Source organism: Lysobacter ciconiae (assembly GCF_015209725.1).
GTDB lineage: Bacteria > Pseudomonadota > Gammaproteobacteria > Xanthomonadales > Xanthomonadaceae > Novilysobacter > Novilysobacter ciconiae.
The window spans coordinates 665,001-889,464 of sequence record NZ_CP063656.1; the positions used below are offsets into that span (position 1 = coordinate 665,001).

Sequence of the window (224,464 nt, forward strand, 5' to 3'; positions counted from 1 at the left end):
TTTTGTATAATGGGTCAGCGACTTACAGTTCGTGGCAAGCTTAACCGTATAGGGGAGGCGAAGGGAAACCGAGTCTGAATAGGGCGCATAGTCGCGGGCTGTAGACCCGAAACCGGGTGATCTAGTCATGCCCAGGGTGAAGGTACCGTAACAGGTACTGGAGGCCCGAACCCACTCCCGTTGCAAAGGTAGGGGATGAGGTGTGATTAGGAGTGAAAAGCTAATCGAACCCGGAGATAGCTGGTTCTCCTCGAAAGCTATTTAGGTAGCGCCTCGGACGAATACTGCTGGGGGTAGAGCACTGTTATGGCTAGGGGGTCATTGCGACTTACCAACCCATGGCAAACTCCGAATACCAGCACGTACTATCCGGGAGACACACGGCGGGTGCTAACGTCCGTCGTGAAAAGGGAAACAACCCAGACCCACAGCTAAGGTCCCCAATCAGTGCTGAGTGGAAAACGATGTGGAAAGGCACAGACAGCCAGGAGGTTGGCTTAGAAGCAGCCATCCTTTAAAGAAAGCGTAATAGCTCACTGGTCGAGTCGGTCTGCGCGGAAGATTTAACGGGGCTAAGCATTGAACCGAAGCTTGGGGTGCATACTTTGTATGCGCGGTAGAGGAGCGTTCCGTAAGCCGTTGAAGGTGGATTGAGAAGTCTGCTGGAGGTATCGGAAGTGCGAATGCTGACATGAGTAACGATAATGCGGGTGAAAAACCCGCACGCCGAAAGCCCAAGGTTTCCTTGCGCAATGTTAATCAACGCAGGGTGAGTCGGCCCCTAAGGCGAGGCAGAAATGCGTAGTCGATGGGAAGCAGGTTAATATTCCTGCACCTCGCGTAAGTGCGATGGAGGGACGGAGAAGGTTAGGTATACCGGGCGTTGGTTGTCCCGGGGAAAGCAGGTAGGCGGATCCCTTAGGCAAATCCGGGGGGTCATTAACGCCGAGCAGCGAGACCAGTCCATTAGGACGAAGTTACCGATACCACGCTTCCAGGAAAAGCTCCTAAGCTTCAGCTTACGCAGACCGTACCGTAAACCGACACAGGTGGGCAGGATGAGAATTCTCAGGCGCTTGAGAGAACTCGGGTGAAGGAACTAGGCAACATGGCACCGTAACTTCGGGAGAAGGTGCACCCCTGATGGTGGCTCATGCGAGCTATAGCTGTCGGGGGTCGCAGTAACCAGGCCGCTGCGACTGTTTATCAAAAACACAGCACTCTGCAAACACGAAAGTGGACGTATAGGGTGTGACGCCTGCCCGGTGCTGGAAGGTTAATTGATGGGGTCAGCCGCAAGGCGAAGCTCTTGATCGAAGCCCCAGTAAACGGCGGCCGTAACTATAACGGTCCTAAGGTAGCGAAATTCCTTGTCGGGTAAGTTCCGACCTGCACGAATGGCGTAACGATGGCGGCGCTGTCTCCACCCGAGACTCAGTGAAATTGAAATCGCTGTGAAGATGCAGCGTTCCCGTGGCAAGACGGAAAGACCCCGTGAACCTTTACTATAGCTTTACACTGAACGTTGAGTTCGTCTGTGTAGGATAGGTGGGAGGCTGTGAAACCAGGACGCTAGTCTTGGTGGAGCCAACCTTGAAATACCACCCTGACGTGCTTGACGTTCTAACCTAGGTCCGTTATCCGGATCGGGGACCGTGTATGGTGGGTAGTTTGACTGGGGCGGTCTCCTCCCAAAGTGTAACGGAGGAGCTCGAAGGTACGCTCAGCGCGGTCGGACATCGCGCACTGTGTGCAAAGGCATAAGCGTGCTTGACTGCAAGATCGACGGATCAAGCAGGTAGGAAACTAGGACTTAGTGATCCGGTGGTTCTGTATGGAAGGGCCATCGCTCAACGGATAAAAGGTACTCCGGGGATAACAGGCTGATACCGCCCAAGAGTTCATATCGACGGCGGTGTTTGGCACCTCGATGTCGGCTCATCACATCCTGGGGCTGTAGTCGGTCCCAAGGGTATGGCTGTTCGCCATTTAAAGTGGTACGCGAGCTGGGTTCAGAACGTCGTGAGACAGTTCGGTCCCTATCTGCCATGGGCGTTGGAGATTTGAGAGGGGCTGCTCCTAGTACGAGAGGACCGGAGTGGACGAACCTCTGGTGTTCCGGTTGTCACGCCAGTGGCATTGCCGGGTAGCTATGTTCGGAAGCGATAACCGCTGAAAGCATCTAAGCGGGAAGCGCGCCTCAAGATGAGATCTCCCGGGAGCTTGACTCCCCTGAAGGAACCATCAAGACCAGGTGGTTGATAGGCAGGGTGTGTAAGTACAGCAATGTATTGAGCTAACCTGTACTAATGATCCGTGTGGCTTGACCATATAACCTCAAGTGGCCTTGGACTCGACGATACGTCGACGACATTCCAGACCAAAACACTCACTCGCTACGTCCCACCCTATGCAAGCTGGCGCACCCGTGCGCTGCTTCACCCCCTTGCCCAGTGACAATAGCTGTGTGGCACCACCCGATCCCATCCCGAACTCGGAAGTGAAACGCACACGCGCCGATGGTAGTGTGGCTTAAGCCATGCAAGAGTAGGTCATCGCTGGGCATTTACACCAAACGCCGGATCCCGCAAGGGTCCGGCGTTTTTCTTTGGGCGCGAAACTCAGGCGGTGCGCCAAACCTGGGCGGAACTCAGGCGGAACTCGTGCGGAACGCGCGCGCGCGGTTACGCCACCGCCAGGGCAGCTTGTGCCAGCAGGGTGATCACGCACGCCAGGCCGATGAACCAGACGAATGCTATGCGGCTCAAGCGGCGCATTACGTACAGGCAAAAGAAAGGCGCCGTAGCAGGGTTGCTGGGCGCCATCTCTATCGCTTGCTGAAACTCAGAGGATTTGGGGCGGCTCGCCACCGACAATCACGATGTCTGCAGGGCGCCGCGCGAAGAGTCCTACCGCGACCACGCCGGGTATCTGGTTGAGGGCGCTCTCAAGCGCGACCGGGTCGGTGATCGACATTCCGTGGATGTCGAGAATCAGGTTGCCGTTGTCGGTAACCACGCCGCGCTCGTTGGCGTCCTGGCGCCACACAGGCTGGGCCCGTGTCATGGCGAGTATTTCCCTGGCGACCAGACTGCGCGCCATCGGGATAACCTCGACCGGGAGCGGAAACCTGCCGAGCACATCGACCTGCTTGCTGGGGTCGACGATGCAGACAAACCTCGCGCTGGCTTCGGCGATGATCTTCTCGCGGGTGAGGGCGCCGCCGCCGCCCTTGATGAGTCTTTTGTGCGGGTCGCACTCATCAGCTCCGTCGACGTACAGCGCGAGCGGGCCCGTCGCGTTGAGGTCGTGGATCTCGATCCCTGCGGATCGCAGCAGCTCGGAGCTCTGTTCGGAGCTCGATACCGCCCCCTTGATGCGGTCCCTCATGCGGCCGAGTGCTTCGATGAAGTGGGCGACGGTCGAGCCGGTGCCGACCCCGATGATGGAGCCCGCTTCGACGTACTCGATGGCCTTTTCTGCGGCGAGCCGTTTGGCTGAAGTCATTGCTGCTTACTCGAGGGAGAGGAGGAATTCGTACTGGTCGGACGCGACAGGGAAGACGGAGAGGCGGTTGCCCCTGCGGATCAGCGCAAATTCCTCTCCCAGCTCTTCGGCGTGTGCCTTGATCTCCTCCAGCGGGATGACCCGGCGGAGTTTGCGTTCGAAGCGGATGTCGACCAGTTGCCAGCGAGGCTCTTCCCGCGTCGCCTTGGGGTCGTAATAGTGCGAGTCCGGGTCGAACTGGCTTTCATCGGGGTATGCGGTGCTGGCAACGCTTGCGATGCCCGCAATACCCGGAACCTTGGTGTTGGAGTGGTAGAACAGGACACCATCGCCGACCTTCATCCCGTCACGCATGAAGTTCCGTGCCTGGTAGTTGCGCACGCCGTCCCATGGTTCGGTGCCGACGCGTTCAAGGTCATCAATGGAGAAGGCGTCCGGCTCGGACTTCATGAGCCAGTAACGACGTCGTTTGCTCATCGGTGACTCCGGTGTGGGTCCGTCTCGTCAGGATCGCCACGGTGGTTGAAGGTTCGCGTTGCCGTTTCCGTGCACACCGCGTCAAGCGGCACGTCCCAGGCGGCGGTGGCGATGGCGTCCTGTTGCTGCAATTGGAACGCCGCCCCGACCAACCACGGTGCGGGACCTTCGTTCTTGCGGAACGCGAAGCTGCGATCGTACCAGCCTGCTCCCATGCCGAGCCGGGCCCCATGCAGGTCGAACGCAACCAACGGAACGACGACAAGCGCCATTGCCTGCGGACGCAGGAGGCCGCCTCGCGAAACATCGGGCTCGGGAATGCCGTAGCGGTTGGTTACCAGAGGGTCGCCCGGGCGCCAGGGCGCGAAGCCGAGGTGTTCCCCGTCAAGCACCGGAAGGCAGTAGATGCACTGGCCGGGTAGCTGGAGTTGCCATGCGTGCAGAGCGATTTCGCCGTCCATCGCCCAGTAGCCGGCGACGTACCCGGACTGCGGCGCGAAAGGGAGCGCGAGCAGGTTGGCGGCCAGCGCGTCGGCGGCGGCGACGCGTAGCGCGGGCGCCAGATTGCGGCGCTGCTGCCGAAGCCGGTCGCGCAGTTGGCGACGACGGGCCGCGAATTCATCGGTCATCCTGCAGAAATCCGTTTGATGCGGGCACCGGACCCATGCGCGATCGAGCTGCTGGAACGGTCTTCACCAGCACCGTCGGCAGGCCTTCTTGCCAATTGTAAACTTGCCAATTGGAAGCAGGCCAATGGACACAGGACGGGTCCGTTGCCGAAAAAGAGATCCTCCGCCGATGACGATGCGCGCGAAACGACCTTGAACCCGGGGTTCAAGTGGGAACGCTTGTGGGCCTTCGGGCTTTCCGCTACCAGGGCGGACTTGCACTCCGGACTTCCGTTGCATCCCCGCGGTCGCAATTAAGGGCCAAGGCGAATGTTTGCGCACGCTGTCGTCCACAGCAGAGGACGAGGAGCAAGTATAGCGCGGCAGAGCGGCAACGGCCCACCGCGAAGCGGGCGTTGTTCAGGCGGCAGGGTCGTTGAAGAGCCCGTCCAGCTTGCGGTTGAGCTCGCCGACGCTGCGCGATAGCGTTTTCTCGCGCTGGTCGCTCTCCATCCGCAGCTGCTCCAGGTCGTGCGCAAGGTTCAGCGCCGCCAGCACCGCGACCCGATCAAGGGCGGCCATGCGGTTGCCGCCACGGATCTCACGCATCTTGCCGTCCAGCATGCGCGCGGCCGCGAGCAGGCTGTCGCGCTCTTCTGGCAGGCAGCCCACCGTGTATTCGCGGTCGAGCAGCCGGATGTTGACCGGTTGGGCGCTGCTCATGTGTGTTGCTCCAGCGACTTGAGGCGGACGATCATGCCTTCCACGCGCGACCTCGCCTGTTCGTTTTTGGCGAGCAGGGCGGCGCGTTCGGCGGAGAGTGTTTCCTGTTGCTGGCGCAGGCTGCGGTTCTCGTCCTGGAGACGGCGCATGCGTTCGGCCAGCAGATCCATTCGATCGAGCAGGGCTTGCATCTCGTTGAGCAATTCGGCGCGATCCATCAACGCACGATAGGCAGCGCTCGACAGGCGGTCAAGGAGCGAGAGCGGCCGACGCTCAGGAAGCAGTCGTCTCTGCCCAGGAGCGCGCCTGCACGAACTGTGCAATCGACTCGGCCGGCATCGGCTCGGCAAGCCAGTAGCCCTGGATCTCGTCGCAGCGGTGGTCGCGCAGCCATTGCGCCTGGGACGCGGTCTCCACGCCTTCCGCCACCACGGTCAGGCCCAGCGAGTGCCCCATGGCAATGATGGTGGTGGTAATCGCGGCGTCGTCGGTGTCCCGGGGGAGGTCGTCAATGAACTCCTTGTCGATTTTCAGCATCGTGATGGGCAGTCGTTTGAGGTAGGACAGTGACGAATAGCCGGTGCCGAAATCATCGATGGCGAGGTTGACGCCCAGGCGCCGGAACTGCTGCAGGGAGACCGAGGATTCCGCCGGGTTGTCCATCAGCACGCTTTCGGTGAGCTCCAGCTCAAGGCGGTTGGCCGGGATGCCCGTTTGCGCCAGCACGCGCTCCACCACCTGCGGGAAATCGCCACGCAGCAGTTGCAGCGAAGAGACGTTCACCGCGATGGGGATGTCCATCAGTCCGGCCGAACGCCAGGTGGCGAGGGCGCGGCAGGCCTCCCGAAGCGCCCATTGGCCAATCTCCAGGATCATTCCGTTCTCTTCGGTCAGCGGAATGAACTGGGTGGGGTGGATCTGCCCGTGTTCGGGACTGTGCCAGCGCAGCAATGCCTCGACCCCGGCGATGTGGCCGCCGTTCAGCGAGAGCCGCGGCTGATACACCATCGACAATTCATTGCGATCCAGCACGGTGCGCAACGCGGCCGACAGCGTGGCGCGGCGCTGCACGTCGAGGTCCATGGCTGCGTCGTAGCGCATCGAGGTCCGCCGTCCGACCGCCTTGGCCCGGTACATCGCCGTGTCGGCATGGCGGATCAGCTCGCTGGCGATGCGGGCGTCGTCGGGGTAGACGCTGACCCCGATGGACGGCGAGATGATGGCTTCCTGCCGGTCGCCGTAGGTCACCGGCGCCTCGAATGCGGCGATCAGGCGCTGCGTGGCGTCGCTGATCTGTGCGTCAGTCTCGACATTTTCCAGGACCAGCATGAATTCGTCGCCGCTCAGTCGGGCTGCCGTCTGGTGCGGTCCGGCGAAGGCGTGCAGGCGGGTGGCGACCGCGCGCAGGATCAGGTCACCGACGCCGTGCCCGAGCGAGTCATTGATGTCCTTGAACCGGTCCAGGTCGATGAACAACACGCCGATCCTGCTTTGCGCGGCGCGGGCGCGGACGATCGCAGCGGCGATGCGCTCCAGTAGCAATGTCCGGTTGGGCAAGCCGGTCAGCGGGTCGTAGTTGGCCAGGTAGCGGAGCTCCTGCTCGGCGCGCTTCTTCTCGGTGATGTCGCTCAGCACCGCGATGTAGTGGCTGCGCCGTCCGTCGCGTTCGCCCACCGAGCTGATCCGCAGCAGGCACAGGAACTCGTCGCCGTTGCGGCGCCGCATCCACAACTCGCCCGACCAGCGGCCGTCGCGCAGCAGGTCGTGGCGAAGCCGCCGGTGATACTCGATGTCCTGGCGACTGCTGTCGAGAACACTGGTGGAGCGGTCGAGCACGTCGTCCGGCTCGTGCCCGGTGATGCGGGTAAAGGCGGGGTTGACGGAAATGAATTGAAAGTCGCGATCGAAAACGGCTACCGCCTCGTCCATGTTGCGAAGCACTTCGGTCGCAACCCGCCGTTCGTGTTCCGCGCTGCGCTTCTCGGTGACCGTGCGCACGGTGCCGGCAACACGCAAAGGCCGTCCGTCCGGCCCCCATTCCACGACGCGGCCGCGAGCGCGGACCCAGCACCAGCTGCTTTCCTCGGCGCGCCGGGTGCGGTACTCGCTGGCAAACACCGGCGTGGTGCCGCGCAGATGCTGGCGCAGCGCTTCCTGCACCTGCGCCAGGTCATCGCCGTGGATCGTGAGTTCGTCCAGCCGGTAGCGCTCCACCTTCAGCTCGGGCTCGTCCTGGGGATTGGTGGTTACGCGCGTGTGGTGCAGCTCCTCGGCACTGAGGTCGTAGTCCCAGAACTCCTCGCCCGACGCCCACAGCGCCAGCATCAGCCGCTCGTCGCGCTCGCGGATTCGGTTTGCCCAGAGTCGGGTTTCGCGTCCGCGCAGCCGGACGTAGCCCACCAGTGCGACCCCGGTGATCAGTACCAGCAGGGCGATGACGCTCAGACCCAGCGGACTGCGCCACAGGCCTGCAGCGAGGCCGGGGGCGGGCGTCGGAATCACGGTCGTCTGGCTGCTGCGGGCGACCGATTGGGTACGGGTGGACGACGCTGCCGGCTGCGCATGCAGATCGTTGCGCGCCGTGCTTGCCATCCCCGGGGCGTCGCTGCTGAAGGGCAGGGAGGGGTCGGGGCCACCGGGCGCGCCCGCACGGGTGCACGGAGCGGTCATGATCAGGAGAACGCCCAGCAGCAGGCCCATTTGCAAGCGAAGGCCGGTGCGCAGGTCAGCGCTTGGGCGCGCACCGGCGACCGCACGCGAGCGGCTGGAAAGTGTGGCGCTGGCGGGCACTTGCGGCAGCACTTCAGCATCGCTCCGGGATCAATCGAGCCCAGTGTAGGCATGCGCGTAGGGACGGAACAAGCTCGTCGCCGTGCGCCTTGATAAACTGGGGCGCCTCATCCTGGTGCCTGTTCATGTCGAGCGAACCGATCTCCGGATTGCCAACCATTTCCGCCGTGGACGCGCAGATGGGGCGTCTGTCGCTGCCCACCGGCGCATCCGAATTGCACGGCTCGCTGTGTGGCTGGCTCGCCGGTGGCGGCAGCGCGCAGGCCGACTGGCTGGCCAGGGTAATGGCCGACGATGACATCGCCATGCCCGAGACGGGCAGTGCGCTGGACGAGCTGCGCACCGCATCCGCGGCCCAGCTGGCGGACCGCAGTTTCGATTTCGAACTGCTGCTGCCCGATGCGGATGCGTCCCTGGCCGAGCGCAGCGGCGCCGTGTTTGACTGGTGTCGCGGATTCCTGGGCGGCTTCGGTCTGGCGGCGGGCGCGCAACCGCCGCTGTCGGCGGAAAGTCTTGAAGCCCTGGCTGATCTGGCCAAGCTGGCCGGTGCACAGGCCCAGGACGACGGCGATGAAGAGGACGAAGCGGCGCTGGTCGAGATCGAGGAGTTCGTGCGCGTGGCGGTCCTGCTGCTGCACGGCGATTGCGTGCTCGGCGCGCAGCACCGGCAAAGGTTGAACTGAGTTGGGCGCAGCCCTCTCCATGCCGCCGGCAGCCTATGCGCGACGCCGCCGTCAGCTGATGGGAGTCGCCGGCGACGACTCGATCCTGATCCTGCCGGCAGCGCTGGAGCGGATCCGCAACCGCGACACCCACTATCCCTACCGGCAGGACTCCGACCTGCTTTACCTCACCGGTTTTCCCGAGCCCGAGGCAGTGCTGGTGCTGGTGCCAGGACGCGCCCACGGCGAGTGCATCCTGTTCTGCCGCGAGCGCGACCCGGACCGCGAGGCCTGGGACGGTCCGCGATTCGGTCCTGAGGGTGCGGTGGATGCGTTCGGCCTGGATGACGCGTACCCGATCACCGACCTGGACGACATCCTGCCCAGCCTGCTGGAAGGGCGCTCGCGGGTGTATTACCACTTCGGCCGCGATGCGGAGTTCGACCTCAAGCTGATCGGCTGGGTGAACCGCGTGCGCGCGATGATGAAGATGGGCAACAAGCCGCCGCACGAGTTCCTCGAGCTGGGCCACGTGCTGGATGAGTTGCGCCTGTTCAAGGATCGCGACGAGCTGCGGATGATGCAGCGCTCCGCCGATATCACCGTCGCCGCGCATCAGGCGGCGATGCGCGCGATCCGCTCCGGCATGTTCGAGTACGAATTGCAGGCCGAGCTGGAGCGGGTGTTCCGCGCCAACGACGCCGTGCCGGCCTACAGCAGCATCGTCGGCGCGGGCGCCAACGCGTGCGTGCTGCATTACGTGGCGAACAACGGGCCGGTCAACGACGGCGACCTGGTGCTGATCGACGCGGGCGCGGAATACCGCGGCTACGCCGCCGACATCACCCGCACATTCCCCGTCAGTGGCCGCTTCAGCAAGGAGCAACGCCTGTTGCATGACCTGGTTGGCGCTGCCCATGCCGCTGCGCTCGCCGGGGCGCTGCCGGGCATGCCCTACGAAGCCGGCCACCTGGCCGCGACCGAGGTGTTGACCGAGGGGCTGCTGAGCCTGGGTCTGCTGAAGGGGACGCTGGAGCAGAACCTGGCCGAAGGCAGCTGCCGGCGCTTCTTCCCGCACAAGACCGGCCACTGGATCGGCCTGGACGTGCACGACGTGGGCGACTACCGCATCGAGGGCGAATCGCGCCTGCTCGAGCCCGGCATGGTGTTCACCATCGAGCCGGGGCTTTACGTGCGTGCTGACGACACCAGCGTCGCGCCGCGCTGGCGGGGAATCGGCATCCGCACCGAAGACGATGTCGCCGTGACCCGGACCGGGCACAAGGTCCTGACGTGCAAGCTGGCGCGCAGCGCGGACGAGATTGAGGCCTTCATGGCGGAGGGTTGAACTCCGCCCGAGGGCCTCGCCGCTCCGCGCCGCTTATCCGCCCTGCGCGGTGAACTCATTCCGGGTCAGGTTGATCGGGGCGCCATCGGTGCAGACCACGTCGTCCTCGATCCGCACGCCGCCAAACGGGCGGAACTCGTCGATCCGGTCCCAGTTGAGCGATCCGGCCTGCTCGCCGTTGCGGATCTCGTCGAGCAGCATGTCGATGATGTAAACGCCCGGTTCGATGGTCATTACCATGCCCGGCTCCAGCGTCCGCGTGCTGCGCAGGAACGGTTGCCCGTCCGGACGCGGGATCACGCCGCCGGCGTCGGATTCGGCGAAGCCGGCGACGTCATGCACCTGCAGGCCGATGCCGTGGCCGATGCCGTGGGGGAAGAAGGCGTTGCTGACGCCGGTCTCCAGCGCCGCCTCGGGCGACATGTCGATCAGCCCGAAGTCCTTGAGTACGCCGGCGAGCTTGAGGTGCGCGCCCAGGTGCAGTTCGCGGTAGTCGAAACCGGCGCGGACTTCATCGCACATCTGCCGCTGGGCGACGTCGACCGCGTCGATCAGTGCCTGGAACTCGCTGTCGCGATCGGCCGCGTAGGTGCGCGTGATGTCACTGGCGTAGCCGCCGAAGCTGCCGCCGGCGTCGATCAGGAAGCTGCGGATCTCCTCCGGCGGCGTGGTCGCCAGTTCCGTGTAATGGAGTACCGCGGCGTGCTCGTTGAGGGCGACGATGTTGTGGTACGGCAGCTCGTTGGCGTCCTGGCAAGCGGCAATGCAGTACGCCATGTGGATGTCGAACTCGCTGGCACCGCTGCGGAAGGCCGCCTCGGCCGCCCGGTGGGCGCGCACGCCGATCCGCGTCGCCTCGCGCATCGTGCCGATCTCGTAGTCGGTCTTGAAGGCGCGGTGGTACTCCAGATAGTTGACGACCGCCGCCGGGTTGTCGGGCAGGTAGTCGCCCAGCGCGCTGGCGGCCTCGCCGAGGATCGCGCAGCGCGCAGCGTTGGCGGGCAGGTGCTGCAGCGCCTCTTCGGGTTTGCGGATGATCACGATGTCGAACTGCTCGACCCAGTAGCCCGACGGTGTCTGCGGGACCACGTGCCAGTAGTCGAAGGGCTGCAGATACACCAGCTTGGGTTTGTTGCCGGGGGTGAACACCAGCCAGCTGCCCGGGCTGCGGGTCAGCGGGGCCCACGCCTTGAACTGGGGATTCACCGCGTAGGGATAGTCGCGGTCGTCGAACACCTGGTAGTGCACCGTGCCGCTGGGTACCACGAGGTGGTCGAAGCCGCCGCGCTCCAGGGCGATCGTGCTGCGGCGCACGAGTTCTGCCACGTGCTGCGGATAGGCCTGCGCAAGCTCGGAAATTGCCATGTCGATCCTCTTTGGGGGAGTCCGACAAGTCTGACTGATTCGCCGCCTTGGCACAGCGGCGGTCAGTCGCCGAACGGGATGATGCCGCGCCGCCGCACCCGGCAGACGCAGTGGAGACGGCCGGTCAGGGCGAACTGGCCAGCCAGTCGCGCAGGCGCTGGCGACCGGGCTCGGGCAGGTTGATGAAGCGGAAGCCCGCCCAGGATTTGCCGGCGGCACCTGCGTCCTCCTGCCAGAGCAGATGGACACCGACCTCGACCTGGCCGCCGCCGGTGGGAGCCGCGCCGCCTGACGGTTGGCTGCCTGCAAGCGTGAAGCGCACCTGGTAAAGGGCGTCCTCCACCAGCGGCGTGCTGGCCAGCAGCAGCATCCCGGTTTCCGAGACGTTGCCTAGCTGTCCAATGACGCGCTCGCTCATGCTGTCGATGACCTCGACGATGCCCGAGACCGGGCGACGCCGACGACGGCGGGCGTCGCTGCCCGTCGCGGCACCGGCGCCCGGACCGCGCTCGGCCGGCCGTGGCGGTGAAGCGCTCATTTCGTCACCCCGTTGTTGGATGAGCTGCGGCCGAAGCTGCGCAGCCTCGCCAGCGCCGACTGCCATGCACGATCAACCAGGCTGGAGTGATCGTCGGCGGGAACGATCCTCGCCTCGCCGCTGGAGATCAGCCGGGCGATCTGGTCCAGTGTCTCCCGGCCCCGCTGGTCCTCGATACGCTGCCCCCTGTGGTTGAGCAGCAGCACCCGCCCGGTGGTGGGACTGAACCATGCCAGTCGCTGGCGCACGCTGTCGCCGTTGCGGTTGATCGTGAATTCGATGGTCGTGCCGAACGCCACGCTGCGCAGATGGCCGAAGCATTCTTCCTCGCGCGCGCTGCGTGGCTCGAGCGCGGGCAGCGGAGGAATCTCGTTGGCGCCCAGGCGTGCGCGCGCCTTCAGCTTCAACGCCAGCTCGGTGCGCGAAGCCGGGTCGTCTGCATCGTCGTCGGCGGCCAGCAGGCGTCCGGCGATCGCGCCCGCCTCATCGCCCTGATAGCCGACCAGGCCGAGCGCCTCGGTGACCCGCGGTTGCAGCGCTTCGGGTGCCGGCTCGCCACGGTTGGCGGCGATGATGCGGGAGGTCGCCTCCACATGGTCGCGCCATTCCGGCGAGTCCTCGCCATGGCGCAACAGGACCAGGCTGAGGACATCGGTCCACGCCTGCTCCAGCAGGGTGGCCAGGAACCGCGGAACCGCGGCGTCGCCGATCGCGTCCTTGATCGCCGACGCCGCCTGCTGTTTCGCGCGCTCCAGCTTGTCGCGACCGCGGGCCGCTTCGATCTGCCGGCGCTGGGCCGCCTCGGCCTTGCGCTCCAGCGCTTCCAGCTGGGCGGCGAGCGTTTCCTGCGCGGCGGCGAACACTTCCGCCTCACCGTCGTAGTGGTCGACGACATGGCTGACCGTCTCATGCAGCAGGTCATCCAGGCGCGCGTCGGAGGCCGACTCGCTGTCCTCCAGCCACTGCGAGCCCGCCTCGGCGATGGACTCCAGCAATTGCCGCGCCGGGTGCTGCTTACGCACGAAGAAGCCGCGGTCCTGCAGGGCAACGCGGAGCAGCGGAACCTGCAGCCGCTCCAGCTGCGCGGCGGCCCGGCTGCCCTGGCGCAGCTGACGACCGACCTCGCTGTAGAGCAGACCGAACAGCTCGAAGGTTTCCTCATCGTGCGCGGCAAGGTGGGCAACGCGTCCGCGCGCCTGCCGATGGTGTTCAAGCAGCTCATGCCGTACCTGCGCCGGATTGCAGGGGGCCGTCGCCCCTTCGGCGGACTGCAACTCGCCCAGCGAGGCATCCAGCTCGTCCGTGGCGAGGATGTCCGTCGTGGCGGCGCTGCCGAGCGCGACGCCCGGCCGTGCTGCCGCCAGCAACTCCTGGAGCTCGGCAAGGGCCTGCATTTCACTGGCGGTGTCGACGGTGCCAAAGGTCGGCTGATGCCGGTGGGACCGATCCTCATCGAATCGACCGCTTACCTGCTGGAACGCGCCTGGCGACGGATTGCCGGTACCGGTCGTGCGGTCGGGATCGTTGTCTGCATTCGCTGTCGTCGGTCTCGCGCCTTCCTCGAGCGTGGTTTCCGGCGCGCTTTCCGGCGTCGGCGGTCCGGCACGCCGGGCTCCGTTGTCACGGCGGACGCGGGTGGGCACAAACTCCAGGCCGGGCAGCACGTTGGCCTTGTCCAGCAGCGTGTTCATCGCTTCCACCAGCGACGGATAGCCGGTCATCATCTGGCGGTCGAACAGTTTGTACAGGTGCAGCCGCGTTTCCACTTCGCCCGAGATGGATGCCGCCACCCGCGCCACCATCGTGCCCACGGCGCGCGGCCCCACTGGCAGGTCCGTCGCGGCGAACGCCGGACGCCCGCCGAGCACTGCCATGCGATGGCAAAGCAGCAGCATCGGCAGGCGCGCGCGTGCCTCATGACGCCGCGATATCGCGGTGAGTGCGTTGATCTCCGCGATTTCCGTGTGCTTGACCAGGCGCAGGCTGTCGGCCGTGGCCGCGCCCTCCGGCTCCGAATGAGCGCCGGAAGGCGCCTGCAGGTTGGCCACCGCGGCGGAGACATCGGCGGAGAAGTCGGCGAGCAGTCTGTCGCGGTTTGCGCGCAGTGCCTCCACCGCGCTCAGCCATTCGGACTGGGCCGCCGCGCCGCGCGCCTGGGATGCCTGCAGGTGGAGGTCGCGTTCGATCGTCTCCAACAGTCGCGCAAGCTCGCGCGTCAGCTCCTCGGCGACAAGGGACTGCAACTGGCTCAGTAGCACTCGAACACGCAGTGGGAACGCAGTTGAGGCCGCCGCCGGGCGCGGAGGCCTCAGCGTTGGATCAAGGGACGACATGTGCAGGTGGCGCTCCGGGACGCAATTTCGCAGAGCGTATCAGCAGCGGGCAGGTGGAGAAACTGTGACCCAGTGCGCGCGGGACGCGTGCCGGCGGTCGCGTCCGGTCAAGATGCCCCGTCAACCGGTCAGGAACAGCTCGACGACGTCGTTGGTGAAGCGCCGCCCCAGGGCCGTCGGACGGACGGCGTCGCCATCGACGAGCAGCCACTGCTTCTGCACCGCCTCTTGCAGCTGCGCCTGGATCGCGCTGCGCGGGACGCCGGTGCTGGCTTCGAATCCGGTCAGGCTGAAGCCGTCGACCAGGCGCAGGGCATTGAGCATGAACTCGAACGGCCGGCGCTCCGTCGCGATGAGCTCGTCGCCACCAATGCCGCGCTCGCTGTCGGCGGCCTCCAGATAGGCGGCAGGGTGCTTGAGCTTCCAGCGACGCAGGATCGACTGGTCGTGGCCGGAGGTGATCTTGCCGTGCGCGCCGGCACCGATCCCCAGGTAGTCGCCGTATTTCCAGTAGTTCAGGTTGTGCACGCACTCGCGTCCCGGCCGTGCGTAGGCGCTGACCTCGTACTGGCGGTAGCCGGCGTCGGCGAGCATCGCCTGGCAGTGCTCCTGGATGTCCCAGCTGCCGTCCTCATCGGGCAGGCCGGACGGTGGGCGCGCGGCGAACACCGTATTGGGCTCCAGGGTCAGCTGGTAGTGGCTCATGTGCGTGGGCTGCAGTGCGAACGCCTGCTCAAGGTCGCTTTCCGCCATCGCCAGGTTCTGGCCGGGCAGGGCGTACATCAGGTCCAGGTTGATGTTGTCGAATCCTGCGTCCTGCGCCAGTTTTATTGCCGCGGTGGCTTCAGAGCTGTCATGGATCCGTCCCAGACGTTGCAGGCAGCCGTCGTCAAAACTCTGCACGCCGAAGCTCAGGCGGTTGATGCCGGCGTCGCAATAAGCCTTGAAGCTGCCGTGCTCGACGGTACCGGGATTGGTTTCCAGGGTGATCTCGCAACCGGGCGCGAAACGCAGCCGCGAGCTGGCGCCCTGCAGGAAACGGTCAATCAGCTCGCCGGGCATCAGGCTCGGTGTGCCGCCACCAAAGAACACCGTTTGCACGGTGCGGCCCCACACCAGCGGCAGGTCGAGATCCAGGTCGGCCAGCAGGGCGTCGACATAGGCCGCGAAGGGAAGCTCGCCGCGGCCCTGGTGGGAATTGAAATCGCAATACGGACACTTGCGTACGCACCACGGAATGTGGACGTACAGCGACAACGGCGGCGGGGACAGCGTGGACGGCGACAGGCTCATGCGCCCATTGTCCCACCGACCGGGCCGGCGCCGGGAAAACCGCTAGATCGCAGCCAGTTGCCGTTGCAGCTCGCGCAGGGCGCGGCCGCGGTGACTGCACGCGTTCTTCACTGATGGTTCCAGCTCGGCCGCGGAGACGCCGTGCGTATCGTCCATGAACACCGGGTCGTAGCCGAACCCGCCGCTGCCGCGGGGACGGTCCAGGATGCGCCCGGGCCAGTCGCCCTGCGCGATCACCGGGGCCGGATCCGTGTCGTGGCGCAACAGGACCAGCGTGCAATGGAAGTGCGCGCCGCGCTGACCCACGGGCAGGCCTTCCAGCGCCTGCAGCAACTTGTCGATGTTACGGGCTGCATTGCCGGGCTCGCCGGCATAGCGCGCCGAGTACAGTCCCGGCGCGCCGCCGAGGGCGTCCACGCACAGCCCGGAGTCATCCGCGAGTGCCGGCAAGCCGGTGACCCGCGCCGCATGGCGCGCCTTCAACAACGCGTTTTCGACGAAGCTCAGGCCGGTCTCCTCGATATCTTCGACGCCCAGATCGCCCTGGGCCACGAACTCGATCCCGGCCTCGGCAAACAGGCGATTGAACTCGGCCAGCTTGCCGGCGTTGCCGCTGGCCAAGACGACTCGCGACAGCGCGGTCATGCCCGGCATCGGCGCTGACCGCAGTCCCGCTCGCTCACCGTCCGAGCGCTTCACGCTGCATCCCGACCAATTCAGTTACCCCGCGCGCCGCCAGCGAGGTCATCGCGGCCAATTCCTCGGCGCGGAAGGCATGGCCCTCCGCCGTGCCCTGCACCTCGATGAAGCCGCCGCCGTCGTTCATCACCACGTTCATGTCGGTATCGCAATCGCTGTCCTCGGCGTAGTCCAGGTCAAGCACCGGCACGCCGCGATAGATGCCGACCGAGACCGCTGCGACCGCGCCGAATATCGCGCTGCGTCCGGATTTTGGCTTGATGTCGCCACGCTTGGTCATCCAGTGCACCGCATCCACCAGCGCGACGTAGGCGCCGGTGATGGCCGCCGTGCGGGTGCCGCCGTCGGCCTGCAGGACATCGCAGTCCAGGGTGATGGTGCGCTCGCCGAGCATCTTGCGGTCCACGCAGGCGCGCAGCGAACGGCCGATCAGCCGCTGGATTTCCAGCGTACGTCCGCCCTGCTTGCCGCGGGCCGCCTCGCGGTCGTTGCGGGTGTTGGTCGCGCGCGGCAGCATGCCGTACTCGGCGGTAACCCAGCCCTCGCCCTTGCCGCGCAGGAAGCCGGGCACGCGGTTCTCCACGCTGGCGGTGCACAGCACCCGGGTATCGCCGAAGCTGATCAGCACCGATCCTTCGGCGTGGCGGGTGAACGCGCGTTCGATGCGGACCTCGCGCAGCTGGTCCGGAGCGCGGCCGCTGGGCCGTGAGAATTCGTTCGTACCGCTTGCTGACATGCTGTGCTTGCCGTTGGAAGTTAGGGGGTTTGGGGGCGGCGAGTTTACCATTCACCCCGGAGTGCCCCCTTCGGCATCCACTTCCACATCACCACAAGGCACCGCCAATGATCCGCAGCATGACCGCCTTCGCCAACGGCGAACGCGTCACTCCCTGGGGCACGCTGGGTTGCGAACTGCGCTCGGTCAACCACCGCTTCCTCGAGATCGGCATGCGCCTGCACGATGACCTGCGCTCGCTGGAGCCGGTCCTGCGCGAGCGCATTGCCGCCCGGATCAGCCGCGGCAAGCTCGACATCAGCCTGCGCCTGCGCTCACCCGAGGGCGAGGGCGGCCTGCACACCGACCCGGCCCGGCTGCGCGAGCTGTCCGAGTTGGCACTCCAGCTGTCGTCGCCATTCCCCGGCCTGCGGGTGGATTTCACCCAGCTGCTGCAGTTTCCCGGCGTGCTGCAGGCGCCGGCGGTGGATGGCGCCGCGTTGCAGGCCGAGGCCCTGGCGCTGGTGGATGACGTGGTCGACGAGTTCATCGCCGCGCGCGAGCGCGAAGGCAGCAAGCTGGCGGCCGGCATCGCCGAGCGGGTGGATGCGATCGAGGCCATCGCGGTGCAGGTGCGCGCGTTGATGCCGGAGATCCGCCAGGGCCAGCGCACCAAGCTGGAGAATCGCCTGGCCGAGCTGGCCCAGCCGGTCGACCCGGGCCGGCTGGAACAGGAACTGGTGATGTGGTTGCAGAAGCTCGACGTGGACGAGGAACTCGACCGGCTCGATTCGCACGTCATAGAAGCACGACGGGTGCTCGGCTTGAGCCAGGCCGTCGGCCGGCGCCTGGACTTCCTGCTGCAGGAGTTCAACCGCGAGGCGAACACGCTGGGCTCCAAGTCCGTCGACGCGCGCAGTTCCACCGCCGCGGTCGAACTGAAGGTCCTGATCGATCAGGTCCGCGAACAGATCCAGAACATTGAATAACCGCCATCCCTTGAGGGCCAGCAGCCGATGAGCATGCGCGGAACCCTGTTTATCGTTGCCGCGCCGTCGGGCGCGGGCAAGTCCAGCATCGTCAACGCGGTGCTGGCGCGTGATACGAACATCCGCCTGTCGATCTCGTTCACCTCGCGCCCCGAGCGGCCGCGCGAGGTCAACGGCGAGCACTACCATTTCGTCGACGAGGCGACGTTCGAGCGCATGGTCGAGGCCGGCGACCTGTTCGAGCACGCGCGTGTCCACGGCGACTGGAAGGGCACCGCCCGCCAGTCGGTGGAGCCGCAACTGGCCAGCGGCAAGGACGTGCTGCTGGAGATCGACTGGCAGGGCGCTCGCCAGGTGCGCAACAAGCTGCGCGGCGCGGTCAGTGTTTTCATCCTGCCGCCGTCACGCGCCGCGCTGGAGGAGCGCATGCGCAACCGCGGCCAGGACAGCGAGGAGGTGATCGCGCGCAGGCTTGCCGCGGCGCGCGAGGAGATGTCGCATTACGCGGAATTCGATTACGTCATCGTCAACGAGCACTTCGACACCGCGGTCGATGAGATGTGCGCGATCTTCACCGCCAGCCGGCTGCGCCGCGAGGCCCAGGTCGCCCGCCACGGGAAATTGATCACCGCGCTGCTGGCCAATGACCCGTAGGCCCGCCAACTGACCGGGGCCGGCTAACTGATTGATTCCCAAGCGACAACTTGCTTGTGGCACGGCGAATCGTTACAATCCCGTCCCCTTTGCATCTGCATGACGGCCCGCCGGCCGCCAGGAGCCCCATGGCCCGCATTACCGTAGAAGACTGCCTGGAAGTGGTCGATAACCGCTTCGAACTCGTCATGATGGCCGCCAAGCGCGCGCGCCAGCTGGCCAACGGCGTCGAGCCCAAGCTCGACAACAGCGAGGGCAATGACAAGCCGACCGTGCTCGCCCTGCGCGAGATCGCCGCCCGCGTGATCGACTCCGACTTTATCGACGCGGTCGACAAGTCCGAGCGCGAGCGCAAGGAGCGCGAGGCGCTGGAGTGGGCTGCGGCCGAAGTGGTCACCGACGAGGACCTGGCCAAGGGCGACGACTGAGGCCAGCGTCGGGCCGGCCTGCTTGCCGACCCTCCAGCAACGGCTCCGCCCTGGCGGGGCCGTTTGTGTTTCTGCTCCTTCAGTCGCGCTGCGCACCGGCGTGGCCGCGCCGCTGGGCACTGCTCGCGCGGCCGTGCCGGTGCGGGCAAGCCCGCGTTGCGCTTCACTCCGTCCGACGCGTAAATTGCCTGAATGACTTCTTTCGAGCCTGTCTGCAGCACCGCCGACCTGCAGGTCGTGGATCCTGCGACCCTTCCCGCGTACATGCTGGAGCTGGAGCGGGCGGCCGCGTACCTCGACGATGCACAGCGTGCGCAGCTGCGCCAGGCCTGGGTCGTCGGTGCCGCCGCGCATTCCGGGCAGATGCGCAGCTCCGGCGAGCCCTACATCACCCATCCCGTGGCGGTGGCGCGGATCCTCGCCGAGCAGGGCCTGGACGTGGAAACGCTGCTGGCGGCGATCCTGCACGACACCATCGAGGACACCGCGCTGGGCTGGGACGACATCGCCTCGCAGTTCGGTCCCACGGTGGCCGAGCTGGTGGATGGCGTGACCAAGCTGGACAAGCTGCAGTTCCGCGACCGCCAAGAGGCCAATGCGGAGAGCTTCCGCAAGATGCTGCTGGCGATGTCGCGCGACCTGCGCGTCATCCTGATCAAGCTGGCCGACCGCCTGCACAACATGCGCACCCTGGGCGCGAAGGATCCGCAGTCGCGCCAGCGCATCGCCCGCGAGACGCTGGAGATCTACGCGCCGATCGCCCAGCGCCTGGGCATGAACCAGATCAAGAGCGAACTGCAGGACCTGGGGTTCCGGGCCCTGCATCCGTACCGCCACGCGGTGCTGGAAAAACGCATCCGCGCCGCGCCGATGGTCCGCCGCGAAGCACTGGTGCAGATCGAGGCCAACCTGGCCCAGCGCCTGACCCGGGAGCAGATACCGCACCGCCTGATCAGCCGGGTGAAATCACCGTGGAGCATCTACACCAAGATGCGCGCCGAAGCGAAGAGCTTCGCCCAGGTGATGGATGTGTTCGGCTACCGGATCGTGCTGCGCACGGTGGCCGACTGCTATCACGCGCTGGGCGTGGTCCATTCGGTGTACAAGCCGCTGGATGCGCGGTTCCGCGACTTCATCGCCATCCCCAAGGCCAACGGTTATCAATCCCTGCACACGGTGCTGTTCGGGCCGTATGGCGCGCCGATCGAGGTCCAGTTGCGCACCGAGGAGATGGACCTGGTCGCCGAGAAGGGCGTGGCCGCGCACTGGACCTACAAGGAAGGCGGGCAGGCCCCCAACAGTGCCCAGAACCGCGCCTACAACTGGATCAGCGGGCTGGTGGAGTCCCAGCACGCGACCGGCTCGTCGCTGGAATTCCTGGAAAACGTCAAGATCGACCTGTTTCCCGACGAGGTCTACCTGTTCTCGCCCAAGGGCGACATCCTGTCGTTGCCGCGCAACGCCATCGCCTTGGATTTCGCCTACGCGGTCCACACCGACGTGGGCAACACCGCCGTCGCGGCGCGGGTGGACGGCAAGCTGGTGCCGCTGCGCACGCGGCTGTCCAACGGCGAGCGGGTGGAGATCATCACCGCCAAGTCGTCCACGCCCAAGCCGCAGTGGCTGGAGTACGTCGTTTCCAGCAAGGCGCGCACCGCGATCCGCCACCAGCTCAAGCAGATGGGGCACGAGGATGCGGTCCAGCTGGGGCATCGGATGCTGGATCGGGCACTGGAGGCGCTGGGCAGTTCGCTGGAGCGGGTGTCGGCTGCGCGCCTGGACGCCTATCTGCACGAGGGCCGCCACCCGCGCCTGGAAGCCCTGCTGGCCGATATCGCGCTGGGCAACAAGATGCCCAGCCAGGTCGCCTACGCACTGGCCCGATCACCGGGGGAGGACGCCGCGCCGGCGCCGGCGCACACCGCGCTGACCCAGGAGAAAATCCTCATCACCGGCAGCGAGCGCGGCGTGATCAGCTTCGCCAATTGCTGCATGCCGCTGCCCGGCGACGACATCATGGGCTACCACACCGCCGGCAAGGGCATCGTGGTGCACCGCAAGGAATGCCCCAACGTCGCCGAGTACCGCAAGTCGCCGGACCGCTGGGTCTCGATCGGCTGGGACCACACGGTCAGCGGCGATTTCAGCGCGGCGCTGCGCATCGAGGTCGACAACCGCCCCGGCGCGCTGGCGCAGGTCGCGGCCGCCATCGCCGACGCCAAATCCAACATCGACCGGGTGGAATACCTGGAGCGCGACATCAACGTTGCGGTGTTGCGGTTCTCGATCGAGGTGAAGGACCGGCGCCACCTGGCCAACGTGATCCGCAAGGTGCGCCGGCTCAGCGTGGTGCTCGGCGTGCAGCGCATCTGAGCCGGCGCTTCTACAATGCCGGCTGTCCCCCGTGATTCTGGAGCCTGCATGTCCCGCACCCCGATCCATACCGACCACGCACCCGCGGCGATTGGTCCCTATTCCCAGGCCGTGCGCATGGGCCAGACCGTGTTCCTGTCCGGCCAGATCCCGCTGGACCCGGCGACCGGCGAACTCGTCGACGGCGACGTCGCCGCGCAAGCGCGCCAGTCGTTCGACAACCTCAAGGCCGTCTGCGGAGCGGCCGGCGGATCGCTGTCGCAGGTCGCCCGGCTCGGCCTCTACCTCACCGACCTGGGCGAATTTGCCGCGGTCAATGCGGTGATGGCCGAGTACTTCCAGGCCCCGTACCCGGCGCGCTCGACCATCGAGGTCTCCGGCCTTCCCAAGGGCGCGGCATTCGAGGTCGACGCGATCCTCGTCCTTGGCTAGAACCGCCCGTCGACCTCCGGCACTGGCGGGGGCGGGCGAGACCCCGCTGACCGCGTTGGCCGGCTGCGGACCGCGGATGGCCGAGAAGCTCGCCGCCCGCGATCTGCATACGCTGCAGGACCTGTGGTTCCAGTTGCCGCGGCAATACGAGGACCGCACCCGCCTGACCCCGATCCGCGACCTGCGACCGGGCGTGGCGGCGCAGGTCGAGGGCCGGGTGGTGGCCGTCGAGCGTGGCTTCCGCGGCCGCCCGGTGCTGCGCGTTGCGATCACCGATGGTTCCGGATCCGGACTGGTGTTGCGGTTTTTCCACTTCCGCGCCGCGCAGGTGGCGCAGTTCGCGGTCGGCGCGCCGCTGCGCTGCTACGGGACGCCGCGCCCGGGCCAGCAGGGCCTGGAGATCGTGCATCCCAGCTACCAGGTCCTTGAAGTCTCGGGCGGGGACGCGCTGGGCGATGCGCTCGATCCCGTGTATCCGACCGTCGAAGGCATCGGTCCGGTCACCCTGCGCCGCTTGATCGGCCTGGCCTTGGACCGGCTGCCCGACAGCGCGACGCTGGAGCTGCTCGCCGACGCCGCCGATCTGCCGCCGCTGCGCGAAGCGCTGTTGACCGTGCATCGCCCCCCGCGCGAAGCCGATGTCAGCGCCTTGCTGGCCGGCACCCATCCGGCCCAGCGCCGGCTGGCGCTGGAAGAACTGCTGGCCCACCACCTCAGCCTGCGCCGGCAGCGGATCGCCCAGCAGGCCCATCGCGCGCCGACCCTGGCGGACCAGAGACTCGCTGGCAAGTTGCTGGGACAACTGCCGTACCGGTTGACCGGTGCCCAGCAGCGCGTCTTTGCCGAGATATGCGCCGATCTGGCCCGGCCCTCGCCGATGCTGCGCCTGGTGCAGGGCGATGTGGGCTCGGGCAAGACCGTCGTCGCCGCGCTGGCCGCCCTGGTGGCGGTCGCCAGCGGTCGCCAGGTGGCCCTGATGGCGCCCACCGAGCTGCTCGCCGAGCAGCACCTTGTCAACCTGCGCGAGTGGCTCGAGCCGCTGGACGTTCCGTTGGCGTGGCTGGCCGGCAAGGTCACCGGCAAGGCGCGGCAACAGGCTTTGGCGGACGTCGCTTCGGGTGCCGCCCGGGTGGTGGTCGGTACCCACGCCGTGATGCAGGAGAGCGTCGTCTTCCATGATCTGGCACTGGCGATCATCGACGAGCAGCACCGCTTCGGCGTTCATCAGCGACTGGCGCTGCGCGACAAGGGCGGGGCGGCCGGCGGCGATGCAGGCACCGTGCCGCACCAGCTGGTCATGACCGCCACGCCGATCCCGCGCACCCTGGCGATGTCGGCCTATGCAGACCTGGACGTGTCGTCGATCGATGAACTCCCGCCCGGCCGGACGCCGGTGCAGACGGCGGTGCTGGCCAGCGAGCGGCGGCCCGAACTGGTGGAGCGCATCCGCGCCGCCTGCGCGCAGGGTCGGCAGGCCTACTGGGTGTGCACCCTGATCGACGAGCCCGACGACGACGCCAAGCCCGGCGCGGTGATGAAGATCGAGGCGCAGGCCGCGCAGACCACGTTCGAGACGCTGGCGGCCGGACTCCCGGAACTGCGGGTCGGCCTGGTCCACGGGCGCATGAAGGCCGCCGAGAAGCAGGCGACGATGGCCGCCTTCAAGGCCGGGCGCATCGACCTGCTGGTGGCAACGACCGTGATCGAGGTCGGCGTGGACGTTCCCAATGCCTCGCTGATGATCATCGAGAACGCCGAGCGCCTCGGCCTGGCCCAGTTGCACCAGTTGCGCGGTCGGGTGGGGCGCGGCAGCGAGGCCTCCAGCTGCGTGCTGATGTACCGCTCGCCGCTGTCGATGCTGGCCCGGCAGCGCCTGGAAACCATGCGCGCGACCAACGACGGTTTCCTGATCGCGGAGAAGGACCTTGAGCTGCGCGGCCCCGGCGAGCTGCTGGGCACCCGCCAGACCGGCCTTGCCGAATTCCGCCTCGCCGACCTCGCGCGCGACGCCGACCTGCTGCCGCAGGTGCATGAGCTGGCCGAGCGGTTGCTGCGCGATTCGCCCGAGCTCGCCGAACGCATCGTGGCGCGCTGGATCGGTACCGCCGTGCGCTATGCCGGCGCATGATCCCCGGTGCCGCGACGCGGATTCAGCGTTATGGTGATCGGCCCGCGACGCTGCCAGTCGGCGCCGCCCAGTCCTGAGCACGCCTGTCCCGGAGATCCACGCATGCGGTCCAAGCTGATGTCTGCCCTGCTGCTGTGCCTGCCGCTGTCCGCGCTCGCGGCCGCGCCAGTACCACCGGCCACCCAGCCCGAGCTGGAACAGATCGGCACCGCACCCTCCGCGCAGCGCATCGAGGCCGACATCCGCACCCTGGTGGGGTTCGGCACCCGCCACACCCTGTCTGATACGACGTCCGACACGCGGGGCATCGGTGCGGCGCGGCGCTGGATCAAGGCCGAGTTCGAGCGCATCTCGGCCCAGTGCGGCGGTTGCCTGGAGGTGCGCTACGTCAGCGAAGTGGTCTCCGGCGAGAAACGCGTCCCCGATCCGGTCGAGATCGTCAACGTCATCGCGATCCAACGGGGCAGCAGCGACCCGGGCCGCTACGTCATCATGAGCGGCGATATTGATTCGCGCGTATCGGACGTGATGGACGCGACCTCCGACGCTCCGGGCGCCAACGACAACGCATCGGGTGTCGCCGGCATCCTGGAGGCGGCGCGGGTGCTGTCGAAGCATCGGTTTGCCGGCTCGATCGTCTACGCCGCGCTCGCCGGCGAGGAGCAGGGCCTGTTCGGCGGCAAGATCCTTGCCCGGCACGCGATCGACAACGGCTGGCGGATCGAGGCGGTCCTCAACAACGACATGATCGGCAACATCGCCGGAATCAACGGCATAATCGACAACACGACCGCGCGGGTGTTCGCCGAGGGCACGCGTTTCAATGAGACCCCGGAGCAGGCCACCGCGCGCCGCTTCACCGGCGGCGAGGTGGACTCGCCCTCGCGCAACCTGGCCCGCTACATCGACCGGATGGCCGACCTCTACGTGCCCAACCTGGACGTGATGATGGTCTACCGGCTGGACCGCTTCGGCCGCGGCGGTCACCATCGCCCGTTCAACGACATCGGCGCACCGGCCGTGCGGGTGATGGAAACCAACGAGCACTACCATCGCCAGCACCAGGATCTGCGCACCGAGGACGGGGTGGTCTACGGCGATACCATCGACGGCGTCGACTTCGCCTACGCCGCCAAGCTGACGGCGCTCAATGCGGTGACGCTGGCCGGGCTGGCCGGCGCGCCACCACCGCCGGCGGATATCGAGATCGAGGGCGCGGTAACTGCGGATACCACCCTGCGCTGGTCGCCCGTCCCGGCTGCACAGGCGCCCGACCTGGCCGGCTACAAAGTGTACTGGCGGCTCACCACCGAGCCCCAGTGGAGCCACAGCCGCTACGTCGGCAACGTCTCCCAGTACACCCTCAGCAACGTCGTCATCGACAACTACTTCTTCGGCGTTGCCGCCGTGTCCACCGACGGCGCCGAGAGCCCGGTGGTGTTTCCCGGCGCCGCCGGCAGTTTTGGCGGCTACCAAGCGGCAGCGCGCGAACCCATCAAGGAAAACCAAGCCACACCATGACTGACCAACGCATCCCCCTGCTCATCGACACCGATCCCGGCGTGGATGACGCCCTCGCCCTGCTGATGGCCTTCAACGATCCGCGGCACGAGGTCATCGGCCTGACGATCGCTGCCGGCAACGTCGGCCTGGCGCACACCGTCGCCAACGCGCTGAAGATCTGCGACGTGGTGGGCGTCGATGTCCCGGTGTTTGCCGGTTGCGCATCGCCCCTGCTGCACGCAGCAGTGGACGCGGCGTATGTGCACGGCCAGGACGGCCTGGGCGATGTCGGCCACGCGCCCTCACAGCGCCAGGCCGAATCCGAACATGCGGCGTTGGCAATCCTGCGCCTGTCGCACCAGTACGCGGGCCAACTGCTGCTGGTCGCGCTCGGCCCGCTGACGAACCTGGCGGTGGCGCTCAAGCTCGACCCGAGCCTGCCGTCGCGGATCGGCCGGCTGGTGGTGATGGGCGGGGCGGTCACCGGCCACGGCAACATGACCGCACACGCCGAGTTCAACATCGGCTTCGATCCGGAGGCAGCGCATATCGTGCTCTCCGCGTTCCCGCACTTCGAACTGGTCGACTGGGAGGCGACGATTTCCCACGGGCTCCCGCACGGCGAGGTGCTGCAGTGGCTCGCCACCGACAGCCCGCGCGCGAAATTCTTCGACGCGATCTCGCGCAAGACCCGGGAGTGGTCCGCCGATCGGCGCGGCGATGACTGGTACGCCGCCGACGCGCTCGCGATGGCCCACGCACTGAAGCCCGAAGGCGCGCTCGATGTCGCCCGGCGTGTGCTGGTGGTGGAGACGGAAGGGCGCCACACCCGCGGGGCGACGGTGGTGGACTGGCGCGTTGAGCAGTCCGACGCAGGCGGCAACGCGTCGATCCTGTTGCGCTACGACCGACCCCGCTTCCAGCGGCGCGTGCAGGCTGCCCTGGCCGCGACCTGAGCCGCGCGACTTGCACCGTCCATGCAAAGCCCGCTATTATTGTCAGCTTCCTTCCGCATAGATTGGTGAGTGCCAATGAAAGCCGGCATCCATCCCGAATACCGCGAAGTCGTGTTCCAGGACGTGACCAGCGATTTCCAGTTCCTGACCCGCTCGACCCTTGGCAGCAAGGAGTCGGTGAAGTGGGAAGACGGCAACGAGTACCCGCTGATCAAGATCGACATCTCGTCGGCCTCGCACCCGTTCTATACGGGCAAGCACAAGATCATGGATACCGGTGGCCGCGTGGACAGGTTCCGCAAGCGCTACGCCAAGTAAGCATCGGCGGCGCAACGCGCTGTATATACGGGTTATGACAACGGCTGCCGAGAGGCGGCCGTTGTTGCTTTCAGCGACGCCTGCGCAACGCATTGGGCCACCCGTGGCGACCGCTGCCGCGTCCATGCGGTAGGGCATTGTGCGATAATTGGGTGTTCGCCATTGGTTGCGATCCTTTGTCCCCCTCCCGTTTCGCGCCGTGCGCGAACGTGCAGACAGCAGGAGCATTTTGTGTCCGATTCGTCGTCCAGCCTGAACGCCTCAGCCGATCAGGCCACTCTCTCCGTTGGCGGCAAGACCGTCGAGCTGCCGGTCCAGCACCCGACCCTGGGCGCTCCGTGCATCGATATCGCCAAGGTGCCGCGCGCCACCGGTTGCTTCACCTACGACCCCGGCTTCACCGCCACCGCCAGCTGCAAGTCGGCCATCACCTACATCGATGGCGACGAAGGCGTGCTGCTGTATCGCGGCTACCCGATCGAGCAGCTCGCCGAGAAGTCCAATTTCCTCGAAGTGGCCTACCTGCTGATCAACGGCGAGCTGCCCGACAAGGCCGGGTTCGCCGCTTTCGAGCACGACGTCACCCACCACACGATGATCCATGAGGCCTTTACCGGCTTCCTGGGCGGCTTCCGCCATGACGCCCATCCGATGGCGATGCTGGTCGGCATGCTCGGCTCGATGGCGAGCTTCTACCACAATGAACTCGACCTGGAGGATCCGGCGCAGCGCCGCCTGGCCGCCATCCGCCTGATCGCCAAGGTGCCGACGATCGCGGCCGCCTGCTACCGCCATTCGGTCGGCTGGCCGCTGAACCATCCGCGCAACAACCTTGAGTACACGACCCGCTTCCTGCACATGCTCTACGAGGTGCCGAGCGAGCCGCTGGAGCTCAACCCGATCGCGGCCAAGGCGATGGACCTGCTGTTCATCCTGCACGCCGACCACGAGCAGAACGCGTCCACCTCGACCGTGCGCCTGGTCGGTTCCACCGGCGCGAACCCCTACGCGTGCGTCGCCGCTGGCGTTGCCGCGCTGTGGGGCCCCGCGCACGGCGGTGCCAACGAGGCGGTGCTGAAGATGCTCACCGAGATCGGCCGCCCCGAGAACGTGCAGTCGGCGGTGGACCGCGCCAAGGACCGTGATTCGGGCTTCCGCCTGATGGGTTTTGGCCACCGCGTCTACAAGAACTACGATCCGCGCGCCGCCCTGGTGCGCAAGATGACCCACGAGGTGCTCGGCGAGCTCGGCATCAACGACCCGCTGCTGGACGTGGCGATGAAGCTGGAAGAGGCGGCGCTGCAGGACGATTACTTCGTCGAGCGCAAGCTGTACCCCAACGTCGACTTCTACTCCGGCATCATCTACAAGGCGCTGGGTATCCCGGTGGAGATGTTCACCGTGATGTTCGCCATCGCACGCACCGCCGGCTGGGTCGCGCACTGGCTGGAGCAGCAGGACGATCCGGAGAACAAGATCGGTCGTCCGCGGCAGATCTACACCGGTCCGGCCAACCGTGACTACGTCGGCGTGGACAAGCGCTGACCGGTTTACCGGCCGCCCGCTGACTTCACGCTGTCAATGAAAACCCCGCCCCGAGCGGGGTTTTTCATGCGTGCGGTGAGCTGCCCGCAGCTGTGTCCGGCGCCACGTCGGGATCCTGCAGCAGGCGCCGCAACTGGGCCGCGCTGGCGCGGCGCATCGGCTGGTCGTCACCGCGCGCCCATGGCGCCTGACGGACCTGCAGCGATGCCAGGCCGACCAGCTCGAAGGCGACATCGCCGGCGAAGAACCGCCAGACCGGAAAGGTGTCCTCGCGGTGCGCGTCCAGCCGTAACCGGACCCGATCGGCGTCGGCAGGGATGTCGTGCTGCTGCAGGTGGTGGGCGACCGCGTCGGCGTCATCGTCGTGCAGGTGCAGGGTGACCACGCTCTGCGCATCGGCGGTGCCCTCCAGCACCGGTCCGGTCAGTCTTGGCTGGAAGGGGGCGAGGAACTCCATGGCTTCCAGCGCCGCCTCGCGGTAGCGCCGCGACAACGCCGCAGTGTCCGGCCGGAACAGGCGCTGGTAGTCCTGCAGCGCCTGCGCGATGTCCTCATTTGCCGGCAGCAGGGTCCTGTCCATCACGCCCAGTCGCTCGGAGGCCTTGCGCCGGGCCTGCGGGTAGTTGCCGGCCTCGCCGGTGCTGATCAGCCGTGCCGCTTCGCGGGCGACGCCGTCGCGAATGCGCGAGTGCGATTCGCGGCGGCCGGAGCGGGCGGTTTTCAGGGGGCGCTTTGACACGGTCTGCCTCCCGTTGCGACGCGCGGTGCGTCAGAAGATGTCGAAGGTTTCCTCAGCGGGCTCGTTTGACTCGTCATAGTACGCGGTGTCGGTTTGCATGCGCTCCAGGTCCTCGACCTTCACCCACTCGGTCAGGCCGCCGCTTCCGCCGGGGATCAGCGTGCCGTTGGCCGCGACCTGCACCTGCACCATGCCATCGGGCGGAGTGTTGGGACTGACGGGACGATCCTCCAGCGCCGCGCGCATGAAGTCGATCCAGATCGGCAGTGCCGCCGCGCCGCCGTACTCGCCACGTCCAAGCGGCTTGAAGTTGTCGCGGCCGACCCAGACGGTCGTCGCAAGCTCGCCGCCAAATCCCGAGAACCACGCGTCGCGATGCTCGTTGGTGGACCCGGTCTTGCCGCCCACGTCCTCGCGACCCAGTACCTTGGCGCGCACGCCGGTTCCGCGCTGGACGACGTCGCGCATCATCGAGACCATCTGGTAGGCGACGCGGCCATCAATGGCCCGTGGGGCGACGATCATGTCCTCGCGCGGAGGCGCTGCTGGTTCTTTTTCCGCCTCAGGTGCGCTCTCGACCGGGGCCGCGGTGGCAGGCCCCAGATTGAATCCGCCCACGACCGCCGAGACCGGCGCCGCCGATGCCGCATCCGTGCCGCGACAGCTGCGGCAGGCGGTGGCCGGGTTCTCCTGGAACACCACCGCGCCGTCGCGATCGCGGACCTCTTCGATGAACCACGGCTCGACCAGGAAGCCGCCGTTGGCAAACGCCGCATAACCGCGCGCGACCGACAGCGGGGTCAATGAAGCGGTGCCCAGCGACATCGACAGGTTGGGTGGCAGGCTCGCCTCCTCGAAGCCGAAGTGACTGATGTACTTGCGCGCGTAGTTGACGCCGATGGTGTCCAGCAGGCGCACCGAGACCAGGTTGCGCGAGCGCACCAGGGCCTCGCGCAAGCGCATGGGTCCGGAGAAGCGGCCGTCGTCGTTCTGCGGGCGCCACTCGCGTCCGCGCCGGTCCTTGAACACCACCGGCGCGTCCAGCACCACCGATGCGGGGTTGAAGCCCTGCTCCAGTGCGGCGGCGTAGAGGAACGGCTTGAAGCTGGAGCCCGGCTGGCGCCGCGCCTGGGTGGCGCGGTTGAACTTGCTGCCGGCAAAGCTGAAGCCGCCCGACAGTGCGCGCAATGCGCCGGTGTCGGCTTCCAGCGACACCAGCGCCGCTTCCGCGCGCGGAAGCTGGGTCAACTCGTATTTCGGCAGTTCCGGTTCCGCCGCATCCGCGTCGGCGTCCTTCGCCGGCGTTGCGACCCGGTGTACCCGGACCAGGTCGCCGCGCTTGAGCAGCTGCGCGGGCGTGCGCCCGCCCCAGCCCTGGCCCTTCTCCAGCGTGACTTCGCGTCCGCTGGGCAGGACCACGCTCGCGCCGTTGCCGGCCGTGGACAGGACGATCGCGGGAAGCATGTCCGACTGCACCGGGACCGTGCGCAGCCGCGCATGCACCGTCGCCACGTCTTCGTCCTCGGCCAGATCGAAGTGCTGCTCCACGCCGTGCCAGCCGTGGCGCTTGTCGTAGATCACCAGCCCGTCGCGGACCGCCTGGTTGGCCGCGGCCTGCATCTGCGGGTCGATGGTGGTGATGACGTGGTAGCCGCGGGTCAGCGCTTCGGCGCCGTAGCGGGCGATCATCTCCTGCCGCACCATCTCGGCCACGTACGGCGAGTACATCTGCAGCGGCGGCTCGTGCGGGCTGGCATGCATGGCCACGGCGCGCGCCGACGCGGCATCGGCAGCGCTGATGAAGCCCAGTTCGGCCATGCGCTGCAGGGTGTAGTCGCGCCGGATCTTCGCGCGGTCCGGATTGCTGAGGGGATTGCCGCTGGACGGGAACTTGGGAATGCCGGCCAGCGAGGCAATCTCGTCCAGGTCCAGTTCGTCGAGCTTCTTGCCGTAATAGAACTCCGCCGCCGCCGCCACGCCGTACGCGCGGTTGCCGAAGAAACTCTTGTTGAGGTACAGCTCGAGGATCTCGTCCTTGGACAGCTCGTTTTCCATGCGCCAGGCGAGCATCATCTCGGCGATCTTGCGCGTGTAGCTGTACTCCGAGCTCAGGAAGAACTGGCGCGCGACCTGCTGGGTGATCGTCGAGCCGCCGGGGACGCGCTTGTCATCGGTGGTGGCCAGCAGCCACACGGCGCGCGCGACGCCCCGGTAGTCAACGCCGTTGTGTTCGTAGAAGCGGCTGTCCTCGATCGCGATGAACGCCTGCTTCAGGTGCTCGGGCACATCGGCGATATCGACCGGGTAGCGCCGGGTCTCGCCGAACACCGCCATCAGGCGGCCATCGCGCGCGTACACGTACATCGGCTCCTGCAGCTCGACGTTGTGCAGCGATTCCACGTCGGGCAGCTTGGGCGAGATCAGGTAGTAGACGGTCGCCAGTGCGAGCACGCCCAGGACCGCAAGGCCCATTGCCGCCAGCACGGCCCAGCGCAGGAAACGTCGGAAGCGAAGAAGCATCGAGTGAGTCCGGATGACGGTTTCGGCAATCGGCAAGTATAGAGGAGCATCCTGCGGCTGCTGCGCCTCAAGACAATGCGGCGCAGGTCTGGAATACTGCGGACCGGGGCAAGCCCATTTGCGACAGAAACGGGCACTGGTGGGCAGTTGGGGATGGAAGTGCTTGCGGGCTTGTGAAAAGTCCGTTATCTAAGGGTCGGCCACAAGCGGTGCGTACAGCATCTGATGGCAAGGGGAGATAACTTTGGGCGTCATCAAGAAGAGCCAGTCGGCACTCGTCGGCGTGGATATCAGTTCGACTGCGGTCAAGCTTCTGCAGCTGTCGCGGGCAGGCAACCGGTATCGCGTGGAGCACTACGCGGTGGAACCGTTGCCGCCCAACGCGGTGGTGGAGATGAACATCGTGGAACCCGAGGCGGTTGGCGAGGCGATCAAGCGCGCCATGGCGCGCTCGGGCACCCGCGCCAAACACGCCGCAGCAGCCGTCTCCGGATCGGCGGTGATCACCAAGGTGATCCCGATGCCGGCCGAGCTGGACGGCGATGATCTGGAAGCCCAGGTCGAGCTGGAAGCGGTCAACTACGTGCCGTACCCGATCGAGGAAGTGAACCTCGACTTCGAAGTGCTCGGGCCGATGCCCGGCAGCCCGGAGTCGGTGCAGGTGCTGCTGGCCGCCTCGCGCTCGGAGAACGTCGAGGTCCGTGCCTCCGTGCTCGAGCTTGGGGGGCTCATCCCCCAGGTCATGGACGTGGAAGCGTTCGCGATCGAGAACGCGTTCGCCCTGATTGTCGATCAGCTGCCCATCCCGCGCGACGGGCTGGTGGCGCTGATCGACGCCGGCGCGACGATGACCACGCTCAACGTCATCCGCCAGGGCCGCAGCATCTACAGCCGCGAGCAGGTCTTCGGCGGCAAACAGCTGACCGACGAGATCATGCGCCGTTATGGCCTGAGCTATGAGGAAGCCGGTCTGGCGAAGCGCCAGGGCGGACTGCCGGAGACCTACGAGACGGAGACCCTGGATCCGTTCAAGGAGGCCCTGGTGCAGCAGGTCAGCCGCCTGTTGCAGTTCTTCTATGCCGGCAGCGAGCACAACCGCGTCGACCAGATCGTGTTGGCCGGCGGTTGCGCGGCCATCGCCGGCATCGCGCCACTGGTCGAGGAGCAACTGGGCGTGCCGACGATGGTCGCCAACCCGCTCGCCCACATGACGCTGGGGCCGCGGGTGCAGGCGCACGCGCTGGCGCAGGACGCTCCGGCGTTGATGATCGCGTGCGGCCTGGCATTGAGGAGTTTCGACTGATGGCACGGATCAACCTTCTTCCGTGGCGCGCCGAGCGCCGCAAGCAGCGCCAGAAGGACACCATGATGCTGCTGGCGCTGTCGGCGCTGGGCGCCGTCGTGCTCTCGTTCCTGATCATCTGGTATCACAACGCCCAGATCGAGGGCCAGACCGAGCGCAACGATTACCTCAAGGCGCAGATCGCCGAGGTCGACAAGAAGATCGAGGAGATCGACGAGCTGGACCGCAAGAAGTCCCAGCTGCTGGCGCGCAAGGAAGTGATCGAGGAGCTGCAGGCCAACCGTTCGCAGATGGTCCATCTGTTCGATTCGCTGGTGCGCACCATCCCTGACGGGGTCGTGCTGACCTCGATCAAACAGGACAACGAGACGCTCACCCTGGAAGGGCGCTCGCAGTCCAATGCACGCGTCAGTACCTACATGCGCAACCTGGAGGGTTCGGGCTGGATGACCCGACCCGAGCTGTCGATCATCGAGGCCAAGGGCTTCGAACAGGGTCTGCCGTACGAGTTCAAGTTGCAGGTCAAGCTGGCCAACCCCAGCGCGCCCAGTGACGAGGACGGCGATGGTGTTGCCGACGCGCCGATCGCCCAGGCCGAGCCCCCCGTCGACGGCGTCGCGGTCCCGGCGGCCGCGACGATCACCCCGCTGAGCGACGCCGCTCGCGGCGAAGACGCTGCCGACCTTGCCGCACCCGCGGACGAGGCCAGCGATGACGCCGCCGAACCGGTCGATGCCCCTGAGAGTGGAGCCGCGTCGTGAGCAAGAAAATCAATATCAAGGAACTGGACTTCAACAACATCGGCGGCTGGCCGCAACAGGCCAAGGTCGGCCTGTGCGTGATCCTGGTCCTGCTGATCGTGGGCCTCAGCTGGTGGCTGTTCGTGCGTGACAAGCGCGACACCCTGGAGAGCCTGGAGCGGACCGAAACCGAGTTGCGCAGCACCTTCGAAACCAAGCAGGGCAGGGCGTCCAACCTGGAGCCGCTGAAGCTGCAGCTGGCCGAGATGGAGCAGCAGCTGCAGCAGATGCTGCGCCAGTTGCCAAGCAAGACCGAGATGCCCGACCTGATCGTGGACATCTCGCAGACCGCACTGGCGACCGGTATTACCAACGAGCTGTTCCAGCCCGGTCCCGAGCAGCCCAAGGAGTTCTACGCCGAGAAGCCCATCTCCCTGCGCATGGTCGGCTCGTATCACCAGTTCGGTGGCTTCGTCAGCGGCGTGGCCTCGCTGCCACGGGTGGTGATCATGACGATGCACGACATCTCGCTGAAGCCGCGCGGCGCAGCGAAAGAGACCGGCATCACCGCCAACTCGCCGCTGGAACTGGCCGGAACGGTGAAGACCTACCGCTACCTGGACGAGGAAGAAATGGCGGAGCAAAGCGCTGCCGCGGATGCTGAAAAGAAGGGGGCAAAATGATGGGCAACTCGACCATCCGCCGCCGTGCGGGAGCGCCACGCCTGTTGCTGGTGGCCGTGGCCCTGGTGGCCGTGGCCGGCTGCACCCGCGGCGTGACCAGCACCTACGGCGACGCGCCGAACCTGGAAGGCTGGGTCGCCGACGTCAAGACGCGACCGGCGCCACCGCTGGATCCCTTGCCGATCATGCAGCAGTTCGAAACCTTCGAATATGCCGCGCACGGCCTGCGGGATCCTTTCAGCAATGCATTCACTGACCGCGACAACGGCGGCGGCCCGCGGCCGGACTCGGACCGGCGCAAGGTGCCGCTGGAGCAGTTCCCGCTGGATTCGCTGGACATGGTCGGAACGCTGGGCCGCGGCGGTGGAACCGTGGCCCTGGTGATGGCGCCCGACAAGGTGACCTACAAAGTGACCCGGGGTGAGTACATGGGTCAGAGCGACGGCCGGGTAACCGGCGTGTTCGAGGACCGCATCGAGTTGGTGGAACTGGTGTCGGACGGTGCGGGGGGCTGGCTGGAACGTCCGGCGTCGCTCACCTTGGAAGATCAATAAGGATTGGGGAATTAGCACGATGACCGTTTACAAAGCCATACGATCGCCACGTGCGCAGCGCCCCATGGTGCTCCGCAATACAGGTTTGGGCCTGCTGCTGGGGGCGATGGCCGCCGTCAGCGGCGTCCATGCCGCCGGACCGGTGGGCGCCGAACCGGGTCAGGTGACCGGTGCGCACGTCGCCCCGGCCTCCAGCCCGGATCCCGCCAAACAGGTGCCGGGAACCGTGTCGGTGTCCAATATCGACTTCAAGCGGGGCGACGGGGGCGCGGGTCGCCTGATCCTGAGCTTCACCGGTGAAGGTGCTGCGCCGGACATGCGCAGCCAGGGCAACTCGGTGGTCATTAACGTGGCCAACGCCTCGCTGCCGGCGAACCTGCAGCGACCGCTGAACGTGTCCGACTTCGCCACTCCGGTGGACAACATCGAAGCGCGCAGCAGCGGCGGTGGCACCACCCTGGTACTCAACACCGGCGGTCCGTTCGAGTCGATGGCCTACCAGACCGGCAAGGACTACGTGGTCGAGATCGTGCCGCGCGCCGAGGTGGCCACGGCGGCCAAGTCGAGCCGTGCGCCGGCGATGGGCGCAACCACGGGCATGGCGACGACGGAGACCAAGGTCTACGGTGGCCGTCCGGTCACGTTCAACTTCCAGGACGTCCCCGTGCGCACCGTGCTGCAGCTGGTCGCCGAGGAATCCAACCTCAACATCGTTGCCGCAGACACCGTGCAGGGCAACGTCACCCTGCGCCTGATCAACGTGCCGTGGGACCAGGCGCTGGACATCGTGTTGCAGGCCAAGGGTCTGGACAAGCGCCGCAGCGGCAACGTGGTCTGGGTCGCTCCGCAGGCCGAGCTGGCCCAGCATGAGCAGGCCCGTGAAGACGCGCGGATCGCCATGTCCAACCGCGTCGAGCTGGTCACCGAGTACATCCAGATCAACTACCACAACGCCGGCCAGATCTACACGGCGCTGACCGAGGCCAAGGGCGTGGGCGGTTCGGGCGGTGGCGGTGGCGGCAGCGGTGGTGGTTCGGGCAGCAACACCGACACCGGTTTCCTGTCCCCGCGTGGCCGTCTGGTGGCGGACGATCGCACCAATACCCTGATGGTCAGCGACACGCCGAAGAAGGTCGCCGAGATGAAGGAACTTATCGCCGTGATCGACCGTCCGGTCGACCAGGTGGTGATCGAGGCGCGCGTCGTGGTGGCCACGGAGAGCTTCTCGCGTGAGTTGGGAGCACGGTTTGGGGTCAGTGGCACCAAGGACAATGTCGGCTTCAGCGGCAATCTGGAGGCGAACAAGGAAAACCTCAATTCGGTCAATGATTCCAGCGCCGCAACCACAATCACTCGCGGGTTGATGAGCAACCTGGCCGTCGCCAACCCCGCCGGCGCGGTTGCGCTGTCGATCCTCAATGCCGGGTACCTGCTCGACATCGAGTTGTCGGCGATGCAGACCCAGGGCCGTGGTGAGGTGATCTCCAACCCGCGCATCGTCACCAGCAACCAGCGTGAAGCGGTCATCAAGCAGGGCCAGGAAGTGGGTTACGTGACCATCCAGCCGGCGACGGCGGGTGGTGTGGCGACCCCGAGCGTCCAGTTCAAGGAAGTCGTGCTGGAAATGAAGGTCACCCCGACCATCACCAACGACGGCCGCGTGTTCCTCAACCTCAACGTCAAGAAGGACGAGATCGAGGGCTTCGTCAAGACCGGTATCGGCGACGTGCCCCAGATCAGCACCCGCGAAGTCAACACCGCGGTGCTGGTGGAAGACGGCCAGACCGTCGTGGTCGGCGGCGTGTACGAGTTCCGCGACCGCGAAGACGCGAGCAAGGTGCCCTTCCTGGGCGACATCCCCTTCCTTGGCAACCTGTTCAAGAAGAAGGGTCGCCAGAAGGAGAAGGCGGAGCTGCTGATCTTCGTCACCCCCAAGGTGCTGGAAGTGTCGCAGCGCAACCACCGCAACTGATCCGGCGGTGGAACGGAAAACGGAGCCTTCGGGCTCCGTTTTTTTTGGTGGACGCTGAACGTCGACGGCAACGCGTTGAACCCGTCACGCCCACTTGGGTCAAACTTGCGCGAGGCCCGCAACCGGGGCCGCAACCGGGATTGTTGATGGACCATGTGACCGACCATTTCGCTCCTGCCGCCGAGCCCGCCGAACATGCCGCGCCAGGCCGGCTGCAGGCCGCGTTTGACGACCTGCGCGGCGCGCTGTCGGAACAGATCATCGGCCAGTCGCGGCTGGTGGAACGGCTGCTGATTGCACTGCTCGCCGATGGCCACCTGCTGGTGGAAGGCGCGCCCGGCCTGGCCAAGACCACTGCGATCCGGGCGCTGGCATCGCGGCTGGACGCGCAGTTCGCCCGTGTGCAGTTCACGCCGGACCTGCTGCCCTCCGACCTCACCGGCACCGAGATCTGGCGGCCGCAGGACGGTCGCTTCGAGTTCATGCCCGGCCCCGTATTCCACCCGATCCTGCTGGCCGACGAGATCAACCGCGCGCCGGCCAAGGTCCAGTCGGCGCTGCTGGAGGCGATGGGCGAGCGCCAGGTGACGGTGGGGCGGGCGACCTATCCGCTGCCGGACCTGTTCCTGGTGATGGCGACCCAGAACCCGATCGAGCAGGAGGGAACCTTCCCCCTGCCCGAGGCGCAGCTGGACCGTTTCCTGATGCACGTGCGGATCGGCTATCCCGACGTGGACGCCGAAACGCGCATTCTGGAGCTGGCACGCAACCAGGCGCGGCGGGCGCTGACCCACACCGAGCCGGCATTGAAAAAGCTGCCATTGGAAGACGTTTTCGCGGCGCGCGCCGAGGTGCTCGAACTGCACGTCGCGCCCATGGTGGAGCGTTATCTGGTGGAACTGGTGCTGGCCTCGCGCGACGCCAGCAGCTACGACGCCGCGCTCGCGCGGCGGATCGAGTGGGGCGCGAGCCCCCGCGGATCCATCGCCCTGGAGCGCTGCGCGCGTGCGCGCGCCTGGCTGTTGGGGCGGGATTTTGTCACCCCCGACGACGTGCGCGATGTGGCGCCGGACGTGCTGCGCCATCGCGTGTTGCCCAGTTACGAAGCGACCGCCGAGGGCTGGGACGGAGACCGCCTGGTCGCCGAACTCATTGCGAAGGTGCCGTTGCCGTGAGCGATGGGGTCATCCCCGCGATCGAGGAACTTGTGGCACTGCGCGCCGCAGTGACCGGGCGCCGGACGCCGCGCCGGGGCAGCCACGGCGGCGGCCAGGCGATTTCCCCGATGCGGGGCCGTGGCATGGAGTACGCCGAGTCGCGTGAATACGCCGCGGGCGACGACGCCCGCCACATCGACTGGCGGGTCACCGCCCGCACCGGGCGTGCCCACACCAAGCTCTACCAGGCCGAGCGCGAGCGCTTGAGCCTGATCGTCGCCGACACTGCGGCCAACCTGTATTTCGGTACCCGGGTGCGCTTCAAGTCGGTGCAGGCCGCGCGCGCCGGCGCCATCGCGGCATGGGCGGCAATACGGGACGGCGACCGGGTCGCCGCGCTGCGCGGTTCCACGATCGAGCCGCCGGTTTCCCCTGCCGGCGGCGCCCGTGGCGCGCTGCGGGTGATCGAGGCGCTGGCGCGTTGGTATGCCGCACCGCCCGATGACGACAAGGGCCTGGCGGTCGCCCTGGACCATGCCCAGCGGGTGCTCCGTCCGGGTTCGCGGGTGCTGGTGCTGGCCGATCCCGCCAGTGTCGCGGCCATGCCCGCGTCGCGCTGGACCGCGCTGGCGCGCCACCAGGAGGTCGTCCTGCTGCTGTTGACCGATACGCTTGAAGCAGATCCCCCGCCTGCGGTCCTGCCGTTCGAGACAGGCGGCCATCGGGTCGAGGTCGATCTGGCCGGCGATGCGGCGCGGCAGCGCTGGGACGCCGAGTTCTCCGCCCCGGTGCAGACAGCGCTGAAGACGCTGCCGACCCGCGGCGTGCGGGTCCACGTCCTGTCCAGCGATGCCACCAGCGAATCCTGGCTCGCCTTGCAGGACCGACGCCCCGCGCTGGTGGCGTGATGCAGGATCCGACACTGCTGCTGCGCGATATCCATCAGCCGCCGGCGCCGCCGTTCTGGCCACCGGCGCCGGGATGGTGGCTGTTGGCCGGTGCTCTCCTGCTCGTGCTGGGCATCGTCATCGCGCTCCGCTGGAGACGCACGCGGCGCCGGAGGCAGATCGCTGCGATCTTCGACAATGCCCTGGATGAGGCGGCAACCCCGACCGCCGAAGTGGCGGCGATCTCCCAGCTTCTGCGCCGTGCCGCGCGCCGCATCGATCCGGAAGCGGACCGCCTGCAGGGCGATGCATGGCTGGCATTTCTCAATCGCCCGACCGGCAGTGCGCGGCGCAAACGCCGGGCCAACGAGGCGGAAGGCCGGTTCGCCGGTGAGCCCGGTCGCCTGCTGCTGGAGGGTGCGTTTCGGCGGAAGGTCGACCCGGCCGATGTCGCAGCGCTGCGCTCGCTGGCGCGCGCGCGGTTCCAGCAGTGGATGTTGGGCCGATGAGCGGCCTGCTGGCGAATACCGTGGGCGTTTGGCTTGATGGTTTCGCGTGGCCGTGGTTGCTGCTGGCCCTGCCGCTGCCCTGGCTGGCGCGCCGGGTGCTGCCGGCCCGGCGGAGTTCGGCGCCGGCCCTGGCGGTGCCCTTCGGTGATCGCCTGGCAGGTCTGGCTGCGACCGTGGCTGGCAGCGGCCGCAACGCTGGCGCGTGGCTGGCATGGGCCGCATGGGTGTTGCTGTGCCTGGCGGCGGCGCGACCGCAACAGGTCGGCGAGGCGGTCATGCCGCCGCAATCGGGGCGCGAGATGATGGTCGCGCTGGATCTCTCCGGCAGCATGAGCGAGCCCGACATGATGCTCGGCGGGCGCCGGGTGGACCGGCTGACGGCGGCGAAGGCGGTGCTGTCGGACTTCCTCGACCACCGCGAAGGCGATCGGGTGGGCTTGCTGGTGTTTGGCCAGCGCGCGTATGTGCTGGCGCCACCGACGCTGGATCTGGCGACGGTACGCCAACAGCTCGGCGACAGCGTGGTCGGACTGGCCGGTCGGGAAACCGCGATCGGCGACGGCATCGGCCTGGCGGTAAAGCGTCTGGTCAGCGGCGCAGACGATCGCGAGTCCGGCGAGCACGTGCTGATCCTGCTCACCGACGGCGTCAACAACGCGGGGATGCTGGAACCGCTGAAGGCCGCGGAGCTCGGGAGCGACGCTGGCGTGCGTGTCTACACCGTCGCCTTTGGGGGTGACGGCGCGATGTCGGTGTTCGGGTTCCAGCTGCCGGTTCCCGCCGGGGAGGACGAGGTCGACGAGGCAACGCTCACGCAGATCGCGGAAAGCACCGGCGGGCGGTTTTTCCGGGCCCGCGACACCGCGCAGCTGGCAGGCATCTACGCCGAAATCGATCGGCTCGAGCCGATCCGGCAACCCGGCGAGGCGGTGAGGCCGCGGATCGAACGCTACCATTGGCCCCTGGGCGCGGCGCTCGGCTTGGGCCTGCTCGGCTTCGTCGCGCCGCGCCGGAGGTCGTGGTGATCGCGGCGCTCGGCTTGGGCCTGCTCGGCTTCGCCGCGCCGCGCCGGAGGCCATGGTGATGTCCGCGCTCGCGCAACTGCAGTGGCTGCGGCCCGACTGGCTGTGGGCGCTGGCGCTGCTGCCGGTGCTGGCGTGGTGGTGGCAGCGCCGCCGCACCCGCGCCAGCATCTGGACGCAGGCGGTGGACGCCCATCTGTTGCCGCATCTGCTCAAGCCCGGCCCGGCCTCGCGTCGCTGGCTCGCGCCGGTGATTGCCGCGTTGGCGTTCAGCCTCGCCGTTGTGGCCCTGGCCGGTCCCAGCCTGCGCGAGGTCCAGCAACCGCTGTGGACGCAGGACGCGCCGCTGGTGGTCGCGGTCGACCTGTCCAGCGCGAGCCTGGCTGCGGACACGCCGCCCTCGCGGATTGCACGGGTGCGGGTGAAGCTGGCCAGTTTGCTGGCCGGTCGCCAAGGCGGGCAGGTTGGCCTGGTCGCCTGGGCGGGCGAGGCGTTCACGGTGGCGCCGCTGACCGCCGACACCGCCAACGTCGCCCTGTTCCTGGATGCGCTGGACCCCGATGTCATGCCGGTTGATGGCCAGCGGCCGGACCGGGCGATCGCCCGCTCGGCGCAGTTGCTGGCCCAGGCCGGCTACCAGGACGGTACGATCCTGCTGTTGAGCGATCACGCGACTCCGGCGGCACGGGCGGAAGCCGCCAAGGCAAAGGCGCGTGGCTACACGGTATCGGCCCTGGGGCTGGGGACGGCGGAGGGAGCGCCGTATCGCACCGCCGGCGGCGCGATCGATGTCGCGCGCCGCGATGATGCGTCCTTGCAGGACCTCGCGGCGGCGGGCGGCGGCCGCTACGCCGCGCTAGCGGAAAGCAACGACGATCTCGCGACGCTCGGCGTACTGGATTCCCGCCATGGCACCGGCGCTGCAGACGGTGCGGAGTCGGGCACTTCGGTCACCACCCGCCAGGACGACGGCTACTGGTTGCTGTTGCCCCTGATGCTGCTGGCGCTGCTCGCGTTCCGTCGCGGCGCGCCCGTCCTGCTGCTGGTGGTGTGCCTCTGGCTGCCGGGTCGCGACGCATTTGCGGCGGACCTGTGGCAACGGCCGGACCAGCGCGCGCATCGCACCATGCAGGACGCGGAAGCGGCCTACCGGCGCGGCAAGTTCGAAGCGGCGGCGAAGATCTACGCCGATGTCGACGGCGCGGACGCGCACTACAACCGCGGCAACGCCCTTGCCCGCCAGGGCAGGTACGCCGACGCCATCGCCGCGTATGACGAGGCGCTGAAGGCGGCGCCGACCATGGAGGACGCGATCGCCAACCGGCGGGCGGTGGAAGCGGCGATGAAGCGCAAGCCGCCGCCGGGCCCGAAGTCGTCTTCGGGAGAGTCCGGGGAGCCCAAGGGCGACGACGATGCGGGCTCCGGCAACAGCGACCCTTCGTCCGATGCCGACAGTCAGAAGAAAGACCCGGCGACGGACCAGGACAATGACAAGGATGCCGGCGACGGTCGCGGCGGGGATACGCCGGCGGCGCAGGACGAGCAGGACAAGTCTTCCCGTCCAGGCAGCGACGCCCAGAACGGGACGGACAACGAGCCCGAAGCCGCCGACGCCGAGGCCCAGGCGGCCGCCGATGCGGCGCAGCGCGAGCGCATGCGTGAAGCGCTCGAAAGCGCGGCGGATAACGCCGAAACCGACGGCGGCGCCGCTGCCGATGCGACGCCCGAAAGTGCCGATGAGCGCGAACGGCGCGTTGCCAACGAGGCCTGGCTGCGGCGGATACCCGATGATCCCGGCGGCCTGCTGCGGCGCAAGTTCCGGATCGAATACGAGCGCCGCCAGCGCGAAGGGAACACCGATTGATGAAGCCCATGGCCCGAGGAATCCTGCAGACGCTCGCCTGCCTGTTGTTGCTGGTCAGCCTGGACGCGAGCGCCAGGACCCGGGCGTGGCTGGACCGCGACCACATCGCGATGGGCGAGACAACGACGCTCAATATCGAGACCGACACCGGCACCGCGCCGGACTACGCGCCGCTGCAGGCGGATTTCGCGATCGGTGGCCACACCAGTCGTCGCCAGGTGGAACTGGGCGGTGGCAAGGTCACCAGCCGCACCCTGTATGCCGTTGCGCTGCAGCCGCGGCGCGAGGGCCTGTTGACGATTCCCGGGATCGCGGTGGGTGGCGAGAAGACCAATCCGCTGCCGCTGACGGTGGCGCCCGCAAGTGCGGCCACCCCGTCGCAGGCGGGCGCCGACGTCTTCCTGGAAAGCGAGCCAGACGACGCCTCGCCCTACGTACAGCAGGCGGTTGGCTGGACGGTGCGGCTGTATTCGGCGGTGCCGCTGGTGTCGGGCCAGCTCGACCAGCCCGCACCGCAGGGCGTCTCGCTGACCCAGGTCGGCGAGGACCTGCGCTTTGACCGCCAGATCGGCGGCCGCGATTACAGCGTGGTCGAGCGCCACTACCTGCTGGTTCCTGACCGCAGCGGCCCGGTGGAGGTGCCCGGCGCGATCTTCCGCGGCCGCGGCGTGAGCGGGTTCTTCGATGACCTGATGGGGCGCGGCGACAGCCTGCAGGCGAAGGCGCCCGCCATGACCCTGAGCGTGAAACCGATTCCGGCCCAGGCGCCGCAACCCTGGCTGCCGCTGCAGGGTCTGGAATTGCGCTATCTGGCGACGCCGCAGAGTGCCGAGGCCGGTGCGGCGGCCACGCTCACCGTGGAGGCGGTGGTTGACGGCGCAAGCGCGTCGCAGTTGCCGGAACTGCGACTGCCGGAGGTTGCCGGCGCGCAGGTGTTCCCCGAGCCGGTGCAGACCGAAGAGCGCTGGGTCGATGGTCGACCCCAGGTCACCCTGCGCCGGCAGTTCGCGCTGGTGCCCGCGCAGCCAGGGGCGCTGCGTATTCCCGGTCCACAGATGGCCTGGTGGGATGCCGTGGCCGGACAGGCGCGTACCGCCGAGCTGCCGGCGCTCGCCCTTGAAGTGGCCGCAGCGTCCAGCAGCGGGTCCGCTACGGCGATCTCAAACGCACCAAGTGTTGCAACCGCCGACCGCACTGGCCCTGACATTGGAGCCGGTGCGGCGCAGGGCGGCCCCGTGAATCACCAGCCGTGGCTCATCGCCACCGTGGGCTTCGGCCTGGCCTGGCTGCTGACGCTGTTGTGGGGGCTGCACCGCGTGCCGGCGACCACGTCCGGCGCTGCCGCCGGCGCGGTTGCCGCTCCGGTTGTGCGGGGCGAAAAGTTGGCACCCGCGGACCTGGCCGGCTTCGCCAGGTCGCTGGATCACGGCGACTTCGACGAGGTCGCCACGCGGCTGTGCGCGCTGGCGCGACCGCCTGCGGCCGACATCGACGAGGCGCGTGCCCGGCTTGCCGATCCGGCCCAACGCGAGGCAGTGGGGGCCATGCAGCGCGCACGCTGGGGAGACGGCGACGGGGTCGATGCGCGACAGCAGCTGCGATCGGCCTTCGCGCGCGGTCCGCAATGGCGCGACAGCCAGGGCGGCGCGACGACCCCCACGGAGTTGCTGCCGCCGCTGTATCCACCGCGCTGAGGCAGGCCTCGGCGAGCGCGGGTTTGTTACGCTCGGCCGCTGCCACCGGGGAGTGCACTGATGACCGATTCCACGCCTGACACCGCGCCGCGGACCCGCATGCCGCTGCACTGGAAGATGGCGATCGGCTTCGCGTCCGGCCTGCTGCTGGGGCTGCTGGTGTACTCGGCCCAGGTGCCGGGCGCTGACGTATTCATGCGCTACGTCACCGACCCCGTCGGCCAGCTGTTCCTGCGATTGCTGTTCATGCTGGTGATCCCGTTGATCTTCTCCGCACTGGTGCTGGGCGTGGTGGAGATCGGCGATCCCGAGTCGCTGGGCCGGATCGGCCTGAAGACGCTGCTCTACATCCTGGTGGTCACCGCGATCGCCGTCGCCATCGGCATGCTGATGGTCAACGTGTTCCAGCCGGGCGCGGGCATGTCACGCGAGGTCGGCGAGGCGCTGATGGCGCGCGAATCCGAGGCCAGCGCGGCGATCATGACCCACCGCGAGTCGCTGTCGGGCATCGACATCCTGCTCAACATCGTGCCCCGCAACCCGGTGCAGGCGGCCGCCGACGGCGAGCTGATCTCGGTGATGTTCTTCGCGCTGATGTTCGGTATCGCCGCGACGGTGATGCGCACGCCGGGCGTCAACGCGTTTGTCGGCACCGTGCAGGGCACCTACGAGATCAGCCTGAAACTGATCGACTGGGTGATCCGGACCGCGCCCTACGCGGTTTTCGCGCTGATGTTCAGCCTGGCGGCGAAGGTCGGGCTTACCGCGCTCAAGCCGCTGGCGATGTACGTGCTGGTGGCGGCCGGCGCGATGGCGCTGCACATGGTGGTCGTGTTCCCGCTGCTGCTGCGCTTCGTGGGCGGCATGTCGCCGCTGTTCTTCTTCCGTCGCGCCCAACTGGCGATGTTGACCGCGTTCTCGACCTCGTCCTCCAGCGCGACCCTGCCGACCACCCTGCGCGTGGCCGAGGAGGAGCTGGCAACGCCGCGGCGGATCGGCCGGTTCGTCTGCACGCTGGGCGCGACCGCCAACATGAACGGCACGGCCCTGTTCGAAGGCGTGACGGTGCTGTTCCTGGCGCAGTTTTTCCTGATCGACCTCAGCCTGGGCCAGCAGGTCCTGATCGTGCTGATGTGCGTGCTCGGTGGGGTCGGCGCCGCCGGCGTGCCGGGCGGTTCGCTTCCGGTCATCGCGATGATCCTGGTGATGTTCGGGATTCCCCCTGAAGGGCTGGGGCTGATCCTGGGAGTCGACCGCTTCCTCGACATGTGCCGGACCTGCGTCAACGTCACCGGCGATCTGGTCGGCACCGTGGTGATTTCACACAGCGAGGCGGGCAGGGCCCACGTCGAACTGCCCGAGTGAGGGCGCGTTTGGCCGCGCGCGCGGAACCGGCGACAATGGGCGACTGCCCTGCAGCGAGTCTGCAAGGGCCGCCCCCCATTCCTGGATCCGCCATGCCCACGCCCAGCCGCCGCGACCTTGCCAACGCCATCCGTTTCCTCGCCATCGACGCCGTCCAGGCGGCCAACTCCGGCCATCCGGGCATGCCGATGGGCATGGCCGACATCGCCGAGGTGCTCTGGAACGACTACCTGAGCCACAACCCGGCCAACCCGGGCTGGTTCAACCGCGACCGCTTCGTGCTGTCCAACGGCCACGGCTCGATGCTGCAGTACGCGCTGCTGCACCTGTCGGGCTATGACCTCTCGATCGAGGACCTGAAGCAGTTCCGCCAGCTCGAATCGCGCACGCCGGGCCATCCGGAAAACTTCATGACCCCGGGCGTGGAAACGACCACCGGTCCGCTGGGCCAGGGCCTGGCCAACGCGGTCGGCATGGCGCTGGCCGAGAAGCTGCTCGCGCAGCGCTTCAACCGGCCCGAGCACGCCATCGTCGACCACCGCACCTGGGTCTTCATGGGCGATGGCTGCCTGATGGAGGGCATCTCGCACGAGGCCGCATCGCTCGCCGGCACCTGGGGGCTGAACAAGCTGGTCGCGTTCTGGGACGACAACCACATCAGCATCGACGGCGACACCGCCGGCTGGTTCACCGACGACACGCCGGCGCGCTTCGAGGCGTACGGCTGGAACGTGGTGCGCGGCGTCGACGGCCACGATGCGGACGCGATCAAGCGCGCGATCGATGAGGCGCTGTTGAGCAGCGACAAGCCCACCCTGCTGTGCTGCCGGACCACGATTGGTTATGGCTCGCCGAAGAAGGCCGGCAGCGAGTCCAGCCACGGCTCGCCGCTGGGCGCGGATGAAATCGTCGCCACCCGCAAGGCGCTGGGCTGGGGGCACGGCGCGTTCGAGATTCCGGACGAGATCTACGAGGGTTGGCGCGTGGGCGGAGTCGGCAGGTTCCGCGAGGATCAGTGGAACGAGGCCTTCGACCACTACGCGACCCGTTTCCCCCTCGAGGCCGCGGAGCTGGTCCGCCGCTCGCACGGCGAACTGCCCGACGATTTCGCCGAGGCCGCCGATGCGTTCATCGCCAAGCTGCAGGCCGACGGCCCGGTGATCGCTTCGCGCAAGGCATCGCAGAACGCGATCGAGGCGTTCGCGCCGCACCTGCCCGAGCTGGTCGGTGGTTCAGCGGATCTGGCCGGTTCCAACCTGACCCTGTGGAGCGGCAGCAAGTCGGTCACCGGCGATGACCGCGACGCCAACTACATCTATTACGGTGTGCGCGAGTTCGCGATGACCGCGATCAGCAACGGCCTTAGCGTGCACGGCGGCTTCATTCCGTACGACGCGACCTTCCTGGTGTTCAGCGACTATGCGCGCAACGCGGTGCGCATGAGCGCGCTGATGGGCGCGCGCGCCATCCACGTCTACACCCATGACTCCATTGGTCTGGGCGAGGACGGCCCGACCCACCAGCCGATCGAGCACCTGGCCAGCCTGCGTTACATCCCCAACAACGATGTCTGGCGCCCCTGCGATGCGGTGGAATCCGCGGTCGCCTGGAAGGCGGCGATCGAGCGGGTTGACGGTCCCAGCTGCCTGGTGTTCTCGCGTCAGAACCTGGACCACCAGCCGCGCGACAACGCCCAGCTGGGCGACATTGCCCGCGGCGGTTACGTGCTGCGCGACGGCGGCGCCGACCCGGAGCTGATCCTGATCGCGACCGGTTCGGAAGTCGGCCTGGCGATGAAGGCGGCCGAGGAACTGGGCGACGCGGTGCGCGTGGTGTCCATGCCCTCCACCGACGTCTTCGACCGCCAGGACGAGGAGTACCGCGAATCGGTGCTGCCGCGCGGCTGCCGCAAGCGCGTGGCGATCGAGGCCGGGGTAACGGACTTCTGGGCCAAGTATGTCGGCCTGGATGGCGCGGTGATCGGCATCGACACCTTCGGCGCGAGTGCACCGGCGGACAAGCTGTTCCCGCACTTCGGATTCACCGTCGACCACGTCGTTCGGGCGGCGCGCGCGCTGGGCTGAGCGCTTCCCGCGACCGGGCGCGTCCGGGACCCGGAGGCGCCCGGTGCAATGCCCGGTCGGGCATTGCCGCATTGGCTGCGTGGCGGGTTCAAAATTCCGCTTGACGTCATCGTTTACATTCGTAATCTGGAGAAAAGATTACGGGCGTAAACAATGCAGATCAGCGAAGCCGAATCGGTCGTCATGGAAGTCCTCTGGCAGCAGCAGCCGCTGGCGGCCGAGGACGTGGTCGCCGCCCTGAGCCCCAGCCAGGACTGGCAGGAGGCGACCATCAAGACCCTGCTCAACCGCCTGCTCAACAAGGGCGCGATCAGCGCGAGCAAGGAGGGCCGGCGGTACCTCTACTCGCCGGTGCTGCAGCGCGCCGACTGGGTGAACACGGAAAGCTCGGGATTGCTTGACCGCCTGTTCGATGGCCGCATCGCGCCGCTGGTGGCTCACTTCAGCGCCCACCGCAAGCTCACTGCCGAGGACGTCTCGCAGCTTCGTGAACTGCTGGCGGAGATCGACGATGAGCGCCGCTGAGTTCGCGATGCTGCTGGGCCGCGCCGCGCTCGCCTCCAGCGTCGCGATCGCTCTGGTGTGGCTCCTGCGCCGCCCGCTGCGGCGGGGATTCGGCGCCGCCAGTGCCTATGCCGCCTGGCTCGCGGTGCCCGCGTCTTTGGTCGCAGTCCTCGCGCCCCTGGCGGGATTCTCGCTGCAACCGCACTGGATCGGCGCTCTGGCCGCGCTTCCGACTGCCGCAACGGCAGCCCCCGCATCGCCATCTCCCGTCGACCCGGCAGAACTCCTGCTTGCGATCTGGATCGCCGGCGTGGCCGCGATGGCGGTGCACTTTGCCCTCCAGCAACGGCGCTTTCACCGTGCGCTGGGCCACGTGCACGAGCGCGCCGACGGTACCCGGCAGGCGAGCGTGGCCGAGGGCCTGCCGGCGGCGATGGGCCTGTGGCGGCCAAGGATCGTGGTGCCGCTGGACTTCGACCAACGCTACAACGACGAGCAACGCGAGTTGATGCGTGCCCACGAGTCCACCCACATCCGTCGCGGCGATCTGCAGGTCAACGCGTTTGCCGCCGGCCTGCGCTGCCTGTTCTGGTTCAACCCGCTGGTGCACGTTGCGGCGGTGCATTTCCGCCACGACCAGCAGCTGGCCTGCGATCAGCGCGTGATGGCCCGATACCCGCAATCGCGCCGCGCCTATGGCGAGGCGATGTTGAAGACCCAGCTGGCCGGTCAGCCCCTGCCGCTGGGATGCCACTGGGGCTACAGCCATCCACTCAAGGAGAGAATCGAGATGCTCAAGCAACCCGTTGTTGGACTGCCCCGCTGGATCGCCGGCACCGTCGCGGTCACCGCGCTCACCCTGGCCATGGGCGTCGGCGCCTGGGCCGCGCAGCCGGGGGGTTCGCAGACCATTGGCGATATCCGTCCTGGCGGGAGGATGCCGCCACCACGCTATCCGGCGGGCGCGGCGGAGCAGGGGATCGGCGGCAAGGTGGTGCTGCTCCTCCAGCTCGACGCGCGGGGAAAAGTTTCCGCGGTCGAGGTGGAAAGCTCGCAGCCGGCCGGCGTGTTTGATCAGGCAGCGATCGACGCCGCGCGCAACTGGACCCTCAACCCGCCGATGCAGGACGGCAAGCCGGTCGCGGGCAAGGTCCGGGTGCCGGTCTCGTTCGAGCCGGATCCGCCGGCACCGCCGGCACCCCCGGCGGCGCCAAAAGCTCCGCCTGCGCCCGCGGCTGGCCCGGGCGCAGGGCCAGCGCCTCCTGCACCCGCTGCGCCTCCCGCACCACCTTCGCCTCCTGCCCCGCCTGCAGACCCCATCGGCTGACCGGCGCTAGGCACGTGCACCAGCCTTCGCGGGAGCGTTGAGTGCCGACTACAACCCGTCGGCAGGCGGTTCCAGCTGCAATGGGGTGCACAGATGACGGCGACCGCCGGCACCTGCCGGGGGCAGGCGGCCGCCGCGGATATTTACCTGCAGCGAGGGATACAGCAGCTTGGGCGCGGCGAGGCCGGCGTCCCGTTCGGCGCGGACCCTGCGGAACGCCTCCAGCGAGGTGTCCGCTGAAAGCAGGCGGTTGTCGCGGCGCGATTCCTCCACGGTGACGCTGGCACGCCGCTCGCGTCCTTCCGGCGGGTAGTCGTGGCACAGCCACATGACGGTGTCTCCCGGCAGCGCGTGCAGGCGGGTGATGGACGCGTACAGCTGATCGATGCTGCCGCCGGGAAAATCGCAGCGCGCGGTGCCCAAGTCGGGTGCAAACAGCGTATCGCCGACGAACACGTTGTCGCCGATGCGATAGCTCAGGCTGTCGGCGGTGTGTCCGGGCGTCGCCATCACCTCGATCGACAGCGCGCCGGCGCTGAACACCTCGCCGTCGGCGAGCAACCGATCGAACGCGCCCGTCAGCGCCGGGTCGGCGCGGTCCATCGCGAACACGGACGAGAAGTGATCCTGCACCGAGGCGATGCCGCTGCCGATGGCGACGGGAACGTCCAGCCGGGCGCGCAGGAACGCGGCCGAACTCAGGTGGTCCGCGTGGGCATGGGTCTCCAGGATGAAATGCACGCGCAGATCGTTGGCGGCAATGAACTCGAGCACGTCGCGCGCTGAATCGGTCCGGATCCGGCCCGAGCGCTGCTCGTAGTCGAGCACCGGATCAATCACCACCGCATCGCGGCCCTCATGGACGACGTAGGTCCAGGTGCCGGTCGACTCGTGGAAAAGCGGTTCCACCTGTGGCTTGGAAGTCATCGGCTCTCTCCGTTTGGGGCGGCGTCCACGGCGCAGAAGATCCCGTGCAGGGTGTCGATGATCTGCCGTGCGGGGCCGTCGCTGAGCGAGTAATAGATGGTTTGCGCGTCACGACGGGTGCGCACCAGCCCGTCCGCGCGCAGAAGCGCGAGGTGTTGCGACAACGCCGACTGGCTGAGGTCGAGCTGGTTGTTGAGCTCGCTGACCGATTGCTCGCCGGCAACCAGCATGCACAGCAGCATCAGGCGGTTCTCGTTGCCGAGGGCCTTCAACAGCCGCACCGCGTCGCCTGCGTGGCTGCGCATGGCGTCCGGATCGATCGCGGCCATGGACTCGGTAGCCTCGGGCATTCGTGCCGCGCGCATCGACTGCTGACTCAACGCGTCGTCACCGGAAGGCCGGCGTCGGTCCATCCGGTGATGCCCCCGCTGATCGAGCGCACGTCGGTGAAACCCATGCGCTGCAGGCTCACTGCCGACAACGCGGCGCGGCCGCCGGTCCGGCAATACACCACGATCGGGCAGGACTTGGAGGACAGCGCCGGGTCGCTGGCATTGGCGACGGCGGGGTGGGCGTCGACCTGAAATTCGAGCACCCCGCGCGGAATATTGATGGCATCGGCGATGTGGCCGGTCTGGTATTCGGCCGGTTCACGGACGTCGATCAGCACCGCGCTGCCCCGAAGGGCGGCCAGATCGCCTGGTGCGACTTCACGGATCTGCTTGCGGGCTTCTTCCACAAGCTGGTTGGCGGTCAGGTGCATGGCAGTTTTCCACGGGGCGGGAGCGCCACCATATCACTTGACGCTAATATAAGTAAAGGCTAATGTGTTGCGGCGCCGTGCTCACGCCGGTAGTGATTTCATTGCTCTACAGCACCTGCTGCCGTGGCAGCGGCGAAAGGAGGACCACGCATGATTTCTTCAACCACCGACAATGCACCCGGGCCGGTGCTGGTCGTTTGCCCCCATTGCCATTCACCCAACCGGGTGCCGAACGCTCGACTGGCCGAGGCGCCGTCGTGTGGTCGCTGCCAGAAGCCGCTGTTTGACGGCAAGCCGGTGAGTCTGGGAGTGGATCATTTCACCGCCCACATCAGTCGCGGCGGCCTCCCCGTGCTGGTCGATTTCTGGGCGCCGTGGTGCGGCCCCTGCAAGGTGATGGCGCCGCAGTTCGAGCTCGCCGCCGCCGAGCTGGAGCCGCACGTGCGCCTGGCCAAGGTCGACACCCAGAGCGAGCCCACCCTGGCCCAGCGGTACGCCATCCGCAGCATCCCCACCCTGGCCTTGTTCAAGGGCGGCCGTGAGCTGGCGCGGCAGGCCGGGGCAATGTCGGCGGCTGACATCGTGCGTTGGACGCGGCAGCACCTGCCGGCGTGAAGCCTGTCGCGCAGACGGGACAGATGGCGGCGATGGGGCCATCATCGACCGATGTTCAGCGAGGACGAATTGAAATGAAGCAGCCGTTTTGCAATGCCGTGGCGTTCCGTTCCGTCACCATCGCCGTGCTGACGGCGCTATCGCTGACCGCCTGCGGCTACGGCGATCGTGTCGACGCGGCGGACGCTGCGGGACCGGTCCAGGCGTCCGCGAATGCGGGCGACACCACTGCGGATCCGAACGACGCGGTTTCCACGGACGCGACACCCGAGGTGCGGTCACTGGAGGCGGCGATTTCCGGCCTGCACCAGCCGCGGCCCGGCCTCTACACCGCAGGCCAACCGGAGGACACGGCGTGGCGGGCAGCCGCCGAGGACGGCGTCACCACGGTGATCAACCTGCGGCCGGCGGCCGAGATGGGCGAACGCGACGAGGCGACCGAGGTCGCCGCCGCCGGCATGGCCTATCACCGGCTTCCGGTCGCCGGCGCCAGCGACATCAGCATGGCCAACGCCATCGAACTGCGGCGCCTGATAAACGAGGCGCCCGGTCCAGTGCTGGTCCACTGTGCGTCAGGCAACCGGGTCGGGGCATTGCTGGCGCTGGGTGAGCTGGAGAGCGGTGTCGACGCGGAGCAGGCCGTAGCCTTTGGCCGCAGCGCAGGACTGGCCAGCCTGGAGCCGCGCGTGCGCGAAGTGATCGAAACTACCCGCGCGGAAACCTGCGAGGCCGACGCCACCTGCTGACTCGTCTGGCCTAGTCCGCCTGCGGAGCCTCGCCCGGCCGCCCCACCGGTGGCGCCGGATCAAAGATCGCGTTGAGCACGACGGCCAGGCGCGCGCCACCCAGGCGCAGTTGCGTCTCGGCCACGGGTAGCCAGGACCGCACGTAGTCGTCACTGATCTTGCGGTCCTTCGGATAGAACCCCGGTTTGACGACGATCGCGCAGGACTGCTCGGCCCAGGTCGCGGCGCGCAGGGCGAGCGGACCGGTCGCCGGTAGCGCGGTCGGCGAAGCCACGGGCATCGCGCGCAGCCGCTCGAGATACTGGACGTCATTGAGCCGGTTCGTGCCCAGCAGGCCGCTGTCCCACAGCTGGTGCAGGTTGCTGCCCTTGCCGTCGAGATTGACCTGGTAGGTGTTGCCGCCCTTGTCTTCGGCGTGGCCGGCGTGCAGTGGCTGGTGGATGTCGCCGACGAAGTGCACCAGGAACTTCAGTGCCTGCGTCCGGGTGGCCGACGGCAGGCTCTCGTCCGCCAGCAGCGCGGCCTGGGCCGGGATCGCTGCGACCACGCAATTGCCCTCGGGGCAGTCGCGCGGCGCCACATAGACACACTGGTCGCCGCCGATGTTGACGTAATGCCAGGCCGAGCTGCGCCGTCCCAGGTCCGGGTCGGACGCGCGCAGGCGGTCGGCCCAGTTGGCGATGCCGGGCAGGGTGGGTTCGGGCTCGCCGAGCAGCAGCGGCGTGATCCGCGCCTGCGCCTGCGGGGTGAGTTGTTCCCAGGCCAGCTCGGCGACCAGGCGATGGCCTTGCGGGCCCCACGCGGCGGCCACCGCGGGAAGAAGAAGGGCGAGCGCGAGGATGCCGTATCGGATAGTGCGGAAAGCGATGCATGGATTCATGGCGACAGGATAGCTGCAGCGCAGCAGAAAGGCCTCGCCGCGCGACGACGGCCCGCATGCGCAGGAATTCTCCGACTCGCCTGCGCAGTTGCCGCGCGCGCCGCTGCCGGCCGGGTCCGGCGCGGATGGGCTAAAATGGGGGGCTTTATTCCCTCATGTGCCCGTCAGGAGCCCTGCAATGGCGATCAAGGTTGGTATCAACGGTTTTGGCCGTATCGGACGCAACGTCCTGCGTTCGGCGATTGAGAATTTCGGCGACGACATCGAAGTGGTCGCGATCAACGACCTGCTGGAGCCGGATTACCTGGCCTACATGCTGCAGTACGACTCTGTGCATGGCCGCTTCAAGGGCGACGTCAAGGTCGACGGCGACAACATCATCGTCAACGGCAAGCAGATCCGCCTGACCCAGGAGCGCGATCCGGCCAACCTGAAGTGGGGCGAGGTCGACGTGGACGTGGTGATCGAGTCCACCGGCCTGTTCCTGACCAAGGAAAGCGCGCAGAAGCACATCGACGCGGGCGCAAAGAAGGTCATCCTGTCGGCGCCGTCCAAGGACGACACCCCGATGTTCGTCTTCGGCGTCAACGACAAGACCTACAAGGGCGAGGCGATCGTTTCCAACGCCTCGTGCACCACCAACTGCCTGGCGCCGGTGGCCAAGGTGCTCAACGACAAGTGGGGCATCAAGCGCGGCCTGATGACCACCGTGCACGCGGCGACCGCGAGCCAGAAGGTCGTCGACGGCCCGTCCAACAAGGACTGGCGCGGCGGCCGCGGCATCCTGGAGAACATCATCCCGTCCTCCACGGGTGCGGCCAAGGCGGTCGGCGTGGTGATTCCCGAGCTCAACAAGAAGCTGACCGGCATGAGCTTCCGCGTGCCGACCTCCGACGTGTCCGTGGTCGACCTCACCGTCGAGCTGGAGAAGGGCGCGAGCTACGAGGAGATCTGCGCGGAGATGAAGTCGCAGTCCGAAGGCGCGCTCAAGGGCATCCTGGGCTACACCACCGACATGGTCGTGGCGACCGATTTCCGGGGCGATACCCGCACCTCGATCTTCGATGCCGGCGCCGGCATCGCGCTGGACGACACCTTCGTCAAGCTGGTGGCCTGGTACGACAACGAATGGGGCTACTCCAACAAGTGCCTGGAGATGGTCAAGGTGGTGGCGAAGTAATCCGCGCCATAGCCGTCTGCGTCGAAAAAGCCGGGCATCGCGCCCGGCTTTTTTATGCCTGCGGAACGCTGCGCGCAGACACCTGTACTGAAAGTCCGGCGCGATGGGGCGGGATGCAGCGCCTTTTGTCGACTACCACTCGCGCTTCAGCAGCGGGAGCTTGTCGGGGACGCCATCCCATTTCTCGGCATCCTCCAGCGGCTCTTTCTTGCGGTCGATCACCGGCCACAGCGGTGCCAGCTCGGCGTTGATGGCCAGGAAGTGCTCCTGCCCGAGCGGCACGTCGTCCTCGGGATAGATCGCGCCGACCGGGCATTCGTCGACGCACAGGGTGCAGTCGATGCACTCCTCCGGATCGATCACCAGGAAGTTGGGTCCCTCGTGGAAGCAGTCGACCGGGCACACCTCGACACAGTCGGTGTGCTTGCAGTTGATGCAGTTTTCAGTGACGACGTGGGTCATGCGGATTCCAATCGTATTGCTTGCGGCAGCGCCATTGTCTCGCGGATCCAACTTCGCTGCCCCTGACCTGGATCAAGGCGCCGGAGTGCGGCGGTGCGGACAATGGCCGCCATCACCCCACCATATGGAGTCAGTACCGATGATCCGCAAGCTTTCCGCTGTTGCCCTGTTCGCCGTGGCCGGCGCGTTCGCCCTGCCGGCGACGGCCGCCGACTGCGCTGCCACGGTCGACAGCACCGATGCGATGCAGTTCACCACCAAGAGCCTGACGGTGCCCGCGTCGTGCAAGGAGTTCAAGGTCACCCTGAAGCACGTGGGCAAGCTGCCCAAGGCCGCAATGGGCCACAACTTCGTGCTCAGCAAGCCCGCCGACGTCAATGCGATCAACGCCGACGGCATGAAGGCCGGCGCCGACGCCGACTACGTCAAGGCCGGCGATACCCGCGTGATCGCGGCCAGCAAGCTGATCGGCGGCGGCGAATCGACCACCGTCACGATCCCGGTAGCCAAGCTGAAGGCGGGAGAGGATTACACCTACTTCTGCTCCTTCCCGGGCCACGCCGCGCTGATGAAGGGCACCTTGACTCTGGCCAAGTAAGCCACCATCTGTAACAAGGGCGGCCCTGGCGGTCGCCCTTTTTCGTTTCAGGGTCCAGATACCGCTCATGTCACGCGAAACCACCCAACTTACCGAGCAGCAGCTGGCCGACCTGGTCGATCGGTTCTACGACAGGATCCAGGTGCATCCCACGCTGGGGCCGGTCTTCAACGCCGCCGTCGACGATTGGCCGGCACACAAGGAACTGCTGACCTCGTTCTGGTCCTCCGTCGCGCTGGGCACGCGCAGCTACCGTGGCAATCCGATGGCGCAGCACCGCGGCCACGCCATCCACGCCGGCCATTTCGACGAGTGGCTGGCGCTGTGGCGCGAAACCGCGGATGAAGTCCTCGACGCCGAACACGCCGCGCTGGTCCACGAGTACGCCAAACGCATCGGCCGCAGCCTGAAGTACGGTCTGGGCCTGCAGGAAGGCGTGCGATCGCTGGAGCTGCCGATCGTCGGCGCTTGAGCGGTTCCGGCGATGGCTGGCATCGCCGGGTCGCGAGCAGCGCTGCGCGCTGTGATCACGCGTCCCGGCAGCTGGATGCATCAGCCCCGCTCGTGGGCGGCAGCAGTGCCGGCACGGGCGTCGGTTGGCCGGCGGCGTTCAGGGCGACCATCGTGAAGCGTCCCCGGGTTGCCAGCAGCGCCTCGCCCGAGTGCAGGTCCTCGCTGTGCATTTCCACCTCGACCTGCAGTGACGTGCGGCCGGTTGCCACGATCCGCGCGACCAGTTGCACCAGCGCGCCCTGGTTGACCGCGGTATGAAAGTCGACCTGCTCCGAGCGTGCGGTCACCACGGTGCAGCGGGCGTAGCGGGAGGCGGCGATGAACGCGGCCTTGTCCATCCACGCCAACGCCTGCCCGCCAAACAGGGTGCCGAGGTGATTGGTGTGGTCGGGGAAGACGATCTCGGTCATCCGCGCTTCGGTCGCGGGCATCGTCCCGTCAGTCATCGCGTTCAAAATGCGGCGTCAAAGGCGACTTCGCCTTCCACGCCGACCTGGTAGGCCGACACGCGACGCTCGAAGAAGTTGGTCACTTCCTGCACGTCCTGCAGGTCCATGAAACCGAACGGATTGCTCGCGCCGAAATGGCGCGGCATGCCCAGCTGGCCCAGGCGCTGGTCGGCGCAGTATTCCAGGTACTGGCGCATGTCCTTCAGCGACAGCCCGGCCACGCCGCCCGACAGGGTGTCGCAGGCGAACTGCATCTCGCACTCCACCGCCTCGGTGAGCATCTGAACCACCTCGTCCTGCAGGGCCTCATCGAACAGGTCGGGCTCCTCCTTGCGGACGGTGCGGATGACCTCGAAGGCGAACGCCATATGGCAGCTCTCGTCGCGGAACACCCAGTTGGTGCCCGAGGCCAGGCCGTGCAGCAGTCCGCGCGAGCGCAGGTAGTAGACGTAGGCGAAGGCGCCGAAGAAGAACAGGCCCTCGATGCAGGCGGCGAAGCAGATCAGGTTGAGCAGGAACTGGCGCCGCTGCGCACGCGTCTCGATGCGCTTGAGGTCCTGGATGGAGTCGATCCACTTGAAGCAGAACTCGGCCTTGGCGCGGATCGAGGGAATGTTTTCCACCGCGGCGAACGCCTGCGTGCGGGCCTTGTCGTCGGGCAGGTAGGTGTCCAGCAGGGTGAGGTAGAACTGCACGTGCAGCGCCTCCTCATACAGCTGGCGTGAAAGGTACATGCGCGCTTCGGGCGCGTTGATGTGCTGGTAGAGGTTGAGCACCAGGTTGTTGGCGACGATCGAATCGCCGGTCGCGAAGAACGCGACCAGGCGCTCGACCAGGTGGCGCTCGGCCGGTCCGAGCTTGCCGCGCAGGTCGTTGACGTCCAGCGAGAAGTCGATTTCCTCCACCGTCCAGGTGTTGCGGATCGCATCGCGGTACATCGCGTAGAACTGCGGGTAGCGCATTGGGCGCAGGGTGAGGTCGAAGCCGGGGTGGAGCAGGTGTTGGGTGGTCATGCGTATTCCTTGCAGATGCGGGGGTTGCGGCGGGGCCTACTGGCAGGACTCGCAGCTCTCGGGGTTTTCCAGTGAGCAGGCGATCGCGTCGGCGTCGGGCGTCGGGGCGGCGGCGGGCGCCGGGGCGCTGACGGTGGACTTGGCGATCCGGGTCGCAGGCCGCGAGCGCAGGTAGTAGGTCGTCTTCAGACCCTGCTTCCACGCGTACATGTACATCGACGCCAGCTGGCCGATGTTCGGGCTCTCGATAAACAGGTTCAGCGACTGGCTCTGGTCGATGAAGGCGCCGCGGTCGGCGGCCATGTCGATCAGCGAGCGCATCGGCAGCTCCCAGGCGGTGCGGTAGACCTGGCGCAGTGTGTCCGGGATCGCTGTGATGCCCTGGATCGAGCCGTCGGCCATCTTCACCGCGTCGCGCAGCTCTGCCGTCCACAGGCCCAGCGTCTTGAGCTCCTCGACAAGGTATTTGTTGATCACCAGGAAGTCGCCCGACAGCGTTTCGCGCTTGAACAGGTTGGACACCTGCGGCTCGATGCATTCGTAGCAGCCAGCGATCGAGGCGATCGTCGCCGTCGGCGCGATGGCGATCAGCAATGAGTTGCGCAGGCCGTGCTCGCGGATGCGCGCGCGCAGCTCGTCCCAGCGCGCGGGATCGGACGGCGCGACGTTCCAGGCGTCGAACTGCAGCTCGCCGAGCGACGCGCGGGTGTCGGCGAAGGACGGGTGCGGGGCCTGCTCCACGGCCAGTTCGCAGGAGGCGGACAGGGCGTGGAAATAGATCTCCTCGGCGATGCGCTGCGAGAGCGCGCGGGCCGGCTCGGAATCAAACGGCAGGCGCAGCTTGAAGAACACGTCCTGCAGGCCCATCGCCCCCAGACCGACCGGGCGCCACTTCAGGTTCGCGTGGCGGGCGGTGTCGATGGGGTAGAAGTTCAGGTCGATCACGCGGTCGAGCTGGCGCACGGCCAGTCGCACGGTTTCGGCGAGCTTGTCGAAGTCGAACCGGGCCAGGTCGCCGACGCTGCCGTCCTCGACGTGGTGGGCCAGGTTGATCGAGCCCAGGTTGCAGACCGCCGTCTCGTCCTGCGAAGTGACCTCCAGGATCTCGGTGCACAGGTTGGACAGATGCACCACGTTGCCCTCGCGCAGGGTCTGGTTGCACGCGCGGTTGGACTTGTCCTTGAAGTTCATCCAGCCGTTGCCGGTCTGGGCCAGCGTGCGGATCATGCGGGTGTACAGGTCGCGTGCCTTGACCTGTCGCGTCGCCAGCCCGGCCGCTTCGGCGACGCGATAGGCCTGATCGAAGGCCTCGCCGAACAGGTCGGTCAGCTGGGTGCCGTGGCGCGCCAGCACGGCCGGATCGAACAGCGACCACATTGCGTCGGCCTCGACCCGGCGCATGAACTCGTCCGGGATCCAGTTGGCCAGGTTGAGGTTGTGGGTGCGCCGGGCATCCTCGCCGGTGTTGTCGCGCAGCTCCAGGAACTCCTCCACGTCGGCGTGCCACGGCTCCAGATACACGCAGGCCGCGCCCTTGCGCTTGCCGCCCTGGTTGACCGCCGCCACCGAGGCGTCCAGCGTTTTCAGCCACGGCACGATGCCGTTGCTGAGGCCGTTGGTGGATCGGATCAGCGAGCCACGCGAGCGCACCCGGCTGTACGACAGGCCGATCCCGCCGCTGAACTTGCTCAGCTTGGCCACGTCCATGTAGCGGCGGTAGATCGCCTCCAGCGAATCCTCCGGCGAGTCCAGCAGGAAGCAGCTGGAGAGCTGCTCGTGGGTGGTGCCGGCGTTGAACAGAGTCGGCGAGCTGGGGATGTAATCCAGCTGGGCCATGCGCCGGTACAGCGCCAGCGCGTCGGCCACGTCCTCGCTCAGGGCGCATGCGATGCGCAGGAAGAACTGCTGCGGCGTCTCGATCACCGTGCGCGCCGTGGGGTGACGCAGAAGGTAGCGGTCATAGACGGTGCGCATGCCGAAATAGTCGAACCGCGCGTTGAGGCCGTTGTCGATCGCGTCGTTGAGCTTGCGCGCGTTGGCCTGCACGAAGTCCATCAGGCGCTGGTTGATCAGGCCCAGGTCGAAGCCGCGCTGGACCGACTGCGAGAACGCGTTGATGTCGATCGCCGCGACCTCCTTCTCGATCACGCCGGCGAGCAGGCGCGCGGCGAGGCGGCCGTACTCGGGCTCCTCGGCGGTGAGCAGAGCGGCGGTGCGGATCGACAGTTCGTCCAGCTCCGACGTGGTCGCGCCGTCGTACAGCCCGGAGATGGTGCGGGTGGCCACGCGCATCGGGTCGACCGCGTAGAGATCCTGGCTGCAGCGCGCAACCGCGCGCACGATCTTGTTCAGGTCCACCGGCTCGCGACCGCCGTTGCGCTTGGTCACGTGCATGCTCATCGCGGTGGCGGGCGGGGTGAGCGAGAAGCCCGGTGAGGCGTCCGGCTGGGCGGCGGTGGGCTCCACGTCGGCGTTGAAATCGGCGGGTGCGGTGGCGAGGTCTGGCTGGGTCATCGAACAGCTCCGGTGCAGGGCGCACGGTCGTCGCCCCTCCCTCGAAGGTCGACGCGCGGAAGCAGTCCACGACACCGGCACCGCGGACAGGCGGCGTCGGACGGCGCGGCCATGCCCCCGCGGGCATCGGGTTTTCGTGAGGAGATCGCGGTGTCGTGCGGCGTCGATCCGACGCGCGCCCACCCGCCGCGTGGACGTGTGGCGACACCGGCCGTCTTCCCCCGAAGACTCGCAGGCCGGTCACCGCGCGGTGTGCTTCGCGCGGCTGTCGGCAGGTCTTCGGGCTCTGGACGCGGATGGCCGTGACCGGCTTTCCACCTACTGGTCGCCGCTTCCCAGGGCAGGGCGCCCCAGTGCAATGACGACGTTCGTTTCCAATTACCGCTGCGGGGCAGCGCCGGATTCCCACCGGCTTCCCGTTTTAAGCCAACCGCGAGGCCGGCACCGACGGACACAACATAGTGGGGGCGGCCGGATCCGTCAACACGACATGTGGGGTTTGCACGCGGATCATTCGATCTGCGCACGCTTCCAATCCCCGCCCCGGCCCGCGACAATGCCGTCCTTCGCCAGCCGGCCATCGCGCCAGGAGTCTTCCGTGTCCATCCTCCGTATGTCCGACCTCGACCTTGCCGGCAAGCGCGTGCTGATCCGCGAGGACCTCAACGTGCCGATCGATGACAACGGTGCGATCACCTCCGACCAGCGCATCACCGCGGCGCTACCCACCCTGCGCCTGGCGCTGGAGAAGGGCGCGGCGGTAATGGTGATGTCCCACCGCGGGCGTCCGACCGAGGGCCAGTGGAGCGAGGCCGATTCGCTGGCGCCGGCGGCGGCGCGGCTGTCGCAGTTGCTGGGCATCGAGGTGCCGCTGGTCAAGGACTGGCTGGACGGCGTCGAGGTCGCACCCGGCCAGCTGGTGCTGCTGGAAAACTGCCGCATGAACGTCGGCGAAAAGGCCGACGACGAGGCGCTCGCCAAGCGCTATGCCGCGCTGTGCGATGTGTTCGTGATGGACGCGTTCGGTACCGCCCATCGCGCGCAGGCATCCACCCATGGCGTGATCCGCCAGGCCAAGGTCGCCGCCGGTGGCCCATTGCTGATGGCCGAGCTGGACGCGCTGGGCAAGGCCCTGCACGAACCCGCGCGGCCGTTGCTGGCCATCGTCGCCGGATCCAAGGTCAGCACCAAGCTGGAACTGCTTTCCTCGCTGGTTGGCAAGGTCGACCAGCTGATCGTCGGCGGCGGCATCGCCAACACCTTCATCGCCGCGATGGGCCACGGGGTGGGCAAGTCGCTGGTGGAGCTGGACCTGCTGGACACCGCCCGCCAGATCATCGACGACGCCAAGGCGCGCGGCGCGGACATTCCGCTGCCCAGCGACGTCGTGGTTGCACCGGACTTTGCGGCCGACGCCCCGGCCACGGTGAAGCCGGTGGACGCGGTCGGCGCCGACGACATGATCCTCGACATCGGGCCGGACACCGCCGCGCGCTACGCGGCGATGATCGCCAAAGCCGGCACCGTGGTCTGGAACGGCCCGGTGGGCGTGTTCGAGTTCGAGGCCTTCAGCCGGGGCACGCAGACGCTGGCCGAGGCGATTGCCGGCAGTGCCGCGTTCTCCATCGCCGGGGGCGGCGACACCCTGGCCGCGGTTGACAAGTACGGCATCGCCGACCGGGTGGATTACATCTCCACCGGTGGCGGCGCGTTCCTGGAGTTCCTGGAAGGCAAGGCGTTGCCGGCCGTCAGCGCCCTGCAGGCGCGCCGCTGACGCGACCACCGCCGCGCCGCTGGAGCGCTTTCCAATCGTGCTAGCGTTCCCGGCTTGACCACGCAGGGAATCGACTCCATGGCCGCGCTGCTGCGACGTACCAAGATCCTCGCCACCCTCGGCCCCGCCACCGACGTGCCCGGCGTGCTGGACTCGCTCATCGCCGCGGGCGTGGACGTGGTCCGGCTGAACTTCTCCCACGGCGATCCCGATTCCCACCACGCCCGCGCCGACGCGGTGCGGGCCGCCGGGCAGCGCCTGGGGCGGGAAGTCGGCATCCTGGTCGACCTGCCCGGCCCGAAAATCCGCATCGGCCATTTCGCCCAGGGCAAGGTCCAGCTGATTGCCGGCGAGCGGTTCGACCTGGTCGCCCGCGAGGACGCCGCGCCGGGAACCGACCAGGAAGTGGGCGTCAGCTACCTTGGCCTGCCGGGCGATGTCGCCCCCGGCGACGTGCTGCTGCTGGACGACGGCATGATGCAGTTGCGGGTGACTTCGGTCGACGGCCAGCGCATCGCCACCCAGGTGCTCAACGACGGCGAGCTCTCGGACCGTAAAGGGCTGAACAAGCAGGGCGGCGGACTGTCACTGGGCGCGCTCACCGAGCACGACGCGGAGCTGATCAAGATCGCCGCGCAGATGGACGCGGACTTCATCGCGGTCTCGTTCTGCCGCACCGCCGAGGACATGCACCAGGCCCGTCGGCTTGCCCGCGCCGCCGGCAGCGATGCCTACCTGGTGGCCAAGATCGAGCGCGCCGAAGCAATCGAGAACCTGGGCGACATCATCGATGCCAGCGACGTGGTGATGGTGGCCCGCGGCGACCTGGGCGTGGAGATCGGCGATGCCGAACTGCCCGGTTTGCAGAAGAAGATCATCCGCGAGTCGCTGGCCCGGCACCGGGTGGTGATCACCGCCACCCAGATGCTGCAGTCGATGGTGGAAAGTCCCATCCCGACGCGGGCCGAGGTGCTGGATGTCGCCAACGCCGTCATCGATGGCACCGATGCGGTGATGCTGTCGGCGGAGTCCGCGGCGGGCCGCTATCCAGTGCGCGCGGTCGAAGCGCTGGCGCGGATCTGCCTGGGCGCGGAGCGCCAGTTCGACCACGACACCGACTTCGAGGCCGCGCCGCGCAACCTGCAGCGCGCCGACCAGGCCATCGCGATGGCGGCGATGTTCGTCTCCGAGCACATCGGGGTGCGCGCCATTGTCGCGATCACCGAATCCGGGGGCACCGCGGGGTTCCTGTCCCGGTTCCGCTCGCCGGTACCGATCTTCGGCCTCTCGCGGCACCCGGGCACCCGCCGCAAGATGGCCCTGATGCGCGGCGTGATCCCGATGGAATTCGACAGCCGCGGCATGGACACCCGCGACGCCGTCCGCAACGGCGTGCACCGGCTGTTCGACGCGGACCAGCTGGCCGTCGGCGAGCGGGTCATCTTCACCAGCGGCGACCACATGGAACATGAGGGCGCGACCAACACCTTGCGTCTGGTGCTGGTGGGCGATGCCGGCAGTTCCGAGGGCCTGGGTGACCTGTAGGAGGCACCTAAGCCACTGTTTCGCAATGGCCTTTGCAGGCGGGCGTGGCCTATACTAACGGGCTAACCCCGTCACTTCTGCAGGAATTCCATGAGCATCGAACAGCTTGCCGACATCGCCCAGGCAATGGTCGCCCCGGGCAAGGGCATCATCGCGATTGACGAGTCCACCGGCACCATCCAGAAGCGTTTCGACGGCGTCGGTGTCGAGTGCACCGAGGAAAACCGCCGCGCCTACCGCGAGATGCTGCTGACCACGCCGAACCTGGGCCAGCACATCTCCGGCGCGATCCTGTTCGACGAGACCCTGCGCCAGTCCACCAGGGACGGCGTGCCGTTCGCCAAGGTGATGATGGACAACGGCATCATCCCCGGCATCAAGGTCGACAAGGGCACCCACGCCCTGGCCGGCTTCCCGGGCGAGGTGGTGACCGAGGGGCTGGACGGCCTGCGCGCCCGCCTGGAGGAGTACTACAAGCTGGGGGCCCGCTTCGCCAAGTGGCGCGCGGTGATCAACATCAGCGACGACATCCCGTCGGGCACCTGCATCGAGGCCAACTCCCACGCGCTGGCGCGCTATGCCGCGCTGTGCCAGGAGCAGGGCCTGGTGCCGATGGTGGAGCCGGAAGTGATCATGGACGGCAACCACGACATCGACACCTGCTACGACGTCACCGAGGTCACCCTGCGCTCGCTGTTCGGCTCGCTGTACGAGCACAACGTGATGCTGGAAGGCACCATCCTGAAGGCCTCGATGGTCCTGCCGGGTTCGACCTGCAGCGATACCGCGTCGGTCGAGGAAGTGGCCGCCGAGACCCTGCGCTGCCTGAAGTCCACCGTGCCGGCGACGCTGCCGGGCATCGTGTTCCTGTCCGGCGGCCAGTCCGACGAGGACGCCACCGCGCACCTCAACGCGATGAACCTCGCCGGCCCGAACCCGTGGCCGCTGTCGTTCTCCTACGGCCGCGCCATGCAGTCCGCGGCGCTGGCGATCTGGGCCAAGGACATCAGTGGCAACATCGGCAAGGCGCAGGAGATGGTGTTCGAGCGCGCCCGCGCCAACGGTCTGGCCGCGCTGGGCGAGTGGAAAGCCTGATCTGACGGTCCAGCACGCGGTGGCCGAGGGTCGCCAACGCTGAGTCGACAACGCCGGCATCTGCCGGCGTTGTTGTTTCCATCGCCACGGAGAGCGATCAGCAGGAGGGCGGGCTCACGGCAGGCCGGCCGCCAGCCACTCGTCATCGGAGCCTTCGTTGATGTCCTCCATCAGGAAGGTGCTCAGGTAGCGCTCGCCGGTGTCGGGCAGCATCGCCAGGATCACCGCGCCTTCCTCGGCCCTGCGCCCGACGTCCAGCGCCGCGGCGACGGTGGCGCCGGCGGAAATGCCGACGAACACGCCTTCTTCCTGCGCCAACCGGCGCGCCGTGTCGCGGCCCACGACGTCGTCCACCGGCAGGATCTCGTCGGCGATGTGCTGGTTCAGTACCTCGGGCAGGAAGTCGGGCGTCCAGCCCTGGATCTTGTGCGGCTGCCACGGATCACCGGCCATCATCGAGGCGCCGGCCGGCTCGCAGGCGACGATGCGGACCTCCGGGCGGGCGCACTTGAGCACCTCGCCGACACCGGTCAGGGTGCCGCCGGTGCCCCAGCCGCTGACAAACGCGTCCAGCCGTCGACCGGCGAAGTCCTGCAGGATCTCGGCGGCGGTCGTCTGGCGGTGCCAGGCGGGATTGGCGGGGTTGGCGAACTGGCTGGCGAGGAACCAGCCGCGCTCCTTGGCCAGTTCTGCGGCCTTGCGCACCATGCCGGTGCCGCGCTCGGCGGCCGGGGTCAGGATGACCTTGGCGCCGTAGGCCCGCATCAGCTTGCGCCGTTCCACCGAGAAGGTTTCCGTCATCACGGCGACGAACTTGTAGCCACGCGCCGCGCAGACCATCGCCAGGGCGACGCCGGTATTGCCCGAGGTGGCCTCGACCACCGTATCGCCGGGTTTGATCAGACCGCGCGTCTCCGCGTCGCGGATGATCGCCAGCGCCAGGCGGTCCTTCACGGAACCGCCCGGATTGAAGGACTCGATCTTGGCGTAGAGTTCGATGCCCGCAGGCGCGAGCCGGTGCAGGCGTACGATCGGCGTACGGCCGATGGTGTCGAGGATGCTGTCGTGGATCATCGGCGTTACCTTCCGCGGAGCATTGCTCCGGTTCCCTGTGACTGACGCCCCAGTGTGCGCCAGGCCACGCGAAAGTCCCCGTGAACGGATGAAACGCTGCATTGCAGGGCTTTGCCTGTTCGGCTGCTTGGCCGGGCGGTGGTCAACCAATGGCCCACGCGCGCGTTGACCGGGCTCACTAGACTTGTCGGTCTGCCTGCGCGTGGCCGCCGCAGCCTCCCCCTTACCCCACTTTTGATCCAACAACGAGACAGCATGCGAATTCCCATCGGACCCCACGTGATCTGCGCGCTCCTGCTTGCCCTGGCGCTGGCGTCCTGCGGGAAGGAGGCGGCGCGCCCGAGCGGCGTCTCGGCGGTGCCGGTGACCACCCAGCAGGTGCGCATGCAGCAGTGGAACGATACCGTGCAGGCGCTGGGGACGGTGAAGGCGCGCGAGTCAGTGACGATCACCGCCAAGGTCACCGAAACCGTCCGCGATGTCCATTTCGACAGTGGCGACCTGGTCCAGGCTGGCGCACCGCTGGTCACCCTGAGCGGCAACCAGCAGCAATCCGCGCTCGCCGAGGCGCAGGCCAGTGCCGCCGAGGCGGACCAGCTGTACCGCCGCATGGCCAAGCTGGGCGAGCAGCAACTGGTGGCCCGCGCGACCCTGGAGACCCAGCGTGCCGTCCGCGACGCCGCGATGGCACGGGTCGACCAGATCCGCGCCCAGCTGTCGGACCGCCAGATACGTGCGCCGTTCGCCGGCGTGCTTGGGCTGCGCCAGGTCAGTCCCGGTGCGCTGGTCACCCCCGGTACCGCGATCGCCACCCTGGACGACACCCAGCGGGTCTACGTCGACTTCCCGGTGCCCGAGCCGGCATTGGCACACTTGGAGGCCGGGCAGGTCCTGCACGCGACCAGCGCGTCGTGGCCGGGCGAGACCTTCGACGGCGTGGTCCAGCTCGTGGACTCGCGGGTGGACCCGTCCACCCGTGCGGTGACAGTGCGCGGCGAGTTCCCCAATGACAGCCGCATGCTGCGTCCGGGCATGCTGATGCAGGTGACGCTGGTGCGCCCGCAACGCCAGGCGCTGCTGGTTCCGGAGATCGCGGTCGTCCAGCTGGGCAACACGTCCTTTGTGTATCGCGTCCGCGCCGACAGCACCGTCGAACGCGCCGACGTGCTGGTCGGCAACCGCCGCCAGGGCATGGCCGAGGTGGTCAGCGGCCTGGAGCCCGGCGACGAGGTGGTGGTCGACGGCACCGGCAAACTGCGCGTTGGCGCCAAGGTCGAGGTGACGGCAACCGGCGAGGTCCCGGTGCCGGCGCAGGATGCCCCCGTCGTCGAGGAAGCTCCCGGAGCGGCCGAAATCGAAGGCTCCACCATCGGGCCCATCGGTGGTGACCGCGCCGGCTCCGCCACGGCGGTGGAAGGCAAATGAGCATCTCCGATCTGGCCATTCGCCGGCCGGTGTTTGCCACGGTGATGAGCCTGCTGTTGATGGTGATCGGGGTGATGACGTTCTCGCGCCTCACCCTTCGCGAGCTGCCGGCGATCGATCCGCCGATCGTCTCGGTCAACGTGAACTATCCCGGCGCCTCGGCGGCGGTGGTGGAGACGCGGATCACCCAGGCGCTGGAAGACGCCCTGTCGGGCATCGAGGGCGTGGAGACGATCCAGTCGCGCAGCGTCAACGGGCGCTCCTCGGTCACCCTGGAGTTCACCTTGGAGCGCGACATCGAGGCGGCCGCCAACGACGTGCGCGACGCGATCAGCAGCGTCGCCAGCCGACTGCCCGACGAGGCCGACGCGCCCCAGGTGCGCAAGGCCGACAGCGATTCGGACACGCTGATCTGGCTCAACATGAGCTCCACCACGATGGACGCGCTGCAGCTGTCGGACTACGCGGAGCGCTACATCGTCGACCGGCTGTCGAGTTTGGACGGCGTCTCCCAGGTCCAGATCGGCGGGCGCCAGCGCTATGCGATGCGGATCTGGCTGGACAGCTCGGCGATGGCCGCGCGCGGCATCACCGCCACCGACATCGAAGCGGCGCTGCGGGCCGAGAACGTCGAGCTGCCGGCGGGCCGGATCGAGTCGGAAACCCGCGACTTCACCCTGCGCGTGGCGCGCCAGTACGAGAAGCCTTCCGACTTTGCCGAGATTCCGATCCGCGAGGGCAGCGACGGCTACGTGGTGCGCATCGGCGATGTCGCCCAAGTCGAGCTGGCCTCGGCCGAGCGCCGCGCCTATTACAAGAGCAACGGCCAGCCCAACGTCGGCCTGGGCGTGGTCAAGACCTCGACCGCCAACGCGCTGGACGTGACCCGCGCGGCGCGCGCGGAAGCCATCGAGATCCAGAAAACCCTGCCCGAAGGCACCGACATCTTCGTCGCCTACGACTCCACGGTGTTCATCGACGAGTCGATCCGGCGCGTCTACCACACGCTGCTGGAGGCGATGGCGCTGGTCCTGCTGGTGATCTGGCTGTTCCTGGGCAGTTTCCGCGCCGCGCTGATCCCGGCGGTCACGGTGCCCGTGTGCCTGATCGCGGCCTTCATCCCGCTGTACCTGTTCGGGTACTCGATCAACCTGCTGACCCTGCTGGCGCTGGTGCTCTCGATCGGGCTGGTGGTGGACGATGCGATCGTTGTGCTGGAGAACATCCAGCGCCGCGCCGACCTCGGTGAGCCGCCGCTGGTCGCGGCGGTGCGCGGGACCAAGCAGGTGGCCTTCGCGGTGATCGCAACCACGACCGTGCTGGTCGCGGTGTTCCTGCCGGTGGGCTTCATGGAAGGCAATACCGGCCGGCTGTTCCGCGAGTTGTCGGTGGCCCTGGCCGGCGCGGTGGCGCTGTCGGCGTTCGTCGCCCTGACGCTGACCCCGATGATGTCCTCCAAGCTGGTGCGTGCGCGCAGCGACGAGCGTTCCAACCCGATCCACCGCTGGAGCAACCGCCAGCTGACCCGCCTCAGCGGGGCCTACCAGGGCTGGCTGGGCCGCCACGTTGGCAAGCGCTGGCTGGTCGGAGGCCTGATGCTCGGTGCGCTGGCGCTGAGCTATGGCCTGATCAAGCTGGTGCCGTCGGAGCTGGCGCCGGCCGAGGACCGCGGCTCGTTCTTCGTCTCGATCATGGGCCCGGAGGGCGCGGGCTTTGACTACACCGTCGGCCAGCTGGAGCAGGTCGAGGCGGTGGTCGCTGCGCACACCGGTGAGGACAAGGCGATCCGCCGCTACAACAGCCGCGCGCCCGGTGGCTGGGGTGCGACCGAGGAGATGCACACCGCCAACGTGATCGTGTTCCTGCAGGACTGGGACCAGCGCGACATGAGCACGGCCGAGGTGGCCGATTCGCTGCGCGCCGACCTGGGCAAGCTGACCGGCGTGCAGGCACAGCCGCGCGTGGGCGGCGGCCTGGTCGGCAGCCGCGGCCAGCCGATCCAGCTCGTCCTGGGCGGCCCGGAGTACGCCGAGATCGCGCAGTGGCGCGACGTGATGATGGAGAAGATGGAGGCCAACCCCGGCCTGTTCTCGGTGGATTCGGACTACAAGGAAACCCGCCCGCAGATGCGCGTGGAGATCGACCGCAAGCGCGCGTCCGACCTGGGCGTCAGCGTGTCGGCCATCGGCCATGCGCTGGAGACGATGATGGGGAGTCGCCGCGTGACCACCTTCGTCCAGGACGGCGAGGAGTACGACGTGCTGGTCCAGGCCGGACGCGATGGTCGCGCTTCGCCTGCCGACCTGTCGGCGATCGAGGTGCGCGGCAAGGACGGCGCGCTGGTGCCGCTGTCCAACTTGGTGACCCTGTCCGAACTGGCCGAGGCGGGCAGCCTGAACCGCTTCGACCGCATGCGGGCGATCACCATCACCGCCGGTCTGGCGCCGGGCTACACGATGGGCGAGGCGCTGGAGTTCCTCAACCAGACGGTGGCGACCACGCTGCCGGACTATGCGCAGGTTGCCTGGAAGGGCGAATCGCGGGAGTACCAGAAGGCCGGCGGCGCGGTGCTGCTGACCTTCGCGCTGGCGCTGCTGGTGGTGTTCCTGGTGCTGGCCGCGCAGTTCGAGAGCTTCATCCATCCCTTCGTGATCATGCTGACGGTGCCCCTGGCGGTGCTGGGCGCGCTGGTCGGCCTGGCAGTAACGGGCGGCACGCTCAATCTGTTCAGCCAGATCGGCATCGTCATGCTGGTCGGACTGGCGGCGAAGAACGGCATCCTGATCGTCGAGTTCGCCAACCAGCTACGCGACTCGGGGCGGACCATCACCGAGGCGATCATCGAGTCGGCCGGCGTGCGCCTGCGGCCCATCCTGATGACCTCCATCGCCACGGCCGTCGGCGCGTTGCCGCTGGTGCTGGCCGGCGGGCCCGGCTCGGCCAGCCGGGCGACCATCGGCGTGGTGATCATGTTTGGCGTGTCGCTGTCCACGCTGCTGTCGCTGTTCGTGGTGCCGGCGTTCTACGTCGTGCTGGCGCCGTTCACGCGCTCGCCGCATGCGGTGTCCAACGAGCTGGATGCGCTGGCGGCGAAGACGCCCGAAGTCGGCGGCCACGCCTGACGCGCAGCAACCCCGGTCGATGGGACCGGGGTTTATCGCGACGGCGGAATACGGTTAAGGTTCCACTCTTGTCGCCGACCACAGGCGGCTGACCAAGGCCCGGGGGATACCGCACGTGGAAGACCTGATCAACCAGCTCAACGACATCCTGTGGAGCAAGGCGCTGATCGCCCTGTGCCTGGGCGCGGGCCTCTACTTCTCCATCCGCACGCGCTTCATGCAGGTGCGCGGGTTGCCGGAAATGATCCGGCTGATGCTCAACAACAAGAGCTCCGAGGCGGGCGTGTCCTCGTTCCAGGCGCTGGCGATGTCGCTGTCGGGCCGGGTCGGTATCGGCAACATCGCCGGCGTGGCCACGGCCATCGCCTTCGGCGGACCGGGCGCGGTGTTCTGGATGTGGGTGATGGCGTTCCTGGGCGCGTCCACCGCGTACGTGGAATCCACCCTGGCGCAGATCTACAAGGAGAAGGATCCCAAGGGAAAGTACCGCGGCGGTCCGGCGTACTTCATCGAGAAGGGCACCGGGCAGAAGTGGTACGCGTGGATGTTCGCCGCGGTGACCATCGTCGCCACCGGCTTCCTGCTGCCCGGCGTGCAGGCCAACGGGATCGCCTCCAGCATGACCACGGCGTGGGACGTGACCCCGGAAGTGACCGCCGCCTTCCTGGTGGTCGGCCTGGGCTTCATCATTTTTGGCGGCGTGAAGCGCATCGCGCGCTTTGCCGAGATCGTCGTGCCGTTCATGGCGCTGGCCTACATGCTGGTCGCGCTGGTGATCATGCTGCTGAACTTCGAGCAGGTACCGGCGATGTTCTCGTTGATCATCAAGGGCGCGTTCGGCATGGAGGCCGGCTTCGGCGCCATGCTCGGGCTGGCGATCGAGTGGGGCGTGAAGCGCGGCATCTACTCCAACGAGGCCGGGCAGGGCACCAGCCCACATGCCGCCGCTGCGGCCGAGGTCGAGCATCCGGCGCAGCAGGGCTACGTGCAGGCGTTCTCGGTGTACGTCGACACGCTGCTGGTGTGCTCGGCGACGGCGTTCATGATCCTGTCGACCGGCATGTACAACGTGGTCGGCAAGGGCGGCACGATGCTCAAAGAGGCGCTGCCCGGCATCGAGCCCGGACCGGCGTTCGCGCAGAACGCAGTGGAGTCGATCCTGCCCGGCTACGGTTCGGCCTTCGTGGCGCTGGCACTGCTGTTTTTCGCCTTCACCACGATCATCGCCTACTACTACATGGCCGAGACCAACATCGCCTACATAAACCGGAAGATCCATCGCCCGTGGCTGATCTTCACCCTGCGCATCGCGATCCTGGTGGCGGTCACCTTCGGCTGCGTGCGCACCGCCGGCATGAGCTGGACCCTGGGCGACATCGGCGTGGGCCTGATGGCCTGGCTGAACATCCTGGCGATCCTGTGGCTGCAGAAGCCGGCGCTCGCGTCACTGCGTGACTACGAGGCGCAGCACAAGGCCGGCGTCAGCGCGTACACCTTCGATCCGGTGGCGCTGGGGATCCGCCACGCCGAGTTCTGGGAGCGCCGCGCCAACGGCCTGGAAGACCTCAACGCGGAGGACCCGCAGCTCGCCGGCGCGGTCAAGACCGGGATCATCCGATGACGGTTGATCCGTGGGGCGGACGGGGGCGTGGCGGCGGATCGGGCAAGCCGCGCGGCGATGCGCCCGCGCCTGGCCATCGCGGGCCGAAAGCGTCGAATCGGTACGGACGGTCGGCGCGTGAGGAGGCTCCAACGGCCACCGCGCCGGAAGGCCCCGGCGCCGATGCGCCTGCCGGTGGCTGGCATGCTGCCAATCGCCCGGTGCGGGAGTTGCGCCTGCATGGCTTGAACGCGGTCCGCGCGGTCTTCGAGCGCCGTCCTGAGGCGATCCGCAAGGTCTACCTGACCCAGGCGAGGATTCCGACGCTGCAGCCGCTGTTGAAGTGGTGTGCGGCGAACCGCATCGGCTATCGCGTGGTGGAAGACGAGGACCTCAAGAAGCTCGCCGCCAGCTCGCACCACGAAGGCGTCGTCGCCGATGTGCTGCGTGCCGAGCCGGTGGCGCTCGCCGACTGGCTGGACGCGCTGCCCGGCGGTCCGGGGTGCGCGGTGTGGCTGGACGGCGTCGGCAATCCGCACAACTTCGGCGCTATCCTGCGCTCGGCGGCGCATTTCGGCATCGGTGCGGTGCTGCTGCCGGAGCATTCACCGCTGGCGTTGTCCGGGGCTGCTGCCCGCGTCGCCGAGGGCGGCGCCGAGGCGGTGACGCTGGTGAGACTGCCGGATCCTGCGACTGCCGCGTCAACGCTGCGCTCGGCGGGCTTTGGCTTGGCTGCCACTCTGGTCTCAGGCGGCAGCGACCTGTTTGCGACATCCCTGCCGGAGCGACTGGTGTACGTGCTCGGCGCCGAAGGCGAGGGCATGGACCGCCGCTTGGCCGATGCGTGCGACCTGCGGCTGTCGATCCCCGGCAGCGGCGCGGTGGAGAGCCTCAACGTTGCCGCGGCTACCGCAGTGCTGCTGGCGGCTTGGCGGCAGCAGCACTAGTTCAGAACAGCTCGACGCTGCCGGCGTCCATTGACTGCTGCATCACCGGCTTGTGCGGCGGGCGCTCCCATTCCCCGCGCATCTGGCTGACCCGCTGCATCAGCTGCTTTAGCGCCGCCTGCACGTCGCTGTCGCTGTGGCGACGGTGCAACAGTTCCTGCAACTGGGTGGCTTCCTGGTTGATGTTGTTGAGGCGGTCCAGATGGAGGGTGGCCGCCCCCAGCGCCTGGGTGACGATGTCTTCGAACTGCAGCGAACGCACCGCCTCGGCGACCGAGCTGTCGATGGCCTGGCCGCATTCGGCGATCTCGCGCATGCCATTGCCCAGGCCGCGGTTCATGCCGTCCACGCGCTCCAGCATGCCGGCGGCTTCGGCGCGTGCGCCGCGCGAGCGGTCCAGGTCGCGCGATGCCATCTGGCTGACCGTGTCGCGGACCTTGGCGATCGCGTCCTTGGAGCTGTGGGCCAGCTTGCGGATCTGCTCGTTGAAGGTGGTGGAGCGCTCCGACAGGTTGCGGACCTCGTCGGCGACCACGGCGAACCCGCGCCCGGCCTCGCCCGCCCGGGCCGCCTCGATCGCGGCATTCAGCGCGAGCAGGTTGGTCTGGTCGGCAATCGACTTGACGTCTTCCAGCAGGGCGAAGATGCCGTCCAGGTGCTCGGCCATGGCGTCGATATGGGTGACGGTATTGCCGCTCTGGCCGCTGACCTCTTCCAGGGCTTCCACCAGCTGCTCCATCTTCTGGCTGGCCTGCAGGGCGAACTGGTGCACGTCCATGCCGCCGTCATCGCCGGTGCGGTCGATGATGCGGGTGACGATCTCGCTCTGCTGGCGGGACTTGCGATTGACCGCCTCGAAGCTGCCACCGAGCTTGCCGACCGAATCACGGATCAGCTCGCGGGTGCGGTCGATCTCGGTCCGTGAGCCGTTGACCTCGGCGCTGATGAAGTTGCGCAGGTCCTGCAACAGGCGTGTCTGCTCGTGCAGCACCCGTGCCGGGGTTCCCTGGTTCTGCACCCAGGCGAACACGAGCCAGGCGGCGGCGGTGGCCACGGTGATGCCCAGCTTGGCGGCAAGCGGCCAGTCGAACAGCTGCGCACACAGCAGAAGCACGGTCAGTACCAGCGGCGGGGCCAGTCGAATGACTACACGGGAATCCATTGCTGCTCTCTTCTTGGGGGCGGTCAATGACAGATAACGGCGGCGAGGTGAAGAGCTTTAGCGCCGGCAGTGCCAGCGCCCCGGGAAACGGCGCTCAACGCAGGTTTCCGCGACCCAGTAGACGGGTGGCCACTTCGTTCAATGGCGCCACCTGCACGGCGGCGCCAAGGGCGACGGCCGCTCCGGGCATGCCCCACACGATGCTGGTGTGCTGATCCTGCGCGAGGGTGTAGGCGCCCGCGTTTCTGAGCGCGAGCAAGCCCCGTGCACCGTCGCTGCCCATGCCCGTCAGCAACGCCGCAGCTGCGCCGGAACCGACATGGTTGGCGACCGACTCGAACAGCACGTCGACGCTGGGGCGATGACCGTTGACCTGGGCGTCGTCACTGACGCTGCAGTGCCAGGACGCGCCGCGCCGGGTAACCCGCAGGTGCACGCCGCCGGGCGCGACGTAGGCGTGTCCCGGCCGCAAGGGCTGGCTCGTCTCGGCGTGAACAACGGTCACCGCGCTGTGCTGATGGAGGCGTGCGGCAAAGGCCGCGCTGAATGCGGCAGGGATGTGCTGGGCGATCACGATCGGGGGAGCGTCGGCGGGCAGGACGGACAGGACATCCAGGATCGCGTTGGTTCCGCCCGTGGATGCGCCGATCGCGATCAGCTGCAGGTTGGGGTGGCGATGCGCTGCTGCAGGCAGCGGGGCCGGTCGAGCGCTCACGAGGTTGCCGATGCGGGTTCTGGCGGCGTGACGTACTTTCTCGCGCAACGCGTCCCCGTAGGCTGCCAGCCCGCCGCCCAGATCGGTTTGCGGCTTGCCGATGCAGTCCACGGCGCCGGCGGCGAGTGCATCCAGGGTGACCTCGGCGCCCTTCGCGGTCAGCGTCGAGACCATCACCACCGGCATCGGGCGAAGCCGCATGAGGTTCTGCAGGAAGCTCAGCCCGTCCATGCGTGGCATCTCCACGTCCAGGGTGAGGACGTCGGGGGAGAGCCGCTTGATCTTGGTGCGGGCGATGAAGGGGTCCGCGGCGGTGCCGACCACCTCGATCAGCGGATCGGCCGAAAGCAGGTCCGACATCAGCCGGCGCATGAAGGCCGAATCGTCGATCACCAACACCCGCACGCGCTGCCCGTCGGAGGGAGGCAATGGCGGAGCGGACGCGAGAACCATCAGAACAACTCCACGCTGCCAGCCACGGGCGCGCGGTTGAGGTCGCCGTAGTAGGCGCGCTCGGCGCGGACGATGTCGTCGTCGCGGGTCGAGGGCAAGCGCCGGACCAGGGTGCGGCCGGTCTGCACGAAGAAGCACACCTTTCGCGGCTGCGTGTCGCCCAGGTCCTGCGCGACGACCGGTATGCGTTCGGCCACCAGGTATTGCAGGACGAATCGCGCGTTGCGGGTACCGATGGGATCGTTCTGGAAGCCACTGAGCACGTTGCCGCCGCCGAATACCTTGGCCAGGAGCCTGCCGCGGCTGGCGCCGCGCTTGAGCAGGTCGTTGATGACCAGCTCCATCGCGTGCGCCCCGTAGCGGGCGCTCATGTCGCCGTCGGCAATGTCGTTGCGGGTGTTGCCCGATGCGCCCGGCAGCATGAAGTGGTTCATGCCCCCCACGCCCACCACCGGGTCGTAGATGCACGCTGCCACGCAGGATCCCAGCAGCGTCACCAGGGCCAGCGGTTCGCTGCTGACCCGGAACTCGGCAGGCATCAGGCGTACCGCGTGGGTCTGCAGGGCCTTGTCGTAATAGCTGCCCGGCTCGGTGATCGCGCCGCGCAAGGGCGAGCTTTCCCGTTCGAACGGTTTCATGGTGTCGCCGTCGGATGCGTCGCGCGATAGGTGGTGCGCCCGCACGAAGTCACCAGGTCCTGCGCATGGGTGAAGCTCTCGGAATGGCCGGCGAACATCAGGGCGCCCGGCCCCAGCAGCGGCGCGATGCGGGAAAGGACGTGGTACTGGGTGGGCTTGTCGAAGTAGATCATCACGTTGCGGCAGAACACCGCGCAGAAACCTCCGCGCAAGCCATAGTCGTCATCGAGCAGGTTGAGCGGGCGGAAGCTGACCAGCGCCTGCAGCTCCGGCCGGACGCGGCACAAGCCGGCGTTGGGGCCGCTGCCGGACTGGAAATAGGCCTGGCGGCGCTGCGGCGACACCCCGTCAATGCGATCGATCGAATACCTGCCCAGCGCGGCGGTCTCGAGCACGCGGGTGTCGATGTCGGTTGCCAGGATCCGCACCGGCGGGGCGAGGGTTCCGAACGCCTCGCAGGCGGCGATGGCGATCGAATACGGCTCCTCGCCGGTGGATGCGGCGCAGCACCAGATGGTCAGTGGCGCCCGCAGATCCCTGCGCGCCGCGTGCGCGGCGAGCAGATGCTCCGAAAGCATGTCGAAGTGGTGGGACTCGCGGAAGAAGGACGTCAGGTTGGTCGTCAGCGCGTTGGTGAACTGCTCCCACTCCGCGCCGTCGTCGGCTTCCAGGGCGTCCAGGTACTCGTCGAAGCGTTGCATCCCGCACGCACGGACGCGCCGCGCCAGACGGCTGTACACCATGTCGCGCTTGTGCGGACTGAGGGCGATGCCCGCGCGTGCGTGGATCAGGCGGGCGACGCGGCGGAAGTCGCGCTCGTCGAACACGAACTCGCGGTTTGCCGGCGGGGTCCGGCGGTCGATGGCTGTCGCGTCAGCCATGTCGTGCCATCCGTATGGATTCCTGGCCGAGGCGGAATGCCGCGGCGGTCCTGACCAGTTCTCCGGACTGATGCTCCAGACTGCGGGCGGATGCGGTAGCTGCATCCACCAGCGACGCGTTCTGCTGCGTGCCGGCATCGACCTGGGTGAACATCTGGTTGATCAGGTCGATGCCGCTGGACTGCTCCTGGGACGCAAGGCTGATGTCCGCGACCAGCCCGGCCACCTGCTCCACGCTGCTGACGATGTCCTGCATGGTCCGCCCGGCCTGTTCGACCAGCTGGCTTCCGCTGTCCACCTTCGCCACGGAGTCGTCGATCAGCGACTTGATCTCGCGCGCGGCCGTGGCGGAGCGCTGCGCAAGCGAGCGCACTTCGGAGGCCACCACCGCAAACCCGCGGCCCTGCTCACCTGCACGCGCGGATTCGACCGCGGCGTTCAGCGCCAGGATGTTGGTCTGGAACGCGATGCCGTCGATGACGCCGATGATGTCGACGATCCGCCTCGATGACGCGCTGATGCCACTCATGGTGGCAACCACCTGGCCAACGACCTGGCCGCCCTGGCCGGCGACCTGGGCGGCGTTGATGGTCAGCTGGTTGGCCTGGCGGGCGTTCTCGGCGTTCTGGTGCACGGTGGAGGTGAGCTCCTCCATCGAGGATGCCGTCTCCTGTAATGAGGCGGCCTGGTGTTCCGTGCGCTCGGCCAGCTCCTGGTTGCCGGCCGTGATTTCCGAGGCAGCCGCATCGATGGCGTCGGCGCCGCTCTGGATCGCGCCGACGGTCGCGGCGATCTGGTCCACGGTCCGGTTGGTGCTGTGCTTGATCTCCCCGAAAATGCCGCGCATGTCCGTGTCGATGCGACGGCTCAGGTCACCCTCGGCCACGGCGTGCAGCACCGATTGCATCTCATCGAGACTGGCACTGGTCGAGCTCAGCAACTGGCCGATGCTTTCCGCCAGCAGCAGGAGAAAGCCCTGCTTGTCCTGGGTAGTGATGCGCCCGCTGAAGTCACCGGCCGCTGCCGCCTGCAGCACCTGCGCGACCTCGCTTTGCATCTCCAGCTCCACCGTGCGGTCCTGCCATTCGCTGACCAGACCGATCTGTGCGCCGCCGGCATCACGCACGGGAGTAACGGTCACATCGATGGTGCGCGTGCCCAGTTGCATCCGCCGCACGAAGCCGTTCCCCAGCCGCGACAGATCATGCTCGGGTTTCGCCGGGTCCTGAAGCAGGGCGCCGATGTCGCTCCCCAGCAACCGCGAAAGTTCGAACCCCGGCAGCCTGTGGCGGATGTCCTGTGCCGAGGCGCCAATCAAGTCGGTCATGCCGCTGTTGGCGTAGACGACGATCAGGTCCTGGTTGGCGACCAGGATATTGGTATGGGCGAAATCCAGCGCATTGCGGATCCGCGCACCGGCCCGCTGCTCGCGCTGCTGCTGCTGCACCTCGAAGCCCAGCCGGATCTGCATGGACTTGATCCCCTGCAGCACCTGGCCGATTTCATCGTTGCGGGCGATGGCGATGAGCCGGGTGTAATTGCCCTCGGCGATGCTCCGGAGTTGCGCGTTCGCTTCTTCCAGCCGGTCGACCACGTCGCGCGACAGCCACCACCCGCTGTAGATGCCGAAGCCGCCCGCCAGTGCCGCGACGGAGAGGATCAGCCGCGGCGGGGTTCCGGCTGCGGCCATCGTCGCCAGTCCCATGCCCAAGCCGAGTATCCCGACAGCCGCCAGCATCAGGCGTTGGCGCAGGGACAGGCGCCAGAGCGGATTGAGCGCGCGCATCCAGTCGCGCTTGCCGACGACGCCGGCGTGGACGCGCAGTCCTTGCGCACGTCCCTGGCGCAGCGCCGCGTAGGCGGGCTCCACGGCGCTGATCGCGGCCCGGCTCGCCTTGCGCCGGACCGACATGTAGCCGCTCAGCCGGCCGTGCTCGTGGATCGGGGTGACGTTGGCCTGCACCCAGTAGTGCGCACCGCACTTGCTTCGGTTCTTGATCACGCCCACCCATGGGCGACCGGCCTTGAGGGTCTTCCACAGGTCCGCAAACGCCTCGCGCGGCATGTCCGGATGCCGGACGATGTTGTGGGGCTGGCCCACGAGCTCGGCTTCGCTGAATCCACTGACGCGGACCAGCTCGCGATTCACCTTGAGGATCGTGCCGTCGGGGTCGGTGTAGGAAACCAGCGTGGCGTCGTCGTCAAGCACGATCTCAACACCGGTAACGGGCAGGTTGTTTCGCATGGGCACTCCGCGGCGTGGGATCCGCGTTCGCCGCCGGCAGGGCGGTTGGGGAAAGTCGGCGCGTGGATGGCCGGGGTCCTCCTTCTTATCGGCTCCGCGGTGGAGGTCTTGAGCAACCTGGCCGGTGGTGGACGGCAAACCGCCGTCAGAACGCTTCGGCCGCGGCCTGGATCGCTTTGCTGCATACAGGCAGTCAGAAACGGCGCCGAAAGGGCGCCGTTGGCGGGGCTGAAGAAGCAGGAGGCTAAAACTCCTCCCAGTGCTGGTCGTTGCCCGCGGCGGCCTTCGGCGGCACCCGCATGCCACGCGCGGATCCCAGTTCGGGCTGTGCCGATGCCGATCTGCCCGAAGTCCTGATGGCGCCGGTCAACTCGTGGATGGGCCCGATGGACGCGGCGGGCAGGCGCTGATGGTACGGGTCGACGTCGAGGCGGAACGCCGCAACCGTCTGCACCAGTTGCCCCGACTGCTGCTCCAGCGAGCGGGCGGCGGCGGTGGCTTCTTCCACCAGGGCCGCGTTTTGCTGGGTGCCCTCGTCCATGTGGGTGATCACCTGGTTGACCTGCTCGATCCCCGTGCTCTGCTCCTGCGAGGCAGCCGAGATGTCGGCAATGATCGCGGTCACGCGCTGCACGCTGCGGACGATCTCATTCATGGTCTTGCCAGCCTGGTCGACCAGGACGCTGCCGTCCTCGACCTTGCTGACGGAGTCGTCGATGAGCGTCTTGATTTCCTTTGCCGCGGCGGCGGAGCGCTGCGCCAGCGAACGCACCTCCGATGCGACCACGGCAAAACCGCGGCCCTGCTCGCCGGCGCGTGCGGCTTCGACCGCGGCATTCAGCGCCAGGATGTTGGTCTGGAACGCGATGCCGTCGATCACGCTGATGATCTCGACGATCTTGCGCGAGGACTCGTTGATGCCGGTCATGGTGGTGACGACGCGGCCGACCACTTCGCCGCCGACGCCGGCCACTTCGGCCGCACCGAGTGCGAGCTGGTTCGCCTGGCGCGCATTCTCGGCGTTCTGGCGCACGGTGGAGGTCAGCTCCTCCATCGAGGACGCCGTCTCCTCCAGCGATGCGGCCTGCTGCTCCGTACGGCGTGAGAGGTCATCGTTGCCCGCGGCGATCTGGCTGGCGGCGGAGCTGATGGCATCGCTGCCCTGGCGGATCTGGCCGACGATTTCCGAGAGTTTCTCGACGGTGAGATTGGCATCGGACGCGAGCCGGCCAAAGTGCCCCGGCAGCGACTCATCGGCGCGCTGATGGAGGTCCCCTTCCGCCACGGCCAGGAGCAGCGCGCCGATTCCGTTCAGGCCCTGATCGGCCGTTGCCATCAATGAGTTGAGGCCTTCGATGGCATCGCGGTAGACGAACTCGAAGCGCTCCGCGTCGCCGCGCCGGCTGAAGTCGCCCGCGACGGCGGCATCGACCAACATCTTGATTTCGGCGGTGACCGCCTGCGTACTGGCCTTGACCGCGTCCACGGCTGCGGTGACCTGTGCTTTCTGGCCCGGCAGCCGCTCCATATCCTCCGACAGATCGCCGCGAGCGTAATCGCCGACGATGGCGACCGCGCGCATCTTCACCGCGATATGCGCGTTGACCAGCTCGTTGATGTCGCCAGCCATGCGCCCGTAGGCACCGGGAAACTGGTCAGCCGCCATGCGATGGTCGATCGCGCCCAAATCGTGCTGCCTGGCCATTTCGCTCTGGGCGTCCGCGAATCCTCGCAGCGTAACCACCATGCCGCGCATCGCCCGCGCAAGCTGGCCGATTTCGCTCTGGTCGGCGTGGGCAATGGTGTGCTCCAGGTCGCCTTGCGAGACGGCATTGGCCACACCCAGCACATCGTTCAAAGGCCTCACGATCGAGCGCGTGGTGAAGAACGCGAACACGCCCGCGATCAGCACTGCCACCAGCAGCAACACAGTGATTGCGGTGAGGTTGAGCTTGTAGGCGGCCTGCTGGGCGGCGACCGCCTTATCCAGATCCTGGATGTTGTAGTCGAGCAGGACGCCAACCGCATCCGCGGTGGCCTGGCGCAGATCCCCGGCGCGCTCGGCTGGCGAGAAATCACCGACGGCCAGCGCCTCGACCAACTGGCGGCTGTTGTCGAAATAGCGCTCTGCCTTGCCCAGCACGTCGTCAAAGAGCTGCTGCTCCTGCGCGCCGATGATGGTGGGCTCCAACCGATGCGCCAGCTCGGAGAAGTCCCTGGCACCGTCCTCCAGCTCGGCGCTGTACTCGGCGGCCTTGCTTGCGTCCTGATAGCTGGCAACCAGCCCGCGCTCGCTGACCCGGTATTCGGCCAGCATCGTCGCCAGCTTGCCCATGTCGCGGATGGCCGGTACCGACTGTCCGGTGATTTCCTGCACGGTCTTTTGGACGCTGCCCATTCGCTGGGCCGCAAATGCGCCCAGGACAATCAGCAGGACGGTCAAGGCGGCAAAACCGATGGTGAGGCGCCTGCCGATTTTGAGGTTTTGGAACATGGCAACTCCGAAGACTGAAGGTTGGGGCAGGGGCGCTTGCAGACGGGGGCCGGTAGTGAACAACGCTTGCAGCGGAAGGTGGCGAATCGTGCGATGCGATCGGCTCTTGTCACGGCGACTCCACAGCTCCACGGGAGTCAGCGGAAGCGTCGACAGCGAAGCGGGCTCGAACGCCCTCGATCGGTCAAGTCCTGTAACGGATGCGTGTCAACGAACTTGAGCGATCTGGCGCAATCGCGGTAGGGATTCATTCACGGACGTCGGGGTCGTCGAAAGCAAAACGGCGCCCATCAAGGCGCCGTTGGTGTTGTTGCATCTCGCCGCGCCGGGTCAGGCCCGGCGCGTGCGCATCGGTCTCAGAACTCTTCCCAGTGCTGGTCATTTCCAGCAACGGCCGCTGGCGTGGCCCTCATTGGACGCGGCCGGCTTTGCACAGCGGGCGCTGATCCCCTCACGGATAGCGATTGAGCGGTGTTGGCAGCCGCCGCTTTGGGTGCGCTGACGGGCTGCAGAACGCCGCGTGGTGCCCGGTGGCTGGTCGGGTCGGCCTGCGCTTCGAGCCGGAACGCGGCCACCGTCTGCACCAGCTGGTCGGACTGCTGCTCCAGGGACCGCGCCGCGGCGGTTGCTTCTTCCACCAGCGCGGCGTTCCGCTGCGTCCCCTCGTCCATGTGGTTGATGACCTGGTTGACCTGCTCGATCCCGGTGCTCTGCTCCTGCGAGGCTGCGGAGATGTCGGCGATGATCGCGGTGACCCGCTGCACGCTGTTGACGATTTCGTCCATGGTCTTGCCGGCCTGGCCGACGAGGGCGCTGCCGTTCTCGACCTTGCTGACGGAGTCGTCGATGAGGGTCTTGATCTCCTTCGCCGCCGCCGCCGAGCGCTGTGCCAGCGAGCGCACCTCGGAGGCGACCACCGCGAAACCGCGGCCCTGTTCGCCGGCGCGCGCGGCCTCGACCGCCGCGTTCAGCGCCAGGATGTTGGTCTGGAACGCGATGCCGTCGATCACGCTGATGATCTCGACGATCTTGCGCGACGATTCATTGATGCCGGTCATCGTGGTGACCACGCGGCCGACCACTTCGCCACCGACACCGGCCACCTCGGCCGCGCCGATCGCCAGCTGGTTGGCCTGGCGGGCGTTCTCGGCGTTCTGGCGCACGGTGGAGGTGAGCTCCTCCATGGACGAGGCGGTCTCCTCCAGCGATGCGGCCTGCTGCTCGGTGCGATGCGACAGGTCGTTGTTGCCGGCGGCAATTTCGCTGGCCGCCGCGCTGATCGTATCGCTGCCTTCCCGGATCTGGCCAACGATCCGGGCCAGGTGTTGCACGGTGTCGTTGGCGTCATTCGCCAGCCGGCCGAACTGTCCGGGCAGGTTGGTGTCTGCGTGCTGGGTCAGGTCGCCCTGGGCCATCGAGGCAAGCAACTCGCCGACCTCGCTCAGACCGCGGTCCGCGCTGCCCATCAGTTCGTTGAGGCCCACGATCATGTCGCGGTAGACGAACTGGAACCGCTCAGCGTCGCCGCGCTGGCTGAAGTCACCGGCAACCGCGGCATCCACCAGCATCTTGATCTCGGCGGTGACCGCCTGGGTATTGGCCTTCACCGCATCCACCGCGGCGGTCACCTCGGCCTTGGTGCCCGGGAAGCGCTCGATGTCGCCGGACAGGTCGCCGCGTGCATACGCCGCGACCATGTCGATGGTCTTGCGGGTGATGTCGATGTGCGAGGCGACCAGGGTGTTGATCTCCTCGGCCATCTGGCCGAACGCGCCGGGGAATGCGTCGGCGTCCAGTCGCTCCTCGATGTTGCCGGCCTGGTGGGCTTCGTATACCTCGCGCTGTGCGCCGGCGAACGTGCGCAGGCTGCCGACCGCGCGCTCCAGGCTGCGGCCGATGTCGCGAAGCTCGTCCTGGCTGTCCACGCTGACACGCTCGGGGAACTCGCCCGCAGCGATTGATTCCGTCGCCTGCTGGATCCGGACCAGGGAGTTGCGGGTGCTGCGGCTGAAGCCGAGGAACAGGTAGGCGGCCACCAGCAGCATCAGCAGGACCAGCGCGCCGGTGAGCACGGCCGAGCGCGTCATGCTGGCGATCTGCGCGGCAGCGGCGGCATCCAGGGCGTTGATCGACCCGAGCATTGCGGCGGCCATGGCCAAGTGGGTGGCGTGCTCGCGCGCGGCCATCGTGGCCACCGGCAGCTCCGGGGTGTCGGCGTCGAGGATGTGGGTCGCGATGGCGGTGTTCTGCTTGCCCATGGCCTCCAGCGCGCTCTGGACCGGCTTGCCGGCAATCTCGGCCAATACCGGCATGCGCTGCGTGGCGTTGTTGAATTCCAGCTCGATCCGGCTGCGCAGGAAGTCCTGCATCGTCCGCGAAACCGCCAGGCCGGTGCGGTCATCGACCCAGATCGCGCCTTCGCCAAGCACGCGGAGGCCCACTTCGCCCTGTTGCGACGTGTACTCGGCCAGTGTCGGCAGCCATTCGCTGGCGGCACGGCCCATGTAGAGCACCGTCGGCTCCTGGGAGTGCGCCAGGCCCGTGCGCTCTGCGACCAGGCCCATCAGGTCGCGTACCTGCTGGATCGTCGACTGGGTGACGTCGCCTCCGGCCTCGCCTGCGCTGACCCGGCGCCAGCCCTCCTGCGCCTGCTTGAACGCGTTGGCGACGTCGGCATCGTTGATCTCCTGCCCGGACCAACGTGCGGCGGCATCGAGCTGGCTGGCGGCGGTGCCTGCCGCCGCAGCGAGTTCCTGCGACGGCACCTCGTCCTTGGCTGAAATCCGCGTGCTCATCTGCCGATGGCTCTGCATCGCCAGCATCGAGCGTTGCAGATGCGCGAGGCCTTCCCCCGTTGCGCGCTGCTGTTTCACTGCACCGATCTCGACGGTCGTGCGAACCACCAGGATCCCGGCCAGCAGGCCGCAGGTGAGCATGAACGCGGCACCGATGACCAGCGCCTTCTGGTGGAAGCGCAGGCGCGCCATAAGCCGCATGGACGGGGCCAATGCACGTTCCAGCAGGGTAGGGGTATGACGAGTGGACATCGGAGGCCTCGGGTAGTGGATCTTGCGGGTCGACCCCCGGGACAACGGCTGCCTGAACAGAAACTTTAGGAAGGGGATGGAACCGGGCGTGCCGCTAAAGAAACACCGGTCGCGGCCGATGTGGGGAAGTGCAGGCAGGAGCATTCGTTCCCGCCTCCGGTGTCTGCAAGACGCCGAGCCAATTCCACGCGGCTTTTCCCACCTCCAGGAGTTCCCCATGTCCCGTTATCACACCCTTGCCATTGCTGCGCTCGCATTGGCCTTCGCGTTCCCGGCGCAGTCCCAGGCGCTCAGCCCGATCAAGCGCGTTGAGCCGACCTACCCGGCGGATGCGGCCCGCAGCCGGACGGAAGGTTTCGTCGAGGTGGAATTCACCGTGGGCGCCGGCGGCAACGTGGAAAGCGTCTCGGTCGTCAATGCGCGTCCTGCACGCACGTTCGAGACTGCCGCGGTGAGCGCGGTCAAGCAGTGGACCTTCGCGCCGGGCGGCGGCCGCGGCAAGGTGCGTCTGGACTTCAATCTCTGAGGTCTGGCGAGCGCCGGGCTTTGCCTGGACACCGACGCCCCCAATAAAAAACGCGCCACCCGGCGCGTTTTTTATTGGTTTTGGAATCGGCAGCAACGCTGTCCCGATCGCGCCCTATTGCAGAGCAGTGGCAGCGGCCACCAGGCCCATCTCCGTGCTCGTCATCAGGCGCTCGATGTCGAGCAGGATCAGCATCCGCTCGTCCAGCGTGCCGATGCCGGTCAGGAACTGGCGGTCAATCGTCGCGCCCAGCTCGGGCACCACGCGGATCTGCTCGCTGGCCAGCCGGATGACGTCGGAAACGCTGTCCACGACGATTCCAACGATGCGGTCGGAGACATTCAGGACGATCATCACCGTCACCGCGGTGTAGTCGGCATTGGCCAGATTGAACTTGAGGCGCATGTCGATTACCGGAACGATCGTCCCGCGCAGGTTGATCACCCCCTTGATGTAGTCGGGTGCATCAGGAAGCCGCGTCACCGCGTCGTAGCCGCGGATCTCCTGCACCTTGAGGATGTCGACGCCGTATTCTTCCTCGCCCAGCGCAAAGGTGAGGAACTCTTTGCTGTCGGTATCGACATCCGTGCCCTGTTGCGAGGGCATGGCGCGGGGGGCGAGGAGCGTGGGGCTGGTCATCGTGTTGTGTCCTTGCGGCGATCGGTGGTGGCGGTGGATTGGGGCGGGCTCAGGCGGCGGCGGACAACGGCGTGGCCGTGGCGATACCGCCGGCGTCGATGATCAGCGCGACGCGCCCGTCACCCAGGATGGTCGCGCCGGAGATGCCGGGGATGCGGCGGTAGTTGGTTTCCAGGTTCTTCACGACCACCTGCTGTTGGCCGAGCAGTTCGTCCACTTCCAGCGCCAGGCGGCGGCCGCCGCTTTCGACCACGACCGCAATCGGCGCGGTGGCGGTGACGGTGTCGGCGGGCAGACGGTACTGCTGGCGCAGGTTGATCAGCGGCAGGTAGTCGTCGCGTACATGCAGGACCCGGGTGTCGCCGGCAATGGTGCGGATTTCGTGCGCCTGCGGCTGCAGCGACTCGATGACCATGTTGAGCGGGAGGATGAAGACCTCGTCGCCGACCGCGACCGACATGCCGTCCAGGATCGCGAGTGTCAGCGGCAGGCGGATCGATACCGTGGTGCCAAGCTTGCGCTCGCTGCGGATCTCGACCTGTCCGCCCAGCGCCAGGATGTTGCTCTTGACCACGTCCATGCCGACGCCGCGGCCCGACAGGTCGGACAACGCGTCGGCGGTGGAAAATCCGGGATGGAACACCAGGTCCCAGATCTGCGCGTCGGTCGGATTTTCCGGCAGCGGCAGGTTGCGCTCGACCGCCTTTTGCATGATGCGATCGCGATCCATGCCGCGGCCGTCGTCGCTGACCTCGATCATGATGTGGCCGCCCTGGTGCGAGGCGTTCATGGTGATCGTGCCGGTCTCGTCCTTGCCCGCGGCGCGACGTTCGGCGGCCGACTCCAAACCATGGTCGATCGCATTGCGCATCAGGTGGACGAGCGGGTCGACGATCTTCTCGATCATGCCCTTGTCCAGCTCGGTCGCCTCGCCGAATGTGCGCAGGCGGACCTTCTTGTCCAGCCGCGAGGCCAGGTCGCGGACCATGCGCGGGAAGCGGCTGAAAGCGAACTCCACCGGCAGCATGCGCACGCTCATCACCGCCTCCTGCAGGTCGCGGGTGTTGCGGTCCAGCTGCCCCAGGCCGGTCAGCAGCGTCTCGTTGGCGACCGGGTCCAGATGCTCGGAGCGCTGTCGCAGCATCGCCTGGGTGATGACCAGCTCGCCGACCAGGTTGATCAGTGCGTCCACCTTGGCGACCGCGACACGGATCGAGCTGTCGGCGTCCGCGTTCGCGCCGCGCGTCGATGCAGGCAGGCCATTGGCGGAAGTCGACGGCCCATCGTCGGCGCTCGCTGAGCCCGCGGTGTCCTGCACGGCCGTTGGCGCCGCGGCTTGGACGGCCTGGATGGACAGCTCGCATTGATCCTCCACCCAGGCGAACGCCTCATCGATCGCGGCGCGCGGGACGCTGCCGGGAAGCATCAGGTCCCAGGCCAGGTGGGCCTCGAAGGGGTCGAGCACGTCGAAGGCGGGCAAGCGCTCATCGACGCAAGTGGTCGCCAGTTCGCCATGACTGGCCAGCTCGCGCAGGATGCGCAGCGGATCGTTGCCGGTCATGAACAACGAGGTGTCCGGACGAAAGCCGATGCGCCAGTGGCCGGGGTCATCGCCGACATCCGCTTCAGTGACGACGCTGGCCGCATCGGGGGCATTGACCGCGAGCAGGCGGTTCAGCCCGGCGTGGGCACGCTCCATCGCCGGCCGGTCGACTTCGCCGCCGTGCTCGGCGACGGCCAGCAGACCGCGCAACACGTCCACCGATTCGAGCAGCGCGTCGATCGCGCCGGGGTCAAGCCGGCGGTGGCCCGCGCGTGCCTCGTCAAGAAGCGTCTCCAGCAGGTGGGTCAGGTCGGTGACGTTGCCAAAGCCGAAGGTCGCCGCGCCGCCCTTGATCGAGTGCGCTGCGCGGAAGATCGTGTTGATCGTGTCACCCGCATCCGTCGCGCTGCCGGTGTCTGCGTCCAGGTCGCTTTCCAGGCGCAGCAAGCCTGCTTCCATGGCCTGCAGTCCTTCCCGGCTTTCCTCGAAAAACGCAGCGTGGAACTGGGTGATGTCCATGGTGTCAGGCGAGGACCTTGCGGATTGTTGCGAGCAGTTGCTCAGGGTCGAACGGCTTGACCAGCCAGCCGGTCGCGCCGGCGGATCGACCTTCCTGTTTCTTGTCGCCACCCGATTCGGTGGTCAACATCAGCAGCGGCGTGAACTTGTAGTCGGGCAGCTGGCGCAGCTGACGGATCAGCTCGATGCCATCCATCCGCGGCATGTTGACGTCGGTGACCACCGCGTCAAAGCGCGTGGTGCGGGCGATTTCCAGCGCCGCCTGCCCGTCCTCCGCCTCGCGCACGGTGTAGCCGCCCGACGACAGCGCGAAGGCGACCATCTGCCGCATGGAGGTGGAGTCGTCGACGATCAACAAATTGGCGCTCATACGGAATCTCCGTTGTTCTCTGGTCCGTCAAATCCGGCGGGTTGCGATGCCAGGCCCAGGCCTTCGGCCAATGCCAGCACATTCGCGGCGTCGATCAGGGCCGCAGAGGGCAGGGTGATGGTGGTGATGCGTCCCGCCAGGGCGCGGTCGCGGACGAACGCGTGCAGGAGCTGCAACCCGGCGGTATGGACGCGCGCGACCCGGTCGCCGGTCAGGACGACGGGTTCGGCATTTTCGAACTGCGTTGCCAGCGAGGAACGCAGGTCGGCGACGTGCTCGATGCCCAGGTCAGGCTGTAGCGATAGTTCATTCATCAGGATGGCTGCCGAAACGGTCAAGAGCTTTAACGGCACCGTATGGGGAAGCTTTAGGGCGGTGCGAGCGCGTGGTGCGAGCGCGTGGTGCCGTTCGGGCGGTGCCGTCAATTGAACAGGACGTCGGCGTCCAGCAGAACAGTCGGCAGCGCGCCCATCCGTGCGATGCCCACCATGCCGCCGGCGTCGGTTCCGGCCAGCGGCGGCTCGATGTGCTCGCGCGACAGGGTCACCACGTCGTCGACGGCGGACACCAGCACTCCGATCAGCTCGTCATTACGCTCCACGACGATGATGCGGGCATGTTCGTCGGGCTCGACCTTGCCGGTCCCGAGCCAGCGCGCGAGATCGAACACCGGTACCACCCGGCCGCGCAGGTTCATCAATCCCAGCATGGCGGCGGCCGTACCGCGCAGCGCGATGATCGGGCTGACGCGCACGACTTCCTGCACGCGCAACAGTTCGAACGCGTAACGGTCCTTGCCCAGCGCGGCACGGAGCCAGCGGTTGCCGGACGCGTTTGAGGCCGGGCGGGCTGCGGGATGTTCGTCCTGCTTTGTGCTGGCGGGCGCGGCAGCCGGCGCGGGTGGCGACGCCTGCTTTGTGGGAAGTGGTGCGGGGGCAGGCAGGTCGCGCAGGACCGGCTCGACCGTGTCCGCACGATGAAAGACGGTCGCTGTCGGCTTTTCCGCGGCGTCGGCCGGGGCCACCGCGTCGCACATCGGCGAGGCGAGCAGCTCATCGAGGTAGTCGTCGACCGTCTGGGCGTTCATGCCGCTTTCTGCTGTGCGGGAATGGCATTGAGCAGCCAGTTCAAAGCGCTGTGGTAGGCATCCGCGCCACGCCCGGTGGGCGCAGTGGCCGTGGTCAAGGCCATGGCATCACGCAAGCGCGTGTCCATTGGAACGGCCTTGGGCCAGACCACTCCCCTGAAGCGCTCGTGCAACTGGTCCAGCGTGTTCACGCCGGCCCGCGTGCGCCGGTCGTAGAGCGTGGGAAGGATATGGCGGGGTAGCGGGCGCCGACGCGAGCGCTCGACCATGTCGGCGGTGCGCAGCATGTCGGTCAGCCCGTGCATCGCCAGCGGATCGGTCTGGGTGGGCACGATCAACCGGTCCGCCGCTGCCAGGGCATTCACCATCAGCAGGCCCAGCGTTGGCGGGCAGTCCAGCAGCGCGTAGTCGTAATGGTCCTGCGCCGTATGCAGTGCACGGCTCAGCGATAGCCCGAGCCCGGGCTGGGTTGCGCCACGGCGCTCCAGTGTTGCCAGGGCCGGTTGCGCGGCGACCATCAGCAGGCCGTCGATCTCGGTTTGGCGCGACAGTGTCGTCAACTCCACGCTCGTATTGGAGAACACGTCGTGGGTCCCGGCCGGGGCAGGATCGGCGGGAATGCCGAAGGCGCGTGTCAGCGAGGCGTGCGGGTCCAGATCCATCAGCAGCACGCGGTGGCCCATGACGGCCAGGCCGCGCGCCAGGCACAGCGAGGTGGTGGTTTTGCCCACGCCACCTTTCTGGTTGGCAATCGCCCAGATCTGCATGTCAGCCGGCTCCGGAGTTGGATGGGGCACGCTCTGGCGCCGTTGCGGTCGCGCGCGCACCCTGTGCCACGGCGCTCGCGCTGCCAGCACGCACGTCGGTCGCAGCCACGGCCGGTGGCAATGGCGCGGTGATCGCGTCGGGACCCTGCGGCGATGCGAGGATCACCAGCAACACGCGCCGGTTCGCGTTGCGCCCTTCGAAGGTCGCGTTGTCGCCCACGGGCTGGTGCTCGCCGTAGCCGACGATCGCCAGCCGCGCCGCCTGCACGCCGGCCGCGATCATCTCGTGGACGACGCTGCCGGCGCGGGCAGCGGACAGCTCCCAATTGGACGGGAAGCGGGCGGTCGCGATCGGCATGTCGTCGGTATAGCCTTCCACCCGAACCGCGTTGGGCTCGTCGCGCAGGATGACGGCCAGCTTGCGGACCGTCTCCACCGCGACCGGGCTCGGCTTTGCCACCCCGCTGGCAAACAGGATGTCGCTCTGGATCTCCACCTCAAGGAAGGCCGGTCCGCGGCGCACCGTCACCAGTTTCTTCTGCACCAGTTCCGCTAGTGCCTCCTGGATACGTTGGCCGAGCTGGTGCAGCTCGCCCTGGTTGCGGTTCTCGATCTCCAGGATGGCCGCAGCCGCTGCCGGGGACGCCTCGGTGCTGCGTTGGGGATGGCCAAAGGTGGGCATGTCCAGCACCTGCAACATGCGCGGCGAGTTGATCGGCGTCGCCGCCGCCGGACCGGCCTTGGAGGCGGCGGTCTGGATGGACGGACGGTCAAAGGCCGAGCCGCGCAGCTGGGTCTTGCCCAGCTGGATGGGGCTGATGGTGCGTGGCGGCCCGCCAAAGGCGGACGACAGCGAGTCGGCCAGCACGCGGTACTTGCCCTCGTTGAGCGAGGAGATCGCGTACATCACCACGAAAAACGCGAGCAACAGGGTCATCAGGTCGGCGTAGGGAATCGCCCACGCCTCGTGGTTCTGGTGCTCCTCGTGCTGGACGCGCCTGGCCATGTCAGTGCACGAAGCCGTTCAGGCGGGTTTCGATGTTGCGCGGGTTCTCGCCCTGGGCAATCGCGATCAGGCCCTCGATCACCATCTCGCGCTCTTCCGCCTGCTGGTTGATCAGGCCCTTCAACTTGCTCGCTGCCGGCAACAGCGCGAGGTTGGCGGTGCCGATGCCATAGATGGTCGCGGTGAAAGCCGCGGCGATGCCGGAGCCGAGCTTGCTCGGGTCGGCCAGGTTCTTCATGACCGCGATCAAACCCAGCACCGCGCCGACGATGCCCAGGGTTGGGGCGTAGATGCCCATGCCTTCAAACACCTTGGCCGCGGCCAGGTCGCGTTGCGACTGACCGTGCAACTCGATTTCCAGCATCTGCCGGATAGACTCGGGCTCCAGGCCGTCGACCACCATCTGCAAGCCCTTGCGCACGAACGCGTCGTCCTGGACTGCGACCTCCGGCTCCAGTCCCAGCAGTCCCTGGCGTCGGGCAGTGGTGCTCCACTCCACGATCTTCGCGATCAGCGCGGGCCGGTCGTGCGAGGGCGGACGGAACACCCAGCGCACGATCTTCATCGCCCGCATGAAGGTCTCCATCGGCGTCTGCACCAAGATGGCCGCCATGGTGCCGACGATCACCACCACGAACGCCGCCGGCGACCACAGACCGGCAAGACCGGCACCCTTCAGGATGCTGCCGCCGATGAGTGCGACCAGGGCGAGTACGGTGCCTATGACGCTGAGTTTGTCCATGGCTTCAGTTAACGGTCACGACAGGGATTGCTTGAGTCGGCGCGAGCCACGCACGCCGGTCTGGTACAGCGCATCGACGTCCAGGATCAAGGACATGCGCCCGTCGCCGATCAGGCTCGCGCCGGCGTAGCCGGGCAGCCCGCGAACGGTGCGCGGAAGCGCCTTGATTACCACTTCCTCGCGGCCGCGCACGCGGTCCACCGCGAGGCAGAAACGCTGCTCGCCGGTCTGCAGTACGACCACCGTGCGCTCGCCCAGCGCCAGCGGCGCGCTCGCCAGTCCCAGCCACTGGCGCATGTCCAGCAAGGGCAGGGGTTCGCGGCGCAGGTCGATCACGTCCTGGCCGTCGATCGACATGGGCGTGCCGGGCAGGTGCGCGAGCACCTCCACCACGCGCACCAGCGGCAAGGCGTAGACGTCCGCCTCGATCTCCACCAGCAGCGTGGGCAGGATCGCCAGGGTCAGCGGCACCCGGATCACGAACCGCGAGCCGTGGCCGGGCTCGGACTGGATCTGGACCTGGCCCGACAGTTCGCGGATGCGCGACTGCACCACGTCCATGCCCACCCCGCGGCCGGAGAGGTCACTGACTTCCGCGCGGGTCGAAAAGCCCGGCAGGAAGAGCAGTTGCAGGCACTCATCGGACGGCAGCCGCGCGGCGGCATCGGCGTCGATCAGTCCCTTGCGTACCGCTATGTCGCGGATCCGGTCCGGATCGATCCCGGCGCCGTCATCGCGCACCTCGATGACGACGTGGTCACCTTCCTGCTGCGCGGACAGGCGGACCTGTCCCTGTTCGGGCTTGCCGGTCTCGCGCCGGGTCTGCGGTGATTCGATGCCGTGGTCGATCGCATTGCGCACCAGGTGCACCAGCGGATCGGCCAAGGCTTCCACCAGGTTTCGGTCCAGCTCGGTTTCCGCGCCGACGACGACTAGTTCGACGTTTTTCTGGAGTTGCCGGGCCACATCCCGGGCCAGCTTGGGGAAGCGCGCGAACACGCGTCCCACCGGCTGCATGCGCGCCATCATCACCGCCGATTGCAGGCGCGAGGTGGCGCCATCCAGCGCCCCGACCGCCCGATCCAGCTCCTCGTCGTGCAGGCGCGGGCGCAGGGTCTTGAGCCGGTTGCGCGCGAGCACCAGTTCGCCGACCAGGTTGACCATGGCGTCCAGGCGCCGCACGTCCACGCGGACGGTCGGCTCATCGTGCGCGGCAGCCGCCTGCGCCTTGCGCGGGTTCGCAGGCGCGGCCGGCGCTGGCGCCGGGGGAGATGGAGTGATCGCGGGCGTCGGCGACGGCGTCGGCGGCGCCGGCGGTTCGTGTCCGCTGGGACCTCCCGCGGTCGCCGTGATGCCGGGGATGCCACCGCTGCCGTGCAGGCTGTCCAGCAACGCCTCGAAATCCAGATCGTCCAGGTCATCGCCTGCCCCGGCGGCCGCAGTCAGCGGCTCTCCCGCGATCGGAGCCGCCTGCACGCGCATGCTGTCGATGAGTGCGGCGGGCGGATCGGGCAGCGCATCACCGGCGGCGATGCAGTCCAGCATGTCCACCAGCAGGTCCAGTGCCTGTTGCGCACCGTCGAAGGCGGTCGAGTCCATCGGCGTCGCGCCGTTGCGTGCCAGATCGAAGCGGTCTTCCACCGCGTGGCAGACCGCGACCATGCCGGGGAAATCCAGGAATCCCGCGCCGCCCTTGATGGTGTGGAAACCGCGGAACACCGTGTTCAGGCATTCCCGGTCGTTGGGTGCGTGCTCCAGCGCGACCATCTGCTCGCCGAGCTGGTCGACGATCTCGCGCGCCTCCATCAGGAAGTCGGCGCAAATGTCCGAGGCCACGTCCACGTTCCTACAGGCCCAGCGACGTCAACAGCGAGTTGGCATCGTCCTGGCTGACCGGTTCGGGATCCACGCCGCGCACCGCGGGGCCGAAACCGCGGTTGCAGATCTGCAGCGGGCGGTCCGCTTCGGCGGTCACCTCGCCCAGTCCGATGTGGACCGCACGTACCAGCGCAACCACGCGCAGGATGATCTGACCGGTGAGGTCCTGATAGCCCTGCGCGGCGGTAAGCTCGGAAAGCCGCGAGCGGATGCCCGCAACGGCCTCGCCGGCGGCCGCATCACCCGATATGGGCAACTGGCGAAGCAGCTCCCCGCACTCGTCGACCAGGTCGAGCGAGCGCATGCTGGCCTGCTCGGTCAGGGTGACCACATGCTCCAGGCGCGCACAGGCATCGGGAAGCGATGCCGCGGTCGGCGGGTTCCCGCCGGGCTCGCCCAGGGCCTGTTCCAACTCGCGCGCCAGGCGCGCCAGCCCCTGCACGAAGGGCTGCGTGCGCCACTCGATCAGCGCATCGACGTTGGCGCGCCAGCCGGCATGGTCATCGTTTTCCAGCGCCCACAGTGCTGCGTGCAGGCGCTGGATGATCACCTCGCGGTCGTGGTCGGTCACGCACTGGCTCCCACGCGCTCAAAGACCTTGCCCAGCTTGTCGCCCAGAGTCGCAGCGGTGAAGGGCTTGATGACGTAGCCGTTCACCCCTGCCTGCGCGGCTTCGATGATCTGCTCCCGCTTGGCCTCGGCGGTCACCATCAGCACGGGGGTCTTCGCCATTGCCGGATTGGCGCGGATGGCGCGCAGCAGGTCGATGCCGGGCATCCCGGGCATGTTCCAGTCGGTGATCACCAGGTCGAAGCTGGCCTTGTTCAGCTCGACCAGCGCGGTGGTGCCGTCGTCGGCCTCGGTGGTGTTGGTGAACCCGAGGTCGTTGAGCAGGTTCTTGACGATGCGACGCATCGTGGAAAAGTCGTCGACGATCAGGATGCGGATGTTCTTGTTCATGGGTACTCGTTGGTTGACGTGTGCAAGGGGCGGTGGCCCCGGGTGGCAGGCGGTTTCTGGATCAGTCGTCGGCGTCCAGCGCGGTCTCGCGCCAGTCACCCAGGCGTGCGCGCAGCCGGAGCATCGCCTGGCCGTGGATCTGGCAGACGCGCGATTCGCTGACCGACAGCACCGCGCCGATCTCGCGCATGTTCAGCTCCTGCTCGTAGTACAGCGAGAGCACCAGCTGTTCGCGCTCGGGCAGTTCGCCGATGGCGCCGCCCAGCGATTCGCGGAACTCGCTGTAGTCGAACGCGCTGGCCGGGGTGGCCCCGCTTGCCGCAACGCGGGGCTCGCCGTCGTATTCCTCGGTGTGTGCGTCCAGGCTGATCAGCTGCCCACGCGAGGCCTCCTCCAGCATCCGGTGGTAGTCCTCCAGGCTGACCTCCAGCTGGGCGGCGACCTCCTGGGTCGTGGCCGAGCGACCGGTGAGCTGCTCGACGCGTCGCGTGGCGGCAACGACATTGCGGTAGCGGCGGTGCACCGAGCGCGGCACCCAATCGCCACGCCGGATCTCATCGATCATCGAGCCACGGATGCGGATCGAGGCGTACGTCTCGAAGGCCGCGCCCTGGTCGTCCTGGAAATTGCGGGCGGCATCCAGAAGGCCGAGCATGCCGGCCTGGATGAGGTCATCGACCTCGACGCTGGAGGGCAGGCGCGCGGCCAGGTGGTGGGCGATCCGGCGCACCAGTTCGCCGTGGCGCTCGACCACTTCGGCAGCATCGTGGCGCGGCATGGAAGCGCGATAGGCGGCTGCGGCAAGGCTCATGCGACGGCACTCCGGGTAGGCGTGATCAGGCGCTCCATGTAGAACTCCACGTGGCCGCGTGGACCCGGTGGGGACTGCCATTGGCTGGCCCGGCGGGCGATGTCGCGAAACGCCACGGCCGACGGGCTGGACGGGAACGCCTCCATGACCGATTCCTGGCGCTGGATCGCCCGGCGCAGCCACTCGTCACGCGGAATGGCGCCCAGGTAGTTGAGGGTGACGTCCAGGAAACGGGACGCGACCCGCTCGAGCTTTCCGAACAACTGCCGGCCTTCCGCCGCGCTCTGCACCTGGTTGGCGAGCACCTGGATGCGGCTGACACCGCGGTCGCGGTTGAGCACCTTGATGAGCGCGTAGGCGTCCGTCACCGAGGCGGGCTCGTCACAGACCACCACGATCACGTCCTGGGCCGCCTGGCAGAAGGTCAGCACCCCGTCGGCAATGCCCGCCGCGCTGTCGATGACCATCGTGTCGACCGGGATGTCGAGCTGGCTGAAGGCGTGCACCAGGCCGACGTGCTGTTGGGGCAACAGCTCGGTCATGTGGCGCTTGCCCGACGCGGCCGGGACGACCAGCAATCCGCCCGGGCCCTCCAGCAAGGTGTCCTGGAGCTCGCAGCGACCGGCGAACACGTCGGCGAGCGTGAAGCGTGGCGACAGGCCGAGCATGACGTCCACGTTGGCCAGGCTCAGGTCGGTGTCCAGCAACAGCGTGCGCTGGCCGGCATTGACCATCGCCATGGCCAGGTTGACCGACACGCTCGTCTTGCCGACCCCGCCCTTGCCGCTGGCAACGGCGATGACGCGCACCGGCGGAACCGGTGCGGCGGCCGGGGGGCTCGCCAGGTCGACGGCGCAATGGAGGTCAGGCGTTGGCATGTTCGTCCTCGGTGACAAAGGGGTTATCGGCCGCACGTCGGAGTTTCTCCAGCTGGAGGACGAGATTGGATGCGTTGGCCGCCTGCAGGTCGCCCGGAACCAGTTGCCCGTGGGTCGTGTACGCCAGGCTGAGGCCATTGCGCACGGCCACCGACAGGGCCGCGCCGAGGCGTCCGGTCTCGTCGGTCTTGGTCAGCACCACGGCTTCCGGGCTGGCGATGCGGTAGCGGCGGACCAGCTCATTGAGGTCGTGCGGATGGGCGTTGGCCGGCATCACCAGCAGGCTGCGCAGCTGGCGCGTTGCCCGCAGCCAGGTGATCTGCCCCAGCAGGGCGCGGTCGCGGCTTCCGTAGCCGGCCGTATCCACCAGCACGAGCGGGTAGTCCTGCAGCTGTTCCAGCGTCTGGGTGAGGCTTTCCGCGCCGCGCGCTTCGCACACCGTGATGCCCATCCGACGACCGTGCGCATGCAGTTGCTCGATCGCGCCCAGGCGTTCCGTATCGGTGGTGACCAGGGCGACGTCGCGGGCGCGGTGGCGGGCGGCGAAACGGGCGGCCAGCTTGGCCACCGTGGTGGTCTTGCCCGCGCCGGTCGGGCCGATCAGGGCGATCACGCCACCCTCGTCGATCGGTTCGCTGCGCAGCACGGTGAGCATCCGCGCCAGCTCGGCGAGCATGGGTGCGCGTACCTGGTCCGGCGGCAGCGCGGGGTTGAGCTTGGCGACCACGGACTGGGCGAGCGACTCGTCGCAGCCGTAGCCCAGCAGGATGTCGTAGGCGGCTGCGCGCGCCGGTGAGCCCCGCAACCGCTCGGTGGTGAACTGGCCCATCTCGCGCTCGATCATCCGCCGCATCGAGGTCAGTTCCTCGCGCATGGCGGAGATGTCCGGATCGGGGTCCGGCACCGCCTGCAGCACGGGCGTGGCAGTCGCTGGTTCCGACGCCGGAGCGGCGTCGGGGCCGAGGGCTTTCGTGGCAGCAGCGACGGCTACAGCAGGCACCGCCTCGTCCGCGGGCGGAGTCGGGTGATCCGGCGATGACGGCGCGGGCTCTGCGGCGATCCCGGCGGCGGCCGGTGGGGCGAACCCGGCCGACGCGGGTTCAGCGTGCTCGGACGGTCGCGGCGCGTGGGCAGCGGCACCCTGAGTCGCGGCAATCTTCGTCGGCGCCACAGTGGGCTCGGGTGCGGCGTACCGCGGGCTATCGGCAACCACCGATGCCGCGTTCGCGGTGTCCACCATCGCCGCCATCATGGCCTGGAAGTGCGCCGGTGCCGGTGCGAGCGGGCGGGCAGCGGCGCTGGGGGCGGTCGGCGTAACGGCGGCGGCGGTCGGGAAACCTGCGGTCAGCTCGGCCAGGGTCGCATCGGCGCCCGCCTTTCGGCTCGCTGCAGGCGCCGCAGCGTCGCCGATGCCGAACACGGCGCGCGCACGGCGGGCGAAGCTGTCGCGCGGTGGGGCGTCGTTACTGGCAGCTGCCGGGATTTCAGCGGGAGGGTCGGTGACCACCGGCGCTTCCTTGATCAGGTACCCGGCAGCCGACACGCCTTCGCCGGCCGGAGCCAGGCCGGGCGTGGCCGCCCGCAGCGCCTGGTTCACCAGGGCCTCGTCGTAGTCGGTGGCGGCGACCACTTCGATGCCATCCGCGGTGGGCCGGGTGGAGAGGATCACGGCCTCGGGACCGTGCTCGGCGCGGACCATGCCCAAGGCAGTGCGCATGTCGGCGGCGATGAAACGCTTGATTCTCATGACGGTGTTTCCCTGATCCCGTTATTCCAAAGTCCGGCTCTTCAGCCGATCGACCCCACCAACCGCAAACGCTTGTCTTCGGGCACTTCGCTGTAGGCCAGTACCGACAGTGCCGGTACGCTGTGGCGCACCAGGCGGGCGATGGTTGCCCGGATGCCACCCGGTACCAGCAGCACCGCCGGTTCACCGCGCCCTTCCTGCTGGCTGACGCAATCGCTGAGGTTCTGGTGCAATCGCTCGGCCAATCCCGGTTCCAGCGCGCTACCTGCGCCGCTGACTGACTCCTGCAAAACCCGTTCCAGAGCCGGGTCGAGGGTGTAGACGGGGAGCTCGGGCTTGAGGCCGTTCAATTCCTGGACGATGAAACGTCCCAGTGCATTGCGCACCGCGGCGGTGAGCGTCGCCGGATCCTGCGTGTGCGCGCCGTGCTCCAGCAGCGCCTCGACGATCTGACGCATCTGTCGCAGTGGCACCTTCTCCAGCAACAGCGATTGCAGTACGCGCACCACCACCGACAACGGCAGCAGCTTGGGCGTCAAATCCTCGACGAGCTTGGGTGTCACCTTGCCGACACTTGCCAGCAACTGCTGCACCTCGTCATGGCCGAGCAGCTCGGAGGCGCGCTCGCGCACGACGTGGGAGAGGTGGGTGGCGACCACGGTGGATGCGTCCACCACCGTGTAGCCCAGCGATTCGGCATGCGCGCGCTGAGACGGCGGGATCCACACCGCGTCCAGTCCGAACGCCGGGTCCTTGCCGGGAATGCCGTCCAGCGGGCCGAACACCTGGCCCGGATCCAGCGCGAGGTCGCGGTCGGGGTGCAGCTCGCCGCTGGCCATCGGCACGCCGTGGACGAGGATCCGGTACTGACCCGGCGCCAGCTCCAGGTTGTCGCGGACGTGCACGGCGGGGATCAGGAAGCCCAGGTCCTGGGTCAGCTTGCGGCGGATGCCCTTCAATCGTGCCAGCAGCTCGCCGCCCTGGGTCTTGTCGACCAGGGCGATCAGCTTGTAGCCCACCTCAAGCCCGAGCGGTTCCACCGGGCGGACCTCGTCCCAGCTCAACTCGGCCATAGCCTGCTGCGCACCCCCCGCGCCGGCAACTGCAGCGTCATCCCCGGAGGGCGATGCATCCGCTGCCAGCTCGCGCTTGTGCAGTTGCCAGGCCGCGTAGCCGATCGTCGCGGACAGGACCAGGAAGGGCAGGTTGGGCATCCCCGGGACCACGCCGATCAGTCCCAGCAACAGGGCCGCCACGATCAGCGCGCGCTTGTGCCCGAACACCTGCTTGGACACCGCCGGACCCATGTCCTGCTCGCGTGTCGCACGGGTCACCAGCATGGCCACCGCCGTCGACACCAGCAGCGCCGGCAACTGCGCGACCAGGCCGTCGCCGATGGTCAGCAGTGCGTACACCTCCGCCGCCGTGGAAAACGGCATGCCGTGCTGGAGGACCCCGATCAGGATCCCGCCGATGAGGTTGATCACCAGGATCAGCAGGCCGGCGATCGCATCGCCGCGCACGAACTTGCTGGCGCCGTCCATCGAACCGTAGAAGTCCGCCTCCTCGGCGACTTCCTGGCGCCGGGCCTTGGCGTCCTCGCGGCTCAGCAGGCCGGCGTTGAGGTCGGCATCGATCGCCATCTGCTTGCCGGGCATTGCGTCCAGGATGAAGCGCGCCGACACCTCGGCGATGCGGCCGGAACCCTTGGTGACCACGATGAAGTTGACGATGGTCAGGATCGCGAAAACGATGATGCCGACCGCGTAGCTGCCACCGATGACGAAGTTGCCGAAGGACTCGATCACGTTGCCGGCCGCGCCCGAGCCTTCGTGTCCGTGCAGCAGGACCACACGCGTGGAAGCAACGTTCAGTGCCAGCCGCAACAGAGTGACCATCAGCAGCACCGACGGGAACACCGAGAATTCCAGCGGGCGCTTGACGTACACCACCGCCAGCAGGACGACCAGCGACAGCGCGATATTGATCGTGAACAGCGCATCCAGCACCAGCGGTGACAGCGGCACCACCACCATCGCCAGCATCGCCAGCACCACCACCGGCGCGGCGGCGCCGTTGCGCAGCGAGCGCGCCATCTGGCCGAAATTCGTCGGGGCGGGTTGCGCGCTCACGGCGCCGGGTTTCCGTCAGCCACGCCTGTCGGCTCGGCGTCGATGGCGCCATCGGGGCCCACATCGGGCAGGTCCAGCGACGGCAGCGGCCCCTGCGCCGGATGCCAGCGTTTGAGCTGGTAGACGTAGGACAGCACCTGGGCGACGGCGGCGTAAAGCTTCACGGGGATCTCCTGATCGACCTTGGCCTGCCTATACAAGGCGCGTGCCAGCGGCGGCGCCTCGATGACGCTGATCCGGTGTTTTTCGGCCACGTCGCGGATCATCAGCGCGGTCTCGTCCACGCCCTTGGCGACCACCCGCGGCGCGCGCATCTTGTCGGCGTCGTACTTCAGCGCGACCGCGTAGTGGGTCGGGTTCATGACGATCACGTCCGCTGTGGGCACTGCTTCCATCGTCTGGCGCTGCGACAGCTGGCGGGCGACCTGGCGCACGCGAGCCTTGATCTCGGGGTTGCCCTCGGTCTGCTTCATCTCGTCGCGGACTTCCTGCTTGGTCATCTTCAACTTGGCGTTGTGCTGGTGGCGCTGCCAGGGCACGTCGATGGCGGCGATCAGCGCCAGCGATCCGGCCATCGCCAGCAGCGCGGTCATGGCGGTGTGCAGACCGGTATTGATGGCGACGTCCAGCGCCATCCGCGGCATCGCCAATATGTCGTCGATGGCCCCGGTGATGACCAGGGCGCCGGTCCCGACCACCAGCACGACGCGCATCAGCGAACGCAGCAGTTCGGCGAACCCTTCCTTGCCATAGATGCGCTTGAGCCCGGACGCCGGGTTGAGCCGTTTGACATCGACTTTCAACGACTTGCCGGAGAAGCGGATGCCGCTCATCAGGGCCGGGGCGATCAGGCAGGCCGCCAGCGACGCGGCCAGGATCGGCAGGATCGGCAGTACCAGGGTCACGACCAGCATCACCGCGTGGGTCAGCAAGCGGTCGGGCTTGCCCAGGATGGTCGGATCCACAGTGAGCGCGCCGCCCAGCCAGGCCTGGGCATCCCGGCCGATGCCGGGCGCGAGCACCATCAGCGCCACGGCGGTGACGCCCAGCACCGAGACATTGGCCAGCTCGCGCGAGCGCGGCACATCGCCCTTCTCCCGCGCTTCGCGCTTGCGCTTCTCGGTGGGTTGTTCGGTACGGTCTTCCTGGTCGCCGGACATCGTTCGCTTCCGTGGTGATCGGCTGCGGGCCGCACCTTGGAAGCGGTCAGCCGGTCAGCGCGCGCGCCGCGAGGAAGGCATCCTCGAACAGTCGCTGCACGGGCACCTGCAGTTCCCGTGCCAGCAAGCCCATCAGGGTCATTCCGACCAGCAGCGAGACCGGCAGGCCGATGGCGATGGGGTTGAGCGCGGCCGCAGCGCGCGAGAGCACGCCGAAGGCGAGGTTGGAGGCGAGCAGGGCCATCATCACCGGCAACGCCAGCAGCAGCCCCGCGCGCAGGCAACTGGAGAAGAAGGTCGGCAGGGCACGCAGGAATTCGCCCACATCCAGCAGGGGCGAGCCGATCGGCAGGGCCTGGTAACTGTCGGCGAGCAGGCCGACCAGCGCCAGGTGGCCGTCAAGGGTGAAGAACAACAGGCCGAAAATCAGGAAGAACCACTGCGACAGCACGGTCGAGGAGGCCCCGCTCAACGGATCGGCCAGGGTCGCGAACGACAGCGCCATGCCCTGGCTGATCAGCTCGCCGGCCAGTTGCCCCGCCTCGAACGCGAGCCGCAGCACCAGCCCGATCGACAAGCCGACCGCCATCTCGCGCACTACCGTCAGCACCGTGGTTGCATCCACCGCCGCGACCGGCGCGGCCGGCATCACGGTGGAGATCGCCGCGGACAGCGCGATGGCGATGATCAGGCGCGCACGCATCGGCATGCCGCGCCCGCCGATCATCGGCAGCGCCTGCAGCGCAGCCCCGATCCGCAGCAGGTACCACAGCACCTGGCCGAGCATGCCGAACAGGTTGAGCCCGTCGACGGTCGTGGCGGTAACCGGATCCATCTCGAGCGCGTCGCGCTAGCCGATCATGTGCGGGATGCGCTGGAACAGGTCGGTCGTGAAGGCGACCATCTTGCCCAGCAGGAAGTGGCCTGTCAGCGCCAGCGTGGTCGCCAGCGCGATCGCCTTCATCACAAACGCGATGGTCTGCTCGTTGATCTGCGTCGCGGCCTGGATGATGCCAACCACGACGCCGACCACCAGCACCGCCAGCAAGGGCGGCGCGCCCATCATCAGTGCCATCTGCAGGCCGCGGCCGATTTCGGTGATGGCGGTTTCCGGGGTCATCGCCTCAGACCCCGTTGAAGCTGGCGGCCAGCGAGCCGACCACGAGCACCCAGCCGTCCACGAGCACGAACAGCAGGATCTTGAACGGCGCGGAGATCAGCATCGGCGAGAGCATCATCATGCCCATCGACATCAGCACACTGGCAACCACCAGGTCGATGATCACGAACGGGATATAGACCAGGAACGCGATCTCGAAGGCTGTCTTCAGCTCGCTGGTGAGGAAGGACGCGGCCAGCACGCCGAACGGCACGTCCGAGGCTGCCGCGTACGGCCCGCTGTTGGACAGTCCGGCGAAGGTCATCAGGTCGTTCTCGCGCACCTGCGCCAGCATGAAACCGCGGAACGGTTCAATCGAGGCGGTCCATGCCGAGCGGAAGTCCATCTGGTCGTTGAGGTAGGGCGAGATCCCCGCGGTCCAGGCCTGGTCGAAGACCGGCATCATGATCATCGCGGTGAGGAACAGCGCCAGCGCCAGCAGGACCTGGTTCCCTGGGGTCTGGCCGGTGCCCAGCGCCTGCCGGAGCAGGCCGAGCACGATGATGATCCGGGTGAACGCGGTCAGCCCCAGCAGCGCGGCCGGCAGCAGGGTGATGCCTGTCATCAGCAGCAATACCTGCAGCGGCATGCTGACCGGTTCGCCGCCGATGTTGCCGACGTTGAGGTTGGGCAGGGCGGGAGCGGTCGACGGGCCGGCCGGTGAGGGCACCCCCTGCGCGAGCGCATCCGGCATCAGCATGAGCGCCAGCGCCAGCAACAGGAACCCGAACAGCAGGCGTCCCATTCCGGATCGACGGGTGGAGTGGTCCAGGGAAATCCCCCGGTTGACGATGCGGTTCACGACTTCTTTCCGAAGTGTTGGGCGAGCAGGCTCGCGAAAGGGGAGGGCGTGGTGGCGGCGGCAGGCAGCGGCTCTTCCAGCGTGTGCAGGGTGCGGGTGCCGCCGGCGCCGACGCTGAGCAGCAATTGCGTCTGTCCGACTTCAACAACCACCACGCGCTCGCGCGGTCCGAGCGCGAGGGACCCGACTACACGCAAGGCTGGATTGCTGGCGGTCGTTGCGCCGACACCGGGCATCCGCTTGGCCAGCCACGCCAGCGCCAGGATCAGTCCAACCACCAGCATCAGTGCCATCACGCCGCCGCCGACTGCGCCGGCACCGCTGGACGCGGGCGCGAACACCGGCGCCGGGGCGACGGGAACGCTGGCTGTGCGGCCGGCCGATGCGGGCATCCAGGCGGTGCCGCCGGTCGTGTCCACTGTTACCGACACGCCTGCAAAGCTGTCCGCTGCATCTGCCGATGCATCACCGGGTGCCGCGACCCCGTCGGCGCCGGATTCGGCCGCGTGCAATGCAACGCCGCTGATGTCGCCATGGGTGTCCGGCGGCGTGCTGGCAGTCGGGCCGGCGAGCTCGGTGTTCATCGCAGCCGCTTGATGCGTTCGGCCGGGCTGACCACGTCGGTCAGGCGCACGCCGAAACGGTCATTGACCACGACCACTTCGCCCTGGGCGATGAGCGTGCCATTGACGAACACGTCCAGCGGCTCACCGGCGCCGCGCTCCAGCTCCACCACCGAGCCCTGGTTGAGCTGCAGCAGGTTGCGGATGGGGATCCGGGTGCGCCCGACTTCCAGCGACAGCGACACCGAGACGTCCAGGATCACGTCCAGGTTGAGGTCGGCCGCTGCGGCTCCGGCGTCAGCGGTCAGTGAATCGAAGGCGGCACGGGGCGTGTCGTTCTCGAGGGCGGTGTTTTCGGCTGGATTCATGGCGTTGTCAGGCTTTCGAAAGTGGGAAGGGTGCGCGCGGCATGCACGCTGGTGACCTTGATGGCGTTGCGACCGTTGTGGGTGCCGAACTCGCCGGAGAACAGCGGCGTCTGCTCGACGTTCAGGACCACCGAACCGGGCAGGTCGATCGGGATGACGTCACCGACCTTGAGCTGGCTCAGCTGGCGCAGGGTGATCTGGCGCTGCGCCAGCGAGCTGCTCAGCTCGACCTGCGCGTCCTGCAACTGCTCGCGCATCGCGCGGGTCCAGCTCTCGTCGCGCTCGCCGCGGTCGCTTTGCACGCCGGCGTCGAGTTGCTCGCGGATCGGCTCGAGCATCGAATACGGAATGGACACGTGGAACTCGCCGCCGCCGCCCTCCAGTTCGACGTGGAAGCGGCTGACCACGATGTACTCGCGCGGGCTGATGATGTTGGCAAAGTGCGGGTTGACCTCGGAGTTGAGGTACTCGAACTCCACCGGCATCACCGGTGCCCACGCCTCCACCAGGTCGGCGAAGGTCTGCTTGAGCAGCAGCTGGATCACGCGCATCTCGGTCGGGGTGAACTCGCGACCCTCGATGCGCGTGTGGTACTTGCCGTTGCCGCCGAAAAAGTTGTCGACCACGGTGAAGACCAGCCGCGGCTCGAACACCACCAGCGCGGTACCGCGCAGCGGTTTCATCTTCACCATGTTGAGGTTGTTGGGGACCTGCAGCGAGTGCATGTACTCGCCAAAGCGCATCAGGTCGACGCCACGCACGGACAGGTCAGCGGAGCGCCGCAAAAGGTTGAACAGGCCGATCCGCCAGGTCCGGGCGAAGCGCTCGTTGATCATCTCCAGCGTCGGCAGGCGTCCACGGACGATGCGGTCCTGGCTTGCGAAGTCGTAGCTGCGGGCCTCGTTGGCTTCCGGCGGAGCGTCCTCCACGTCCACCGCGCCGCTGTCCACGCCGTGCAGCAGGGCGTCGATTTCCTCTTGCGAAAGCAGGTCCATGCTCATTGCCGGCTCCTACTGCGTCACGAAGCTGGTGAAGTACACGGCGTCGACCTTGCTCGGCGCGCCTTCGGACTCCAGCAGGGCGCGCACCTCGTCGCGGGACTTGTCCTGCAGGCGCTCCTTGGCGCTGCGCAGAGCCAGCTGCTCGGCCGAGTGCTGGCCAAACAGCAGCAGCAGGCGGTTGCGCACCGCCGGTGCGTGGGATTCCAGCGCCTTTGCGGTGGCGTCGTCGCGGGTCATCAACTGCACGTCGGTCTGCAGATAGCGGACCGAATCGGTATCGATCAGGTTGACGACAAAGGAGGGCTCCAGCGCGAAGTAGATCGCCGGCTTGCGCTCGGTGGTCGGAGGCGTGGACCCGTCGCCGGTCGGCTCAGCGGCGGTTGCCTTGGAGTACCAGAGCCAGCCTCCGCCCGCTGCCATGCCAATGACCAGCACGGCGACGATGATCCAGGGCATCTTGCTGGACGTGGATTGGGTCTTGGCAGGCACTCGTAAACTCCGGCTGGCATGGGGATACCGGATCAGTGCAAGCCGCGTGCCGCAACTTCAGTGCCACACCGCGACGGGGAATTGACGCCAGCGCGGAGGCCGATGGTGGCAGAGGTTTGACGCGCCCGACGCGCGTCGAGGTGCCGATCAGGCGTACTCGTCCAGCAAGCCCCGGCGGAGCGGGATCGGTGCCGTTGTCGCGCCGCGGACTGGCATGCCGTCAATGGCGTCGGTGCCGAGGTCGTCAGCGGCGGCAGCGCTCGACCTGCCGGAGTTCCCGCCTTGGCCCCCGCCGACATCGGCCTGGGCGAGCTGCAGGCCGTGCTGGTCGAGCAAATCGCGAAGGCGGCCGACGCTGGCTTCCAGCGCCTGGCGGACCTCGGCACTGGCAGACGCGAATTCGGCGGTGACGCGCGTGCCGTCCAGCTGCAAACGCACGTCGATGGGTCCCAGGTGGTCCGGGCTGATCCGCAATTGCGCATGCCCCAGTCGCTGTTCCGCCATCCAGCCGATACGGGCGCCGAAGCCGTCGTCAAAGCCGGCGTCGGGATCGGTCGGCATCGGGATCGGCGCGCCGGGCAATGGTGTTGTTGCCTTCTGGCCGGGCCCGGTGATGACAGAAGCTTGCCCCGGAAGGACAAACTCCACCGGATCCACGGTTTCCGATTCCGACGAGCCGGCGGCAGCAGCCAGCGGCATTGCCGCGCCAGCGCTGGTGGAAATGTCGCCCGCCGCATCCGCGCCGTCGACCGTTCCGATGGTCGGGACGGGGAGCGCGCCGGCAGCGATCGCCGGTGAAGCGAACGCGCCGTTGCCAAGCGGAGCTGGCCCCGGCGCGCCAGCGCCGAGCAACGTGGCGGCCGCACGGTTGCCGGTTTGGGTGGCGTCGAGATTGCCTGCGGTCGAGAGCAGGTCGCCAGCGCCATCCCCATCGTCAGCGTCGCCGCCAGCGGGTGGTGGGACGGGAGGCCACGCGTTGCCTCCGAGCAGATTCAGGATCTGCTCGGGCAGGTCTTCGGCAAGGTCTTCGTCGGTGGGGTCGTCGTCCCGTGACCCGGGTTTGGAGGACGAATCGCCTCCACCTCCGGTGGCGGCACTTTGCGCGGTTGCGGACGTGGAACCGGAGCCGGCGAGCAAACCGGCAAACGTCCCTTGCGGGTCGTCGCCGGGGGGGAGTTGCTGCGACGCATTCGCTTCTGGCGTCGCGGGCCGCACGGGCGCACCGCCCGCCGGTCCGCCACCACCGACGCCTCCCGCCATCATGTTTGCGGCTCGGGATCGCGACTACGCACGGCGTTCAAGGAGCGTCGCGCGCCCAGATCGTCCAGTTCGCGCTGGCTGCGCTGCTCGTCCTTGCGCGATTCCTCCGCCCGGTAGCTGGCCGAGAGTTTCTCCAACACGTGGGTCTCCCGGCTTGCCAGCAGCAAGCGGGCGCGTTCCACCTCGCTCTGCTGGCGCGTGTCGGTGACGACGCGGCTTTGCTGGGCGATCGCCACGTCCAGGCGCTCGCGGAACGCCAGGCGGTTGGCGAGCAGCGCCGGGCTGGTGACGGCCGATCCTCCCGGGGTGGCGTATTCGAGGGCGTAGCGACGCAGCGCCTCCAGGCGTGCTTCCTGCTCGCTGACGGCGCGGTCCCGCGCGGCGACGTCGCGGGCGACATCGTCCTGCTGGCGCTGCTTTACTTTCAACAGGGGATCCAATCGTTGCGATCGCATCGGGGTCATGCCTCCTGCACGGCAGGGTTGGTGGAGCGGGGAATGTCGGAGGTGTCGTCAAGCAGTCGGGCCAGCGCCGCGCGGCTTGCATCCACATCGGCGCCCTCGGCCACGTCCTGGCCGAGAAACGCCTGGATCGCCGGCCAGCGGGCAAGGGCCTCGTCGACGGCCGGATCGCTGCCGCGCTGGTAGGCGCCGATGGCGATCAGGTCGCGCTGGGCGGAGTAGGCGGCCAGCAGCCGGCGCAGCTTGCGGATGCGCTCGCGCCACGCCGGGTCGGTGATGTCCTGCATCACCCGGCTGACCGACACCTCCACGTCGATGGCCGGGTACTGGCCGGCGTCGGCGATGCGGCGCGTCAGCACGATGTGGCCGTCAAGGATCGCGCGGGCGGCGTCGGCGATGGGTTCCTGCTGGTCATCGCCCTCGGTGAGGACGGTATAGAACGCGGTGATCGAGCCGCGCCCGTCGGCGCCGTTGCCGGCCCGTTCCACCAGTTGCGGCAGCTTGGCGAACACCGAAGGCGGATAGCCACGGGTGGTCGGCGGCTCGCCCACAGAGAGGCCGATCTCGCGTTGGGCCTGGGCGAAACGAGTCAGCGAGTCCATCAGCAACAGCACATGCAGGCCCTGGTCGCGGTACCACTCCGCGATTGCGGTGGCTCGCAAGGCGCCGTGCAGGCGGGCCAGCGGCGGGCGATCGGCCGGTGCAGCCACCACCACGGCGCGGCGCATGCCTTCCTCGCCCAGCGTCGCCTCCACGAAGTCGCGCACCTCGCGGCCGCGCTCGCCGACAAGACCGACCACGATCACGTCCGCGGCGGTGTAGCGCGTCATCATGCCGAGCAGGGTCGACTTGCCGACACCCGAGCCGGCGAACAGGCCGATGCGCTGGCCGCGCCCGATCGGCAGCAGCGCGTTGATCGCGCGCACGCCGACATCCAGCGATCGGGTGATCGGCTCGCGCGTCAGTGGATTGATGATCTGACCGCCCAGGCCGACCCAGCTTTCCGGGCGCAAGGGTCCGCGGCCGTCCAGGGGCACGCCGTCGCTGTCGATCACGCGCCCCAGCAATCCTTCGCCAACCGCCACTTCGCCGCGTTGGCGGGTAGTCACCACGCGAGCGTTTGGCAGCAGCCCGGCCAGATCAGCGGTGGGCATCAGGAAGGTGCGGTCGCCGGAAAAGCCGACCACTTCCGCATCCACCCAGCGCCCGCCCGAGGTTTCCACGCGGCAACGCGACCCCAGCGGTGCGCTGCATCCGGACGCCTCCAGGGTCAGCCCGACGGCACGCCGCAGCACGCCCTCGCGCGCCAGTCCGAGGGACGGCGGCTGCGGGTCGATCGCGCCCAGCCGCGCCGACAGGCGCAGGTTGCGCATCTCTTCCCATTGTTCGGCGGCGATGCGGCTCATGGCGCGTCGCCCCGGTTTGCGTCGGCTTCCCTGGCGGCATCCAGGCAGGCCTGCAGACGCGAGGCCAGGGTGCCGTCGATGCGCACGCTCTCGCTGTGCAGCCGCAGCTCGCCGCGGGCCAGCGTGGTGTCATCGGTCAGGCGCACGCCGCTCAACCCCGCCAGATGCGGCGCCAGCACGCCCAGATCGTCGGGATGCAGGCGCAGTTCGATCTCGCGCGAGCTGGTGCCCACCGCATCCAGCGCCTCGCGGACCAGATCGGCGAGCAGGGTGGGGTCGGCCTGGTAGGTGCGGCCCAGCAGGTTGCCGGCAATGCGCACTGCCAGTTCGCCCAGCGCATCGGCCACTTCATCGTCCAGCCGGGCCAGCGGGCGGGTGAAGCCGTCCAGGATGCCTTCCATCTGCGCAATCATCCTGCGCACCTCGGATTGTCCGCTGGCCAGCCCCGCGGCATGGCCGGCCGCGTGGCCGCTGGCGTAGCCTTCCTCGCGCGCGGCCGCCTCCAGTGCCTGCAGCTCCTCAACGCTGGGCAGCGCGGGCACCGGCTCGTGGACATCGGGCATCCCGCTGGACGCCGTGACGGTATCCAGATCCGGCGCAAGCCACCGGACCGCCTGCATGCTGTCGGCCAGGGCAATCATACGAATGCTTCGGTCTTGGCCGACAGCTGGATGGTGCCGCTGTCGGCCATCTTGCGGACCTCGGCGAGAATCTCCTTCTGCGCGGCCTCGACCTCGGCCAGGCGCACCGGGCCACGGGCCTCCATGTCCTCGATCAGGATTTCCGCGGCGCGCTGGGACATGTTGGTGGTGATCTTGGCGCGGACCTTCTGGTCTGCTCCGCGCAACGCCAGTGCCAGCTTGTCGGGTGATATCTCGCGCAGCACGGTCTGGATCGTGCGGTCATCCAGGTCGACCAGGTTGTCGAACACGAACATGAGCTCGCGGATCTGCACGCTAAGCGCCTCGTCGATCTGGCCGATGTTCTCCAGGATCGTCTCGTCCTGGCCGCTGTCCATGAAGTTGAGGATGTTGGCGGCCACGCGCACACCGCCGATCGAGGAGGACTTGATGTTCTGGCTGCCGGCAAACTGGCGCGCCATCACGTCGTTGAGCTCATTGAGCGCGTTGGGCGGGATGCCATCCAGCGTCGCCAGGCGGAGCAGGACCTCGGCGCGCACGCGCGGGGTCAGGCACTTGAGCACCTCGGCGGCCTGGTCCTCGTCCAGGTGGGCCATGACGATGGCGATGATCTGCGGGTGCTCGTTGCGCACCAGCTCGGAGATCGCGCGCGGCTCCATCCACTTCAGCGTGTCCAGGCCGGAGGTGTTGCGTCCGGCCAAAATGCGGTCGATCAGGCTGCCGGCGCGCTCCTCGCCCAGTGCCTGGGTCAGCACGGCGCGGATGTACTCGTCGGCGCCGGCGCCCAGCGCGCTGGGTTGCGCCAGCGTTTCGACAAACTCGTCGAACACCGCACCCACGGTGGTGCGCGACACGCCACCCACCGATGCCATGGCCATGCCGAGCTTCTGCACTTCCTTGGCCCCCATGTGCTTGAGGACCTCGGCCGCCTGCGCCTCGCCAAGGGACAGCAGCACGACCGCCGCGCGCTGGACGCCGGACAGCGGTTCCTTGGACTCAACCATCGACTTCCACCCAGTTGCGGATCACGTTGGCGACCCGTTTCGGGTCGTTGCTGACAGCGGTGCGCGCCACCTGCAGCTTCTCGTCAAAGTCCAGCAGCGGGGCATTGGGGTCCTCGGCCGGCCGTGGGGCGGCCCGAGGCGCCGACAGCGCGACCGGCACTTCGTCCTCCTCGATCACGGTCGCCACGGCGACCTGCGGCTTGACCGGTCCCATCAGCTGGCGCAGGGCAGGGCGCAACACGGTGAAGATCAGCGCCAGCACGGCCAGGCCGCCCAGGGCGATGCGCAGCAGCTCGCGCAGGCGCGGGTTTTCCCAAGCGGGCGGACCGCCCGGTTCGTCGATCGTCTCGCGCGCAAACGGTGCATTGACCACGGTGACCATGTCGCCGCGCTGGGCGTCGAAGCCCACCGCCTGCTGCACGAGTGACTGGATGCGCTCCAGCTCGACCGCGGTGAGTTCGCGGCTGACGATCTTGCCGTCGGCCGACGGCGCGCCCGGGACGTTGTCCACCAGGACCGCCGCGGTCACCCGGGTGATCCGGCCGGGCGCCTGGCGGGTGTGGGTCAGGGTGCGGTCGATTTCGTAGTTGCGTACCGCCGTGCGCGCGCCGTTGGTGGACGGTGGCGGCGGCGCCGCCGCCGCCGCCGCCGCGGGATCGGGTGCCCCGGCGGCGGGAGCGGCCGCGACGGGATCGGGCGTATTGCTTGCGCTGCCGGGAACCCCTTGCGGCGGCTGGGCTGCGCCAAGGTCCCCGGACTCGGAGATCTGCTCGCTGCGCACGATGGCCGCCTCGGGACCGTAGACCTCGCGGGCCTGCTCGGTCTGGGCGAAGTCCATGTCGACGCTCACCTGGGCGCTGACCCGCCCCGGACCGGTCATCGGCGCGAGCAGTTCCTGGATGCGCTGCACGTAGAGCGCTTCCTGGCGTTGCTGCTGTTCAAAGCGCTTCGCACCGATCGCCGAATCGCTGTCCGGATCGGATTGCGAGAGCATGCGGCCGAACTGGTCGACGACGGTGATGCTTTCCAGCGGCAGCTGCGGAATGCTGTTGGACACCAGGTGCACGATCGCGCTGACCTGGCCGGCCTCCAGCACGCTGCCATTGCGCAGATGCAGGACGACCGAGGCGCTGGCCGGTTCCTTCTGGCGGGTGAACGCGCTCGGCTTCGGGATCGCCAGGTGAACTCGCGCTTCCAGCACCGGGCGCAGGTTGGCGATGGTGCGGGCCAGCTCGGTCTCCAGCGCGTGCTGGTAGCGCGCGTTCTCGACAAACTGGCTGGTGCCGAAACCCTGGTCACCCTGCAGCGACTCGAAGCCGCCGCCGTTGTTGGCCGGCAGTCCCGCCGACGCGAGCGCCAGTTTGGCCTGGCCGCTCTGGTCGGTCGGCACCGCGAGCGCGCCGCTGGCCGGGTCGATGCGGAACGGGATGCGCGCGCTGCGCAGCAGGTCGGACGCCTCGCTGGTGGACTTGGCGTCCAGACCGGCGAACACCGGCACGTAGTCGGGCCGCTGGGTCCAGAAGAACAGCCACAGGCCGATCGCGATCGCCACGGCGACGAGCGCGAAGGTGCCCATCTGGCGGACCACCGGAATGTCCTGCAGCGGACCGATGTCGCGCAGGCCGGCCAAGGGATTCTTCGGCAAGGGAATGACGCTCATTGGCGCGTGCTCGGGAAGTGGCTCATATCGGCATGTTCATCACGTCCTGGTACGCCTGGACCATGCGGTTGCGGACCTCCACGGTGGCGCGGAACGCCACCGTGGACTGCTGCATCGCCACCATGACCCGCGCCAGGTCGGCACGTGGATCGCCCATTTCAAAGGCCTGCTGCAGCTGGCCTGCATGGTTCTGGGCGCGACTGACGTTGTCGATCGCGTTGTTCAGGGTTTCAGAGAATCCGGGTCCCTTCAGTCCCTCGGACGCGCCGATGCCGCCGGGGCTGATCGCGCCCGGATTGATGGCATTGCTGGCCGGCGCGTCGCCCATGCGTCCGCCGGCCTGCGACTGGTGCGCGCGGATCTGGGAAAGAATCGAGGAAATCGCATCGCTCATGCGGAACTTCAGGCCGTCTGGTCAATGCGCCTGTCGATGCAAGGGGTGTGCCATGCGCGTGCCGGGAACCCGACGCGGCGGGTTCCGGTCAGCGCTCGATACCGTACTTCCGCAGTTTTTCCACCAGCGTGGTCCGGCGCAGGCCCAGCAGCGGCGCCGCGTGGGCGACAACGCCGTCGGCCTGCTCCAGCGCGGCGCGGATCAGTTCCAGCTCGACATCGGCGATGTGCGAGCGCAGGTCCATGCCCTCGGCAGGCAGGGTGGCCCGCGGCGACACCGCCGAGGCGGGATGACTGAGCTCGGCGGCGCCGTCCTCTGCATCGACCGGCGTTGAGAGTGGGGCCGGTTCCTCGGGCAGCTCGGCCAGGCCCGCACGGTATCGCGCCGGCAGGTCGCTGGCGCGGACGGTTTCGGCCGGATGCAGGACCGCCAGACGCTCCAGCAGATTGCTCAGCTCGCGCACGTTGCCCGGCCATGCGTACCGGCGCAGCACGTCGACCGCGCCCTCGCTGAGGGTGACCTTGCCGCGGCCGGCTTCCGCCAGCTGGCGGGTGATCGCCGAGATCAGGTCGGGGAGGTCATCACTGCGCTCGCGCAGGGCAGGCATCTCGATCGGGAACACGTTGAGCCGGTAGAACAGGTCCTCGCGGAACTTTCCTTCGGCGATATGCGATTCCAGGTTTCGGTGGGTCGCCGCGATCACACGCACATCGCACTGGATGGTCTGGTTGCCGCCGACGCGCTCGAACGTCCGTTCCTGCAGGACCCGCAGCAGCTTCACCTGCATCGGCATGCTCATGTCGCCGATCTCGTCCAGCAGCAGGGTGCCGCCGTCGGCCATCTCGAAGCGGCCCTTGCGCTGCGTCAGCGCCCCGGTAAACGCACCTTTCTCATGCCCGAACAGCTCGCTTTCCAGCAGCTCGGCCGGGATGGCGCCGCAGTTCATCGCCACGAAGGGGCGGTCGTGCCGACGCGAGCGCGCGTGCACGGTGCGCGCAGCCACCTCCTTGCCGGTGCCCGATTCGCCCAGGATCAACACCGTGGTGTCGAACGGTGCGACCTGATCGATCATCCGGGTCAGGCGCAGCGTCGCCGGGCTGCGGCCGGTGGGCCCGCTGGTGGAATGCTCGCGCTCCTCGTCCTGGTGGATGCGTTTCAGGCTGGCGCGACGCAGCGCCTCCTGCAGTTGCGCGCGACGGACGGGGTAGTCCAGCGGCCACAGCGTTTCGGGATGCAGCGACGAGCGCCACGGCGCATCATCGCCCGTCCCGCTGAGGACCATCAGCGGCGGATGCAGCGGCTGGGCCGCGATCCACTGCACCAGCGCGGGCCACGCCGGGTCGGTCGACACATCACCCACCACGATCGCCACCCAGTCGCCCGGCCGCGAGCGCTTGATATCGATGTCAGCGGGTTCTGCAAGCCGCGGCGTGAAATCCATGAACTCCAGCAACGTGGCGACGCGCTCGGCACGCTCCATGTTGCTGTCGAGTACGAGGATGCGCGACTCGCTCATGACGACACCCGCAGCGCCGGCTCGATGCCCAGCGTGCCCGCCAGCGTTTCCAGCAGCGGCACCACATCGTGGATGTAGGACAGTTTGCTGACGAAGGCATCCGCACCCGCGCGCTGGGCGTGCTCGCGGTGTTCGGTGTCGTCAAAGTGGCTGGCAATCACCACATAGGGCGGGTTGTCCTGGGCCTTGATCAGGCGGGTGGCCTGCAGCCCGCCCATCTCGGGCATCGCGAGGTCCATCAGGACGGCATCCGGATGGAGCGCCTCGCAGCGGGCAATCGCCTCGATACCGTTGGCGGCCGAACCGATCACAGTCACCCACTGGAGCCGGCGCAGGTGGCGCACCGCGGCATTGATGAAGCCTTCGTGGTCATCGACAAGCAGGACGTTGAGATTGCGCATCTGGGACTACTCCGGGTCAGCCGGCGAAGGGAGTCGGGGCCGGTCGCTGGCGTGAGCGGGCGGGGCCGATGGATAGCTGGTCACGGTATTTGGCTACGGTACGACGGGCAATGCGAACACCCCGTCGTTCCAGAAGCCCGGCGATCGTGTCGTCGGCCAATGGCGCATGGGGTGGCTCTGCATCGATCAGGCGCTTGACCATCGCCTTGACGGCGGCGCCCGAGACCGCAGCGCCTTCCAGACGCACCGCGAACAGGCGCTTGAGCTCGAAAGTGCCGCGCGGGGTCTGGATGTATTTGCCCGTGGTGATGCGCGATACGGTGGATTCGTGCATCGCGATCGTGTCGGCGACTTCGCGCAAGGTCAAGGGCGCGATGGCCTCCTCGCCGCGCTCCAGGAAACCGCGCTGCCGCTCCACCAGTACCTGCGCCGTCCGCAACAGCGTCTCGTTGCGCATCGCGACGCCGCGCACCAGCCAGCGGGCTTCATCCAGAAGCCCGCGCAGGACGGACTGGTCGCCCGGCGCGTCTGCCAGGGCGCGTTCGCAGTGCGCGGCAACCCGTACGCGCGGGGCGGCGCGTCCGTTCAGGGCCACGCGCCAGTCGCCACCGATGAACCGCACCACCACGTCGGGAATGATGTAACCCCCAGTGTCATCGGCAGGTTCCTCAACGGCGCTCGGGCTCAGCGCTCGAATGAGGCCGATCGCGCGTTCGACCGTCGCCACATCGGCGCGCACCGTCTTGGCGAGTGCGCCGACCTCATTGGCCGCCAACAGGGCGATATGCCCGTCCAGGATACGCTCGGCCAGCTGGAAGGTAGCGACCTCATCGGTGTCCGTGGCCCGCAAGTGCGAGCGTTGCGCGCGCAACTGCGCACGAAGACATTCCGACGCGTCCGCTGCGGCCATGCCCGGCCAGGGACCGTGCAACAGGCGGAGACGGCTCAGACGCATCTCCGCCTTGGCCACCGCCAGGGCACGCGCGCCCTGTGCGATCAGCTCGCGCACGGGCTGCTCCAGATAGCCGCGGTCATCGCAGTGATCCAGCCACCACTGGGCCAGCGGCAGAGCATCCGGATCCCACTCGAGCGCGAGCTCCTGCAACAGCCGCACGCGAGGGTCCGACGAACTGCCATCGGCGATGCGGGCGATGCCGTCGTCGTCGGCGCCGCTCCCGCCGGGGGGGTTGGTGGAGCCGTGCATCGGCTCGGGAAGCTCGTCCCAGGCGGCGGCTTCCAGCGCTGCGTCGTCGCTCTGGCACTCGCCCGCGTCGATATCCGTCTCGCCGGCTTCGTCGCTCTCGTCCTGCTCCAGCATCGGGTTCAGCGCCAACGCCTGCAGCAGTTCCTGCTCCAGCTGCGGCGACGTCAGCTGGAGCAGCCGGATGGACTGCAACAGTTGCGGCGTGAGATTGATGGATTGCGCGAGTTGCGCGCGAGCAGCTTGTTTCACGACTTTCCCCCGAAATCCGTCATGTGCCGTGCCCTGTCCGGTTTCCGGGTGTCACGTGGTACGGATCATGCATGAAGGAGTCTACCGGATCCGTGACCCAGGTCATTTCACCTGCACGAATGCGGTCCGCGAACGGGCAGGACCTTCAAATGACGGGTTTCCGGCGCCGGCATTAACCGGTCCGCGCCAGTACCCAAGGGTGTGGGCACCTGGATCGGCGAGGACGCGGATTACTGCATCAACGCGCGCGACGCGACTCCGCAATTGCGCGGCGATGGACGCGGAACAGGTGGCGCTCCAGCGACGCCGTCAGCGCCGGCGGCAGCGACAGGAAGCGCAGCCACAGGTGATGGCCGTGCGCGTCAGCAACGCTGGCCAGGACGCTGGCGGGCAGCTGGAGGGTTTCAGGCAGCCAGTCGCAGGGCTGCACCCGGAACATCCCCTGCGTGCCCGGTGACGAGGCGGCGGCTGCGCCACCGCCGACTGCCAGGCAGACGCCCAGCGCCGACCAGCGGAATTCGCGTGCCGGGTCGCCGGTCTCCTGGTTGTTGACCAGCGTCGCCATCAGCGCGGTCAGCAGATCGAGCTTGGCTTCCACCCTCTGCATGGCCGAGTCCTGCGGGCTGCGCTCCTCACCGTCCTCGTTGCGGCTGTCCTCGACCACCGCGATCGCCCGCAGGAGTGCGTCGCTGCGCAGGCAGGCCACGCGCTGGGCATTCGCGTCCGGTTCGCCGGGCAGGAAGGTCGCCGGGCGGATTTCCTCGCATGCCAGCGTGTCACCAAAGACCAGCGCGCGGGCGTTGTCGGCGTTCATCGTGTCTCCCGGTACGCCCGGACGCTGTCGTGATTGGATTTCAAGCGCTGCAGGGCTTCGGCGGCCTGGGCACGGGCAAACTTGAGATGCGCCAGAAGGGCGTTCTGCTCGGCGAGCAGCCCCAGCCAGGCGGAACGGTCAGCCGTGGAGGGTGCAGCCAGCGCCGCGCGCACATCCCGCTCATGGTGCGCGATCAGCTCCATCGCGACGTCCAGTTGGTCTGCTTCCATCGCCTCCCGGATGGCAGCGGTCGGGAGCATTGGAGTGCTCATTCCGGTCACGGGCGGACAGCCGGCTGCCCTTGGTGTGTTCCGGGCGCAATGGCGCACCACGCCGATTCGATGTCGCCCAACAGGCCGTCGATCTCCTCCAGCGGTGCGCGATCGTTGTCGATGTTGGCCTCCAGCAGGCGACGTTGTGCGTAGTCGTACAACGCCTGCAGGCCGTCGGCGATCTCGCCGCCCGCCGCCATGTCCAGTGCACCGTTGAGACCGCCGATGATCGCGCTGGCTTCGCTGATCGCCTGCGATTTGCGCGGCAGGTCGTCGCGTTCCAGGCATGCGATGGCGAGCCGGGCGCGTTCACGGGCTCCCGCGAGCATCAGCGAAATCAGCTGGTGCGGACTGGCGTCCAGCACCGCGCTGTTGACGCTTGTCTGGCGGTACTGGTTGGCGTAGCTGCGGGCGCTGTGCATGGTGGTCTCAGGATTGTTTGAGCTGAGTGATCTGGCTCAGTTGTTGGGTGAGGAAGCTGCTGGTGCTCTGCATCTGCGACACCATCATGTCCAGGGCGGTGAACTGGCGGGTGTAGCGGGCTTGGACATCGCTGATGCGGCGGTCGAACCTCTCGCGTTCCGTTTTGAGCGATTTCAGCCGCGAGTTGAGCGCATCGGTGCGGCCTTTGATCATGCCGTCGTCGCCCAGCAAGGACTTGAGCGCGGCGGCCATCGGCTTCTGCAGTGCGCCCTCGTCACCGAGCAGTCGTTGCACGGCCTCCGGGTCGGCGGCGATGGCGGTGTCGAACTTGCTGCCATCCAGGCTCAGTGACCCGTCCACGCCGGTTTTCAGCCCAAGCTCCGCCAGTTGCGCGTAGTTGGCGCTGATCGCGCCGCGCAGGCTCTGGGTGATGGAGCGCGGCGCCGAATCGCCACTCAAAGGCGCGCCCGAACTGCTCTCCCCGCCCGATGCGCTCTGGGTGCGCAGGGCGCTCAGCGCGGTGTTGTAGGCGCTGATGAAGCTCAGCATGCTCGCCTTCAGCGGACTCGCATCGGAGGTCAGCGACAGCGAGGAGTTCTCGCCCGGTTTTGCCTTGGTGAGATCGATGGTGATGCCGTCGATCGCCTCGTCCAGGCGGTTGCTGCTGCTGGTGCGGCTAATACCGTCAATCAGGACACGCGCATCGTTGCCGGCATCGGCGACGGTCATCGTGCCGCCACTGGAGGCCAGGGCCTCCAGGCCGCCATCGCCGCCGCTCGTGCTGATCTGCATCCGGCCGTCGGTGCCGGTTTTGGTCGATGCCAGTACCAGCACGTCGCCGCTGTCGCCGCGCACCAGGGTTGCGGTGACTTCCTTGCCGCCGGCCTTGGCGTTGATGGCGTCACGGATTTCCGCCAGTGAACCCTTGCCTTCGGCAATTTCCACCTCGATCGCCTCGCCGTCGCCGACCGTGATCGACAGGCTGCCGTGGCCCAGCTGGGCGTCTTTGCCCGCTGCGTCTTTCGCGAGTGCCGCGGACTGCAGCTTGTGGGTGGTCGCCAGGCTCTCGACCGAGATCTGGTAGTTGCCCAGTGCGGCCTTGGTATTGGCCGTGGCGGTGAAGCCCGCATCCGTGCCGACGCTGACCTTGCGGCCCAGCGACGCGCCCACGCCCTCGAATTTCGCCAGCGCGCCCTGCAGGCCCGACAGGCCGGCGGTCACTTTGCCGAACGCGGAAATCTGCGCGGTGGCGACGCTTTCAATCCGGTTGAAGCGCGCATCGCCGGGAGCGCGCTCGGCCGCAACCAGCTGCGGGATCAGCCCGCTGAGGCCGGAGGAAAAACCGGGATTGGAAATGGTTGCCACGTTTCTCTCCTTGGAGCGATCTGGCCGGCGAGTCCGGTTGATCCAACGGCATCAAGCAAGAAGTGTTCCGGTGGTTTGCCGGCGCGTTCCGCGCACTGTCCCTGCCATGTTGATAACGGCACCGTGTGGGCAAGCTTTAGCCCAATCGCCCAAGCGTTGACGCATTCGAGCCCTGTGAGCGCCTCGCGGTCGCCAAAAAGAAAAACCGATCAGTGGCAAAGCCACTGACCGGTCGGGTGCTCCCAGGGGAGGAGCGATTAACGCAGCAGGCTGAGCACGTTCTGCGGCACCTGGTTGGCCTGGGCCAGCATCGCGGTACCGGCCTGGGCCAGGATCTGGCTGCGGCTCAGGTTGGCGGTTTCCTTGGCGTAGTCCGCGTCGACAATGCGGCTACGCGACGCGGACAGGTTCTCCGAGTTGGTCTGCAGGTTGGTAACCACCGAGGAGAAACGGTTCTGGATCGCACCCAGGTCGGCGCGGGCGGAGTTGACGTCCTTCAGCGCGGCGTCCATCGCCAGCATTGCCTTGTCGGCACCTTCGATGGTCGAGATGTCGAGGTCCTTGAAGCCGACGTTGTCGACACCGTGGCTCGTCTTGGTGTACGTGCCGGCAGTCAAACCCGTATCCGCCGGAACCGCCGTACCGCCGACGATGATGTCGTCGCCGTTCGCGGAGGTCAGGGTAACCAAGCCGGACGTGGCGTGCGCGCTCGCGGTAACGCCGGTTTTGCCGGACTGGGCATTAACGGCGGCGGCGATGTTGGCGCCTTGCCCCTGCGCATTGGTACCCGTGGCAATGTCACCCAGGTCGGTGCCGTTGATCGTCAACGCACCTGCAGCGACCGGGTTAAACGTAGTCGGTGCTGCTGCACCGGCATATACGACCGACTGGTAGGTGCCCAGCGATTCGATATTCGCATCGGTGATCTTGTCGACGGTGATGGTCTGGCCCTGGTCGGCACCGACCTGGAATGCTGCGGCCTTGAAATCGCCGTTCAGCAGCTTGGTGCCGTTGAAGTTGGTGGTGTCGGCGACGCGGTCGATTTCCGACTTCAGCTGCTCGACTTCCTTCTGCAGCGCGGCGCGGTCGTCGTCCGAGTTGGTGGCGTTGCGGGACTGCACGGCCAGCTCACGGATGCGCTGCAGGTTGTTGCCGATCTCGCCCAGCGCGCCTTCGGCGGTCTGCGCCAGCGAGATGCCGTCGTTGGCGTTGCGGGCGGCCTGGTCCATGCCGCGGATCTGGGTGGTGAAGCGCTCCGAAATCGCGAGGCCGGCGGCGTCGTCCTTGGCGCTGTTGATGCGCAGGCCCGAGGACAGGCGCTGGATGGTGGTGCCGAGGTCCGCGCTGTTGGTGTTGAGGTTGCGCTGGGCGTTCAGCGACATCACGTTGGTATTGATGACAGACATTGTTTTGGTCTCCTGAAAGGGATGCCGGCGGTCCGCCGGTTAGCTCGCAGGGGCGTCCCGTTTGGGTGTTGTCCGCTGCTGAGAAAGGTAACGGCAAGCGCCGGAGAAGCTTTAGGAAAAAACTTGCAATTCAGCCGATTTTGTTGAACAGCGAGAGACCCTGGATGCGCAAGGTCACTTGTTGTGCGGCCTCAAGGGCGGTGAGCTGCATGGTGAACTTGGACGCAGCCTCGGCGTAGTTGACGTCGCGCAGTCCTGACAGCGTCGTCTCCAGTGAGAGGCCGGTGGCGATACGACTTTCCGCGGCAGCATCCAGCGCGGACAGGCGTGCGCCGGTGCTCGCGCGTGCGCCGATCAAGTGCTCTTGCGCGCTGGTCAGGTCGCCCAGTCCGGCATTGAGTGCGTTGGTGCGGCGGGCTGCGTCAGCGGGAGAGTCGCCGGGCGCTTCAAGTGCATCGGCAAGAGATTTAAGGGTGGCGAAAATGTCGGCCTCAGGGGCGCGTTGCACGCTGAAGCTATCGCCCGTTTCGGGGCTCCCATCGAGCTTCAACTGCACACCTCCGGCGCTGATGGTCTGGCCTTTTGCCCAGCTCCCGGTGGCGACTTCGGTACCGCTGCCGTCGAGCACCCGGTAGCTGTCGGCCGCGGTGAACTCCACCGTGATGCCGCTGCCGTTCCACGCGCCGTGGTCGGTGACGCTGGCCGACTGCAGCATGCCAGTGCCGGTGTTGGCCGCGCCCACGCTGCCACGCACGATGCCGTCCCCGGTCGGCATGCGCATGAACAGCGCACTGCCGGGGTCGGCGTCGGCAAGATTCAAACCTGGGGCCACGACCACGCTGTTCTGGCCGTCGTTGCCGGAGTACACAACGGTGCCGCCGTTGTCGGCGAACGGCACGACGCCGTCGCGGGTGCCAGCGAACAGCGCGCGTCCGGAGCCGTCGTTGCTGTTGGCGATCGAGATCATTTCCGCGCGCAGGTGGCGCAGTTCGGTCGCGATGGTCTTGCGGTCATCGGCCGACAGCGTCGGGGTATTGGCCTGCACGATGAGGTCGCGCGCGCGGCCGACACGGTCGTTCGCGCTGGTGAGCGCGTGCTCCTGCAGATTCAGCCTGCGATCCACGTGGCCGGCGCTGGTCTTGTAGCTGTCCAGTGCGGCGAGCGCGTGGTCCAGCCCCTGCGCAGTGGATGCGGCGGCCGGATTCTGGCCGGCGTGGGAGTACAACCGGGTGCTGGTCATCTGCTCGTGCGTGCGGACCATCTCGGACTGGCGCTGGAGCATGCTCTGCAGGCCTTGCGCGTACATGCCGGCGGTGGAGATTCTCATCGTGTCGACCTCATGGATGCGGCGTCGGCCATATCAGCGGCGAACCGCGCTGAGCAGGGACTGGAACATGCTGTCGGCGGTGGCGATGACCTGGGCGGCGGCCTGATAGGCCTGCTGGTAACGCAGCAGATCGGTGGCCTCCTCGTCGAGGTTCACGCCGGACACTGACTCGCGCTCGGTAATGACCTGCCCATGGATCGCGGCCTGCGCTTCCAGGTTCAGCGCCGAGTGGCGGGCCTCGCCGCCGGTCTTGCCGGTCAGCTGGCTCAGCCCGTTGGTGAGGCTGAGGGTGCCGCCGTTGAGGAGGTCCTGCTTGTCGGTCGCGGCCAGCCCGAGTGCGTTGGCGTTGTCTGATGAGCGCGGTGGGGTGCGTGCCAGGGTGAACTGGTCGCCGGCGGCGGGTGTGCCATCGAGCTTCAGCGACCAGCCGTTGCCTGCGATCGGGGTGCCGGCGGTATAGGCGAACGGGCCGGCGCCGTCGATGGTGTACTGGCCGGCGTCGATGAACTCGATCGACGCCCCGGCGAAACCTGCGAACGCGGCCGCATCGGTGATCTTGCTGGCGCCGGCCTTGGCGCTGCCGACGTTGCTGCTGTCGGCGCTGATTTCCAGCGGCGCGGCGGCGGCGATGCCGGTCGGATCGGTCAGTGCGACCTTGAGGCCGCCGGCGGCGCCCGAGGTGGGGCGCAGCGAGAAACGGTCACCGTTGGCCGGCGTGCCGCCCATCACCAGTTCCACCCCGCCCACCTTGAGCGGATCGGCGGCGGTGCCACTGCCGGTGATCGCGACCGCTTCGCCAGTGTCGCTGCGGGTTGCGCCCCAGCTGCCGCCGTCAAAACGCAGCGTCAGGTCGTGGCCCTTCAACGCTCCTACGTCGCCGACGCTGGCCGCGAAGGTGGCGGTCCCGGTGTTGCCGGCGTGGCGGTCGATCCGCGGTGACGGGATGGAGAAGAAGTCCGCGCCGGGTGCGCCTTTGTAATCCACGCCGGCGCGCTGGGTGGCGTTGAATGTCTCCGCGAACGTCGTGGCCAGCCGGCCCAGTTCGGCGCGCGCGGGATCGAGGACGCGGCTGCGGAACTCCAGCAGGCCGCCGACTTCCCCGGACACGGTGGACGCCGACAGCGGTACCGAGCCGCCGTTGCTGGTTTGCAGCGAGAGCTGCAGACGATCCGCGTTGTAGGGATCCGCAACCGTTCCCAGCGCCATCGTGCGTGCGCCGAGGACCAGCGGCTGCCCACCGGTGGTGAACACGTTGAGCGAGCCGTCATCCTGGGCGACGGTGTGCGCACCGACCAGGTTGGCAAGCTGGTCGATGCGCAGCGCGCGCTGGTCGACCAGGTCCGGGGAGTTGCTGCTGCCGGCGGTCGAGATGTCGCGGTTCAGCAGGGCGATTTCGCTGGCCAGCTGGTTGGCCGTCGCGACCTGGGCCTTGATGCGCTGGTTGACCTCGGTTTCCTGGGTCGCCATCTGGCTGTCCAGGCTGCTCCAGCGCGTGGACAGTTGATTGCCCGCCGCAAGCAGCGCGTTGCGGGCGGAGGCGGAAGTCGGTTCCGCGCTGAGCCCTTCCGCGGCGGTGAAGAACGCCGACCAGGGCGCCGCCAGACCGCTGGCGGGATCGGACACCAGTTTGTCCAGGCGGGTGGCCATCGAAGACAGCTGGCCGAGTCGGCCGATCTCCGCACTGCTGTCGGTCTGGCGGCCGAATACCAGTCCGTCCGCGAGCCGCTGCAGTCCGGCGACGTCCACGCCGGCGCCGATGTAGCCGGCGGTCGTGCTCTGTCCCGGTCGCGCCGCCAGGTCCACGCGCTGGCGGCTGTAGCCGGGCGTGGAGGCGTTGGCGACGTTGTGGCCGACGGTGTTCAGCGCGCGCTGGAATGCCAGCAGTGCCGAGCTTCCGGTGGAGAGCAGTCCGCTCATGATCAGCCTCGCGGCGTGGTGCGTGGGAGCGCGGCGTACGCGCGCTCACCTGAGAGTTCCAGGGCGCCCAGTGCGCGCTGGAGGGTGGGGCCGTTCGCGATCGCCGAGATTTTGGCGGCGTAGGACGGATCGGTGGCGTAGCCGGCTTTTTGCAGCGCCGACGCGAAGCGCACAGGATCCTCGCCTGCGGCGATCGCGCCGGAGTAGCGCTCGTTGCGCATGAGCTTTGCGTAGTCCGCGAAGCTCTGCTGGACCGAGTCGTAGGCGCGGAAATGGGCGCGCTGGTTCTGGCGTTTGCCGTCGACGAATTCGTGGGTTGCCGACTCCACACGCGCGCCGCGCCAACTGCCCGTGGATTTGATGCCGAACAGGTTGTGCGACTTGTCGCCACCCACCAGCCGCCGGCCCCAGCCGGTTTCCAGCGCGGCCTGGGCGACCAGCGCCTTGGCCGAGACGCCCAGCTCGCGCGCGGTTTCCTTGGCCTGCGGCCAGATGGACCGGACGAAGGCTTCCGGGCTGCTGCAATCGAGCTTGGCGCCGGGATTGGTGCCCACTTCCGCGACCTCCGGCGTTTCCGGCACAGGGAGCGGCTGCGGCGCGACGGCGGGCAGCGACACGCCGGAGCGACTGGGCGCGAGTCCCAAGGCGCCAACACCCGCGCCGCCGGCATCCAGCGCCATCGGCAGTGGCAGGTTCTGCATCAGGGCGATCGGCCCCGGTCGCATGACCGTGCCGATGGACCGGTCCAGGTCAATGGCCACATTGGTTGCAGGTGATGCCGCCGGCAGGCTGCGCGACAGCTGCTGCTCGATCATCGGTGCCAGGCCCAGGCCGCGCCCCTTGGTCATCTCCTTGGCGAGCTGCTGGTCGTACATGTCGCGGTACATCGTGTTGTCGCCCAACAAGGGGTCGCCCAGGCTGGCGCTGCGCATCGACTTCAGCATCATCTGGGCGAACTGCGATTCCAGCTCACGCGCAGCCGTCTGCAACCGTTCGCGCGAGGCGTCGGCGGGCTGCAGGGAGAGGGCGGTGGCGGAAGGCAGGCGCATGCGGAGGTCAGTGCAATTCGTGTGCCTTGCCGCAGGTATCGAAGCAGCTCATCAGATCACCTCCAGCTCGGCGCGCAGTGCGCCAACCCGTTTGAGCGCCTCAAGGATGGCGACGATATCGCCGGGAGCTGCGCCGACCGCGTTCACCGCGTTCACTATCGCCTGCAGGGATTTGCCTTCCAGCAGAAACATGCGGTTGCCTTCTTCGCTGATCTCGATGGTGGACTGGGGCACGACCGCGGTGACGCCGTTGCCGAACGGCGCCGGCTGGCTGATCTGCGCGCTTTCCATGATCGATACCGTCAGCGAGCCATGCGAGACGGCCGCCGGCAGCACGCTGACGTGGCCGCCCATGACCACCGTCCCGGTGCGCGCATTGACGATGACCTTGGCCGCCGACGCGCCCGGGCTGATGTCCAGTGCCTCCAGCTGGGCGAGGAAGCCGATCCGGTCGTTGCCGGGCGCGGCGATCTCGATGGTCACCCCATCCACCGCCCGCGCAAGTCCCGGGCCGAACGCGTTGTTGACCGCGGTGACGATGCGCGAGGCCGTGGTGAAGTCGAACTCGTGCAGGTTCAGGGTGATGGTGTCGGAGGCGGACGCGCCCCCGGCGACGGCGCGCTCGACCGTCGCGCCGTTGGGGATGCGCCCGCCGTTGGGCGCGTTGACCGAAATCCGTGATCCGTCGCGGCCCGATGCGCCAAAACCGCTGACCATCAGGCTGCCTTGGGCGATCGCGTACACCTGGCCATCGGCGCCCTTGAGCGGCGCCATCAACAGGCTGCCCCCGCGCAAGGAACCGGCGTTGCCGATCGAGGACACGGTGACGTCGATGGACTGGCCGGGCTTGGCGTAGGGCGGCAACTCGGCGTGGATCGCTACCGCGGCGACGTTCTTGAGCTGCGGGTTCACGCCCGGCGGCAGGGTCACGCCGAGCTGGTCGAGCATGGTCTTCAGGCTCTGCACGGTGAACTGGGTCTGGCTGGTGCGGTCGCCGCTGCCGTCCAGGCCGACCACCAGGCCGTAGCCGACCAGCGCATTGCCGCGAACCCCGGCCACCTGGGCGAGGTCCTTGATGCGCTCCGCGCTCGCCGGTCCGGCGATGAACAGCGCGAGCACCGCGGTAACGGCGATGGAGCGAAGGCGGGTTGATGCACGCATGTCGTGCTCCTCAGTACGGGAAGGCAGCGGAATTGAAGAACCGGCCAAGCCAGCCCATTGCATTGGAGCGCGCCAAGGTGCCGCGCCCGCCATAGACGATCTGCGCGTTGCCGACCCGATCGGACGTAATGCGGTTGTCGGGTCCGATATCGGCCGTGCGCACGATCCCTTGAACCTGGACCAGCTCGTCGCCCTGGTTCAGGCGCACCTGCTTCTGCCCGCTGACCAGCAGGTTGCCGTTGCCCAGGTCCTTGACCACGCTGACGGTGACCTCGCCGTCCAGGCGGTTGCTCTGGGTGGAATCGCCGGAGCCGCTGAAGTCCCGGCCCGCATCGATCTCCGCCTGCAGGATCGCATTGCCCTTGTAGCTGACCGGCACCCCGGCGATGACCGGCGCGCCCATGCTGAGGCCGGACTTCTTGGATACGGCCGTTTTTGCCCGCGAGGTGGAGGACGTCCGTTCGACCAGGACGACCGTCAACAGGTCGCCGACCTCGCGCGCCTTGTTGTCCTGGAACAGCCGCAAGCGATGGCCACCGCCGCCGGCCTGGCTGCCGTAGATCGAGCCGCTGCCCTGCTGTTCGTAGCCCGCCGCGCCGGGCGTCGGCACAGCGGCCGTCTGCACGTGGGCGGCGTCCAGCGGAGCCAGCGGCGCGACATCGGCGAACGGCCGCACGTCGCCGACGATGCTTGCGCAGCCGGCCAGGAGCAGCAGCGACAGCGCGCCGATCGCCGCCGTGAAGGAGAGAGTGTTCATGTCCGTCACAGGTTCTGGTTGAGGAAGCCGAGCATCTGGTCGGTGGTGGAAATCGCCTTGGCGTTGGTCTCATAGGCGCGCTGGGTCTCGATCATCGACACCAGCTCCTCGACCACGTTGACGTTGCTGCCTTCCAGCGCGCCCTGCACCAGCAGGCCGGCGCCGTTTTCGCCCGGCGCACCCTGCTGGGCGGGACCACTGGCGCCGGTTTCCACGTACAGGTTGCCGCCCTTGGCCTGCAGGCCAGCGGGGTTGATGAAGTCGGAAACAATCAGCGCGCCGACCTGCACGCCCTCGGGCTGCCCGGCGATCTGCACGGTGATGGTGCCGTCGCCGGCGATGGTCACGCTCTGCGCCCCTTCCGGAAGTTGCAGGCCAGGCTGCACCGGATAGCCGGCATTGGTGACCAGCTCGCCCTGCGAGTTGATCTGGAAACTGCCGTCGCGCGTGTAGGCGGGACTGCCGTCGGGCATCAGCACCTCGAAGAACCCGCGACCGTTGATCGCGACATCCAGTGCATTGCCGGTCTGCGACAGGTTGCCCTGGGTGAACTGCTTGTCGGTCGCGGCCACGCGCACGCCGGTGCCGGTCGACAGGCCGGTCGGCAACTGGGTCTGCTCGGACGACGCACCGCCAGCCTGGCGGACGTTCTGGTACAGCAGGTCCTCGAAGCTGGCGCGGTCGCGCTTGAAACCCGTGGTGTTGGTGTTGGCGAGGTTGTTGGAGATCACCGCCATGCGCGTCTGCTGCGCGTCGAGGCCGGTCTTGGCGATCCAGAGTGCCTGGGTCATGGGGAAATCCTCCGCGGATAATGGGGTGGATCGGCTGCATCAGCCGAGCGGGTCTAAATAAAATCAGCGCGCCGAGAGCAGCGAGTTGCTGGCCTTGGCGTTGTCATCGCCACTCTGCAAGACGCGTACCTGCATCTCGAACTGGCGCGAAAGCTGGATCATGGAAACGAGCATCGACGTGCTGTCGACGTTGCTTTGTTCCAGCGCGCCGGAGGTCAGCACGGCGCCGGCCGCCGGTGGCAGCGGCTCGCTCCCCGCGGGCAGGTGCATCAGGCCGTCATCGCCGCGCTCCAGGTCCGCGGTGCGTGCGGCTGCGATCTGCAGGCGCCCGACTTCGGCCATGGTGTTGGCGGGTTGGCCCAGCGGAACCACGGAAATCGTGCCGTCGTTGCCGATCAGCATCGACTCATGCGGCGGTATCGCGATCGGCGCGCCGTTCTGGTCGAGTACGGACAGGCCGGCCGCGGTGGTCAGCAGGCCGTTCTGGCTGAGTTGCAGGTTGCCGGCGCGGGTGTAGGCCACCTGTCCGCCGGGCGATTGCACGGCCAGCCAGCGATCCCCGTTCATCGCCACGTCCAGCGCGTTGCCGGTGGCGTTGATGGCGCCGGCGGTGTCGCTGACGCCGAGCGTGCTGTAGGTCGCCGCGATTCGGGAGTCGTGTCCCTCGCCCTCCACCGGACGGGCCACGGTGCCGGCAAGCGTGGCCTGGAAACCGACCGTGTTGGCGTTGGCGAGGTTGTGCGAGACCGCGCCCTGCGCGCGCAAGGTGGCGCTGGCGCCGGTCATCGCCACGTACATGGCCTTGTCGATCATCGCGCGAGCCTCCGGCTATCGGCCATCAGCGGATGTTGATCACGGTCTGGGTGATCTGGTCCTGGGTGGAGATCATCTGCGCGTTTGCCTGGAAGTTGCGCTGCGCAGTGATCATGTTGACCAGTTGCTCGGTCAGGTCGACGTTGGACGCTTCCAGCGCTCCGCCCTGGACCATCCCGAACGCCGACGAGCCGGCGGTACCCACGCGCGGATCGCCCGATTCGGCGGTCTCCGCCCAAGCGTTGTCGCCCAGCGACTGCAGGCCCTGCGGGTTGGCGAAGTTGGTCAAGGCCACCTGCCCCAGCGGAGTGGATACGCCGTTGGTGTAGCGGGCGTTGACGATGCCTTCGGCGGATACCTCGATGCCGGTCAGACGGCCGGTCGCGTGGCCGTCCTGGACCAGCGCCGATACCCCGAACTTGTTGCCGTACTGGGTGGAGTTGCCAAGGTCCAGGGTGACGGCCATCGGCGCGGCGCCGTTGCCCGGATCGTGGGCAGGCATCGGAAAGCGGCCCGGACTGGGCGAGAGCAGTGCACCGGTGTCGGAGTACTGCAGGGTCGTCGGCGCGCCGGCCACGGTGCCGTCGATGGAGGTGTGGATCTGCCACTCGTTGGGGTTGGCGGTCTTCACGAAATGCATCGATTGCGTATGTGCCGCACCCAGCGAGTCGTAGACTGTCAGCGACGTGGTGTGGGTGTAGCTCTCCGGGTCATTGGCGTCGAACGGCGTGACTGCCGGCGGCTTGGCCTCGGCCGAGAGGTTGGTGCCGATGTCGACCCTGCCGGTCGCCTGGGGAGGCGCATCGCCGACCGCCAGCTGCAGGTCGCCCAGCTTTCCGGTATCAAAGCCCGTACCGCTGGCGCTGGGCGGGAATACCTGCAGGCGGTGGCCGGCCGGATTGACCACGAAACCATCGCTGTCGGCACCGAAGTTGCCGGCGCGCGAGTACACGGTGGCGCCGTTGTTGGACATTGTGAAAAAGCCCTGGCCGCTGATCGCCAGGTCGAGCGCCTTGCCGCTGAACTCCACATTGCCCTGGTCGAACTGCTGGGCGACCTGGGCCAGCTTGACGCCCGCGCCGATGGCGTTTCGCGACAGGCCGTAGGCGGAAACGGGAAACACATCGGCGAATTCGGCCCGCGATTGCTTGAAGCCGAGGGTGTTGGAGTTGGCGATGTTGTTGGAGGTGACGTTGAGGTCGGACGTGGCCGCGTTCATGCCACTGAGCGAGATGCGGAAACTCATGCGGTGTGCTCCTGGAGGGGCGGTGGGAGGCGGCGGTCAGCCGACACGACGGATCGAGGACAGCGCGTGGCTGCCCAGACCCGAAAGGTTGAGGACGAGCCCGGTCGGCTCGATGGAAACGCTGTCGACCTTCGCGGCCAGGCGCAGGTCGAGTGCTTGCGCGTCCTTGCCTGTTCCGGCGGTCGCGCGCATGGAGTACGTGCCCGCCGCGATGGGCTCGCCGTCATCGTTGCGGCCGTCCCACTGCCACGGGACATTGCCGGCCGCGCCGGCCTCGACGCTGGTGCGACGCACGATCGCGCCGGCGCTGTCGACGATCTCGATCTGGATGGTCCCCGCAGAGGTCGCGACGATCTCTCCTCGGGTGGCTGCCCCGGCCGCCAGCTGAACCGTGTCGGCCGCGACCAGCGCCTCACGCCCGACCAGGCTGGCTGCTCGCAGCGTCTGATCGGACTCCATCACGCTGGCCATCGAGCCCATCGCAGACTGCATGTCGTCGATGCCCTGCACGGTGGAGAACTGCGCCAGCTGGCCGAGGAACTGGTTGTTGTCCAGCGGCTTGAGCGGGTCCTGGTTCTTGAGCTGCTCGGTCATCAGGCGCAGGAAGTCGGCCTGGCCCAGCGAGGTGCTGCGGTCCTTGGCCTGTGGCGCCAAACCGAGCGAGCCGTAAGGGTTCTCTTTGCCGGTGGCGGGGATGCTGGTCATGGCTTCGTCTCTTCAGTGCGGGGTGGGCTACTTGCCCAGGTTCAAAGTCGCCATGGCCAGTTCCTTGGCGGTGTTGAACACCTCCACGTTGGCCTGGTAGCTGCGGGAAGCGGAGATCATGTCGACCATCTGGGCGACCGGATCGATGTCGGGCGCATAGACGTAGCCGCCCTCGTCCGCCAGCGGATGCCCCGGGTCGTAGCGGCGGATCGGCGCGGCGTCGGACCGGGTGACATCCTTGACCTGCACGCCGGCCAGTTCGGGCTTGCCGGCGACCGCTTCGGAGGAAAACACCGGATGCAGCGGGCGGTACACCGCATCCGGGTCGCCCGACACCGAGTCCGCATTGGCCAGGTTGCTGGCCACGGTGCTCAAACGCACCGACTGCGCGTTCATCGCCGAGCCGGCGACGTCGAATATTGGAAGGTTGCCCATGACGATTGCCCCTTATTGCCCGGTGATCGCGGTCAACATCCCGCGCACCTTGGACTCGACGAAGGACAACGACGCCCGGTATTCCAGCGACGCCTGGGCGAAAGCCGCCTTGGCGCGCTCACCGTCCACCGTGTTTCCGTCCATGCTGGGCTGGCTGGATGCAGGCGCGTACCGGGCGCCCTGCGCCGCCTGGGCGATGGGATCGCCTGCCCCCACACCGGGTTGCAGTGCCGCACTCAGCGCGCGGCTGAAGTCCATGTCCTGGGCCTGGAACCCGGGAGTGTCCGCGTTTGCCAGGTTGGAGGCGAGCAACTGCAGGCGCTGCTCGCGCAGGGCAAGTGCGGTGCCGTGGATACCAAGGAAATCAGACATTGCGCCTTCCGGAGTGCGGGTTCACCCGAACTCAAGCAAGGCGCGTGCCACAAGCCCGCCACGACAGGCGTCAGCTGTCCCTTTGCAGGGTGTTCATACGCTCGACGATGCGTTGGGCCAGTTCGCTCTCGGAGTATTTGGGCACGAAATCGTCCGCGCCCACGCGCTCGACCATCGCGTGGTTGAACACCCCCGACAGCGAGGTATGCAGCAGGACGTACAGTCCACGCAGCATCGGGTCGCGCCGGATTTCCGTCGTCAGCGTGTAGCCGTCCATCGCGGGCATCTCGATATCGGAGATCACCATCGCGTAACGCAGGTGCGGCGCTTGGCCACTCTCGGCCAGTTGCTGCAGATGCTCCAGTGCCTGGCGGCCGTCGGAAAGCAGGGTCGCAGGCAAGCCAAGCTGCTCCAGGACCGAGCGGATCTGGTTGCGCGCAACCCGGGAGTCGTCGACGACCAGCACTTCCTGCGGCGAGCCGGCAGCCGGCTGCAGGGGCACGATGCTGCCGACATCGCTTTTGCGCGGCGACGACTCGGCGAGCACGCTTTCCACGTCGATCAGCTGGATCAACTCTCCCTGGTGCCGGGTCACACCGGTCAGGTAGTTGCCCTCGCCACCCATATCGGGCGGCGGCTGGATGTCCTCCACCGCGATGTTGACGATGCGGTCGACCCCCGCCACCAGGAAGCCCTGCACGCTGCGATTGAATTCGGTAACCACCAGATACCCCGGGTCCGCGGTGCCCTCCGTGTCATGGCCAATGGCCCGCGCCAGGTCCAGCACCGGCACCGTGCGGCCGCGGATGTCGGCCGCCCCGCTGAAGGCGGCCGGCAGCTGCGGCAAGGTAAACAGGGGCGGGCGGGGGATGACTTCCTGGACCTTGAAGACGTTGACGCCAAAAAGCTGACGCGGTCCCAGCCGGAACAGCAACAGCGCAAGCCGGTTGTGTCCCGCCAGACGGGTGCGTTGGTCGATCCGGTCCAGTAATTGATGGGTCATGCAGCGTTTTCGGCGCTCCGGGTCAAATCTTGAGCCCTGACCTTCGGCATCGAGTGCCAGTGCTCGTGGCTGACACGGCAGCGGGTGGCATGCGAATTGCTTCTCTTAACCATGCGACGCGTGCAGACCAGCATTCCGCTGCGCCTGCCGTGTCGATCCAGCCACTGCCGTGAGGAGCAACGTGCGCGTCCTATTGCTGATCCTGATAACCCTCGTCGTGTTGAGCAGTGCCTCGGCGGCGCGTGCGGCCACAGAAGTCGTGGACATACAGGTCATCCGCGGCGCGGCGCTGGAGGCCCTGGGCTTGTCGGGCACACGCTCCCGCGCCATGGTCGACTCCGCGCTGCGCCTGCAACCGTGCGCCGCCCCCCTGCAGGCGACGCCGACGGGACCACGAACGGTCGAGGTGCGTTGCACGGACGCACCCGGCTGGAGGCTCTTTGTGCCGGTCAGGGTGGTGCGCGAAGCCCAGGTCGTCGTGCTTACCCGGCCCGTCTCCGCGGGAACGACGATCACTGCCGACGACGTCGAGGTGCGCCGGCAAAGAGTCCACGGCGGTGCCGCCTATGCCGAGCCTTCCACCGTGATCGGCATGACCGCAACGCAGGGACTGGCGTCGGGCGCCGCGCTTGGCGATAACGTTCTCTCGACGGGCCCGTTGTTGCAACGCGGCGATCCGGTGATCCTGGTATCGCGCGCCGGTGGGATCGAGGTGCGGATGGCGGGCCGCTCCCTCGGCCGCGCAGCACCCGGCGACACGGTATCGGTGGAGAACCTGGGCTCCAGGCGTATAGTGCGCGGTCGCTTGATCGGAGAGGGGACGGTGGAAGTCGGAAGCTGAACGCGACGGCCTTCCGCCCTAAAGTTCCCCTCGCACGGGCCGTAACCGACAGTGACCGAGCAATCAGGAGCGCGTGATGTCCAACCATATAAGCGGGAGTACGCCGCCGTCAGCCCACGCGACGGACCGGGCCTCGCCGACAGCCGCGCGTATTCGCGCGGGCGGAGACCGATCCGAACCGGTGGCGGCTGCCGCAGCCCCCGACAGTCTGCGATTGACCGGCGAGGCGGCCGGACTGCAGGCACTGGAGCGCTCATTGGGAACCGCACCGCCGGGCATTGACGTCGCCCGCGTCAATGAAGTGCGGGCGGCCATTGCCGACGGCAGCTACCGGATCGATGCGCACAAGATCGCCGATCGCATGCTGGCCTTCGAGGAAGCCCTGCAGAAATGAACATGCCGGCGCCGGAGCCTTCACTGGTGTCCTCGCTGGACGCGCTCGAGCAGGCGCTTGATGCGGAGCGGCAAGCGCTCCTGGACCACGACGTCGACGCTCTGCTGGGTTCCACGCAGGCCAAACTTGTGGCTCTGCGCCAGCTCGAATCGCGCCAACTGAACGATGGGATGTCCGCGCGCGTGCTTGCATTGGCCGACTTCAACCGCGCCAACAGCGTGTTGCTGACGCGGCGCCGGCGCGAGGTCAGCTGGGCGCTCAGGCATCTGGGCCGCGTCGAATCGGCAGGCGTGTACGATGCGGGAGGACAGTCCAGCACCCGCCCCCAGGTGCGCATTCTCGGAGTCGGATGAACCACGAAGCGCAAGCCCGCGGCGAACATCAATGGAGCCGCGACCTGCTCGCAGTGCTCTCCCTGACCGATAGCGCGTTCGTTCTTTTCGAAGCCGGCTCGACCGGCTTTTACGCCAACCCTGCGGCGGAGCATCTCGCAAGCCAATTGCAGCCGGAAGTGCCGCCGGGCGAATCGCTGGGGATGGAGCGGCTGCTCAACCTGATCCCCGATGGGGCGTGGGAAACCGCCGCAAAGGACGGTCGCTGGCAGGGCGAGGTCGTCGCTGATCCCACGTCGGCGGTGGTGGAGATCAAGCTGTTCGCAGCCCAGGGCGGCGGGCGCGAGCGGTTTGCGACGTTTGCCGATGTGACTTCCCGATCAACGCGCGAGAGGGAGTTGCAGTGCCGGCACGACGAGCTGGAGTTCACCTATCAGCGGCTCGCCGGCACCCAGCAACAGCTGCTGCAGTCGGAGAAGATGGCTTCCATCGGCCAGCTTGCCGCGGGCGTGGCGCACGAGATCAACAACCCGGTCGGCTACATCCAGTCCAACCTCGCCACGCTGCAGGATTACGTCAGCGCGCTGTTCGCCATGATGGCCGACTATGCCGACACGGTGGCGGGGAGCGGGGACACCGTCACCCGGGCCGCGTTGGACGCCAAGCGCGAGCGCCTCGATATCGACTTCATCACCGGCGATCTGCCGCAGTTGCTGGAGGAGTCACGGGAAGGCATAGAACGCGTGACAAAGATTGTCCAGGACCTCAAGGATTTCTCGCGCATCGGGCCCGACGAGCCCATGCGGCCGTCGGATCTGGAAAAGGGCCTGGAGTCCACGCTCAATATCGTCTGGAACGATCTCAAGTACAAAGTGCGCGTGGAAAAGCACTACAGCGCACTGCCACTGGTGGAATGCCACGCCTCGGAGATCAACCAGGTACTGATGAACCTGCTGATCAACGCGGGCCAGTCCATCCAGGATCGGGGCACGATCGCCCTGGCGACCGGCGCCGATGACGGCGAGGCGTGGATCAGCATCAGCGACAGCGGGTGCGGGATGCCGCGAGAGGTGGTCCAGCGCATCTTCGAGCCGTTCTATACCACCAAGCCCATCGGGCACGGGACCGGGCTGGGGCTGGCGCTGTGCTACAGCATCATGGCCAAGCACCATGGGCGCATCGAGGTGTCCAGCCGCCTGGGCACGGGAAGCACGTTCCGCGTCGTGCTGCCGGTCAACCAGCCCGACACCCAGCCGGTCAACCACCCGCTCACGGAAGGCTAGCGGATCACATCGCGGGATTTTTCCTCGTGCGCGCGAAACGCCGCCTGGATGTGGCCGCGCAATTCCTCATCGTTCCAGGGCTTGGTGAGAAAACGGTAGATCGAGCCGCGGTTGATCGCATCGGTGATCGCGGCCAGGTCGGTGTACCCCGACAGCACCAGGCGGACCGTGTCGGGATAGAGCTCGCGCACCCGCGTCAGGAACTCGGTTCCGCTCATGTCGGGCATGCGCTGATCGGACAGGATCACCTGCACCGGATTGCTGGCGAGCAGGTCGAAGGCTTCGCGGACGCCGTTGGCCGTCAGGATGCGGTAGCCGTCCCTGCGGAACAGGCGAACCAGTGACCGCAGCACGTTCTCTTCATCGTCCAGCAGGAGCAGGGTGCGCTCGGGCCGGGTGGTGGCGAATGCACCCGGGCGGGGGAACCTTCGCCGGATAAGGTCGTACAGATCATCGGCCGGCGCCGGCATGCCAAACAGGTAGCCCTGGAAGAAATCACAGTGGTTGCGCCGCAGGAAGCCCAGTTCCGATTCGCTTTCCACGCCCTTGGCGGTGACCTTCATGCCCAGGCTGTGACCCATCGCGATGATGCCGCGAACAACGGCTGCACTGCGCGCGTCGATGGCGACGTTGCGGATGAAGCTGCGGTCAATCTTGAGGCGGTCCAGTGGGTACTGCGCCAGCGATGAGAGACTCAAGCCGCCCAGGCCGAAGTCGCGTACGGTCAACGTCGCGCCCAGCTCGCGCAGGCTGGCCAGGTTGGTGGCGACCTCACGCACGTCGAGCGCCATCGCGCTTTCCGGGATTTCCAGCTCGAGCGCCTTGGCCGGCAATCCGTGGCGGTAGATCAGTTCTCCGATCCGGTCCACGCAATCGCGCTCTGCCAGCAGCTGCTCGGTGACCTGGACCGAAACGTTCAGGTAATCCAGGCCCTGCAGCCGCCACTGGGCCAGCTGGTGCGCCGCCGCCTCCACCGACCACCAGCCCAGCTTGGCCGACAGGCCGACGCGTTCCACCATTTCCAGGAACGGATGCGGGAGCAGCGTTCCCTGGTCGGGCGTCTGCCAGCGCAGCAATGCGCTGAAGCCGCACAATCCGCCGTCGTCGGCGCTGATCAGCGGCTGATAGAACAGTCGCAGCTGGTCGCTCTCCATCGCTTCCACGAAGCGCTCGGCAAAGCCATCGGTGGGATCGGCGCGAGCGGGTGGCGCGTGCGTATACAAGCCGACGTTGTCGAGTCCCTCTTCCTTGACCCGCAGCAGTGCCTGTTCGGCACTGGCGAGCAGCGCAGCGGCATTGCCGGCGTGGTCCGGAAAAATCGCCACGCCGATCGAGAAGGTGATCGACAGCGTGTAGGGCGGAATGGAAAGCGGGACGCGGAAGTCGTCGCGGATCCGGTCGGCAAGTCCGCTGCCGTCGAGTTCGCCCTCGCGGTAGCCGATCGCCGCAATGAACTCGTCGCTGCCCAGGCGCCAGATCCAGCCATCCTGGGGAATGATCTTGCGCAGCCGCTGCGCCGCTGCGGAGAGGACCTTGTCGCCGACGTCGTCGCCCATGTTGGCGTTGATCGACCGCAACATGTCGACATCGATGTGCAGCAGCGCCACCCGGCGCCGGGTCGCGCTCGCGGCTGCCAATGCCGTGGTCAGGCTGGGGCCATTGCCACCCAGGCGATGGATGCCGGTGACCGGGTCCAATGAGACATAGCCGAAGTCATCGTAACGGCTGAACATGTCCTTCTAGTCTTCGCTGTCCGCCGCCTTCGCCGCGCTGCCGAAGTCGCCCTCGGCCGAGGCGGCCAGGTAGGCGAACACCGCATACGCGGCGACGTTCTGCGCCAGCGCTTCGAGGTCGATCTTGTCGAGGGTGTCGTTGGGCGTGTGGTGGTAGTCGAAATAGTCAGTGCCGTCCTGCATCAGGTTGGCCCACGCCACGCCGTCACGTGCAAACGGGCTGATGTCCGGACCCGGGCCGCCCTCGCCAGGCTTGTATTCGATCCCCAGCGGCGCGAGCGCCTTGGCGATCTGGGCGGCGGCCGCCTTCGCATGCGCGGGTGCCGACGTGTCGAATGCATAGATGCGGCCGGCGCCGAAATCGCTTTCCGCCGCGATCAGGTGATTGCTGATCCTGTCGGCGTGCGCCTTTGCATAGGCGTAGCCGCCGTGCAGTCCCTGTTCTTCGTTGGCGAAGGCGATTACCCGGATGCTCCGCGCAGGGCGCTGCTTCAGGTCGCCGATCAGCTTGCCGGCGGCCATGGTGATGCCGACGCCGGACGCGTCGTCGATCGCGCCGGTGCCCGCGTCCCACGAGTCCAGGTGGCCGCCGATCAGCACCACTTCATCGGGCAGGCTGCTGCCGGTCATCTCCCCGATCACGTTGTGTGAGGTGGCCTCGCCGTTCCAGCCGCAGTCGAGTGCGACCTTGACGGTGATCGGCTGGCCCAGTGCCAGCAGGCGGCTGAGCTGGTCGGCGTCGGGCAGCGACAGCGCGGCGGACGGAATGGGCGTCAGCCCTTCGTCGAAACGGGTGATGCCGGTATGCGGCATGCGCTGGGAATCCGTGCCTGCCGAGCGCATCAGATAAGCCGATGCCCCGGCGCGGATTGCGGCCGACGGACCGCGGCTGCGCACGCGCGAACCGATGCCGTAACCGCTGCCGTCCCGGCTGCGCTCCATCGTCTGGTCGATGAAGGCGATCTTGCCGGCGAGCGAGCCGGGTTTGACGGCTTCCAACGCCGCCAGATCGTCAAAGCGCACCACTTGGGCTTCGACGGTGCCACCCGGGCTGCCGCCAAGCGCGGTGAGTACCAGCGGCTGCGCATTGCGGCCAACGACGCGCGCGCTTTCGCTGCGTCGTTCCCATTTGGGGAAGGTGACCGGCTCGGTCCAGACCCTGTCATAGCCCAGTTCGGCGAATTTCGCTTTCGCCCAGGCCACCGCGCGCGCGTCCGCCTCACTGCCGGCCAGGCGGGGACCGACCTCGGTCGTCAGTGATTCGGTGATGCGGAAGCCGAGCTCGCTGTCCAGGGCCGTCTGCCGCAACGCGGGTGCAGTGCTGAGGGCGGTCTCCGGGATGACCGTCTTCGGAGCGTCCTGGGCGGCGGTCACGCCGGTCAGTGAACCGATGGCCAGGGTGAGCAGCAACGGCATCATGCGCATGCGTAAATCCGGAAAACAAGGAAGCCACGAGCTTAGCAGCGCGTGGCTTGATTGCTTTGTGCCGCAAGTCACGCGGCCCGCCGCAGCGCCGCTGAGGTCAAATCAGCGCCTGAGCGAATCGCGGATCTCGCGCAGCAGGACCACTTCCTCGCTTGGCTCCGCAGCGGCTTCTTCCGCGGGCGGCGCGGTGTGGCGCAGCCTGTTGTAGCCGCGCAGCATCAGGAAGATCACCAGCGCAATCAGCAGGAAATCGATGATCGTCTGGATGAAGGCGCCGTAGGTGATGACCGGGGCGGCAGCCTCCTGGGCCAGGGCGAGGTTGGCGTAATCGTTGCCGTCCAGCGATACGAACAGCTGCGAGAAATCGACTCCGCCCATCGCCATTCCGACAACCGGCATGATGATGCCGTCGACCAGCGCGGTGACGATCTTGCCGAAGGACGCGCCGATGACGACCGCAATCGCCAGGTCGACCACATTGCCCCGGGCGATGAATTCCTTGAACTCGCTGATCATGCTCATCGGCTGCTCCTGATCGAAGGGTGGAATGGGTCGACTATAGACCCGAATCGCCGACGGTCACCTGGCCAGTGAGCTCGATCACGCCGTCCAGGCTGGCAACGAAGCGGTCGCCGGGTTGCAGCGGCCCCACGCCGGCAGGGGTGCCCATGTACACCAGGTCGCCCGCGCGCAGCGCGAACAGGCGCGAGAGCTCGTGCAGTATCTCCGGCACGTCCCAGATCAGATCCACCAGCGCGCCGTGCTGGCGAACCGAGTCGTTCACCCTCAGGGTCAGGGTTTTGGCGTCCAGGTCCGCAACCTCGGCCGCGGGAACGAGGTGGCTGATCGGCGCGGAGCTGTCGAACGCCTTGCCGGTGTCCCACGGCAGGCCTTTCGCCTTGGCCGCCGCCTGCAGGTCGCGGCGTGTCAGGTCCAGACCGACGGCGTAGCCGAACACCAGCGAGTGCGCATCCGCCACGTCAACGATCCCCGGGGGTGCGTCCTGGCCGATGGCGACGACCAACTCCAGTTCGTGATGCAGCTCGGAGGTGCCACGCGGGTAGGGCACCACGCCATCGGTAACCAGCGCATCAACCGGCTTGCAGAACAGCACCGGTCGCCCGCGATCGGCGGCTGACGCGGGCGCGTCCGCGCCCATCTCCCGGGCGTGGTCGGCAAAGTTGCGTCCCACGCAATAGATACGTCGAACCGGGAAGAACGTATCACCCGTAGTGCCCACGCGGACGCGGACCGGCGGCTGCGGCGGTATGACGTCAACCATGATCAGCGCGGGAGCGGGGTTTTGTCGACGACGCGGAACTCGCCTTCCATCACGTTCGGATCGGCGCGCGGGCCGGTGCTGATGACCGCAGGACCGCGCCCGCGCAGCACGCGATACACTGCCCCACGGCGAGCAGGGTGACACCGACGACGGCGCCCAGCACCACCAGCGCCACCAGGACGCCGAGCCCCAGCGCCCTCATCAGGAAACGCAGGACGCCGTTTCGCGGCGTGCGCGGCTCGAAGGCGGCACGCATGCGGGACTGGAAGAACTGCGGGTTGAAACGGAAGCTTTGAGTGGTCATCTGGGGGATCGTGGCACAATGCGGCCGTGGGCGGGACCCCTGATTATCCCGGTTGGGATCGCCGGGTTTGTCACGGCTTCGTTAATCAGGACGGTGTCCGCCGGCTTCGCATGCACAGGGCCAGACGAATGACCAACGCTGCACTGATCCACCTGGACCGTATCCCCGACGGGGGCTTCGCGGACGCAGCCGCCGACCTGCACGGCGACATGGAGCCGCTGGTGCTGTACCGCGACGGCAACGACGTGCGCGCCTGGGTCAACGTCTGCCCGCACGCCGGCCGCCAGTTGAACTGGGCGCCCGGGGAGTTCCTCAAGAGCAAGGACGGAATGCTGGTATGCGCCGCCCATGGCGCCAGCTTCGAGCTGCAGAGCGGCGAGTGCGTGGCCGGTCCGTGCCGCGGCGAGTCCCTGCGCAGCGTCGAGGTGGAAGTGCGCGACGGCGCGGTCTGGGTCAGAACAGCAGGTTGACCATCAGCACCGCGATCATCGTGTAGATCAGCGACAGCGGACCGCCGACCCGCCACAGTTCCTTGCTGGTGTAACCCGCCGGACCGGTGACCATCGAGATCACCGGGTTGGAGGCGGTCATGAAGTTGTTGGACGCCGACAACGCGATGATCAGCGCGAACGCGGTCGGGTTGCCGCCCGCCGCCAGTGCCAGGTTGATGCCCAGCGGCACCATCACGATCGCCGCCCCGACATGGCCGATGACCAGCGAGAACGCCGTCGTCAGCAGGCCCAGCAGCAGTTGCAGGACCCACGTCGGGGTGCCGTCGGGCAGCCGCTCAATGCTGTGGCCGGCCACCCAGGCGGCCGCGCCGCTTGAGTCCATCGCCCAGCCCAGCGGAATCAGGCAGGCCATCAGGAACACGGTTTTCCAGCTGATCGCCGCGTAGGCCTCGTCGATGTGGATCACCCCGGCCAGCAGCATGCCGGCCACGCCGGTCATCAGGGCCACCGACACCGGCAGCCGCGATGACAGCGCCAGCAACATCGCCACCGCAAAGATGCCCAGCGCGATCTTGAGCTTGTGCGGGCGCTGCTCGCCCTTGGGGTAGTCGGTCACGACCACGATGTCCTTGCCCCTGGCGGCGTCGGCCAGGTTGGTCCAGATGCTGTGCAGCACCAGCATGTCGCCGGCGCGCAGCGGCAGGTTGCGGACGTCGTCGCGCAGCACCTTCTTGTCGCGGTTCACCGCCAGCAGGCTCAGGCCGAGGGATTTGCGCAGGTGCAGGTCGCGCGCGGTCTTGCCGATGAACTTCGAGGTTGGCGGCACCACCGCCTCGGAGATGCCGGCGCGGCTCGGATTGAACAGGTCGCCGAACACGCGCAGCCGCGAGCTCATCCGCAGCATCTGGTTCTGGGCAAAATCGGCGACCTGCTGCTTCGGACCCATCGCGCCAAGCACGCTGCCCACCCAGATGCGTGCATCCGCCGACGGCGACACCCGGGCGTCGTCGCGGGTCTTGATGGCCAGGATCAGCGGCGCGTCGTGCAGGCTTTCCGCCTCGCCCAGCGGCATCCCGACCAGCGGGCTGTCCGCGCTGACGGTCAGTTCATAGACATCGCCCTCGATGCCGTAGGTGTTGGCGAAATAGCTCTGGGTGCGCGCCGGCGTCGCGCCCTTGCCGCCGCCTTCGTGCAGCCGCTTGTTGCCGTAGAAACGGAAGTACAGCAGGCACACGGCGAGCATCGCCACGCCGATCGGGAAGGTGGCGAACATCTGCAGCGGCACCAGCGTCGCCGCGCCCGAGGGCAGGTTGCTGTTGGCGGCCAGCAGCAGATCGTTGAGCAGGATCAGCGGCGAGGTACCGACCATGGTCAGCGATCCGCCCATCACGATGGCGGTCGCCAGCGGCAGCAGCAGCCGCGGCAGCGTGAGTCCGGTGCGCGAGGACAGCCGCGAGGCCACCGGCAGATAGAGCGCCATCACGGCCGGGTTCTGCATTACCGAGGAGTTGATGCCGGCGACGGCGCCGGTCAGCATCACCAACCGCTCCTCCATGCCGTGCGCGCGCCGCAGCAGCCAGGACGCCAGGCGGTTGAGCGCGCCGGTGCGGTCCAGTCCGGCGCCCAGGATCATCGTGGCAATGATGCTCATCACCGCGTTGGACGAGAAGCCGTTGAAGATCTCCTCCGGCGCAACCAGTCCCGACAGGCCCAGCATCACCAGCACCACCAGGGCGACCACGTCGGCGCGGATGCGCTCGAAGACAAACATCACCATGGTGAACACCACCAGCGCGAGCACCAGTTTCATGTCGGTGGTGAGTGTCAGCGCGCTGTCGATGCCCTGGTCGAACACGTTGGGGGTTGGCCTGTCGGGTCAGCGATCCATCAGCAGCGATCGTAAATGAGGTCCCAGACGCCGTGGCCGAGTTTCTGGCCGCGGGTCTCGAAGTGCGTTTGTGGGCGCCACGCTGGCCGCTCCACCGAACTACGCTTGCCGGCGCGGTTGGCGATGCCGGCGGTGGCGTCGAGCACGTCCCACATCTGCTCGGCATAGTCGTGCCAATCCGTGGCGAGGTGCAAGCGCCCGTCCGGCGCCAGCTTGCGCACCAGCAGTTCGGCGAAGGGTGCCTGCAGCAGGCGGCGCTTGTTGTGGCGCTTCTTGTGCCATGGATCGGGGAAGTAGATGCGTACCTCGTCCAGGCTGCCGTCGGCGACCTCGTGGGTCAGCACCTCGACCGCGTCATGGTGGTAAAGCCGCACGTTGGGCGCGTCGGCGGCCGCGAGGGCCCTCAACAGCCGGCCGACGCCCGGAGCATGCACCTCAATGCCGATCAGGTCGCGTGCCGGGTCGTGCTCGGCCGCGAAGCGCAGTGCCTCGCCGTTGCCGAAGCCTATCTCGAGCACGCGCGGCGCACTGCGTCCGAAGAGCTCGTCGTAGTCACGCGGCTGGCCGCTGTAGTCGATCCCGAAGCGCGACCATTGCTCGTCGAACGCGCGCTGCTGAGCCGGCGTGAACCGTCCCTGGCGCAATACGAAGCTGCGGATCTGACGGTGCCCCTCGCTGACGGTGAAGGGCTTGCCGTTGGAGGTGATCTTCATCCGCGCATTGTCGTGTGCGCGGGGGCGCGTGGCCAGCGTCGCGCTGAACGCGGATCGCCGCGTGGGCCGATGTATCCTTGCCGGGCCCGGCGGAGATCGCCGCCACCCGTCCAACTTGCGGGTGGTGACGGGATGCCGCTCTCCCTGGATCCTTTTGATCATCAGTTGCAGGAGCTTGCCGATGAAACCCCTTCGTTCCGTTCTCGCCGTGGCGCTCGCGCTGGCGGCCGCCCCCGCGCTCGCCCAGTCCGCCGCGCCGGCCAACTACACCCAGCCGTATTCGCAGACGATCTTCTTCGGCGACAGCCTGACCGACTCAGGCCACTTCCGGCCGGTGCTGGTGGGCGCGGTCGGACCGCAGGCGGGGATCCTGGGCAAGTTCACCACCAACCCGTGGCTGGTGTGGTCCGAGTACCTGGCCGACGCCTACGGCACGGACGCGAACGCGGCCAACCAGGGCGGCAGCAACTACGCCGTGGGCGGCGCCCGATCCGGCCAGGATGCGGTCGGCGCGCTGGGTTTCACCCCGTCCATGACCACCCAGGTGAACACCTATCTGGCTGCGACCGGCGGCGTGGCGGATGCCAACGCGCTGTACACCGTGTGGGGCGGCAACAACGACCTGTTCGCCGTCGCCCAAGGCGCACCGGTACAGGCGACGATCGGTTCCGCGGTCACCGCGCAGGTCGGCGCGATCGGTGCGTTGCAGGCCGCCGGAGCCCGCTACGTGCTGGTACCGAGCATTCCCGACCTGGGGCTGACCCCGTCGGCGCGGGCGCAGGGCCCGGTGGCGCAGGGCCAGTTGACCCAGCTCGCGCGCGCCTACAACGACGCGCTGTACGGGGGCCTGGCCGCCAGCGGCCTGCGCGTGATTCCACTCGACATGTTCCATCTGTTCCAGGAAGTCGCCGCCAACCCGGCCGACTTCGGTTTCACCAACATCACCGGTACCGCCTGCCAGCCGCAGATCACCGCGCAGTCGGTGACCTGCCAGCCGGGCACCTACGTCACGCCGGATGCGGCAACCAGCTACGCCTTCGCCGATGGCGTGCATCCCTCCGGCGCGGCGCACGAGGTGATCGCCGACTACGCCACATCGATCCTGGACGCGCCGCGGCAGATGGCGGTGTTGACCCATTCGGCGGCGGTCACGGGCCGCGCGCGCGCGGACCGGGTCGCGGCGCAGGCCAGCGGCACCACGATGACCGACGGCAAGCGCTGGTGGGCGGACGTGCGCGGCGACTTCCAGCGCTACGACCATGGCGACATGTACGACGGTGCCGTTCCCGCGCTGACGGTCGGCATCGACTGGCACAGCAACGGCATGACGTTGGGCGCCTTCGGCGGCTACGGCAAGGCCAGTCAGGACTGGGGCCGCAGCGGCGGCAGCTTCAACCAGAGCGAAGCGACCCTCGGCGGCTACATTGGCTGGGCGTCCCCGACCGGTGCCTGGGTCAACGGCCAGCTGAGCTACAGCCAGTTGGGCATGGATATCAAGCGACAGGTCAACCTGGGCCGGTCCACCCGTATCCATCGCGCGGACGTGGACGGCAGCAATGTCACCGCGGGGTTGAACGCCGGCTTCGAGTTCGGCGACGGCGCCTTGCGCCACGGCCCCGTGGTCGGCGTGCTCGCACAGAAGATCCAGATCGACGGGTTTGCCGAAAGTGATTCACAGCTCTCGACTTCGCTGGCCTACCCGGAGCACAGGTTCGACTCGTTGATCGGCACCGCCGGTTGGCAGATGCGCTACGCCGCCAGCGAGCAGCTTCAGCCGTATGCGCGGCTGACCGTGGACCGCGAGTTCGAGGACGTGCCGCGCGAAGCCTTTGCGCGGCTGCAGTCGATGCCAGGCGCGGCGCCCTTCGCGGTGCCCGGCGTGGCCTTCGACGACACCTACGGCACCCTCACTCTGGGCGCGCGCACGCGGTTGATGGGCCTGGAGACGAACCTGGGCACCAGCCTGACCGCCGGCCAGAGCGGCGGCAGCAACACCACGGTGTTTGCGACGCTCGGCGGAAACTTCTGATCCGCGACTCCCCGCGCGGCGGCAAACGCATTAAACTTTGCAGTACGCGGGTGTAGCTCAATGGTAGAGCTGTTGCTTCCCAAGCAACTGACGAGGGTTCGATTCCCTTCACCCGCTCCACATACGCGGCGGCCCGGTCCTGATGGACGGGGCCGCCGTTTTTATTGGATCGTCAACTGGATCGGCGTTGGAGCGGAGAACGGGTATGACACTGCCGGTGGTGCTGGGTTGGCGCGAATGGGTGGACCTGCCGGGCCTGGGCCTGGACGGGATCCGGGCGAAGGTGGACAGCGGCGCGCGGACCTCGGCGCTGCACGTTGATGCCCAGTGGCGATTCTTCGAGAACGGCCAACCGTGGGTCGGTTTCCGGGTGACGCCGGGTGCCAACGGCTCCGGCGCGGTCGAGGTCGCGGCGGTGCTGGCAGACGAGCGCGACGTAACCGACTCTGGCGGCCATCGCACCCGCCGCGCCTTCATCCGTACCTCGCTGCGCCTGGGGGGCATCGAGCGCGAGATCGACATCAACCTGACCGATCGCCGGCGCATGCTGTTCCCTATGCTGCTGGGTCGGACCGCCATGGCCCGCGTCTTCACGGTCGATCCGGCACGGTCGTTCCTCCACGGGCGCCGGGTCTCTCTCGCACCGGACGCTTCCAGCACTTCATTACCGGCACGCCACCCATGAAACTCGCCATCCTCACCCGCAACTCCAAGCTGTATTCCACCCGGCGGCTGGTGGAGGCGGCGCGTGCCCAGGGCCACACCGTGCGCACCCTGGATCCGCTGCGCTGTTACATGCACATCTCCAGCACCGGCTTTGCCATGCGCTACAAGAGCCGGCCGATCTCCGGCTACCAGGTCGTCATCCCCCGTATTGGCACCTCCGTTACCCGATACGGCACGGCGGTGCTGCGCCAGTTCGAGCTGATGGGCACCCTCAGCATCAACTCCTCCGATGCGATCCTGCGCGCGCGCGACAAGCTGCGCAGCCACCAGATGCTGGCCGCGCGCGGCATCGGCATGCCGGTGACGGTGTTTGGCGACAACCCCGACGACACCGTCGACCTGCTGGAAATGCTCGGGCCGCCGCCGCACGTGATCAAGCTCAACGAAGGCACCCAGGGCGCCGGGGTGATGCTGACCGAGAAGCTGTCCGCCTCGCGCGGCGTGATCGAGGCGCTGCGCGGGCTGTATGCGCAGTTCCTGGTGCAGGAGTTCATACCGGAGGCCAACGGCGCCGACCTGCGCTGCTTCGTGGTCGGCAACAAGGTGGTCGCGGCGATGAAGCGGCAGGCACCGATCGGGGATTTCCGCTCCAACCTGCACCGCGGTGGCAGCGCGGAGTCCGCCAAGGCCAGCCGCGCCGAGCAGGAGGCTGCGGTCCGTGCGGCGCGGGTACTGGGGCTGGGCGTCGCCGGGGTCGACCTGGTCCGCTCCCACCGCGGCCCGCTGGTGCTGGAAGTGAACGCCTCGCCCGGCCTGGAGGGCATCGAGAGCGCGAGCGGCGTGGACGTGGCGGCCGAGATCATCCGGTACGCAACGCTCATGCACCAGGCGCAAAAGGCAAAAACCAGGGTGGCCAAGCCCTTGACCGTCAAATGAATCTGATGAACATTGGGTAACTGTTGCCGACCGCAAGCCGTGGGCAGCGCAACTCAAACAGGGAAACCACCAATGAATAGTCCGGTTCCATTTGGCGCCCGCTTGGCGCTGCCGCTGCTGATCGCGTTGTTTGCCGCGCCGGTGCTTGCCTCCGACATCAGCGCGCCGCAACCGCTCGATATCGAGACGATCGAGGACTTCAGTGTCTACGAGAAGGCGATCATCCATCAGCTCGACAACAGCAACACGTATGAGGAGATCACTCCCGACCAGCGCAGCCGGGCGCTGACGTTGATGGCCGAGATCAAGGCGATCATTGATCGCAGCGGGTCCATCGCCGCGCTGCCGCCTCTGCCCCGGGTGGATGTATTCAATCGGCAGGAAGAGCTCAACCAAATCCTCGCTAAAGCTGAGGAAGACAGTCGGGTGATCTGCCGGCGCGAGCGTCCCACGGGCAGCAAACTGCCCATCAACAAATGCATGACCCTGGCCGAGCGCCGCAAGACGCGAGAAGGCGGCAAGCAGTATCTGCGCGAGATCATCCCGGCGGAAGGTCCGCTGGACCAGAGCGGAATGTAATAGCGATTTATTAACGCGTTTCTTAACAGTGACTTACGTTATCGCGCTGTAGCTTGGACTCACCGCAACAAGGCTTGAGGCGGTATCGGGGCAACAACCCTCTTTGACCCAGGCTCGGTGGCCCCGCGCCTGGGTTTTTTTATGCGGGCAAGACTTATGCGGGCAGGGCGCCTTCCAGCACCAGAAGCTGGCGCTTGACCGGAAGCCCTCCCGAGAAGCCGGTCATGCTGCCATCGGCGCCCATCACCCGGTGGCAAGGCACCACGATCGGGACAGGGTTGCGACCCACCGCAGCGCCAATCGCACGCATCGCGCCGGCATGGCCGACGCGTGTCGCGACCGCGCCGTAGCTGACGGTCTGGCCATAGGGAATCTGCGCCAATGCCGCCCAGATATCGCGCTGGAACAAGGTTCCCTGCGGGGATAGCGGCAGGTCGAAACCCGTGCGCCGACCTGCAAAGTATTCGTCCAGTTGCGTTCGGGTCGCGTCCAGGACCGGGAGCGTTCCCTCCAGCCATTCGGCGCTGCGTTTCACGGGATGGCGCGGTTGGCTGAATTCGATCAGGCGCAGCCCGTCCGCATCCGCTGCGAGCAGTAGCGGTCCCACGGGGCTGTCGATGGTGGTGAACACGATCATGTCAGGGCCTCATCAGGGTGCGCCGGCCCCCCTGCCTGCGCCGGGTTTGAGGGATTCCATCGCGCCGTCGCCGCCGTCGTTGGCCGCCGGCTCGACGTCCAGTATCGCCATCAGCAAAGGATAGACGTCGATGTTGTCGAATGCCGGCACGCGGGCGTTTTCGCGGAATGCCGGTCCGCGGGCCAGGAAGATCGCCCGCATCGAAGGCAGGGCGGGATCGAAGCCGTGCGAGCCGCGGTCATCCGTTTTGGAGCGCGTCTCCAGCCAGGCGCGGCGGAGGGCGTCGTAGCCTTCGTGCATCTGGCAGATGATCGGTGGCACGCGCGGGTGCGCGCCGTATTGCCAGCGCTGGGGCAGTTCGTCCTTGCGCCAGCAGTCGTAGTTCTCGTGCGCGCCCAGCAGTTGCGACTCGGCGGCGGCGCGGCGACCGGGGCGCGGCGTGAAACCCACGGACTGGCCGGCGGTCACGAATTCGGCATCCGCCGGATCGACCATGTCCTCGATTACCACGAACTGGTCCGGTGGGACGGTGGCCATGCCGTGGTCGGACACCACCACCACGTTGAGTTCCCTTGCCAGCCCAAGCGCATCGATCCCGTCCAGCAGGCGGCCCATCGCGGCATCGACGTCGCGGATCGCCGCGTGCGCCTCCTCGGAATCCGGCCCGTTGGCGTGCGCCGCGCTGTCGACCGCCTCGAAGTAGAGGGTGCTGAAACGCGGGCGGGTGGCTTCGGGTTCGGCCAGCCAGGCGAGCACCGTGTCGACGCGATCGGCCATCGGCATTTCCGCATCGAAGGTCTTCCAGTGGCTGGCCTGGACGCCGCCAATGGCTGCCTCCGAACCGGGCCAGAACATCGTGCCCGCGCGCAGTCCGGCCTTTTCCACGGTGACCCAGATCGGCTCGCTGTCCCACCAGCGTCCGTCCGACACGGCCTCGCGATTCCCCAGGCTGAACTTGCCCAGCGCCGGGTCGTGCATCGAGTTGTGGACGATGCCGTGATTGTCGGGCCGCTTGCCGGTCACGATGGTGAAGTGGTTGGGGAAGGTCAGGCTGGGATAGGACGGCGTCATCCATTCCGCCTGCACGCCGTGCTCGCTGATGCGTTCCAGGTTCGGCGTGATGCCCAGCTCCAGGTAGTCCGGCCGGAAACCGTCCAGCGACACCAGCAGCACCTGCGGCGGTGGCGTTGCGGCAACCCCGGCGTCGTCGTGGGGGAGGGATGTGCAGGCCAGCAGGACCAGCGCGAAGAATGTCGTCAGTGCGGACCGGCCCGCGAATTTGAATGGATGCATCACCCCATCCTAGCGTCTGCATGTCGCGGTCGTGCGTGCCGGAAGTCCGTGTTTCCTGGCGCTGGAGACCCGCAGCGGGAGGCGATGCGATAATCCCGGTCCTATCGATTACCGACAGGGTTTGTCATGTCCAGTCCCGTGACCCACGCGCGCACCGATCCCGACCGCGTCATCCGCTCCCCGCGTGGCAGCCAGCTCACCTGCAGGTCCTGGCTGACCGAGGCTGCGTTCCGGATGCTGCAGAACAATCTGGACGTGGAGGTTGCCGAGGACCCGACCAGCCTGGTGGTATACGGCGGCATCGGCCGCGCCGCCCGCGACTGGGAGAGCTATGACGCGATCATCGCGACGCTCAAGACGCTGGACGACGACCAGACGCTACTGGTGCAGTCGGGCAAGCCGGTCGGTGTCTTCAGGACCCACGCGGATGCGCCGCGGGTGCTGATCGCCAACTCCAACCTGGTGCCGCACTGGGCGACCTGGGAGCACTTCAACGAGCTCGATCGCAAGGGCCTGATGATGTACGGCCAGATGACCGCGGGCAGTTGGATCTACATCGGCAGCCAGGGGATCGTGCAGGGCACTTACGAGACCTTCGTGGAAATGGGGCGCCAGCATTACGGCGGCAGCCTCAAGGGCCGCTGGATCCTCACCGCCGGGCTGGGCGGCATGGGCGGCGCCCAACCGTTGGCCGCCAGCCTGGCCGGCGCGTGCAGCCTCAACATCGAGTGCCAGCAGAGCCGCATCGACATGCGCCTGCGCACCCGCTACGTCGATGAGCAGGCCACCGACCTGGACGACGCCCTGGCCCGGATCGACCGATACACCAGGGCCGGCGAAGCCAAGTCCATCGCGCTGCTGGGCAATGCGGCGGTGATCCTGCCCGAACTGGTGCGTCGCGGCGTGCGCCCCGACGCGGTCACCGACCAGACCAGCGCGCACGACCCGGTGCACGGCTACCTGCCGATCGGGCTGACCGTGGAGGAGTGGCAGGAGGGGCAGCGCGATTCTCCCGGCCGCATCCGCGATGCCGCGATGCATTCGATGCGAAAGCACGTCGAGGCGATGCTGGCCTTCCATGCGCAGGGCATCCCGACCTTCGACTACGGCAACAACATCCGCCAGATGGCGTTCAACGACGGCTGCACCAACGCCTTCGACTTCCCCGGTTTCGTCCCCGCCTACGTGCGCCCGCTGTTCTGCAAGGGTATCGGCCCGTTCCGCTGGGTGGCGCTGAGCGGCGACCCGGAGGACATCTACCGGACCGACGCCAAGGTCAAGGAACTGATTCCCGACGACGCCCACCTGCACACTTGGCTGGACATGGCGCGCGAGCGCATCGAGTTCCAGGGCCTGCCGGCGCGCATCTGCTGGGTCGGCCTGGGCCTGCGCGACAAGCTGGGCCTGGCGTTCAACGAAATGGTCCGCAACGGTGAGCTGAAGGCGCCGGTGGTGATCGGTCGCGACCATCTGGACAGCGGCTCGGTTGCCTCGCCCAACCGCGAGACCGAATCGATGTGCGACGGCAGCGACGCGGTGTCCGACTGGCCGCTGCTCAACGCGATGCTCAACGTGGCCGGCGGCGCGACCTGGGTGTCACTGCACCACGGCGGCGGCGTGGGCATGGGCTACTCGCAACACTCCGGCGTGGTGATCGTCTGCGACGGCAGCGAGGCGGCTGACAAACGCATCGCCCGCGTCCTGTGGAACGACCCCGCGACCGGCGTCATGCGGCACGCGGATGCGGGGTATGAGATCGCCAAGGAGTGCGCGAGGGCGAAGGGCTTGGACCTGCCGATGCTGTAGTGCGTCGACGGCTTGTGTGGAGCTTTGGCCCGCCCGGGTCGCGTGGTGAGAGAGGCCGGCGCCGGTTACGGAGGCGCCTGGCTCGCGGACGAACGCGCGACTTACGTCGGGCGCGCACGCTCCGCGACGGTGGCCAGCGTATCCGGCGTGATATCCCATTGCTCGGGCTCGTCGTATTCGAAGTCGACCTTGATCTTGCCGGTGTCGCGGCGGATCCGCAGTACGCAGGCGTCCCACGGCGCCTTGCCGGGCACGAGGGTCGCAGTGCGCAACGCGTCGAACGTCTCGCCGATGGCGGGGTCGCGGGGCGTCGCGGCCTCGGCGGCAGCGCCGTCGTGGTAGCGGAAGCCGCTGAGGCGCCGTGCCAGCGCACCGTCGCCGTACCGCGCGATCAGCGCATAGCCGTCCCAAAGACCGTCCGAGACCGCCGGGTCCGCCACCAGCAGCTGGCCGAGCCTGGCAATCAGTTCATTCCTGTCCATGCGGATACCCGTTCAGAGATGCGCGCAAGTCTGGCCTCAGGCCGTCGCCCTGTCGATCATCTCGTCCATGCCGGCACCGGCGATGGCGTCAAAGGCCTGGCCATCGGCGTTGGCGAAAGCGATCAGTGACGGGTCGTAGACCACCGCGCCGCTGTCGGGATCGATGACCTTGTAGTCCACGTGGACCTCGTCGGGACGCTGGGACGTGCCGCCGACGAGTTCCACCTCGATCGACACCTCCATGCCCTTGGCCAGCCAGTCGCCCCATTCCTGCTCAAGACGCGCGTAGGCACCGCGGTTGAACAGGCCGAACTGCGGAAACATGTTGACCGAGCCGTGTCCGTTGGCGAAGCGGTAGGCGATGATGTGCCCCACGTCGTCCGGCGTACCCTTCATGTCGTTGTCCTTGCGGAAGCCGCTCTGCGCGTTGACCTCGATCCGGTCGGACGCCCGTCCCTTGCTGCTGGGCTCCCAGGTCAGGGTGGCTTCGGCGGAGGCCGGACGTCCTTCAGCGTCCAGCGTCCAGGTGATGTCGTTGACCTCGCCCGATCCGGCCTCGGTCACGGTGCCGTGGATCTCGTTGCCGTTGACCGTCTCGGCGAGTACCACCGTCGAGTCGGGGACCTTGCCGGTCAACAGCATGCGCGAGTAGCCGCCCAGCTCGCTGCCCGTTGGATCGGCGAGCAGGGTCGTGTGGCGGGTGAAGTCCTGGCGGTCGGCAGGGTAGGACGAGGGACCGCCGTCGCGCGGGGCGTCAAACAGCCGCTCCGATCCGCTCATGACCCGCAGCTTGCCCTTGTCGAGCATCTCCAGCGACAGGCGCAGGTCGCTGATGGACTCCAGGCCGTTGGCCTTGGCCAGCGTGCTGAAAGCGGGCTCCAGCGCGGTGCCGGCGTAGTCCTTGCCGTGGATTTCGATCCGTGTCCGGTCGGGAATCGTGGCGGGATCAAACGGATTCACCGCGCGCATCTGTTCGGGCGTCGCGTTTTCGTTGCGTAGCGTCACTTCGTAGCGCACCGGGACGCTCGTACTGCTGCCGTCGGGCGCTGCGATCGTCATGTCGGCGGTGGTCGTGTAGGTGGTGTTGGCGCCGCTTTCCCTGACGTCCTGGGTGCGCACCGACGCCTTGTCCAGATCGAAGCTCACCTCGGCCGGGTCTGCCGCGAGGATGCGCTTGTGCAGCCGCGCACCATCGCCGCTGTCGGGCCGCAGCGGGCAAGGCAATCCGCGCAGGAAGCTGCCCCAGGGTTGCGCGGGCGACGGGAGATTCAGGCTGGGAGTGAGCGACATGGCGGCACGCTGGAAAGTGAGCGGGGCATTGCTCCGCTGAATCTAGCGTTCGCACTCCCCCAGCCGCCATTGGGGGAAACCCTTACGCGTCGCCTGGCACTTTACCGATGGGTGGTTTTGTTACGGGTTGCTTCGCGTTCGCGCGCTTGCGTGTACGCGGTTTCGCCGACGCCCCCGCACCCGGGTTGCCGGCGGGGGCGTCGAGCAGGCCGACCGGTTGCAGGCGCTCCATCCAGGTCAGTGCATCGGCATAGGCGAGGAAGTGCTGCAGGTAGCCGGGCGAGGTGTCGGCCATCAGCCGCATCGCGCGGTGGAGCAGGGCACTGGAATGGAGCGGGCCTGCGTCATCGGGGATCGGCGCCAGTGCCGCGCGCAACTGGCTTTCTGTGCGGATGCGGTCCCAGAGCTGGCGGAATTCTTCCAGCACGACCGTGGGTGACACCGTGGTGCTTTCCCTGTCTGTGGAGGTGGCGGAGTGGACCGCCCGTTTGTTTGCCTGGATGTACTCGGACAGCCCGAGCAGGGTGCGTTGCGAACGGTCTGCGTTGGTCGGCGAGCCCGCGTGTGTCGCCGGCGGGGCAGCGACCTCGGTCGCCCGGGACTGCATGAGTTCCTCAAGCCGGGCCTGAACCAGTGGTGCAAGGGCTGCGTCTGCGTGGTCCAGGCGTCGCTGGAGTGCGGAGATCAGCGCTTCGCGCACACGGTTGGTGCGCGGTGTGCGCTCCTCGCGCGGGGCGTCAAGTCGCGCGCCCAGCGGGGCAGCCTCAGTCGGCATCCGTGGCCGCGTCGGTTTTAGGCTTCGGGATCGGCGCAATTTCCACGCGCCGGTTCTTCGACCGCCCGGCTTCGTCCTCGTTGGAGCTCACCGGCTGCTCCGCGCCGAACGCGGCGGCAAACACCGATCGCGACGGCACGCCGGCGGCAATCAGGCCACGGGTAACCGTCATTGCGCGCGCCGCGGACAGGTCCAGGTTGTCGGCGAAGCGCATGTTGCTGTCCAGCACCGGGCGGTCGTCGGTGAAGCCGCTGACCATGAGCAGCTCGTCGCGCGATTGCAGGTACTCCGAGAGCGGTGCAGCCAGGCTCTGCAGCAGGTCGCGCCCCTCCGGCTGCAGGCGGTCCGAATTCAGCGCGAACAGGACGCTGCCACTGATGCCTATGCGGCCGTTGATCACCGTCACGCGGCCGCCGGCGAGCGGACCGGCCAGGGCCTGCTCCAGCGTCTTCAGCCGGGCGGCCTCGGACTCGCGTTGCCTGACGGTCTCGTCGAGCTGGTTGGACAGCTGGACCTGCATCGCGATCACGCCGGCCAGGATGAGCACGAACGCACCGAGCAGCACCGACATCAGGTCGCCGAAAGCCGCCCACGTCGTTGCAGTGGATTCGGATTCGAGCTCGATCTCGTCGCTCATGTCGGGGTCTTGCCGTGGGCGGGCGTGCCTGGCGTGCCCGCGAGTTGCTGAAGTTCACCGATGATCTGCTTCTGCGAGAGCATGCTCAGGTCGATCACCTCCCGCGCCTGCGCCACGTAATAGGCCAGTTGCTCGTCGCTGCGGGCCAATGAGGTTTCCAGTGCCGCCTCGATCTGCTCCAGGCGCCCGCCCAGCGTGTCGGTTGCGGAGCCGAATTGCTCGACCACCGCGCCCAGCACCTCGGCCAGGCTCGCAACTTCCACCGCGCCGCCACTGACCTGCGCGGCAGCGGCACCGAGCGTGCCGTTCTGGGCGTCGACCTGCTCGCTGAAACGGGTGCCGACGCGTTCCAGCAGATCGGCCGAGGTGCTGACCAGCGCATCCACCGACGTGCGCTGCTCGGTCGAGGCGTGGTTGACGGCGTCCAGCAGGGTTTCCAGGGTCGCCAGCAGCTGGTTGCGCTCCGCGAGCATGGCGTTGTCGCGCACGAGGCCGTCGGAAATGCTCTGGCGAAGTTCGGCGATGACCTCGGCGGCCGCCCGCGGCGCCTCGGCGGCGGTCTGCATCAGGCGCGCCACTTCGGCAATCGTCTCCTGCGCCTGCGCCTGCGCCTGCTCGGCCATCTGTGCAGCCGTGCGGCCGAGGGTGTCGCAGATGTCCTTCTGCCGGTTTGCCGCATCCTCGCTGCTTTCGCGCCAACGGTTCTCCAGGCTGTCGTTCACAGCGGAGAGCGCATGTGACCACTGCGCCAGGCGCTGCTGGTCACGGGATTGCAGCGCTGCCTGGGAGTCGTCGTGGGCCTTGCGCATTGCCTCGATCAGCGCCGCTGCACGCTCGTCGTAGGTCGCAGCGGCCGACGCCATGGCCTGCTGGTTGCTCGCCGCGAGCTGCTCGTTGAGCTCTTGCTGGCGCGACAGCGCCGTGTCCCAGGCGTCGGCGCTGCGCTCGGCGCTCAGGTCCAGATGCGCGGAAACAGTCTGCAGCAGGGCGCTCGTCTGTTGCTCAAACGCGGCCGTGAACTGCTCCAGCGAACCCTGCAGCGCGTGCACAAGGCCGTCGTTGGCACGTTGCTGACCGGCAGCGGCGTTCTGCCATGTGTCGGCGGCTGCCGAGGTTGCGGTCTGCAGGCTGGTGGAAACACCGTCCAGTTGCCGCTGCACCGCGTCGGTGACCGACGCCTGCAGCGCGGCATTTTCCTGCGCGAGGTTTGCCATCGTGCTTTCCATCATCGGCGACAGCACGGCGCCGATGCTGCGGGCATTTTCCTCGAAGCCGGCTTTGAGCGACTGCTCGAGATTTGCCGCCAAGCGCGCGTGGTGGGCATCGACGCGGCTGTGGAACTCGTCCTGACTGGCCGACAGGCGCTCGCCGCTGGATTGCTGCAACTGCTGCAGGTTGGCACTCAAGGTGTCCAGGCGCTCGATCAGCGTCGGCATCAGGCCTGTTTGCTGTTGCAGCAGGCGGAACGCCTCCTCGCGCTGGTGGGCGTGCGAGTAGGGACGCAGCGTGCCGGCCAGTTGCAGGTCGAGCTGCTGCACCGCATGGACCCGCTCGCGGCGGCACAGCGCTGACAGCAGCCCCAGCATCGAGGAGGCTGCAACACCCGCGATCGAGGTGCCGAAGGCAAACGCCAAGCCGCTGACCGGAGCGCCCAACGACCCGCGGATGGCCTCCAGATCGGTCGCTCCCGCCAGCGCCAGTCCGGTGCCGCGCAGTGTCGCCATCATCCCCAGCAGGGTGCCGAGCATGCCGAGCAGCACCAGCAGACCCACCAGGTACGGGGTCAGCGCCGGTGCCGGCAGCGCGACGCGCTCGCCTTCCACGCGCAGGCGTACGGCATTGCGCAGGCTGTGGTGCAACCGCTGCAGCCAGCCGGACAGGTCGGACAACGCGGCGGCCGCATCGTCCGTGGCAGTCATCAATGTGACGGTCGCCTGTCGGTAGCGATGCAGCTCCAGCGCGCCGGCGACGTAGAACGCGCCGATCACCGCGGTGACCGCGAGCGCGGGCAGGTTGGAGCCGATGTAGCCTGCGCCAATCCACGCAACGGCGATCAGGCCCACCAGGAAGATGACGACGTAAAGCGCGTTTTTGTGCATGTGATCCAGCTATTGGTTGCGAAGGGCGGACAGCAGCCCTTCGACGGGTTGAAAACGGATGTCGAGCTCGGCCAGAAGGACGTCGCCCATGTCCTGGCGGAAGCGACCCAGCCACGCAGCGTCTTCCGGAGCCTGGGTCGATGGGAGGAGCGGGTCGCGTGACTCCACGGCGGCGTCTCGCAGGCGTTCAAAGTGCTGCCCCAGCAACGCCGGAACCGACCCGAGCAGTGCGTGCTCGCGTGGGGTCAGGGTCAGTTCCATCACCGCGTCCACCTCGGCCAGACGCGCCATGTCGGCGGATCCGGACGCGAGCATGTCACGCAGATGCCCGCGCAGCCGCCCGACTTCTGCCTGCATCGACTGTTGCAGGTCGCGGTAACGATCACGGAGCGGGCCGAATTCGAGAGCCGGCTCATCCTTGGTGACGACCGAGGCGCTCCGCGGAGCCGCCGGCCCGGGCACGGGCTCGGTCATCGCATGGATGCGCGCGACCAGGACCGCCCGAACCCGTTCGCATTCCTCGTGAAAATCGTTGCCGGAAGCGCTCGGGGCGAGCTCGTGGGCCGACAGGCGGCCGTCCAGCGCCCTGGACAGCGCCACGGCACGGGTCCAGTCCAGCCATTCGCTGAGACGCTCGGAAAGGGATGTGCTGCTCGCGGCGGGCGCTGCGCTGGTGAGACCCGCCAGCAGGCGAATGAACGCCGGGCCTTGGAGCGGAGTCCGTTGAAGTGCCTTGGCCATCATACGTCGCGGAAAACCGGCAATTTTACACGCGAACCACGCGACGCACTTCCGTGCGCTGTAGCTGTCAAAGGGCCCGTCCCCCGCAGCGGGATGACGGGACCTGGATTGGTCAGCTTGTATGCTCGGCGGACCTCCGTTGCACCAGATGCGCCGATGAGTGACTGGTTGAACAAGCACATCCCGATCTGGATCGACGCCCTGTCGCACCCCGGGCTTTGGTGGCAGGCGCTGGCGGTCGTCGCTGCGATGGTGCTGGCCTGGGCGGTGGACCGGCGCTATGACGCCTGGTTGCGTGGCTACCTGAAGACCGGGGATCACACGCGTGCCGGGCTGGTCGCCCTGGCAGCCAGCCGGCGCCTGGCGTTCCCGGCCGCGCTCTCGCTCGTGCTGGTGGTCGAGTGGGGGGTGTTCAAGCAGCTGGAGCTGCGCCACGCCTTGCTGTGGGTTGCGCTCAGCCTGTCGTTTGCGTTGCTTCTGGTGCGGCTGGCGGTGTACCTGCTGTCGGGCGCACTGAAGCCGGGCTCGCTGCTGTCCGCCTCGGAGAATTTCATCGTCGCGGTGGTCTGGGTCGGCGTCGCGCTGCACCTGATCAACTGGCTTCCCAATGTGCTGGCAGCGTTGGACTCGGCGGCGATAACGGTCGGAACCACGCGCGTGTCGGCCTTGCTGGTGCTGCGCGCGGTGGCGGTCGCGGCGCTGGTGATGGTGCTGAGCCTCTGGATCTCGCGCCTGCTGGAACGCAAGGTGCGCGATTCACAGCACCTGTCGCCCAGCGCGCAGGTGGGCATCAACAAGGTGATCAAGCTGCTGCTGCTGATCTTCGGCACCGTGGTCGCGTTGCAGGTGCTGGGGGTCAACCTGGCGGCATTGGCCGTCATCGGTGGCACGCTGGGTCTGGGCATCGGGCTCGGCCTGCAGCGGATCGTCAGCAACTTCATCTCCGGCTTCATCCTGCTGGTGGACGGCTCGATCAAGCCTGGCAACGTGATCACGGTGGAGGACCAGTCGGGCACCCGCTACGGCTGGGTCCACGAATTGCGCTCGCGCTACATCGTGATCCGCGACCGCGACGGCGTGGACACGCTGATGCCCAACGAGAACCTGATCATCAACCCGGTGATCAACTGGAGCTACGGCGGCGAGAGCATCCGGCTGAAACTGCCGATCCAGATCAGCTATGCCGATGATCCGGAACTGGCGATGAAACTGCTGGAGGAGTCGGCCAACGGGCAGGATCGCGTTCTCACCGACCCTGCGCCGGTGGCGCGCCTGCTGGGTTTCGGCGAAAACGGCATCGACCTCGATCTGCGCGTCTGGGTCACATCGCCGGAGCTGGGGATCAACAACGTCCGCTCGGACATCAACCTGGCGATCTGGCGGGCATTCAAGGCGCACGGAATCACCCGGCCGCTGCCGCAACGCGAGCTGCGCATGCTGGAGGACGGCGCCGACTAGACGGGTGCCCGTGTTGCCCGGCGCGCCAGGGTTACCATCATCTACCCCTTGACTCGAGGCGACGGCGCCATGGCAGAGCTATCCGACTTCCCGATCACGACGCGCTGGCCGGCGCGCCATCCCGAGCGGATCCAGCTCTATTCCATGCCGACGCCCAACGGGGTCAAGGCCTCGATCATGCTGGAAGAGACCGGGCTGGACTACGAGGTCCACCTGGTCGACATCACCACCGGCCAGAGCCACACGCCCGAATTCCTCTCGCTCAATCCCAACGGCAAGATCCCCGCAATCATCGACCCTGACGGTCCAGGCGGCAAACCACTTGGCCTGTTCGAGTCCGGCGCCATCCTGATGTACCTGGCGCAGAAGAGCGGTCGCTTTCTGCCTGCCGATCCCGCGCTGCGCTGGCAGACGATCCAGTGGGTGTTTTTCCAGGTCGGGTCGATCGGCCCGATGTTCGGCCAGCTCGGCTACTTCAAGAAATTCGCCGGCAAGGACATCGAGGATCCGCGTCCATTGAAGCGCTACGTTGCCGAATCCAGGCGCCTGTTGGGCGTGCTGGATACCCAGCTGGAGGGTCGGACGTGGCTGGTGGGTGAGGAGTACACGATCGCCGATATCGCCACGCTGGGATGGGTCAACAGCCTGGCCGATTTCTACGGCGCCGGAGAGCTTACGGGGTACGCTGACTTCACTCATGTGCAGGACTGGCTGGAACGCGGTCTGGCGCGCCCCGCCGTGCAGCGCGGACTTCAGATCCCGCCGGCCCCATAGCTTCATCGCACAACGACACGAAGGGTTCCGGGCGCGTGAAATCGCTGGACCGTGGTGCCTGGGAGATTGGTCAGGCACTCTCTTGCGGGGCGCCATGTAAATTCCGGTCAAGGAGCGATCACAGGTGAGACGAGTACTGAAATGGGCGGCGTGGATACTGCTCGCCGTTGTGGCAACTACCGTTGTGCTCTGGCTGGTATCGCGTTACCGCGGCCCGTCCGCGACGCAAACCGCGGCGCTGGCACTGATGCAGGACCGCGCGCCGTTGCCGCCCGGCGAAAATGCCTTTCCGGCGATCTGGCTTCTCAACTACGAGGTGCCGCGCGAGCAGCTTCAAGCGGTTGCGGAAGCCGATATTGCGCAATCAAGCGAGACGGTGACACCGGCGGGCGATGGGCTCGTTGTCGAATCCCAACGCGCGGCGTTGACCGGTTTTGAACAGCAGCGACCGTCCCGCGAAGACGCGCAGCTGTTCTGCAACGGTGGCGATATCGATTGCCTGGCCAGGGTTCGTGCGGACCTGGGCGCCTACGAGGGGCTGATTGCGAGGCATCGCGGGTTGCTGGACCGCGTTGCGGCCCTGCAGGACTATGGGTATTACCGCAGCCCGCCATCCGCCCCGTCGCATGCGATGCTGCCGCCGCTGCAGCCGGCAGGTTACGAGCTCACCCGGGTCGCGTGGCAATTCGCCAACGGGGATGTGGATGGGGCGCTGGCTGGCGCTTGCAACGGCGTGCAGACCTGGCGACGCCTGGGTGCCAACTCGGACGCGCCGCTCATTCGCCGTGTTGCCGATGCCTACACCGATCGGTACATCCGGTTGCTGGCAGGGATGCTGGGTGAGGTCGGCCCGACCCACGAGCTGCCGACATCGTGCGCGACGGCATTCGCCGCCCCGACGGTCGCGGACGCGTCTTTGTGCGAGGCGATGCGCGGCGAATTCGTCGTTTCCACCCACCACATCCGCGAGCTGGCTGTCGATTCCTCCACGGCGCCGTCGCGAATCCCGAATCTCCTCCCCGCGCTCACCTGGGACCCGGAAAAGAGCTTGGCGATCCTCGCTGACGGCCACTCATGGGCGTGCTCAGACGCGACCGCCAATAACCTGGTCAGCGATGTCCGAGTGGACCCTGGACAAAACCGCCAAAGTCTCTGGCGTCTCGAATGCGTCGCCAACCCGACCGGCTGCATCCTCGCCGATATCGCATTTCCGGCCTACTACAACTACCAGTGGAAGGCGCAGGATCACGCTGCGCGACTGGAGTTGATGGGTGCGCTGCTGTGGCTGCGCAGCAATGCCAGGACGGATGAGCCGCTTGAGCCCCAGCTGACGGCCTACTGGCAGCAGCACCGACGCGGCAACCGCGAACTCCGCCTTGAGGACGATGGCCGGACGGTCAAGCTCCAGATGTACGCCGACGGGCCGGACACATGGTGGTCGCTGCCGTTCTTTCCCGCCGCCGAGTAGACAGGGCGGAATCGGGAACCATGCAACAAAAAACGGCGGGCCACGAAGCCCGCCGTTTTCGGTACATTGCCGGCGCGAGCGTCAGGAAATGGCGTGCTCACGCGCATCCAGCAACTCGAACTCCGGCTCCGCCTTATAACCTGCCGAGCGCAACTCCTCGGTGTCGAAGTCGTCGACGCTGATGGTTTCGATGGTCATCTCGCGCAGCGCCTGCAACTGGCCGCGTTCGTCGGCAGTGATCCAGCCCTCGCGTACACCCTCGTCCAGTTGCTCCGGGAAGGTGAGCGCTTCGATGTGGCTGTTCTTCATCGCCTTGAGGAACTTGCGCTCCACCGGTTCTGCCAGCACCACTGCGGCCAGGAAACTGTTGATCCGGCCGGCCGGATTGTGCTCGGTCGGGGTGAGGTAGATGCCTTCGCCCATGCGGTCGCGGGCCTCGTTGGGCACCATCAGGAGGGAGGCGGCGCGACGGCTGAGGCGGTCACCGGGCGGGGTCGCGCGGCGTCCGAGCGGGAAGATCAGCGCCCACAGCAGCCAGCCAACCGGACGCACCGGGAAGTTGCGCAGCGCGTCCGACAGCGCCAGTTCGATCTTGTGCACCGCATTGAGGATCGACCACGCCAGCAGCGGCTGGTCGGCCTCCGGGCGGGCCTGATCCTCGTAGCGCTTGAGCAAGGCACTGGCGATGTACAGCTGGCTGAGCACGTCGCCCAGACGCCCCGACAGCGACTCCTTGAATTTCAGCTTGCCGCCCAACAGCAGCATCGAGGTGTCGGCGCACAGGGCCAGCGCGGCCGAGTAGCGGTTGAGCTTGCGGTAGTAGCGGCGGGTGTACGCGTCCCCGGGCGCCTTGCCGACGGTGGCGCCGGTGAGGCCGAACCACAGCGAGCGAACCGCGTTGGAGATCGCAAAGCCGATGTGGCCGAACAGGTTGCGGTCGAACTCGCGGACCTGCTCCGGACCCTCCGGCATCATCGCGGCCTTCATCTCCTTGAGCACCCACGGGTGGCACAGGATCGCGCCCTGGCCGAAGATCATCAGCGAGCGCGTCATGATGTTGGCGCCCTCGACGGTGATCGCGATTGGCGCTGCCTGCCATGAGCGACCGAGGTAGTTCTTCGGCCCCAAAATGATGCCCTTGCCGCCGTGGATATCCATCGCGTCCTGGGCGATCTGGCGGCCCATCTCGGTGCAGTGGTACTTGGCGATGGTCGATGGCACGGCGGGGTTTTCACCGCGCGCCACCGCCGCAGCGGTGGATTCCGACAGCGCGCTGATCGTGTAGGCGTTGCCGGCGATCCGCGCCAGCGCTTCCTGCACGCCTTCAAAGCGCCCGATCGACAGCCCGAACTGCTTGCGAATCCGTGCGTAGGCACCTGTCACCACGGCGCCCATCTTGCCGCCGCCGCTGGCGGTGGAGGGCAGGGTGATCGAGCGCCCGATCGACAGCACCTCGACCAGCATCTGCCAGCCCTTGCCGGCCTGCGCTTCGCCGCCGATCAATTGGCTCAGGGGGATGAACACTTCGCGTCCGTCCAGCGGGCCGTTCTGGAAAGGGCTGTTGAGCGGGAAGTGCCGCCGGCCCACGTTGACCCCGTCGGTGTCGCGTGGCAGCAGCGCCAGGCTGATGCCGATGTCGCGGGTGTCGCCCAGGATGCCGTCCGGGTCATACATGCGGAAGGCCATGCCGATCAGCGTCGCGACCGGCGCCAGGGTGATGTAGCGCTTGTCGAAGGTCAGCTTGACGCCGACCACGTTGGCGCCGTTCCACTCGCCCATGCAGACGATGCCGAAGTCGGGGATGGAGGTCGCATCCGAACCCGCCCACGGACCGGTCAGGGCAAAACACGGAACCTCCCGGCCGTCCGCGAGGCGCGGCAGGTAGTGGTCCTTCTGCTCCTCGGTGCCGTAATGCATGATCAGCTCGGCCGGTCCCAGCGAGTTGGGCACGCCCACCGTCGAGCTCACCACCGAGGAGATCGAGGCCAGCTTCTGGATGACCTTGTGGTTGGCCAGCGCGGAGAATCCGAGCCCACCGTATTCCTTGGGCACGATCATCCCGAAGAAGCGGTTCTTCTTGATGAACTCCCACATCTCCGGCGGCAGGTCGGCGCGCACGTGGGTGATGTCCCAATCGTTGGTCATCGCACACAGCTCTTCGCACGGCCCGTCCAGGAACGCCTGCTCCTCCGCGGTCAGGACGGGCGCGGGCTGGCCGAGCAGCACGTCCCAGTCCGGGCGACCGGAGAACAGCTCACCTTCGAAACCCACCGTGCCGGCTTCCAGCGCGACGCGCTCGGTCTCGCTCAGCGGCGGCAGGATCCTGGTGTAGAAGCCCAGCAGCGGCTTGGTGATGTAGGGCAGGCGGATCGCCGGGGCCAGCAACGGCACCGCAATCAATGCGGTGATCAGGGCGACCACCGTGACGGCGGCAATGCTGGCGCCCAGCAGTGCGCAGGCCACCAGTGCGGCGGCCGTCAATGCGACCCAGACAGGGAGCCGCAAGCGATGGTAGGCAGCAATCCCGGCCACCAGCAGGAAAACGATGAAGGGAAGGGCGATGCTCATGATGACGCTCCAGCTGCGGTGCGACGGTTGGGTGCAGGTCAGCTTAAAAAACGAACGTTTCGAAGGGCGACGCGTCCATTAACATACGCTCGAGTATGGAGCTCGTTTGGCGCTTGTGTCAACTGCGGCGCGCTGCGGATGCTTCCGGCCCGCATACGGCTCCCGTCGCTGGCGTACGGTTGCTACACTCGCCCCCCTATGGCCACGACCCCAGCAGCTTCCGGAACCAAGCCCGCTCCCGCCCGAGCCGCGCGTCTCAGCGCGACGGGCTGGGCCGAGGCCGCGCTCGACCTCATCGCCGAGCAGGGCGTGTCGGCGGTGGCGGTGGAACCACTTGCCCGCCGCCTCGGCGTCACCAAGGGCAGCTTTTACTGGCATTTCCCTTCGCGTGACGCATTGCTCGTCGCCGCGCTGGAGTTGTGGGAGCGAATGGAAGAGGAGACGGTGTTCGGCCAGCTGGAAGCGGTCGCCGACCCGCGCGAACGGCTACGCGCCCTGTTCTCGATGGTGGCCCGCGAGTACAAGACCCACATCATCTATTCCGAACTGCTCAAGGCGCTGGATCATCCCGCCGTGCAACCCGTTATCGGCCGCGTTTCCGAGCGCCGGCTGGACTACCTTACCGCGTCGTTTCGCCAAGCCGGACTCGGCCGCGACGATGCCCGCAACCGTGCCCGCCTGGCCTATTCGGCGTATGTCGGATTTCTGCAGCTGAACCTGCAGCTTAAGCAGACGCGGATGCAACACGACGAGTTCGACAACTACGTCGAACACATGATGACGACGCTGATCCCACCGACGAACTGATGGTGGAGTCGAACCAACTGTTGGAGACATTGCCCGTGACCGCTTCTTTCACCGACATGTCCGCGCTCGCGGGAAGCTCGCTCGATTCACTCAACCAGTGGGTAGCGCGGGTGGCCGCGCTCACCCAGCCCGACGCGGTCCACTGGTGTGATGGCAGCGATGCCGAGAATGAGGCGCTGACCGCGGCCATGCAGGCCGACGGCACGCTGATCAAGCTCAACGAACAGACCCATCCGGGCAGCTGGCTGCATCGCTCCGACCCCGAGGACGTGGCTCGGGTGGAGCACCTGACTTTCGTGTGCACCAGCGACCGCGACGACGCCGGTCCGAACAACCACTGGATGGCGCCCGCCGACGGCCACGCCAAGATGGATGCGCTGTTCCAGGGCTGCATGCGCGGCCGCACGATGTACGTGATCCCTTACTGCATGGGGCCGATCGACTCGCCGCTGTCGCGTTGCGGGGTGGAGATCACCGACAGTCGCTACGTGGTCGCCAACATGCGCATCATGACCCGCATGGGCGCGCCGGCGCTGGCGCGGATCGAGCGCGAGGGGAACTTCGTCAAGGGCCTGCACTCCACCGGCGAGCTGGACCCGGATCGGCGCTTCATCATGCACTTCCCCGAAGAGCTGGAGATCAAGTCCTACGGCTCGGGCTACGGCGGCAATGCCTTGCTGGGCAAGAAGTGCCACGCGCTGCGCATCGCCAGCCACCAGGCCCGCTCCGAAGGCTGGCTGGCCGAGCACATGCTGATCCTCGGACTGGAGAATCCGCAGGGCGAAACCCACTACATTGCCGCCGCGTTTCCCTCAGCCTGCGGCAAGACCAACCTGGCAATGCTGATACCGCCCGAGGGTTATCTCAAGGACGGCTGGAAGGTCACCACCGTGGGCGATGACATCTGCTGGATGCGCCCCGGCAGTGACGGCCGCCTGTACGCGATCAACCCGGAAGCGGGCTTCTTCGGCGTCGCGCCGGGGACGTCGAAGAAGTCCAATCCCAACGCATTGGCGTCGATCCAGTCCAACACCATTTTCACCAACGTCGGCCTCACCGCCGACAACCAGCCGTGGTGGGAGGGCCTGGACGAAGGCGAGCCGGTCACCGATTGGCGAGGCGAGCCCTACGATGCGGCCAAGCGTCCGGCAGCGCATCCCAACTCGCGCTTCACCGTGTCCGCCCGCCAGTGCCCCAGCTATTCGCAGGAGAGTGAAAACCCGGTCGGCGTGCCGATTTCCGCGATCGTGTTCGGAGGACGCCGGCCCTCTCTGGTGCCGCTGGTATTCGAAGCCCGCGACTGGACGCACGGCGTGCTGATCGGCGCGGCGATGGGCTCGGAGACGACGGCGGCAGCCACCGGAGCGGTGGGCGTCATGCGCCGTGATCCGATGGCGATGAAGCCCTTCTGTGGCTACAACTTCGCCGACTATTTCAGCCACTGGCTGGACTTTGACAATGGTCGCAACCAGCTGCCCAAGGTCTTCCACGTGAACTGGTTCCGTCGCGGCGAGCAGGGCGACTTCCTGTGGCCGGGCTTTGGCGAGAACCTGCGGGTGCTCGAATGGATGATCGGCCGGGTGAACGGCACGGCCGGCGCAGTGGAAACACCGATCGGCAACCTGCCGACCGCGTCCGACCTGAATCTGGAGGGCGTCGAGCTGAGCACGGAGGCGATGGAGAAGCTCTTCGGCTTCGAGCGCGCCGGTTGGCAGCAGGAATTCGCGAGCATCGGCGAGTACCTGGAAGAGTACGGACCGCGCATGCCGCAGGCGTTGAAGGGCGAGCAGCAGCGCATCGCGGCACAGCTGCAGGAGTAGCGCAGACCGGGCTGGGCGCGCGCGGCAGTGCAAGGAAAGGAAACCCCGGCATCGCCGGGGTTTTACTGCCAGGCGATGCGCCATCAATACGCCATGTAAAACGGCCCCGTATCCGGGGCCGCCTGTTACACACCCGTGACCGATGTTCTGATCAGAAGCGCTGCACGTACTCCATGTACAGGTACTGGGAGTCCGGGATGTCGTACTGCGGATCGAACGAGTTGGCGAACGTCTGGAACGAGGTGGGCGCGCGCTTCTTGAAGATGTTGTTCACGCCCAGCTTGACGGTTCCGTCCCACGGCAGCTCGTAGCGCGCCTGGATGTCGTGGTACGTGGTCGCGCCCAGCTTGTTGCGCGCGGCCAGTCCGTCGGCGTCGCGGCGGGTGTCATCCGAGCACACGCCATCCCCGGGGAAGGGGCAGTCCTCGACGAGGTGGGAGAAGTAGCGGCTGATCCAGGTGACGCCCAAGTTGCCGTTGGTCCAGTCAAGGGTGGCGTTTCCACGCAGGCGCCACTGCGGGTCACGGTCGAAGTACCGACCGACCGCGGTCTCGACATCCGAATCCTGGGTGAACTGGGATTCCCACTTGGACATGTATGACGCACTCAGCCCGGCGGAAAACCTCCCATACCCCGTGTCGCTGGTCCGGTACTGCAGGTCGAGATCGTAGCCCTCGGCGTTGATGCGGCTGAGGTTCTGCGGGCCCAGCAGCATGTAGTCGATCTGGAAATCGGACGGGCGGCGGGAGAACAGTGCGCAATACGCCTGGTCGCCGTTGGCGTAGCACTGGTCGAGGATGTAGGCCACGGTCGGCGTGGAGAGCGCGTCCTCGATCTCCACGTTCCACCAGTCCAGCTTGATTTCCAGGCCCTGTACGTAGGACGGGCTGTACACCAGGCCGAGCGTCTTGGAGGTCGATGTTTCCGGACCGGCATCGGGATTGCCGCCGAAGGAGAACGGGAAGATCGTCTGGCCGAAATAGCCATCGCCCGAGTTGGTGCGCTGGATGAAGTTGGCCGGCACTCCGGAGGCAAGGCAGTTGGCGGCGATGGTCGGGGTGCGGCCGCCATAGTCTGCCGAACAGATGTCACCGAAGCTTTCATAGCTGTCGGCCAAGCCGCGGAACAGGGTCTGGATAGGCGGGGCGCGGAAGCCTTCCGCCCAGTTGCCGCGCACCAGCAGATCCTCGAACGGTTTCCACTTGAAGCCAAACTTGCTGTTGGTGGTGTCGCCGAAGTTGCTGTAGTCGGAGTACCGCGATGCCAGGCTGACCTCCAGGAGCCGTGCGCCGGGTACGTCGGCAAGGATCGGGATCAGGACCTCTCCGAAAATCTCGTTCAGATCGTAGGAGCCGGAGGTTGGCTTGCGCCCGTTGCCCGAAGTGTAACCGGCGGCAACGAATGCATCGGGGCGGTCAAAGCCGCTTTCCTTGCGGGACTCTATGCCCAGCGCGAAGCCCATTGTTCCGGCGGGCAGATCAACGATGTCGCCGGCCAGATTGGCGGTAAAGCTCTCGCTCTTGTTCTGGAACGTGTCCTGCGCGGTAAACAGGATGTAGTCCAGCATTTCCTGGGTTACCCCGCCGGCCGGGGAGAGCGGATTGAAAGGTACGCAGCCCGCGATTGCATTGCCGGGGGTTCCGCATTTCACCACCCCATCGGTGTCCAGGAACGACGGGCCCACGCCTGCGCGAACGTTGAGCATGTTGGCATCGCCAATCTGCGTGTCCATCTGGTCCGACTTGTTGAAGGCATAGCCGATATCCCAGTTGAAGTAACGATCGGCGAAGTCGAAGTTGCCCTCAAAGCCCGCGTACACGTGGTACGTCTTCACGTTCTGCTGGTAGACGCGCGGCTGCTCGGTGAGCCGATGGCTCCACTCCACCGTGCGCCCGTCCCCACCGTACGCGGGGTTGTAGGGGTTGAAGTAGCTGTCCGGGCTCATGCCGGCATCGTTTCCGAAAACCCCCTCACCGCCGTTGAGCGGATACCCGGCCAGCTGCTGTTCCGACCGGCGCTCGTTGTAGAGCCCTTCACCGCGGAAGGCGATGTGGTCGGTCAGGTCGAACCGCCCCTTGACGTACATCGCGGTACGGGTCTGCGGCGTCAGCAGGTAGTTGTCCTTGGCGTAGTTGTACGCGTAGGCGCGGCTCCACGGCACGGTCTGGCCGTACGCGTAGCGCTGCTGGCCATCGGGGCCGATGCCGATGGCGCCAGGCGGGATGATCCGGTAGCTGCCGATTCCGTAGGGGTTGTAGTCATCCGCGTCCGGGTCGGTGTCCACGATCGGCGCGTTGTTCCAGATCTTGCCGTTTGAGGAGTAGCCGCTGAAGAAATCCGATGCGTTGGCGCCGAATCCGAACACCGGCACGGCCGACTGTTCGCGATCACCGGCCATGACCGCGCCTTCCTCGACGCGCGACAGGCTCATCACCACGTTGCCGCGCTCGCCGTTCGCCCCCAGCGTCGCCTCGATGGTCTTGCGATCGCCATCGCCCTGGCTGTACTGGCCGATGTGGGTGCGGAATTCGGCGCCCTCGAAGTTGTCGCGGGTGATGATGTTGATGACGCCGGCAATCGCGTCGGAACCATAGATCGATGAGGCGCCGTCCTTCAGCACCTCGATGCGCTCCACGATCGCAGAAGGGATGGTGTTCAGATCGACCGTGCCGTCCAGGGCCGAGACCCAGCGCCGGCCGTCCACGAGCACCAGCGTGCGGGACGCGCCCAGGTTGCGCAGGGAGATGTTGGAGGAACCGTCACCGCCGTTGTTGAACGTGCGGTTGAGCGACGGGCCCGCGGCGGATATGCGGTTGAGGACTTCTGCAACCGAGGTCACACCCTGCTTCTCGATCGCCTGACGGTCCAGTACTAAGACCGGTTGCGAGGTTTCCGCATCCACCGAGCGGATGCGCGAGCCGGTGACTTCAACGCGGTCGAGGGTGGTGGGACTGGAATCGGGCGGTACGTCCTGCGCGAGTGCCGCGCCCGTGCCAGCCAAGCTTGTTGCGCCTGCCACGAGCGCCAATCTGATCGCGTCGCGGAGCTGAGTGGTCATGTAAGTCATGTGCGCCTCTCTCCAGGTTGGACTTGGTGCAATGCCAAGGATCCCGGCCGAAAGCGACGAATGAAAGAGCACGTTCGGCAAGGTAGGGACATCCTAGCCATGCCTTGAGACGATTTAAAGTCTTTTTAACAAAAAAGTATGGATTTCTTTGCAAATGTGTGTGCAAGAAACCGATGGGAGGCCCGTCGTTCCATGGGTGCAGCGTTTTCTCCCCGCGCAAATGCATGCGGCCTGCTTGGCCAGTGGCCGGCAGACGCGTGGGTCAAACGAAGGGGTGCGGGCGCGTGCTGCGCATAACGCCAAGCGGGCGCATCAGGGGATATAAGGCAGGGCGCGGGCCGCGTGAGCTGCGGCAGGCCTGTGGATCGAGTGTTACAGATCCTGCTCGTAACGGACGTAGGGCACGGTGCCCTCGTCAGCGTCCGCGTTTGCCGCGAACGGATTGCTGCCCCGGGTGATTTTCTCGGCGCCGACGGTCAGGCTGCCGCTCCAGGGAGTGCGCCAGGTCAGGCCGATTCCCAGCCCTTCCCAACCGCCGGGTTGGGTGGGGGTATCCACCACGCGGCCAATGATATTGGCATCGAAGTCGCCGTAACCGGCGCCGACGGTCAGGGTGCGGCTGCTCCAGCGATCGGCCAGGGCGGCGGGCGCATCGCCCGCGGGAATCAGGCGTGCCCGCGCCCAGGTACCACCGATGGAGACCGTGGCCTCGCTGCCGATGTTCTGCTTGCCGTAGACCGTGAGCGTGTTCTGGTTGACCTGGTTGGCGGCGTGGCCGGGATTCAACCACGCCGGCAACGTGTCGCGGCTCTTGCCCACCGACACGCCGAAGCGGGTAGACCGGGTACCGATACTCGTCCCGGCGGCCAGTCGTTCGTGGCGCTCGTTATCCATCGCCGCCAGCAGGCAGTGATTGGCCAGGTTGCCGATGGTGCCCGCGAGCCCGCTGCTGCGGTCGCAGACCAGACCCAGCGTATTGCTGCCCTGAAGGCCGAATGCGGCGTCAAGGGTGGTGCTGCCGACACGCCACCGCGCCCCGGAGGAAGGGGTGCCGGTGGGTTCCAGCAGGAGCAGTGCTTCCAGCTTGCCGCTGGTGTTGTTCCAGACCGGCAAAACGGTCGGGTCCGCACGCTTGACCTTCTTCGGAGACTGCGCATGGGCGCCTGTCACCACGCCGCAGGCGAGGAGCAGGGTCAGCGACAGTTGGAAGAGGCGGCTTTTCATGACACAGATTTGACCCGGCTTGCCCGGATGAGTTCCCCCGTACTGGAGCATCGATACTACGGTGTTTATGTTTCTTTAACAATCAACGTGGCGTGAATTCCCGCTTATTGCAAGCGCTCGGGAGCTGGAACCTGTTGTGCCGCGACGTCCAGCAGATCCTGGATGCGTTCGCGGGTGAACTCGTATCGCTCCCCGCAGAACTCGCAGCGGATCTGCGCATCGCCATCCTCCGCCGCGGCCAGTGCCTCCTCGCTCCCCAGCGACACCAGCATCGACTCTACCCTTTCAGCCGAACATGAGCACGCGAACCCGAGTGCGCGGTCGCCCAGGAGCTGCACGCCGTCGTCGTGGAACAGCCGGTTGAGCAGATCCGCGACCGGCGTCTGCAGGAGCTCATCGCGACCGAGCGTGTCAAACAGCGCGCCGGCGCGATTCCAGCCGTCCTCATCGCCTTCGTCCCCGGGCAGCTTCTGCAGCATCAGGCCGGCCACATGCTCGTCATCCCCGGCCAGCAGAAGACGGGTAGGCAATTGCTCGGACTGACGAAAGTAGCCTTCGAACGCCTCGCCCAGGGTATCGGCGGCGTCCAGCGCCACCAGGCCCTGGTAGCGCACCGGGTCGCGGCCACCGACCGAGGGGTTCTCGATGGTGATTGCCAGGACGGTATCGTCGCCGAGGTCGCGCAGATTGCCGGAAACAGCCTTCTCGCCCGCGTCAACGTGCTCCGGATCAAGACGCACGATGCCGCGCAGGGTGCCGGCAGACGTGCACTCGACAAACAAGGTCCGCAACAGGCCGCTGCTGCGCAGTTGCACCGACAGGCGGCCGTCGATCTTGACGTGGCCGGTAAACAGGGACGCCGCCGCCGTCGCCTCGCCCAGCAGTTCCACCGCACCGGGCGCCTGGTTGCCGACATCGGTCATGAGCTGGCGTATGTGCTGCCAGGTATGCCGCAGCTGCACGTGCACGCCGCGCACGCCCGCGCGGTCGATCATGAATCGGGTGAGCCGGTCGTCGGATCCGTCGGATGCGGGTTGTGGGGTGTGTGCTTGTGGCATGAAATGCTCGCGTGGCCGGCGGTTGGTCGATAATGCCGGCGAAGACGGGTTGACCAGTCAAGATGGGGACGCGATGGGCAGGGCGCAAGACGGGCCGGATGAGCATGGCCGACGAGAGCACGGGCCAGAACAGGATGCCCCAAAGCGGCACGATCCAGAGCGGCACGAGCCGCGCATGCAACTGCCCGGCGCCGGGCCGCGCAGACGTCGCTGGTGGCGATGGGTGGTCGCGGTCCCACTGGTGCTGTTGGTGGCCAGCATTGTCCAGGTCGGCACGCTGCGGTTCGTGGACCCACCCACCAGCGCGTTCATGGTCGCCCGGCAGGTTTCGGCATGGACCCGGGGAGAGAGCGACTTCCGCCTCGCCTATCAATGGCGCGACCGCGGGCAGATATCGTCCAACCTCCCGCTGGCGGTGGTGGCCTCCGAGGACCAGCGCTTTGCAGAGCACCACGGTTTTGATCTGGAAGCGATCCGCAAGGCGCGCGAGCGCCATGAAGAAGGTGGCCGCTTGCGCGGCGCCAGCACCATCAGCCAGCAGACCGCGAAGAACCTCTTCCTGTGGAGCGGGCGCAGTTGGGTCCGCAAGGGACTGGAGGTCTGGTACACCGCGCTGGTGGAGTTGATGTGGCCGAAGTCGCGGATCATCGAGGTCTACGTCAACATTGCCGAGTTCGGGGACGGCGTGTACGGCGCGCAGGCCGCGGCGCAACGTTACTTCCGCAAGGATGCGAGCCAGTTGACGGCCGCCGAATCGGCGCGGCTGGCGGCGGTGTTGCCCAGTCCCAAGCGCTACAGCGTGGAAAGACCGGGCCCGTACGTCCAGCGCCGGACGACGCAGATCCAGCGCCAGATGCGCCAGATCGGCGGTCCGTCCTACCTCGAGCAGTTCGAGTAGGGGCCTCGGCAGCCGCCGCATTCGCGGGCGGTCCGCGCGGCACTCATGGGTGCTCGGCTACCATGCCGCGATGAAGCCTGCCGACGCGCCCGACAACCACCTCACCCTCGTGGTGGCCGCGTTCAACGAGGCCGCCAGTCTGCCGCTGCTGCAGCCACGGCTTGCCGCCGCCCTGGACGCGGTGAGCATGGAGCACGGCATCGGTGGCGGCATCCTCTACGTGGATGACGGCAGCAGCGACGCGACCTGGGCCGTGATGCAGGCGCTGGCGGCGCAGGACCCGCGCGTCTCCCTGCTGCGCCTGTCGCGTAACTTCGGCAAGGAGCTCGCCCTGACCGCCGGACTGGACCGGGTGGTGCACGGCGCCGCGTTGATCCTGGACGCCGATGGCCAGGACCCACCCGAACTCGCGTCGCAGTTCGTCGCCCACTGGCTGGCGGGGTTCGACGACGTGCACGGCACCCGGCTGGTGCGCGAGGGCGAGGGCTGGTGGAAGCGCGCCACCGCGCACGCGTTCTACCGGGTGATGGGGCGCCTGTCGAAAACGCCGATTCCCGCCGACACCGGCGACTTCCGCCTGCTGTCGCCACGTGCGCTGGCCGCACTGGCGCAGATGCGCGAACGCCACCGCTTCATGAAGGGTCTGTTCGGCTGGGTGGGCTTCAATCGCGTTGCACTGCCCTACCAGCGGGGTCCGCGTGCGGCCGGGGAGACCAAGTTCAACTTCTGGCGCTTGTGGAACCTGGCCCTCGAAGGCATCACCAGTTTCTCCACCGCGCCGCTGCGGCTGGCGACCTACCTGGGCATGGCGACCGCGCTGCTAGCCTTCGGCTATGGCTGCTGGGTGATCGGCAAGGCGTTGCTGTGGGGTGACGCGGTGCAAGGGTGGCCGACCATGATGGCGGTGATCCTGTTCCTGGGCGGCGTGCAGCTGATCGCGCTGGGGCTGATCGGGGAGTACCTCGGGCGACTGTACGAGGAGTCCAAGCAGCGCCCGCTCTACCTGGTGGATGCCTGGCAGCCGGCGGCGGGGGTATGCTCGGATCGGATACCCGATACACAAGGAGAGCGCCATGCGCAACGTAAGGCATCTGCTGGAAGCCAAGTCCCCTGAGGTCTATTCGATCGCCCCGGATGCACCGATGATCGATGCGATTCGCCTGATGGCGGAGAAGCGGGTGGGAGCGCTGCTGGTTCTCGACAACGGACGGCTGGCCGGGATCATCTCGGAGCGTGACTACGCCCGCAAGATCATCCTGCAGGGCCGCTCTTCCAAGACCACGGCGGTCTCCGAGGTGATGACCACCGACATGCACACCGTCGGTCTGGAAGACACCGCCGAGCACTGCATGGCGCTGGTGACCGACCAGCGCATCCGCCACCTGCCGGTGATGGCCGACGGCAAGGTGATGGGGGTGGTATCCATCGGTGACCTGGTGAAGGCAGTGATCGAGGACCAGCAGCAGGAACTGGTGCAGCTGCAGCGCTACATCGAGAGCTGATCATCGGCGGGGCGGACGCCTACTTGGCGTACTGCCCACCGCAACCCGAATCCTCCCCCGGACCCAGTTCCAGCGTTGCCAGCAGCGCCGCCGGCGGCGAGATGCTGCCCAGTGCCAAGGCAATGGCGCCGCGCAGGCCGACGCTTTTCAGGTCCGGACGCACGGAGGGGTTCTTGAACGTGCCGTCCACCAGCAACGGGGAGCGGAACGCCAGGATGGAGCGGTCCTTGGGCCGTGGACGGATCCGCAGATCGAGCTGTTCGTCCTTGAGGTTGATGGTGCCCTCACCGATCAGGATCGTGTCGGTGGTGTCGAAGGCCAATGCATTGGCCGTCATGACGCCATTGGCGACTTTGAAATCACCGAAGGCGCAGCGGAGGGGGATCAGGCGATCGCCCTTCAGCTTGAACTTGATGATCTCGGCGATGTCGATGCCGGCCATCTCCATCAGGATGTTGCTGATCTGGCCCCGGCCCATGCCCACATCGACCTGTCCGTCGCTGCTGCCGAGCATCGCGGCAATCGAGTTGCCTTGACCGGTCAGGTCGACGTGCCCTGACAGCTTGCCGATAGCGTTCTGCACCAGTTCGACCTGCGGCAGCAATTGCGACAGGTCCAGCCCGCTGGCCTGCATCCTGGCCCGCGTCTGTATGGCGTCTTTGCGCGCGTCCATCCGCACGTTGGATGCAATCTTGCCGCCAGCGACGCCGAAGTCAAAAGGATCGAGCACCAGCAGCCCGGCCTTCAGCGAAAGGTGCGTGTTCATGTGCTCCAGCGGCAGCGAGGGTGCGTTGATGCGGTCGGCCTTCAGGCTGACGTCGGCATCCATCGCGCGCATCTTTTCCAGCTTGTAGGGGGTGTCGGGCAGCACGCGCTGGCGGGCTTTCATCTCCGCGGCTTTCGCTGTCAGCTCCGGGTTGCTGGTTTCTCCGGCACCGGTTTGGGGCGCGCCGCCGACCAACCCGGCCAGGTCGTCGAAGTCGAGCCGCTTGGAATGCAGATCGGCCTTCAGCAGGGGGCGATCACCGCCGGTGGTGAAGGCTGCGCTGCCGGCAAGGTCGCTGTCGCCCACGGTTCCGCTGAACTTGTCGTAGTGCCAGGTGGTGCTGGATCCCTGGATGTCGCGGGTCAGCCGGCCCTCCAGGGTGTAGGGCGGGGTGGGGGGCAAGGCGACCCCGATCAGCGGATAGAGGTCGTCCAGGTTTTTGCCTGCCAGGTTGAGCTGGAGGTCGAAATCACGCATGCGCAGGGGATCCAGCAGCGTCCCGCGCGCGTGGGCCTTGGTCGCGCCGGCCTGGGCGCGCGCGTCGATCTGGTAGGGCGACTCGACATCGCGCAGTTCCAGCGGCGACTCCGCGGTGCCTTCCACGGTGAATTCGTTGCCGCGCCACTGGCCGCCGCCCTTCACCTGGATCGGTGGTGCGTCGCCGATTTCCTTGGCCGCCGCGCTGGTCACGTCCACCTTGATGTCGGTCTTGTCCGCCTCGTCGAGGAACACCAGCTCGCCACGGGAAATCCATACCCGCCGAAACTCGAGATTGCTGTCGCCGCCGCCGCTGTTGCGCAGCTGCCAGTTGCCGCCGCCTTCCGGGTTGGCTTCCAGCGAGACGTGCGGTTGCGCCAGGCGCAAGTGGGGTATGCGCACCTTGCCCCGCAAGAGGCGCAGCAGGTCGATTGACAGCTCCAGCTGCTCGGCGCTGGCCATCTCGGGATCGCGCGCCCACTTGGCGTTGGCGAAGTGCACGTCATTGGCACGGATTGTCGGCGTCCAGCCCAGGTCGACGTCGAGATCGCCCTTGATCCGGAACTCGCGTCCGGTGCGGTTCTCCACCTGGCGCTCGACCGGCCCCTTGAACCAGTTCCAGTCCCACAGCGCGACCAGCACGATCAGGCCAAGCACGACCACCGCAAGTGCGGTCCACCACGGGTGACGTCGGGGCAGCTGCCACCATTCGTCCGAGCCGGGTGCACCTCTTGGGCCCGGCTTTGAATGGGGCGGGGTGGAACGCGGGGAATCGGGCATCGACAAGGTCGGGTAGCGTGGGATGGCCCAACCATCCGCATCCCACGGTAAAACGCCGGTGAAATGGCGTCGCCGCCGGTTCAGGCCCCGATCCGCGGTCGGGGCCCGAGCGCCGATGCGATCAGGTGTGGGCCTGCTCGCGGGTCGCCAGGAACTCCACGTCCGGGGCGCGCTCCTGCGCCAGCTGCAGGTTGACCCGGGTCGGCGCCAGATAGACCAGCTGGTCGGCGGCGTCGAGCGCGAGGTGGCTGGCGTTCTTGTCGCGGAACTCCTCCAGCTTGCGTTCGCTGGCGCAGCGGATCCAGCGCGTGGTGGAGATGCTGACCGGCTCGAAAATCGCATCCACGCCGTACTCGGCCTTCAGCCGGTAGGCGACGACCTCGAACTGCAACACCCCGACCGCGCCCAGGATCAGGTCGTTGCTCATCAGCGGGCGGAAGAACTGGGTCGCGCCTTCCTCGCTGAGCTGGGCCAGCCCCTTCTGCAGCTGCTTGAGCTTGAGCGGGTCGCGCAGGCGCGCGCGCCGGAACAGCTCGGGCGCGAAGTTGGGGATGCCGGTGAAGGTGATCGACTCGCCTTCGCTGAAGCTGTCGCCGATCGACACCGTGCCGTGGTTGTGGATGCCCAGCACGTCGCCCGAATAGGCGGTCTCGGCGATTTCGCGGTCGCTGGCCATGAAGGTCAACGCATTGGCCAGCTTGAGCTCCTTGCCGGTGCGCACGTGGAAGGCCTTCATGCCGGCCGTGAACTTGCCCGAACACACGCGCATGAACGCCACCCGGTCGCGGTGTTGCGGGTCCATGTTGGCCTGGATCTTGAACACGAAGCCGGTGAGCTTCTCCTCGGTCGGATCGACATCGCGGGTCGTGGTTTCGCGCGGCTGCGGCGCGGGCGCGTTGTTGACGAAGAAGTCCAGCAGCAGCTGCACGCCAAAGTTGTTGACCGCCGAGCCGAAGAACACCGGTGTCTGTTCGCCCGACAGGTATTTCTCGATGTCGAACGGATGGCTGGCGCCCTGCACCAGCTCCAGCTCGTCGCGCAGTTCGGCCAGCACGGCGGCGCCGATGCGCTGCTCGAACGCGGGATCATCGATCGACTTGAAGATCGTCGAATCCTGACGGGTGAAGTTGCGCCCCGGCTCGTACAGGTGCACCTCGCCGGTCAGCAGGTGGACGACGCCCTTCAGGCGCTTGCCCATGCCGATCGGCCACGTGACCGGCGCGCACTGGATGTCGAGCACGCTTTCGACCTCATCGAGCAGCTCGATGGGCTCCTTGCCTTCGCGGTCGAGCTTGTTGATGAAGGTCATGATCGGCGTGTTGCGCAGCCGGCAGACCTCCATCAGCTTGATCGTGCGCTCCTCAACGCCCTTCGCGACGTCGATCACCATCAGCGCGGAGTCCACGGCGGTCAGCACGCGGTAGGTGTCCTCGCCGAAGTCGGCGTGGCCCGGGGTGTCGAGCAAATTGACGATGCGCCCGTCGTAGGGGAACTGCATCACCGAGCTGGTCACCGAGATGCCGCGCTCCTGCTCCAGCTTCATCCAGTCCGAGGTGGCGTGGCGGGCGGCCTTGCGGCCTTTCACCGACCCGGCCATCTGGATCGCGCCGCCAAACAGCAACAGCTTTTCGGTCAGCGTGGTCTTGCCGGCGTCGGGGTGCGAGATGATCGCGAACGTGCGGCGGCGCAGCGCCTGCTTGGAGACGTCGGATTTGCCGGAGACGTCGGATCTGGATGCGTCGGACATGGGCTTGGCGCGCACGGGCGCGCCGACAGAGCGGAAAGCCGCCAATTATAGGTGCTCAGCGCGCTGCCCATGCGCGAACCGCAGGAGATGGCCAGAGGCAACCCCTCCAACCGGATCTCAGCATTGTGACCGCGGTCCGGATGGCGCTCTAAAGCCGCCCGGCTTGCAGCCGTTATCTGGCATGGGCGGAGTGACCGCGCGACCTATTGTGGAGAAGGATCAGTGTTGATTGTGATTTCCGGCGGGGATGTCGCCCAGGCGAAGGAACTCGAAACCTCCCTGCGTGAATTTGGATTGGACTGGAAGATTGAATGTGTCCCCGTCACCGACGCGGATCGCATCCAGTCACTGTCTCCCGACGTGTTCGTCGCCGAGGTGCACCCGCACAGCCCCGCCTTGTTGACGCGTTTGCGCACGGACTGCCCGGACACCGTGCGGCTACTGCTGCTGGAGTCCGGCCAATGCGCGGACGCGCTGAGCGCGCTCGACTCGGCCCATCGCGTACTGACCAGACCGCTTGACGCTGGCGAGCTTGTCGACGCGGTGGAGAGCGTGACCGACCTGCGCTCGCTGCTCGACAACGAAGAGCTCAAGCTGACGATCGGTCGGATCGACTCGCTTCCGCCCGCGCCGCGCATGTACATCGAACTGGTGCGCCTGATGCGCAACCCCGACGTCAGCATGGCCGAGATCGCCTACGTGCTCTCCCAGGATCCGGCACTTGCCGCCAAGGTGCTGCGGCTTTGCAACTCGGCGATGTTCTCGGCCGGCCGGGAAATCACCGACATCCGCTCGGCCGTCACGCGCCTGGGGCTGGGCACGCTGCGGCAACTGGTGTTGGCCAGCGAAACCTTCGGGCAGGCCGCGGGAGAGACCGGGATCGATCGGGAAAGCATGCAGACGCGCGCGCTGGCGATCTCCCGTCTGGCGGGCAAACTGCTTGCGGGACCCAGTGCGGACCTGGCCGTCACTGCCGGACTGCTCGCGGAAGTCGGGCTTCTGCTTCCCGGGATCGTCGACCACCTGGCCACAGACACCGATGAGACGTCCCCGGAAATCGCGCCGGGCAGTCCGGGGTATGCCGAGGCGGGCGCCTACCTGTTGGGCCTTTGGGGCCTGCCGACACCGATCGTCGAGGCGGTCGCCCATCAGTTCCGTCCGCGGCGCATGCGCTCCACCGGCTTCTGGGTGACCGGCGCGGTCCATGTCGCTTCGGCGCTGGTCAAGGGCATCCCAGTTGATGAGAGCTACCTGCATTCGGTAGGGATGCTGGACAAGCTCCCACAATGGCGCGCGATGGCCGAGCAGATGGATCAGGGGCTGAAAGCGGCTTGAGGCGGGGTAGTGTGGCCGAGGCAGCAGGTATTGACAGCTCTGAAGCATCGTGGTAACTGGAAAATTCCCATCGGAAGGGTAAACAGCGTGCACGGACGACGTAGGTTCTTGTTCGCCGAAAGAAAAGGAACTTCTTATGTTCGCAAATGGTTATGCGATGCGGCGGCTTGTTCTCGTTTTTCTTTGTCCATTCGTCCTGGGTTATGCCCACTCCGCTGTTGTGGCCCGAGCCCGAGTTCCGCCGACATACAATGGAACCTTTGTCGCATGCAATGCTCCGACTCGATTGGTGTACGGACGCGGGAGCTCGTTTAGTAACAATGAGGGATGTTGTTACTGGAGAGGTTGTCGCAACGTCTCCAGCCGGCATAGGTGATGTCGATGATGTAGTCATGTTCTCGAAAAAACGTGGCATCCTCGCCGCCGGCGGAAAGGCATATCTGTGGAGGGGAGGGGCCCCGGAGATGGTTCGGCTCGAGCCGGCTATCGGTTGGATCAATGAGATTATCGAGCCCGGTGGAAGCGGGATATATGCGGTGCGGGGGCGCGCCGGATGGGGAGTAGTTGACCCGAGGACTGCAGACTGGAAGCTCGTGGTTCCAGGCCTGGCGCAAAACCTGATGGTTGACTCCAGCTATTTGACTCACTTAAGCCTGGCCGGTGGAAAACCCGCATTGAGCGTTTACGATTTTTCAGGCGTCCATCCAAGGTTGGTACGTCGGATCGCGAGTAGTTCCGCTCGCCATGGGGAGGTCGCCTGTACAAGCGCGTTTGGAATGATGATCAGCAGAGATGGCAAATTTAGCTGGCAGAAGGCCTTGCCCATAGCGGTTCCGTAGAAGCCGAGTTTATGAGTATCAAGGAACGTACCATGACCGGAAATCATAGAAGTAGATTTTGCGTAGCTGTATCCGTAGCTGGAGTGCTTGTATGTCAAGCCACTGCCGGTGTCGTGGGGCACGCTGGATTGCCACGCTCCGCCAGCGGCGTGGCGATGAGTTGCGATCATCCGTTCAAAACGATCGCGGTTGTCCGCGCCAAGAGTGCTACAACCGTCTTTCAGTCCACACCCAAGGGGATCGCTTGGCAGGTGAAACTCCCGCCAATGCAGAGCGATTTCGACCAGTACTGGATGGCCCCGGACGGCGATGGGGCGGTCGTGGCGGTCTCGATGAGCGATGGCGGCAAGGCCTACCTCGTTTCACCCAGTCACAAGCCCGTTGAAGTAGCGGGAGTGTTGAGCGCGGTTGATTTTCAGCCTGGGCTGGTACTCGTTGCCACGGAGGGAGATGCCCCGGGCATTCGCATCCGGGTTTTCAACCGAACAGACGGGGCGGTTGTCGGGGACAGCGTTGTCAAGGATGTTCCGGGCGACGGTTTCGGGCGCTTCCTGTTTCGGCTGACAGGTGACGGGAGGGCGTACTACTACCTGGGTTTGAATGAGACGGGCGGTGAGGTGCCGGTAGTCCGCAACGTTGCGGACGGGACACGCTACCCACTGGGCTTCGTTGTGCCCGGTCAGGTCGAGGACATGGTGCTGCAGTCCCTCGACAGCGGAGTGCTGGCCGTGTCAGGGAATGCGTACGTCGTGAAAAACAACCGGGTGTCTAAAGTGCTAGTCAACAGCGCCGTCGGTTGGATAGACCAGGTAATGGAGCCCAACGGTAGCGCCATCCATGCGGTGAAGGGACAGCGGGGATGGGGTGTGGTGAATCCGGAGACCGGGGTCTGGCTGATGTCGGCGCCGGGTGGCGGTCACTTGTACGTCGGGGAAGCTGGCGTGGCGATGATCGACAATTCCAGTCGATCGGCTGGAATGACGAGCTACCAGTTTTCCGGTATGAAGCCCGCGAAAACGTGGCCTCATCGCCAGATATCCGGTGCTGCGCCCGAAATTGCCTGCGTGAACGTGTTCGGCGCCATGACGTACGAGAAGGGCAAATTCATTTGGAACCGGTCCTTCTGAACTGATAGGCCTGCCTCAGACGGAAAAATGCCCGCAAATCTGCGGGCATTTTCTTTGCATTTCAGGCATTGGTTCTTCAGGTGGACAGCAACCTTCAGCCCGCCAGCAACACCCGGTTCATCCGCTGCACGAACGCGGCCGGATCGGGCAACGGCGCGCCAGCGGAAATCTCGGCCTGCTCCAGCAAAAGGGTCGCCAGATCGGCGGCCTTGGCATCATCGCTTTCGGCCTCGACGCGCTTGAGCAGCTCGTGCTGCGGGTTGATCTCCAGGGTCGGCTTGCTCTCGGGCATCTGCTGGCCGGCTTCGCGCAGCATGCGGGCGAAGTGCGGGGCCATGTCGAAATCGGCCAGCGCCAGGCAGGACGGCGAGTCGGTCAGTCGCGCCGATACCCGGACATCGCTGACCCGATCACCGAGCAGGGTTTTCAGCCGGGCGACCAGCGGTTCAGCGGACTTGGCCGCCTCTTCCTGTTTCGCCTTGTCCGCCTCGTCCAGCGGCAGCTCGCCCTTGGCGACGTTCTGCAGCTTCCTGTCGTCGTACTCGGTCAGCGAGCCGAGCATCCACTCGTCGATGCGGTCGGACATCAGCAGCACTTCGATGTCCTTGGCTTTGAACGCTTCCAGTTGCGGGCTGCCGAACGCGGCGGCGTGGCTCTCCGCGGTGATGTACCAGATGGTGTCCTGGCCGGTCGCCATGCGACCGATGTAGTCGTCCAGCGACACGACCTGCTTGCCGGCCTCGCCCTTGGTGGACGCAAAACGCAGGAGCTTGGCGATGCGCTCGCGGTTGGCGTGGTCCTCGCCGATGCCTTCCTTGAGCGTGTTGCCAAAGGCCTTGTAGAAGGTGGCGAATTTCTCAGGCTCGTCGCGGGCCAGCGTCTCGATCAGGTCGAGCACGCGCTTCACGCAGGCCGACTTGATCCGGTCCAGCTGGCGGTTCTGCTGCAGCAGCTCGCGGCTGACGTTGAGCGGCAGGTCGTCGGCGTCGATCACGCCGCGCACGAAGCGCAGGTAGTTGGGCAGCAGCTCCTCGGCGGCGTCCATGACGAACACGCGCTTGATGTACAGCTTCAGGCCCTTGCGCTCGTCGCGTCCGCCCATCATCAGGTCGAACGGCGGCTGCGAGGGCAGGTAGAGCAGGGTGGTGAAGCTCTGGCTGCCCTCCACGCGGTTGTGGGTCCAGGCCAGCGCATCGTTGAAGTCGTGGCCGAGCGACTTGTAGAAGCTCTGGTAGTCCTCGTCGCTGATGTCGCTGCGGGGCTTGGTCCACAGCGCCGAGGCGGCATTGATGGTCTCCCACTGCGGCGCGGCGCTGTCGTCCTTGCTCGGCTCTCCGGATTCGTCATCCGCCGCCTCGTTGCCGGGCTTCTGCATGCGGATCGGGAAGGCGACGTGGTCCGAATAGCGGCTGATCAGCGAGCGCAGCTTCCAGTCGGCAAGGAATTCGTCCTCATCGGCTTTCAGGTGCAGCGTTACCGTGGTGCCGCGCTCGGGCAGCTCGACGGTGTCCAGGGTGTACTCGCCCTTGCCATCGCTTTCCCACTTCACGCCCTCGTTGGCGGGCGCGTCGGCGCGGCGGCTGAGGACGGTCACCTTGTCGGCGACCACGTAGGCGGAATAGAAGCCCACGCCGAACTGGCCGATCAGGCGCGCATCGGCCTTCTGCTCGTTGCCCATGGCCTCCAGGAACCGGCGCGTGCCGGAGCTGGCGATGGTGCCGATGTTGGCGACCACCTCGTCGCGGCTCATGCCGATGCCGTTGTCGGCGATGCTGATCGTGCGCGCGTCCTTGTCCCAGCTGATGTCGATGTGCAGCTCGCCCTCGCCGGCATTCAGCGCGGGATTGGCGATCGCCTCGAAGCGCAGCTTGTCGCAGGCGTCGGAGGCGTTGGAGATCAGCTCGCGCAGGAAGATCTCCTTGTGCGAGTAGAGCGAGTGCGTGACCAGGTGCAGGACCTGGGCGACCTCGGCTTCGAATTTGCGTGTTTCTGTCGTTGTGCTCATGCGTGGCTGTCCCTTGGCGCAAAACGGTTGACTGCCCTTCAGCTGGGGCGTCCGGGTGGCGAAATCAAGTCTGATGCGGGCCGGGACGCCAATAGCAGCGCGCTCATCCCTCGCAAGCTCGCGCGTCTGCGGCGTGCGCGATGGCGAGTTCAGTCCGCGCTGGTCCCGAAGATCTTGTCACCGGCATCGCCGAGGCCCGGCAGGATGTAGCCTCGCTCGTTGAGACGGTCGTCGATCGACGCGGTGTAGATCTCCAGGTCCGGGTGCGCGGCTTCGGCTGCCCGCAGGCCCTCCGGCGCGGCGACGAGGAACAATCCCTTGATTCGAGTCGCCCCGGCGGCCTTGAGCATGTCGACCGTCGCGATCAATGTGCCGCCGGTGGCCAGCATGGGGTCCAGAATCAAGGCGGTGCGGTCGTGCATGTTGCCGACCAGCTTCTCGTAGTAGGCCACAGCGCCGAGCGTCTCTTCGTCGCGCGCCATGCCGACCACGCTCACCTTGGCGGCGGGGATCAATTCCAGCACGCCCGGCAGCATGCCGATGCCGGCGCGCAGGATCGGCACCAGGGTGATCTTGCGACCCTTGATCCGCCGAACCGTAAGCGATGTTCCGGCCCAGCCCTGGATCTCGACCGCCTCGGTCTCCAGGTCTGCCGTCGCCTCGTAGGTCAGCAGCGTCGCCACTTCGGACGACAGCTCGCGGAAGGATTTGGTGCTGTTGTCGGCGCGGCGCATCAGCCCGAGCTTGTGCTGCACCAGCGGATGGCGGACTTCGACAATCTTCATAGGCGGACCGGTCTCGGAATTGGGGCAAGTGTGGCCCAAACTACGGCGGGCGATCCATGGCGCGCCGCCTGGCGCCCATAAAAAAACACCCGGGAGCGCCGGGTGTTTGATCGTTTCCAAAGCGACCCTGGTCGGGCGCTTGAGAAACGCGCGCTACCTGACCTTTTTGTAGACGGTCATTCCCAGCAGGAACAGCACGACCGCGATCACGATCGCCGCGATGAACAGGAACTTGGCGATGCCCATTGCGGCACCGGCCATTCCGCCGAAGCCGAGCACGCCTGCGATGAGGCCGATGACGGCAAAAATGATGGCCCATTTGATCATTAGCTTGGTCTCCTGTCGTTGAGCGAATCCGGTGGTCAGGCCGAAGTGGCCGGCACCGCCGCGTCTGGAACCCACGCTACCGATGCAGATGTGCGATGCGGGTGAACAGGCGCTCGCCCGCGTCCTGCCCGGCGTCGCACAAGGCGCGCTTGGCGGCCGTTGGAAGGCGCTTGATGGCGTACTCCGCGCGGCTAGCGCTGCCGCGGTCGGGACAGGCAAACTGGGCAAGCAGCCGGATGGGCGGGTTGGCGCGCGTGTACCGGGCACCCTTGCCGGCAAGGTGCTGGCCGAACCGGCGCGGGATATCCGTGGTGATCCCGGTGTAAACCGCGCCGTTGCGGCACTCCAGCAGGTAGACGAACCAGGCCATCGCGGCAGTCTATCCGTCGCGGTGGCAGAACAGGTTCATCCGCCGTTGCAGTCATGGCACCCGCGCGCCCCTAGACTGATCGTTCATAAGCCCTGCGGTCCCACACATGCCCTCGCCCCGGCGAATTTCCGCGATCCTCCTTGCGCTGCTGCTTTCGGCCTGCCATCAACCGCCGGCCGCGGATGTTGGCGTCGGCGAAGTGATCCAGACGCGGGGTGACTCGCGCGGCGGCGCCGTGTCGGACGCGGAGGTGGTCGCCGCCGATCCCTACGCCGCGGCCACTGATCGGTCCGCGATCGACTGGCGACCGCTCGCCCTGGAAGCCGGCCAAGCGTGGCTCAGCTGCGATCACGACTACGCCAACGGCGAGGGCACCGCGCTGCGATCGCCCGACTACACGCAGATCCGCGCCGCGCTGGAACCCTGCGGCGCGGGCGGGCTGCTGCGCCTTCGCTACCAGGGCAAGATCTCGGACGAGTTCACCGCGCTCATCGAGCGCACGGTGGAGGTCGCCGACACGCTGGGCATCCACAAGCGGATTCTCGACATCGACTCCACCGGCGGCCAGATCGAGGAGGCGATCCGCTCGGGCGACATGATCGGCGCGTCCCGGTGGACGATCTGGGTGCGCGAAGGCGCGGTTTGCCACAGTTCGTGTGTGCTCGTCCTTGCGGCAGGCGACATGCGCATGATCGCCGGCAAGGTCGGCATCCACCGCATGATCCGGATCAGCTCGAAGGCCACCTCGCGCGCCGAGCTGCAGGAGGAACTGCAGGCCGTCCACGCCGACGTGCGCGAGTACCTGCAGCGCAACGGCGTGGCGTTCGCCATCGCCGACCTGATGATGACCGTGCCCAACCGCAGCCTGAGACTGCTGACCGCGCAAGAGATGGACCTGTACGGGCTGGAAGGCCGCAACGCGGCGGAGGACGACCTTCAGCGCATCGAGCTGACCCGCCGGTGCGGCGCGGATTTCGTCCAGCGCAAGGACGCCTTTTTCCGCGCCTTCGACCGCGAATGCCAGGCGGCCGGGGATCAGGTGGGGAGCATGGGCGAGTGCGGCTTGAAGCTGCGCGAGCGCTTCGGCTTTCCTGACGCCCAGTGTCCCGTGCAGAGCCCGCTGTCGGAGTTTGATTCGGCGGTCACCGTGCCGCTGGAGCGGCGCAGCGATACCTCCCACAGCTGACGCCGCGACGGCCGGCCGGGCCCGAATTGCCCACGCGCCCTTAATGCCGTGGCGCGCATGGTGTTCCAGCAAGGCGCCGTCGGCGCTGCGTTGACCAGAAGGAGGCCTGCCGTGAGTGGAAACAACGTCGCAGATGATCTGAAATCGATGGCCCAGGATGTGGCCGACCTGGGCGCCGGATACGTCCGCATGGGGCGGCGCTGGCTGGAGATGCAGCGCAGGCAGGTGTCGGGCGCCTACGACGGCATGGCCAGCCGCGAAGTGCCGCCGCAGCCGGGCGAGGGACGTAGCCATCGCCGCGCCGGTCCGCACGGCTCGGCACGCGGGTCGTACAGCGGGGCAGGGGCAGGACCGGACACTTATCTGGACGATGACCTCAGTCCCGGCTACGCGTCGCCCGGACGCACCCAGCCCCCGTTTGGGGACATCACCGGTGGTAGCGACTCCGATTACCTGCCGCCGGGCAGCGCGTCCTATGGGCGCGCGAGCTATCGCGGCGTCGGACCGAAAAACTACACGCGCTCCGACCAGCGCATCACCGAAGACGTGTGCGAACGGCTCACCCGATGCGAGCATGTGGATCCCAGCGATGTCTCGGTCAATGTGTCCGGCGGGGTGGTTTCGCTGACCGGCACCGTCCGCGAGCGCTGGATGAAGCACCGGATCGAGGACCTTGCAGCCGCCTGCGACGGTGTCCGAAGCGTGGAAAACAGGGTTCAGGTACCGACGGCGGATCGGCCTTCCGAGGGTGTCTCGGCGGGAGATTCCACGTTGCCGGAAACGGACCTCTAGCGCCTGGCTGCAGCGGCTGGCGGGGTCGAGGTTGACCCCGCCCGCTTAGACGGCGGCAGGCAGCACCCGGACTTCGGCCCCTTCCACGCTGACCACCTGGCCCGCGCGTATCTTGCAGGTCTTGCGCAGCTCGACCTTCCCGTCCACGGCGACCGCGCCGCTGGCAACGATCTGCTTGCCGATGCCGCCGCTGTCGCACAGTCCGACCAGCTTCAGCAGCTGGTTCAGTTCCACGTACTCGTGGCCGTCATCGAGTTCGAATTCCAGTGATTCCATCGGGCGGTCGCTGCGGAAGGGTGGGTCAGGGTCGCAGCGGCTTGATTGGGACGCAAGCCGGGATGACCCGTGAAGCGCGGATGCAGCGCTGCAACCTGCGATCATGGCGCAATGACCAGCCACGACCCCCAGCACGCCTTCGCCAGCCTCGATCTGTCCGCCCAGCTTTTGCAGGGTGTGGACGCACTGGGCTATACCCAGCTCACTCCGGTACAGGCGCAGGCCCTGCCGGCAATCCTGGAGGGACGCGACGTCATCGCCCAGGCGCCGACCGGCAGCGGCAAGACCGCGGCGTTCGGACTCGGTGTCCTCAGCCGGGTGGATGCGACCCGGATCCAGACCCAGGCACTGGTGCTTTGTCCGACCCGTGAGCTCGCCGACCAGGTCGGACGGCAGCTGCGGAAGCTGGCGCTGGGTATTCCCAACCTGAAGCTGTCGGTGCTGTGCGGCGGCATGCCGCTGGCGCCTCAGCTGGCGTCGCTGGCCACCCACGATCCCCAGGTGGTGGTCGGCACGCCGGGGCGGATCCAGGAGCTGCTGCGCAAGAAGGCGCTGCATCTTCGCGGCGTGCATACGCTGGTGCTGGATGAGGCGGACCGCATGCTCGACATGGGCTTCGAGGACCAGATCCGCGAGATCGTCGGCAAGCTGCCCGCAGATCGGCAGGGCCTGATGTTCTCGGCGACGTTCCCGGACGCGATCCGCACCCTGGCCGGCGCGATGCTGCGCACGCCGCTGCAGGTCACTGTGGAATCGTCGGAAAGCCCGACCCGCATCCGCCAGCTGTTCTACGAAGTGGAGCCGGGCCGCAAGACGCCGCTGCTGGCGGCGCTGCTGCTGCAGTTCCGCCCGGAGTCGTGTGTGGTGTTCTGCAACATGCGCCGTGACACCGAGGAGGTCGTGGCTTCGCTTGCCCACTACGGATTCACGGCGCTGGCGCTGCACGGCGACATGGAGCAGCGCGATCGTGACGAGATCCTGCTGCGCTTTGCCAACCGCAGTTGCAGCGTGCTGGTCGCCAGTGACGTCGCCGCGCGCGGGCTGGATGTCGAGGACCTGGCCGCGGTGGTCAACTATGAGCTGCCGACGGACGCCGACACCTACGTGCACCGGATCGGGCGCACCGGTCGCGCCGGCCGGGAAGGGCTGGCGCTGAGCCTTTGTGCTCCCGCGGAAGTGTCGCGCGCCGACATGATCGCCCTGCATACCGGCACGCCGCTGGAGTGGGTGCGCGCAACACCGCTTGCCGGGAAGGCCGCCGGTGTGGTGCCGGCGGCGATGGTCACCTTGCGCATCGACGGCGGCAAGACCGACAAGCTGCGACCGGGCGACATCGTCGGCGCGCTGACCGGAGATGCGGGCCTGCCGTCGTCGGCGATCGGCAAGATCGACGTGTTCGCCAGGCGCTCCTATGTCGCCGTCGCCCGCGGCAAGGCCGACGCGGCGCTGGCCCGCCTGCGCGAAGGCAGGATCAAGAACCGGCGCTTCCGCATCCAGCGGATCTGACCCCGGGGCTAGTCGACGACGATCTTCGACTCGGCGGTGGCAAGCATCTCCGGATGCCCGCCGCGACGCGGCTTGCCCAGCAGCGGGTAGATGAACACCGCGATCAGGATGATCGCCACCCCGAGGTAGAACTGCAGGCTCAGCTCGTGCTGCTCGCCCAGCAGGAGGATGGCCAGTGCGATGGCGTAGACCGGTTCCAGGTTGACCGCCAGTTGCGCCGAGAACGCACTCATGTGGCGCAGCGCCGCCAGTGACAGCGCGAACGGCAACAGCGTGCAGCCCAACGCCAGCACGAGCAGCCAGCCGATGTCGCGCGCGCTGGGCAGCGTGAGCAGGTTGGTATCGCCCAGCACCGGCAGGACATACGGCAGCACCGGTGCCAGCAGCGTCAGCGCCAGGGTGCCCGCGCCCAGTTCCAGCGCGGTCACGGTCAGCGGATCGGCATGCTCGACCAGGCGCTTGTTAAGCGAACCGAACAGCGCCACCAGCAACGCCGACACCGCGCCGACGACAATGCCGATGCGCATGCCGTCAGGCACACCGCCGACCACCAAGGCCACTCCGGGCAGGACGGCCACGCCGAGCATGAAGTCGCGCCGCGAGAACCGGCTGCGCGCCAGCCACGGCTCGACCAGCGCAGTGAAGACGGTGGCCAGCGCAATGCACGTCGCGCCGATGGAGGCGTTGGACAGCTTGATCGCGGCGTAGAAGGTCAGCCAGTGCAGTGATACCAACACCCCGATGCCGGCGTAGGCCCACAGCAGCCGGCGGGGCATCGCGCGCAGTCCGCGCCACACCCGCGGCACCAGCGCCAGCGCTGCCGTCACCATCAGCATCCGCCACCACACCAGAGGCAGCGCGGCGAGCGTGATCACCTTGCCGAGGATGGCCGTGAAGCCCCACAACAGGACGCAGAAGTGGATCTGCAGGAAGGCTTTGTTGGTCGGGGTCATCGCATCGGGCCGCAGTCAGCGGCACATTGTGCGCAATGCAGCCAACCGTGGCGAGCGCGCCGGGGCTAGTGAACCGCTGCGCGGGTCTCGCCCTCGGGCTCGTCGAGCGACAGCCAGGGGTCGTAACTGCCAAACCACCACATGTGGCCTTCAATATCCAGGCAGCCGTAGCCGCGTCCGCCGTAGTCCTGGTTGGCGATGTCGCGGATGATTTCCGCGCCGGCGGCGATCGCGCGCGCGTAATGCGCGTCCGGATCGCGCACCACGACGCAACTGGTCTGGGTCTCGCGTCCGCCGATCTGGTCGGGCTGGACCATGCGCAGCCGCCAGCGATCGACCGGGTCGTTGGCGGCGAACTCGTCGCGCGCCGAAGCCAGCATCACCATGCCGCCCTCAAGAACCAGCTGCGCGTGGTGGACGTAGCGCTCGTCGGCGTGGACGGACAGGCGCCTGAATCCGAACGCTTCACACAACCAGTCGATCGCGACGTGGGCGTTGCGGTACTGCAGGCACGGGATGATCGTGCTGTTGGCCATGGGAATTACTCCCGGACGTCGGACTCGTCGGTTTCGAACTCGGCAAGCACGTCCAGCTTGAATGCAAGGGCTTCGACCGTCTCGCGTACGCGCTCCGCGGCCGCGTCGTCGGGCGCGTCCACCTCGATCACCTGCATTCCCGGGCCGCTGTCCTCGGACAGGCCGGCGGAGCTGGAGTCAGGATCGTCCATGTGCGGCATGAGGTCCTGGATCTCCTCCACGTGCTCGATCTCGGGGAGGCTGGCTAGCAGGTCGCGGATGGCACGGCTGGCATCGTCGCCGCCGGTGATCCTGATGCGTATCAGTGGCATGGGAAGCGCCTTGTGGGGAAGGTCGCTCAAGGCTAGGGAGCGCACGCGCAAAAGCACGTGACGGGCCCGCGGCAGATGGGGACGGCGTTCATCCGCGGCTGCGATCCAGGCTGCGCGGTGTGGCGTTCAGCCTTCCGGCATCTCGCGCACCGGCAGCGGCACGTTGCACAGGTCGATGTGGCCGGCGCTGGATTTGTACCAGTCGTCGCGCCGGTTGCGTCGGGCCTCGGTGACGGCCGCGAACGTGGCGCTGTCGGTCCGCAGCAACTGCAGGCGCTCGCGTTGGTCGGCCGGCAGCTCGCTCGCCAGGCGGATGGTCGCGATGGGGGTGCGTCGGGCCGGGTTGTCGTAGACGCCCATCGGTTCCGGCCCGCGCGGGGTGGCAGACAGGAACTCCATGCCGCGCACGACGCGGCCGACCAGGGTGATGTTGCGATCCAGCTGGCGCGGCGATTGGCCGATGACCACGTAAAGCTCTGCACCATTGCTGGAATCGGCCGCCATGTCACGGCCGGCACCGAGCGCCCCGTAACAATGCGTCATCCAGGCGCTACCACCCGCCGGATCCTGCGCGGCAGGGAAACCGTCGACAAAGCCGACCTGCGGCGCCCAGCCATCGGAATCGGCGAGGGCGGTGAATGCAAGCCCCGCCGCGGGGCGCTCAAACTCCGCCGGCAGGTGGGTCCGTGCACCGCCCAGCGAGCGGGCGCCGAGCTCGCCGGCATCCGGATCGCCGAACTGCACCACGAAGTTGTCCTGGGCACGGTAGATGCTCAGGTCGTCCCAGAAGTGTTCACGGGCGAGGGTGCGGATATTGGCCACGTGCTCGGGCGCGAAGCCGGGCGCCAGTTCGATGACCACGCGTCCGCCGGCCACGTCCATATACAGGATGTTGCCGGGATCGGGCGTGCGCCAGTCCGCGTCCGGTGAAGCGGCGAGGATCTCGCTGACCGACGGGGCCTTGATTGGAGCATCGGAGACGGCTGGCGTTTGCGCCTGGGCTGCGTGTGCCGTTGGCAAGCCGATGCAGGCGCCCACCAGGACGGATGAGAGCAGGGCCGACGACAACACGGTAGACGTCAGCAGGGCGGACAACGGCAGGCGTGGGCTTGGCAAGGGCGGCTCCTTTTTGGGCAAGCATACGGCAGTCGCCCGATTCTGACGGAATCCGCACGCGCCAGCCAATGCGGCCTGTGCGGCCAATGCCCGGGCGCGCCGCGCGCGCCCACCAATCAGTCGCGCAACGCGCTACGTAAACTCAGTCGGCGTATTTGGCGATGAAGTCACGCAGCTGCGGATAGACCTGTCCGCGCCAGCGGCGGCCGCTGAAGATGCCGTAGTGGCCGGCGCCCTCGATGGTGCTGTGCAGGTGGTCGGCCTCGGCGATGCCGGTGCACAGCTCGTGCGCCGCGCGGGTCTGGCCCTGGCCGGAAATATCATCCAGTTCGCCCTCGATCGTCATCAGCGCCGTGCCGGTGATCGCCGCCGGGTCCACGCGCTCACCGGCGACGTCCCACAGGCCGCGCGGCAACAGGTGGTCCTGGAACACGGTCTGGATGGTGTCCAGGTAGTAAGCCGCCGGCATGTCGAGCACCGCGTTGTAGTCGTCATAGAACTTGCGGTGCGACTGGGCGTCGTCCAGGTCGCCGTTGAGGACGTCCTGGTAGAACTTCATGTGCGACTGAGCGTGGCGCTCGGGATTCATCGCCATGAAGCCGGTGTGCTGGAGGAAGCCCGGATAGACGCGACGCCCGCGGCCCGGATAGTTGTGCGGGACTTCGTGGATCAGGTTCTCGCTGAACCACGACAGCGGCTTGTGCGTGGCCAGCTCGTTGACCTGGGTGGGGCTCTCGCGGGGGTCGATCGGCCCGCCCATCATCACCATCGAGCGCGGGGTCTGCTCGCCGCGCGAGGCCATCAGCGAAACCGCCGCAAGTACCGGCACCGTGGGCTGGCACACGCTCACCACGTGCAGGTTGTCGGCGCCGATGAAGCGGATGAATTCCTGGATGTAGGCGATGTAGTCGTCCAGGGTGAACTCACCCTCGCTGACCGGGATCATGCGTGCATCGGTCCAGTCGGTGATGTAGACCTTGTGGTCGCGCAGCATCGTGCGCACGGTGTCGCGCAGCAGCGTGCTGTGGTGACCCGACAGCGGGGCGACCACGAGGACGGGCGGCTGGCCGCGCATCTCGGTGAGGTTGCCGGCATCGTCGGTGTAGCGCTTGAAGCGCAGCAACCGGCAGAACGGCTTGTGCACCATCTCGCGCTCGATCACCGGATGCTCGACACCGTCGAACTCGATGGAGTGGATGCCGAACTCGGGTTTCTCGTAGTCCTTGCCGATGCGGTACATCAGCTCGCAGGCGGCTGCGAACTGGTCGGCGCCGGGAAGCTTGCCCAGCCACGTGTTGGAGCCGCCAAAAATCTTCGCGCACGCATCGGCCCAATAGGTCATCGGTGCCATCCACGCGCGGTTGAACTCGTGCATCTGGTAAAGCAGCATGTAAAGCCTTGGCAGAAAATTGGTGCGTTGCAGCGTAACGGAAACGAAGCGCTGGTACGTGAATCAGCGTCGCGGTTATCCTCAGTCGACCGCCTCCAGCGCCGCCAGGCCGGCCCGCATCGCGGGCCCCAGCCACAGGTGTGAACCCAGCGGATGCAGGCCGATGCGGGCGAACCGCTCGCGATAGAACTTCTCCGGGCGCGCCTGGAATCCCACCGTATCGCCGTCGATGCCGTCGCTGCGGGTGAAGGTCTCCAGGAACGCAACGCCCGCACAGAGGTCCGCCAGCGCCGGCAGCCCGCGATCCAGCTCGCGCGTGGGCAGGTAGTGCAGCACGTCGCTGCAGACCAGCAGGTCCACCGGGCCACACGGTCGCAGGTACTCGAAATCGCCGAAACGGGCCAGGTGCAGGTTGCGGCGCGCACCGAAGCGGCCGACCGCGTACTCGCTGCTGTCAAAACCCAGGTAGTCCAGTTTCGGTCGCAGCTTCAACAACGGCGCGCGCCACGCTCCTTCCCCGCACCCGATGTCGAGCACGCTGCGGATCGGTCGCTCAAGGTGGTACTCCGCGGTGGCGACGGCGAGGGCGACCTTGCGCGCGAGCCTCGCCGGGCCGCCGATCGCCGCGCCACGGGTTGCCGGGTCGCGGTACCACTGGTCGAAATAGGCCTGGTCGTAGTGTTTGCTCATCGGACTCGCTGCATCGGGGTCGGGGCGCACGCGCGCTGCGCGGCGTGCCATCCTAGCGCGCGAACCCGTCAGACAAGGACCGCCCGTCGCATGAACGCCTATCTCTGGACCAAGACCTTCCATCTCGTTTTCGTGATTGCCTGGATGGCGGCGGTGTTCTACCTGCCGCGCATCCTGGTCAATCTGGCCGAGGCCGGCGAGGAGCCCGCAGTGCGGGCGCGGCTGGGGCTGATGGGCCAGCGCCTGTACCGCTTCGGCCACGCCATGTTCGGGCTGTCGCTGGTTCTGGGCATCGTGCTTTGGCTGGGCTACCGGTTCCTGCCGGACTTCCCGACCATGGTGGTGTCGGGAAGCGGCTGGTTGCACGCCAAGCTGCTGCTGGTGGCGATGCTGCTCGCCTATTACATCTTCAGCGGGCGCTGGCTGAAAGGCATGCTGGCCGGGCGACCGTTGCCCTCGTCCAGGGCGCTGCGCTGGTTCAACGAGATACCCGTGCTGGTCCTGGTGGCGATCGTCTGGCTGGTGCTGGCAAAACCCTTCTAGGAACGCTCAGCCGCCGGCGCGGGACTTGAACCGTTCCTGCGCCGGCAGTTCCACCGGCACGCCGTCTGCATTGCAGGCACCGGCTGCGCAGACCGCGGCGCGCAGGTAGGGCGTGGACTGCAGCATGAAGTGGAAGATCGCGTTCTGCTCCACGCTGCCGCGCACCGCGCTGCTGCCCGGTCCGCGCGCCCAGATGCCGACATCGTCGCCGCCGTGTGACTCGGACGTGGCCGGGACCAGCGCTTCCTGCATGTAGTCCGGTGACGTCGTGTCCACCGAGGCCAGGTCGGGGCGGCCGGTGGCAGCCCGGTAGTTCTTTGCCGCGTGCGGGAAGGTTTTCGGTCCGGCCGGCTGGGCATCGCTGGCGCCGGTGTAGCCCGGGCCATTGGAGTAGCTCAGGGTGGTGTAGGGCATGCCGCGGGCGTCAAGGGTCAGCACGCGCTCGCCATCCTTGGGCTCGTGCACCTTGTCGAGGATCGGGTTGCCGCGCGCCGGGTAGCCGACAAAGCTGAGGGTGTGGGCATGGTCGGCGGTCACCAGGATCAGGGTGTCCTCGGCGGAGGTGAGCGTGTTGGCGACCTCGACCGCTTCGGCCATCGCGATGGTGTCAGTGAGCGCGCGGTAGGCGTTGCCCTGGTGATGGGCGTGGTCGATGCGGCCGCCTTCGACCAGCAGCACGAAGCCGTTGGGGTTGCGCGACAGGCGGGCGATCGCCGCCGCGGTCATCTCCGCCAGGCTGGGTTCGCCTGCGGCATCGCCCGCGCGGTCGTGTTCGTATTGCATGTGGCTGGGTTCAAACAGGCCCAGCAGCGGCTGGTCGATCGGCGCGGCGGCAAACTGCTCGGCATTCCAGACATAGCTGCCCGAGGGGTGGCGCTGCTTCCAGCTTGCGATCAGGTCGCGTCCATCGGCGCGGCGGCCGGATTGCTGCGGGTACTCGGGATCGGTCTGGGTGGCCGGCATGAAGTTGGTCCGGCCGCCGCCCATCAGCACGTCCGGGCCGTGCCCGTAGGGCGTCTCGATCAACTGGCGCGCGATGTCCACGCAGCCGGCGGCCAGCGCCTCGGCCGGCATCGCTGCATCCGACTCCCAGCCACGATCGGCCGAGTGGGTGAAGGTGGCGGCCGGGGTGGCGTGGGTGACCCGCGTGGTGGTGACCACGCCGGTCGCCATGCCGCTGCCCGCGGCGAGTTGCCACAGGGTGATCATCGGCGCTGCGAGCGCGCCCTTGCAGTCGCCCAGCTGTGGCGACTGGCCGATGCTGATCACGCCGGCGCGGGTCTTAACGCCGGTCGCCATGGCGCTCATCGTGCCTGCGGAATCGGGGGTCTGCAGGTCGGTGTTGTAGGTCTTGCTCAGCGCGGTGGCCGGGAAATGTTCCCAGCTCAGGCGATTGTCCTCGCCCGCGCCACCCTTGCGCTGGCCGTCCAGGATGCGCGCGGCCGCGACCGTCGGCAGGCTCATGCCGTCGCCCACGAACAGGATCACGTTCTTCGCCTGTCCGCGCATCGCGCCGCGCTGGGCCGCCTGCGCGGCGCCATCGCGGAACCACCACGGCGCGCTTTCGTCCTGCGGCCGCTGGATCCGTGGCACGTCCACATTCACGGCCTCGGTGACGACCGGCGCCGTTGCCGGCGCGATGGATGGCGACGTGGTCGCGCACGCGGCCACCAGCAGGGCAGGGGCGAGGACGAGGCAGGCGGTTCGCAGCGGGGCGTGGTTGTGCATGGAGGGGTCACGGGCAGTTGCAGAACGCACCATTATGGCCCGCAACTGTTGCGCCGGCTGTGCCGGTTCGTCTTGCTGGTGTGTTCGCAGGCAGCGCTTCGCTCGGCTATCGTGCATTTCGACCCTTGATTGGCAATGCGATGACGATGGTTTCCTGGTGGCTGTCGATTCCCTTCTGGAAGCGCGTGCTCGCGGGCTTTGTGTTTGGCGCACTGGCCGGCTGGCTGTTCGGTCCGGCCGCAGAACCCTGGTTCGGCCCGCTGGGCACGGTGTACGTGACCCTGATCCGGATGATCGCGGTGCCGCTGGTGCTGTTCGCTGTGATCAACGCGGTGGCGTCCCTGCACGGGCAGAAATCCGTTGCCGCGCTGGGCGGGCGCACGTTCGCCTGGTTTGCCGCGACCGCGGCGCTGGCTGTCTGCGTGGGGCTGGGCGTCGGCTGGGTGCTGCAGCCGGGCGCGGGCGTGACCGGGCTGACCGTCGCCGCCGATTACGAGGTGCGGGTCGTGCCGTCGGTGGTCGAGGTGCTGCTGGACGTGGTCCCGGGCAACCCGTTTGCCGCGCTGGCGGAGGGCAAGATCCTCCAGGTGATCGTGTTTGCCGGCTTGGTGGGGTTCGCGCTGGTGAAGCTGGGCGAGCGCACCACCGGACTGCGCAAACTGGCCGGCGAGGCCAGCGAGACGATGATCCAGATCACCCGCTTCGTACTGGAGATGACGCCGCTGGGAACGTTCGGCCTGATCGCCGCGCTGGTGGGCGCCTACGGCTTCGAGAAGTTGCTGCCGCTGGGCATGTTCGTTTTCGCGCTGTATCTGGCCTGCGCGCTGCATATCGTGTTCGTCTACGGCAGCCTGCTCCTAAGTCACGGGCTCAATCCGCTGCGCTTCTTCCGTGGCGCCGCGCCGGCGATGCAGGTGGCGTTCGCGAGTTCATCGAGCTTCGCCTCGATGCCCGCGGCGATGCGCGCGGTGACCCACAACCTGGGCGTGGACAAGGATTACACCGCTTTCGCGGTGCCGCTGGGGGCGAGCATCAAGATGGACGGCTGCGGGGCGATCTACCCGGCCCTGACCAGCCTGTTCGTGGCCCAGTACTTCGATCTGCAGCTGGAGCCCACGCAGTACCTGGTGATCATGCTGGCCTCGGTGCTGGGCAGCTTCGGCACCGCGGGCGTGCCGGGCACCGCGATCGTGATGGTCACCCTGGTGCTGTCGGCCGCGGGCCTGCCGCTGGAAGGCATCGGCTACCTGGTGGCGATCGACCGCGTGCTGGACATGGCGCGCACGACAACCAACGTCACCGGGCAAATGCTGGTGCCGGTGCTGGTGGCGCGTGAGACCGGCATGCTCGACATGGAGATCTACAACCGCGCCTCGACCAATATCGGCATGCTGGAAGGCGATCAGCCCCGCGAGTAGCTCCACGACACCAGCCGGCCGCCCTTGTAGGGCATCACGCCGTGGAAGGGCTGCGGGTTGTCGTCGAAGACCATCGGCAGGAACTCGCGGTCGCCCTCCCACATCGGCACCTCATGCAGGCGGTCCAGCGGCAGCCACTCCAGGCTGCCTTCGTGGTTTTCAGTGAACGCGGTGCCGCTGTAGCGGGTGATCAGGAACACGAAGCCGAGCCAGTCCTCGCCCTGCTTGCCGAACCCCGGCCAGTTGATGGTGCCGCGCAACTGCACCTGCTCGCACTGGATGCCGGCTTCCTCGAATATTTCCCGGCGCATCCCGGCGGCGATGTCCTCGCCGCTTTCAAGCTTGCCGCCCAGGCCGTTGTACTTGCCCAGATGCTGGTCATCCGGGCGCGCGTTGCGGTGGATGAGCAGCACCTCGCGCCCGTCGTGGGAGAGGACGTAGCCCAGGGTGGCGGCAATCGGGGTGTACGGCATCAGCGCGCGACCTGTTGCTTCGCCAATTCCTGCTCGAATGCCTGCTGCGCCTGGGCGGCGTACTCGCGGCAGCTCATCGGGCGGGGCTGCGGGTCGTCGGTGGCTGCAGGTGCCCAGCCCACGCCTTCGGGATGCGGGGCGATCAGCAGGTCGCAGGGCAGATTGGCAACGGTCGCGAAGCCTTGCCGGTACGCCTCCAGGATGCGCGGGAAGCGTGGGTTGTCGAACAACCGGTAGCCCGGTGCGCTGAGGCTGTCGGCGTAGGCGATCTGCAAGGGCTTGCTGTCGCGGGTGTCGGTCCAGGTCCAGCTCATCGAGCCGGGGGTATGCGCTGGCGTGAAGTGGACGGTGAACGAGGTGCCGCCCAGTTCGACGCTTTCGCGGTCCTGCAGCAGCCGGTCGGCCTGCGCTGGCGGGAAGAGGATCCTGTCGTCGTAGTGGATATCGTCGATGCCGCCGCGCGCCAGCAGCACCGCGGACTCCGCATTGCTGACCAGCGTCGCGCCGGTGGCACGCTTGAGCGCCGCCAGTGGGCCGGCGTGGTCGGCGTGGGCGTGGCTGTGCAGGATCAGTTTGACCGACCCGATCGGGGTGCCGGTGGCCACGATGTTTTCCAGCAGCATGTCCGCCGCCTGGGCGACGCCGCCATCGATCACCACCGCACCCTCGGGCGTCACGACCAGCAGCGCGCTCAGACCCTCGGTGCCGATGTACCAGGTGTGGTCGGCGACACGAAACGGGGTGACCGGCTGCCGCCATGCTTCGCGGGTCTGGTAGCCGGTCGCCTGGGGCAGGACCGGCGCGGCGGCAAATGCAGAGCCGAAGGTCAGCGCGGCGCAGGCGAGCACAAGCGGGCGGAGCAGGTGCATGGTGAAATCTGTTGGCGGCAGGAGTGGGGCAGTGTCGATGACTGAACTGCGCAAGTCCATGCTGTGGCCGCCTGCCGGCGATTGCACCACTGCACGACTGCCGCAAGACCGCGCCAACCCCCCGAACGCAAGCACTGCCAAGCTGCGCATAATTGCCGATCGATCCGATGAGGAGTACCCAATGCCCGCAAACGCGCACGTTTCATTTTGCCTGACCCCAGCCCGGCGCCGACCGGCAGCGGTGGCTATCCGCGGGGCCGCGGCGTGATCGGCAGCCAGCGCGAGCTGACCCTGCGTTTCCTCGCCGAACCGGCTGATGTGAACTACGGTGGCAAGGTGCACGGCGGCGTGGTGATGAAGTGGATCGATCAGGCCGGGTACGCAGCCGCGGTCGGCTGGAGCGGCACCTACAGCGTGACCGTCGCCGTGGGCGGCATCCGCTTCATGGCACCGATCCGGATCAGTGACCTTGTAACGGTGCGCACCAAGCTGGTCCACACCGGCACCAGCAGCATGCATTTCTCGGTGGAGGTCGCCGCCCGGGACCCAATGGGCGGCGAGCCGCGCCTGTGCACTCACTGCGTGATCGTGTTCGTCGCCCTTGATGGGGTAGAGGGAGAGCCGACCGCGGTGCCTGCCTGGGAGCCGGTGAGCGAGGACGATCGCGAGCTGGCCGAGTACGCGCAGCAGGTCATGGCGCTCAGCAAGGGAATCGAGCAGACCGTGGAGCGCTACCGGCAGGCGCACGACGCCCACGACGCCTGAGCGCTCCCACGCGGTTTTCGCAAATTGGCGGACCCGGAAACGAAGCAGCCGCCCGGAGGCGGCTGATTCTGCAAATGCGGGTCGGTTCGGCGTATCGCCCGGCGTATTGCCCGGGGAATCAGCTGCCGGCCAGTCGTCGCGCCTGCATGTACTTGCCGCTCCAGTAGCCCTTTTCCAGGCTGGAGACCATCACGTCCTTGCCGGTGCTCGGCGCATGCACGAAGCGGCCTTCGCCGACGTAGATGCCGACGTGGTCGATCCGGCCCTTGCGCCCGAAGAACACCAGGTCGCCCTCGGCGAGCTCCTTCTTGCTGGCAACGAGTTCGCCGGAGTTGGCCTGCTCGCGCGACACCCGCGGCAGGTCGATGCCCATCGCATTGCGGAACACGTAGCTGACCAGGCCGCTGCAATCAAAGCCCTTGTCGGGCGTGTTGCCGCCCCAGCGGTACGGGGTGCCCAGCAGGGTCAGCGCGCGCTGCAGGATGTTGCGTGCGCTGTGGTCGGGTGGGGTGTAGTCCTCGGCGACGGCGGCGGCCTTGCCTGAAGCCAACATGCCGCTGATGTCGCTGGCCAGGCTCAGGGCCCGGTCCGGCATGCTCATGGCATCCGGCATCATCACCGGCATGTCGGCCATCGAAGGCATGGGCGCCTCCGTGGACTGCGTCGCCAGCGCCGGCAGCGCGGGAAGCGCCAGCAGTGCTGCAAGGAAGAGGGAGAAACCTGCCGGCCGACGTCGGGCGGAGGTGGCTGTGGTGCGCGCTGGGCGGCTTGATAGGAGTGTCGTCACGCGGTCATCACTGAAACAGGACGGGGCGATCATGCACTCCAAACGCTGCCGTGACGTTTAGATTCCGTAAAAGTTTCGTTAAACGGTGTGAAGGGAATGCGAAAACTGCGCATTCAGTTCACTCAATCACCCGCTTGGCGCCGGTGTAGTGGTCACGCCAGTAGGCGCCGTCCAGATGATCCAGGCGGACCGTGCCACCGCTGCTGGGAGCGTGCACGAAACGCCCGTCGCCGACATAGATGCCGACGTGGCTTACCTGCCCGCGGCTGCCGAAAAAGACCAGGTCGCCTGCCGTGAGCTGGCGTGGCTGGATCTTCTGCCCCTGGTAGGCGGCCAGCGCGCTTGACGAGCGCGGCAGCTTCTTGCGCAGCATGTCGTCGTAGACGTAGTTGACCAGGCCGCTGCAGTCAAAGCCCGACTGTGGCGTGTTGCCACCGTAGCGGTAGGGCGTGCCGACCAGGCTGATCGCCCGCATCAACACCGAATTGGAGGCACCCGGATCGACGGGCGCGTTGCTCCCCCAATCGCGACCGGGGGCCGGAGCCGGCGCCTTGGATCGCACCGATTTGCCGCCACCGCCGCAACCCGCCAGCACGCTGGCCAGGACAAGGAGCTGCAGCCAGCGCCAGGGTGCCTGCAGGATCGCTGCTGGCGCGGGGGCGGGGATGCCGGGATAATGCGCGGCTTTCGTCACGGCATGTAGCTTCCCTGCTTTTGTCGTTGGCGGCAACCTGCCTTTCGTCCTGCTTCCCACGAGTACCGCCATGAAAATCGAGAAAGACCGCGTCGTCAGCTTCCATTACTCCGTCGCCGAGCAGGGCAGCGATGTGATCGAAACCTCCGAAGGCCGCGAGCCGCTGGTGATCCTGGTGGGCCACGGCAACATCATCCCGGGCCTGGAAAAAGCGATGGAAGGCCACGAGGCCGGCGACAGGATCACCGCCGATGTGAGTGCCGCCGATGCCTACGGCGACGTCCAGGAAGGCATGATCCAGCGCGTGCCGAAGAAGTACTTCAAGGGCACCCGTCTTGCCCCGGGCATGCAGGTGACCCTGCAGACCAAGTTCGGCCCGCGTCCGGTGACGGTGCAGAAGGTCGGCATGAGCGTGGTCGACGTCGACCTCAACCACCCGATGGCCGGCAAGGACCTGAGCTTCAACATCGAGATCATCGACGTGCGCGAGGCGCAGGCCGAGGAGATCGAGCACGGCCACGTCCACGGCGACGGCGGCCACCAGCACTGAGAACGGGCGGCGGTCATGGATACCTTTGAACTGCACCGCGGCACGACGGCGTTGCTGGTCAGCCTGCCGCACGACGGCAGCGCCATCCCTGACGCCCTGGCCGAACGCATGACCCTCGGCGCGCGCACCGCGCCGGACACCGACTGGCACGTGTCCCGCCTGTACGCGTTCGCCCGCCAACTGGGCGCATCGGTGCTGGTGCCGCGCTACTCGCGCTACGTGGTCGACCTGAACCGTCCCGCCGATGACGTATCGCTGTATCCCGGACAGAACACCACCGGCCTTTGCCCGACCGTGCGGTTCAACGGCGAGCCCGTGTACGTGGAGGGCGAGGCGCCGACCCGGGCGGAGATCACCGAGCGCGTGCGGCGCTACTGGAAGCCCTACCACGACGCCCTGCAGGCAGAGCTCGAGCGGCTCGTGACGGACCACGGCCGGGCGCTGCTGTGGGAAGGCCACTCGATTCGCGGCAGCAATCTGCCCTACCTGTTTCCCGACCGGCTGCCCGACCTCAACCTGGGCACCGCCGATGGCGCCAGCTGTTCGCCGCAGGTCCAACTCGGCCTGGAGGCGGTGCTGGGCGAGCAGCGTGAGTACGACTGGGTCGCCAACGGCCGCTTCAAGGGCGGCTACATCACGCGCCACTACGGCGCTCCGGAGAACGGCGTGAACGCGGTGCAGCTGGAGATCAGCCAGCGCTGCTACATGGACGAGGACTCCACGCGCTACCTGCCCGAGCGCGCCGCGCCCCTGCAGCGCCTGCTCGAGGATCTGCTGGTGAATGCGCTGGCAATGACCGCCCAGCGCTGATTGGCTGGCCTGCCTAGACCTCCAGCGTCGCCAGATCGCCCTTGTCTTCCAGCCAGGCCTTGCGGTCGCCGGCGCGCTTGCGTGCCAGCAGCATGTCCATCAGCGCGTGGGTCTGCGTGCCTTCTTCCACGGTCAGCTGGACCAGCCGGCGGGTGTCGGGATGGATGGTCGACTCGCGCAGCTGCGAGGGGTTCATCTCGCCCAGGCCCTTGAAGCGGGTGACGTTGACCGTGCCGGCCGAGCCCTTTTTGCGCTCGGCCTTCTCGCGCTCGATCTTCTCCAGCAGGATCCGCTTCTCCTCCTCGTCCAGGGCGTAGAACACCTGCTTGCCCAGGTCGACCCGGAACAGCGGCGGCATCGCCACGAATACGTGGCCGGCAGCCACCAGCGCGGGGAAATGCTGCAGGAACAGCGCGCACAGCAAGGTCGCGATGTGCAGGCCGTCCGAATCCGCGTCCGCCAGGATCACGACCTTGCCGTAACGCAGCCCGCTCAGGTCGTCCTTGCCCGGATCGCAGCCGATCGCCACGGCGATGTCGTGCACTTCCTGCGAGGCCAGCACGCTGCCGGAGGCGACCTCCCAGGTGTTCAGGATCTTGCCGCGCAGGGGCAGGATCGCCTGGAAGTCCTTGTCGCGCGCCTGCCGCGCGCTGCCGCCGGCCGAGTCGCCCTCGACCAGGAACAATTCGGTGCGTGAGAGGTCCTGGCTGATGCAGTCCGCCAGCTTGCCGGGCAGGGCCGGGCCCTGGGTGACCTTCTTGCGGGTGATCTGCTTCTCGGTCTTCAGGCGCGCGCTGGCCCGCTCGATCGCCAGCTGCGCGATCCGCTCGCCCAGCTCGACGTTCTGGTTGAGCCACAGGGTGAAGGCGTCCTGCGCGGCGGCCTCCACGAAGCCGGCGGTCTGGCGGGAGCTCAGGCGCTCCTTGGTCTGGCCGCTGAACTGCGGGTCCAGCAGTTTGACGCTGAGCACGAAGGCGACGCGGTCCCAGACATCCTCCGGGGCCAGCTTGACCCCGCGCGGGAGCAGGCTGCGGACGTCGCAGAAACCGCGCAGGGCGTCGGTGAAGCCGCTGCGCAGACCGTTGACGTGGGTGCCGTGCTGCGCGGTCGGGATCAGGTTGACGTAGCTCTCCTGGACCAGCTCCCCGTCAGGCGCCCAGGCCACCGCCCAGTCGACCGTCTCCGAATCCTTCTCCAGCTTGCCGACAAACAGCTCGGGCGGAAGCAACTCGCGCGCGGGGTGGTCGGCGCGCAGCTCGTCGAGCAGGTAGTCGCTCAGGCCGTCGGCGTAGTGCCACTCCAGGCGCTCGTCAGTGGCCTCGTCCAGCAGCTTCACGGTCAGGCCCGGGCACAGCACCGCCTTGGCGCGCAACAAGTGCTTGAGGGCGCGCAGGTTGAACTTCGGGGTGTCGAAGTACTTGGGATCGGGCCAGAAGTGCAGGCGCGTGCCGGTGTTGCGGCGCCCGACGCTGCCCAGGGTTTCAAGCTCGGTGACCCGCTCGCCGTCGGCGAAACCCATCCGCTGCTCGATGCCGTCGCGCTTGATGGTGACATCCAGGCGCGTCGACAGGGCATTGACCACGCTGACGCCCACGCCGTGCAAACCGCCGGAGAAGGTGTAGTTCTTGTTGCTGAACTTTCCGCCGGCGTGCAGGCGGGTCAGGATCAACTCCACCCCGGGCACGCCTTCCTCCGGGTGGATGTCCACCGGCATGCCCCGTCCATCGTCGCTGACCTCGCAGCTGCCGTCGGCGTGCATCACCACCTCGATCGTCCTGGCGTGCCCGGCCAGCGCCTCGTCCACGGCGTTGTCGATGACCTCCTGGGCCAGGTGGTTGGGCCGGGTGGTGTCGGTGTACATGCCGGGGCGACGCTTGACCGGGTCCAGCCCGGAGAGGACTTCGATGTCGGCGGCGTCGTAGCGGTTGTTCATCAGGCAGCGGTTCGCGTTGGGTCGGGAGAAGTCAGCTCGCCAGAATGGCGGGCGGCACCGTGGATGGTCAAGGAAGCAAAGGTCGGAAGCCGATTGGACGACCGTCACGATGCGGTGGTGAAAGCGGTCCCGGACTTGGCGGCTTCCATAACGGGGCGTGAAATCGGGCCGCGTAAAGGTCCCGTTATTCAGTATTTGGCAGGGTCGGCGCCGGTAGGTTCGTCGGCGTCGCTGAGGGGAGCGGCAGTGATCCAGGACGGCAGTCGCCATCCGCACACCCCACCAAGGAGATGTACCCAGATGAATATCCGCAAGCTTGTGTTGCCGACCATGATCGCCGCCCTGATGGCCGCTCCGGCCGCGTTCGCCCAGTCCGCCGATCTCGACGCCCAGGCCCAGGCCCAGCAGGCGCAGGCCGCTGCCGCCCAGGCAGAAGCCCAGGCCGTGCAGGCCGAGGCGCAGGCCGCCGCTGCCGCCGAGCAGGCCAATGCTGCTGAGCAGAGCGCCGACGTCGCGCAGGACCGTGCGGACTTCAGTGCCGAAGCCGCCGCCCAGGAGCAGGCCGTCGAGCCTGAAGAGGAAGACGAGCGCAACTGATCGCGCCATGCGATGAGGTCACCGACGCCCCGGCTTGCCGGGGCGTCTTTCGTTGGCCTTCCGCCACGTCCAGCGAGGCCGGCGAGTGCTCGACGCGGCAGCAAAGGTCGCAGCAATTGCATGCAGCCGGTAAACTGGCGCTTTCCAGCGGCAGCAAAACAATGACTCCCCTGATCTTCGTCACTGGTGGCGTGGTGTCCTCGCTTGGCAAGGGCATTGCCGCCGCCTCGTTGGCGGCCATCCTCGAAGCGCGCGGCCTGCGCGTGACGATGATGAAGCTCGACCCCTACATCAACGTCGACCCCGGCACGATGAGCCCGTTCCAGCACGGCGAGGTGTACGTCACCGACGACGGCGCCGAGACCGACCTGGACCTGGGCCATTACGAGCGTTACGTGCGCACCCGGCTGGGGCGCAAGAATTCCATCACCACCGGTCGCATCTACGAGAACGTCATCCGCAAGGAGCGCCGCGGCGACTACCTGGGCGGCACGGTGCAGGTCATCCCGCATATCACCGACGAGATCAAGCGCGGCATTTTTGCCGCCACCGACGGCTTCGATGTGGGCCTGGTGGAGATTGGCGGCACCGTGGGCGATATCGAGTCGCTGCCCTTCCTGGAGGCGATCCGCCAGATCCGCGCCGAACGCGGGCCGGACAAGGCGCTGTTCATGCACCTCACCCTTGTGCCGTTCATTGCCGCCGCCGGCGAGCTGAAGACCAAGCCGACCCAGCACTCGGTGAAGGAACTGCGCTCCATCGGCATCCAGCCAGACATCCTGATCTGCCGCTCCGAGCAGCCGCTGCCGGATTCGGAACGGCGCAAGATCGCGCTGTTCACCAGCGTGTCCGAGCGCGCGGTCATCTCGGCGGTGGACCTGCACAACATCTACGACATGCCGGCGCGTTTCCAGGAGCAGGGTCTTGACGAGCTGATCGTCGAGCGCCTGCGGCTGGACGCCAGACCCGCCGACATGCACGAGTGGGACGCGGTGGTCGACGCGGCCGAGAATCCCGAGGACGAGGTCACCATCGCGATCATCGGCAAGTACGTGGACCATCAGGACGCGTACAAGTCGGTTGCCGAAGCGCTCAAGCACGGCGGCCTGCGCCAGCGCACCAAGGTTCGTTTGAAATGGCTGGAGTCCAGCGACGTCGAGAAGCGCGGCCCCAGTGCGCTGGAGGGCGTCGACGGTGTCCTGGTGCCCGGCGGATTCGGCGACCGCGGTTTTGAAGGCAAGATCGCCGGCGCCCGCTACGCCCGCGAAAACGGCGTGCCGTATTTCGGCATCTGCTACGGCATGCAGGCGGCGGTGATCGAGTTCGCCCGCAACGTGGCCGGGCTGGAAAACGCCAACAGCACGGAGAACGACAAGGCTACCCCGCACCCGGTGGTTGGCCTGATCACCGAGTGGCGCACGGCCAGCGGCGAGCTGGAGCGCCGCAGCGAGGACAGCGACCTGGGCGGCACGATGCGCCTGGGCCTGCAGGAGCAGCGGCTCAAGCCCGGCACGCTGGCCCACGAGCTGTACGGCAAGGACGTGGTCGGCGAGCGTCATCGCCACCGCTACGAGTTCAACAACCGCTACCGCACCCAGCTCGAGGATGCCGGCCTGGTCATCAGCGCCAAATCCATCGACGACCTGCTGGTCGAGATGATCGAGCTGCCACGAGACGTCCACCCGTGGTTCCTGGCCTGCCAGGCCCATCCGGAATTCCTATCGACGCCGCGCGACGGGCATCCGCTGTTCGTCGGATTCATCCGCGCCGCGCGCGACTACAAGGCGGCCCAATCGACGGCAAACGCCCGCCTCGACGAGGCCGAGGCATGAACGCCCCGCGCATCGGCGCCGTTTGCATGAATGGAGAAGTGCAATGAAGTTGTGCGGTTTCGATATCGGCCTGGACCGGCCGTTCTTCCTGATCGCCGGGCCCTGCGTGATCGAGTCGATGCAGTTGCAGCTCGACACTGCCGGCACCCTGAAGCAGATCACCGACGAGCTGGGCATTCCCTTCATCTTCAAGTCCAGCTTCGACAAGGCCAACCGCACCTCGATCTCCGGCTTCCGTGGCCCGGGCATCGAGGAGGGCCTGAAGGTGCTGGCCGAGGTGAAGAAGCAGATCGGCGTGCCGGTGCTGACCGACGTCCACGAGTACACGCCGATGGACGAGGTCGCCTCGGTGGTCGACGTGCTGCAGACGCCGGCTTTCCTGTGCCGGCAGACCGACTTCATCCAGAAGGTCGCCAGCGCCGGCAAGCCGGTCAACATCAAGAAGGGCCAGTTCCTGTCGCCGTGGGAGATGAAGCACGTGGCCGACAAGGCGCTGGCCACCGGCAACACCGACATCATGGTCTGCGAGCGCGGCGCCAGCTTTGGTTACAACAACCTGGTCAGCGACATGCGCAGCCTGGCCGTGATGCGTGACACCGGTTGCCCGGTGGTGTTTGATGCGACCCATTCGGTGCAGTTGCCCGGCGGCGCGGGCGGCAAGAGCGGCGGCCAGCGCGAATTCGTGCCGGTGCTGTCGCGTGCCGCGATGGCGGTGGGCATTTCCGGCATCTTCATGGAAACCCATCCCAACCCGGCCGAAGCGCTGTCCGACGGGCCCAACGCCTGGCCGCTGGACCAGATGCGCGCGCTGCTGGAGACGTTGATGGCCATCGATGAAGTCACCAAGCGTCGCCCGTTCCTTGAATCCCAAACCTGAGAGCCCTGCAGAACCGACATGACCGAAATCGCCAAAGTCCACGCCCGCGAAATCCTCGACAGCCGCGGCAATCCGACCCTTGAGGCCGAGATCACCCTTGCCGATGGCAGTTTTGGCCGGGCGATGGTGCCCTCCGGTGCGTCCACCGGCGCCAAGGAAGCCGTGGAGCTGCGCGACGGCGACAAGACCCGCTACCTGGGCAAGGGCGTGCGCACCGCGGTGGAGAACGTCAACACCACCATCGCCAAGGCACTGGTCGGGCTGGATGCGGCCGACCAGGGCGGCATCGACCGGCGCCTGATCGATCTGGACGGCACCCGCAACAAGGGCCGCCTGGGCGCGAACGCGTTGCTGGGGGTGTCGATGGCCAATGCCCACGCGATGGCCGCCAGTCGCCGCCTGCCGCTGTGGAAGTACCTGGCCGGTGACCGCCGCGGCGTGCTGCCGGTGCCGATGATGAACATCATCAATGGCGGCGCGCACGCCGACAACAACGTCGACCTGCAGGAGTTCATGATCCTGCCGGTCGGCTTTGACAGCTTCTCCGAGAGCCTGCGCGCGGGCACGGAGGTGTTCCACGCGCTCAAGTCGGTGCTCAAGGGCCGCGGCCTGAGCACCTCGGTGGGCGACGAGGGCGGCTTCGCGCCGGACCTGCGCAGCAACGAGGAAGCGCTGGAAACCATCCTGGAGGCGATCGGCAAGGCGGGCTACAAGGCCGGCGACGACATCCTGCTCGGCCTGGACGTTGCCTCCAGCGAGTTCTACGAGAACGGCAAGTACCACCTGACCGGCGAGGGCAAGCGCCTGACCTCGGAGCAGTTCGTCGAGTTCCTGGCCGGCTGGTGCGCGCAGTACCCGATCATCAGCATCGAGGACGGCATGGACGAGAACGACTGGGACGGCTGGAAGCAGCTGACCGACGCGCTGGGCAGGAAGGTCCAGCTGGTCGGGGACGACCTGTTCGTGACCAATCCGGAGATCTTCCAGCAGGGCATCGACCGCCACATCGCCAACGCGATCCTGATCAAGGTCAACCAGATCGGCACCTTGACCGAGACGCTGGAAGCGATTTCCATGGCCGACCGCGCCGGTTACGCCGCGGTGGTATCGCATCGTTCCGGCGAGACCGAGGACACCACGATCGCCGACATCGCCGTGGCGACCACGGCAACCCAGATCAAGACCGGCTCGCTGTGCCGCAGCGACCGCGTCGCCAAGTACAACCAGCTGCTGCGGATCGAGGAGCAGCTCGGCGACGCGGCGACCTACGCCGGCCGCGACGCGTTCGTGTCGCTGCAGGGCTGACACCCGCGCATGCGCTGGATGGTGGCATTGCTGGTCGCACTGGTGGCGCTGCTGGTGTTCCTGCAAGACCGCCTGTGGGACGGCGAGGGCGGCCGTGACTCGGTCGCCGCGCTGGAGCAGCGCGTGCAACAGCAGGCCCGCGAGAACGAGGGGCTGCAGCAGCGCAACGATGCGCTGTCCGCCGAAGTGGAAGACCTCAAATCCGGCGAGGCGGCGGTGGAGGATCGGGCCCGCAGCGAGCTGGGCATGATCCGCCCCGGCGAGACCTTCTACCGCGTGGTCGAGCCGGATCCGGCAACGTCTGCGGATCCGGATCCGGTCCCCCAGTGAGCCGGCATGACACGCCGACGGTGTGGGCAATCCTTCCCGCCGCCGGTCGTGGTGCGCGCTTTGGCGGCGACGTGCCCAAGCAGTATCTGCAGATCGCCGGACAACCCCTGATCGTGCACGCACTGGACGCGCTGCTCTCGAATCCCCAGGTTGCGGGCGCGATGGTGGCGCTGGCCGCCGATGATCGGCACTGGCCGGGCTGGACCACCCGCCACGGCAAGCCGGTCCTGCGCTGCGTGGGCGGGGGCGAGCGGGCGGATTCGGTGCTGGCGGCCTTGCAGGCACTGCCGCCCGGCCCGGAAGACAGCCTGGTACTGGTCCACGACGCAGCGCGTCCCAACCTGCACCCATCCGATCTCGAGCGGCTGTTGCATGCCGCGTCCGAAGACCGCCACGGCGCAATCCTCGCCGCACCGGTCCGCGACACCCTCAAGCGCGGCGACGCGGACGGCCGTATCGCCGCGACCGAGCCGCGCGCCGCGCTCTGGCGTGCACTGACCCCGCAGGCGTTCCGTCGCGGCCTGCTCACCGATGCCTTGCTGGCGGCCCGCGCCGACGCAGTCCAGGTGACCGACGAGGCCATGGCGGTCGAGCGCGCCGGCCTGCGGCCGCGGCTGGTCGAAGGGCGCGAGGACAACCTCAAGGTCACGACGCCGGCCGATCGCGACCTGGCCGATTTCCTGCTCTCGCAGCGCCAGCGCTGACCGCCGGGTCGAACGCAACTCGAGCGCGCCGGAAGTCACCCGACGCGGCGTAGGCGACAATGTCGCCCCGTATTCGTTGCAGCAGGACCGGCATCAATGAGCATCCGCATAGGCCAGGGTTACGACGTCCACGCATTCGGCGACGGCGATCACGTCGTGCTGGGTGGGGTCCGGGTTCCGCATGACCGCGGCGTGCTCGCCCACTCCGACGGCGACGTGGTCATCCATGCGCTGTGCGACGCCATGCTCGGGGCGCTCGCGCTTGGCGACATCGGCACCCATTTCCCGCCCAGCGATCCGCGCTGGAAGGATGCCGACAGCCGCACGTTCCTGCGCCACTGTCGCCAGCTCGCGGCCGAGCGCGGCTGGGTGCTCGGCAACGCGGACGTCACCGTGATCTGCGAGCGCCCGAAAGTGGGTCCGCATGTCGAGGCCATCTGCACGCTGTTGGCGGCCGACTTGGGCGTGGCTGTGGATACCGTCAGCGTGAAGGCGACCACGTCCGAGCAGCTCGGCTTTACCGGCCGCGGCGAAGGGCTTGCCGCGTTGGCGGTGTGCCTGCTGGTGCGGGGATGAGCGACGCCAGCGCGCCCGGACCCGAGGACAGTGCGCCCGCCGCTGACACGCGCGCCCACGGCGAGCCCGTGCTGTCCGCCCGGATGCGCGTCACGCCGGAGGACTTCTTCGTCGAGGAACTGGCCGGCTTTGAACCCTCTGGCAGCGGCGAGCACCTGCTTCTGACGGTGCAGAAGCGCGGCATGAACACCGCTTTCGCCGCCCGCAGCATTGCCCAGTGGGCCGGCGTGGACGACATGGCGATCGGCTACGCCGGGCTGAAGGATCGCCACGCGGTGACCCGCCAGCGCTTCAGCGTGCACCTGCCGCGCAAGGTCGCCCCGGACGTTGCCGCGTTGCAGGTGGACGGACTGCAGGTGCTGGAACAGGCGTGGCACGCGAAAAAGCTCCCGCGCGGTGCGCTGGCCGGCAACCGCTTCGTGCTCGTCCTGCGCGACGTCGTCGGCGATTCGGCCCCGATCGAGGCGCGCCTGCAGCAGATTGCCCGGCGCGGCGTGCCGAACTTCTTCGGCGAGCAGCGCTTTGGCCGCGATGGCAACAACCTGGGCAAGGCGCTGGCGATGTTCGAAGGCCGCCGGGTGCGTCGCGACGAGCGCAGCATGCTGCTCTCGGCCGCGCGCTCGGTCCTGTTCAACCAGGTGCTGCAGGCGCGGGTCGAGGCGCACTGCTGGGATACGCCATTGACGGGCGAGGTGTGGATGCTCGATGGCAGCCGCAGTGTGTTCGGGCCCGAGCCGCTCACTCCGGAGATCGGACAGCGCCTGTCGGCGTTCGACATCCATCCCAGCGGCCCGCTGTGGGGCCGCGGCGAGCTGCGCAGCCAGGCCGATGCGCTGGAGCTGGAGCAGGGCGCGCTGGCCGACCCCATATCGATGCAACTGCGTGCCGGTCTGGACCAGGCAGGCCTGAAGCAGGAGCGGCGATCCTTGCGCCTGCGCGCCGAGGCCCTGCGCTGGCAATGGCTGGACGCCGCGACACTGGAGCTGTCATTCAATCTGCCGCCGGGCACCTACGCCACTGTGGTGCTGGCGGAGCTGGGCGAGGTGCGCGACGGCTCCGGCCAGTCCGGGGCCTGATCGTGCCGCAGCCCGCGCGGTGCGGGACCCGCGTCAACGACGCCGCGGCGCCAGCAGGACGACCACCGCGCCGCTGCCGCCCTGGGCGGGCAAGGGCGAATGGAAGGCCAGCACGCTGGAGCGCTGCCGCAGCATGCGGTCGACCAGATTCTTCAGTACCGGCGCGCCGCTGCGGCCGATATCCGCACCGCCACGCCCACCCTTGCCATGGATGATGCGCACACAGCCCAGACCGTGGCGCTGCGCATCGTTCAGGAACGCGCGCACCAGCGCCTCGGCGGTAGCTGCGTCGGTGCCGTGCAGGTCGAGCTCCTCCTGCGCCGACATCTCGCCGCGGCGCAGGCGCTGCCATGCCTCCTGGCTGACATCGCCGCGCCATGCCAGCGGGTCGTCAGCTTCCAGCAACGTGGATTCCAGCGCGTGGCGGAGATCCTCGCGCGCATCGGCATCATCGCGCTCGGCCATCTTCGCGCGCGGTTTCGGGCGCGGCGCGGACGGCGGGGCGGGGCGTTCGGGCAGCTTGCGAACCGGCCCGATCGCGCTGCGGAACAGCGCGGCATCGTCGTCGTCGGCGCCGTTCAAGGGGGCATTCCGGTATCCATCCGCCTAGCCTAACGCGCCGTGGGGGAGGCGGCATCGTGGTGGTGCGATCGCGACCATGCGTGCGGCGAAGGGTGGCTGCCATCGGCTATCATGACCGCTTTGACGGGATCCAAGCCGCCGCACCGCCGGCGCCTGCGATCCGCCCCCGACCGGCTGCGCCGGTCCCTGCCACTACTGCATTGCGCCCGCGTGGCGCTCGCCAAGGGAGATCATGCGAGTCCTGGTCAGCAACGACGACGGCGTCGATTCACCCGGCATCCGCGCCCTCGCCGAGGGACTGCGCGCCGCCGGTCACGAAGTAGTGGTGGTCGCACCGGACCGGGACCGCTCCGGTGCCAGCAACTCGCTCACCCTGGACATGCCGATCCGGGTGATCCAGCAGGACGAGACCACCTGGCGCGTCGCCGGCACACCCACCGACTGCGTCCACGTCGCCATCACCGGCATGCTCGAGACGGAGCCCGACATCGTCGTGTCCGGAATCAACGACGCCGCCAACCTGGGCGATGACGTGATCTATTCGGGCACGGTCGCCGCCGCGATGGAGGGCCGTTTTCTCGGCCTGCCGGCGGTTGCCGTGTCGCTGGTGACCAACGGGCAGCTCGGCCAGCACTACGAGACCGCCGCGCGCGCCGCGGTGGAGATCATCGCCCGCCTGGCGACCGACCCGCTGCCGGCCGACACGATCCTCAACGTCAACGTGCCCGACCTCTCGTGGGAGGACGTCCGCGGCTTCCAGGTCGGTCGCCTGGGCAACCGCCACCGCGCCGAGGCGTGCATTCCGCAGGAAGACCCGCGCGGTCGTCAGTGGTGGTGGATCGGCGGTGCCGGGCCCGAGCAGGACGCCGGTCCGGGCACCGATTTCCACTCCGTGCGCAGCGGCTATATTGCGATCACCCCGATCAAGGTCGACCTGACGCGCTACCAGGCGCTGGAGCAGGTGGCGAACTGGGTCAGCGGGCTGGAGTCCTCGCTGGAGTCCTCGTCCGCGGAGGCAGGACGATGAGCCTGAGGATGCGCCTGCAGCCTACCGATCGCGGGTCCGGACTGACCTCGCAGCGGGTGCGCGACCGGCTGGTCGATCGTCTGCGCGACAACGGGATCGCCGACGAGCGCGTGCTCAATGCAGTGCGCAACGTGCCGCGCCATCTGTTCGTGGACGAGGCGCTGGAAAGCCGCGCCTACGACGACACCGCCTTGCCGATCGGCCACGGCCAGACCATCTCCCAGCCCTGGGTGGTGGCCAAGATGACAGAAACCCTGATGCAGGCGCAGCCATCCAAGGTGCTGGAGATCGGCACCGGCTCGGGCTACCAGGCCGCCATTCTTGCCGCCCTCGGCCTGGAAGTGCACACCGTGGAGCGCATCGGCGAGCTGCTGCGCACCGCGCGCAAGCGCTTTCGCCAGTTGGGCATGAACATCCGCAGCAAACACGACGACGGCCGCATCGGCTGGCCGGAAAATGCGCCCTTCGATGCCATCCTGGTCACCGCCGCCGCGCCGGCGCTGGTGGACGCGCTGACCGCGCAACTGGCCCCGGGCGGTGTGCTCGTGGCGCCGGTGGGCGCCTCGGCCGGGCAGTCGCTGCTGCGGCTGAGCAAGGACGCCGATGGCCGCATCACCCAGGAGACGATCGGTTCGGTTGTCTTCGTGCCGCTGCTGTCAGGCCTGGTCGACTGAAGGATCCCTGCGCTTGAAACTCTTTGGTCCCCTCTACGACCGGTGCCTGGTCTGGGCCGCCCACCGCCGCGCGCCGGCGCTGTTGGCCGGCTTGAGCTTTGCCGAGGCGGTGGTGTTTCCGATTCCGCCCGAGGTCATGCTCGGCCCGATGTGCCTGGCCCGGCCGACGCGTGCGTTCTGGTTTGCGCTGCTCAGCCTGATGGGTTCACTGGCCGGCGCCGTGCTGGGCTACCTGCTGGGCCACTACGCCTTCGAGCTGGTCCGCCCGCTGCTGGTCACGCTGGGCTGGATGGACCGGATCGACGTGGAGGTGTCGGCGTTGCGCGAGATTGCTGCCAACTCGCCGTGGAAAGCGTTCTGGGTGCTGGTGCTGGTCGGGTTCACGCCCATTCCTTTGAAGATATTCACCTGGGCTTCCGGCATCGTCGGGGTACCGTTGCTGCCGTTTATCGCCAGCATGTTCGTTGGCCGCGGCAAGCGCGTGTTCCTGCTGGCGCTGGCAATCCGGCTCGGCGGTCACCGGGCGGAGGCGGCATTGCGACGCTACATTGAACCGGTCGGCTGGATCGCAACGGTCCTGCTGCTGGCGGTATTCACCTGGCTGATCTGGAGGACACAACAAGGCGCATGAGCATGATGACTCCCGAACAACCCCATATCCGCACGAGCCTGGTCCGCACGATCCTGGCGCGCATGATCCTGGCCGGGGCGGTTGCGACGGCCCTGGCGGCGTGCTCCAGCGCGGTCACCCGCGAGAGCAGTCCGGTCTCCACGCCCAAATACGGTGCGACCCGGGTCGTCCAGCGCGGCGACACGCTGTACCGGATCGCGGTCGAGAACGGCATCGCGATGCGCGACCTGGCTGCCTGGAACGGCCTGGGCGCGCCCTACACGATCTACCCCGGACAGCAGCTGCTGCTGTACCCAAGATCCGGTGGTGCCGTGGCAACCACGCCGCGCGCACCGTCGAGTGGTGGCACGCGCGCGCCGGCGGCCAGCGCTCCGGCCGTTTCGGCGCCCAGCGCCGCGCCGCTGGCCAGTGGCATCGCCTGGCGCTGGCCGGTGGACGGCGCGCTGCTGAGCCGCTTCGTCGCCGGTGAGCCGACCAAGCAGGGCATCGACATTGCCGGCGCCGCCGGGGCCCCGGTCAAGGCGGCGGGCGACGGCACCGTGGTCTATTCCGGCTCCGGGCTGGTGGGCTACGGCGAGCTGGTCATCATCAAGCACAACGAGCAGTGGCTGTCGGCCTACGGCCACAACCGCAGCCGGCTGGTGGAGGAGGGTGCCAGGGTGAAGGCGGGTGAGCAGATAGCCGAGCTCGGCCGTACCGGTGCCTCGCGCGACATGCTCCACTTCGAGGTGCGCTACAACGGCAAGCCCGTCGATCCGCTGCTGTACCTGCCGAAGAAATAGTCGACGGCGTGCGCGTCGCTGCCGCGGCTCAGCCCGGCAGCACGAAGCCGGCGACCACGCGCCGGTTCTCGCTGGCCAAGACGCTGAAGGTCCGCGCCGCAGCGGAATTGGTCATCACCTCGATGCCGATACCGCGGCGCAGGCAGACCGCCATCACCTGCGCCGGCGCAAACACCTGTTGGCCACCGCCACCGATGATCACCACTTCCGGCTCCAGCGCCAGCAGCGGGTCCAGATCGGACGGGGTCAGGGTGTGTATGTCGCGCACGCCCCAGTCCTCGGACAGGTGATTGGGCGTCAATACGAAACTCCGGGTCAGGCGGCGGTCATTGACCAGCGCCATGTTGCCGTCGGCAGCGCGAAGGAAGAATTCGTAGTCCGGGCGTTCCAGGGTCAGTTCCATCGCGCCATGCTAGCAAGCGCGATGAGGACTAAAAAGCAGCGGTGCGCTCAGGCGCGAGGCAGGACGATGTGGCGCTTTTCTTCGCTGGGGCGGTACAGCGCGACGGTGTGGCCGATCTTCTGCACCATTGCCGCGCCGGTGCGCTGCACCAGTTGCTCGATCATCTCATCGCGGACATCGCGATCGGCCGCGCCCACCTTCACTTTCACCAGCTCGTGGTTCTCCAGTGCGAGCTCGAGCTCCGCCACCAGCGCATCGGAGATGCCTTTTCCGCCGACCTGGATCATGGCCTTGATGTCGTGTGCCTGGCCGCGCAGGAAGCGGGTCTGGGCACTGGTCAGGACGGTTGCCATCGATGCACGCAAATGAGGTTGGGGAGGGCCCGCAGGGTATCATGGCCGGCCCGTCCTCCAGCGGTTTTCGTCTGATGGCTACCCGCAGCAAAAGCAGCCAGCGCTGGCTCAAGGAGCACCACTCCGACCCGTTCGTGAAACGAGCGCGGGCGGAAGGCCTGCGCTCGCGTGCCGCCTACAAGCTGGAGGAACTGGTCAAGCGCGACCGCCTGCTCAAGCCGGGCATGGTGGTCGTCGATCTGGGCGCCGCGCCGGGCGGGTGGTCGCAATGGGTCCGCCAGGCACTGGGCGACAGCGGGCGGGTGATCGCGCTGGACATCCTGGAGATGCCGACCCTGGCGGGGGTGGAGTTCCTTCATGGCGATTTCAGGGAGGATGCGGTCTTATCGGAGCTGGTGCGCACTCTGAATGACAAACCCGTGGACCTTGTTCTCTCCGATATGGCCCCCAATAAGAGTGGTGTGGACGCGGTCGACATGCCGCGTGCGCTGTACCTGGCGGAGCTGGCGATGGATTTTGCCGACCACCACCTTCGTGTCGACGGCACGTTCCTGATCAAGCTGTTCCAGGGCGTGGGTTTCGACGATTACGTGCGGGAACTGCGGCGGCGTTATGCCAAGGTAGCAATCCGCAAGCCGGAAGCGTCGCGCAAGCGCTCCCCGGAGGTCTACGCCCTGGCACAGGGCAAACGCGCACAAATCAAGTGACCCGGTCTTTGCGACGCGCCGTCCACCCAGCGTTGCCGCCCATCTCCGATGTCTGCCGCGGCAGGCCGTCCGCACAAAAAAAGTGATCCGTATCCTATGAACGACATGGCCAAGAATCTGATGCTCTGGGTGATCGTCGCCGTGGTTCTCATGGTGGTGTTCCAGGCGTTCGGCCCACGCACTCCCGGCGCGGCTGGCCCGCTGGCCTATGACCAGTTCATCCAGCAGGTCCAGGCCGACCGCATCGACAAGGTGCGCATCGACGAGGACCGCACGACGATCACCGGCAAGCGCAAGGACGGCTCGGAGTTCACCACCTTCAGCCCCGGTGACAAGGACCTGGTCAACGACCTGATGCAGCACAACGTCGGCATCGAGCAGGTGCCGCCGGGCGGCCCGTCGTTCTGGTCGGTCCTGCTCAATTTCCTGCCGATCCTGCTGATCATCGCGTTCTGGCTGTTTGTCATGAAGCAGATGCAGCAGGGCGGTGGCAAGGGCGCGATGAGCTTCGGCAAGTCGCGCGCCAAGTTGCAGGGCGAGGACCAGGTCAAGGTGACCCTGGCCGACGTGGCCGGTTGCGACGAGGCCAAGGAGGAGGTGGGGGAGCTGGTCGAGTTCCTGCGCGACCCCTCCCGTTTCCAGAAGCTGGGCGGCAAGATCCCGCGCGGCGTGCTGATGGTCGGCCCCCCGGGTACGGGTAAGACCCTGCTCGCCCGCGCGATCGCCGGCGAGGCCAAGGTGCCGTTCTTCGCGATCTCCGGCTCGGACTTCGTCGAGATGTTCGTCGGCGTCGGCGCCAGCCGCGTGCGCGACATGTTCGAGCAGGCCAAGAAAAGCGCGCCGTGCATCATCTTCATCGACGAGATCGACGCGGTCGGCCGCCATCGCGGCGCCGGCCTGGGCGGCGGTCATGACGAGCGCGAGCAGACCCTGAACCAGCTGCTGGTGGAGATGGACGGCTTCGAGGGCGGCGAGGGCGTGATCGTCATCGCGGCAACCAACCGTCCCGACGTGCTGGATCCCGCGCTGCTGCGTCCGGGCCGATTCGACCGCCAGGTCGTGGTCGGGCTGCCGGACGTGCGTGGCCGCGAGGAGATCCTGCGCGTGCACATGCGCAAGGTGCCGCTTTCGGATGACGTCGTGCCGATGACCATCGCGCGCGGTACCCCGGGCTTCAGCGGTGCCGACCTGGCGAACCTGGTCAATGAGGCGGCGTTGTTTGCCGCCCGCGAGAACGCGAAGGACGTCCGCATGGACCACTTCGACAAGGCGCGCGACAAGATCATGATGGGCGCCGAGCGCCGCTCGATGGCGATGAGCGACGACGAGAAGAAGCTCACCGCCTACCACGAGGCCGGCCATGCGATCGTCGGTCGCGTCGTGCCCGAGCACGACCCGGTCTACAAGGTGACGATCATCCCGCGCGGCCGTGCGCTGGGCGTGACCATGTACCTGCCCGAGGGCGACAAATACAGCTACAACCGCACCGCAATCGAGTCGCAGCTGGCCTCGCTGTACGGCGGCCGGGTGGCCGAGGAGCTGATCTTCGGCGCCGACAAGGTCACCACCGGCGCGTCCAACGACATCGAGCGGGCGACCAAGATGGCCCGCAACATGGTCACCAAGTGGGGCCTGAGCGACGAGATGGGTCCGATCTCCTACGGCGAGGAGGACGACGAGGTCTTCCTGGGCCGTTCGGTGACCCAGCACAAGAGCGTCTCCGACGACACCGCGCGCAAGATCGACGAGGTGGTGCGCGGGATCCTCGACAAGGCCTACCAGCGGGCGACCGAGATCCTGCACAAGCACCTCACCGAGCTGCATGCGATGGCGGACGCGTTGCTGGAGTACGAGACCATCGACGCCCTGCAGATCGACGACATCATGGCCGGGCGCAAGCCCAACCCGCCGGCGGACTGGGGCAAGACCGACAACCTGCCGCCGCCGCCCAAGGACACGCCGCGCTCGCCGGGCCCGATCGGTGGGCCTGCCGAGCAGTTATAAGCAGCCCGCCCGTGTTCGATACCGCCACCGTCCTGGACTGCAACGGCCGCCTGCTCAGGCTGGACCGCGCCCGGGTCATGGGCATCGTCAACGTCACCCCCGATTCGTTTTCCGAGAGCGGCGCCCATCAGGGCACGGAGGCTGCTGTCGCCCACGGCCTGCGCCTGGCCGCCGAGGGCGCCGACCTGCTCGATGTCGGGGGTGAGTCGACGCGTCCTGGCGCGGAGGAGGTGGATGCTGAGGAGGAACTGCGGCGCGTCATTCCCGTCATCGAGCGGCTGGTCGCCGAGACCGCGCTGCCGATCAGCGTGGACACCTCCAAGCCCGAGGTCATGCGCGCGGCCGTGGCCGCCGGTGCCGGGATGATCAACGACATCCGCGCGCTGCGCCGCGACGGGGCGCTGGGGGCAGCGGCCGAGCTTCGCGTGCCGGTCGTGCTGATGCACATGCAGGGCCAGCCGCGCGACATGCAGGACGCGCCGCACTACGAGGATGTCGTCGGCGAGGTGCACCGGTTCCTTGCCGAGCGGGTGTTCGCCGCGGAGATGGCCGGCATCGCCAAGAAGCTTCTCGTCATTGATCCCGGCTTCGGCTTCGGCAAGACCCTGCAGCACAACCTGACGCTCCTGGCGGGGCTGGAGCGCTTTTCCGATATCGGCCTGCCCGTGCTGGCCGGGCTGTCGCGCAAACGCTCGATCGCCGAGTTGACCGGTCGCGACGCGATGGACGAGCGCGTGCACGGATCGGTCGCGGCGCACCTGATTGCCGCACAGCGCGGTGCCACGCTGCTGCGGGTGCATGACGTGGCCGCAACCGTGGACGTGCTGAAGGTATGGGAGGCGGTCGCCGCACTGCCGCTGCCGCAACAGCGCACGGCCGCCGCTGCGATCCGCTGGCCCGACGAGGACTGATCCGCTGCTTCCACCGGCGGCCGGCGCGAGGTGGCTAAAAAGTGACCAACATGACTGCGCCCCTTGGCAGCCATCACGCTCCGCGAGTTGTCCACAGCTTGATGCCGATGCTTGTCCACAGGCCCTGTGAACAAGTCGACGTCCCGATGAGCCCGGGCAGCTGCGGTAGGCTGCCGCGATGACTGCAGACCCGCCATTGCCTGTTCCGCTTTCCCGCCGATGATTGCCGCCCGACCCTGCGCGATAGCCCTGATGGGGCCCACGGCCTCAGGCAAGACCGCGCTTGCGCTCGACTGGGCCGAGCGCCTGGGCGGCGAGATCATCAGCGTCGACTCCGCGCTTGTCTACCGCGGCCTGGACATCGGCGCGGCGAAGCCGGACGCGGCAGAACGGACGCGCGCGCCGCACCACCTGATCGATATCCGCGACCCGTGGCAGCCGTACTCGGCGGCCGAGTTCGCACGCGATGCACGCGCCGCGCTGGACGCGGTGATCGGCCGCGGCCGGGTGCCGATCCTGGCCGGCGGCACCGGGCTGTATTTCCGCGCCCTGCTGCACGGCCTGTCACCGATGCCGGAAGCCGACGCCCCCATCCGCGCGCAAATCGCCGCCGACATCGCCGAGCGCGGCTTGCCGGCCATGCACCGTGAGCTGGCGACGCTGGATCCAATCGCGGCCTCGCGCATCCACGCCACCGATGCGCAGCGCATCCAGCGCGCGCTGGAGGTGTACCGCGCCTCCGGTCGCACCATCACGTCCTGGCGGGCGGAGCCACCGGCACCGCGGCTGCCACTGCGGGTGTTGAAGCTGGTCCTTGCGCCGCGCGACCGGGCGGTTTTGCACCAGCGCATCGAGCAGCGTTTCGACGCGATGCTGGCGGCCGGCTTTCTGGAGGAGGTGGGTCGGCTGCGTGTATTGCCACAGCTGCGCGACCATCCGGCGCCGCTGGAACTGCCCGCGGTGCGAGCGGTCGGCTATCGGCAGGCCTGGGAGTACCTGGACGGACGCGGCGATGCCGCGGATTTCCGTGACCGCGGCATCCATGCGACCCGCCAGCTGGCCAAGCGACAGCTGACCTGGCTGCGCGGCGAACTGGACGCGCGCTGGTTCGACCCGATGAGCCAACGCCAGTCCCTGGACGAGGCGCTGGCCCTGTTTCTTCCCTGAGTGTCCTCGGCCGCGCCGGCGCGATCGGCCTGATCCGCCAGCTGCAGCACGTTTGCGCCGCCGCCGTTGCGCTACCATCGCCGGGTCGCTGGCTGGGGAAATGCCGGCGGCGGGGCACGCCGTCAACCGCGTATCCACCCATAACTAGAAAAACCCAGCGGGGAATTCAGATGTCCAAGGGACAGTCTTTGCAGGATCCTTTCCTGAACGCACTGCGCCGTGAGCGCATTCCGGTCTCGGTGTACCTGGTCAACGGCATCAAGCTGCAGGGCACCATCGAGTCCTTCGACCAGTTCGTCGTGCTGCTGCGCAACACCGTCAGCCAGATGGTCTACAAGCACGCCATCTCCACCGTGGTCCCCGCGCGCAATGTCCGCGTCGGCCCCAGCGGCGGTCAGGTCCAGGCGGCAGAAGGCGATGAGGGCGCCGCAGCGGGTTGACCGTTCAGTCGAGGCGTGTCGTTGGCTTGTGTTTGCCGGGGGCGCACCCATCTCATCTGGCATGACTCCTCACGCCACGAAGGTCCTGCCTCTTGTTTGAACGCTCCCGCAAGGGTGAAAGTGCGCTGCTGATCCAGCCCCATGCCGGCGGTCCCGTCGATCCGGACCAGCTGGAGGAATTCACCGAGCTCGCCCGCTCGGCCGGGGCGACGGTGGTTGCCACCCTCAACGCCCGCATTGACCACCCCAACGCCTCGATCCTGATCGGCACCGGGAAGCTTGAGGAAGTGCAGGCCGCCGTGGCTGCCACCGAAGCCGACCTGGTGCTGGTCAACTATCCCCTGAGCCCGGTCCAGGAGCGCAACCTGGAGCGCATCCTGGGCTGCCGCGTGGTCGACCGTACCGGCTTGATCCTGGACATTTTCGCCCAGCGCGCCCGCAGTCACGAGGGCAAGCTGCAGGTCGAGCTTGCCCAGCTCAAGCACATGTCGACCCGGCTCATCCGCGGCTGGACCCATCTGGACAGCCTGCGCGGCGGTTCCATCGGCCTGCGTGGCCCGGGTGAGACCCAGTTGGAAACCGACCGCCGGCTGCTGCAGAAGCGCCTGGAGCAATTGCAGAAGCGGCTCGACAAGGTCGAGGTGCAGCGCACCCAGATGCGCCGCGCCCGGGTCCGCAACGAGCTGCCCAGGGTCGCCCTGGTCGGCTACACCAACGCCGGCAAGTCCACGCTGTTCAATGCCCTGACCGGCGCGGATGCCTACGCCGCCGACCAGCTGTTCGCCACGCTGGACCCGACGGTGCGCCGCATCGAGCTGTCCGGCCATGCGCTGGTGCTGGCCGACACCGTCGGTTTCGTGCGCGACCTGCCGCATGAGCTGGTCGCCGCGTTCCGCTCCACGCTGTCGGAAGCGCGCGAGGCCGACCTGCTGCTGCACCTCGTCGATGCCGCCGATCCGCTGCGCGACGAGCGCATTGCGCAGGTGGACGAGGTGCTCGCCGAGATCGGCGCCGGCGACATTCCGCAGTTGCTGGTCTACAACAAGATCGACCAGCTCGAGCAAGGGCGTCCGCGCATCGACCGCCCTGCCGACGGGCACCCGCGCGTCTGGGTGTCGGCCAAGGAGCGCCAGGGCCTGGACCTGCTGCCGGAGGTGATCGGCGAGATCCTCGACCTGCAGCGTGTCACCGGCGCGATCGAACTGCCCTCGCGTGCGGGCAAGCTGCATGCCAAGCTGCACGAGCTGGGCGCGGTGCGGGAGGAGGAATCCGTCGAAGACGGATGGCGGATGCAGGTGGAAATGTCCCTTGCCGACGCCGCGCGCCTCCACGACCAACCCGACGGCGACGTCCTTCACGCACTGCTGCCGCCGGTCGAGGCGGACCACGACATCCATTGACAGCGCTTGCTTGAGGCAGGCGTCCCTCCCACCTAGAATCATCGGCTGCCCGCGACAAAGGGGCGCTGTTCACCTTCCTTAGGAGCAGGCATGGCCTGGAATACCCCTGGCAGTGACAATTCCGGCAGCGGCCGTGGCCGCCCGCCGCGTCGCCGCCCCGGCGGCAATGGCATCGACGACGTGCTGGATCGACTGCGCGGCCTGTTCGGGGGCCAGGGCGGTGGCGGCGGTGGTGGCGTCGGCCGCTGGGTGCTGCTGGTGCTTGCCCTGTGGCTGGCCTTCAACAGCTTCCTGCTGGTGAACGAGCAGCAGCGCGCCGTGGTCCTGCGCTTCGGCCAGTTCGCCCGCATCCTGCAGCCCGGCCCGCATTTCAAGCTGCCGTGGCCGTTCGAGACGGCGATCAAGATCAACGCCACCGAGATCAAGACCTTCGGTACCAATGTGCCGGTCCTGACCAGCGACGAGAACATCGTCCAGGTCGAGATCAACGTGCAGTACCGCGTCAGCGATCCGCAGAAGTACGTGTTCGGCAGCCGTGACGCCAACGCCATGCTGCAGCAGGCAGCGCTGAGCACCGTGCGCGAGCAGGTCGGCCGCTCCACGCTGGATACCGTGCTGGGTGCGCGTAATGCCCTGGCCGTGTCGGCCCGCGAGCAGTTGCAGAACTCGCTGGACGCGTACCGCACCGGGCTGGTCGTAACCGAGCTCAACCTGCCCAACGCGCGACCGCCCGAAGAGGTCAAGCCGGCCTTCGACGACGTCAACAGCGCCCAGCAGGACAAGGACCGCCTGATCAGCGAGGCCGAGGCCTACGCCGCCCAGGTGGTGCCGGAGGCCCGAGGCCAGGCCGCCCGCGTGCGCACCGTCGCCGAGGGTTACCGCGACGCGTCCGTATCGCGCGCCGAGGGTGACGCCGACCGCTTCTCGCTGCTGGTGGACCAGTACAAGGACGCGCCGGAAGTCACCCGCAAGCGCCTGTGGCTGGAGACCGTGCAGGAAGTGCTGTCGGGCAACCGCAAGGTCGTCGGCGGCGATTCTCGCCAGCTGATCTACGTGCCGATGGACGGCGCGACGGATGGTTCGGCACGCTCGTCGGGCTCGACCAACACCTCCTCCGCGCCGCTGCTGACGCCCGAGATGCTGTCCCCGGACACCTCGACCATCGCACCGTCGCCCTCGCGCACTGAACGCACCCCACGGCCGGCTGGCCGTCCGGAGGTAAACCGATGAGACATTCCATTTGGATCGCCGTCGCCGTCGCGGTGCTGCTGGGCCTGATGGGCTCCACCTACGTGGTCCGTGAGGGCCAGGTCGGCATGGTGCTCAACCTGGGCCGAGTGGCCCGGACCGGCATTGGCCCGGGCCTGCACTTCAAGGTGCCGCTGGTGGAAACCGCGCTGGTGTTCGATCGCCGCCTGACGGTGTTCAACGCCGAGCCCGAGCGTTACCTGACCTCCGAGCGCAAGGACGTCAGCGTCGACTTCTTCACCGTCGGCATGATCGAGGACGTGCGCGCGTTCTACCGGGCGACCGGTGGTGACGAGAGCCTGGCCGTGGACCGCCTGGCGCCGATCATCAAGGACTCGCTGCGCAACGAGATCAACTCGCGGACGCTGAAGGAGCTGGTCTCCGGCGATCGCGCCGAGATCATCGACCGCCAGCTGGCGGCGATCAACAAGGGCGCCAGCACGGTCGGGGTGAAGATTATCGACCTGCGCCTCAAGCAGATCGACCTGCCGACCGACAGCCAGGTCATCCAGGACGTCTACCGGCGCATGCGCGCCCAGCGCCACCAGGTGGCCAGCCGCCTGCGCGCGGAGGGTGCCGAGCAGGCCCAGACGATCCGCGCCGGCGCCGACAAGCAGCAGGCGGTGATCGTGGCGGAGGCCGAGCGTGACGCCCAGCGCCTGCGCGGTCAGGGCGATGCGGAAGCCGCGGCGCTGTACGCCAAGGCGGCCAACAAGGATCCGGCGTTCTATGCCTTCCAGCGCAGCCTGGAGGCCTATCGCGAATCCTTCAGCGACGGCAAGGGCGTGATCATGCTGGAGCGCAACGACGACTTCCTGAAGTACTTCGGCAACGATCGTTGAGCCGTTGCAATCCGCACGGGAGCACGGCATGACCGTCGAGCTGCTGTCGGCGCTGTCGCTGGTCGCCGTGCTGGAAGGGCTGTTCCTGTTCGCCGCCCCCGGTCGGTGGCGGCGCACGATGGAGCAGCTGCGTCAGCTGGATGACCGCCAGCTGCGCCAGATCGGCGGCGTCGTGCTGGCGGTGGGCGTGGGTTCGCTGTGGCTGGTGCGGCTAATGTAAACGGTCGCGTTTCCGGGCTGGCCTAGACCGCCGAAAACCCGGATAATGCGCAAAAGCCGGAGGGGCGAAAACCTCCCGGCTTTTTCTATGCGCGGAACTCTCCGCCCGGGTCGGCGTGCGCTGGCCCTCAAATGCTTCAGGAGCTTATGCAATGGGTCAGTCAGTCGTCGTTCTCGGTGCCCAGTGGGGCGATGAAGGCAAGGGCAAGATCGTCGACCTGCTGACCGAGCAGATCGGTGCGGTCGTGCGCTTCCAGGGCGGCCACAACGCCGGCCACACCCTGGTCATCAACGGCAAGAAAACCGTCCTGCACCTGATCCCCTCGGGCATCCTGCGCGAAGGCGCGCTGTGCCTGATCGGCAACGGCGTGGTGTTGCACCCCGGCGCGCTGCAGAAGGAAATCGGCGAGCTGGAGGCCGAAGGCGTCGAGGTCCGCTCGCGGCTGAAGATCAGCCCGGCCACCCCACTGATCATGCCGTACCACATCGCCCTGGATCAGGCCCGCGAAAAGGCCGCCGGCGGCAAGGCCATCGGCACCACCGGCCGCGGCATCGGCCCGGCGTACGAGGACAAGGTCGCCCGTCGCGGCATCCGCGTGGCCGACCTGCATTACCCCGAGCAGCTTGCCGAACTGCTGCGCAGCGCGCTGGATTACCACAACTTCGTGCTGACCAGGTACTTCAACGTCGAGGCGATCGACTTCCAGAAAACCCTGGACGATGCGCTGGCCTTCGGCGACTACGTCGAGCCGATGAAGTCCGACGTCGCCGGCATCCTCCACGACCTGCGCAAGCAGGGCCAGCGCGTCCTGTTTGAAGGCGCGCAGGGCTCGCTGCTGGACATCGACCACGGCACCTACCCGTACGTCACCTCGTCCAACACCACCATCGGCGGCGCGCTGGCTGGCACCGGCGTTGGCGCCGGCGCGGTCGACTACGTGCTGGGCATCGCCAAGGCGTACGCCACCCGCGTGGGCAGCGGCCCGTTCCCGACCGAGCTGCACGACGACATCGGCCAGGCCCTGCGCGACAAGGGCCAGGAGTACGGCGCCACCACCGGCCGCCCGCGCCGCTGCGGCTGGATCGACATCGTCGCGCTCAAGCGCGCCGTCGCGATCAACGGCATCAACGGCCTGTGCATCACCAAGCTGGACGTGCTGGACGGCCTGGAGAAGCTGAAGGTCTGCATCGGCTACCAGTACCGCGGCAAGCAGACCGAGTACGCACCGCTGGACGCGCAGGGCTGGG

The 224,464-nt window shown here is 67.4% G+C and carries 211 protein-coding genes, 1 tRNA gene, 2 rRNA genes, 1 other RNA gene and 1 riboswitch (2 of these 216 only partly in view); of the genes, 93 read left to right on the forward strand and 122 right to left on the reverse strand.

Translation table 11 applies throughout. The annotated features are described in order from the left end of the window. Both INQ41_RS03000 and rrf read left to right on the forward strand, forming a co-directional pair. Window positions 1-2,331: ribosomal RNA gene (locus INQ41_RS03000) — 23S ribosomal RNA — on the forward strand (it extends 547 nt beyond the left edge of the window). Window positions 2,332-2,449: 118 nt separating this feature from the next. Continuing rightward, a 5S ribosomal RNA gene (gene rrf, locus INQ41_RS03005) occupies window positions 2,450-2,564 on the forward strand. A 280-nt stretch (window positions 2,565-2,844) separates the two neighbouring features. Here the strand turns inward: rrf and rpiA are convergent. The 7 genes from rpiA to INQ41_RS03040 all read right to left on the reverse strand — a co-directional run bounded on the left by rpiA (window position 2,845) and on the right by INQ41_RS03040 (window position 8,015). Next, window positions 2,845-3,507, reverse strand: a complete 663-nt coding sequence (gene rpiA / locus INQ41_RS03010) for a ribose-5-phosphate isomerase RpiA (protein WP_193986093.1) — start codon at window positions 3,505-3,507, stop codon at window positions 2,845-2,847. Between the two features lie 6 nt (window positions 3,508-3,513). Beyond that, complete coding sequence (locus INQ41_RS03015; RefSeq protein WP_193986103.1) at window positions 3,514-3,984, reverse strand: EVE domain-containing protein; 471 nt, start codon at window positions 3,982-3,984, stop codon at window positions 3,514-3,516. Further along, a complete protein-coding gene (locus INQ41_RS03020; RefSeq protein WP_193986105.1) occupies window positions 3,981-4,613 on the reverse strand; it encodes a 5-formyltetrahydrofolate cyclo-ligase in 633 nt (210 codons plus the stop codon). Before INQ41_RS03020 ends, INQ41_RS03015 begins: the two co-directional genes overlap by 4 nt. A 156-nt stretch (window positions 4,614-4,769) precedes the next feature. Next, a non-coding RNA gene (gene ssrS / locus INQ41_RS03025) (6S RNA) lies at window positions 4,770-4,957 on the reverse strand. Between the two features lie 55 nt (window positions 4,958-5,012). Further along, window positions 5,013-5,315 carry a cell division protein ZapA gene (locus tag INQ41_RS03030; RefSeq protein WP_193986107.1) on the reverse strand — a complete coding sequence of 101 codons (303 nt, stop codon included), beginning with the start codon at window positions 5,313-5,315 and terminating at the stop codon, window positions 5,013-5,015. Next, window positions 5,312-5,533, reverse strand: coding sequence for a TIGR02449 family protein (locus INQ41_RS03035; RefSeq protein WP_193986108.1), 222 nt, complete (start codon window positions 5,531-5,533; stop codon window positions 5,312-5,314). The genes INQ41_RS03030 and INQ41_RS03035 overlap by 4 nt, the downstream gene beginning before the upstream one ends. A 55-nt stretch (window positions 5,534-5,588) precedes the next feature. Continuing rightward, the gene (locus tag INQ41_RS03040; RefSeq protein ID WP_228076765.1) at window positions 5,589-8,015 is read right to left on the reverse strand and encodes a putative bifunctional diguanylate cyclase/phosphodiesterase; all 2,427 of its coding nucleotides are present in this window, start codon (window positions 8,013-8,015) and stop codon (window positions 5,589-5,591) included. Between the two features lie 215 nt (window positions 8,016-8,230). Here INQ41_RS03040 and INQ41_RS03045 point away from each other — a divergent pair, with 215 nt between their 5' ends. Beyond that, window positions 8,231-8,788 (forward strand): UPF0149 family protein, encoded by a 558-nt coding sequence (locus tag INQ41_RS03045; RefSeq protein ID WP_193986110.1) that lies wholly within the window; start codon window positions 8,231-8,233, stop codon window positions 8,786-8,788. Window positions 8,789-8,807: 19 nt separating this feature from the next. After that, the gene (locus INQ41_RS03050) at window positions 8,808-10,115 is read left to right on the forward strand and encodes an aminopeptidase P N-terminal domain-containing protein (protein ID WP_193986111.1); all 1,308 of its coding nucleotides are present in this window, start codon (window positions 8,808-8,810) and stop codon (window positions 10,113-10,115) included. Between the two features lie 33 nt (window positions 10,116-10,148). Here INQ41_RS03050 and pepQ read toward each other — a convergent pair whose 3' ends face one another. The 6 genes from pepQ to rph all read right to left on the reverse strand — a co-directional run bounded on the left by pepQ (window position 10,149) and on the right by rph (window position 17,079). After that, on the reverse strand, window positions 10,149-11,480 hold the full coding sequence (pepQ, locus tag INQ41_RS03055; RefSeq protein ID WP_193986112.1) for a Xaa-Pro dipeptidase: 1,332 nt from the start codon (window positions 11,478-11,480) through the stop codon (window positions 10,149-10,151). A gap of 124 nt (window positions 11,481-11,604) precedes the next feature. After that, window positions 11,605-12,018, reverse strand: a complete 414-nt coding sequence (locus tag INQ41_RS03060; protein WP_193986113.1) for a PilZ domain-containing protein — start codon at window positions 12,016-12,018, stop codon at window positions 11,605-11,607. Further along, window positions 12,015-14,276 (reverse strand): DUF1631 family protein, encoded by a 2,262-nt coding sequence (locus INQ41_RS03065; RefSeq protein WP_193986114.1) that lies wholly within the window; start codon window positions 14,274-14,276, stop codon window positions 12,015-12,017. The genes INQ41_RS03060 and INQ41_RS03065 overlap by 4 nt, the downstream gene beginning before the upstream one ends. A 195-nt stretch (window positions 14,277-14,471) precedes the next feature. After that, entirely contained in the window at window positions 14,472-15,644 is a 1,173-nt protein-coding gene (hemW, locus tag INQ41_RS03070; RefSeq protein WP_193986115.1) for a radical SAM family heme chaperone HemW, read from the reverse strand. Between the two features lie 42 nt (window positions 15,645-15,686). Further along, window positions 15,687-16,280: an RdgB/HAM1 family non-canonical purine NTP pyrophosphatase gene (rdgB, locus tag INQ41_RS03075; RefSeq protein WP_193987180.1), complete on the reverse strand. Its 594-nt coding sequence runs from the start codon at window positions 16,278-16,280 to the stop codon at window positions 15,687-15,689. A gap of 43 nt (window positions 16,281-16,323) precedes the next feature. Further along, window positions 16,324-17,079, reverse strand: a complete 756-nt coding sequence (gene rph / locus INQ41_RS03080) for a ribonuclease PH (protein ID WP_193986117.1) — start codon at window positions 17,077-17,079, stop codon at window positions 16,324-16,326. A gap of 107 nt (window positions 17,080-17,186) precedes the next feature. On the opposite strand from rph, the gene INQ41_RS03085 reads away from it, so the two are divergent. The 10 genes from INQ41_RS03085 (at window position 17,187) to INQ41_RS03130 (ending at window position 28,384) form a co-directional block, all read left to right on the forward strand. Continuing rightward, the gene (locus INQ41_RS03085) at window positions 17,187-18,047 is read left to right on the forward strand and encodes a YicC/YloC family endoribonuclease (protein ID WP_193986118.1); all 861 of its coding nucleotides are present in this window, start codon (window positions 17,187-17,189) and stop codon (window positions 18,045-18,047) included. A gap of 33 nt (window positions 18,048-18,080) precedes the next feature. After that, complete coding sequence (gene gmk, locus INQ41_RS03090; RefSeq protein WP_193986120.1) at window positions 18,081-18,701, forward strand: guanylate kinase; 621 nt, start codon at window positions 18,081-18,083, stop codon at window positions 18,699-18,701. 128 nt (window positions 18,702-18,829) lie between these two features. Continuing rightward, on the forward strand, window positions 18,830-19,129 hold the full coding sequence (gene rpoZ, locus INQ41_RS03095) for a DNA-directed RNA polymerase subunit omega (RefSeq protein ID WP_043957870.1): 300 nt from the start codon (window positions 18,830-18,832) through the stop codon (window positions 19,127-19,129). 192 nt (window positions 19,130-19,321) lie between these two features. Further along, entirely contained in the window at window positions 19,322-21,502 is a 2,181-nt protein-coding gene (locus tag INQ41_RS03100) for a RelA/SpoT family protein (RefSeq protein ID WP_193986122.1), read from the forward strand. A gap of 48 nt (window positions 21,503-21,550) precedes the next feature. Further along, window positions 21,551-21,934 (forward strand): RidA family protein, encoded by a 384-nt coding sequence (locus INQ41_RS03105; RefSeq protein WP_193986123.1) that lies wholly within the window; start codon window positions 21,551-21,553, stop codon window positions 21,932-21,934. After that, window positions 21,927-24,062 carry an ATP-dependent DNA helicase RecG gene (gene recG, locus INQ41_RS03110; protein ID WP_193986125.1) on the forward strand — a complete coding sequence of 712 codons (2,136 nt, stop codon included), beginning with the start codon at window positions 21,927-21,929 and terminating at the stop codon, window positions 24,060-24,062. The genes INQ41_RS03105 and recG overlap by 8 nt, the downstream gene beginning before the upstream one ends. Before the next feature lie 102 nt (window positions 24,063-24,164). Beyond that, the gene (locus INQ41_RS03115; RefSeq protein ID WP_193986127.1) at window positions 24,165-25,583 is read left to right on the forward strand and encodes a M28 family metallopeptidase; all 1,419 of its coding nucleotides are present in this window, start codon (window positions 24,165-24,167) and stop codon (window positions 25,581-25,583) included. Then, entirely contained in the window at window positions 25,580-26,521 is a 942-nt protein-coding gene (locus INQ41_RS03120; RefSeq protein WP_193986129.1) for a nucleoside hydrolase, read from the forward strand. Before INQ41_RS03115 ends, INQ41_RS03120 begins: the two co-directional genes overlap by 4 nt. 75 nt (window positions 26,522-26,596) lie before the next feature. After that, window positions 26,597-26,839, forward strand: a complete 243-nt coding sequence (locus tag INQ41_RS03125; protein WP_043957864.1) for a type B 50S ribosomal protein L31 — start codon at window positions 26,597-26,599, stop codon at window positions 26,837-26,839. A 252-nt stretch (window positions 26,840-27,091) separates the two neighbouring features. Further along, window positions 27,092-28,384, forward strand: a complete 1,293-nt coding sequence (locus INQ41_RS03130; RefSeq protein ID WP_193987181.1) for a citrate synthase — start codon at window positions 27,092-27,094, stop codon at window positions 28,382-28,384. Between the two features lie 64 nt (window positions 28,385-28,448). On the opposite strand, the gene INQ41_RS03135 is transcribed toward INQ41_RS03130, so the two are convergent. Further along, complete coding sequence (locus INQ41_RS03135) at window positions 28,449-29,123, reverse strand: hypothetical protein (protein WP_407074246.1); 675 nt, start codon at window positions 29,121-29,123, stop codon at window positions 28,449-28,451. 30 nt (window positions 29,124-29,153) lie between these two features. Beyond that, complete coding sequence (locus INQ41_RS03140; protein WP_193986131.1) at window positions 29,154-31,643, reverse strand: penicillin-binding protein 1A; 2,490 nt, start codon at window positions 31,641-31,643, stop codon at window positions 29,154-29,156. A gap of 244 nt (window positions 31,644-31,887) precedes the next feature. Between INQ41_RS03140 and INQ41_RS03145 the strand changes: the two genes are divergently transcribed. The 15 genes from INQ41_RS03145 (at window position 31,888) to INQ41_RS03215 (ending at window position 49,308) form a co-directional block, all read left to right on the forward strand. Further along, window positions 31,888-32,946, forward strand: coding sequence for a pilus assembly protein PilM (locus INQ41_RS03145; protein WP_193986133.1), 1,059 nt, complete (start codon window positions 31,888-31,890; stop codon window positions 32,944-32,946). Next, a complete protein-coding gene (locus INQ41_RS03150; RefSeq protein WP_193986135.1) occupies window positions 32,946-33,707 on the forward strand; it encodes a PilN domain-containing protein in 762 nt (253 codons plus the stop codon). The genes INQ41_RS03145 and INQ41_RS03150 overlap by 1 nt, the downstream gene beginning before the upstream one ends. Continuing rightward, entirely contained in the window at window positions 33,704-34,369 is a 666-nt protein-coding gene (locus tag INQ41_RS03155; RefSeq protein ID WP_193986136.1) for a type IV pilus inner membrane component PilO, read from the forward strand. Before INQ41_RS03150 ends, INQ41_RS03155 begins: the two co-directional genes overlap by 4 nt. After that, on the forward strand, window positions 34,369-34,923 hold the full coding sequence (locus tag INQ41_RS03160; RefSeq protein WP_193987184.1) for a pilus assembly protein PilP: 555 nt from the start codon (window positions 34,369-34,371) through the stop codon (window positions 34,921-34,923). Before INQ41_RS03155 ends, INQ41_RS03160 begins: the two co-directional genes overlap by 1 nt. Window positions 34,924-34,942: 19 nt before the next feature. Continuing rightward, window positions 34,943-36,895 (forward strand): type IV pilus secretin PilQ, encoded by a 1,953-nt coding sequence (locus tag INQ41_RS03165; protein WP_228076685.1) that lies wholly within the window; start codon window positions 34,943-34,945, stop codon window positions 36,893-36,895. A 146-nt stretch (window positions 36,896-37,041) separates the two neighbouring features. Continuing rightward, a complete protein-coding gene (locus tag INQ41_RS03170) occupies window positions 37,042-38,070 on the forward strand; it encodes an AAA family ATPase (protein ID WP_193986138.1) in 1,029 nt (342 codons plus the stop codon). After that, a complete protein-coding gene (locus INQ41_RS03175; protein WP_228076686.1) occupies window positions 38,067-38,960 on the forward strand; it encodes a DUF58 domain-containing protein in 894 nt (297 codons plus the stop codon). Before INQ41_RS03170 ends, INQ41_RS03175 begins: the two co-directional genes overlap by 4 nt. Continuing rightward, window positions 38,960-39,448, forward strand: a complete 489-nt coding sequence (locus INQ41_RS03180) for a DUF4381 family protein (RefSeq protein WP_193986140.1) — start codon at window positions 38,960-38,962, stop codon at window positions 39,446-39,448. Before INQ41_RS03175 ends, INQ41_RS03180 begins: the two co-directional genes overlap by 1 nt. Further along, a complete protein-coding gene (locus INQ41_RS03185) occupies window positions 39,445-40,473 on the forward strand; it encodes a vWA domain-containing protein (RefSeq protein ID WP_193986142.1) in 1,029 nt (342 codons plus the stop codon). The genes INQ41_RS03180 and INQ41_RS03185 overlap by 4 nt, the downstream gene beginning before the upstream one ends. Before the next feature lie 58 nt (window positions 40,474-40,531). Next, a complete protein-coding gene (locus tag INQ41_RS03190) occupies window positions 40,532-42,334 on the forward strand; it encodes a tetratricopeptide repeat protein (protein ID WP_228076687.1) in 1,803 nt (600 codons plus the stop codon). Continuing rightward, complete coding sequence (locus INQ41_RS03195; RefSeq protein WP_193986146.1) at window positions 42,334-44,028, forward strand: BatD family protein; 1,695 nt, start codon at window positions 42,334-42,336, stop codon at window positions 44,026-44,028. Before INQ41_RS03190 ends, INQ41_RS03195 begins: the two co-directional genes overlap by 1 nt. A 60-nt stretch (window positions 44,029-44,088) precedes the next feature. Further along, window positions 44,089-45,393 carry a dicarboxylate/amino acid:cation symporter gene (locus INQ41_RS03200; RefSeq protein WP_193986148.1) on the forward strand — a complete coding sequence of 435 codons (1,305 nt, stop codon included), beginning with the start codon at window positions 44,089-44,091 and terminating at the stop codon, window positions 45,391-45,393. 92 nt (window positions 45,394-45,485) lie between these two features. Next, the gene (gene tkt, locus INQ41_RS03205; protein WP_193986150.1) at window positions 45,486-47,477 is read left to right on the forward strand and encodes a transketolase; all 1,992 of its coding nucleotides are present in this window, start codon (window positions 45,486-45,488) and stop codon (window positions 47,475-47,477) included. Window positions 47,478-47,630: 153 nt separating this feature from the next. Continuing rightward, the gene (locus INQ41_RS03210) at window positions 47,631-48,002 is read left to right on the forward strand and encodes a BlaI/MecI/CopY family transcriptional regulator (RefSeq protein WP_193986152.1); all 372 of its coding nucleotides are present in this window, start codon (window positions 47,631-47,633) and stop codon (window positions 48,000-48,002) included. Beyond that, on the forward strand, window positions 47,989-49,308 hold the full coding sequence (locus INQ41_RS03215) for a TonB family protein (RefSeq protein ID WP_193986154.1): 1,320 nt from the start codon (window positions 47,989-47,991) through the stop codon (window positions 49,306-49,308). Before INQ41_RS03210 ends, INQ41_RS03215 begins: the two co-directional genes overlap by 14 nt. 48 nt (window positions 49,309-49,356) lie before the next feature. On the opposite strand, the gene INQ41_RS03220 is transcribed toward INQ41_RS03215, so the two are convergent. From INQ41_RS03220 to INQ41_RS03230, 3 genes are read right to left on the reverse strand one after another with little or no spacing between them, the layout of a single operon-like run. Continuing rightward, complete coding sequence (locus INQ41_RS03220; protein ID WP_193986156.1) at window positions 49,357-50,235, reverse strand: MBL fold metallo-hydrolase; 879 nt, start codon at window positions 50,233-50,235, stop codon at window positions 49,357-49,359. Further along, a complete protein-coding gene (locus tag INQ41_RS03225) occupies window positions 50,232-50,564 on the reverse strand; it encodes an ArsR/SmtB family transcription factor (RefSeq protein WP_228076688.1) in 333 nt (110 codons plus the stop codon). The genes INQ41_RS03220 and INQ41_RS03225 overlap by 4 nt, the downstream gene beginning before the upstream one ends. 47 nt (window positions 50,565-50,611) lie before the next feature. Continuing rightward, the gene (locus tag INQ41_RS03230) at window positions 50,612-50,998 is read right to left on the reverse strand and encodes a rhodanese-like domain-containing protein (protein ID WP_193986157.1); all 387 of its coding nucleotides are present in this window, start codon (window positions 50,996-50,998) and stop codon (window positions 50,612-50,614) included. Window positions 50,999-51,148: 150 nt separating this feature from the next. Between INQ41_RS03230 and trxC the strand changes: the two genes are divergently transcribed. Further along, window positions 51,149-51,613, forward strand: a complete 465-nt coding sequence (gene trxC, locus INQ41_RS03235) for a thioredoxin TrxC (protein WP_193986159.1) — start codon at window positions 51,149-51,151, stop codon at window positions 51,611-51,613. Between the two features lie 74 nt (window positions 51,614-51,687). Next, a complete protein-coding gene (locus INQ41_RS03240; protein WP_193986161.1) occupies window positions 51,688-52,359 on the forward strand; it encodes a beta-lactamase hydrolase domain-containing protein in 672 nt (223 codons plus the stop codon). 10 nt (window positions 52,360-52,369) lie between these two features. Here INQ41_RS03240 and INQ41_RS03245 read toward each other — a convergent pair whose 3' ends face one another. Next, window positions 52,370-53,239 (reverse strand): S1/P1 nuclease, encoded by an 870-nt coding sequence (locus INQ41_RS03245; protein ID WP_193986163.1) that lies wholly within the window; start codon window positions 53,237-53,239, stop codon window positions 52,370-52,372. Between the two features lie 178 nt (window positions 53,240-53,417). On the opposite strand from INQ41_RS03245, the gene gap reads away from it, so the two are divergent. Beyond that, complete coding sequence (gene gap / locus INQ41_RS03250; RefSeq protein WP_193986165.1) at window positions 53,418-54,419, forward strand: type I glyceraldehyde-3-phosphate dehydrogenase; 1,002 nt, start codon at window positions 53,418-53,420, stop codon at window positions 54,417-54,419. A 132-nt stretch (window positions 54,420-54,551) separates the two neighbouring features. Here gap and fdxA read toward each other — a convergent pair whose 3' ends face one another. Then, window positions 54,552-54,881 (reverse strand): ferredoxin FdxA, encoded by a 330-nt coding sequence (gene fdxA / locus INQ41_RS03255; protein WP_193986167.1) that lies wholly within the window; start codon window positions 54,879-54,881, stop codon window positions 54,552-54,554. A 139-nt stretch (window positions 54,882-55,020) separates the two neighbouring features. Between fdxA and azu the strand changes: the two genes are divergently transcribed. Beyond that, window positions 55,021-55,479 carry an azurin gene (azu, locus tag INQ41_RS03260; protein ID WP_193986169.1) on the forward strand — a complete coding sequence of 153 codons (459 nt, stop codon included), beginning with the start codon at window positions 55,021-55,023 and terminating at the stop codon, window positions 55,477-55,479. 67 nt (window positions 55,480-55,546) lie between these two features. Further along, a complete protein-coding gene (locus INQ41_RS03265) occupies window positions 55,547-55,951 on the forward strand; it encodes a group III truncated hemoglobin (protein WP_193986171.1) in 405 nt (134 codons plus the stop codon). A 55-nt stretch (window positions 55,952-56,006) separates the two neighbouring features. Here INQ41_RS03265 and INQ41_RS03270 read toward each other — a convergent pair whose 3' ends face one another. From INQ41_RS03270 to INQ41_RS03280, 3 genes are read right to left on the reverse strand one after another with little or no spacing between them, the layout of a single operon-like run. Next, the gene (locus tag INQ41_RS03270; RefSeq protein WP_193986173.1) at window positions 56,007-56,438 is read right to left on the reverse strand and encodes an acyl-CoA thioesterase; all 432 of its coding nucleotides are present in this window, start codon (window positions 56,436-56,438) and stop codon (window positions 56,007-56,009) included. A gap of 5 nt (window positions 56,439-56,443) precedes the next feature. Further along, window positions 56,444-57,454, reverse strand: a complete 1,011-nt coding sequence (locus INQ41_RS03275; protein WP_193986174.1) for a ribonucleotide-diphosphate reductase subunit beta — start codon at window positions 57,452-57,454, stop codon at window positions 56,444-56,446. Window positions 57,455-57,490: 36 nt separating this feature from the next. After that, complete coding sequence (locus INQ41_RS03280) at window positions 57,491-59,848, reverse strand: ribonucleoside-diphosphate reductase subunit alpha (RefSeq protein WP_228076767.1); 2,358 nt, start codon at window positions 59,846-59,848, stop codon at window positions 57,491-57,493. Between the two features lie 373 nt (window positions 59,849-60,221). Then, window positions 60,222-60,432, reverse strand: a riboswitch (cobalamin riboswitch). 134 nt (window positions 60,433-60,566) lie between these two features. Between INQ41_RS03280 and INQ41_RS03285 the strand changes: the two genes are divergently transcribed. The 3 genes from INQ41_RS03285 to INQ41_RS03295 all read left to right on the forward strand — a co-directional run bounded on the left by INQ41_RS03285 (window position 60,567) and on the right by INQ41_RS03295 (window position 64,382). Continuing rightward, entirely contained in the window at window positions 60,567-61,742 is a 1,176-nt protein-coding gene (locus INQ41_RS03285) for a phosphoglycerate kinase (RefSeq protein WP_193986178.1), read from the forward strand. A 78-nt stretch (window positions 61,743-61,820) separates the two neighbouring features. Next, window positions 61,821-63,287 (forward strand): pyruvate kinase, encoded by a 1,467-nt coding sequence (gene pyk / locus INQ41_RS03290; protein WP_193986180.1) that lies wholly within the window; start codon window positions 61,821-61,823, stop codon window positions 63,285-63,287. 90 nt (window positions 63,288-63,377) lie between these two features. Further along, on the forward strand, window positions 63,378-64,382 hold the full coding sequence (locus tag INQ41_RS03295) for a class I fructose-bisphosphate aldolase (RefSeq protein WP_193986182.1): 1,005 nt from the start codon (window positions 63,378-63,380) through the stop codon (window positions 64,380-64,382). A gap of 114 nt (window positions 64,383-64,496) precedes the next feature. On the opposite strand, the gene cysK is transcribed toward INQ41_RS03295, so the two are convergent. After that, window positions 64,497-65,456, reverse strand: coding sequence for a cysteine synthase A (gene cysK, locus INQ41_RS03300; RefSeq protein WP_193986184.1), 960 nt, complete (start codon window positions 65,454-65,456; stop codon window positions 64,497-64,499). 255 nt (window positions 65,457-65,711) lie between these two features. On the opposite strand from cysK, the gene INQ41_RS03305 reads away from it, so the two are divergent. The 4 genes from INQ41_RS03305 to INQ41_RS03320 all read left to right on the forward strand — a co-directional run bounded on the left by INQ41_RS03305 (window position 65,712) and on the right by INQ41_RS03320 (window position 72,550). Further along, window positions 65,712-66,881 carry an efflux RND transporter periplasmic adaptor subunit gene (locus INQ41_RS03305; RefSeq protein ID WP_193986185.1) on the forward strand — a complete coding sequence of 390 codons (1,170 nt, stop codon included), beginning with the start codon at window positions 65,712-65,714 and terminating at the stop codon, window positions 66,879-66,881. Then, complete coding sequence (locus INQ41_RS03310) at window positions 66,878-70,003, forward strand: efflux RND transporter permease subunit (protein WP_193986187.1); 3,126 nt, start codon at window positions 66,878-66,880, stop codon at window positions 70,001-70,003. The genes INQ41_RS03305 and INQ41_RS03310 overlap by 4 nt, the downstream gene beginning before the upstream one ends. Before the next feature lie 115 nt (window positions 70,004-70,118). Continuing rightward, window positions 70,119-71,624 carry an alanine/glycine:cation symporter family protein gene (locus INQ41_RS03315; RefSeq protein ID WP_193986189.1) on the forward strand — a complete coding sequence of 502 codons (1,506 nt, stop codon included), beginning with the start codon at window positions 70,119-70,121 and terminating at the stop codon, window positions 71,622-71,624. Next, window positions 71,621-72,550, forward strand: coding sequence for a TrmH family RNA methyltransferase (locus tag INQ41_RS03320; RefSeq protein WP_193986191.1), 930 nt, complete (start codon window positions 71,621-71,623; stop codon window positions 72,548-72,550). Before INQ41_RS03315 ends, INQ41_RS03320 begins: the two co-directional genes overlap by 4 nt. 1 nt (window position 72,551) lies before the next feature. On the opposite strand, the gene INQ41_RS03325 is transcribed toward INQ41_RS03320, so the two are convergent. The 7 genes from INQ41_RS03325 to INQ41_RS13210 form a co-directional block, all read right to left on the reverse strand. After that, window positions 72,552-73,712, reverse strand: a complete 1,161-nt coding sequence (locus INQ41_RS03325; RefSeq protein WP_193986192.1) for a methyl-accepting chemotaxis protein — start codon at window positions 73,710-73,712, stop codon at window positions 72,552-72,554. Window positions 73,713-73,806: 94 nt separating this feature from the next. Then, window positions 73,807-74,880, reverse strand: coding sequence for a protein-glutamate methylesterase/protein-glutamine glutaminase (locus tag INQ41_RS03330; protein ID WP_193986194.1), 1,074 nt, complete (start codon window positions 74,878-74,880; stop codon window positions 73,807-73,809). After that, window positions 74,880-75,518 carry a chemoreceptor glutamine deamidase CheD gene (gene cheD, locus INQ41_RS03335; protein ID WP_193986196.1) on the reverse strand — a complete coding sequence of 213 codons (639 nt, stop codon included), beginning with the start codon at window positions 75,516-75,518 and terminating at the stop codon, window positions 74,880-74,882. The genes INQ41_RS03330 and cheD overlap by 1 nt, the downstream gene beginning before the upstream one ends. Then, window positions 75,515-76,399: a CheR family methyltransferase gene (locus INQ41_RS03340; protein WP_193986198.1), complete on the reverse strand. Its 885-nt coding sequence runs from the start codon at window positions 76,397-76,399 to the stop codon at window positions 75,515-75,517. The genes cheD and INQ41_RS03340 overlap by 4 nt, the downstream gene beginning before the upstream one ends. Then, window positions 76,392-78,644, reverse strand: coding sequence for a methyl-accepting chemotaxis protein (locus INQ41_RS03345; protein ID WP_193986200.1), 2,253 nt, complete (start codon window positions 78,642-78,644; stop codon window positions 76,392-76,394). The genes INQ41_RS03340 and INQ41_RS03345 overlap by 8 nt, the downstream gene beginning before the upstream one ends. Window positions 78,645-78,888: 244 nt before the next feature. Further along, window positions 78,889-81,138 carry a methyl-accepting chemotaxis protein gene (locus INQ41_RS03350; RefSeq protein WP_193986202.1) on the reverse strand — a complete coding sequence of 750 codons (2,250 nt, stop codon included), beginning with the start codon at window positions 81,136-81,138 and terminating at the stop codon, window positions 78,889-78,891. 356 nt (window positions 81,139-81,494) lie between these two features. After that, complete coding sequence (locus INQ41_RS13210; protein WP_228076689.1) at window positions 81,495-84,185, reverse strand: methyl-accepting chemotaxis protein; 2,691 nt, start codon at window positions 84,183-84,185, stop codon at window positions 81,495-81,497. Window positions 84,186-84,402: 217 nt separating this feature from the next. On the opposite strand from INQ41_RS13210, the gene INQ41_RS03360 reads away from it, so the two are divergent. Then, the gene (locus INQ41_RS03360; protein ID WP_193986204.1) at window positions 84,403-84,711 is read left to right on the forward strand and encodes an energy transducer TonB; all 309 of its coding nucleotides are present in this window, start codon (window positions 84,403-84,405) and stop codon (window positions 84,709-84,711) included. A 114-nt stretch (window positions 84,712-84,825) separates the two neighbouring features. Here the strand turns inward: INQ41_RS03360 and INQ41_RS03365 are convergent, their stop codons facing one another. From INQ41_RS03365 to INQ41_RS03610, 50 genes are all read right to left on the reverse strand, one after another. Beyond that, on the reverse strand, window positions 84,826-85,317 hold the full coding sequence (locus INQ41_RS03365) for a chemotaxis protein CheW (protein WP_193987188.1): 492 nt from the start codon (window positions 85,315-85,317) through the stop codon (window positions 84,826-84,828). An 82-nt stretch (window positions 85,318-85,399) separates the two neighbouring features. Further along, a complete protein-coding gene (locus INQ41_RS03370; RefSeq protein WP_193986226.1) occupies window positions 85,400-87,412 on the reverse strand; it encodes a chemotaxis protein CheA in 2,013 nt (670 codons plus the stop codon). A gap of 4 nt (window positions 87,413-87,416) precedes the next feature. Then, the gene (locus INQ41_RS03375) at window positions 87,417-87,782 is read right to left on the reverse strand and encodes a response regulator (protein WP_193986227.1); all 366 of its coding nucleotides are present in this window, start codon (window positions 87,780-87,782) and stop codon (window positions 87,417-87,419) included. Next, on the reverse strand, window positions 87,779-88,096 hold the full coding sequence (locus tag INQ41_RS03380) for an STAS domain-containing protein (protein WP_193986228.1): 318 nt from the start codon (window positions 88,094-88,096) through the stop codon (window positions 87,779-87,781). The genes INQ41_RS03375 and INQ41_RS03380 overlap by 4 nt, the downstream gene beginning before the upstream one ends. 107 nt (window positions 88,097-88,203) lie before the next feature. Next, on the reverse strand, window positions 88,204-88,869 hold the full coding sequence (locus INQ41_RS03385; protein ID WP_193986229.1) for a chemotaxis protein CheW: 666 nt from the start codon (window positions 88,867-88,869) through the stop codon (window positions 88,204-88,206). Continuing rightward, window positions 88,866-89,636, reverse strand: coding sequence for a ParA family protein (locus INQ41_RS03390; RefSeq protein ID WP_193986230.1), 771 nt, complete (start codon window positions 89,634-89,636; stop codon window positions 88,866-88,868). The genes INQ41_RS03385 and INQ41_RS03390 overlap by 4 nt, the downstream gene beginning before the upstream one ends. A 1-nt stretch (window position 89,637) precedes the next feature. Beyond that, entirely contained in the window at window positions 89,638-90,642 is a 1,005-nt protein-coding gene (motD, locus tag INQ41_RS03395) for a flagellar motor protein MotD (protein WP_193986231.1), read from the reverse strand. Window position 90,643: 1 nt separating this feature from the next. Then, the gene (locus INQ41_RS03400) at window positions 90,644-91,384 is read right to left on the reverse strand and encodes a flagellar motor protein (RefSeq protein WP_193986232.1); all 741 of its coding nucleotides are present in this window, start codon (window positions 91,382-91,384) and stop codon (window positions 90,644-90,646) included. Window positions 91,385-91,399: 15 nt separating this feature from the next. Continuing rightward, entirely contained in the window at window positions 91,400-93,190 is a 1,791-nt protein-coding gene (locus INQ41_RS03405) for a chemotaxis protein CheA (RefSeq protein WP_193987189.1), read from the reverse strand. A 40-nt stretch (window positions 93,191-93,230) separates the two neighbouring features. Next, window positions 93,231-93,833, reverse strand: a complete 603-nt coding sequence (locus INQ41_RS03410; RefSeq protein WP_193986233.1) for a protein phosphatase CheZ — start codon at window positions 93,831-93,833, stop codon at window positions 93,231-93,233. Next, a complete protein-coding gene (cheY, locus tag INQ41_RS03415; protein ID WP_193986234.1) occupies window positions 93,830-94,222 on the reverse strand; it encodes a chemotaxis response regulator CheY in 393 nt (130 codons plus the stop codon). The genes INQ41_RS03410 and cheY overlap by 4 nt, the downstream gene beginning before the upstream one ends. A gap of 61 nt (window positions 94,223-94,283) precedes the next feature. Further along, window positions 94,284-95,033: an RNA polymerase sigma factor FliA gene (locus tag INQ41_RS03420; RefSeq protein WP_193986235.1), complete on the reverse strand. Its 750-nt coding sequence runs from the start codon at window positions 95,031-95,033 to the stop codon at window positions 94,284-94,286. Then, window positions 95,030-95,911, reverse strand: coding sequence for a MinD/ParA family protein (locus INQ41_RS03425; RefSeq protein ID WP_193986236.1), 882 nt, complete (start codon window positions 95,909-95,911; stop codon window positions 95,030-95,032). Before INQ41_RS03425 ends, INQ41_RS03420 begins: the two co-directional genes overlap by 4 nt. Continuing rightward, on the reverse strand, window positions 95,898-97,658 hold the full coding sequence (gene flhF / locus INQ41_RS03430; RefSeq protein ID WP_193986237.1) for a flagellar biosynthesis protein FlhF: 1,761 nt from the start codon (window positions 97,656-97,658) through the stop codon (window positions 95,898-95,900). Before flhF ends, INQ41_RS03425 begins: the two co-directional genes overlap by 14 nt. Window positions 97,659-97,699: 41 nt before the next feature. Next, on the reverse strand, window positions 97,700-99,754 hold the full coding sequence (gene flhA / locus INQ41_RS03435) for a flagellar biosynthesis protein FlhA (protein ID WP_193987190.1): 2,055 nt from the start codon (window positions 99,752-99,754) through the stop codon (window positions 97,700-97,702). A 32-nt stretch (window positions 99,755-99,786) separates the two neighbouring features. Further along, window positions 99,787-100,950 carry a flagellar biosynthesis protein FlhB gene (gene flhB / locus INQ41_RS03440; protein ID WP_193986238.1) on the reverse strand — a complete coding sequence of 388 codons (1,164 nt, stop codon included), beginning with the start codon at window positions 100,948-100,950 and terminating at the stop codon, window positions 99,787-99,789. Between the two features lie 46 nt (window positions 100,951-100,996). After that, a complete protein-coding gene (gene fliR, locus INQ41_RS03445; RefSeq protein WP_193986239.1) occupies window positions 100,997-101,785 on the reverse strand; it encodes a flagellar biosynthetic protein FliR in 789 nt (262 codons plus the stop codon). Window positions 101,786-101,800: 15 nt separating this feature from the next. Further along, the gene (locus tag INQ41_RS03450) at window positions 101,801-102,070 is read right to left on the reverse strand and encodes a flagellar biosynthetic protein FliQ (protein ID WP_193986240.1); all 270 of its coding nucleotides are present in this window, start codon (window positions 102,068-102,070) and stop codon (window positions 101,801-101,803) included. A gap of 4 nt (window positions 102,071-102,074) precedes the next feature. After that, complete coding sequence (gene fliP / locus INQ41_RS03455) at window positions 102,075-102,854, reverse strand: flagellar type III secretion system pore protein FliP (RefSeq protein ID WP_193987191.1); 780 nt, start codon at window positions 102,852-102,854, stop codon at window positions 102,075-102,077. Window positions 102,855-102,907: 53 nt separating this feature from the next. Beyond that, entirely contained in the window at window positions 102,908-103,303 is a 396-nt protein-coding gene (fliO, locus tag INQ41_RS03460) for a flagellar biosynthetic protein FliO (protein WP_193987192.1), read from the reverse strand. 188 nt (window positions 103,304-103,491) lie between these two features. Continuing rightward, window positions 103,492-103,842 carry a flagellar motor switch protein FliN gene (fliN, locus tag INQ41_RS03465; protein ID WP_193986241.1) on the reverse strand — a complete coding sequence of 117 codons (351 nt, stop codon included), beginning with the start codon at window positions 103,840-103,842 and terminating at the stop codon, window positions 103,492-103,494. After that, complete coding sequence (gene fliM / locus INQ41_RS03470; RefSeq protein WP_193986243.1) at window positions 103,839-104,843, reverse strand: flagellar motor switch protein FliM; 1,005 nt, start codon at window positions 104,841-104,843, stop codon at window positions 103,839-103,841. The genes fliN and fliM overlap by 4 nt, the downstream gene beginning before the upstream one ends. Window positions 104,844-104,852: 9 nt before the next feature. Beyond that, window positions 104,853-105,332: a flagellar basal body-associated FliL family protein gene (locus INQ41_RS03475; protein ID WP_193986245.1), complete on the reverse strand. Its 480-nt coding sequence runs from the start codon at window positions 105,330-105,332 to the stop codon at window positions 104,853-104,855. 147 nt (window positions 105,333-105,479) lie between these two features. After that, window positions 105,480-106,595, reverse strand: a complete 1,116-nt coding sequence (locus INQ41_RS03480; RefSeq protein ID WP_193986246.1) for a flagellar hook-length control protein FliK — start codon at window positions 106,593-106,595, stop codon at window positions 105,480-105,482. Next, the gene (gene fliJ, locus INQ41_RS03485) at window positions 106,592-107,047 is read right to left on the reverse strand and encodes a flagellar export protein FliJ (protein ID WP_193987193.1); all 456 of its coding nucleotides are present in this window, start codon (window positions 107,045-107,047) and stop codon (window positions 106,592-106,594) included. The genes INQ41_RS03480 and fliJ overlap by 4 nt, the downstream gene beginning before the upstream one ends. 5 nt (window positions 107,048-107,052) lie before the next feature. After that, window positions 107,053-108,459: a flagellar protein export ATPase FliI gene (gene fliI / locus INQ41_RS03490; protein WP_193986248.1), complete on the reverse strand. Its 1,407-nt coding sequence runs from the start codon at window positions 108,457-108,459 to the stop codon at window positions 107,053-107,055. Next, window positions 108,456-109,100 carry a FliH/SctL family protein gene (locus INQ41_RS03495; RefSeq protein WP_407074247.1) on the reverse strand — a complete coding sequence of 215 codons (645 nt, stop codon included), beginning with the start codon at window positions 109,098-109,100 and terminating at the stop codon, window positions 108,456-108,458. The genes fliI and INQ41_RS03495 overlap by 4 nt, the downstream gene beginning before the upstream one ends. After that, a complete protein-coding gene (gene fliG, locus INQ41_RS03500; protein ID WP_193987195.1) occupies window positions 109,097-110,083 on the reverse strand; it encodes a flagellar motor switch protein FliG in 987 nt (328 codons plus the stop codon). Before fliG ends, INQ41_RS03495 begins: the two co-directional genes overlap by 4 nt. Window positions 110,084-110,096: 13 nt before the next feature. After that, window positions 110,097-111,764, reverse strand: a complete 1,668-nt coding sequence (fliF, locus tag INQ41_RS03505; RefSeq protein ID WP_193986249.1) for a flagellar basal-body MS-ring/collar protein FliF — start codon at window positions 111,762-111,764, stop codon at window positions 110,097-110,099. 22 nt (window positions 111,765-111,786) lie between these two features. Beyond that, complete coding sequence (fliE, locus tag INQ41_RS03510; RefSeq protein ID WP_193986251.1) at window positions 111,787-112,158, reverse strand: flagellar hook-basal body complex protein FliE; 372 nt, start codon at window positions 112,156-112,158, stop codon at window positions 111,787-111,789. Between the two features lie 88 nt (window positions 112,159-112,246). Beyond that, window positions 112,247-113,674, reverse strand: a complete 1,428-nt coding sequence (locus tag INQ41_RS03515; RefSeq protein ID WP_193986253.1) for a sigma-54 dependent transcriptional regulator — start codon at window positions 113,672-113,674, stop codon at window positions 112,247-112,249. Next, window positions 113,671-114,075 (reverse strand): response regulator, encoded by a 405-nt coding sequence (locus INQ41_RS03520; RefSeq protein ID WP_193986254.1) that lies wholly within the window; start codon window positions 114,073-114,075, stop codon window positions 113,671-113,673. The genes INQ41_RS03515 and INQ41_RS03520 overlap by 4 nt, the downstream gene beginning before the upstream one ends. A gap of 16 nt (window positions 114,076-114,091) precedes the next feature. Continuing rightward, window positions 114,092-115,528 (reverse strand): RNA polymerase factor sigma-54, encoded by a 1,437-nt coding sequence (gene rpoN, locus INQ41_RS03525; RefSeq protein ID WP_193986255.1) that lies wholly within the window; start codon window positions 115,526-115,528, stop codon window positions 114,092-114,094. Window positions 115,529-115,766: 238 nt separating this feature from the next. Further along, window positions 115,767-116,342 (reverse strand): PilZ domain-containing protein, encoded by a 576-nt coding sequence (locus tag INQ41_RS03530; RefSeq protein WP_193986256.1) that lies wholly within the window; start codon window positions 116,340-116,342, stop codon window positions 115,767-115,769. After that, complete coding sequence (locus INQ41_RS03535) at window positions 116,339-116,602, reverse strand: hypothetical protein (RefSeq protein WP_193986257.1); 264 nt, start codon at window positions 116,600-116,602, stop codon at window positions 116,339-116,341. Before INQ41_RS03535 ends, INQ41_RS03530 begins: the two co-directional genes overlap by 4 nt. Window positions 116,603-116,619: 17 nt before the next feature. After that, window positions 116,620-117,036: a flagellar export chaperone FliS gene (fliS, locus tag INQ41_RS03540; RefSeq protein WP_193986258.1), complete on the reverse strand. Its 417-nt coding sequence runs from the start codon at window positions 117,034-117,036 to the stop codon at window positions 116,620-116,622. A gap of 7 nt (window positions 117,037-117,043) precedes the next feature. Further along, window positions 117,044-118,402 (reverse strand): flagellar filament capping protein FliD, encoded by a 1,359-nt coding sequence (fliD, locus tag INQ41_RS03545; protein ID WP_193986259.1) that lies wholly within the window; start codon window positions 118,400-118,402, stop codon window positions 117,044-117,046. Between the two features lie 257 nt (window positions 118,403-118,659). After that, window positions 118,660-119,808: a flagellin gene (locus INQ41_RS03550; RefSeq protein WP_193986260.1), complete on the reverse strand. Its 1,149-nt coding sequence runs from the start codon at window positions 119,806-119,808 to the stop codon at window positions 118,660-118,662. Between the two features lie 130 nt (window positions 119,809-119,938). Further along, window positions 119,939-121,135 (reverse strand): flagellar hook-associated protein FlgL, encoded by a 1,197-nt coding sequence (gene flgL / locus INQ41_RS03555; protein ID WP_193986261.1) that lies wholly within the window; start codon window positions 121,133-121,135, stop codon window positions 119,939-119,941. Window positions 121,136-121,168: 33 nt separating this feature from the next. Next, on the reverse strand, window positions 121,169-123,052 hold the full coding sequence (flgK, locus tag INQ41_RS03560) for a flagellar hook-associated protein FlgK (RefSeq protein WP_193986263.1): 1,884 nt from the start codon (window positions 123,050-123,052) through the stop codon (window positions 121,169-121,171). A 2-nt stretch (window positions 123,053-123,054) separates the two neighbouring features. Next, a complete protein-coding gene (flgJ, locus tag INQ41_RS03565; protein WP_193986271.1) occupies window positions 123,055-124,101 on the reverse strand; it encodes a flagellar assembly peptidoglycan hydrolase FlgJ in 1,047 nt (348 codons plus the stop codon). A 51-nt stretch (window positions 124,102-124,152) separates the two neighbouring features. Next, window positions 124,153-125,262 carry a flagellar basal body P-ring protein FlgI gene (locus INQ41_RS03570; protein WP_193986273.1) on the reverse strand — a complete coding sequence of 370 codons (1,110 nt, stop codon included), beginning with the start codon at window positions 125,260-125,262 and terminating at the stop codon, window positions 124,153-124,155. A gap of 10 nt (window positions 125,263-125,272) precedes the next feature. Beyond that, window positions 125,273-126,019 carry a flagellar basal body L-ring protein FlgH gene (locus INQ41_RS03575; RefSeq protein WP_193986275.1) on the reverse strand — a complete coding sequence of 249 codons (747 nt, stop codon included), beginning with the start codon at window positions 126,017-126,019 and terminating at the stop codon, window positions 125,273-125,275. A 5-nt stretch (window positions 126,020-126,024) separates the two neighbouring features. Beyond that, a complete protein-coding gene (flgG, locus tag INQ41_RS03580; protein WP_193986277.1) occupies window positions 126,025-126,810 on the reverse strand; it encodes a flagellar basal-body rod protein FlgG in 786 nt (261 codons plus the stop codon). Window positions 126,811-126,873: 63 nt separating this feature from the next. Continuing rightward, entirely contained in the window at window positions 126,874-127,620 is a 747-nt protein-coding gene (locus tag INQ41_RS03585; RefSeq protein ID WP_193987196.1) for a flagellar basal body rod protein FlgF, read from the reverse strand. A gap of 28 nt (window positions 127,621-127,648) precedes the next feature. Then, entirely contained in the window at window positions 127,649-128,869 is a 1,221-nt protein-coding gene (gene flgE / locus INQ41_RS03590) for a flagellar hook protein FlgE (RefSeq protein ID WP_193986279.1), read from the reverse strand. Window positions 128,870-128,905: 36 nt separating this feature from the next. Then, entirely contained in the window at window positions 128,906-129,574 is a 669-nt protein-coding gene (locus INQ41_RS03595; RefSeq protein WP_193986281.1) for a flagellar hook assembly protein FlgD, read from the reverse strand. A 27-nt stretch (window positions 129,575-129,601) separates the two neighbouring features. Beyond that, window positions 129,602-130,009 carry a flagellar basal body rod protein FlgC gene (gene flgC / locus INQ41_RS03600; protein WP_193986283.1) on the reverse strand — a complete coding sequence of 136 codons (408 nt, stop codon included), beginning with the start codon at window positions 130,007-130,009 and terminating at the stop codon, window positions 129,602-129,604. A gap of 12 nt (window positions 130,010-130,021) precedes the next feature. Further along, window positions 130,022-130,381 carry a flagellar basal body rod protein FlgB gene (gene flgB, locus INQ41_RS03605; protein WP_193986285.1) on the reverse strand — a complete coding sequence of 120 codons (360 nt, stop codon included), beginning with the start codon at window positions 130,379-130,381 and terminating at the stop codon, window positions 130,022-130,024. A gap of 70 nt (window positions 130,382-130,451) precedes the next feature. Continuing rightward, the gene (locus tag INQ41_RS03610; RefSeq protein WP_193986286.1) at window positions 130,452-131,384 is read right to left on the reverse strand and encodes a chemotaxis protein; all 933 of its coding nucleotides are present in this window, start codon (window positions 131,382-131,384) and stop codon (window positions 130,452-130,454) included. Window positions 131,385-131,565: 181 nt separating this feature from the next. Between INQ41_RS03610 and flgA the strand changes: the two genes are divergently transcribed. The 4 genes from flgA (at window position 131,566) to INQ41_RS03630 (ending at window position 134,234) form a co-directional block, all read left to right on the forward strand. Next, window positions 131,566-132,225, forward strand: coding sequence for a flagellar basal body P-ring formation chaperone FlgA (gene flgA, locus INQ41_RS03615; protein WP_193986288.1), 660 nt, complete (start codon window positions 131,566-131,568; stop codon window positions 132,223-132,225). 76 nt (window positions 132,226-132,301) lie between these two features. Next, window positions 132,302-132,619 (forward strand): flagellar biosynthesis anti-sigma factor FlgM, encoded by a 318-nt coding sequence (gene flgM / locus INQ41_RS03620; RefSeq protein WP_193986290.1) that lies wholly within the window; start codon window positions 132,302-132,304, stop codon window positions 132,617-132,619. Further along, the gene (locus tag INQ41_RS03625) at window positions 132,616-132,972 is read left to right on the forward strand and encodes a flagellar protein FlgN (RefSeq protein WP_193986292.1); all 357 of its coding nucleotides are present in this window, start codon (window positions 132,616-132,618) and stop codon (window positions 132,970-132,972) included. The genes flgM and INQ41_RS03625 overlap by 4 nt, the downstream gene beginning before the upstream one ends. Next, window positions 132,969-134,234 (forward strand): sensor histidine kinase, encoded by a 1,266-nt coding sequence (locus INQ41_RS03630; RefSeq protein WP_228076691.1) that lies wholly within the window; start codon window positions 132,969-132,971, stop codon window positions 134,232-134,234. Before INQ41_RS03625 ends, INQ41_RS03630 begins: the two co-directional genes overlap by 4 nt. On the opposite strand, the gene INQ41_RS03635 is transcribed toward INQ41_RS03630, so the two are convergent. From INQ41_RS03635 to INQ41_RS03655, 5 genes are all read right to left on the reverse strand, one after another. After that, entirely contained in the window at window positions 134,231-135,967 is a 1,737-nt protein-coding gene (locus tag INQ41_RS03635; RefSeq protein ID WP_193986294.1) for an EAL domain-containing protein, read from the reverse strand. The genes INQ41_RS03630 and INQ41_RS03635 overlap by 4 nt on opposite strands. 6 nt (window positions 135,968-135,973) lie before the next feature. Beyond that, on the reverse strand, window positions 135,974-137,392 hold the full coding sequence (locus tag INQ41_RS03640) for a M28 family peptidase (RefSeq protein ID WP_193986296.1): 1,419 nt from the start codon (window positions 137,390-137,392) through the stop codon (window positions 135,974-135,976). A 102-nt stretch (window positions 137,393-137,494) separates the two neighbouring features. After that, complete coding sequence (gene mscL / locus INQ41_RS03645) at window positions 137,495-137,914, reverse strand: large conductance mechanosensitive channel protein MscL (protein ID WP_228076692.1); 420 nt, start codon at window positions 137,912-137,914, stop codon at window positions 137,495-137,497. Window positions 137,915-137,948: 34 nt separating this feature from the next. Then, a complete protein-coding gene (locus INQ41_RS03650; RefSeq protein ID WP_193986297.1) occupies window positions 137,949-138,674 on the reverse strand; it encodes a fumarylacetoacetate hydrolase family protein in 726 nt (241 codons plus the stop codon). A 49-nt stretch (window positions 138,675-138,723) separates the two neighbouring features. Then, window positions 138,724-138,978, reverse strand: coding sequence for a hypothetical protein (locus tag INQ41_RS03655; protein ID WP_193986299.1), 255 nt, complete (start codon window positions 138,976-138,978; stop codon window positions 138,724-138,726). A 128-nt stretch (window positions 138,979-139,106) separates the two neighbouring features. Here INQ41_RS03655 and INQ41_RS03660 point away from each other — a divergent pair, with 128 nt between their 5' ends. Continuing rightward, complete coding sequence (locus INQ41_RS03660; protein WP_193986301.1) at window positions 139,107-139,448, forward strand: Rieske (2Fe-2S) protein; 342 nt, start codon at window positions 139,107-139,109, stop codon at window positions 139,446-139,448. Here INQ41_RS03660 and INQ41_RS03665 read toward each other — a convergent pair. Continuing rightward, the gene (locus INQ41_RS03665) at window positions 139,432-141,270 is read right to left on the reverse strand and encodes an SLC13 family permease (RefSeq protein WP_193987199.1); all 1,839 of its coding nucleotides are present in this window, start codon (window positions 141,268-141,270) and stop codon (window positions 139,432-139,434) included. The genes INQ41_RS03660 and INQ41_RS03665 overlap by 17 nt on opposite strands. 47 nt (window positions 141,271-141,317) lie before the next feature. Further along, complete coding sequence (gene trmB / locus INQ41_RS03670; protein WP_193986303.1) at window positions 141,318-142,031, reverse strand: tRNA (guanosine(46)-N7)-methyltransferase TrmB; 714 nt, start codon at window positions 142,029-142,031, stop codon at window positions 141,318-141,320. Window positions 142,032-142,212: 181 nt separating this feature from the next. On the opposite strand from trmB, the gene INQ41_RS03675 reads away from it, so the two are divergent. The 5 genes from INQ41_RS03675 to INQ41_RS03695 all read left to right on the forward strand — a co-directional run bounded on the left by INQ41_RS03675 (window position 142,213) and on the right by INQ41_RS03695 (window position 146,241). Next, window positions 142,213-144,060 (forward strand): autotransporter domain-containing protein, encoded by a 1,848-nt coding sequence (locus INQ41_RS03675; protein WP_193986312.1) that lies wholly within the window; start codon window positions 142,213-142,215, stop codon window positions 144,058-144,060. Window positions 144,061-144,106: 46 nt separating this feature from the next. Next, a tRNA-Gly gene (locus INQ41_RS03680) sits at window positions 144,107-144,180 on the forward strand. A gap of 85 nt (window positions 144,181-144,265) precedes the next feature. Further along, window positions 144,266-144,745 (forward strand): ATP-dependent zinc protease family protein, encoded by a 480-nt coding sequence (locus INQ41_RS03685; RefSeq protein ID WP_193986314.1) that lies wholly within the window; start codon window positions 144,266-144,268, stop codon window positions 144,743-144,745. After that, the gene (gene rimK, locus INQ41_RS03690; RefSeq protein ID WP_193986316.1) at window positions 144,742-145,662 is read left to right on the forward strand and encodes a 30S ribosomal protein S6--L-glutamate ligase; all 921 of its coding nucleotides are present in this window, start codon (window positions 144,742-144,744) and stop codon (window positions 145,660-145,662) included. The genes INQ41_RS03685 and rimK overlap by 4 nt, the downstream gene beginning before the upstream one ends. Window positions 145,663-145,764: 102 nt before the next feature. Further along, window positions 145,765-146,241 carry a hypothetical protein gene (locus INQ41_RS03695; RefSeq protein WP_193986318.1) on the forward strand — a complete coding sequence of 159 codons (477 nt, stop codon included), beginning with the start codon at window positions 145,765-145,767 and terminating at the stop codon, window positions 146,239-146,241. Window positions 146,242-146,395: 154 nt separating this feature from the next. Here INQ41_RS03695 and INQ41_RS03700 read toward each other — a convergent pair whose 3' ends face one another. After that, complete coding sequence (locus tag INQ41_RS03700) at window positions 146,396-146,878, reverse strand: methylated-DNA--[protein]-cysteine S-methyltransferase (protein WP_193986320.1); 483 nt, start codon at window positions 146,876-146,878, stop codon at window positions 146,396-146,398. 12 nt (window positions 146,879-146,890) lie between these two features. Continuing rightward, window positions 146,891-148,171 (reverse strand): alkaline phosphatase family protein, encoded by a 1,281-nt coding sequence (locus INQ41_RS03705; RefSeq protein ID WP_193986322.1) that lies wholly within the window; start codon window positions 148,169-148,171, stop codon window positions 146,891-146,893. 126 nt (window positions 148,172-148,297) lie between these two features. Here INQ41_RS03705 and hutU point away from each other — a divergent pair, with 126 nt between their 5' ends. Beyond that, the gene (hutU, locus tag INQ41_RS03710; RefSeq protein WP_193986324.1) at window positions 148,298-149,977 is read left to right on the forward strand and encodes a urocanate hydratase; all 1,680 of its coding nucleotides are present in this window, start codon (window positions 148,298-148,300) and stop codon (window positions 149,975-149,977) included. Window positions 149,978-150,078: 101 nt separating this feature from the next. On the opposite strand, the gene INQ41_RS03715 is transcribed toward hutU, so the two are convergent. From INQ41_RS03715 to INQ41_RS03740, 6 genes are all read right to left on the reverse strand, one after another. After that, the gene (locus tag INQ41_RS03715; RefSeq protein ID WP_193986326.1) at window positions 150,079-150,459 is read right to left on the reverse strand and encodes a hypothetical protein; all 381 of its coding nucleotides are present in this window, start codon (window positions 150,457-150,459) and stop codon (window positions 150,079-150,081) included. 36 nt (window positions 150,460-150,495) lie between these two features. Beyond that, entirely contained in the window at window positions 150,496-151,749 is a 1,254-nt protein-coding gene (locus tag INQ41_RS03720; RefSeq protein ID WP_193986328.1) for a DNA/RNA non-specific endonuclease, read from the reverse strand. A gap of 82 nt (window positions 151,750-151,831) precedes the next feature. Then, window positions 151,832-152,449, reverse strand: a complete 618-nt coding sequence (locus INQ41_RS03725) for a DUF2894 domain-containing protein (RefSeq protein WP_248285354.1) — start codon at window positions 152,447-152,449, stop codon at window positions 151,832-151,834. A gap of 64 nt (window positions 152,450-152,513) precedes the next feature. Further along, the gene (locus INQ41_RS03730; RefSeq protein ID WP_193986332.1) at window positions 152,514-153,161 is read right to left on the reverse strand and encodes an OmpA family protein; all 648 of its coding nucleotides are present in this window, start codon (window positions 153,159-153,161) and stop codon (window positions 152,514-152,516) included. After that, a complete protein-coding gene (locus tag INQ41_RS03735; protein ID WP_193986334.1) occupies window positions 153,158-155,260 on the reverse strand; it encodes a DUF802 domain-containing protein in 2,103 nt (700 codons plus the stop codon). The genes INQ41_RS03730 and INQ41_RS03735 overlap by 4 nt, the downstream gene beginning before the upstream one ends. A gap of 9 nt (window positions 155,261-155,269) precedes the next feature. After that, window positions 155,270-156,001, reverse strand: coding sequence for a DUF3348 domain-containing protein (locus tag INQ41_RS03740; RefSeq protein WP_193986336.1), 732 nt, complete (start codon window positions 155,999-156,001; stop codon window positions 155,270-155,272). 156 nt (window positions 156,002-156,157) lie between these two features. On the opposite strand from INQ41_RS03740, the gene INQ41_RS03745 reads away from it, so the two are divergent. The 3 genes from INQ41_RS03745 (at window position 156,158) to INQ41_RS03755 (ending at window position 159,701) form a co-directional block, all read left to right on the forward strand. Then, window positions 156,158-157,459 (forward strand): mechanosensitive ion channel family protein, encoded by a 1,302-nt coding sequence (locus INQ41_RS03745; RefSeq protein ID WP_193986338.1) that lies wholly within the window; start codon window positions 156,158-156,160, stop codon window positions 157,457-157,459. A 69-nt stretch (window positions 157,460-157,528) separates the two neighbouring features. Beyond that, window positions 157,529-158,233 (forward strand): glutathione S-transferase N-terminal domain-containing protein, encoded by a 705-nt coding sequence (locus INQ41_RS03750; RefSeq protein ID WP_193986340.1) that lies wholly within the window; start codon window positions 157,529-157,531, stop codon window positions 158,231-158,233. Between the two features lie 247 nt (window positions 158,234-158,480). Continuing rightward, a complete protein-coding gene (locus INQ41_RS03755) occupies window positions 158,481-159,701 on the forward strand; it encodes a hypothetical protein (protein ID WP_193986342.1) in 1,221 nt (406 codons plus the stop codon). Between the two features lie 81 nt (window positions 159,702-159,782). On the opposite strand, the gene INQ41_RS03760 is transcribed toward INQ41_RS03755, so the two are convergent. Further along, window positions 159,783-162,269, reverse strand: coding sequence for an acyl-CoA dehydrogenase (locus INQ41_RS03760; protein WP_193986344.1), 2,487 nt, complete (start codon window positions 162,267-162,269; stop codon window positions 159,783-159,785). A 198-nt stretch (window positions 162,270-162,467) separates the two neighbouring features. On the opposite strand from INQ41_RS03760, the gene INQ41_RS03765 reads away from it, so the two are divergent. Further along, on the forward strand, window positions 162,468-163,076 hold the full coding sequence (locus tag INQ41_RS03765; RefSeq protein WP_193986345.1) for a TetR/AcrR family transcriptional regulator: 609 nt from the start codon (window positions 162,468-162,470) through the stop codon (window positions 163,074-163,076). A gap of 56 nt (window positions 163,077-163,132) precedes the next feature. Then, entirely contained in the window at window positions 163,133-164,896 is a 1,764-nt protein-coding gene (locus INQ41_RS03770; protein ID WP_193987200.1) for a phosphoenolpyruvate carboxykinase (GTP), read from the forward strand. 151 nt (window positions 164,897-165,047) lie between these two features. On the opposite strand, the gene INQ41_RS03775 is transcribed toward INQ41_RS03770, so the two are convergent. The 3 genes from INQ41_RS03775 to hslO all read right to left on the reverse strand — a co-directional run bounded on the left by INQ41_RS03775 (window position 165,048) and on the right by hslO (window position 170,245). Next, on the reverse strand, window positions 165,048-167,930 hold the full coding sequence (locus INQ41_RS03775; RefSeq protein WP_193987201.1) for a TonB-dependent receptor plug domain-containing protein: 2,883 nt from the start codon (window positions 167,928-167,930) through the stop codon (window positions 165,048-165,050). 405 nt (window positions 167,931-168,335) lie between these two features. After that, window positions 168,336-169,187: an XOO1806 family protein gene (locus tag INQ41_RS03780; RefSeq protein WP_193986347.1), complete on the reverse strand. Its 852-nt coding sequence runs from the start codon at window positions 169,185-169,187 to the stop codon at window positions 168,336-168,338. A gap of 104 nt (window positions 169,188-169,291) precedes the next feature. Further along, complete coding sequence (hslO, locus tag INQ41_RS03785; protein WP_193986349.1) at window positions 169,292-170,245, reverse strand: Hsp33 family molecular chaperone HslO; 954 nt, start codon at window positions 170,243-170,245, stop codon at window positions 169,292-169,294. Between the two features lie 175 nt (window positions 170,246-170,420). Here hslO and mtgA point away from each other — a divergent pair, with 175 nt between their 5' ends. The 3 genes from mtgA (at window position 170,421) to INQ41_RS03800 (ending at window position 172,645) form a co-directional block, all read left to right on the forward strand. Continuing rightward, on the forward strand, window positions 170,421-171,143 hold the full coding sequence (gene mtgA / locus INQ41_RS03790; RefSeq protein WP_193986351.1) for a monofunctional biosynthetic peptidoglycan transglycosylase: 723 nt from the start codon (window positions 170,421-170,423) through the stop codon (window positions 171,141-171,143). 70 nt (window positions 171,144-171,213) lie between these two features. Further along, on the forward strand, window positions 171,214-172,257 hold the full coding sequence (locus tag INQ41_RS03795; RefSeq protein WP_193986353.1) for a glycosyltransferase family 2 protein: 1,044 nt from the start codon (window positions 171,214-171,216) through the stop codon (window positions 172,255-172,257). Beyond that, complete coding sequence (locus INQ41_RS03800; protein WP_193986355.1) at window positions 172,217-172,645, forward strand: CBS domain-containing protein; 429 nt, start codon at window positions 172,217-172,219, stop codon at window positions 172,643-172,645. Before INQ41_RS03795 ends, INQ41_RS03800 begins: the two co-directional genes overlap by 41 nt. A gap of 19 nt (window positions 172,646-172,664) precedes the next feature. Here the strand turns inward: INQ41_RS03800 and INQ41_RS03805 are convergent, their stop codons facing one another. After that, entirely contained in the window at window positions 172,665-174,668 is a 2,004-nt protein-coding gene (locus tag INQ41_RS03805; RefSeq protein ID WP_193986356.1) for an AsmA family protein, read from the reverse strand. A gap of 121 nt (window positions 174,669-174,789) precedes the next feature. Beyond that, complete coding sequence (locus INQ41_RS03810) at window positions 174,790-176,415, reverse strand: peptide chain release factor 3 (RefSeq protein WP_193986358.1); 1,626 nt, start codon at window positions 176,413-176,415, stop codon at window positions 174,790-174,792. Window positions 176,416-176,646: 231 nt separating this feature from the next. On the opposite strand from INQ41_RS03810, the gene INQ41_RS03815 reads away from it, so the two are divergent. Both INQ41_RS03815 and INQ41_RS03820 read left to right on the forward strand, forming a co-directional pair. Continuing rightward, window positions 176,647-177,750, forward strand: a complete 1,104-nt coding sequence (locus tag INQ41_RS03815) for an HDOD domain-containing protein (protein ID WP_228076770.1) — start codon at window positions 176,647-176,649, stop codon at window positions 177,748-177,750. Window positions 177,751-178,744: 994 nt separating this feature from the next. Beyond that, on the forward strand, window positions 178,745-179,716 hold the full coding sequence (locus INQ41_RS03820; RefSeq protein ID WP_193986362.1) for a hypothetical protein: 972 nt from the start codon (window positions 178,745-178,747) through the stop codon (window positions 179,714-179,716). 94 nt (window positions 179,717-179,810) lie between these two features. Here the strand turns inward: INQ41_RS03820 and htpG are convergent, their stop codons facing one another. From htpG to INQ41_RS03840, 4 genes are all read right to left on the reverse strand, one after another. After that, entirely contained in the window at window positions 179,811-181,721 is a 1,911-nt protein-coding gene (gene htpG, locus INQ41_RS03825) for a molecular chaperone HtpG (RefSeq protein ID WP_193986364.1), read from the reverse strand. Window positions 181,722-181,870: 149 nt separating this feature from the next. Then, window positions 181,871-182,506, reverse strand: coding sequence for a uracil phosphoribosyltransferase (gene upp, locus INQ41_RS03830; RefSeq protein ID WP_193986366.1), 636 nt, complete (start codon window positions 182,504-182,506; stop codon window positions 181,871-181,873). Window positions 182,507-182,659: 153 nt separating this feature from the next. Beyond that, the gene (locus tag INQ41_RS03835) at window positions 182,660-182,833 is read right to left on the reverse strand and encodes a DUF1328 domain-containing protein (RefSeq protein WP_043957803.1); all 174 of its coding nucleotides are present in this window, start codon (window positions 182,831-182,833) and stop codon (window positions 182,660-182,662) included. A 76-nt stretch (window positions 182,834-182,909) separates the two neighbouring features. Further along, window positions 182,910-183,203: a GIY-YIG nuclease family protein gene (locus tag INQ41_RS03840; RefSeq protein ID WP_193986368.1), complete on the reverse strand. Its 294-nt coding sequence runs from the start codon at window positions 183,201-183,203 to the stop codon at window positions 182,910-182,912. Between the two features lie 106 nt (window positions 183,204-183,309). Between INQ41_RS03840 and INQ41_RS03845 the strand changes: the two genes are divergently transcribed. Further along, window positions 183,310-184,389, forward strand: a complete 1,080-nt coding sequence (locus INQ41_RS03845; protein WP_193986370.1) for a COG3904 family protein — start codon at window positions 183,310-183,312, stop codon at window positions 184,387-184,389. Window positions 184,390-184,446: 57 nt separating this feature from the next. Next, window positions 184,447-185,181 carry a BON domain-containing protein gene (locus INQ41_RS03850; RefSeq protein ID WP_193986372.1) on the forward strand — a complete coding sequence of 245 codons (735 nt, stop codon included), beginning with the start codon at window positions 184,447-184,449 and terminating at the stop codon, window positions 185,179-185,181. Window positions 185,182-185,226: 45 nt separating this feature from the next. Here INQ41_RS03850 and INQ41_RS03855 read toward each other — a convergent pair whose 3' ends face one another. Continuing rightward, window positions 185,227-185,457 carry an RNA-binding S4 domain-containing protein gene (locus INQ41_RS03855; RefSeq protein ID WP_193986373.1) on the reverse strand — a complete coding sequence of 77 codons (231 nt, stop codon included), beginning with the start codon at window positions 185,455-185,457 and terminating at the stop codon, window positions 185,227-185,229. 111 nt (window positions 185,458-185,568) lie between these two features. Between INQ41_RS03855 and dbpA the strand changes: the two genes are divergently transcribed. Next, the gene (gene dbpA, locus INQ41_RS03860; protein WP_193986375.1) at window positions 185,569-186,963 is read left to right on the forward strand and encodes an ATP-dependent RNA helicase DbpA; all 1,395 of its coding nucleotides are present in this window, start codon (window positions 185,569-185,571) and stop codon (window positions 186,961-186,963) included. 8 nt (window positions 186,964-186,971) lie between these two features. Here the strand turns inward: dbpA and INQ41_RS03865 are convergent, their stop codons facing one another. The 6 genes from INQ41_RS03865 to INQ41_RS03890 form a co-directional block, all read right to left on the reverse strand. Next, the gene (locus INQ41_RS03865) at window positions 186,972-187,916 is read right to left on the reverse strand and encodes a DMT family transporter (protein ID WP_193986377.1); all 945 of its coding nucleotides are present in this window, start codon (window positions 187,914-187,916) and stop codon (window positions 186,972-186,974) included. Window positions 187,917-187,981: 65 nt separating this feature from the next. Continuing rightward, a complete protein-coding gene (locus INQ41_RS03870) occupies window positions 187,982-188,452 on the reverse strand; it encodes a VOC family protein (protein WP_193986379.1) in 471 nt (156 codons plus the stop codon). 5 nt (window positions 188,453-188,457) lie between these two features. Next, window positions 188,458-188,763, reverse strand: a complete 306-nt coding sequence (locus tag INQ41_RS03875; protein ID WP_193986381.1) for a hypothetical protein — start codon at window positions 188,761-188,763, stop codon at window positions 188,458-188,460. Window positions 188,764-188,889: 126 nt separating this feature from the next. Further along, a complete protein-coding gene (locus INQ41_RS03880) occupies window positions 188,890-189,849 on the reverse strand; it encodes a peptidylprolyl isomerase (RefSeq protein WP_193987202.1) in 960 nt (319 codons plus the stop codon). A gap of 172 nt (window positions 189,850-190,021) precedes the next feature. Further along, on the reverse strand, window positions 190,022-191,266 hold the full coding sequence (locus tag INQ41_RS03885) for a polyhydroxyalkanoate depolymerase (protein ID WP_193987203.1): 1,245 nt from the start codon (window positions 191,264-191,266) through the stop codon (window positions 190,022-190,024). Window positions 191,267-191,350: 84 nt separating this feature from the next. Further along, entirely contained in the window at window positions 191,351-191,959 is a 609-nt protein-coding gene (locus tag INQ41_RS03890) for a class I SAM-dependent DNA methyltransferase (protein WP_193986383.1), read from the reverse strand. A gap of 90 nt (window positions 191,960-192,049) precedes the next feature. On the opposite strand from INQ41_RS03890, the gene INQ41_RS03895 reads away from it, so the two are divergent. Continuing rightward, window positions 192,050-192,502, forward strand: a complete 453-nt coding sequence (locus INQ41_RS03895) for a CopD family protein (protein ID WP_193986385.1) — start codon at window positions 192,050-192,052, stop codon at window positions 192,500-192,502. Window positions 192,503-192,508: 6 nt separating this feature from the next. Here INQ41_RS03895 and INQ41_RS03900 read toward each other — a convergent pair whose 3' ends face one another. Further along, window positions 192,509-194,230 carry an alkaline phosphatase gene (locus INQ41_RS03900; protein ID WP_193986387.1) on the reverse strand — a complete coding sequence of 574 codons (1,722 nt, stop codon included), beginning with the start codon at window positions 194,228-194,230 and terminating at the stop codon, window positions 192,509-192,511. Between the two features lie 140 nt (window positions 194,231-194,370). Between INQ41_RS03900 and INQ41_RS03905 the strand changes: the two genes are divergently transcribed. Further along, a complete protein-coding gene (locus INQ41_RS03905) occupies window positions 194,371-195,648 on the forward strand; it encodes a dicarboxylate/amino acid:cation symporter (RefSeq protein WP_193986388.1) in 1,278 nt (425 codons plus the stop codon). On the opposite strand, the gene INQ41_RS03910 is transcribed toward INQ41_RS03905, so the two are convergent. Further along, window positions 195,633-196,121 (reverse strand): NUDIX hydrolase, encoded by a 489-nt coding sequence (locus INQ41_RS03910; protein ID WP_193986390.1) that lies wholly within the window; start codon window positions 196,119-196,121, stop codon window positions 195,633-195,635. The two genes, INQ41_RS03905 and INQ41_RS03910, sit on opposite strands and share 16 nt — an antisense overlap. Beyond that, window positions 196,121-196,990 (reverse strand): subclass B3 metallo-beta-lactamase, encoded by an 870-nt coding sequence (bla, locus tag INQ41_RS03915; RefSeq protein ID WP_193986392.1) that lies wholly within the window; start codon window positions 196,988-196,990, stop codon window positions 196,121-196,123. Before bla ends, INQ41_RS03910 begins: the two co-directional genes overlap by 1 nt. Before the next feature lie 264 nt (window positions 196,991-197,254). Between bla and INQ41_RS03920 the strand changes: the two genes are divergently transcribed. After that, window positions 197,255-197,755, forward strand: coding sequence for an acyl-CoA thioesterase (locus INQ41_RS03920; protein ID WP_193987204.1), 501 nt, complete (start codon window positions 197,255-197,257; stop codon window positions 197,753-197,755). Window positions 197,756-197,873: 118 nt separating this feature from the next. Here INQ41_RS03920 and INQ41_RS03925 read toward each other — a convergent pair whose 3' ends face one another. Both INQ41_RS03925 and INQ41_RS03930 read right to left on the reverse strand, forming a co-directional pair. Beyond that, window positions 197,874-198,575 (reverse strand): C40 family peptidase, encoded by a 702-nt coding sequence (locus INQ41_RS03925; RefSeq protein WP_193986394.1) that lies wholly within the window; start codon window positions 198,573-198,575, stop codon window positions 197,874-197,876. A gap of 85 nt (window positions 198,576-198,660) precedes the next feature. Further along, on the reverse strand, window positions 198,661-199,185 hold the full coding sequence (locus INQ41_RS03930) for a C40 family peptidase (RefSeq protein WP_407074262.1): 525 nt from the start codon (window positions 199,183-199,185) through the stop codon (window positions 198,661-198,663). A 121-nt stretch (window positions 199,186-199,306) separates the two neighbouring features. Between INQ41_RS03930 and INQ41_RS03935 the strand changes: the two genes are divergently transcribed. After that, window positions 199,307-199,786, forward strand: coding sequence for an FKBP-type peptidyl-prolyl cis-trans isomerase (locus INQ41_RS03935; RefSeq protein WP_193986398.1), 480 nt, complete (start codon window positions 199,307-199,309; stop codon window positions 199,784-199,786). A 15-nt stretch (window positions 199,787-199,801) separates the two neighbouring features. Beyond that, entirely contained in the window at window positions 199,802-200,596 is a 795-nt protein-coding gene (hutG, locus tag INQ41_RS03940) for an N-formylglutamate deformylase (RefSeq protein ID WP_193986399.1), read from the forward strand. A 13-nt stretch (window positions 200,597-200,609) separates the two neighbouring features. Here the strand turns inward: hutG and parE are convergent, their stop codons facing one another. After that, window positions 200,610-202,529 (reverse strand): DNA topoisomerase IV subunit B, encoded by a 1,920-nt coding sequence (parE, locus tag INQ41_RS03945; protein ID WP_193986401.1) that lies wholly within the window; start codon window positions 202,527-202,529, stop codon window positions 200,610-200,612. Window positions 202,530-202,829: 300 nt separating this feature from the next. Between parE and INQ41_RS03950 the strand changes: the two genes are divergently transcribed. The 8 genes from INQ41_RS03950 (at window position 202,830) to truD (ending at window position 209,826) form a co-directional block, all read left to right on the forward strand. Continuing rightward, complete coding sequence (locus INQ41_RS03950) at window positions 202,830-203,126, forward strand: hypothetical protein (RefSeq protein WP_193986403.1); 297 nt, start codon at window positions 202,830-202,832, stop codon at window positions 203,124-203,126. Window positions 203,127-203,287: 161 nt separating this feature from the next. Continuing rightward, a complete protein-coding gene (locus INQ41_RS03955; protein ID WP_193986404.1) occupies window positions 203,288-204,958 on the forward strand; it encodes a CTP synthase in 1,671 nt (556 codons plus the stop codon). A 43-nt stretch (window positions 204,959-205,001) separates the two neighbouring features. Then, on the forward strand, window positions 205,002-205,835 hold the full coding sequence (gene kdsA / locus INQ41_RS03960; RefSeq protein WP_193986406.1) for a 3-deoxy-8-phosphooctulonate synthase: 834 nt from the start codon (window positions 205,002-205,004) through the stop codon (window positions 205,833-205,835). Window positions 205,836-205,853: 18 nt separating this feature from the next. Further along, window positions 205,854-207,140, forward strand: a complete 1,287-nt coding sequence (gene eno / locus INQ41_RS03965) for a phosphopyruvate hydratase (protein ID WP_193986408.1) — start codon at window positions 205,854-205,856, stop codon at window positions 207,138-207,140. Window positions 207,141-207,149: 9 nt separating this feature from the next. Next, window positions 207,150-207,470: a cell division protein FtsB gene (ftsB, locus tag INQ41_RS03970; protein WP_193986409.1), complete on the forward strand. Its 321-nt coding sequence runs from the start codon at window positions 207,150-207,152 to the stop codon at window positions 207,468-207,470. Continuing rightward, window positions 207,467-208,174 carry a 2-C-methyl-D-erythritol 4-phosphate cytidylyltransferase gene (gene ispD, locus INQ41_RS03975; protein WP_193986411.1) on the forward strand — a complete coding sequence of 236 codons (708 nt, stop codon included), beginning with the start codon at window positions 207,467-207,469 and terminating at the stop codon, window positions 208,172-208,174. The genes ftsB and ispD overlap by 4 nt, the downstream gene beginning before the upstream one ends. A gap of 96 nt (window positions 208,175-208,270) precedes the next feature. Beyond that, complete coding sequence (gene ispF / locus INQ41_RS03980; protein WP_193986413.1) at window positions 208,271-208,750, forward strand: 2-C-methyl-D-erythritol 2,4-cyclodiphosphate synthase; 480 nt, start codon at window positions 208,271-208,273, stop codon at window positions 208,748-208,750. Beyond that, window positions 208,747-209,826: a tRNA pseudouridine(13) synthase TruD gene (gene truD, locus INQ41_RS03985; protein WP_193986415.1), complete on the forward strand. Its 1,080-nt coding sequence runs from the start codon at window positions 208,747-208,749 to the stop codon at window positions 209,824-209,826. The genes ispF and truD overlap by 4 nt, the downstream gene beginning before the upstream one ends. Window positions 209,827-209,859: 33 nt before the next feature. On the opposite strand, the gene INQ41_RS03990 is transcribed toward truD, so the two are convergent. Then, on the reverse strand, window positions 209,860-210,408 hold the full coding sequence (locus tag INQ41_RS03990) for a Smr/MutS family protein (protein WP_193986417.1): 549 nt from the start codon (window positions 210,406-210,408) through the stop codon (window positions 209,860-209,862). Between the two features lie 232 nt (window positions 210,409-210,640). On the opposite strand from INQ41_RS03990, the gene surE reads away from it, so the two are divergent. The 4 genes from surE to INQ41_RS04010 all read left to right on the forward strand — a co-directional run bounded on the left by surE (window position 210,641) and on the right by INQ41_RS04010 (window position 213,522). Continuing rightward, the gene (surE, locus tag INQ41_RS03995) at window positions 210,641-211,435 is read left to right on the forward strand and encodes a 5'/3'-nucleotidase SurE (protein WP_193986419.1); all 795 of its coding nucleotides are present in this window, start codon (window positions 210,641-210,643) and stop codon (window positions 211,433-211,435) included. After that, window positions 211,432-212,109: a protein-L-isoaspartate(D-aspartate) O-methyltransferase gene (locus INQ41_RS04000; RefSeq protein ID WP_193986421.1), complete on the forward strand. Its 678-nt coding sequence runs from the start codon at window positions 211,432-211,434 to the stop codon at window positions 212,107-212,109. Before surE ends, INQ41_RS04000 begins: the two co-directional genes overlap by 4 nt. 13 nt (window positions 212,110-212,122) lie before the next feature. Beyond that, window positions 212,123-212,740, forward strand: a complete 618-nt coding sequence (locus INQ41_RS04005; RefSeq protein ID WP_193986423.1) for a YqaA family protein — start codon at window positions 212,123-212,125, stop codon at window positions 212,738-212,740. A 62-nt stretch (window positions 212,741-212,802) separates the two neighbouring features. Beyond that, a complete protein-coding gene (locus tag INQ41_RS04010; protein WP_228076773.1) occupies window positions 212,803-213,522 on the forward strand; it encodes a peptidoglycan DD-metalloendopeptidase family protein in 720 nt (239 codons plus the stop codon). 28 nt (window positions 213,523-213,550) lie between these two features. Here INQ41_RS04010 and INQ41_RS04015 read toward each other — a convergent pair whose 3' ends face one another. Continuing rightward, on the reverse strand, window positions 213,551-213,925 hold the full coding sequence (locus INQ41_RS04015) for an Mth938-like domain-containing protein (protein ID WP_193986425.1): 375 nt from the start codon (window positions 213,923-213,925) through the stop codon (window positions 213,551-213,553). A 47-nt stretch (window positions 213,926-213,972) separates the two neighbouring features. Then, a complete protein-coding gene (yhbY, locus tag INQ41_RS04020; protein ID WP_193986427.1) occupies window positions 213,973-214,278 on the reverse strand; it encodes a ribosome assembly RNA-binding protein YhbY in 306 nt (101 codons plus the stop codon). Between the two features lie 74 nt (window positions 214,279-214,352). On the opposite strand from yhbY, the gene rlmE reads away from it, so the two are divergent. The 10 genes from rlmE to INQ41_RS04070 all read left to right on the forward strand — a co-directional run. After that, window positions 214,353-214,985 (forward strand): 23S rRNA (uridine(2552)-2'-O)-methyltransferase RlmE, encoded by a 633-nt coding sequence (gene rlmE / locus INQ41_RS04025; protein ID WP_193987206.1) that lies wholly within the window; start codon window positions 214,353-214,355, stop codon window positions 214,983-214,985. Window positions 214,986-215,081: 96 nt separating this feature from the next. Then, on the forward strand, window positions 215,082-216,989 hold the full coding sequence (gene ftsH / locus INQ41_RS04030; protein WP_193986428.1) for an ATP-dependent zinc metalloprotease FtsH: 1,908 nt from the start codon (window positions 215,082-215,084) through the stop codon (window positions 216,987-216,989). Between the two features lie 11 nt (window positions 216,990-217,000). Next, window positions 217,001-217,900 carry a dihydropteroate synthase gene (gene folP / locus INQ41_RS04035; RefSeq protein ID WP_193986430.1) on the forward strand — a complete coding sequence of 300 codons (900 nt, stop codon included), beginning with the start codon at window positions 217,001-217,003 and terminating at the stop codon, window positions 217,898-217,900. Window positions 217,901-218,119: 219 nt separating this feature from the next. Beyond that, window positions 218,120-219,067 (forward strand): tRNA (adenosine(37)-N6)-dimethylallyltransferase MiaA, encoded by a 948-nt coding sequence (miaA, locus tag INQ41_RS04040; RefSeq protein WP_193986432.1) that lies wholly within the window; start codon window positions 218,120-218,122, stop codon window positions 219,065-219,067. Window positions 219,068-219,237: 170 nt separating this feature from the next. Then, a complete protein-coding gene (gene hfq / locus INQ41_RS04045; protein WP_193986439.1) occupies window positions 219,238-219,507 on the forward strand; it encodes an RNA chaperone Hfq in 270 nt (89 codons plus the stop codon). 92 nt (window positions 219,508-219,599) lie between these two features. After that, complete coding sequence (hflX, locus tag INQ41_RS04050) at window positions 219,600-220,907, forward strand: ribosome rescue GTPase HflX (protein ID WP_193986446.1); 1,308 nt, start codon at window positions 219,600-219,602, stop codon at window positions 220,905-220,907. A 90-nt stretch (window positions 220,908-220,997) separates the two neighbouring features. Then, entirely contained in the window at window positions 220,998-222,137 is a 1,140-nt protein-coding gene (gene hflK / locus INQ41_RS04055) for an FtsH protease activity modulator HflK (protein WP_193986447.1), read from the forward strand. Next, entirely contained in the window at window positions 222,134-222,997 is an 864-nt protein-coding gene (gene hflC, locus INQ41_RS04060; protein ID WP_193986448.1) for a protease modulator HflC, read from the forward strand. The genes hflK and hflC overlap by 4 nt, the downstream gene beginning before the upstream one ends. A gap of 28 nt (window positions 222,998-223,025) precedes the next feature. Continuing rightward, a complete protein-coding gene (locus INQ41_RS04065) occupies window positions 223,026-223,217 on the forward strand; it encodes a DUF2065 domain-containing protein (protein WP_193986449.1) in 192 nt (63 codons plus the stop codon). A gap of 151 nt (window positions 223,218-223,368) precedes the next feature. Further along, on the forward strand, window positions 223,369-224,464 hold the 5' portion of the coding sequence (locus tag INQ41_RS04070; RefSeq protein WP_193986450.1) for an adenylosuccinate synthase. 197 nt of this gene lie beyond the right edge of the window; the window shows 1,096 of its 1,293 coding nt (coding positions 1-1,096); the start codon lies at window positions 223,369-223,371; the stop codon falls past the right edge of the window.

Excerpts from the sequence above, each read along its gene's own strand:
- INQ41_RS03890 (WP_193986383.1), bottom strand. The coding sequence starts at position 191,959 with ATGAGCAAACACTACGACCAGGCCTATTTCGACCAGTGGTACCGCGAC.
- INQ41_RS03550 (WP_193986260.1), bottom strand. The coding sequence starts at position 119,808 with ATGTCTGTCATCAATACCAACGTGATGTCGCTGAACGCCCAGCGCAAC.
- INQ41_RS03420 (WP_193986235.1), bottom strand. The coding sequence starts at position 95,033 with ATGAGCCTTGCCGCAGCCGCCTATCGCGCTTCCATGCCGCGCCACGAT.
- pyk (WP_193986180.1), top strand. The coding sequence starts at position 61,821 with ATGGCCGCGCTGCTGCGACGTACCAAGATCCTCGCCACCCTCGGCCCC.
- INQ41_RS03325 (WP_193986192.1), bottom strand. The coding sequence starts at position 73,712 with ATGGATTCCCGTGTAGTCATTCGACTGGCCCCGCCGCTGGTACTGACC.
- INQ41_RS03050 (WP_193986111.1), top strand. The coding sequence starts at position 8,808 with ATGCCGCCGGCAGCCTATGCGCGACGCCGCCGTCAGCTGATGGGAGTC.
- INQ41_RS03305 (WP_193986185.1), top strand. The coding sequence starts at position 65,712 with ATGCGAATTCCCATCGGACCCCACGTGATCTGCGCGCTCCTGCTTGCC.
- flgB (WP_193986285.1), bottom strand. The coding sequence starts at position 130,381 with ATGTCTGATTTCCTTGGTATCCACGGCACCGCACTTGCCCTGCGCGAG.
- INQ41_RS03015 (WP_193986103.1), bottom strand. The coding sequence starts at position 3,984 with ATGAGCAAACGACGTCGTTACTGGCTCATGAAGTCCGAGCCGGACGCC.
- INQ41_RS03030 (WP_193986107.1), bottom strand. The coding sequence starts at position 5,315 with ATGAGCAGCGCCCAACCGGTCAACATCCGGCTGCTCGACCGCGAATAC.
- gmk (WP_193986120.1), top strand. The coding sequence starts at position 18,081 with ATGCGCGGAACCCTGTTTATCGTTGCCGCGCCGTCGGGCGCGGGCAAG.
- dbpA (WP_193986375.1), top strand. The coding sequence starts at position 185,569 with ATGACCAGCCACGACCCCCAGCACGCCTTCGCCAGCCTCGATCTGTCC.
- INQ41_RS03875 (WP_193986381.1), bottom strand. The coding sequence starts at position 188,763 with ATGCCACTGATACGCATCAGGATCACCGGCGGCGACGATGCCAGCCGT.
- INQ41_RS03480 (WP_193986246.1), bottom strand. The coding sequence starts at position 106,595 with ATGATGGCGGGAGGCGTCGGTGGTGGCGGACCGGCGGGCGGTGCGCCC.
- INQ41_RS03330 (WP_193986194.1), bottom strand. The coding sequence starts at position 74,880 with ATGGTTCTCGCGTCCGCTCCGCCATTGCCTCCCTCCGACGGGCAGCGC.
- rimK (WP_193986316.1), top strand. The coding sequence starts at position 144,742 with ATGAAACTCGCCATCCTCACCCGCAACTCCAAGCTGTATTCCACCCGG.
- hflC (WP_193986448.1), top strand. The coding sequence starts at position 222,134 with ATGAGACATTCCATTTGGATCGCCGTCGCCGTCGCGGTGCTGCTGGGC.
- cysK (WP_193986184.1), bottom strand. The coding sequence starts at position 65,456 with ATGATCCACGACAGCATCCTCGACACCATCGGCCGTACGCCGATCGTA.
- flgC (WP_193986283.1), bottom strand. The coding sequence starts at position 130,009 with ATGGGCAACCTTCCAATATTCGACGTCGCCGGCTCGGCGATGAACGCG.
- INQ41_RS03895 (WP_193986385.1), top strand. The coding sequence starts at position 192,050 with ATGAACGCCTATCTCTGGACCAAGACCTTCCATCTCGTTTTCGTGATT.
- INQ41_RS03955 (WP_193986404.1), top strand. The coding sequence starts at position 203,288 with ATGACTCCCCTGATCTTCGTCACTGGTGGCGTGGTGTCCTCGCTTGGC.
- pepQ (WP_193986112.1), bottom strand. The coding sequence starts at position 11,480 with ATGGCAATTTCCGAGCTTGCGCAGGCCTATCCGCAGCACGTGGCAGAA.
- INQ41_RS03320 (WP_193986191.1), top strand. The coding sequence starts at position 71,621 with ATGACGGTTGATCCGTGGGGCGGACGGGGGCGTGGCGGCGGATCGGGC.
- hslO (WP_193986349.1), bottom strand. The coding sequence starts at position 170,245 with ATGCCACAAGCACACACCCCACAACCCGCATCCGACGGATCCGACGAC.
- INQ41_RS03865 (WP_193986377.1), bottom strand. The coding sequence starts at position 187,916 with ATGACCCCGACCAACAAAGCCTTCCTGCAGATCCACTTCTGCGTCCTG.
- fliJ (WP_193987193.1), bottom strand. The coding sequence starts at position 107,047 with ATGCGATCGCAACGATTGGATCCCCTGTTGAAAGTAAAGCAGCGCCAG.
- INQ41_RS04000 (WP_193986421.1), top strand. The coding sequence starts at position 211,432 with ATGAGCCTGAGGATGCGCCTGCAGCCTACCGATCGCGGGTCCGGACTG.
- INQ41_RS03840 (WP_193986368.1), bottom strand. The coding sequence starts at position 183,203 with ATGGCCTGGTTCGTCTACCTGCTGGAGTGCCGCAACGGCGCGGTTTAC.
- fliM (WP_193986243.1), bottom strand. The coding sequence starts at position 104,843 with ATGAGCATGGACCTGCTTTCGCAAGAGGAAATCGACGCCCTGCTGCAC.
- INQ41_RS03425 (WP_193986236.1), bottom strand. The coding sequence starts at position 95,911 with ATGCCAACGCCTGACCTCCATTGCGCCGTCGACCTGGCGAGCCCCCCG.
- INQ41_RS03245 (WP_193986163.1), bottom strand. The coding sequence starts at position 53,239 with ATGAATCCATGCATCGCTTTCCGCACTATCCGATACGGCATCCTCGCG.
- INQ41_RS03935 (WP_193986398.1), top strand. The coding sequence starts at position 199,307 with ATGAAAATCGAGAAAGACCGCGTCGTCAGCTTCCATTACTCCGTCGCC.
- INQ41_RS04015 (WP_193986425.1), bottom strand. The coding sequence starts at position 213,925 with ATGGAACTGACCCTGGAACGCCCGGACTACGAATTCTTCCTTCGCGCT.
- INQ41_RS03675 (WP_193986312.1), top strand. The coding sequence starts at position 142,213 with ATGAAACCCCTTCGTTCCGTTCTCGCCGTGGCGCTCGCGCTGGCGGCC.
- kdsA (WP_193986406.1), top strand. The coding sequence starts at position 205,002 with ATGAAGTTGTGCGGTTTCGATATCGGCCTGGACCGGCCGTTCTTCCTG.
- INQ41_RS03900 (WP_193986387.1), bottom strand. The coding sequence starts at position 194,230 with ATGCACAACCACGCCCCGCTGCGAACCGCCTGCCTCGTCCTCGCCCCT.
- INQ41_RS03125 (WP_043957864.1), top strand. The coding sequence starts at position 26,597 with ATGAAAGCCGGCATCCATCCCGAATACCGCGAAGTCGTGTTCCAGGAC.
- INQ41_RS03225 (WP_228076688.1), bottom strand. The coding sequence starts at position 50,564 with ATGGCCGCGATCGATCCGGACGCCATGCGCAGCCACGCAGGCGACGCG.
- INQ41_RS03295 (WP_193986182.1), top strand. The coding sequence starts at position 63,378 with ATGAGCATCGAACAGCTTGCCGACATCGCCCAGGCAATGGTCGCCCCG.
- flgL (WP_193986261.1), bottom strand. The coding sequence starts at position 121,135 with ATGAGAATCTCCACCGCCGGCATGTACGCGCAAGGCCTGCAGAGCATG.
- fliS (WP_193986258.1), bottom strand. The coding sequence starts at position 117,036 with ATGCACAGCGCCCGCAGCTACGCCAACCAGTACCGCCAGACAAGCGTC.
- INQ41_RS03170 (WP_193986138.1), top strand. The coding sequence starts at position 37,042 with ATGGACCATGTGACCGACCATTTCGCTCCTGCCGCCGAGCCCGCCGAA.
- INQ41_RS03535 (WP_193986257.1), bottom strand. The coding sequence starts at position 116,602 with ATGCTCCCGACCGCTGCCATCCGGGAGGCGATGGAAGCAGACCAACTG.
- INQ41_RS03530 (WP_193986256.1), bottom strand. The coding sequence starts at position 116,342 with ATGAACGCCGACAACGCCCGCGCGCTGGTCTTTGGTGACACGCTGGCA.
- INQ41_RS03720 (WP_193986328.1), bottom strand. The coding sequence starts at position 151,749 with ATGTCGCTCACTCCCAGCCTGAATCTCCCGTCGCCCGCGCAACCCTGG.
- parE (WP_193986401.1), bottom strand. The coding sequence starts at position 202,529 with ATGAACAACCGCTACGACGCCGCCGACATCGAAGTCCTCTCCGGGCTG.
- INQ41_RS03270 (WP_193986173.1), bottom strand. The coding sequence starts at position 56,438 with ATGACTGACGGGACGATGCCCGCGACCGAAGCGCGGATGACCGAGATC.
- INQ41_RS03950 (WP_193986403.1), top strand. The coding sequence starts at position 202,830 with ATGAATATCCGCAAGCTTGTGTTGCCGACCATGATCGCCGCCCTGATG.
- mtgA (WP_193986351.1), top strand. The coding sequence starts at position 170,421 with ATGCAACTGCCCGGCGCCGGGCCGCGCAGACGTCGCTGGTGGCGATGG.
- flgM (WP_193986290.1), top strand. The coding sequence starts at position 132,302 with ATGTCCAACCATATAAGCGGGAGTACGCCGCCGTCAGCCCACGCGACG.
- INQ41_RS03045 (WP_193986110.1), top strand. The coding sequence starts at position 8,231 with ATGTCGAGCGAACCGATCTCCGGATTGCCAACCATTTCCGCCGTGGAC.
- fliO (WP_193987192.1), bottom strand. The coding sequence starts at position 103,303 with ATGCCCGCATCGGCCGGCCGCACAGCCAGCGTTCCCGTCGCCCCGGCG.
- INQ41_RS03310 (WP_193986187.1), top strand. The coding sequence starts at position 66,878 with ATGAGCATCTCCGATCTGGCCATTCGCCGGCCGGTGTTTGCCACGGTG.
- INQ41_RS03220 (WP_193986156.1), bottom strand. The coding sequence starts at position 50,235 with ATGACTTCCAAGCCACAGGTGGAACCGCTTTTCCACGAGTCGACCGGC.
- INQ41_RS03905 (WP_193986388.1), top strand. The coding sequence starts at position 194,371 with ATGACGATGGTTTCCTGGTGGCTGTCGATTCCCTTCTGGAAGCGCGTG.
- INQ41_RS03390 (WP_193986230.1), bottom strand. The coding sequence starts at position 89,636 with ATGCAGATCTGGGCGATTGCCAACCAGAAAGGTGGCGTGGGCAAAACC.
- INQ41_RS03120 (WP_193986129.1), top strand. The coding sequence starts at position 25,580 with ATGACTGACCAACGCATCCCCCTGCTCATCGACACCGATCCCGGCGTG.
- cheY (WP_193986234.1), bottom strand. The coding sequence starts at position 94,222 with ATGAACAAGAACATCCGCATCCTGATCGTCGACGACTTTTCCACGATG.
- INQ41_RS03240 (WP_193986161.1), top strand. The coding sequence starts at position 51,688 with ATGAAGCAGCCGTTTTGCAATGCCGTGGCGTTCCGTTCCGTCACCATC.
- INQ41_RS03845 (WP_193986370.1), top strand. The coding sequence starts at position 183,310 with ATGCCCTCGCCCCGGCGAATTTCCGCGATCCTCCTTGCGCTGCTGCTT.
- hutU (WP_193986324.1), top strand. The coding sequence starts at position 148,298 with ATGTCCAGTCCCGTGACCCACGCGCGCACCGATCCCGACCGCGTCATC.
- INQ41_RS03610 (WP_193986286.1), bottom strand. The coding sequence starts at position 131,384 with ATGACCCATCAATTACTGGACCGGATCGACCAACGCACCCGTCTGGCG.
- mscL (WP_228076692.1), bottom strand. The coding sequence starts at position 137,914 with ATGAGCATGATCAGCGAGTTCAAGGAATTCATCGCCCGGGGCAATGTG.
- eno (WP_193986408.1), top strand. The coding sequence starts at position 205,854 with ATGACCGAAATCGCCAAAGTCCACGCCCGCGAAATCCTCGACAGCCGC.
- motD (WP_193986231.1), bottom strand. The coding sequence starts at position 90,642 with ATGGCCAGGCGCGTCCAGCACGAGGAGCACCAGAACCACGAGGCGTGG.
- rph (WP_193986117.1), bottom strand. The coding sequence starts at position 17,079 with ATGTCAGCAAGCGGTACGAACGAATTCTCACGGCCCAGCGGCCGCGCT.
- flhA (WP_193987190.1), bottom strand. The coding sequence starts at position 99,754 with ATGGCGCGCTCGCTGCGCAACGGCGCCGCCGCGCCGGTGGTGGTGCTG.
- INQ41_RS03745 (WP_193986338.1), top strand. The coding sequence starts at position 156,158 with ATGAGTGACTGGTTGAACAAGCACATCCCGATCTGGATCGACGCCCTG.
- tkt (WP_193986150.1), top strand. The coding sequence starts at position 45,486 with ATGCCCACGCCCAGCCGCCGCGACCTTGCCAACGCCATCCGTTTCCTC.
- INQ41_RS03810 (WP_193986358.1), bottom strand. The coding sequence starts at position 176,415 with ATGTCCGACGCATCCAGATCCGACGTCTCCGGCAAATCCGACGTCTCC.
- flhF (WP_193986237.1), bottom strand. The coding sequence starts at position 97,658 with ATGAGAATCAAGCGTTTCATCGCCGCCGACATGCGCACTGCCTTGGGC.
- flgJ (WP_193986271.1), bottom strand. The coding sequence starts at position 124,101 with ATGCGCCTGCCTTCCGCCACCGCCCTCTCCCTGCAGCCCGCCGACGCC.
- hfq (WP_193986439.1), top strand. The coding sequence starts at position 219,238 with ATGTCCAAGGGACAGTCTTTGCAGGATCCTTTCCTGAACGCACTGCGC.
- fliN (WP_193986241.1), bottom strand. The coding sequence starts at position 103,842 with ATGAATCCAGCCGAAAACACCGCCCTCGAGAACGACACGCCCCGTGCC.
- fliP (WP_193987191.1), bottom strand. The coding sequence starts at position 102,854 with ATGGGACGCCTGCTGTTCGGGTTCCTGTTGCTGGCGCTGGCGCTCATG.
- flgE (WP_193986279.1), bottom strand. The coding sequence starts at position 128,869 with ATGAGTTTCCGCATCTCGCTCAGTGGCATGAACGCGGCCACGTCCGAC.
- INQ41_RS03350 (WP_193986202.1), bottom strand. The coding sequence starts at position 81,138 with ATGTTCCAAAACCTCAAAATCGGCAGGCGCCTCACCATCGGTTTTGCC.
- INQ41_RS03685 (WP_193986314.1), top strand. The coding sequence starts at position 144,266 with ATGACACTGCCGGTGGTGCTGGGTTGGCGCGAATGGGTGGACCTGCCG.
- azu (WP_193986169.1), top strand. The coding sequence starts at position 55,021 with ATGATCCGCAAGCTTTCCGCTGTTGCCCTGTTCGCCGTGGCCGGCGCG.
- INQ41_RS03800 (WP_193986355.1), top strand. The coding sequence starts at position 172,217 with ATGCGCAACGTAAGGCATCTGCTGGAAGCCAAGTCCCCTGAGGTCTAT.
- INQ41_RS03640 (WP_193986296.1), bottom strand. The coding sequence starts at position 137,392 with ATGCGCATGATGCCGTTGCTGCTCACCCTGGCCATCGGTTCACTGACC.
- INQ41_RS03520 (WP_193986254.1), bottom strand. The coding sequence starts at position 114,075 with ATGCGCAATCTCAACGTCCTGCTTGTCGATGACCACGAAGGCTTCATC.
- htpG (WP_193986364.1), bottom strand. The coding sequence starts at position 181,721 with ATGAGCACAACGACAGAAACACGCAAATTCGAAGCCGAGGTCGCCCAG.
- INQ41_RS04010 (WP_228076773.1), top strand. The coding sequence starts at position 212,803 with ATGATCCTGGCCGGGGCGGTTGCGACGGCCCTGGCGGCGTGCTCCAGC.
- INQ41_RS03230 (WP_193986157.1), bottom strand. The coding sequence starts at position 50,998 with ATGCACCTGACCGCCAACCAGCTTGTGGAAGAAGCCCGCAAGCAGATC.
- fliF (WP_193986249.1), bottom strand. The coding sequence starts at position 111,764 with ATGAGCGTCATTCCCTTGCCGAAGAATCCCTTGGCCGGCCTGCGCGAC.
- INQ41_RS03150 (WP_193986135.1), top strand. The coding sequence starts at position 32,946 with ATGGCACGGATCAACCTTCTTCCGTGGCGCGCCGAGCGCCGCAAGCAG.
- INQ41_RS03770 (WP_193987200.1), top strand. The coding sequence starts at position 163,133 with ATGTCCGCGCTCGCGGGAAGCTCGCTCGATTCACTCAACCAGTGGGTA.
- bla (WP_193986392.1), bottom strand. The coding sequence starts at position 196,990 with ATGCACCTGCTCCGCCCGCTTGTGCTCGCCTGCGCCGCGCTGACCTTC.
- flgK (WP_193986263.1), bottom strand. The coding sequence starts at position 123,052 with ATGAGCGGACTGCTCTCCACCGGAAGCTCGGCACTGCTGGCATTCCAG.
- INQ41_RS03630 (WP_228076691.1), top strand. The coding sequence starts at position 132,969 with ATGAACCACGAAGCGCAAGCCCGCGGCGAACATCAATGGAGCCGCGAC.
- INQ41_RS03275 (WP_193986174.1), bottom strand. The coding sequence starts at position 57,454 with ATGACCACCCAACACCTGCTCCACCCCGGCTTCGACCTCACCCTGCGC.
- trxC (WP_193986159.1), top strand. The coding sequence starts at position 51,149 with ATGATTTCTTCAACCACCGACAATGCACCCGGGCCGGTGCTGGTCGTT.
- surE (WP_193986419.1), top strand. The coding sequence starts at position 210,641 with ATGCGAGTCCTGGTCAGCAACGACGACGGCGTCGATTCACCCGGCATC.
- INQ41_RS03360 (WP_193986204.1), top strand. The coding sequence starts at position 84,403 with ATGTCCCGTTATCACACCCTTGCCATTGCTGCGCTCGCATTGGCCTTC.
- fliE (WP_193986251.1), bottom strand. The coding sequence starts at position 112,158 with ATGAGCGATGCGATTTCCTCGATTCTTTCCCAGATCCGCGCGCACCAG.
- INQ41_RS03165 (WP_228076685.1), top strand. The coding sequence starts at position 34,943 with ATGACCGTTTACAAAGCCATACGATCGCCACGTGCGCAGCGCCCCATG.
- INQ41_RS03450 (WP_193986240.1), bottom strand. The coding sequence starts at position 102,070 with ATGACCCCGGAAACCGCCATCACCGAAATCGGCCGCGGCCTGCAGATG.
- INQ41_RS03765 (WP_193986345.1), top strand. The coding sequence starts at position 162,468 with ATGGCCACGACCCCAGCAGCTTCCGGAACCAAGCCCGCTCCCGCCCGA.
- INQ41_RS13210 (WP_228076689.1), bottom strand. The coding sequence starts at position 84,185 with ATGTCCACTCGTCATACCCCTACCCTGCTGGAACGTGCATTGGCCCCG.
- INQ41_RS03180 (WP_193986140.1), top strand. The coding sequence starts at position 38,960 with ATGCAGGATCCGACACTGCTGCTGCGCGATATCCATCAGCCGCCGGCG.
- INQ41_RS03925 (WP_193986394.1), bottom strand. The coding sequence starts at position 198,575 with ATGATCGCCCCGTCCTGTTTCAGTGATGACCGCGTGACGACACTCCTA.
- flgG (WP_193986277.1), bottom strand. The coding sequence starts at position 126,810 with ATGACCCAGGCACTCTGGATCGCCAAGACCGGCCTCGACGCGCAGCAG.
- gap (WP_193986165.1), top strand. The coding sequence starts at position 53,418 with ATGGCGATCAAGGTTGGTATCAACGGTTTTGGCCGTATCGGACGCAAC.
- INQ41_RS03265 (WP_193986171.1), top strand. The coding sequence starts at position 55,547 with ATGTCACGCGAAACCACCCAACTTACCGAGCAGCAGCTGGCCGACCTG.
- INQ41_RS03805 (WP_193986356.1), bottom strand. The coding sequence starts at position 174,668 with ATGCCCGATTCCCCGCGTTCCACCCCGCCCCATTCAAAGCCGGGCCCA.
- trmB (WP_193986303.1), bottom strand. The coding sequence starts at position 142,031 with ATGAAGATCACCTCCAACGGCAAGCCCTTCACCGTCAGCGAGGGGCAC.
- ftsB (WP_193986409.1), top strand. The coding sequence starts at position 207,150 with ATGCGCTGGATGGTGGCATTGCTGGTCGCACTGGTGGCGCTGCTGGTG.
- INQ41_RS03625 (WP_193986292.1), top strand. The coding sequence starts at position 132,616 with ATGAACATGCCGGCGCCGGAGCCTTCACTGGTGTCCTCGCTGGACGCG.
- INQ41_RS03850 (WP_193986372.1), top strand. The coding sequence starts at position 184,447 with ATGGTGTTCCAGCAAGGCGCCGTCGGCGCTGCGTTGACCAGAAGGAGG.
- INQ41_RS03385 (WP_193986229.1), bottom strand. The coding sequence starts at position 88,869 with ATGAACGCCCAGACGGTCGACGACTACCTCGATGAGCTGCTCGCCTCG.
- INQ41_RS03780 (WP_193986347.1), bottom strand. The coding sequence starts at position 169,187 with ATGAAAAGCCGCCTCTTCCAACTGTCGCTGACCCTGCTCCTCGCCTGC.
- INQ41_RS03570 (WP_193986273.1), bottom strand. The coding sequence starts at position 125,262 with ATGCGTGCATCAACCCGCCTTCGCTCCATCGCCGTTACCGCGGTGCTC.
- INQ41_RS03740 (WP_193986336.1), bottom strand. The coding sequence starts at position 156,001 with ATGGCCAAGGCACTTCAACGGACTCCGCTCCAAGGCCCGGCGTTCATT.
- INQ41_RS03835 (WP_043957803.1), bottom strand. The coding sequence starts at position 182,833 with ATGATCAAATGGGCCATCATTTTTGCCGTCATCGGCCTCATCGCAGGC.
- INQ41_RS03755 (WP_193986342.1), top strand. The coding sequence starts at position 158,481 with ATGCAGGACCGCGCGCCGTTGCCGCCCGGCGAAAATGCCTTTCCGGCG.
- INQ41_RS03715 (WP_193986326.1), bottom strand. The coding sequence starts at position 150,459 with ATGGACAGGAATGAACTGATTGCCAGGCTCGGCCAGCTGCTGGTGGCG.
- INQ41_RS03380 (WP_193986228.1), bottom strand. The coding sequence starts at position 88,096 with ATGAATGAACTATCGCTACAGCCTGACCTGGGCATCGAGCACGTCGCC.
- INQ41_RS03400 (WP_193986232.1), bottom strand. The coding sequence starts at position 91,384 with ATGGACAAACTCAGCGTCATAGGCACCGTACTCGCCCTGGTCGCACTC.
- hflK (WP_193986447.1), top strand. The coding sequence starts at position 220,998 with ATGGCCTGGAATACCCCTGGCAGTGACAATTCCGGCAGCGGCCGTGGC.
- INQ41_RS03515 (WP_193986253.1), bottom strand. The coding sequence starts at position 113,674 with ATGAGCGAGTCGCGCATCCTCGTACTCGACAGCAACATGGAGCGTGCC.
- hutG (WP_193986399.1), top strand. The coding sequence starts at position 199,802 with ATGGATACCTTTGAACTGCACCGCGGCACGACGGCGTTGCTGGTCAGC.
- fdxA (WP_193986167.1), bottom strand. The coding sequence starts at position 54,881 with ATGACCCACGTCGTCACTGAAAACTGCATCAACTGCAAGCACACCGAC.
- INQ41_RS03705 (WP_193986322.1), bottom strand. The coding sequence starts at position 148,171 with ATGCATCCATTCAAATTCGCGGGCCGGTCCGCACTGACGACATTCTTC.
- INQ41_RS03020 (WP_193986105.1), bottom strand. The coding sequence starts at position 4,613 with ATGACCGATGAATTCGCGGCCCGTCGTCGCCAACTGCGCGACCGGCTT.
- INQ41_RS03700 (WP_193986320.1), bottom strand. The coding sequence starts at position 146,878 with ATGATCGTGTTCACCACCATCGACAGCCCCGTGGGACCGCTACTGCTC.
- INQ41_RS03750 (WP_193986340.1), top strand. The coding sequence starts at position 157,529 with ATGGCAGAGCTATCCGACTTCCCGATCACGACGCGCTGGCCGGCGCGC.
- ispF (WP_193986413.1), top strand. The coding sequence starts at position 208,271 with ATGAGCATCCGCATAGGCCAGGGTTACGACGTCCACGCATTCGGCGAC.
- INQ41_RS03215 (WP_193986154.1), top strand. The coding sequence starts at position 47,989 with ATGAGCGCCGCTGAGTTCGCGATGCTGCTGGGCCGCGCCGCGCTCGCC.
- INQ41_RS03375 (WP_193986227.1), bottom strand. The coding sequence starts at position 87,782 with ATGAGCGCCAATTTGTTGATCGTCGACGACTCCACCTCCATGCGGCAG.
- INQ41_RS03040 (WP_228076765.1), bottom strand. The coding sequence starts at position 8,015 with ATGGGCCTGCTGCTGGGCGTTCTCCTGATCATGACCGCTCCGTGCACC.
- INQ41_RS03660 (WP_193986301.1), top strand. The coding sequence starts at position 139,107 with ATGACCAACGCTGCACTGATCCACCTGGACCGTATCCCCGACGGGGGC.
- rpoZ (WP_043957870.1), top strand. The coding sequence starts at position 18,830 with ATGGCCCGCATTACCGTAGAAGACTGCCTGGAAGTGGTCGATAACCGC.
- INQ41_RS03495 (WP_407074247.1), bottom strand. The coding sequence starts at position 109,100 with ATGATTGCCCTGGCCGACAGCATGCAGGCGGTCCGGTGGCTTGCGCCG.
- INQ41_RS03115 (WP_193986127.1), top strand. The coding sequence starts at position 24,165 with ATGCGGTCCAAGCTGATGTCTGCCCTGCTGCTGTGCCTGCCGCTGTCC.
- INQ41_RS03340 (WP_193986198.1), bottom strand. The coding sequence starts at position 76,399 with ATGGCTGACGCGACAGCCATCGACCGCCGGACCCCGCCGGCAAACCGC.
- INQ41_RS03210 (WP_193986152.1), top strand. The coding sequence starts at position 47,631 with ATGCAGATCAGCGAAGCCGAATCGGTCGTCATGGAAGTCCTCTGGCAG.
- INQ41_RS03370 (WP_193986226.1), bottom strand. The coding sequence starts at position 87,412 with ATGGACATCACCCAGTTCCACGCTGCGTTTTTCGAGGAAAGCCGGGAA.
- INQ41_RS03650 (WP_193986297.1), bottom strand. The coding sequence starts at position 138,674 with ATGGTTGACGTCATACCGCCGCAGCCGCCGGTCCGCGTCCGCGTGGGC.
- INQ41_RS03855 (WP_193986373.1), bottom strand. The coding sequence starts at position 185,457 with ATGGAATCACTGGAATTCGAACTCGATGACGGCCACGAGTACGTGGAA.
- INQ41_RS03185 (WP_193986142.1), top strand. The coding sequence starts at position 39,445 with ATGAGCGGCCTGCTGGCGAATACCGTGGGCGTTTGGCTTGATGGTTTC.
- rlmE (WP_193987206.1), top strand. The coding sequence starts at position 214,353 with ATGGCTACCCGCAGCAAAAGCAGCCAGCGCTGGCTCAAGGAGCACCAC.
- INQ41_RS03655 (WP_193986299.1), bottom strand. The coding sequence starts at position 138,978 with ATGACCACTCAAAGCTTCCGTTTCAACCCGCAGTTCTTCCAGTCCCGC.
- upp (WP_193986366.1), bottom strand. The coding sequence starts at position 182,506 with ATGAAGATTGTCGAAGTCCGCCATCCGCTGGTGCAGCACAAGCTCGGG.
- truD (WP_193986415.1), top strand. The coding sequence starts at position 208,747 with ATGAGCGACGCCAGCGCGCCCGGACCCGAGGACAGTGCGCCCGCCGCT.
- INQ41_RS03345 (WP_193986200.1), bottom strand. The coding sequence starts at position 78,644 with ATGCGAAACAACCTGCCCGTTACCGGTGTTGAGATCGTGCTTGACGAC.
- INQ41_RS03195 (WP_193986146.1), top strand. The coding sequence starts at position 42,334 with ATGAAGCCCATGGCCCGAGGAATCCTGCAGACGCTCGCCTGCCTGTTG.
- INQ41_RS03735 (WP_193986334.1), bottom strand. The coding sequence starts at position 155,260 with ATGCACAAAAACGCGCTTTACGTCGTCATCTTCCTGGTGGGCCTGATC.
- miaA (WP_193986432.1), top strand. The coding sequence starts at position 218,120 with ATGATTGCCGCCCGACCCTGCGCGATAGCCCTGATGGGGCCCACGGCC.
- hemW (WP_193986115.1), bottom strand. The coding sequence starts at position 15,644 with ATGAGCCTGTCGCCGTCCACGCTGTCCCCGCCGCCGTTGTCGCTGTAC.
- INQ41_RS03200 (WP_193986148.1), top strand. The coding sequence starts at position 44,089 with ATGACCGATTCCACGCCTGACACCGCGCCGCGGACCCGCATGCCGCTG.
- INQ41_RS03870 (WP_193986379.1), bottom strand. The coding sequence starts at position 188,452 with ATGGCCAACAGCACGATCATCCCGTGCCTGCAGTACCGCAACGCCCAC.
- INQ41_RS03365 (WP_193987188.1), bottom strand. The coding sequence starts at position 85,317 with ATGCCCTCGCAACAGGGCACGGATGTCGATACCGACAGCAAAGAGTTC.
- cheD (WP_193986196.1), bottom strand. The coding sequence starts at position 75,518 with ATGAAACCGTTCGAACGGGAAAGCTCGCCCTTGCGCGGCGCGATCACC.
- INQ41_RS03105 (WP_193986123.1), top strand. The coding sequence starts at position 21,551 with ATGTCCCGCACCCCGATCCATACCGACCACGCACCCGCGGCGATTGGT.
- INQ41_RS03405 (WP_193987189.1), bottom strand. The coding sequence starts at position 93,190 with ATGGAGGCGCGCGAGATCGTCGACCAGCTCGGCGAGCAGATGGTCGCG.
- INQ41_RS03140 (WP_193986131.1), bottom strand. The coding sequence starts at position 31,643 with ATGCTTCTTCGCTTCCGACGTTTCCTGCGCTGGGCCGTGCTGGCGGCA.
- INQ41_RS03760 (WP_193986344.1), bottom strand. The coding sequence starts at position 162,269 with ATGAGCATCGCCCTTCCCTTCATCGTTTTCCTGCTGGTGGCCGGGATT.
- ftsH (WP_193986428.1), top strand. The coding sequence starts at position 215,082 with ATGAACGACATGGCCAAGAATCTGATGCTCTGGGTGATCGTCGCCGTG.
- INQ41_RS03280 (WP_228076767.1), bottom strand. The coding sequence starts at position 59,848 with ATGCACGTGACCAAGCGCAACGGCGGTCGCGAGCCGGTGGACCTGAAC.
- INQ41_RS03060 (WP_193986113.1), bottom strand. The coding sequence starts at position 12,018 with ATGAGCGCTTCACCGCCACGGCCGGCCGAGCGCGGTCCGGGCGCCGGT.
- INQ41_RS04065 (WP_193986449.1), top strand. The coding sequence starts at position 223,026 with ATGACCGTCGAGCTGCTGTCGGCGCTGTCGCTGGTCGCCGTGCTGGAA.
- INQ41_RS03035 (WP_193986108.1), bottom strand. The coding sequence starts at position 5,533 with ATGGATCGCGCCGAATTGCTCAACGAGATGCAAGCCCTGCTCGATCGA.
- INQ41_RS03085 (WP_193986118.1), top strand. The coding sequence starts at position 17,187 with ATGATCCGCAGCATGACCGCCTTCGCCAACGGCGAACGCGTCACTCCC.
- INQ41_RS03820 (WP_193986362.1), top strand. The coding sequence starts at position 178,745 with ATGAGTTGCGATCATCCGTTCAAAACGATCGCGGTTGTCCGCGCCAAG.
- INQ41_RS03190 (WP_228076687.1), top strand. The coding sequence starts at position 40,532 with ATGTCCGCGCTCGCGCAACTGCAGTGGCTGCGGCCCGACTGGCTGTGG.
- INQ41_RS03100 (WP_193986122.1), top strand. The coding sequence starts at position 19,322 with ATGACTTCTTTCGAGCCTGTCTGCAGCACCGCCGACCTGCAGGTCGTG.
- INQ41_RS03595 (WP_193986281.1), bottom strand. The coding sequence starts at position 129,574 with ATGACCAGCATCCCCGCCACCGGCAAAGAGAACCCTTACGGCTCGCTC.
- fliI (WP_193986248.1), bottom strand. The coding sequence starts at position 108,459 with ATGAGCCGCATCGCCGCCGAACAATGGGAAGAGATGCGCAACCTGCGC.
- INQ41_RS03575 (WP_193986275.1), bottom strand. The coding sequence starts at position 126,019 with ATGAACACTCTCTCCTTCACGGCGGCGATCGGCGCGCTGTCGCTGCTG.
- INQ41_RS03160 (WP_193987184.1), top strand. The coding sequence starts at position 34,369 with ATGGGCAACTCGACCATCCGCCGCCGTGCGGGAGCGCCACGCCTGTTG.
- rpiA (WP_193986093.1), bottom strand. The coding sequence starts at position 3,507 with ATGACTTCAGCCAAACGGCTCGCCGCAGAAAAGGCCATCGAGTACGTC.
- fliR (WP_193986239.1), bottom strand. The coding sequence starts at position 101,785 with ATGGATCCGGTTACCGCCACGACCGTCGACGGGCTCAACCTGTTCGGC.
- flhB (WP_193986238.1), bottom strand. The coding sequence starts at position 100,950 with ATGTCCGGCGACCAGGAAGACCGTACCGAACAACCCACCGAGAAGCGC.
- INQ41_RS03910 (WP_193986390.1), bottom strand. The coding sequence starts at position 196,121 with ATGCCGTACACCCCGATTGCCGCCACCCTGGGCTACGTCCTCTCCCAC.
- INQ41_RS03635 (WP_193986294.1), bottom strand. The coding sequence starts at position 135,967 with ATGTTCAGCCGTTACGATGACTTCGGCTATGTCTCATTGGACCCGGTC.
- yhbY (WP_193986427.1), bottom strand. The coding sequence starts at position 214,278 with ATGGCAACCGTCCTGACCAGTGCCCAGACCCGCTTCCTGCGCGGCCAG.
- INQ41_RS03795 (WP_193986353.1), top strand. The coding sequence starts at position 171,214 with ATGAAGCCTGCCGACGCGCCCGACAACCACCTCACCCTCGTGGTGGCC.
- INQ41_RS03730 (WP_193986332.1), bottom strand. The coding sequence starts at position 153,161 with ATGAGCGACGAGATCGAGCTCGAATCCGAATCCACTGCAACGACGTGG.